The organism is Microbacterium pollutisoli (assembly GCF_053586795.1).
Genome location: NZ_JBNYWT010000002.1, coordinates 57,672 through 282,343 on the forward strand (window position 1 = coordinate 57,672; position 224,672 = coordinate 282,343).

Consider the following 224,672-nt stretch of genomic DNA (forward strand, 5'->3'; position numbering starts at 1 on the left):
ATGGCGTAGCGCAGAGTCGTGCGCGGCATCGAGGCAGCGTGCCGGTCGAGGAATGCCACCAGGACTGGCGGGTCTACCTCGCCGATCGAGCGCAGCATCCAGCCCGTCGCTTTGCGTATGAGGTCGTGCGGATCGTCGACCAGGATCTCGGCGATCGCCACGGCGTCGTGGGCCTGGCCGGCCCGGATGAAGGTCCAGCAGCTCACCATGGCTGTTCGGCGTTCCCAGACATTCGCCGAGCGCGCCAGCCGGTACAGGATGTCTCGTGGCTTGTCCATCAGGTACCCTCCGACCACCCATCGGCAGGCGAGATCGACCAGGTCCCAGTTGTTGATCCGGTCATGGCGTCGGAGATACAGCTCGAAGAGCTCGGCGCGCCGGGCCTCGACGGTCCGCGCCCGGGAGGCCTCCTGATGCATGATGCTCAGAGCCGTGGTCCTCACCTCGTGATAGGGACTCTCGAGCAGGCGCTCGAGCTCGGCCACCGGCAGCCCGAGGTTCTCCTTCGCGATCGCAGACACGGTGCTCAGATGCAGGCCGAGGAATCGATCGCCCTCGCCGTACTCACCCGGACCTGTCTTAAAGTACCTGGCCAGGCCCGCCGCTTCGACCGGCGACGCGTGCGCCCGTAGCGCCGCGACGATCTCATCTGCCGTGGCCTCGTCGCGCCTGGGTGAAGCGGCCCCGACCGCCCGCGGCCGACCCCACCGCCTACCAGACCAAGGCCGGAACCTGCATCAGTGTTCCACTTCACGGGACGGAGTGCGGCGACCGGTCTTGAGCCCAGCTTCCATCCCGCCGCATCGTAGCCAGATCGTCGGCAGGGTCAGCGGCTCGTCGCCGCAGATCGTCAGCGAGCGATCGGCGCCGTGTAGCTACTGGTCACCACGCCGGTGGCGTAGCCCTTCTTCCGCACCGTGACGATCACGCGGATGCGGCGGCCCTCCCGTCCTTCCCTAACCCGCCTGTTATCCGGCGGTTCCACGGCCTCAGCAGCGGGGAGACCACAACACCAGAGACACCGAAATCCCCGGCGAGCCGGGGCTTTTCTGGCGGAGACGGAGGGATTTGAACCCTCGGTCCCCTTACGGGGACTCCACCTTAGCAGGGTGGAGCGCTAGGCCTGACTATGCGACGACTCCTTGTGCCCGACCAGCTTAGCGGACGCCGCGATCCCTTGCAGTTGCTGGGAAGTCGGGGCGTCTTGCGGTTCGCACGCCTCGCACTCATCACACGCCAGAATCGGCCTGAAACAGCATCCTCGGGAGGCTCGGGGTCACTTGGGGGTCACCTGGCTAACGTTCCTGAGAATGGACGATCACTCGTTTAGGCGGTGCATCCAGTAGCCGGGGCGACGCGCCTCGGGAGCGTAGGCAAGCACGAACACCTCGCCGTCGCGGACGGTGTAGATGAGGTTGTACGGGAACTTGCCGAGGTGCCAGGTGCGGATCATCGGGTCACGTCGTCGGCCGCGGTACGGCGGCGGCGCGTCCGGCCATTGGAGGATCATTTCGGCTGCGGCCTCGGCCACGTCCGCGAACTCGTCGCCGAGCCTGCCGTCCTCGATCCCCAGGTAGCGATCGTGGGCGTCGAGGAACTCGTCACGAGCCTCGGGGTGCTCGTTCCAGTCCAGCGTCACTCGCGCCGCGCGGCCGAACGTGCCCGCGCGATAGCGATCGTCTCCCGGCCGCTGACGGGCTTGACCTTGCCGCTCGTCAGCTCGTCCAGCCGCCGATCAATGGCCTCGTCCCAGGCGGCGTCGATCTCGGCCTGCTCCGCCTCATCGACGTGCTGGAGGGCGAGCGCGGCGATCTCGCGCTCGTCGGCATCGAGGGTCTTGCCAGCCTCGATGTAGTCCGCCAGCTTCGGAGTCATGCATCAAGTGTACGTCTGCGCGCTGACATGGGCCAGGGATCGGAGCACGCGTCACCGGCCGAGGCCGGGGGCGTCGCGTTCTGGCCCGGTCCGGCCGTGGTCGCTCGATGGCCGGTAGCGGCCGAGCTGGGCGGCGCGCTTCTCGCGTGCGGCCTGAGCGCGCTCGGCCACTCGCCGCTCGACCTCGGCTCGAGCGGCGAGTTCGCGGACATACTGCGCGGCCTCGGTGACGGGCAGCGCCTCGATCTGCGCAAGGTCGTGCCTGGCTTGCTCCGCCCGAGCGCGCCACCCGGCAGCGTGGGTGCTGGCGGTGCTCGGGCTCTCGGAGCCGAGCACCCGCTGGCGCAGGCCGGTGGACTCGCGCAGGTGCCGCTCGGCAAGGCGGCCCTGCTCGCGGCGGGTCTGCTCCGCCTCCTGCCGAGTCTCGGTCACGCGCGGGTCGGCGTCGGCCTGCTTCCCGGCGACCGTCTTGGCCCACGGCTCCACACCCGCAGTTCCGGTAGGCAGACCGCCCCAGCGTCGCCGCACCGCGTCCTCCGTCGCGCGGTGCGCGTCTGCGGCCTCGGTCGCCGCTCGGTCGGCTGCACGCCTCCTGAACCGCCCGGCCTGGCCGCGCGCAGTCTGCGCCTCCCACATCCGCTCCCGGCCGGTGAGGTAGGCGGTGCCGTCGGCGGTGGCCTGTTCGATCAGCGGGGCTGCGACCTCGGCACGGACCTCGGCGGCGCGGGCGTCCGCGGCGGCGACGGCCTCCCGCTGCTCGTCGGCCTCGGCGCGCTGCGTCTCGCGCTGGCGGTCGAGCACGGCGACGGCCTGCTCCCACTTGGCCGCCTCGCGGACGGCGTGCTCGATCCGCTCAGTCAGGCGGGTGCGCTCGGCGTTCACCAAGCGCACCGGCCCATCGGCGGCGAGCCCGGCCACGGCTTCGCGCGCTGCGCGGGTCGCGGCAACCGGGCCCCGGTCGGCACGGTCCCGCTCGAGCGCAGCCGTGAACTGCTCCCGCGCGTCGTCCAGATCGGCGGCGACGACGTGCAGGCGGTTCGTCTCCTGTCCTCGGGTCATGCCCACGTAGACGCCGGAGGCGTCCAGCGCGTCGGAGAGGACAGTGTGCGAGCCGGGCACGGTCGCGCCCTGGACGCCGTAGGCGGTGGAGGCGTAGGCGAGGTGGGTGTGCTCGGCGACGTACTCGGCCGGCAGCCGGACAGTGCGCTGCCGCTTGCGGCCGTTCCCGTTCTCTGTCGCCCACACTGTCCCGTTCTGCCCGACGGCCTGCACGGTCCAGGTCTGACGGTTCGCCACCTGCACGTCGGAGTCGTTCTGCCGGGTCTGGATCACGTCGCCCCGCCCGATGGGGAGCCCGTCGCTGCCGGTGGTCGTGCGGGCGTCGTCGACCACGCCGGTGCGCACCCGCTCGACACGGATGCGCTCGTTCAGCCCTTGCGCCTCGTCGTTGGTCGCCGCGGTGATCGCGTCGCCGTTGCGCGCGTCGCGGGCGATCTCCTCCTGCACCGCCTCCGAGTCCTCGTGCAGCACCACGAGTCCGAGGGCGTGCAGCCGGTCGAACAGCAGGCCCGGATGCTCCCCGCGTCGCATCTGCACGGTCAGGGCTGCGTACTCGGGGTCGGCGAAGCGATGCACGGTGGTCATGTCGTAGGTCCGCGGTGCGAGCTGCGCGGCCATGTCGAGCAGCCCGCCGCGCCCGACGGCGGGGAGCTGCGCTCGGTCGCCGACGAGGGCAAGGGTCGCGCCGTGCTCGTCCGCGACGGTCAGCAGTGCGAGGGCGGTGTCCTGGTCGAGCATCCCGGCCTCATCGACCACGATCCGCTCGCCTCGGACAAGTTGCGCGGCCTTCGAGGGGCCGGTGTAGGTGCTGCCGCTCTCGGGATCGGTGTCGCCCACGGCCAGGCGGGTCCATACCCCGTCCTGGTTCCAACGCCAGCCGTGCTCGTGGACAAGCTTCGCCGCGCTGTCGGTGCTCACGCCGAGTTCCTGGGCGGCCACGTCCGCGGCTTTCTTCGTCGGCGTCACGACCCGCGTGCGTCGGCCCTGGCCGGCGGCGGCTTCGATCGCCACGCCGAGCATGGTGGTCTTGCCCGCGCCGGCCGCGCCCTCGACCACCAGGAGCGGGTCGGTCCCGGCGACTGCGGCGGCGGCCTGTGCCTGCTCCGCGTCCAGCCCGCGCCCCCGCGCCAAGCGCGTCACGTCGAGCGCCCGGCTCGCGCCGGCCGTTGCGCGTGCCTGGAGCTGGTCGCGCAGTTGCGTCTCGACCGCGACGACGTGCAGCGAGGTCAGGTGCGCCACATGGTCGGGCTGCACCATATCCGGCGGCAGCACCGACAGGCAATCCCGCACCGCCAGCGCCGTCGTGATCGCCACCATCTCGCGCAACGCCTCCGGGGTGGCGCGCACGCCAGCCTCGGTGATGATGTGGGTGACGTGCTCCTGGATCGTGTGGCGCGTCCAGGTGGATGCGCCGGCGGCGCAACGGTCGAGTGCGCGCGATGCGACCTGTTGCGCGCTGAGGTCGTCCAGCGCCATCGGCGCGCGCCGGTGCACGCGCGGCGGGTCCGGCGTGTATCCGGCCTGCTCCAGCTCGATACGCCACGCGGCCTCGTCCTTGAGGGTGGCCGGCTTCTTGGCCGGGCGCTGGTGATCCCAGGCCATCGCCTCCAGCCGGCCGCGCACGACCGGGCCGGGCTCCTCGCCCGGATGCGCCGCCCGCCAGTCCTTCTCGAAGCGGGCGAGGTTGCGCTGCACCTGCGCCGACCGCTTCGACATGAGCGCGTTGCAGGGCTCCAGCTCCGCGACTTCCCCGGTCACCGGATCGAGCGTCAGACCGTGCTTGTCGAGCACGGCCGTGAGCTGCGGGTGCGCGGCGATGACGGCCGTGCCGAGTGCGCGGATCGCGCCCTGCTGCCGGAACAGGGCGGCGGTGTCCAGGCCGCGCCAGGCGCCCGCGGCCCACACGCGGGCGCCGATCTGGAAGTGGATGTGCCGGTGCGGGTCGCCCGCGCGGGAGGTGTGATGCACGACGGAGACGGTTTCGAGCTGTTCGACCGGCACGACCTCCTGCTTCCCACGCGGGCCGATCCGGGTGACGCTGTGCTCCCCGAGCCAGCGCCGGATCTCGGCCATCGCGTCCTTCTGCGCCGCGTCCAGGGCCTCGGAGACCTCCGGGTGAAGCGCGGCCGCGACCGACAGGGACTTCGGGGCGTTCACGACCATCTCCGCGAACCGCGGACTGCCCTGCTTCCCCTCCCCTGCCTTGCGTGGCGTTCCCATCGACTCCCCGGTGAGCGGGTTGATCCAGTTCACCCAGGCCGCGTACTCGTCCGGGGTTAGCGCGCCCGCTCCGATCACGGTCCCCCGGCCGTCGACCACTGCGAACTCCGCGATCGCCGTGCCGGCCTCCAGGTAGTAGTCGTCGGCGCGGGAGCGGTCGGACTCCAGGTAGCGCAGCGCATCAGCGCCGGTGCCCCGGAACAGGATCACGCCGCCCTTCATGGCCACCTCGCTCTCGTCTAAGATTCTTGCAACTACCTACGGTAGCATTCGTGCATTCCTGTTGGACTGGAGAACAACGAGAGTTGGCAAGCGATCTTGCGACTGGCGAAGTGAGGTGCGGCGCAGTCACAGTCGTGGCAGCACTTGTGCAGGGATATGGCCAGTAAGGCTGCGCGAATAGAGAACAAGTGTCGAACTGAAGCGGTCTCGAGTCGGGCCGATCTTGGTCCCTCGCTAGACTGGCGACGGATCGATTGAAGGGCGGTGAGGCTTTCGATGCTCCCCGCGAGTATTCCGAGCCCGGATCCGTCGTGGGCGAGCTTCTCGGTCGGCCCGTTGACGATTCACACCTATGCGCTGTGCATCATCGCGGGGATCCTCGCGGCGGTGGCGATCACGGAGAGGCGGCTGCGGCGGCGCGGGGTGGCGCGGTGGGCGGTGGTGGACATCGCGATTTGGGTGGTCCCACTGGGAATCGTGGCGGCGCGGTTTTATCACGTCTTCACCCATGTCGGGGACTACTTCTATCCAGGCGCGAACCTGTGGAGTGTGTTCGCGATCTGGGATGGCGGGAACGCGATCTATGGCGCTCTGATCGGCGGCGCGATCGGGGCCGTCATCGCCTGCCGGCGGATGGGCTTGCGGTTCTGGGCGTTCGCGGACGCACTGGCGCCGGGGTTGCTGGTCGCCCAGGCGATCGGGCGGCTGGGAAACTGGTTCAATCAGGAGCTGTTCGGGCTGCCGACGACGTTGCCGTGGGGCTTGGAGATTTCGCCGTCGGCGGCGATGTTCCCGGACGGGCTGCCTGCGGGGACGCTGTTCCATCCGCTGTTCCTGTACGAGATGATCTGGAACCTGTGCGGGGCCGGAGTGATCCTGCTGCTGGAGCGGCGCTTCGCGCTCGGGTGGGGGCGCAGTCTCGCGGTCTACTTGATCTGGTACGGGCTGGGGCGGAGCGGCCTGGAGGCGATCCGGATCGATCCGACCAGCGACGCGCCGTTAGGCATCCCGGCGAACATCTGGGCATCGTTCGCGGTCGTCGCCCTCGGCATCGCCATCATGGTTGTTCAGACGGTTCGGCACCACGAGCCGGAGCCGTCTCCGTACCTCCCGGGGCGTGAGCCGTCAGTTGCCGCTGAAGCGAGCCCGACCGGATCGGCGCCCGAGGCGGTCGGCGGATCAGAGGGTGGCGCGGTGTCGTCTGGCACACCGTCTCGCGACTGAACTCGAAGCGGCTGGGGTCAGCGGCCGAAGAGCCGGGTGAAGATGTTTCCGCGCTGCGCTTTCGCGGCGGCGATCTCCTCGGGGGTATGCCGTCCGTTGCACCACTGGTGCGCAGGGACGCCTCGTCGGACCTGGTTGATGTGCTGGCCGCATCCGGTCCAGGTGGTCTTTCCGCAGGTCTTGCAGGTCGTCGCTGAGCACATGGTCACGCCTCCTGGCAGTGGCAGCGGTCGGCTTCGGGCACTCCGGCGAGTGCGGTCTCGATGTGCTGACCGCAGCCGGTCCAGGTCGGTCGACAGCAGCGTGAGCAGGTGACTTGCTGGCACATGGGCGTTCTCCTCCGTTGTCTTGTCTGTGGGGTCCGTGGTCAGGCGAGCATCATGAAGAGCTTCTCGAGCTCTTCGGTGGTGATGCCGTCTTCGGCGAGGGCGGTGTCGGGGTCGGTGAGGCAGTCCTTCATGGCGGTGGACACGATCGCGAAGCCGGCCCGGTCGAGGGCGCTGGAGACGGCGGCGAGCTGGGTGACGATATCGCGGCAGGGCTTCTCCTGCTCGACGGCGTTGATGACGGCGTCGAGCTGGCCGCGGGCGCGGCGCAGGCGGTGCAGGATGCGGCGCTGGACGTCGGGGTCGGTGGTGCGCATGGGGTTCCTCTCGGTCGGAGACGGTCAGGTGATGTCGATGTGCTGGCGGGCGTCGGTGTAGCCGAGGGTGTTCTGTTCGACTGTCTCAGCCTGACGGGTGCGGAGCAGGTCGGTGGGGCACCAGCCGGTGATCGCGCCGACCGCGAGCAGGATCGAGCAGACCCCGGCCGGGATCGCACACCAGGGCTGGCCGGTCATGCTCAGCGCGAACGCCCCGACGAACAGCGCGGCGATGCCCCGGACGATCCGATCGGCGGGCGACGTCGCGCAGGCCCGGACAGTGCGACGCTCAGGCATCCTGCATCGCCCCTTCGAAGCGCAGCAGTTCGCCGGCGCGGTCGCCGAGCACCGCCCGGAGCGTCAGGATGCCGCCCGACAGGGAGGCGGAATCGAACCCGGCCTGCGCGAGGACGCGGTGCGCGATCGCGGAGCGGACTCCGGAGGCGCACATCACCCGGACGGGACGCCCCGCGGACGCGGTGCGGACCTCGTCGAGCCGTTCGCGCAGCTCGGTGTGAGGGATGTTCAGCGCGCCGGGCAGATGCCCGGTGGCGAACTCCGCCCTGCTGCGCGTGTCGAGGACCAGCGAGTGCGCGAGCACCTGGTCCACGTCCTGCGCGTACCAGAGTGCCAGAGTGCCAGTGCGGAGGTTCTCTCCGACCATGCCGGCGAGGTTCACCGGGTCTTTGGCCTGGCCGTAGGGCGGCGAGTAGGCCAGGTCGAGGTCGATCAGGTCGTCCACGCTCATGCCGGCGCGGATCGCGGAGGCGAGCACGTCGATGCGCTTGTCGACCCCCTCTGCGCCGACCGCCTGCGCGCCGAGCAGCAGCCCGTCGGCCTCGCGGAAGTGGAGGATCAGGTGGAGCTGGGCCGCGCCGGGGAAGTAGCCGGCGTGCTGGTTCGGATGCAGGTGGATCGTCCGGTAACCGACCCCGGCCGCGTCCAGCGCGGCACGGTTCGCGCCGGTCAGCGCGGCGGTGACGGACCCGATTCGGACGATCGCGGTGCCGACCGGGTGCGGGATCGGCCTGGCGGTGCCGGGTCGGAGGATGTCGTCGGCCACGAGTCGTCCGGCGCGGTTGGCCGGTCCCGCCAGTGCAACCGGGCGGCGGATGCCGGTGACGGCGTCGGCGCTGACCGTTGCATCGCCGACAGCCCAGACGCCGGGGATCGAGGTGCGGCCGTGCTCGTCGACGACGATCGCGCCTCGTTCGCACTTCACTCCCGCGGCCTCGAACACGGCGGTGTCGGGTCGGACCCCGACGGACAGGACGATCAGGTCCGCGGGCAGCAGCGTGCCGTCGCCGAGGGCGACCAGGTCGTGCTCGGCGCCCTGCTGGATGCCGGTCGCAGCGATCCCGGTGCGGGTGCCGATGCCGAGTTCGTGCAGCTCGCCCGTCACGAGCGCGGCGAGCTCGGCCTCCAGCGGGGGCAGGACGTGCTCGGCGAGCTCGACCACGGTCACGTCCAGCCCCTGGCGGGCGAGGGCTTCGGCCGCCTCGATGCCGATGAACCCGGCGCCGAGCACGACCGCGCGCCGCGCTCCGGCCTCGACCTGCTCGCGCAGAGCAAGGGCGTCATCGACGGTGCGCAGGGTGCGCACTCGCGGAGAGTCCAGACCCGGGATCGGGGGTCGTGCGGCCTGCGCACCCGGCGAGAGCACGAGCGCGTCATACCCGATCCGCGTCCTCCCGTCCGGGGTGTCCACGGTCACGACCCGCTGCTCGGGGTCAAGTCCGGTGACGTCGTGGCCTGTGCGCACGTCCAGGTTCAGCGCGGCGTGAAGCGACTGCGGGGTCTGCACGAGCAGCTTCGCGGGGTCGGCGATCTCCCCGCCGACGAAGTAGGGCAGTCCGCAGTTCGCGTAGGAGACGTGCTCGCCGCGTTCGAGCACGATGATCTCCGCCGACTCATCCAACCGCCGTGCGCGGGCGGCGCAACTCATGCCGCCGGCGACGCCTCCGACGATGACGATCCTCATCGCGCCGTCTCCTGCTGGCTCTGCTGAGCCTGTGCGGCGACCTGGGCGCGGACCTCGTCCATGTCCAGGTCGCGCACGGCGGCGATCACCTGTTCCAGTTGCGGGGCCGCGAGGGCGCCGGGCTGGGCGAACACCAGGATGTTCTCGCGGAACGCCATCAGGGTCGGGATCGAGGTGATCCGGAACCCCGCGGCGAGTTGCTGCTGCGCCTCGGTGTCGACCTTCCCGAACACCACGTCCGGGTGGGTAGTCGAGGCGGTCTCGAATACGGGCGCGAACGCGCGGCACGGGCCGCACCACGCAGCCCAGAAGTCCAGGAGCACGATGTCGTTCCCGGCGATGGTGGGTTCGAGGTTGTCGAGGGTGATCTCTCGGGTAGCCATAGCTCGAGTATACCCCCAGGGGTATTGGGATGCGAACATGCGTGGTCGCGCGGGCTGACGCTCACTCGGTGACGATGTCGATCCCGGTGGCCGTTGATGCATCGCTGAGGGCGCCAGCGTCGATGACATGCTCGAATCCGTGGTCGCGCATGATCGAGGCGGCCTGCGCGGAGCGGTTGCCCGACCGGCAGTAGACGACATACTCGTCGTCTGCGGGGAGCTCGGCGATGGTGTCGGCGAATGCCGGGGAGGAGACGTCGATGTTCACCGCGCCGTCAAGGTGCCCTTCGGCGTACTCAGCCGGAGTTCGGACGTCGATGATGACGGCATCCTCACCCACGGTCACGGGGGCAGGGCTGGAGCAGCCGGCCAGGGTGAGGGTTGCGGCGAAGGCGAGCGAGAGCAGGGTGAGGAGCGTGCGCATGATGCGTGTCCGTTCGTTCGGGCCGGTCAGCGGCCAAGGGCGGCGCGGAAGTCCTTGCCGCGCAGGGGCTTTCCCGCGAGCGGCGCGATCAGGCACACGTCGAGTGCGCCGACGAGGACGAACAAGAGCCCGGGCGCGGCGAGCAGCCACCACCAGCCGCCGAGGATCGCGCCCAGCGCGATCAGGACGGCACCGACGATGGCGCGGGTCCACCGTCCGGGAGTGGAGCTGAGGAAGGCGAGGATGGTCATGGGGTTCTCCGATTCGTTCGTGCGGTCCAGGCCAGGACCGCGAGGGTGATGAGAATGACCACGGCGCTGGCAGCGCCGAGGCCGAGATAGCCGATCGCGGCGAGCGCGACCCCGGCGAGCAACCCGCCCGCAGCACCGGCGAGGCTCATCAGCGTGTCCGAGGCGCCCTGGGCGGCAACCCGCTCGGCGACGGGGGTGGCGGCGACGATCATCGCCGACCCAGCCACGGTCGCGGCCGACCAGCCCAGGCCGAGCAGGATCAGCCCGATCACGGTCACCACGTGGGCGTCGCCGCTGAACCCGGCCAGCAGCGCCGAGACCAGCAGCGTCACCATCCCGCCCGCGGCGACGATGCGCCCGCCGAGCCGGTCGGTGAGCACGCCCATCACCGGGGCGAGCGCATACATGCCCGCGATGTGCAGGCTCACGGTGAGCCCGACGATGGTGATCGAGGCGCCGTGCCCGGTCAGGTGCACCGGCGTCATCGACATCACCGCGACCATCACGGCATGCGCGGCGACGATGCCGATCAGCCCGGCTCGCGATCCGGGGTGGGACCACAACGCCCGGATGCCCTGCCGCAACCCCGGCCGCGGACCTCCCGGCACAGGCGCAGCCGTGACCGCTCCGTCGGCTCCGGCCAGCGGTTGCCGACCGATGAGGACGAGGTAGGGGTCGGGTCGGAGGCCGATCCAGATGACGGCCATGCCCACCAGCATTCCGGCCGTGGAGATCACGAACAGCCCGGACAACGCAGGAATGCCGAGTCCGGCTGCGAGTGTCCCGCCGGCGCCGATGAGGTTCGGGCCGGCGACCGCGCCGATCGTGCTCATCCAGACCACGAGCGACAGGTCGCGCCCTCGGTGCTCGGTCGCGCTCAGATCGGTCGCGGCGAATCGTGCCTGCAGGTTCACCGCGTTCCCGAATCCGATCAGCACCCCCGAGGCGACCAGCAGCCAGAAGGCCCCGCTGACGGCGGCGAGCACGACGCCGACAGCTCCCGCAGCGCCGATCAGCAGTCCGGTCGACAGGGCGATCCGACGACCCCGGGCCAGGGCCAGGCGCATCAGCAGCGCCGAGGCGACTGCCGCGCCGAGCGTCATCGTCGTGGTCACCGAACCAGCCCACGCCTCCGACCCCGACAGCTCGACGGCAAGCAAGGAGCCGGTCGACACCACCGCGCCGGTGCCGACACCGCTGAACACCTGGGCGAGGGAGAGCAACAGCAGCGTGCGCCGCTGCACCCGGCGACGCGCGGGCGTGATCGTGGGGGTCGACATGCTCCGAATATACCCCCCACCGTATAATGGGGCATAGTCGGAGGTGCTCCATGCGCCCGCCGCGGGCTCCTCGGAGGGGCTCGGCCGATCCTTAGGATGAGATTGATGAGACCTCGCACTGCAGAAGCAGCCCGAGACGGCGAGCCCGTCCCGGCGCGGCTGCGCGGGGCGCGTCTGTCTCGGCAGGCGCGCGCCGGGAAGGCGCTGCTCGTCGCGGTGTTCTCCACCTTGATCGCGCTGATATCGCATGTGCTCGCCGGAGGGTCCGTGCCGGAGATGCCGGGCATCCTGGTGCCGTTGGCGCTCTCGGTGTTCGTATGCCTCCCGCTGTCCGGGCGCGTCCTGTCTCTGCCGGGGCTGGTGCTCTCGGTACTGTCCAGCCAACTCCTGTTCCACTGGCTGTTCGGGCTCGGCACTACCGGCCCCGGAGCGTTCCTGATCGAAGACGCCCCCGCCGGCCACGCCGGGCATCATGCGCAGACGATCACACTGCTGCACACCGGGACCGAGATGGCTCCCCACATGGATCACCCCGACGGCGGGATGTGGGTCGGGCACGGTATCGCAGCGGTGGTCACCATCCTGCTGATCCGACGCGGCGAAGCCGCCCTCGTCGGCCTGTGGCAGCTCACGGCAATGCTTGTGCGCACGCTGTTCCCGCGACTGCCTCGTCCGGCTGCCATCCGGGTCGCCCTGCCGCGGCTGGTGGGCGACTTCCTGAACCAGCGCCCCTTCGCGCATCTGCTGCTCGGGGCGTCGATCTCCCGCAGAGGGCCACCGCGCTCCACTCTGCTCGCGCTCTCCTGACGCACCGGGTCGCACGCGCCCCGGGAGCGTGCGGCTGGCGTCCGTTCCGACCCTTCGGGGCGTGAACCTCAACCAGCCGGCTCTTTCGCGGTCGACCGTCGCCGACGGTAACGATCTGGCTCTCACCCTGGTGCGGCGCTGCCGTGCCGATCAGCATTGGACGCACCATGTCACGACCCGTTTCCGGGTGGATACGCATCGTCGCGGCCGCGCTCGCGGTCGCCACAATGACCAGTGGCCTGCTCTGGATCGCGGAGCCTGCCCAGGCTCATGACCAGCTCGTCGCATCGACCCCGGCCGACGGCGAAGTGCTTCAGGCTCCACCGGAGGAGGTCGTGCTGCAGTTCTCCGGAGAACTCATGGAGCTCGGCGGCATCATCATCGTGACCGACGCCGCCGAGCAGTCGTGGACCGAGGGCGACCTCGCCTACGACGACACCAGGGCGCGGATCGCACTGCAGGGCGGCATGCCCGACGGCTGGTATGAGATCCGATGGCAGGTCGTCTCTCGCGACGGGCATCCCATCAGCGGGATCATCCCGTTCGCCGTCGGAGATGCCGGCGAACGGCCGTCACCGGCCGCCACGGCGCCAGGAGCAGCGAACGGGCAGGACAGCGCAGACACCCGAGAGCCGGGAGTGCCGGGGGCGATACGGATCGTTCTCATCGGTCTTGCCGGCGCCGTCATCGCAGGCGGTGGCTACTGGATCGCCAGTCGCTTCCTCCGCCGACGCGTCACCCAACACGGCACGGACGAGCCCGGCTCTCCGTGAACACACCCAACCCTTTCTGAACGACATAAGGAACCATTCTGATGAACACACTCACCGTCCGCCGTCCGGCGGTCGTCTTCGCGCTGGCCGCCGCCGCTGCGCTCGCTCTCGCTGGATGCGCGACAACGACGCCCGACCAGGCCGCTGGCCCGACAACCGCCGGGCAGAGCGTCACGATCACCGACGCCTGGGTCAAGGCCACCGACGAGGGCATGTCCGCCGCCTTCGGCGAGCTCGCCAACAACGGCGACGCCGACGTGACCCTGGTCTCGGCCACCAGCACCGCCTCGACCTCGATGCAGTTGCACGAGACCGTAGACAACGGCAGCGGCTCGATGGTCATGCAGGAGAAAGACGGCGGCTTCACCATCCCGGCCGGCGGCGCGCTCACGCTCGAGCCGGGCGGCAACCACCTCATGCTCATGGGCCTGACCGCCCCAATCGTCGCAGGCGACGAGATCGAGTTCACCCTGACGTTCTCGGACGGCTCCGACTACACCTTCACCGCCCCGGCGAAGGACTACTCCGGCGCCAACGAGACCTACACAGGTGACGACATGAACATGGGCGGGGACGACTGATGCCCCAAGCCCAGGACGCCGGTTCCGGGCGCGGCGTGAACCGGCGACAGCTCCTCCTCGGAGGGGCTGCCGCCGGCCTCGGCGCCGCCGCCGCGATCGGCGCAGACTTCGCCCTCGCCTCCCGCGATCGCGCCTCTTCGACATCGGCAGTCGACGCCGACGCGATCACCAGGAGCGACGCTGTCCCATTCCACGGACCCCATCAGGCCGGCGTCGCGACCGTTCCGCAGGCCCACACCGCGTTCATCGGGCTCGACCTCGCACCGAGCACGAGCCGAGACGGGCTGCGCCGGATGATGCGCATCCTCACCGACGACGCCGCGCGCCTCACCCAGGGGGTCGCCGCTCTCGCCGACTCCGAACCGGAGCTCGCGATCGCGCCCGCACGCCTGACCGTCACCTTCGGCTTCGGCCCCGGTCTCGTCGCCCGCGCGGGAGGAACCGCCCCAGGCTGGCTCGCCCCGCTGCCCGTGTTCTCGATCGACCAGCTCGAGGACGCCTGGAGCGGCGGGGATCTGCTCATCGAGATCGCCTCCGACGACCCGGTCACCGTCGCACACACCGCCCGGATGCTGCTCAAGGATGCTCGCCGCTTCGCGACCGTGCGCTGGCGGCAGGACGGCTTCCGCCGCGCCCGCGGTACCGAACGATCCGGCACGACCATGCGGAACCTGTTCGGACAGGTCGACGGCACCGTCAATCCCGTCCCCGGAACCGAGGACTTCGACTCCGTCGTCTGGGCCACCGACGGCTGGCTAGCCGGCGGCACCGGCCTCGTCATCCGTCGCATCCGGATGACCCTCGACACCTGGGACGAGCTCGACCGCGTGGGGCGCGAGGCATCGATCGGCCGAACCCTGTCGAACGGAGCACCGCTCACAGGGGCGAACGAGACTGATGAACCCGACTTCGCCGCCACCGGCACCGCAGGGTTTCCCGTCATCCCCGACTTCGCCCACATGCGGCGCGCCCGTGGCGACGGCACCGAGCGCATCTACCGACGCAGCTACAACTACGATCTCCCACCCAGCGGCGACGGCATCTCTGAGTCAGGGTTGATCTTCGCGTCCTACCAAGCCGATGTGACCGCTCAGTTCGTTCCCATCCAGCGCCGCCTGGACGAACTCGACCTCCTCAACCAATGGACCATCCCCATCGGCTCCGCCGCCTTCGCCATCCCACCTGGCTGCGAGAGCGGCGGATACATTGGCGAAGGACTCTTGAGATGATTGCTCCGCTGAAAACTGCCGCTCGGACGCTACTTCCTCGCTAGGGATTTCGCTGGCTCAGTCGTCCCTCGCACCTGGCTCCTGGCCCGAGCTGGTCCATGCTCTGCGCGGGGCCGAGTCGGAGACCGCAACGCCCGAGCACAGCGAGCGGATTGCAGCCTCCGACTCTTTCCGCGCTCTGGGAGAGCGGACGAGTCCGGCTATCCGGCGCGGCCCTGGCGTCCCGGTGGGAGCAGCCCGCGGGCGCGGGCGCGGGTGACCCAGCCCTGCGCGGTGGAGAGCGCGACACCGCTGATGTCGGCCATCGTCGCTGACGGGTTCGGGTCGCCCTTGGCGGCGAGCCTGCCGTGCTGGAGGGCGACTAGCTCGTAGAAGTCGGGCGTCTTCTTCGGGTCACCAAGGGGCTTGAGCAAGTCGCGCTCGGACACCTTGCGGCCGGAGGGCAGGACGATCCTGCCGCCGGTGATCGTCTCGGTGCGTGTCATGGCGAACAGGCGCTTGTTGATCGCCGCCTCGATCCGGGCGGTCGGCAGCTCGCGGAGCAGTTGACTGGTGATCGGGTCGCCTGGTCGCCAGGGCAGGTAGACGACGCCGGTGATCCGCACCTCCTCGGGCACGGCGAACATCTGCCGCTGGAGGCGGATCAGCACGCGGGTCGCCGTGGCGGTGTGCTCGATGTAGCGCCAGCGCCCGTCGATCGTCTCGTTCGCCTCGGAGTCGAGCTGCGCCTGCCGCTGTCCCTCGGTGACCACATGGTCGTTGTAGCCCAGGATCGCGTCGATCTGCGCGCTCGCGTCGTCGTCCCGCTCGCCGGGGAACCTGGACGCGAGATGCCACCCGTCGGGCAAATCAGCGCGGACGATCAGGCCGTCGTAGGACTGATCGCCGGGGCGACGCAGGGATGCGGGCATGGCACGAGTCTAGCGAACCTGGGAGTTATCTCATGTAGTTGCGGTTATCTGCGTGGCGGTATAATCTCAAATATCCGCAACTATCTGATACGCGGAGGGGGCCAGGATGGGTGAGAGCGCGGAGGGCGTCGCGCAGACCGGGCCGGCGCCGCTGTTCTACTCCGAGGAGGAGACCGCCGCGCTGCTCGGCATCCACCGCACGACCCTGCGCGCCCTCGCCGTGTCCGGCCAGGCTCCGGTGGAGCCGATTCGGCTCACCCAGCACAAGCGCGTCTACCGACGCATCGACGTGGAGCGCCTGGCGGGGGTGGTCGAGTGATCGAGCCGCGCACCACCAAGGCAGGCAAGACCTACTACCTCGTCCGGGTGAAGTCCGGCCGCACGCTCGTGGCGTCCAAGTCGTTCGACACCAAGCGCGCGGCCGAAGTCTGGGAGCGCAAGCAGAAACACCTCATCGAAACGGGCCGACCCCTCGCGCCCAAGCGATCGTTCACGCTGCAAGAGCTGGTGACGATGTTCCTCGCCGCACGACAGGGCGGCAACCCGCACACCGTGGACACCGACCGCAACAACCTCGACGCGCTTCCCGCGAAGATGCTCACCCGGCCGCTCGCGTCCATCCAGGCCGACGACATCCGCTCCCACCTGCTCGGGGAGCTGCGCGGAGGCAAGGCCGCCTCGACCGTCGCCCGCGCCAAGACGACGCTGAGCGCGCTGTTCACCTACGCCGACGAACAGGGGCTCCTGCACCAGCCGCACCCGGTGCGGACCATGAAGAAGATTCCCGAGCTGGGCACCGTCGCCCTGCGCGCGGTGAACCCGAACGAGATTCCCTCCCCGCGCCGGGTCGCCGCGGTGCTCGCCGCCCTGCGTCAGCGCCGCTCGGATATCGCGGACGTGTTCGAGTTCATGTCTCTGACCGGCGTGCGTTGGGGCGAACTGCGCGCGATCCGCGTCCACTGGCTCTCCGAGGTGCCAATCCCTCAGCTCAACGTCGAGCGATCCCACTCCGACCGCTACGAGGAGAAGGCACCGAAGTCCTGGCGCGGCACGCGCCCCGTCCCGCTCTCGCCGCGCGCTCTGGCGATCTTCCGGCACTACGCGACGGGCAAGGCCGCCGACGACTACCTGTTCACCAACCAGCAAGGCGGTCAGCTCTCGGTGGGCGTCGCCCGCAAGTTCCCGCTCGGCTTCCGCCGCCACGCGCTCCGGCACTTCGCCGCATCGACCTGGCTGCGTCTCGGCACCCCGGTCCACGAGGTCGCGGAGTACCTGGGCGACGATGCGCGCACCGTGCTCGCGGTCTACGCGCACGTCCTCGGCGAAGGCCAGCGCCGCGACCACGTGCGCCGCCTCGCCGCCGCCGAGGACTTCGGCCGCAGCGGGGGTCACCTGGGGGTCACCTCGAAGGGTCCGAGCCTCGGACTCTGACCGCCAGCACCCAACAGTCGAGCCGCGAAAACGGCTCCTGACCTGGGAAAAATGGCGGAGACGGAGGGATTTGAACCCTCGGTCCCCTTACGGGGACTCCACCTTAGCAGGGTGGTGCACTAGGCCTGACTATGCGACGTCTCCAGGTGTCCGGGCGCGCAAGCGCACGGACACGCTCAGCAATCATAACCGAAGTGGACGGCGCGCCCGTCCCGGTCAGGCCGCGGCCGGCTCGTCGGACGGGATCCCGTAGATCAGGCGCCACTCACGTTCCAGCGCGTCTTCGAACTCGTCCACCTGGTCGTCCAGCTCGTCCATCAGTGCACCACCTCCCCTCCGCGCAGCATCTCCTCCGCGCGGCGGAAGAGCACATCCGGGTTCGGCACGATTTCGGTGGTGGGTCCATCCGACAGCCACGTGACTTCGTAGCGCCCCTTGCGGGGTCGTTCGACATAGGCGACGACGCTCGCGGCGTCCGCGGGATCGACGGCGAGGTCCCGCAGCCGCCACGCATCCTTGTCCAGCGGGTCGAGGATGAGGCGGGACGTGGCCGACATCGCTGTCAGCCCGGCGGTGTTCACGCCGCCACCGCCTTCCGTGTCTTCATCTCGATCGGTGCCTCGATGCGACCGTCGATCACGATGCCGTTCGCCGAGTTCGCCTCCTCGCCCAGCTGCTGCAGGAAGTCCCGCTCGATGACCGCCGGTTCCGCGCATTCGAACTCGAATCGCAGCGGAATCGCCGCGTGCATCCAGAGGGTGGTCCGGCCCGAGCCGGCCTGCTCTTCCGGCGAGATGAACGTCAGCGGAAAACTCTCTTGGCGGCGCAACTTCGTCGTCGCCACGACCCGCAGGTGGGCGAGCACGCGATCCGGAATCTCCAGCGGATCGCAACCGTATCCGTAATGCAACTGTCCCATGTCAGCGCTCCTATCGCTTGGGTGGTGGATGCCGGGATTCGGCGTATCAGGCCGCGCGCTGGCGGCGGTCACGGCGACGAAGGGCGAGCAGATCGGCGAGACCGCCCTGTCGCAACGGACGCACCTGGGGCACAAGGTCAACCCCGAGCGCCACGAACGGGGCGGCCACAGGGGCTTCGTGCGTCTCGGTCGATCGAACGTTCTGAGCCATTCTCTTCTCCCACTTTTCGCACCAACTAGGCAACTAAGTAAATGTGTATCACGGTTGGTGTACTACTTTCTACTTTTCTTAGATCCTGTGCTGTACGCTGTACTACTAAAGTTGGGAAACATCGGCGAGGAACTGGGACAACCGAGGGGGTCGCATGCCGAAGACAGTCGTACTTCACGAGGGTGAGCATCTGTACGCAGAAGAGCCGAGCACGGAGGCCGGCCGCCTGCTCAGCACCGCGATCCTGCATTTCCGCAACTCAGAGCGTGTGCAGACTGACCGATCGCTCGCCGCATCGGGAATGGCGTCCCTGGATCTCACCGCGCTGCGGTACCTGGTTCAGGGACATCGTGAGCAGCGCAACATCAGCCCCAAAGACCTCATGATCATGCTGGACACCTCCAGCGCCACCGTGACCAACGTGGTCGATCGCCTCGTGCGCCGCGGCTATGTCACACGACAGCAGCACCCCCACGACCGCCGCGCACACTTCCTCTTCCCCAGCCAGGAGGCGATCGACCACGTCGACCGGGTCTTCGGCGCACACCACTCCGCCATCGTCGAGGTCATCGAGACTCTGCCCCCGCACGAGGCGGAGATCGCCGCCGGGGTGATCGATCAGCTCACCGCCGCACTCGATCGCCTCGCGGCGCGCACCACCACCGCCTGACCTGCACGCGGCAGACCGAGTTCGCACCGCGTTGCGCGGAGCACGCCGCCGGGGTGCTTCCCCGGCATCCTTTCGCCGAGGTCAGCGCTCGGCGCGCGTGCAGGTGACCTGAGCCGCGGTCTGCCCCGGGATCACATCCGGCAGATCGACCGACTCATCGGGCGCCGGCGTCTGCGCGCCGTCGGGTGTCGTCGCGGGATCGGGGGTGACGTCGGGATCCGGGGTGGCCGTCGTGCCACCGCCGGGCGCCTCGGCCTCGCCGACCACCTCGACGCCGTTCCCGCCACTGGCCTCCCCCGTGAGCGTGAGGGCCTTGTTCTCGGCGAGGGCGGTGAACAGCACCTCGGCGGCGTCGTACACCGGCACGACGCGCGCCCCGCCGGTCGCATAGGCGGTCGGATACTGCACGAACACGATGTCCTCGTACTTGACGTTGCGCACAGCCATGGCGATCTGCACCATGCGCTGCGGGTTGGTCAGAGTGCTGCTGAGCACGAGCTGCCCCTGATTGACCTGCCGGACGGCGGTCGTGGCGAGGTTGAGCAGGGTGCCGGGGTTGCCCAGCACGCCGCCGGACTGCAGCTTGCGCACCATCGAGCTCATGAACTGCTGCTGGTTCGAGATGCGGCCGAGGTCGGAGCCGTCGCCGATGCCGTGGCGGATGCGGAGGAACTGCAGGGCCTCGTTGCCGACGAGCGTGTGGTTGCCGGCGGTCAGGTTGAGACCCGTGTGCTTGTCGCTGATGTCGTCTTCGACACACACGTCCACGCCGCCGATGGCGTCGGACATGTTGATCACGCCGGTCCAGCGGATCGCTGCGGCGTACTGGATGTCGACGCCGGTGAGCTCTTCGACCGTGAGCACAGTGCACGGCAGCCCGCCGTACATGTACGACGAGTTGATCATCTGCGCGCTCATGGCCGAATAGTTGCCGCCCTCACCGTCGGGGCAGGACGGGATCGGCACGACCATGTCGCGCGGGAAGGAGACGACCGTCACCCGGCGCGGGTCATCGCTGATGTGCACGAGCATGGTGACGTCGTTGCGCTCACCGCCGTCGTCGTGCTTGCACCGCGGGAAGAGCTCGAGATCCTGCCCCTCGCACGAGTCGGTGCCCACGACCAGCACGTTCACGCCGCCCTCGATCTCACCGAGCGTGGGCGGCAGCGTCGACTCGTCGTCGCCGATCGACACGCCGCTCTCATCGAGCGCACGCGCCGAATCCCAGACCGCGAACCCGCCGACCACCAGCGCGCTGACGATCACGACCGCGACCACCGCCGTCAGCACCTGCAGCAGCTGCACGAGCGGGTGCGGGGAGGTCAGGATGCCGTGGCGGGCGACGGGCTGTCGGCGCCGCGACGCCTTCTGCTCGGGGCTCTCGCTCACGGGCGTCCTTTCAGGGTGCGGAGGGTGTGGGATTCGAACCCACGGGACATTGCTGCCCACCGGTTTTCAAGACCGGATCCTTCGGCCGCTCGGACAACCCTCCCGATGATGCACGCGGCATCCATCGAACAGGGGTCGAGTCTAGTCGAGGACCGGCGACCAATTCTCGCGCAACCGGCTGTGGAGGCGCTGAATGACGCCGATCCCGGCGTGTGAGGCGGAACTCACATGCGCCGAGCAGAAACCTGCCGGGCTCGACCGGGCCGCGGCTACAGCCGACGCAGGACGTCGGCGACCCCGCCGGCCTGGACCGAGGCGGTGGTCTCACCGGCCTCGGCACGCACCTCTTCGGGGCCCTGCGCCATGGCGATCGCTCGGCCGCCGTGATCGCGCGCCCACCGCAGCATGCCGACGTCGTTGCGGCCGTCGCCCATGACCAGCACGTCCTCCGGACCGATGCCCAGCCACACCCGCACCCGTTCGAGAGCCGTCGACTTGTCGACGCCCTGCGGGGCGATGTCCAGCCATGCCGACCAGCCCACCGCGTAGGAGACCTCGTTCAGGCCGATGCGCGAGACCAGTTCGACGAAATCCTGGTCGGTGTCTTCGGGCGAGACGACGACCACGCGGCACACCGGCTGCGCGGCGAGTTCCTCGAACGGGACGCGTCGCGCGTTCTGCAGGTTCCAGTCGTCCATGAACTCCGTGTAGCGCCGCCTGCCGTCGGGCAGTTCCACGAGGTACCGCGCATCCGGCAGGTGCTCGCGCAGCAGGTGCAGCACCTCGGCAGGATCGAACGTCTCCACGTGTACGCGCTCGTAGTGCAGTTCCTCGCCGAAGTCGCCGTCCACGCGCTTGAGGGTCACCGCGCCGTTCGAGCACACCACATACTCCGGTGTGATCCCGAGCACCCGCAGGATGCCGCGCGTGCCCTCCCACGACCTGCCCGTCGCGAGCATGACCTCGTGCCCCGCCCGCTGCGCGTGGGCGATGGCATCCACCACCCCCGGGCTCAGCGACTCGTCCTCCAGCACCACCGTGCCGTCGACGTCGAGTGCGATGAGCAGGCGGGTCGAGACGACCGCGGGGTTCTCGGCGTCTTCGGCGATCTCCTCGACGATCTCGGCCGCGGTCTCGGGCCGGACGACCTCCACGGCCCCGGTCGGGGGCAGATGCGCGTCGTTCACGCGATCGACTCCGCGACCTCGAGCCCTCCCAGGTAGGGCCGCAGCACCTCGGGGATCACGACCGACCCGTCCGCCTGCTGGTGGGTCTCCAACAGCGCGACGATCCAGCGTGTGGTGGCCAGCGTGCCGTTGAGGGTCGCGACGAACTCGGTCTTGCCCGGCTGTCCGTCCACGAGCGGCCGGTGACGCACATCGAGACGCCGCGCCTGGTACGTGGTGCAGTTCGAGGTCGAGGTCAGCTCCCGGTACGCGCCTTGCGTGGGCACCCACGCCTCGACGTCGTACTTGCGGGCGGCCGACGAACCGAGGTCGCCTGCGGCGACGTCGATGACGCGGTATGCCAGCCCGAGGTCCTGCAGCATGGCCTCCTGCATCTCCACCAGCCGCAAGTGCTCGGCCTCGGCCTCGTCCTGCGTCGTGTAGACGAACATCTCCAGCTTGTTGAACTGGTGCATGCGGATGATGCCGCGGGTGTCCTTGCCGGCGGCGCCTGCTTCGCGCCGGTAGCAGGTCGACCAGCCGGCGTACCGCTTCGGGCCCGCCGACAGGTCGATGATCTCGTCCATGTGGTAGCCCGCCAGCGGCACCTCGCTGGTGCCGACCAGGTACAGGTCCTCACCGTCGAGGTGATAGACCTCGTCGGCGTGCTGCCCCAGGAACCCGGTGCCGCGCATGACCTCGGGACGCACGAGCGTCGGCGGGATCATGGGGATGAAGCCGGCCGCGACCGCCCGCTCGAGGCCCAGGTTCATGAGCGCGAGTTCGAGCCGCGCGCCGATGCCGGTGAGGAAGGTGAACCGGGCGCCCGAGACCTTCGCGCCGCGCTCCATGTCGATGGCGCCGAGCTTTTCGCCGAGTGCGAGGTGATCGCGCGGGTCGAAGTCGAACACGGCCGGCTCGCCGTGGGTGCGCAGAGTGACGAAGTCGTCCTCTCCCCCGGCCGGCACCCCTTCGATGATGATGTTCTCGATCCGCGCCATGGCTGCGGTGGCGGCCTCTTCGGCGGCGGTGACCGCGCGCTGGGCGTCCTTGACGTCGTCGCTGAGCTGCTTGGCTTGCGCCACCAGCGCTGCCTTCTGCTCCTTCGGCGCCTGTGCGACCTTCTTGCCGTGCGCGTTCTGCGTCGCCCGGAGTTCTTCGAACAGCGCCAGGGCGGCCCGGCGATCGCGGTCGGCGGCGATAGCGGCATCCACCGTGTCGGGCGACTCGCCCCGCGCCACCTGCGAGCGCTTGACCAGCTCGGGATTGTCTCGGAGGAGGGCGAGATCGATCATCCGGCAAGTCTACCGACGAGCCGCAAGGCTCCCCCGCGCGGCCGGGCGCTATCGTGACCATCATGACGGACGCTCCGAGCTCCCCCCGCCGCGCGGCACTGATCTGCAACCCGATCAAGGCGGACGCCGACGAGTTGCGCGCGACCGTCGTACGGTGCTCCGCCGAGGCGGGGTGGGCGGAGCCGCTGGATTTCGAGACCACCATCGACGACCTCGGTGACGACATCACGCGCGTGGCCCTGAAGGAGGGGGTCGATGCGGTGCTGGTGGCCGGCGGCGACGGCACCGTCCGCGCGGTGTCGGAGGCGATGAGCGGGTCTGGCGTGCCGCTGACGATCGTGCCCAGCGGCACCGGCAACCTGCTCGCCCGCAACCTGCGCCTGCCGCTGGACGATCCCGAGGCCATGGTGCGCGCGACCTTCGACGGTGAGACGCGTGCGATCGACGTCGGTTTCGCGGCGCTGCGCCGTCCGGACGGCGAGACGGTCGAGCACGCCTTCGTCGTCATGGGCGGGATGGGGCTGGATGCCGCGATGATCGCGAACACCAGTGGGGACCTCAAGAAGAAGGTCGGCTGGGTCGCGTACGTCGACGGCGCCGCACGGTCACTGGTCAACGCCAAGCCGTTCCCCGTCATGTACCAGGTGACCGGCCACCGGATGCACCGCGCCCAGGTGCAGAGCGTGCTCATCGCCAACTGCGGGTCGCTGCCGGCCGGTCTCGAGCTGATCCCTGAGGCCTCGGTCGCGGACGGACAGCTCGACTTCGCGATCTTCCAGCCCAAGAACCCGCTCGGCTGGCTGTTGGTGTGGCGGCGGGTGGCGTGGGACAACAGCGTGCTGCGCCGGTTCCGGGCCGGCCGCAAGATCCTGGCTCTGAGCACCCGGGACAACTCGATCCGCTACACGAAGGGCACCGGCATCGACGTGGCCGCCCAGGCCGCGCAGCCCGTGCAGCTCGACGGCGACGAGTTCGGCGAGGCCGTGCACCTGGCGGTGCGCGTCGCCGCCGGGTCGCTCATCGTCGCTGTTCCGCACGGGCACCGCGCGCTGGAGCCTGCGGCCGCGCCGGAGGCCGTGCCGGTCTGAGGCGCCGAGGCACCGGTCTGAGGCGCCCAGGCACCGGCATCCACTCACTGGCCGGAATGCCGGATGCCGGACCCGGGTTGTCCCTGGGGATGAGTACTCCCGACCGCCCCGCCCTGTCCGTCCTCGACCTTGTGCCCGTGCGTACCGGGCAGACCAGCGCGCAAGCGGTCGCGGCTTCACTCGCCCTCGCGCAGCGCGCCGACGAGCTGGGCTACCGGCGGTACTGGTTCGCCGAGCACCACAACATGCCGGCGGTCGCCTCGACCACCCCGCCGGTGCTCGCGGCCGCGGCCGCCGTGCGCACCACCCGGGTGCGAGTCGGGTCGGGCGGCGTGATGCTGCCCAACCACTCCCCGCTCGTGGTCGCCGAGCAGTTCGCGGCGCTCGAGGCGCTGGCGCCGGGACGGGTCGACCTCGGCATCGGGCGGGCGCCCGGCAGCGACCCGGTCATCACCCAACTGCTGCGCATGTCGGGCACCACGAGCGACGTCGAGCGCTTCCCCGAGCACATCCGCGACATCATCTCGCTGCTGTCGGCCGACGGCGCCACCGTGCGATTCACATCGGGCGGTACGTACGACGTGCACGCGACGCCGACGGCCACGAGCGCGCCGGAAGTGTGGCTGCTCGGGTCGAGCGACTACTCCGCGCAGTTGGCCGCAGCCCTCGGGCTGCCCTACGTGTTCGCGAACCACTTCTCCGGCGAGGGGCTCGAGCGGGCCCTGGACCTGTACCGCTCGCAGTTCCAGCCCTCGGCGACGCTCGCCGCGCCCCGCACGTTCCTCACCGCGAACGTCGTGGCCGCCGCGACGATCGAAGAGGCCGAGGCACGGGCGCTCCCCCAGATCCGGATGATGGCGCGCTTGCGTGGCAACCGGCCGCTCGTGGCGCTGGAGACCGTCGAGCAGGCGGCTGCCGCCGAGGCGGCCGACGGGCTGGGCGCACCGATCATCGACGCGATCCGTCGGCGCTGGTTCATGGGCACCGGGGCCGACGTCCCCAGCCGCATCGCGGCGTTCGCCGCGCAGTACGACGTCGACGAGGTGATGATCTCGCCGGTCGCCGGCGCCTACCACGACGAGCCGATGGACGCCCCGGGCGGCCGCGCCGCCACCCTCGAACTCGCCGCCGGCTGAGCCGGCCGACGCGGTTGCGGCCACGAAGCACCCGGCTGCAGTGATCCGGCTGCTCGCCTGTCACAAACGGCGGGTGCGATGCGCACTTTGTGACAGGCGAAGCACTAGGCGAGTGATCCGGGCGCGGCTGCGGCCGCGAAGCGCCCGGCGAATGATCCGGCGGTCCGGCTGTCACAAATGGCGGGTGCGATGCGCAATCTGTGACAGGGGAAGTGCTCGGCGAGCGATCCGACTGCGGCTGCAAAGCACCCGGCGACTGGCCCGGCTGCTCGGCTGTCACAAAGGGCGGGTGCGGGGCGCACTTTGTGACAGGCGAAGCACTCGAAGTCGCGACAGGGGAAGCGCCCGAAGTCGCGAGAGGGGAAGCGCCCGAAGTCGCGACAGGGGAAGTGCCCGAAGCGCCAGGTCAGGCGTCGGGCTCGCCGGAGATGAGGCCGCGGAGCCAGTCGCGGGCTTCGACGAACACGTCGTCGGAGTAGCGCTCCGGGTACCGCACGATCGCGCGGTCGGCGCGCGGGTACGACCCGAGGAAGATCACCTTCGGGGAGAACCGCCGCAGGCCCAGCAACGCGTCGGCCATGCGCTCGTCGTGAATGTGTCCGTCGGCGTCGATGACGAACCGGTAGCGGCCCAGCGCGTCGCCGATGGGGCGCGAGGCCAGCAACGACAGGTTGATGCCGCGGGTCGCGAACTGCTCGAGCAGCTCGAGCAGGGCGCCCGGGTGGTCCTCGGGCAGCTCGACGATGAGCGACGTCTTGTCGGCCCCGGTGGGTTCCGCCGGCGCGACGGTGCGGCTCACGAGCACGAACCGCGTCACGGCGCTCTCGTTGTCGCCGATGTGCTCGGCCAGCAGTTCGAGATCGTAGTGCTCGAGGATGCCGGGCGGCGCGATCGCGGCATCCGCATCGCTGATGCCGTCGACGATGCCGACGGCCGAGGCCACGTTGCTGGCCGCCGGGATGTGCGCGTGCTCGGGCAGATGAGTGCTCAGCCAGCGCAGGCACTGCGCGTATGCGACCGGGTGGGCGGCCACGAGCGACACGTCTTCGAGTCGCTGACCGGGCCGGCTGACCAGCACGAAGTCGACGGGGACGAGGTACTCCCCCACGATGCGCAGCCCGGGCGTGGTGGCCAGCGCGTCCTGCGCGGTGGAGACCCCGCCGTCGACGGAGTTCTCGATGGCGATCATCGCGGCATCCGATCGCCCTTCGACGACGTCGGCGAGCGCTTCGCCGACGTTGCGCACCGGCTTCCAGACCTGGTCGCGGGCTTCGGGCACCTGCGCGAGCGCGGCCTCGGTGAAGGTCCCGGCCGGTCCGAGGTAGCTGTAGGTGCGACGGACGGGCGCGGCGGGATCGGTACTCACGGGGGTCAAGCCTAGCCGTCGGGGTTCGTACCCGGCCATGACATCACGGCCCTGAAAGAGGCAGACTGAGTCCATGAGCCGCGCAGGACAGCCCGCTGAAGCATCCGATCTGATCGACGTCGATGAACTTATCAACGCGTACTACGACCGCAAACCGGATGCTGCGGTGCCGGCCCAGCGGGTCGCGTTCGGCACGAGCGGGCACCGCGGATCGTCGCTGACGGCGAGCTTCAACGAGGACCACATCCTGGCCACGACCCAGGCGATCGTCGACTACCGACGTGAGCAGGGCATCACCGGCCCCCTGTTCCTCGGCCGCGACACCCACGGCCTGTCCCGCCCGGCCGAGCGTTCGGCCATCGAAGTGCTCGTCGGCAACGGCATCGATGTGCGCGTGGACGCCCGCGACTCGTGGGTGCCCACTCCGGCGCTGTCGCACGCGATCCTCACCCACAACCGCGGCCGCACCGCCGACGACCCCGGCCGCGCCGACGGGATCGTCGTCACTCCCTCGCACAACCCGCCGCGCGACGGCGGCTTCAAGTACAACCCGCCGCACGGCGGCCCGGCCGACACCGATGCGACCGGCTGGATCGCCGACCGGGCCAACGCGTTGATCGAGGCCGGCCTGGAGGGCGTTGTCCGCACGCGGTTCGCCGACATCGACACCGCGACGCTGGGCAGCCATGACTTCCGCGAGGCCTACGTCGCGGACCTGAAGGACATCATCGACGTCGAGGCGATCCGGCGTGCAGGCGTGCGCATCGGCGCCGACCCGCTCGGTGGCGCCTCGGTCGAGTACTGGGCGCTGATCGGCGAGCGCTACGGCCTCGACCTGACGGTCGTGAACCCCGACGTCGACCCGACGTGGCGGTTCATGACCCTGGACTGGGACGAGAAGATTCGGATGGATCCCTCGTCGCCGTCGGCGATGGCGGCGCTGGTGGCACGCCGCGACGAGTACGACATCCTCACCGGCAACGACGCCGACGCCGATCGGCACGGCATCGTCACTCCGGATGCCGGGCTCATGAACCCGAACCACTACCTCGCCGTCGCGATCGACTACCTCTTCCGCCACCGCCCGGGCTGGCCCGCGGACGCCGCCGTCGGCAAGACCCTCGTGTCGTCGATGATCATCGACCGCGTGGCCGCCTCGCTCGGACGCCGCCTGCTCGAAGTGCCCGTCGGCTTCAAGTGGTTCGTCCCCGGTCTGCTCGACGGCTCGGTCGCGTTCGGCGGCGAGGAGTCGGCGGGCGCGTCGTTCCTCCGTTCGGACGGCACCGTGTGGACCACCGACAAGGACGGCATCCTGCTGTGCCTGCTGGCGGCCGAGATCCTCGCGGTCACCGGGAAGACGCCCTCCCAGCGCTACGCCGAACTGGAGGCAGAGTTCGGCGCCTCGGCGTACCAGCGCGTGGACGCCCCGGCATCCCCCGCGCAGAAGGCGGCATTGGCGAAGCTGTCGCCCGATGCCGTCACCGCCGACACGTTGGCCGGCGAGCCGATCACCGCGAAGCTGTCCCACGCGCCCGGCAACGGCGCCGCGATCGGCGGGGTGAAGGTGCAGACCGAGCACGCGTGGTTCGCCGCCCGGCCGTCGGGCACCGAGGACGTGTACAAGCTCTACGCCGAATCCCTGCGCGGGCCCGAGCACCTCGCCGAGGTGCAGGAGGAGGCGCGGGCAGTCGTGGCGGCCGCGCTCGACGCGGGCTGACCCGGGCCGGCCGGCGTGGTAGGCCCAGCGTCACGTGAAACTTGGCGCGAACATGGGGTATTTCGCCCAGGAATGCCATACACGCGCCAAGTTGCGCAGCGGGGCCAAGGTCTGGGATGCGTCAACTTGACGCAAACATGGGGTATTGCGCCCGGGTAACCCCCACACGCGTCAAATTGCGCAGCGGGGCCAGGTCTGGGCGCGGGAAGTTGGCGCAAACACGGGGTATTGCGCAGGAGTAACCCCCATGCGCGCCAACTTACGCAGCGGGGGTCAGCGCTCGGCGGCGAAGGCCTCGGCCAGCGCGACGCCGGCGGCGTGCAGCCAGCGAGCGGGCTCTGCTTGCGAGGCCGCGGGGCCACCGGCCAACACGCTGAGTGAGAAGGATGCCGTGAACGCCGACAGGTCGGCATCCTCGGCGATGCGGCCCGCGACCAGGGCGACGGGCACGCCGGCGGCGGCAGCCAGATCGGCCACGAAAGCCGGCACCTTGCCGGCCGCGGACTGGCCGTCGAATGATCCCTCGCCGGTGACCACGAGGTCGGCGCCCGCGAGGGCCTCGCGCAGCCTGATGAGCTCGGCGACCTGCGCGGCGCCGGGCACAAGCTGGGCGCCCCAGGCGTGGAGGGCGAACCCGGTACCTCCGGCGGCGCCCGTCCCCGGTGCGGTCGGATCGATCCGCGCCCCCGCACCGGACGCGCCCGCCACCGCACCCGCCGCGCCGGTCGCTTCAGCTGTATCCGCCGCGCGAGTCACCTCCCCCGCATCGGCACCACCAGGCACGGTCCCCACGTCGCCCGCACCGGCGCCACCGGCCACCGCCGGGCCCGCAGCCACGCCACCCGCCACGTCCGCCGCGGCCGACACCAGCGCGGCGAACCGCGCCAGCGCCGCGTCGGCGCGCGCCACGCCATCGGCGTCGAGCCCCTTCTGCGGGCCGAACACGGCGGCGGCCCCCGAGGGACCGAGCAGCGGGTTGGTGACATCCGTGAGCACCAGCGCGCTGGCGGCCGGGAGCGGCCGGCATCCACTCATGTCGACCCGGTCCGCGTCCTCGAGCCCGCGGGCGCCCGCCGCCACGGGCCGGTCGTCGGCGTCGAGCACCCGGGCGCCCAACGCCATCAGCATGCCGGCTCCGCCGTCGGTCGACGCGCTCGATCCGATGCCGAGCACGAGCCGCGTCACGCCGTGGTCGAGGGCGGCGGCGATGGCCTGACCGAAGCCGTAGGTGTCCGTGTCCCAGGGCAGCCGCTGCTCCCCGAGCAGTTCGATGCCGCTGGTCGAGGCCAGTTCGACCACCCCGGTGCCGTCCGGCAGCAGCAGCCAGTGCGCATCGACGTCGCCGCCCTGCGGCCCCCGCACCACCACGGGCATTCGTCGCGCGCCCGGGACGGCGGCCGCGAACGCCGCCACCGTGCCCTCGCCACCATCGGCCATGGGTCGGGCGACGACGTCGACCGACTCCTCGACCGAGCGCCACCCGTCGGCCACCGCGGCCACGGCATCGGCGGCGGTGATCGAGCCCTTGAAGCTGTCGAGGGCGAAGACGACGCGGGTCACGCGGGCACCGCGATCAGCGGGCGGGCGTGCTGTCGCGCAGCAGCACGTCGAGCCGCAGCGGCGCCTCGCCGTCGTGCCAGTCGGCGTCGACGGCGGCGCGCAGCGCCCGGTAGCCGAGCTCTTCGAGCGGCACCCGCACGGTCGTCAGCGCGGGTGACACGTCGCGGCCGGTCGGGATGTCGTCGAAGCCGCACAGGGCGATGTCGGGTCCGGGCTCCCGCCCCGCGGCGCGCACGGCCGTCAGGGCTCCGATGGCGACGACGTCGCTGATGCCGAACACCACCGTGCCCGACTCGACCCCGTCGGCCAGCGCCTGCGCCATGAGCTCGGCCCCGGCCTCGCGGGTGAAGCCGCCGCGGTAAACGCGGGGTTCGCGGCCGCCGCCGGCGGTGAACCCGGCGGTGAACCCGGCCAGACGCGCGTCGCTGGTCACGACGCCGTCGGCGGCGGCCAGCACGATCGCGTCGCGGTACCCCCGGTCGGCCAGCGCGGCGCCCAACGCCTGCGCACCCCCATGATTGTCGATCGTGATCGCCCGGACGGTGTCGGATCCGGTGCCCAGCGCCACGACGCGGCCGCCGGCGGCGGCGACGAGGTCGAGCTCACGGGCCAGGTCCGGCGCGATCTCGTGCGAGGCGCGGGAGGCCGCGAGGATCACCCCGCGGGGACGCTGACCGCGCAACGCCCGCACGACCTGCACTTCGCGCTCGGGGTCGCGCTCGGTGATCGCGATGGTCATCACCAGTCCGGCCTCGTCGGCGCCGCGGGCCACGCCCGAGGCGATGATGCCGAAGTAGGGGTCGGCGATGTCGGCCACCAGCAGCGCGATGACGGCACTTGTGCCGCGCGCGGTGGCCTGGGCCGACAGGTTGGCCGTGTAGCCGAGCTTGGCGGCGGCCGCTTCGACCCGGTCGCGGTAGGACTGCGCGACCTGCCGCGTCGAGCCGTTGAGCACGCGTGAGGCGGTCGCCAGGGACACACCGGCCTCGCGCGCCACATCGTGGAGCGTCGCGGAACGGCTGCGGGCGGAGACGTCGGTCACGATCGTGAGTCTAGGCCGTGAGGTGGGGGGACACCGCGGAGGCGAAGCCCACGGCGGTGCGCTTCACGGCCTCGAGCGGGTCGGTGGCCCAGATGTCCTCGTTGAACAGTTCGACCTCGATGTCGCGGTCATAACCGGTGGCCAGGACGGCGCGGGTCATCGGCCCGAAGTCGATGACCCCGTCGCCCGGGTAGTGTCGACCCAGCAGCACGTCGGCCGGCAGCGGCGTCTTCCAGTCGCACACCTGGTAGGTCGCGATGCGGCCCTCCGCGCCGGCGCGGGCGATGGATGCCAGCACCTCGGGGTCCCACCAGATGTGGAACGTGTCGACGGTCACACCGACGACGGCGGGGTCGAAGTCGGCGGCGATGTCGAGCGCCTGGTTCAGCGTGGACACGACGCAGCGGTCGGACGCGTACATAGGGTGCAGCGGCTCGATGGCGAGGGTCACCCCGGCGGCGGACGCGTCGCCGGCGAGCTCGCCGATCGCGTCGCGCACCCGCTCACGCGCGCCGACCAGGTCACGCGATCCGTCGGGCAGGCCCCCCGCGACCAGCACGAGCACGGCCGTGGACCCCTCCGCGCCGGCGGCGGCCAGCGCCGCGGTCTCCTCGATCGCGACCCGGTTGTCATCGAGCGCGGCCCGACGCGCCGACCCCTCCGGCAGGGTGAAGAACCCGCCGCGGCAGTGCGTGGTCAGCCGCAGCCCGGAGTCGGTGAGCATCTGGGCGGCGGTGGCCAGCCCGACCTCCTGCACCGGCTCGCGCCAGGTGCCGGTGGCCTGCACGCCGGCCTCGGCGGTCACGCGCAGCGCGGTGGCCAGATCGGCGTGCTTGACGGTGGCCTGGTTGATCGACAGGCGCGGGTCGGGGGTGGTCATCGGTGACTCCGTTCGGGGTGGGAAGAGGGCAGACGGCTCAGGCATCCAGGCCGTTGAGACGCAGCAGACCGTGCCAGCGCTCAGCCGCCAGGGCCGGCCGCTCGAAGGCCTTCGCGGCGTTGGCCAGCTCGACGATGCGCGACAGGTGGGGCAGGCTCCGTGCCGAGTGCAGTCCGCCGACCATCTGGAAGGCGGGCTGGTGGCCGTTGAGCCACGAAAGGAACGCGACACCCGTCTTGTAGTAGAACGTCGGCGCGGCGAACACCTGGCGGCTCAGCTCCTCGGTCGGCCCGAGGACCTGAAGGTAGCGGGCCGGGTCCCCGGCATCCAGCGCCTGGATGGCCGCCGAGGCGACCGGGGCCAGCGCCGCGAACGCGCCCAGCAGCGCGTCGGAGTGTTGACGGGGCGACGCGGGGTCGCGCTCGGGCTGTGTGGCCTCGGGCACGTCGGCGCCGCCGATGAGTCCGACGTAGTTGAAGTCGTCACCGGTGAACATGCGCACCGTTTCGGGCAGCCGCTGGCGCACCGACACCTCGGACTCGGCGTTGAGCAGGCTCATCTTCACGCCCGCGACCTTGTCGACGCTCTCTCCGATGATCTCCAGCAGCACGTCGGACGCCGCGCCCCACTCGGTGCTGCCGAAGTAGCCCTCCAGCTGCGGGTCGAACGCGGTGCCCAGCCAGTGCAGCACGACGGGGGTGGATGCCGCGGCGAGCACCTCGCGGTACACGTGACGGTAGTCGTCGGCCGACGTCGCGACCCGGGCGAGGTGGCGGGACGCCATGAGGACCGGCCCGGCCCCCTGCTCCTCGGCGAAGTGCAGTTGCTGCGTGTAGGCATCGATGATCTGCGCCAGCGAGATGCGGTCGTCGTCGACGTGGTCCGTGTTCACGCCGACGACGACCGAGCCCGACTCCTCGCGGGCGACCTCGGCCGAGCGGGCGATCAGCTCGCGGGTGGCCGCGGCATCCAGGCCCATGTTGCGCTGCGCGGTGTCCATGGCGTCGGCGACGCCGAGTCCCCAGGAGTACACGTTGCGCCGGAAGGCGAGGGTGGCGTCCCAGTCGATCTGGGCCGGGCGGCCCGGGGTGTTGTCGCCGTGCACGACCGGCACCACGTGCGCGGCGGCGTAGGCCACGCGGCTGCGCAGCGGCCCGGACGGCCGGGAGTAGCCGGACGTGTCGACCAATGCCGTGCGGGTCAGTCCGCCGTCGGCGGCGAGGAGGGTCAGATCGGTCATGGTCAGTCCAGGGTCAGCGCCGGCAGCTCGACTTTGCGGCCCTCACGGCTCGACTGCAGGCCGGCCTCGGCCAGCAGCACACCGCGCGCGCCGGCGAGCAGGTCGTACTCGTACTCGGTGCCCAGCACGCACGAGGCGAGGAACTCCTCCCACTGCTGGCGGAAGCCGTTCTGGAACACATCGTTGGTCGGCACGGCGGCCCAGTCGGCGTCGTAGTCGTGGTCGTCGGCCAGGTCGGGGTTCCACACCGGCTTGGGGGTCGCGTTGCGGTGCTGGATCTTCGCACCGAACAGGCCCACCACCGCCGACCCGTGCGTGCCGTCGACGTGGAACTCGACGAGCTCGTCGCGGTTGACGCGCGTGGTCCAGCTCGAGTTGATCTGCGCGATGACGCCGCCGTCGAGCTCGAACACGCCGTAGGCGGCGTCTTCCGCGGTGGCGTTGTAGTGCTCACCCCGCTCGTCCCAGCGGTCGGCGATGTGCACGGCGGCCTGTGCGTAGACCGACTTCACGCCGCCGAACAGGTTCTCGAGGATGTAGTTCCAGTGCGGGAACATGTCGACGATGATGCCGCCGCCGTCTTCGGTGCGGTAGTTCCAGCTGGGGCGCTGGGCGGGCTGCCAGTCGCCCTCGAAGACCCAGTAGCCGAACTCGCCGCGCACCGAGAGGATGCGGCCGAAGAAGCCCGAGTCGATCAGGCGGCGCAGCTTCAGCAGACCGGGCAGGTACAGCTTGTCGTGCACGACGCCGGTCTTCACGCCCGCCGCGGCGGCGAGTTTGGCGAGCTCGAGCGCCTCGTCGACCGACTCGGCGGTGGGCTTCTCGGTGTAGATGGTCTTGCCGGCGGCGATCGCCTTGCGCAGCGCCGCGGCGCGCGCCTTGGTCACGAGGAAGTCGGCGTAGATCTCCCACCGCGGGTCGGCGAGGGCGGCGTCGAGGTCGGTCGTGTAGTCCTCGATGCCGTGCTGGGCAGCGATCTCGGCGAGCTTGCCCTCACTGCGGCCGACCAGCAGCGGCTTGACGGTGATCTTCGTGCCGTCGGGCAGCTCGATGCCACCCTGGTCGCGGATCGCGAGAATCGAGCGCACCAGGTGCTGGCGGTAGCCCATGCGGCCCGAGACGCCGTTCATGATGATGCCGATCTCGCGCACGTCGGGGCGAGTGGATGCCGCGGGGGCGGCCAAGGTGGTCGTCTCTGACACTGTGCTTCCTTCGTTCATTGCCACCACTAGCGGTAAGCGCTTTCCAGTTTCTCCATCATGACATCGGAAGACGCTTTCCGCAAGCGCTTCCCGAGCCGGGTCATGCGAGGCGGACGGCAGCCCAGGACACGGCCGGCAGGGCGAGGTGGAGCCGGCCGTCGGTCACCTCGGCGCCGGCATCGCGCACGCCGACGCGGGTGGGCTCGTCCAGGGAGTTGGCCGCGTACACGTCGTCTTCGTGCATCAGATGCGACTCGACGACAGCCAGGTCACGGCCGAACACCCGCGTGACGTCGGAGAGATCCAGGCGCACCTGTTCGGCATCCACCGTCGAGCGGTTGACGATGAACAGTGAGACGCCGTCGTCGTCGACCGTGGCGACCGCGTTGAGGTTGGCGACCTGCCCGAACCGGCTGCTGGCGAACGTGCCGCCGCCGGCCTCCACGCGCACGGCGCGCTGTCCGGCCAGGCGCGAGGTGAGTGAGAACGGGAAGAACGTCGTCTGCTTCCACGCCGGACCGCCCGGTTCGGTCATGATCGGCGCGATGACGTTGACCAGCTGGGCGAGCGAGGCCGAGCGCACCCGGTCCGCGTGCTGCAGCAGCGTGATGAGCAGATCGCCGAACACGACGGCGTCCAGCGCGTGGTACCGGTCTTCGAGCAGGCGCGGGGCGACCGGCCAGCCCGGCTCACGGGGCTTGTCGTCCTGGCCGCCGTCCTCGTTGTGCAGGTACCAGACGTTCCACTCGTCGAACGAGATCATGATGCGCTTGTCGCTCTTCTTCGCGGCCGCCACCGCGTCGGCGATCGCGGCGACCGACTCGATGAACCGCGCCATGTCGACGCCGGAGGCGAGGAACTCCTGGGCGTCGCCGCCGTGCTCTTGGTAGTAGGAGTGGCAGGAGATGAAGTCGACGTCGTCGAAGGTGTGCTCGAGCACCGTGCGCTCCCACGACCCGAACGTGGGCATCCCGCGGCTCGACGAGCCGCACACGACCAGCTGGAGGTCCGGGTCGAGCATGCGCATGGCCTTGGCGGTGCGCGAGGCGAGCTTGCCGTAGTCGTCCGCGTTGCGGTGGCCGAGCTGCCAGGGGCCGTCCATCTCGTTGCCCAGGCACCACATCTTCACGCCGAACGGTTCGGCGCGGCCGTTCTGCGCGCGCTGCCGCGTCCAGTCGGTATCGGCGTCCGCATTGGCGTATTCGAGCAGGTCGAGGGCCTCGGGGGTGCCGCGCGTGCCGAGGTTGACGGCGAGCATGAGGTCGCTGCCGACCTTGTCGAGCCACGTCTGGAACTCGTGGAGCCCCACCTCGTTGGTCTCGGTCGAGTGCCAGGCCAGGTCGAGCCGGCGCGGGCGCTGCGCGACCGGGCCGATGCCGTCCTCCCACTTGTACCCGGACACGAAGTTGCCCCCGGGGTAGCGGATGGTTGAGACGCCGAGCTCCTTCACGAGCTCGATCACGTCGGTGCGGAATCCGTCGGCGTCGGCGGCGGGATGACCCGGCTCGTGGATGCCGTCGTAGATGTGGCGCCCGAGGTGCTCGACGAAGCCGCCGAACAGGCGCCGATCGATGTCGGCGATCTCGGCGCGGGGGTCGAGCCGCCCGGTGGCGTCGGTCATGTGCGGTCCCTTTCTGCGGTGGATGCCGGGTGGGGTCGGATGCCGGTGGCGTCAGCCGAGGATCGCGTCGGCTTCCGTGAAGAAGCCGTCCACGGCCTCGTCGACGGTCTTGGTGCCCAGGCCCAGTTCCTTGCCGAGATCCCAGAAGGTCTGCTCGAGCGAGCCGTAGCCCACGACGGGTACCGGGGGCGCGTCGCCGACGCGGTCGGCGACCGAAGCGATGTAGTCGGCGACCTGCTTGTCGACACCCTCAAGGGTGGTGCCGGCCAGCTTGCTCGACGACGCGGGGAACCCGAGCGTCGTGCCGAAGATCTCGCCGGCTTCAGCACTGTTGACGACGAAGTCAAGGAAGATCGCCGCCGCCTCGGGATGGTCGGTGTTCTCGGCGATCGCCATCTGCAGCCCGCCCTGCTGGTAGAGGTCCTTGGCGCCGGGCTTCGCGCTGGGCGGTGCGACGATCGAGATCGACGATGCCCCCGAGTCGGCGAGGTAGCCGCCCAGGAAGTTGCTCCAGCTCATCTCGCTCGCCGTGAGCTGGGCACCGAAGCCCGACATGGGGTTGAGCTCCTCGAGCCGCTGCTGCGGCACGGCGACGTCGTCGCGCAGGTCGGCGCCCGACTCCCAGTAGGCGCGCAGCTCATCCTTGGTGAAGCCGAGTTCGCCGTCTTCGGTGTAAAGGTTCTTGCCGTCGGCGCGCAGCGACAGTTCGAACGTCTGAATCCGCTGCGTGTAGTCGGTGCCACCATAGACCTCGTCGGCACCGGCCTCGGTGACCTCCGTCATCCACTCGTCGAACTCGTCGAACGTGGTGCCGCCGGCCGGGGTCGTGATTCCGTGCGCGGCCAGCAGGTCGTCGTTGACGAAGTTGGCCCACATGCTGTAGCCGGTGGGCAATGAGTACTGCACGTCGCCCAGCCGCCCCGTGCCCAGCAGCGAGTCCTCGAACGTGGCGAAGTCGATGTAGTCGGCGACTTCGGCCAGGTCGAGGATGTGCCCGGGCTCGGCATACTGGCGCAGGTAGCTGTCGGAGAACTGGAAGACATCGGGCAGCCCGCCGCCGGCGACCTCGGTGGCGCGCTTTTCCCAGTAGCTGGGGAAGTCGGTGAAGGTGGTGTTGATGGTGATGTTGGGGTGCTCTTCGTTGAACGCCGCGATGAGCTGGTTGTAGCGATCGGCACGGTCGTCGTTGCCCCAGAAGGCGAAGGTGAGCGAAACTTCCTCGTCGGGATCGAACGCGGCGCGTGGCTCGTCCGAACTGCATCCGGCGAGAACGATAGCACCCGCAGCGACGAGGGTGACCAGAGGCAGTGCGCGTCGACGGTGTGTCATGGTGTTGCCTTTCGATATCGGGGTGGGATGTGCCGCGCCCGGGACGGACGGGGTCGGAAGGAGGAGTATCGCGGGCCGGTGGGCCGCGCCGATCAGCGGCCGCGGCGCCGCTCGGGGATGGCGACGACCGCCAGGGCGGCGCAGCCGATGGCCGGGATGAACAGCGGCGCCAGCGCCCAGGTCACGACGCCGACGAACACGGCCGTCGCCGCGAGGTACAGCCCCCCGGCCAGATCGCCGCGGACGATGCCCGGCACCGCGCGCAGCGCGCCGCGCCATCCCGTCTCCAGCGTCCATGCGCCGGCCGCGGCCAGCAGCACGAGGGCCAGCACCGCCAGTCCCACCCAGCCGACGACTTCGATCACGGCGCCGCCGGGCAGGAACCCGGACCGGGCCACATCGATGTCGAGCAGGAGGATGACCGTGAGCACGACGGCGCCCACCCCGACGGCCGCGCCCGGTAGCACCGCGCGCCGGAAGTCGGCCCAGAACAGGCTGACGCGCGAATCCTCCGCGGCCACGAACCGGCGCAGATGGCGGATGCCGGCGGCCAGCGCTGCGGGCAGGGTCACCACGAGGATGCCGGCCAATGTGATGAGCAGTCCGATCAGCAGCACCTCGCCGAACAGGGCGAACTTCGCCCGGGCTCCCGGGTTCGGCGCCGGCGACGCGTCGTCACGGGTGGGTCCGCTGCCCGAAAGGGCCGCGCGGCGGGCGGCGCGTTCGGCGCTGCGGCTTCGCGCCTTCCCGCCGGTGCCGGCACCGGCATCCATCATCGTGACGGCCATGATCAGCCCTTGAGTCCTTGCGTGGCGACGCCGTCGACGAGGAAGCGCTGGAAGACCAGGAAGAACAGCAGCACCGGCAGCAGCGCGATGAAGCTCGCGGTGACGGTGGCGCCGTAGTCACTCGTCGACGTCTGGTCGTTGTACAGGCGCAGCGCGACCGGCAGCGGGTAGTTCTCGGGGCTGGTGAGGTACAGCAGCGGGCCGAGGAAGTCGTTCCAGCTCCAGATGAAGCTGAAGATCGCGCAGGTGATCAGGGCGGGCTTGATCAGCGGAAGGATGATCGCCCAGAAGATCCGGATGTGCCCGGCGCCGTCGATGCGTGCCGCCTCGTCCATGTCGCGCGGCATCTGGCGCATGAACTGGACGAGCAGGAACACGAAGAACGCTTCGGTGGCGAGGAACTTCGGCAGCACGAGCGGCCAGAACGTGTCGACCAGCCCGAAGTTGTTGAAGATGATGTACTGCGGGATGATCACGACGTGGAACGGCAGCAGCAGCGTGCCGATCATCGCGGCGAACAGGATGCCGAGGCCCTTGAACTGCACGCGCGCGAACGCGTAGGCGGCCAGCGCGCTGGAGATGACGGTGCCGACCACGGCGAGCACCGCCAGCACCAGGGAGTTCCAGAAGAACTTCCACATCGGCACCCCGGCGATGCCCTCCATCACCTTGACGTAGTTGTCGAAGGTGGGGCTGTTCGGCAGCAGCGCGGAGTTCTGACCGAACTCGCTGTTGGGCTTGAACGTGGAGAAGAACAGCCACACCAGCGGGTACAGCACGATCGCGGTGAGGGCCAGCAGCACGACGAACCAGACGACGGTCTGCCAGGTCTTGCGCTTGACCTTCCGGCGACGGGGCGGCGGGCCGGCCGGGACGGTCTGCTGGGCGGCGAACACCGGGGTGGACGCGGCGCCGGAGGTCGTGGCGGCGTGGGAAGTGCTCATCGGTTGTCTCCCGCGTAGTGCACCCAGTTGCGCTGGGTGCGGAAGAGGATGAAGGCGATGATGGCGACGACGACCAGCAGCACCCAGGCGATCGCGGCCGCGTAACCCATCTGGCCGTCGGCGAATCCTCGCTTGTACAGATACAGGGTGATGAAGTTGGTCATGCCCGCCGGCCCACCCGAGCCGTTCGAGATGATGTACGCCGACGCGAACACCTGGAAGGCGCCGATCAGGCCCAGCAGCAGGTTGAAGAAGATCACCGGCGACAGCATGGGGATGGTCACGGCACGGAACCGGTGCCAGGCGTTCGCGCCGTCCATTTCGGCGGCCTCGTAGAGCTCCTTGGGGATCTGCTTGAGCCCGGCCAGGAAGATGACCATCGTGGCACCGAACTGCCAGATCGACAGGACGATCATGGCCGGCAGCACCAGCGTCGGGTTGCCGATCCATCCGCCCAGGTCGAGGCCGAAGAAGTTCAGCGAGTTGTCGACGGGGCCGTCGGTGGCGAACATCGCGCGCCACACGATGGCGACGCTGACCGACCCGCCGATCAGGCTCGGCGCGTAGAAGGCCGAGCGGAAGAAGCCCGCGCCCTTGTCGCGGTAGTTCAGCAGCATGGCGACCACGAGCGCCGCGGCCAGGGTGATCGGGGTGCCCACGAGCACGTAGATGAGGGTGATCTGCGCCGACTGGATGAACTGCGGGTCGTTCGTGAACAGTCGGATGTAGTTGTCGAAGCCGATCCACTTGGGCGGCTGGAAGATGTTGTACCGCGTGAACGACAGGTACAGCGAGTAGACCATCGGGATGATGGTCAGGCCGAAGAACCCGATGAGCCACGGCACCAGGAAGCCGTAGCCGGCGAAGGTCTCCTTGCGCTGACGGGCGCGCTGGCCGGGCCGGTCGAGGTCCTCGGGCCGTCGGCGCGGCACGAGCGAGCGGCGGCGCTTGTCTCCGGTGACGAGGACTCTCGTCGCAGTGGTGCTCACGGGGGTACTCCAGATGTGATGAGGGGAGCGCGGGGATGCCGGGGGCCCGGGCGGGAGATTGCCCGAGCCCCCGGAGTCTGTCATCCGTTGAGGACGACGTCCATCTCCGTGAAGAACTGCGAGACGGCGTCCTCGACGGTGATCGTGCCGAAGTTGAGCTCGACGCCCAGCTGACGGAACTTCTCCTCGAGCGTGCCGTAGCCGACGATCGGCACCGGCGGCGCGTCGCCCAGGCGGTCGGCGATGGCGGCCTCGTGGTCGCGGATCTGCTCGCTGAGCGGGTCGAGGTCGGCGGCCTCGAGCGCGGTCGCCGACGCGGGCAGGCCACGGTTCGTGCCGAAGATCTCACCCGACTGCGGCGAGTTGATGAGGAAGTTCACCAGCGTCGCTGCGGCCTCGGGGTGCTCGGTGTTGGCGGCGATCGCGTGCAGCATCGAGGGCTTGAGGTACAGGTCCTTCGAGCCTTCGACGGTGACCGGCGGTGCCAGCAGGCTCAGCTCGGGGTACTCCTCGCCGAGGTTGCCGAGGTAGCCGGCGCCGAAGTTGTCCCACGTGAGCTCGCTCGCGGTGAGGGCCGAGTCGAAGCCGCCCAGGGGCAGGAGCTCCTCGACGGTCTGCTGCGGGATGCCGATGCCGTCGCGGATGCGCTGGCCCTCTTCCCAGAACTCGGTCAGACGCGCCTCGTCGAAGCCGGGCTCACCGTCTTCGCTGAACAGGTCGGCGCCCTCGGAGCGCAGCTGCAGCTCGAAGTTCTGGATGCGGCCGGTGTAGTCGCCGCCGCCCCAGATCTCGCCGCCGCCGGCCTCGGTGACCTCGGCCATCCAGTCGGTGTAGTCGTCCCACGATCCGCCCGGGAAGTCCTCGACGCCGACACGCTCGAGCAGGGTCGGGTTGGTGAACAGGCCCCAGGCGTTGGTGGAGGTCGGGATGGCGTAGGTGGTGTCGGCGACGACGCCGATCGAGAGGATCTGGTCCGACAGCGGCTCCGTCTCGATGAGGCCGCCCAGGAACGGGTCGAGGTCGAGCAGCAGGCCGTTCTCGGCGTACTGACGCAGGTACGAGTAGTCGAACTGCATCACGTCGGGGAGGTTCTTGCCGGCCGCCTCGGTCTGACGCTTCTCCCAGAAGGCGGGGAAGTCGAGGAACGACGAGTTCACCGTGATGTTCGGGTACTTCTCATTGAAGGCCTCGAGGACCTTGTTGTACAGGTCGGCACGCACGTCGTTGCCCCAGAACGCGAGGTCGATCGTGACCTTCTCGTCGGGATCGAGCGTGCCGTCGCTTTCGGACCCGCCGGCGCAGCCGGCCAGGGCGAGCGCGGCGCCGGTCGCCATGGCGACGACGGCGAGTGACCGCTTCTTGCTGAACATCCTTGTCCTCTCTGTGAACGTCCGCGTCCGCGTGCAGGGCGAACGTTCGTTGTCCGTGTGGTGCGTGTGTGGGCGCTTCTCGGGAATGCTGCGGGAAAGCGCTTGCCGGTCACGGTACTACGCATTGAAACGTTATGCAAGCGAATCAGGCAAACGCTTTCCGTCTTTTCCGAATCGTGACCTGTTACCGGTATCAGTCTGCCTCACGTCGGAGCAGGCTCCGACGTCCGCCGCGTTGTCGTCGGCGCCGCGGCGGTAGGGTCCGCGCACCTCGCCGGCGGCGCGCCGGCGAGTACGGGATTCAGCCGCTGAGACACCACGGGTGCGCGGGCGTCTCAGCGCCGAATCGCGGACTCAGTGCCCAAGAGCGGGCGCGACGCGCAGGGTTCCGCCGTCGACCACGAGTTCGACGCGGTAGACGGCGCAGCGGCGGTCGTCGATCGCCTCGCCCTCATCCGCGGCGTCGGCCGCCTCGCCCTCGCCGGCGTCGGCGGCCTCGCGCCCGTCCGCCGGCTCGACGGATGCCACGGGTCCGGATGCCGTGTCCGGCACGCCCGCGCGCGCGGGGTGCCCGAAGAAGTAGAACCACACCCGGCCTTCATGAAGAACCGGCGCCCCGTGATGCCCGAATCCCGGACCGGGAACCTGTCCGGCGCCGAGGATCACGGCATCCGGCCCGCCCTGCCGCTGCCACGCCACAGCGTCGGCCGACCGGTAGACACCCATCCCCCGCCACTCGTCGACGATCATCCACCACCAGCCGCCGAGGCGGAACACCGACGGCCCCTCGTGCGGCCGATCGCCCACGACGATCCCCTCGTCGGCCCACTCATCCAGATCGGCCGACACCGCCGCCTTGGTCACGCTGTCGGCCGCCTCGTCCTTGTACCAGAGGCGCCACCGGCCGTCGGGCGTGCGGGCGACGGCGGCGTCGATCACCCGGTCGCTCGCCAGCGCGAGCGGGCCGCGGCGCGTCCAGGTCGCAAGGTCGTCGGAGACGTACTCGACGATGTGGCGGGCGTGGCCGGGCCACCGGTCGGGCACGCCGTCGATCTCGGTCAGGTACATGCGCCAGCGCGTCCCGTCGTGGATCACCTCGGGCGCCCAGTGCGTGCGATCGGTCGGGTCCGGCGGCGCTCCCGGGGTGAGCACGAGACGCGTGGATGCCGCGGGTTCGAGCGTGCCGGCATACTGCCACGTGACGCCGTCGGGCGAGTGCGCGACGCCGATCCGGCTGCCGTGCACCCAGGCGACGCCGGGACCCGGGTCGGGGTGGGTGGCGCGGCGCTGCGTGTAGAACATCCACCACCGGCCTGCGTCGATCACCACGACCGGGTCGGTGGCGCCGTCGTAGACCGGGTCGCGGTACAGCTCGGCCGGCATCATCCCTCCACCCCCCGAAGGTCCGTGACGGGGCTCGCGAATCCGGCACGATGGGTGGGGTGCGCGGCGAGATCGGCCGGCGTGATCACGGCGCCGTCGGCCGCGGCCGAGGCGTAGATCGCGGCGACGAGCTCGAACGACCGCGCCGGTTCGCCGGCGGTCTCAGGCAGCGGCCGCCCGGCCAGCAGCGCGTCGAACACGTCGCGCAGCAGCACCGCGTGGTCGCTGCGCTCTTCGACGGCCGGGAGGTCCCAGGCGTCGGCCTCGTCGGCGAAGCCGGGCGCGGGCGTGATCGCCCAGTTCTCATGGCCGTGGCCGTAGAGGTGGTCGACGGTCACGGTCGCTTTCTGCGTGTCGATCCGGATCGAACTGGTCTCCCGCGGCGAGACCGCGCTCGTGACGACCTGCGCGACGGCGCCGCCGGCGAAGGTGATCGTCGCCGTCGAGGCGTCTTCGGTCTCAGTCTCGCGATCGAGGCGCCACAGCCGCCCCTGCACGCTGGTCCACTCGCCGAGCAGGAACGCGAGAAGGTCGAGTTGATGGATGCCGTGACCCAGCGTCGTGCCACCCCCTTCAGTGGCCCATTTCCCTCGCCAGGGCACGGCGAAGTAGTCCTCGTCGCGGTACCAGAGCGTCTGGCACACGGCGATCAGCGGGCGCCCGAGTGCCCCGGACTGCAGCAGCCGGCGCACGTGTGCGGCGGCCGTGCCGGTGCGCTGCTGGAACACCACCGCCAGTTCGCGCCCGGCGGCGGCTGCGGCGGCGCGCATCTCGTCGAGTTCGTCCAACGAGGGCGCCGGAGGCTTCTCCACCACGACGTGCGCTCCGGCGGCGAAGGCGGCGAGCGCCTGCTCACGGTGGGCGACCGGGGGTGTGCAGATGAGCACGACGTCGGGCTGCTCGGCGGCGAGCAGCCCGGCGAGGTCGTCGTAGACGGTCGGGGCGCCGTGCCGCTGCGCGAACGCGTCGGCCGCCGCACGCGACAGATCGGTGACGGCGACGAGCTCGGCGCGCGGGTGGGCGGCCACGGCCCGGGCGTGCAGATTCGCGACCGAGCCGGTGCCGACGATCGCGGTGCGCAGGGTGGGGGTCATTCGGTTCCGTTTCTCCGATCGACCGGGGCGGCCGGCCAAAGCCAGGTCTGCAGACGGCCGCACATGCCGAAGGTGCGCTCGCCCGGGGCCCGTTCGGCGCGGGTGACGGATGCCGCGGCCATGAGCCCCGGCATCCCGTCGGACAGTGCGCTCAGCTGCGCCGCGACGCGGGTGCTCTCGGCCTGGACGGTGGCCTCCCATTGCGTGCGCCAGCCGGCGACCCGCGGCCGCACCAGCCGGACGGCCCGCTCGTGGAAGGCGGCCAGCGCGTCCGGTCCCCCGGCCCGCAGTTCGGCGAAGCCCTGCAGCGCCAGGTCACGGCGAGCGCGGGCGGCCTCGGCACGGTCCACGCCGTCGGGCAGCGTCACGGCGGCCGCGTACGCGGCGGGGTCGTCGAGCACCGGCGCGGGGAAGGTCAGCACGGCGTCACCGGCCTCGGGCAGCCCCGCGTTGGCCATGACCACCAGCAGCCGCAGGTCCCCGCCGTTGATCAGCCGGTGCACGGTGCCGGGCGTGAACCACAGCACGTCGCCGACGGCGAGCGGGTGCTCGTCGAACCCGGCCGCGGACAGGGTCTGCACGGCGCCGGTGCCGGCGGTGACGATGTAGCCCTCCGTCGAGGCCGTGTGCACATGCGGCGTGCCGCCCCGGCATCCATCACCGGCTTCCCAGTCGTAGACCTGCAGGTCGGAGACGGCCACCCCGCCCGGGAACAGGCCGCTCACAGCAGGTCCCGCAGGCGGGCGGCGAGGGGTTCGGCGTCGTTCTCGTCGCCGTCGGCGATGCCCACCGCGTACCGGAACGTCGCGGCCGCGCCGGGGTCGATCGTGTACTCGTCGCTGAAGAAGGGCGCCGGGTTGAGGGCGGCGAACTCCTCGGACCGGGCGAACCACTGGGGCGGGTGGTGCGGGTTGGATGCCGCGTCGACCATGACCAGCAGCGACGTGGCGTCGATCTCGTCGTGGCGTCCGGCGAAGCCCATCCATTCGTGGCGCTGGCCGCGCACGTCCGACCCGCTGCCGGTCCCGTGCACCGTGACCAGCGTGCCGTCGGTGAACGAGCGCGGGCCGCGCCAGAACAGGCCGCCGTACCCGGCGTTGTCCCGCCCCTTGGTCGTGGGCGACCCGATGACGATCGGCGCGCCGGTGACGTTGGTCATGGTGGTCTCGAACGTGAGCGCCCACGCCACGGCGTCGAGGACCCGGGCGGTGAGGGTACGCCGCTCGGTGAACAGGCGCCTCCCGTCCTCGGTGATCCACTCGAGGTCGTGGGTGAACCGGACGACGTCCCCGTCCTCGACCGCCACGACCTCGCGATGGGCCTGGGTGCCGTCATTGGGCAGCTGCACGTAGCCGCGGCCGGCCACGAACGTGGGCCCGCCCCAGAAGTTCTCGTCGTCGACGACCGGCAGCGACCAGGCCAGGCCCTTGTGCCACACGTGATCCCACGGACGGAACAGGCTCACGACGCGGCCGGCCCGCGTGCGCAGCGGGTCGAGATACGGCTTGGGCGACTCGAGCTGCGGCGAGTCGGGCACGAACACGTAGCGCAGCAGTTCGGTCTCGCCGTCGCGGACGGTGAGGTCGGTGTCGGTGCGGACGGTGGCGAGCGTCATGCGCGGATCTCCTCGGGCTCGGAGGGCTCGGTCTGGGCTGCGGCTGATGCGAGCGGTGCCTTGTGAGGATGCCACGGAACGGCGCCGCCATCCATGGAGCGGACGAACGGGTCGTCGCCGGCCAGCTCGCCCGCGCGCACCGGGCGGCCGCGGAAGGCGGAGGCGTAGGTCGCGGCGGCGAGCTCCAGCGTGCGGCGTGCCTCTGCGGCATCCACCCCTGCCGAGCGGCCGGCGGCGAACGCGTCGACGATGGCGGCGATCTGGTCGCGATGGCCGCTGCGCGCGTCGGAGGCGGGTGCGGGCCAGAGCTCGGCGAGGTGCTCGTGGCCGGGGGCCGGGGTGAAGGTCCAGTCGGCGTCGGCGTAGCCGTACAGGTGCTCGACCTCGACGGTCGCGTGCGCGAAGTCGAACCGCAGGCGCGAGGTCTCGCGCGGCGACACGATCGAGTTGACCACGGTGGCCAGGGCCCCGTTGTCGAACTCGACCAGGGCCATCGAGACGTCTTCGGTGTCGGTGGGCAGCTGCTGACGCGCGGCGAACGCGGTCAGCCGCGCCCAGGGGCCGAGAACGGCCAGCAGCAGGTCGAACTGGTGGATGCCGTGGCCCATCGTGGGACCGCCGCCCTCGATGTGCCAGCGTCCGCGCCAGGGCAGGTCGAAGTAGTCGGGGCCGCGGTGCCAGAGCGTCTCGCAGGTGGCGACGAGCGGCCGGCCCAGCACGCCGTCCCGCACGAGTCGGATCAGCCGCTGCGCGGCCCCGCCGTAGCGGTGCTGGAAGACGGTGAGCGCCGGGATGCCGGTGTCGCGCGACACAGCGATGAGCTCGTCCATCTCGGCCAGGCTCAGCGCCGTCGGCTTCTCGATGAGGGCGGGGATGCCGGCGCGCAGCGCCTCGATCGCGAGGGGCACGTGGCTCTGCGGGGGCGTGCAGATGTGGACGAGGTCGAGCTGCTCGGCGACGAACAGGTCGGCTGGGGTCGGGTAGACGGCGGCGTCCGGGGCGAACTGCGCGGCCAGGACCCGGGCACGGTCGGCGTCGAGGTCGACGACGGCGGTCAGCACGGCCCGCGGGGCCAAGGCCCGCAGCGCATCGGCATGGGCGTGCGCGATGGCCCCCGCGCCGATGATCGCCGACCGCAGCGGTGGGGTCGTGGCGTCGGTCATGATGCTCCTCGAATCGTGGGGGCGGTTTTGCAGGGTCGGGCGGTCAGGCCAGGCCGGCTTGGGTCAAGTGCAGCTTCGCGTACCGCCCGCCGGCGGCGAGCAGGTCGTCGTGCCGGCCCTGTTCAACGATGCGGCCGTGCTCGAGCACCACGATGCGGTCGGCCTGCCGCACGGTCGACAGGCGGTGGGCGACCACCAGGGTGGTGCGCCCGCGCATGAGCCGGCCGAGGGCGTCTTTCACGAGCTCCTCCGACTCGGGGTCGAGGGCGCTGGTGGCCTCGTCCAGCAGCAGGATGCGGGGGTCACGCACGAGCGCGCGGGCGATCGCCAGACGCTGGCGCTGCCCGCCGGACAGGCGGGCGCCCCGCTCCCCCACGACCGTGTCCCACCCGTGCGGCTGCTCGGCGACGAACTCCCACGCGTTTGCATCCCGGAGTGCCTGCATGATCCGCTCGTCCGTGGCATCCGGCATCCCGTAGGCGACGTTGTCGCGGATCGATCCCTCGAACAGCACCGATTCCTGCGGCACGACCGACACGCGGCGGCGGACCGTGCGCAGGTCGAGGGTCTGCATGTCGGCGCCGTCGAGCAGGATGCGGCCCCCGGTGGGACGGACGAACCCGAGCACGAGGTTCAGCAGCGTGGACTTGCCCGAGCCGGACGAGCCCACGAACGCCACGGTGGTGCCCGCGTCGATCGTGAGGTCGATCCCGTGCAGCGCGTCGGTGTCGGCGCCGTCGTAGCGGTGGGTGGCGTGGTCGATGCGGATCGTGCCGGCGACGCTCGACACGGCGGGCTTGCCCTCGTTGTGCTCGAGGTCGGGCTCTTCGAGCACTTCGGCGATCGAGCGCACCGATTCCAGGCCCCGCGCGCCGACCGGGATCAGCATGAGCAGCTGCGTCAGCCCCTGGGTCAGCAGGGTGAAGTACGTCGACAGCAGCACGACCTCGCCGGGGCTGATGGGCAGGATGCCGGTGAGCGCGAACACCGCCGCCAGCACGAGGCAGCTGACGCCGAGCAGCTGCATGGCCACCCACGAGATCGAGGCGACGTGGCCGTTGAGCATGTCGAGGTGCAGGCCGGCGCGGCGGACGCCCTCGGCGCCGGTGCTGACACGGGTGACGGCGGTCTGCTCCAAGCCGTGCGCGCGGGTGACCGGGATGAGCGACGCCATCTCGCCCACCCGCGCCGAGAAGGTCTCGACCTCGCGGCGGAACACCTCGTTGCGCTGCTGCGAGCGGTTGCGCATGCCGTAGCGGATGCCGATCGCGATGGGCACCGCGAGCGCGTACACGGGGAGGAACTGCGGCACCGCGATCGCCGTCATGGTGAGCGCCCCGCCCATGACCATCGTGGCCGACAGCAGCGGGTGGGTGAACTGCTGGAGCATGAGCTCGACGTTCTCCACGTCGCGCACGACCTTGGTCTGCACGATGGATGAGCTCATCCGCGTGTGGTAGCCGATCGACAGGCTCTGCAGCCGGGCGGCCAGGGCGTTGCGCAGGTCGGCGCCGGTGTCGCGGACGACGGTCATGAAGCTGCGCGTGTAGAGGATGTGGTTCGGGTAGTTCTGCAGCAGCAGCACGGCCGCCAGCGCGAACCACCACAGCACCGCGCTGACCTCGCCGCCGGTCGCGACGATGTCGATGACGGCCGCGGTGACCACCGGCAGGAACCACATCGGGATCTCTTTCATCGCGAACGCGAGGATCGCGATGGCCATGCGCCCTGGCCGGCGCGCGAGCAGCCGCAGCACCGACCGCGCGGGGTGATCACCGTCGATGAGGTCGGGAAGGCGGGAAAGCGCTATCCGAGGCACGGTGCCATGCTACCCCGCGCGGGCTGGGTGTGACGAGGTCGGTGTGCAGGGGCGACGGCGTCCCGCCTGGCGTACTGCGGCGACGCGCCCCCACATAGTTCACAGAATGGCACGAACTTCGCAGCCGAGCCCCGGTTTCCATGTGAACTTCGTGCGATTCTGTGAACGTGGGGATGCCGGGGGCCGCCGCGTCAGCCGAAGGCGCGGGCGGTGGGGCGCAGCAGCCCGGCGTGGGGGACGGCGGGCCAGCGCGGGTCGTGCGTGAGCACCTCGACGCCGTCGTCGGTGACGAGCACCGTGTCCTCGACCTTGGCGCCGGGGGCGCTCGGGTTCCACGCGAACGCATGGTGCGAGACCACCCCATCCGTCGTCTCGGCCGTCGCCCGCGGGTCGCGGCCGGCATACCCGGTCGGCCCGCCCTGGTGGTGGTTCTGCCACTCCGCGGCGTCGAAGCCGGCGGCCGCGTAGGCGGCGCACCCGGCCGCGAAGGCCTCGTCCAGCCGGGCACCGGGGCGTGTGGCGGCGAAGTAGGCCGCCTCCACCTCGAGGATCCGCGTGTCGTCGGCACCGGCATCCCCCACCCATCGCGTCGCGTTCGCGATGAGGCCGTGGCGCCGGCCGCAGACGACGAGCATGGCGCGCTCGCCGAGGGGTGCGGTCGTGGACAGGGGATGCCGGTGACCCAGCCGGCCGGCCCCGGCGACGAGCACGACGAGCGGATCGATGCCCCGCGCGACGAGGGCGCCGGCCAGCGCGGCGGCGGTGTCGCGCTCGGTGGATGCCGGGGTGAGGAGTCCTGCGACGTCGGTCAGCGCTTCGGCGGTCTCTCGGCCCAGGGCACGGTAGCGGTCGGCCTCGGCCGGGAGCAGTCTCGCGCGGGCGGCGCGCAGCGCGGCGGCGACATCGGACTCGACGACGTGCGGCCCGGCTGCCGCGGCGGCCACCGCCGGCGGTGTCTGCCAGGGCACCGGCACGATGCGGGCGGCGTCATCGGGCAGCAGTTCCTCGGCGATCAGCCGGTCGGCCTCGTTCGCGGCGACGTAGAGCGCGTCCCCGTCCGCGGCGGACCGCACGGCGAGCACCGGCGGGCCGGCGAGCGACACGTGGGTGCGGACACCGTCGAGATACCAGGCGGTCGCCTCGTGCGAGGTGAGCAGCAGCGGGGGACCGTCCCCGCGGACGGCGGCGAGCCGCTGCTGCTTGAGCCGTCGATCGGCGGCGGAAGGCGGCATCCGGGTCTCCTGTCGTAAAACGCTTTCTCGATAGTATGGCGGTACGGCGCGGGGACGAGAGCGGGTACCGATGGCGAAGAACACCTCGCGGGTGACGATCACCGACGTCGCGCGCACAGCCGGGGTCTCCCTGTCGACGGTGTCGCGCGTCATGAACGGGAACCCGACCGTGGATGCGGCCCTGGCCGAACGGGTGCGGGGTGTCGCGGCCGAACTCGGATACACCGCCAATCCGCTCGCGCGCAGCCTCGTGCTGGGGCGGACGCAGACGGTCGCCGTGGTGATCCCCGACCTGGCGAACCCGACGTTCCAGTCGATCCTGCGCGGGCTCAGCCGCGCGGCCGACGAGGACGGCTACCACGTGCTGATCGCCGACACCGCCGAGCAGGTCGGCAAGGAGCCGGACCTGGCCACCGCCACCCGGCGCCGCACCGACGGCGTGATCCTGTGCGCCCCGCGCATGAGTCAGGAGGAGCTCACCGCGCTGCTGCCGGGGCTCGCCCCGGCCGTCGTGGTGAACCGGCCGCCGCAGCCGGGAACCCCGACCGTCGCCGCAGACTACCGCTGGGCGATGGCCGAGCTCATCGCGCACCTGTACGGGCTCGGGCACCGGCGCGTGGCGTTCCTCTCGGGCGCACCCGGCAGCGCGTCGGGCGCCGCCCGGCAGGCCGCGCAGGCCGAGGCGCGGAGCGCGCATCCCGACCTCGAGATCATCGAGATCCCGACCGGCGTCGACTTCGACAGCGGCGCCGATGCCGCCGATGCCGTGCTGGCCGCATCCGTCACCGCCGTGCTCGCCTTCAACGATCTCGTCGCGATGGGCCTGTTGTCGGCGGTCACCGCGCGCGGGGTGCGCGTGCCCGAGGACCTCTCGATCGCCGGGTTCGACGACATCCCGTTCGCGCGCTATACCTCACCGCCGCTGACGACCGCGGCCGTGCCGGCCATGGAACTCGGCCGCCGCGCCTGGGCCGCGATGGGTGCGCTGCTGGCCGGCGACACCGCGGCACCGTCCCTCGTGCTCACCCCCGACGTCGTCGTGCGCGGCAGCACCGCCGCGGCGCCCTGACCCCAGCCGGCACCGCGGAGCCGAGCCACCCCACGGCTTCCGTGCTACGCTGAGAAAACGTTTCCTGAGCCAGCGGGGAGAATCATGGCATCCACTCGGTACGCGCTCGTCGGCGCCGGCCACCGCGCGCAGATGTACGTCGACGCGATCACCGACACCTACGCCGACCGCGCCGACCTCGTCGCGATCTGCGAGCCGAACCCCGTGCGCGCCGCGCACTATGTCGAGCGGGTCACCGCCGCCGGACACCCCGCCCCCAGCACGTGGCACCCGGACCGGCTCGAAGAGCTCATCACGACGGAGCGCATCGACCGGGTCATCGTGTGCGCCCGCGACGACCTGCACGCCGAGCTGATCGTCCGATCCCTGGATGCCGGGGCCGACGTCGTGGCGGAAAAGCCCCTCACGATCGACGCCGCCGGCGCCGCCGCGATCGAAGACGCCGTCGCCCGCACCGGCCGGCAGGTCGTGCTGACCTTCAATTACCGCTACTCGCCCCGCAACAGCGCGCTGCGCCAGGTGATCCAGGACGGCCGGATCGGCCAGGTCACCTCGATCGATTTCTCCTGGATGCTCGACACCAAGCACGGCGCCGACTATTTCCGCCGCTGGCACCGCGAGAAGGCGCACTCCGGCGGACTGCTCGTCCACAAGGCCAGCCACCACTTCGACCTCGTGAACTGGTGGCTGCGTTCGACCCCGACGCGCGTGTACGCCAGCGGAGGGTTGCGGTTCTACGGCGCCGAGAACGCCGCCGCCCGGGGCCTGGCCGACCGTCCGCAGCGCGGCACCCACGAGGGCGTGCACGACCCGTTCGAACTCGACCTGCGTGACGACCCGCGCCTGAAGGCGCTCTACCTCGACGCCGAAGGGCACGACGGGTATCTGCGCGACCGCGATGTGTTCGGCCCGGGGATCACGATCGAGGACAACCTCGCCCTCGTCGTCGACTACGCCTCGGGCGCCACCCTGTCGTATTCGCTGAACGCCCACGCGCCCTGGGAGGGCTACCGCGTCGCCGTCAACGGCACCGCCGGCCGGGCCGAGCTCGAGGTCGTCGAACGCGGCGCGGTGCTCGTCGACGAGGGCCTGCACCCGGTGCTCGATCCCAGCGCGATCGCCGAGCGAGACGCCGGAGCGCTGCGCCCCCACGGCGAACGCCTCCTCGTGCAGCGGCACTGGGAACAGCCGGTAGAGGTGCCCATCCATCACGGCGCCGGCGGCCACGGCGGCGGCGACGCCCTGCTGCTGAAGGACGTCTTCGTCGGGCCGGGCGACGACCCGCTGGGCCGGCCCGCGGACTGGACCGACGGCGTGCAGTCGATCGCCGTCGGCATCGCCGGCAACCGGTCGCTCGCGACGGGCCTCCCGGTACAGGTGGCCGATCTCGGCATCGGCCTGCTGGCCTACCCGGTCGGAGCACGCGCATGAGCCGCATCGTCGTCACCGGGGGTGCCGGGCGGCTCGGCCGCAGCCTCGTCGCGGGGCTCGCCGCCGCCGGGCACGAGATCGTGTCGCTCGACCGTTCCGTCTCGGATGCCGCCGAGCTCGAGGGCGTCACGCAGGTCGCGCTCGACCTGCTCGATGCGGATGCCACGGCCCGCACTCTCGCGGACGCCCAGGCCGACGCGCTCATCCACCTCGCCGCGATCGCGGTGCCGTTCAGCGCCCCCGAGGACGTCATCATGCGCACCAACGCCGCACTGGCGATCTCGGTGCTCGGCGGGGGCGTGACGGCGGGAATCCCCCGGATCGTCGCCGCGTCCAGTCCCACGGTGCTCGGGTATGGCGCCCCGACCGGGTGGGTGCCCGAGCGGTTCCCGCTCGACGAGGACACTCCCCCTATGCCGTGGAACGCATATGCCCTGTCAAAGCACCTGATCGAGCAGTCGCTGCAGATGTACGCGCGGCAGACCGGCGACGCCGTGCGCTTCGCCGCGTTCCGCCCGTGCTATGTCCTCGCCCCCGAGGAGTGGGCGGGCGCCCCCACCCAGCAGGGCCACACCGTGCGGGAGCGCCTCGACGACCCGGCCCTGTCGGCGCCGGCGGTCTTCAACTACGTCGATGCGCGGGACGTCGCCGGGTTCTGCGACCGGCTGCTCGAGGCGCTGCCCGAGATACCCAACGCCGAGACCTTCTTCGTCGCCGCCGACGACGCCCTGGCCACGGCGCCCCTCGCCGAGCTGATCCCGCGGTTCTTCCCGGGCACCGAGGAGGTGGCGAGCGTGCTCACCGGCACCGCGTCGGCGTTCTCGAACGCCAAGGCCCGTCGACTGCTGGGCTGGGCGCCCGCGCATGACTGGCGCACCGAGCTCGCCGCCGCCGAGGGCCTCGGCGCGCCCCCGGCATCCACCCCCGAGAGAAAGCACGCCACCGCATGAACTTCACCGGCATCCTGTTCTTCCCGGTCACGCCGTTCGACGCCGCCGACCGCGTCGACACCGACCTGCTCGCCACCCACATCTCGACCCGGCTGGAACATTCCCCCGGCGGCATCTTCCCCGCCTGCGGCACCGGCGAGTTCCATGCGCTGAGCGCCGACGAGGTCGGCACGGTCGTGCGCACCGCCGTCGCGACGGTCGACGGGGCCGTACCGGTCGTCGCCGGCGCGGGCGGTCCGCTCGGGCATGCCCGCCAGGTGGCGCGGGCGGCGGCGGATGCCGGAGCCGACGCCCTGCTGGTGCTGCCGCCCTACCTGGTCGGTGGAACGCAGGAAGGCCTGGTCGCCTACATCGAGGCCGTGGCCGCGGCATCCGATCTGCCGGTCATCGTGTACCACCGCGCGAACGCGCAGTTCACCGCGGCGTCGATGCGGCGCCTGGCCGGGAACCCGAAGGTCGTCGGCTTCAAGGACGGCGCCGGCGACATCGGTGCGGCGCAGCTGATCGTGCGCGCGATCGGGGAGGCGGGCCGCGACGACTTCTCGCTGTTCAACGGCCTGCTCACCGCCGAGCTGACGCAGGCGGCGTACCGGGGCATCGGGATGCCGCTGTACTCGTCGGCCGCGTTCGCGATGATCCCCGAGGTCGCCAATGCGTATTACCGCGCGTACATCGACGGCTACGAATCCCGGCGCCTCCAGCTGCTCGACGCGTTCTACACGCCGCTGGTGGCCCTGCGCGACGAGACGCCCGGGTTCGGGGTGTCGCTCATCAAGGCCGGGCTGCGCCTGGGCGGGCTGCCGGTCGGCAGTGTGCGCGCGCCGCTGGTCGACCCGACGCCGGACCAGGAGCGCCGACTGGCCGAGATCCTCGAGGCGGGACGCGCGCTGCTGTGAGCACGATCGCCGCCTTCGACTCCCGCCTGATCCGCGTGCCGCTCACGCGTCCCTGGGGCGCCGACGTGACCAGCGTCGGCGTCATCGCGACGCACGTCGTGCGCACCGACGGGGTCGAGGGCTGGGGCTTCGCGTGGACGCCGCAGATCGGCGCCGAAGCCGTGCACGCGCTGCTGCAGCACGACATCCCGGCGTTCGCGATCGGGCGGTCCTCCGACCCGGGCTCGGAGTGGCTCCCGCTGTGGCAGCACCTCCACGAGGCGGGAGGCGGCGGGATCACCACCATCGCGATGGCCGGTCTGAACCTCGCCCTGTGGGATGCCGAGATCCGCGCGGCCGGCACCTCCCTCAGCGGCTTCCTCGGTCGGCAGCGCGAGAGCGTGCGCGTCTACGGCAGCGGCGTCAATCTGCATTACACGATCGACGAGCTCGTCGCGCAGGCCGAGCGCTGGGTGGCGGCCGGTTTCGACGCCGTGAAGGTGAAGGTCGGCAAGCCCGACGTCGCCGAGGACCTCGACCGCATGCGCGCCGTGCGCGAGGTGATCGGCCCCGCCCGCGCCCTCATGATCGATGCGAACCAGCGATGGGACCTGGACCGGGCGACCGCCTGCCTCGAGGTGCTCGCCGAGGTCGCCCCGGCATGGATCGAGGAGCCGCTGCGGGCCGACGACCTGTATGGCCACACCGAGCTGGCCCGTCGGCTCCGCAGCTCGAGCGGCATCCCCATCGCCGTGGGCGAGAACCTGCACAACACCTACCGCTTCGACGACTTCCTGCGCGCCGGCGCCGCCCAGATCGTGCAGCCGAACATCGTGCGCGTCGGTGGCCTCACCCCGTTTCTCGGCATCGCGGCCATCGCCGCCGAGTACGGCGCCGCGGTGCACCCGCACCTGCTGCCGGAGCTGTCCGGCCAGATCGCCCTGACGCTGCGGGCGGTGCCGGGCGTGCCCGCACCGATGGTCGAGGACGTCGAGGATGCCGGATTCGGCAGCCTGGGTGCGCTCGACGGCCCGTCGCCGGTGCGTATCGCCGACGGCCGCCTGACCGAGCTGCCACACGAGGGACTCGGAATGCCGTTCGCCTGAGGGCCCCGCCCCACCCTGCTCACCCGACGAAAGGACCCCCGATGACGACGAGCACCGCCGAACTGGACCGCCTGACCACCGCGGCCGTCGCCGCCGCGCCGATCTGGCGCACCTCCGATGCCGCGACGCGGGCGGGTTGGCTGCGGGCCCTGGCCGATTCACTCGACGCGCACGCGCCCGAGCTCGTGGAGATCGCCGACCGGGAGACACGGCTGGGCACCGGTCGGCTGACCGGCGAGGTCGGCCGCACGACCGGACAGCTGCGCCTGTTCGCCACGGTCGTCGAGGAGGGCTCCTACCTCGAGCTGACCGTCGACGACGCCGACCCTTCGGCGACCCCGCCCCGCCCCGAACTGCGGCGACTGCTCGTGGGTGTGGGGCCGGTCGCGGTGTTCTCGGCATCGAACTTCCCCTTCGCGTTCTCGGTGTGCGGCGGCGACACGGCGTCGGCTCTCGCGGCCGGCAACCCCGTCATCGTGAAGGCCCACTCCGGGCACCCCGACCTGTCGCGCCGCACTGCCGAGGTCGCGATCGCGGCGCTGACCGCCGCCGGCGCCCCGGCCGGTTCGCTCGCCCTCGTCGAGGGTCGCGAGGCCGGCAACGCACTGGTGCAGCACCCCGCGATCCAGGCGGCCGGATTCACCGGATCGCTCTCCGGCGGGCGCGCACTGTTCGACCTGGCCAGCGGTCGCCCCGACCCGATTCCGTTCTACGGCGAGCTGGGCAGCGTGAACCCCGTCGTGATCACCCCGGCCGCCGTGGCCGCCCGCGGGGCCGAGCTGGCGGCCGGTCTCGTCGGCTCGTTCACCCTCGGCGTGGGCCAGTTCTGCACCAAGCCCGGCGTCGTGTTCGTGCCGCGCGACGGCGGCTTCGCGCAGGCGGTCGCTGCTGCGGTGGTGGATGCCGCGGGTGGGCCGCTGCTGACCGACCGCATCACGGCATCCTTCCCCGCCGGGATCGACGCCCTCGTCGCCGACCCTTCGGTCGAGATCATCGCCCACGGCGCCGAGACCGCTGACGGCGCCCAGCCGATCGTGCTGACCACGGATGCCGGTGCGGTGGCCGACCGCGCCGACGCGCTGCTGGAGGAGGTGTTCGGACCGGTCACGCTGCTGGTGCACTACGACTCCGCCGACGACCTGCACCGCGCGCTGCGCGCCGTGCCGGGGTCGCTGACCGCGACGCTGCACTCCGAGCCGGGCGACGACGTCGCCGAGGCGCTCGAGCTGCTGCAGGGCCGCACCGGCCGGGTGCTGTTCGCCGGTTGGCCGACCGGCGTCGCGGTGACGTGGTCGCAGCAGCACGGCGGACCGTGGCCGGCGACGACGTCGCTGCACACCTCGGTGGGCGCGACCGCGATCCGTCGGTTCCTGCGTCCGGTGGTGTACCAGGACGCCCCCGCGGCGCTTCTGCCCGCACCGCTGCGCGACGAGGCACTGGCCGTACTGCCGCACCGCCGCAACGGCCGCCTCACCGCGCCGTGACACCGCGGCACCGTGGCCCCGGGGGCCGGTAGGAAAGCGTTTCCCGATCACCGGGTAGGGTGAAGCCGTGACATCCCGCTTCCTCGTCGGTGAGACCGACTTCCTGCTCGACGGCCAGCCCCATCAGATCATCTCCGGTGCCATGCACTACCCGCGCGTGCACCCGGACCTGTGGCGCGATCGTATCCGCAAGGCCCGGCTCATGGGCCTGAACGCCATCGAGACCTATGTGCCGTGGAACTCACATCAGCCTGTGCGAGGACAATGGCGGCAGGACGGCGACGTCGACCTCGGCCGTTTCCTCGACATCATCGCCGAGGAGGGCCTGCACGCCATCGTCCGCCCCGGCCCGTACATCTGCGCCGAGTGGCACAACGGGGGCCTGCCCACCTGGCTCACCGCCGACAAGACGATGAAGCTGCGCAGCGCCGACCCGCGCTACCTCGCCGACGTCACCGCCTACCTCGAGAAGGTCAACGCCATCATCGCCCCGCGGCAGATCGACCGCGGCGGCAGCGTCATCCTCGTGCAGATCGAGAACGAGTACGGCGCGTACGGCGCCGACAAGGACTACCTCGACCACCTCGTCACCGTGACCCGCGAGGCCGGCATCACCGTGCCGCTCACCCAGGTCGACCAGCCGATCCCCCACATGCTCGAGGGCGGCGCCCACCCCGCGCTGCACAAGACCGGCTCGTTCGGCGGCCGGATCGCCGAACGCCTCGCCGTCCTGCGCGAGCACCAGCCCACCGGCCCGCTCATGTGCATGGAGTTCTGGTGCGGCTGGTTCGACCACTGGGGCGAGAAGCACCACACCACCACGTTCGCCGACAGTGCCGCCGACCTCGACCGGCTGCTGGCCGCCGGCGCCTCCGTCAACATCTACATGGTCCACGGCGGCACCAACTTCGGCCTCACCGCAGGCGCCAACGACTCGGGCCGCTACCTGCCCCTGGTCACCAGCTACGACTACGACTCCCCCATCAGCGAATCCGGCGACCTGACCGACAAGTTCCACGCGTTCCGCACGGTCATCGCCCAGCACGCACCGGTGCCCGACGAGCCGCTGCCCACCCCGGTCGACGCGCCCACCCTCACGGCGACCTTCGAGGCCGTCGCCGACCCGCTCGAGCTCGTCGCCACCGATCGGGGCGCCTTCGACACGCCGCCCACGATGGACGACCTGGGCTCCGACATCGTGCTCGTGGAGTACACGGCATCCGCCCCGAGCGACATCCCGACCGTGCTCGACGCCGAGATCCGCGACTACGCCTGGATCGCGCGCGACGGACAGCCGGTGGGCATCGTGCAGCGCACGATCGGCGACGACAGTCTCGTGCTGCCGGCCGGCACCGACGTGCGCCTGCGTGTCGAAGAGACCGGCCGCGTCAACTACGACACCAAGATCGGCGAGGCCAAGGGCATCATCGGCCCACCGCGCATCGACGGCGAGCCGGTCGCCGGCCCCTGGCACGTGCGGACGATCGACGTGCCCGCGCTCGGGCAGGCGGTGACCGACGCCCCGGCAGCCACCGACGTCATCGCGAACGGCCGGGCGGCCGGCCCCGTCGGTCTGCGGGCGAGCTTCACGCTCGACGAGCCGGCCGACCTCTTCCTCGACACCCGGGGCTGGGGCAAGGGGTACGCCTGGGTCAACGGGTTCTTCCTCGGCCGGTACTGGCGCCGCGGGCCGCAGCGCACCCTCTACGTGCCCGGCCCGGTGACCCGCGCCGGCGAGAACCACGTCGTCATCGTCGAGCTCGAGGCCGTGACCGACGCCACCGCCCGGTTCGTCGCCCGGCCCGACCTCGGCCACGAGGTGGAGTGATGGCCTACGCCGCCGCGTTCGACTGGGTGCGCCGGCACGTCGCCGCACAGCGGCTGCCCACCGCCGTGCTCGGCATCGCGACCGCCGACGGCACCGTCGCCCTCGACGCGTTCGGCGGCGCGCACACCGACGACCGGTACGCGCTGTTCTCGATCACCAAGCCCCTCGTGGGCATCGCCGCCGCCCGGGCGGTCGAGCGCGGGCTGCTCACCCTCGAGACGCCGCTGTCGGCCGCGGTGCCCGGCTTCGGCGCCGGCCGCGACGACACCGTGCGTCTGCGCCACCTCGTCAGTCACACCTCCGGCATCCCGGAGCCCGCCCTGGACACGGCGACCCCGCTGACCGACGCCCTGGTCACCACCGGCCGGGACTTCGCCGCCGGGACGGCGTCGCGGTACTCGACGATCGCGTTCACGGGCATCGCCGCGCTCATCGAGCACACCACCGGCAGAGGCTGGGACACCGAGGTCGCCACGTGGGCGGAGGAGATCGGCGCCACCGGTTTCGGCCTCGACCTCAACGGCGCCCAGCCGGTCGTCGACGCGACCGCCGCGGGCGTGGACATGGACCGCTTCGCCGCGCTGCGCAATCCCGGCGCCGGTCTGGCCGGGCGCGCCGACGACCTGCTGCGGCTGGGCACCGCGCTGCTGCGCATCGGTGCCGGCGACACCACCGGCATCCTGCACCCGGCGACCCTTGCCATGATGCGCAGGCCACTCACCGGCGACATCCCGCGACTCGAACCGTACCCGGCCGAGCGCGGGCAGGACTGGGGCTTCACATGGAACCTGCGCACCCGCGCCCCCGGCCTGCTCGACCGGGATGTGTACGGGCACGCCGGCTGGTCGGGCACCGAGTTCTGGGTGCATCCGACCGTCGGCGTAGCCTGGGTGCTGCTGACCAACCGGGCACTGCGCGACGGGGTCGACATCGACCAACTCGACAACGCGATTGTGAGCGGCCGCTGATGCTGACCGTACGACACCGCGGCTGGACCCAGCCCGCCGCACCCGCCCCCATGCCGACCTCCGAGGAGACCGCGCGCGGCCTCGCCGTCACCGACCGCGCCGTGCTACGCGACGGCGTGCCGTGGGTGCCCGCTTCGGGCGAGCTGCACTACAGCCGGCTGCCCCGCGAACGGTGGAGTGAGCGGCTGCAGCAGCTGAAGGCCGGTGGCATCACCGTCGCCTCGACCTATGTGTTCTGGCTGCACCACAGTCCCGCCCGCGGCGTCGCGCATTTCGACGGCAATCTCGACGTCGGCGCGTTCCTCGACGAGTGCGCGGCGACGGGGCTCGACGTGGCGCTGCGCATCGGCCCGTGGGTGCACGGCGAGGCGCGCAACGGCGGGTTCCCCGACTGGGTGCAGCAGGCCGACGTCGAGCATCGCAGCGACGATCCGCGCTACCTCGCCCTCGTGCGCGAATGGTTCGGCCAGCTCGCCGAAGCCGTCGACGGCCGCGCGCAGCCGGGCGGGCCGGTCATCGCCGTGCAGCTCGAGAACGAGCTGTACGACCGTCCGGAGCACCTGGTCACGCTCAAGCGCCTGGCCCGCGAGGCCGGCATCGCCGCGCCCCTGTGGACCGCGACCGGGTGGGGCGGCGCCGAACTGCCCGACGGCGAGGTCTTCCCGCTGTTCGGCGGCTACGCCGACGGCTTCTGGGTCGACCCGGGCGAGAGCTGGCATCCCACCTTCCGCGCGCACTTCTTCCCCTCGCACGACTGGGACGACCCGGGCGTCGGCGCCGACGTGCGCGCCACCCAGGGGTTCGCCGATGCCGGCATCGTGGCCAGCGCCGCCGCCGACCTGCACGGGTTCCCGCCGGCGACCTGTGAACTGGGCAGCGGCATGGCGACCGCCTACCACCGGCGCCCCGTGCTGACCGGACGCGACGTCGCCGCGCTCGCGCACGTGAAGATCGGCAACGGGTCGGCGTGGCAGGGCTACTTCATGTACGTGGGCGGCACCAACCCCGGCCCCGCGCTGCAGGAGTCGCAGGCGACCGGGTACCCCAATGACATGCCCGAGCTGGGCTACGACTTCCACGCACCCATCGGGCAGTCCGGCGATCTCGCCGACTCGTACGCGCTCATGCGCGAGCAGCACGCGTTCCTGTCGGCCTTCGGCGACCTGCTGGGCGGCATGACCTCGTCGCTGCCCGACGAGCGTCCGGCGGGGCTCGACGACCGCGAGACCCTGCGCTGGGCCCTGCGCGCGGACGGCTCCACGGGCTTCGTGATCATCTCGCACCACCAGCCGCACGAGCCGGTGGCCGACGTTCCGGACGTGCAGCTGCGCGTCGAGCTGGATGCCGGGGCCGTGACCTTCCCGCCCTGGCCGGTCACCGTGCCGGCCGGCACCCTCGCCCGCTGGCCGGTCGGACTGGAGCTCGGCGGGTCGCGTGTGGACTGGGCGACCGCGTCGGCGCTCACCGTGCTGCCGGCGACCGGCCGTGCCGCATCGGCCACCGATCCGGTGCCCACGCTCGTGCTCATCGCCACGGCCGGCATCGCCCCCGAGATCTCGGTCGACGGCGCCGTGCACACCCTCACACCCGGGCTCGCACCCGTGCGCATCGGCGGGATCGACGTGCTCGTGCTGCCCACCGATGCCCCGGTGTGGGTGCAGGACGGGGAGGCCGGTGCCCGGCGTCTGCTGCTGAGTGCGGGCGCGCTGATCTGGGGTGGCGACGGAATTGTGCGTGCGCGGCCGGCCGGCGAGCCGGTGTCGGCCTACGACCCGGTGACCCGCGCGTGGACCGGGGTCGTCCCCGGCGGGGCGACGCCTCCGCGCGAGGACATCGCACCGGTCGCGGAGCGCCCTGCGGCGCCGGCGGCGGCCGACTACGGGTTCGCGGGGGCGCGGCACAGCGCGCCCGGCGGCGACATCGTCGAGCGGGCCGCGGCCGTGTACTCCGTACCGTTGCCGGAGTGGGCGGCCGACCCCGCGCAGGACGCGGTGCTCGAGATCGACTGGGCCGGCGACGTCGCACAGCTGCGGGTGGACGACCGCCCCGTGGACGACCGGTTCTGGGACGGCACCCGCTGGTCGGTCTCGCTCGTCGACGCGGGCGTCACCGCAGGCTCGAAGGTGACGCTGCACGTGCTGCCCCTGGCATCCACCTCGACCATCGCGCTGCCGGCCCCGGCGGCGGAGCGCCTCGCGCGCGCCGACACCGAGCTGCTCGCGCTCGACGCCGTCCGCGTGCGCGCCCGCGGACCGTGGCAGGCCGTCGCACACCGACCGGGTGCGATAGCATGTTGACGTCAACACGCGACAGAGGAGAGGCATGAGCTGGTTGGTCACCGGAGGCGCCGGATACATCGGCGCGCACATCGTCCGCGCCCTCGCGAGCGCGGGCATCGATCCGGTGGTGATCGACGACCTGTCGAGCGGTCACGCCGCGTTCGTGCCCGCCGGCATCCCGTTCGTGCAGGGCACCATCCTCGATCGCGACCTCGTCACGCGCACGCTGCGGGACCACCAGGTCACCGGCGTCATCCACGTCGCCGGCTTCAAGTACGCCGGCGTCTCGGTGCAGCGCCCGCTGCACACCTATGCGCAGAACGTCGAGGGCACCCGGGTCGTGCTCGAGGCGATGGCGGATGCCGGGGTCACGAACATCGTGTTCTCGTCGTCGGCCGCCGTCTACGGCACCCCAGACGTTCCGCTGGTGACCGAGGACCTGCCGAAGCGTCCCGCCTCGCCCTACGGCGAATCGAAGCTCATCGGGGAGTGGCTGATCCGCGACCAGGCCGTGGCCACCGCCGACACCGAGTCCCCGCTGCGGCACACCTCGCTGCGCTACTTCAACGTCGTCGGGTCCTCGGACCCGGCCGTGTACGACACAAGCCCGCACAACCTGTTCCCACTCGTGTTCGAGGCGCTCATCGACGGGCGCACGCCGAAGATCTTCGGCGACGACTACGACACCGAAGACGGCACGAACGTGCGCGACTATGTGCACGTGGGCGACATCGCCGCCGCACACGTCGTGGCCGCGCAGCGCCTTGCCTCCGGCGCGCCCATCGAGCCGGCCTACAACCTCGGCTCGCAGAACGGGCTGAGCGTGAAGCAGATCATGGATGCCATGGCGCGCGTCACCGGCATCGACTTCACCCCCGAGATCGCGCCGCGTCGCCCCGGCGACCCCGACCGCATCGTCGCCACCGGCGAACTGGCCGCCCGCGACCTCGACTGGCGCAACCGGCACTCCGTCGACGAGATGGTGCGCTCGGGGTGGGAAGCGCGCCGCGCCGCGGGCTGACATGCGCGCGCTCATCGCCGTCGGAACGGGCCGGTACGCCGATCCGTGGCATCCCTTCGCCGAAATCGGTGCCCGCGTGGGCGAGATCCTCACCGACGACGGGTGGACGGTCGAGGTCGACCCCGACGTCGACCACGCGATGACCGCACTGGACGGCGTCGACCTGCTCGTCGTCGCCGCCGGCGACCCCTGGGCGGACACGGTCACCCCGGCTCCCGCCGCGTCGCAGCAGGGGCTGGCGGTGGCCACGGCACAGGGCCTCGGGATCCTCGCGCTGCATTCGGCGGCGGCGAGCCTGCGCGGCTACCCGGAGTGGGCGGCCCTGCTCGGCGCCGTGTGGCTGCCGCAGGTGTCGATGCACCCGCCGTATGAGGATGCCGCGGCCGTGCGGGTGCTGCCCGGGCACCCACTGTCCGACCGGCTCGGCGACTTCACCGTGTCGGACGAGCGGTACGCACGGCTGCAGCAGGTCGGACGGTCCGCCGTGCTGGCCGATCACGCCCACGAGGGAGAGCGGTATCCGCTGATCTGGACGCGCGAGGTCGGCGCCGCCCGGGTCGCGTACGACGCGCTCGGCCACGACACGCGGTCGTACGACTCCGAGCCGCACCGCGAGATCGTCCGGCGTCTGGCGCGCTGGGCCCGGCGCCGGTAGACCGTCAGCGCGCCGAGCGGGGCTGTGCCGTGCTGGCCCGCACCACCAGGGCGGGGGTGAGCGCGGTGCCGGCCGGCACGGTGCCGTCGATCGCGGCGACGAGTGAGGCCACCGCCGCTGCGCCGAGGGCGTCGAAGTCCTGGCGGACCGTCGTCAGCGGCGGGCGGTAGTCGGCGGCGTCGGCGACATCGTCGAAGCCCACGACGCTGACGTCGCCGGGGACGTCCCGGCCGGTCTCGGCCAGTGCGCGCAGGGCGCCGAGCGCCATCTGGTCGTTCGCGGCGAAGACCGCGGTGACCTCGGGGGCGAGATTCGCGGCAGCCGCGTACCCGGATGCCGCGGTCCAGTCGCCGCGCGCCGGGTCGCCGGCGTCGATGCCGGCATCGGCGAGCGCCTGCCGCCAGCTGCGCTCGCGCTCGGCCGCGGCGAAAGAGTCGGCAGGGCCCGCGATGTGCGCCACCGACCGGTGACCGAGCGCCCGAAGATGCTCCACCGCGAGGCGCGCCCCCGCGGCATGGTCGGTCTGCACGACCACGAACCGGTCGTCGGCCGGCGAGTCGACCACGACGACGGCGAGACCCGCGGGCACGTCGGCGGCGCGCGCGGCCGCGGTCGCCTCGTTCAGGACGATGGCGCCGTCGACCCCCTGGTCGCGCAGGGTCGCGAAGCCCGAGGCCACGGCGTCCACCCCGGTGGCCGTCACCACGGTGAGCGCGTAGCCGCGCGCGGCGGCGGCATCGGCGATGGCCTGCAGCATGCGCGAGTTGCCCACCGTCGCCAGCGTCGAGACGACCAGGCCGATCGTGTCGGTGCGGCCGGTGCGCAGCGCGCGCGCCGCGCGGTGGGGCCGGTAGCCCAGCTGCGCCATCGCCGCTTCCACCCGCCGACGCGTGGCCGGATCGACGCGCGGGCTGCCGTTGACCACGCGCGACACGGTCTGGCCCGAGACCCCGGCCACCGCGGCCACGTCCGCCATCGACACGCGCTGCTGCATACGTTTCTCCCGTCGGCCGGACTCCGTCGACCCCGGCCATGTTGACGATAACACAGCAGTGGCGTAGCGTGTTGACGTGAACATTGCCGAGAATGAGCCTCAGACCCTGGGCGCCGGCGTCGTCAAGCGCACCGCACGGTTGGCGGACGGCCGCGAACTGCTCTACTTCGACGACCCCGACACGACGCTCGGCGCCGAACGCGCGGTCGACGCCCGAGAGCTCGACCCGCGCCCCGCCACGGCGACGATGCGGCAGGACATCCTGACCGGCGACTGGATCTCGGTCGCCGCCGCCCGCCAGAACCGGGCCTTCCTGCCGCCGGCCGAACTCGACCCGCTGGCCCCGCAGACCGCCACGAACCCGTCCGAGATCCCGTCGCAGTACGACGTCGCCGTGTTCGAGAACCGGTCGCCCTCGTTCGGCCCCGCCCTCGCCGCCGCGACCGATGACGCCCCCGAGGCCGCCGACCCGCCCCGCGGCATCGAGGACCTCGAGCACCTGGGCCTCGGCCGCACCCGCACGAGCGTCGGCCGGTGCGAGGTCGTCTGCTTCTCGCCCGACCGCACCGGGTCGTTCGGCACGCAGACGGTGACCCGCGCCCGCACCGTCATCGAGGCGTGGGCCGATCGCACCGCGGCGCTGTCGGCGCTGCCGGGCGTGCAGCAGGTGTTCCCGTTCGAGAACCGTGGCGAGGCCATCGGCGTCACTCTGCAGCATCCGCACGGGCAGATCTACTCGTACCCGTACATCACCCCGCGCACCACCCGGCTGCTCGATTCCATCGACCGCACCGCACCCGACCTGTTCGCTCGCATCCTCGAGTTCGAGCAGAACGGGCCGCGGGTGCTGCTGCGCGGCGAGCATTGGACGGCGTTCGTGCCGTTCGCCGCCCGCTGGCCGATCGAGGTGCACGCGCTCCCCCACCGCCAGGTCGCGGACTTCGCGGAACTGTCGACCGAAGAACGGGACGAACTGGCGCCGTTCTACCTGCGGCTGCTGCGCGGCATCGACGCGCTGTACGACACCCCCACGCCCTACATCGCCGCCTGGCACCAGGCGCCGGTGCACGTGGGCCGGGACACGGTGCGGCTGAACCTGCAGATCACGAGCCCCCGCCGTGCCGCGGACAAACTCAAGTACCTGGCCGGATCCGAGGCCGCGATGGGCGCCTGGATCGGTGACATCCGGCCCGAGGACGCCGCCGACAGGCTCCGCGCCGCGATCGAAGGGATCGAGCTGTGAGCGACGCCGCCGCACAGGCCACCGACCTGTTCCGCGCACTGACCGGCGCCGCCCCCGAGGGCACCTGGTCGGCTCCGGGCCGGGTGAACCTCATCGGCGAGCACACCGACTACAACGACGGCTTCGTCTTCCCCTTCGCGATCGGGCAGCGCACCCACGTCGCGCTCGGCCGCCGTGACGACGGCCGTATCCGCGTCGTCTCCACCTTCGATCCGGTGCCGGTGGAGGTGGCCCTCGTCGACCTGGATGCCGTGTTCCCGGACCGCCGCGACGAGATCGTCGAGTGGGCCCGCTACCCGCTCGGCGTCGCGTGGGCGCTGCGCCAGGCCGGGGCACCGGCTGCGGCCACCGGCCTGGACCTCGCCTTCGCCTCGGATGTCCCCGTCGGCGCCGGACTGTCGTCCTCGGCGGCGATCGAGGGCGCGACCGCCGCAGCGCTGAACGAGGTCTGGGGCCTGGGACTGGACCGCGTCGCGCTCGCCCGCGCCGGGCGCCGGGCCGAGAACGAGGCCGTCGGCGCACCCACCGGGATCATGGACCAGATGGCGTCCATGCTCGGCGAGGCCGACGCCGGCATCTTCCTCGACTGCCGTTCGCTGGACGCGCAGGTGATCGAACTCGGCTTCGCCGCCGCGGGTCTCGACCTGCTCGTGATGGACACCGGCGTGAAGCACGCCCATTCGACCGGCGGGTACGGCGAGCGCCGCACGGCCTGCGAGCGGGGTGCCGAGATCATGGGCGTGCCCGCGCTGCGCGACGTCTCGGTGGCCGACCTCGCCCGCGCCGAGCAGCTCATGGACGAGGTCACCTTCCGGCGCGTGCGGCACGTGGTGACCGAGGACCAGCGCGTGCTCGACACCGTCCGCACGCTCCGCGAACAGGGGCCCACCGCGATCGGCGACCTGCTCGTCGCCTCGCACGTCTCGATGCGCGACGACTTCGAGATCTCGGTGCCCGAGTTGGACACCGCCGTCGACGCGGCGCTGGCCGCCGGCGCCGTGGGCGCCCGGATGACCGGCGGCGGGTTCGGCGGGGCGGCGATCGCCCTGGTCGCCCACGAGAAGGTCGCCACGGTGACCGACGCCGTCACCGCCGCGTTCGCGGCCGCCGGTTTCGCGGCGCCGACGATCTTCACCGTGCACCCCTCCGCCGGCGCCGGGCGCGACGCCTGACCCCCGGCATCCCCCGCACGCCCCTTCCCGCGACCGGCCCGGGCGGCATACGGTCGGAGTGAGCCACGGCGCCGGACCGTGGCCGGAAGGAGTGGACGTGGCGCACATCACCGTGGCGACCGAGAACTCGGCCGACATCGACATCTTCTACACCGATCAGGGACCGGTGGGCGGCCAGCCGGTCGTGCTGATCCACGGCTTCCCCCTCAACGGCGAGTCGTGGGGCAAGCAACAGGCGGCGCTGGTGGATGCCGGATATCGCGTCATCGCCTACGACCGGCGCGGGTTCGGCGCCTCGACCAAGGCCGGGTCGGGTTACGACTACGACACCTTCGCGGCCGACCTGCACGCGCTGATGGAAGACCTCGACCTCCATGACGCGGTGCTCGTGGGGTTCTCGATGGGCACGGGAGAGATCGCGCGCTACCTGTCCCGCTACGGCAGCGCCCGCGTCGCCAAGGCCGCGTTCCTCGGGTCGCTCGAACCGTTCCTGCTCATCACCGACGACAACCCCGACGGCGCCGGACCGCAGGACTTCTTCGACGGCATCGCCCAGTCGGTGCGCGCAGACCGCTACGCGTTCATCACCGGATTCTTCCGCGACTTCTACAACCTCGACGAGAACCTCGGCTCGCGCATCTCGCAGGAGGCGCTGGATGCCAGCGTCGCCGTCGCGGCGCAGGCCGGCAACCTCGCCATCGCCGCCGCACCGCTGACGTGGCCGACCGACTTCCGCGCCGACATCCCGGCGATCGACGTGCCGACGCTGATCCTCCACGGCACGGCCGACAACATCCTGCCGATCGACAAGACCGCGCGGAAGTTCAAGGACCTCGTGCCCGGCGACGTCACCTACGTCGAGATCGACGGAGCCCCGCACGGCCTGCTCTGGACGCACGGCGCCGAGGTGAACGACGCGCTCCTGAGCTTCCTCGGGAGCTGACCCGGCGCGGGTCAGCTCAGCGCGGGGATGACCTCGCGCTCGAACAGGTCGATGCCCGAGGTGTCGTACGCGGCTTCCGGGAAGTAGTGGATGGCGTAGCCGAGCCCGTGCTCCTGCTTGCGCGTCAGCTTCTCGGTCACCTGCTCAGCCGAACCGAACCCGTCGGAGCGGCGGATGCCGCGCTCGATGCGGTCGGCGTGCTCGTCGCCCACGTGCGGGCGCAGCCGCGCGATGACGGCGGCGAGCCGCTCCTCGGCCTCGGCCTCGGTCGCGCCCACGATCGTGTCGAAGTTCGACGAGCGCGTGATCTCGGCGAAGTCGCGTCCGAGCGCGTCGCAGTGCCCGCGCAGCACCTCGCTCTTGTGGTCGAACTCCTCCAGCGTGCCGGTGAAGTTCGTGTACGTCGCGTATTTCGCCGCGATCTTGAGAGTGACCTTCTCGCCGCCGCCGGCGACCCACATCGGGATGCCGCCGTCCTGCAGCGGCTGCGGCTGCACGATCGCGCCGTCGACCCGGTAGTACTTCCCGTCGAGGGTGGCCTGCCCGCTGGTCCACGCCTGGCGCATGATCTCGACGCCCTCGCGGAGCATCTTCAGCCGCTCCGGCGCCTCGGGGAAGCCGTAGCCGTACGCCTCCCACTCGTGCTCGTACCAGCCGGCGCCGATGCCCATCTCGGCGCGGCCGCCCGAGATGACATCCACGGTCGCGGCGACTTTCGCGAGATAGGCGGGGTTGCGGTACCCCATGCACGTGCACATCTGCCCGAGGCGGATCCGGCTGGTCGAGGCGGCGAACGCGGCCATCAGCGTCCAGGCCTCGTGCGTGGCCTCCTGCGAGGGAACCGGCGTCGTGTGGAAGTGGTCGTACACCCACAGCGATTCCCACGGTCCGGCGTCGGCGCGCTGCGCCAGCGACGACATCGCCTGCCACTGCCGGGCGGGGTCGATGCCGACCAGGTCGAAACGCCAGCCTTGGGGAATGAAGGTTCCGAATCGCATGCCGCCAGCCTAGAGTCCGGCCGACGCACCGTGCACGTCGACCGGACCCGAGCGGCCGTCACTGCTGCGGGCTGACCCCCGCGTTCGCCATGGCGATCAGACCGTCGATCATCTCGGCATCCACCCCGCCGTCACCGCCGCCGAGACCGGCCATGATGCCGATACGGCCGATCGGGAACGACTCCAGCATCTTCGTGAAGTCCACGCCCTCCGGCATGATCGATGCCGCCCCGTCCATGCCCGCCATCATCTGCGCGATCTGCGCCTGGACGACGGGCCCGGCGACCGGATGCCGCATGACTTCACCGAGGGACGATTCCCGCGACAGCGGCAGCACGACGTCGTCACCGGTGACGGCCACCGTCACGCTGGCGCGGATGTCCCGGCTCGACGCCGCGACGTCGACCACGTAGTCGCCGCCCTCGACGACCCAGCCGTCGATGCGGATGTCCCAGTAGGCGAGGTCGGCACGCCGCACCGGCACCACGACCTCGCGGCTCTCCCCCGCCTCGAGGGCGACCGATGCGAACGCCTTCAGCTCCCGGACGGGGCGCTGCACCGCGCCGGCGGGCAGGGAGGTGTACACCTGCACGACCTCGCGGCCGGCCCGGTCACCGGTGTTGGTGACGCTGACGCGCACCTCGAGGTCACCGGATGCGGTGACGGTCGCCGCCGCATCCCGGTAGGCGAAGGTGGTGTACGAGAGGCCGTGGCCGAAGGGGTAGGCGACCTCGAGGCGCCGGGCGTCGTACCAGCGGTAGCCCACGAACAGGCCCTCGCTGTAACGGACGTGCGAGAACTCGCCCGGGAAGTCGAGGTAGGCGGGGGTGTCCTCCAGGCGCATCGGGATCGTCTCGGTGAGCTTGCCCGACGGGTTGACGTCGCCGAACAGCACGTCGGCGGTCGCGGTGCCGCCGGCCTGCCCCAGCAGCCACCCCTCGACGATCGCGGGCACCCGGTCGGCGAACGGGATCGCCACGACGCCGCCGTTGGAGAGCACCACGACGGTGCGGGGATTGACTTCCAGCACGGCGTCGACGAGAGCCAGCTGCGTGGCCGGCAGGTCGATGTCGGTGCGGTCGTAGCCCTCCGACTCGAGACGGGCGGGCAGCCCCAGGAACAGCACGGCGACGTCGGCGGTGGATGCCGCGGCGACGGCCTCCCCGCGCAGCGCCGACGCCTCGGCATCCGTCGCCTCGGGCGCCACGCTGAAGCCCGGCGCATAGCGGACCTCGCCGGCGGCGCGCGCACGGATGGCGTCGAGGGCGGTGTCCACCCGCGTGGGGTTGATCATGGACGAACCGGCGCCCTGGTAGCGTGGCGCGGCGGCGAACTCGCCGATGACCGCGATGGTCTCCGGCTCCGCCAGCGGCAGCACCGGAGCGCCGTCCACCTCGTCGTTCTGCAGCAGCACGATCGATCGGCCCGCGGCCTCCCGGGCCAGGGCATGGTGCGCGTCGACGTCGAGCGGCCCGGCGACAGCGCCGGCACCGGCGGTCGCCTTGCGGACAAGGTCGAGCACGCGGCCGGCGGCGATGTCGACGACGGCCTCGTCCAGCGAGCCGTCCCGCACGGCGGCGACGAGCTGCGCGTCGGTGACGCCGCCCGACGACGGCATCTCCAGGTCCATGCCGGCCGCGAGCCCCGCGACCCGGTCGTTGACGGCGCCCCAGTCCGACACCACGAGACCTTCGAAGCCCCACTCGTCGCGCAGCACTCGGGTGAGCAGCCAGGGGTCCTCCGACGCGTAGACGCCGTTGATGCGGTTGTAGGAGCACATGACCGTCCACGGCTGCGCCTCCTCGACGACACGCTGGAAGCCGCGGAGGTAGATCTCCCGCAGCGGGCGCGGATCGATGTCGGAGCTGGACCGCATCCGGTCGTCCTCCTGGTTGTTGGCCGCGAAGTGCTTCAGCGACGTGCCCACGCCCTGCGACTGGATGCCCTGCACGATCGCGGCGCCCAGCACGCCGGAGACCACGGGATCCTCCGAGAGGTACTCGAAATTGCGGCCGCACAGCGGCGAGCGCTTGATGTTGATGCCGGGTCCCAGGAGCACCCCGACGCGTTCGATCGACGTCTCGGCCCCGAGCGCCTGCCCGACGCGGTGGATCAGGTCGACGTCCCACGTGGAGCCCAGGCCCACCGCGGGCGGGAAGCAGGTGGCCGGCACGCTGTCGCCGATGCCCAGGTGGTCGCCGCCCTCCCGCTGCTTGCGCAGGCCGTGCGGACCGTCGGTCATCATGATCGAGGGCACGCCGGCGCGCTCGATCGGCTGGGTGTACCAGAAGCTCGCGCCGCTGGTCAGCGACGCCCTCTCTTCGAGGCTGAGCTCCGAGATGTCGGGGATCGTCATGGGGTGTCCTTTCGGCAGGTGGCAAAGACTCTACGAGGCGGTGATGGGTGCTGCCGGCTCGGACGACGGTGTCATGGAGTGTCCTCGGGATCGAAGTGGTCGGCGCTCCTCGATGAGCGCATCTGCGGAAACCTTATGTCACTCGGTTTTGAGAAATCAAGTGCTGTTCGGGTTTACTGGTTCCATGACGGACGGTCGGGGGGAGCGTCGTGGCTCCTATGCGAAGGGCGTGGCCAAGCGCGAGGAGATCCTGACCCGCGCGCTCGATGTCATCGCCCGGGAAGGCATCCGGGGCGCGTCGGTGAAGGAACTGGCCGACGCCGTGGGCCTGAGCCAGGCGGGCCTGCTCCACTACTTCGACAGCAAGGAGCACCTGTTCACCGAGATCCTCCGCAAGCGTGACGAAGTCGACTACGCGGACGCCGGCCTGGGCAGCGACATCGAGCATCTCCGCAACTTTCCGGACGACGTCACGCTCGACCGCCTGCGCCGCGCCTTCGTGGGGGTCGTCCGCCACAACGCCGAGGTGCCGGGACTGGTGCAGCTGTTCGCGCGCCTGTCCGTCGACGCCGCCGATGCGGCGCACCCCGCCCATGAGTTCTTCGTCCAGCGCGGCGCGGCGCTGCGCGCGGTGTTCGCACAGGCTCTCGCCGGCCACCAGGCCGACGGCGATGTCACCGCCCGCATCGATCCCGAGATCCTCGCCCGCCTCTTCCAGGCGGTGGCCGATGGTCTGCAGCTGCAATGGATGCTGGAACCCGACGTCGACATGGCCGCGATCCTCGACGCCCTGTTCGACGTGGTCCGTCCCCAGCCGCGCGAAGGGGGCACCGACGCATGACCGCCGCCGACCGCCCGGACCCCATCGTGCGCATCACGGCCGGGCAGGTGCGCGGCCGGTGGCGCGACGACGTCGACGCGCACGGCCGGGCTGTGACCTCGGCAGCGTTCCTCGGCATCCCCTACGCCCAACCCCCGGTCGGCGACCTGCGGTTCGCGGCCCCTGTTCCGGTCGCCCCCTGGCCGGGCATCCGCGACGCTCTGACGCACGGCCCCACGCCTTGCCGCGTCGACCCCGGCGACACCCTCATCCCCGAGCCGGTCGTGCCGGGCGACGCGACCCTCAACGTCGACGTGTTCACCCCCGCCCCCGGGGATGCCGGGGCCGCACTGCCCGTGTTGGTGTACATCCACGGCGGCGGATACGTGTCGGGCTCGCCGGCCAGCCCCTGGTACGACGGGCGGGCGTTCGCGCGTGACGGCGTCGTGACCGTCACGGTGTCGTACCGGCTCGGCTTCGACGGGTTCGGGCACATCGAGGGAGCCGTATCGAACCGCGGCGTGCGGGACTGGCTCGCGGCCCTCGAATGGGTGCAGGAGAACATCGCCGCGTTCGGCGGCGACCCGTCGCGGGTGACCCTCGCCGGGCAGTCCGCCGGCGGCGGCGGTGTGCTGACGCTGCTGGGGATGCCCGCGGCGCAGCACCTGTTCCACGCGGCGTGGGCGATGTCGGCGGCGATCGCCGATGTCCCCCTCGAGCGGGCACGCAACTATTCGAACCGGATGGCAGAGCTGGTCGGCGTGCCGGCCACCCGCGCCGGGTTCGCGTCCGTGCCGGAGGCGGATCTCGTGGCACAGCAGACCGCCGCGGGCACGCCCCAGTCCCGCGATCGCCTCGCCCCGTTCCGGGCCATCCTGTCGGACGGGCTGACGTGGGGCCCCATGATCGACGGCGACCTGCTGACCCGACCCACGCTGGACTCCCTCGCGGCGGGCGTCGGCGCCGACAAGCCGCTCGTGCTGGGCACGACCGACGACGAGTTCACGATGGTCACCGACAGCATGCGGAGCAAGTTGCGGCTGATCCCGCCCGGCATCGCCCTGGCCGTCCTCGGTGTGGCCCGGCGCACCCGGCGGCGGTATCTCGCCGACAACCGTGCGCAGCGCCGGCTCGGCACGGCCGCGTTCCTCGGCCGGTACGTGACCGACACCGTGTTCCGTCGCCGCGTGGTGCAGGCCGCCCACGCGCGCGCCACATGGGCCGCCGGCTCGGGCAGCGCCGCGTCGACCTGGGTGTATCGGTTCACCTGGCCGTCACCGACCCGCCGCTGGGCACTGCACTGCCTCGACGTGCCGTTCTGGTTCGACTGCCTCGACGCCGAGCGGGTCGCCGCCCTGGCCGGCGAGGCGCCGCCGCAGGGCTTGGCCGATGTCGTGCACGGCGCCGCGGTCGCGCTGGTGCGCGGCGACGATCCGGGGTGGCGGGCCTGGTCGCCCGAGACCGGGACGACCCGGATGTTCGGGGCACCGGCATCCACCCCCGATGTCATCGCCGACGGTTACGCGAGCGTGCGCGCGCTGGTGTGACTCACCCGACGACGCACGCGTGCGGCATCCGCCGGCGCATGACCGCGATCGCCTCGGGATTGTCGTCGACGAGCACCGCGTCACGACCCAGTGCGGAGGCGACCGCACCGGTCGTGCCGCTGCCGGCGAACAGATCGAGCACGCGGTCGCCGGGGCGGGTGGAGGCTTGCACGATGCGCCGCAGCACGCCCTCGGGCTTCTGGGTCGGGTAGCCGGTCTTCTCACGTCCGCCGGTGGGCACGATCGTGTGCCACCACACGTCGGTGGGCAGCTTGCCGCGCGCGGCCTTCTCGGGGGTGACCAGGCCCGGCGCCATGTACGGCTCACGGTCGACGGCGGCGGAGTCGAACCAGTACTCCTTCGGATCCTTCACGTAGACCAGGATCGTGTCGTGTTTGGTGGGCCACCGCCGGCGCGACTTGGCGCCGTAGTCGTACGCCCAGATGAGCTCGTTGAGGAAGCACTCCCGGCCGAAGAGGGCGTCGAGCAGCACCTTGGCGTAGTGCGCCTCGCGGTAGTCGAGGTGGAGGTACAGCGTGCCGTCGGGCGCCAGCAGCCGCCACGCCTCGGCGAGCCGCGGCTCGAGGAAGTCCCAGTAGTCGTCGAACCGGTCGTCGTAGATGCGCAGATCGCCGCGCAGCCGGGCGTAGTCCGTGCCCCGGAAGCCGCGCTTGACGGGGGATGCGGGCGGGGCGGCGGGTCCGGTGATGGCGCGTTCCACCGACCGGGTCTGGGTGCGTCCGGTGTTGAACGGCGGGTCCAGATAGATCAGCGTGAAGGCGCCGTCCGGCAGCGTCGCGGCCACCGCGAGGTTGTCGCCGTGGTGGATGTCGACGCGCCCGGGCGCCGTGGGGGCGGGTGCGGGGGTCGGGGGCTGCGCGGCGGGGGCCGGCGGGTGCGTGGCGGCCGGGGCCGGGGGGTGTGCGGCGGGGCCCGGCGCCGGGGCGGCGGCCACAGGGCGTGCGTCGGGCCGCGCGCGGGTCGCCCGTGCGGTGTCGGTCACGGCACCCGGTGCAGCCACGCGTCGGTCGCGAACTTCGATTCCACCAGGGCTGCAGCCTCGGCGTACTCGTCGTCGGAGATCGCGCCGGGCACGGCCCCGTAGAGCGTCGTGAACGTCTCGATGAACCGCTCGATCACGGCTTCTCGCGGCAGCCCGGTCTGACTGCGCAGCGGGTCGACGCGTTTCGCCGCCGAGGTGGTGCCCTTGTCGCTGAGCTTCTCGCGGCCGATGCGCAGCACCTCGGTCATCACCTCGCCGTCCATGTCGTAGGCGAGGGTCGCGTGGTGCAGCACGCCGCCGTTGGCGAGCCGCTTCTGCGCGGCGCCGCCGATCTTGCCCTGCGGCGAGGCGATGTCGTTGAGCGGCTGATAGGTCGCTTCGATCCCCAGCGACCGCAGCGCCTGCAGCACCCAGTCGTCGAGGAAGGCGTACGAGTCGGCGAAGGTCAGGCCGGCGACGAGGGAGGCCGGGACATACAGCGAGTAGGTGACGATGGCATCCGCGGCCATCAGCATGGCGCCGCCGCCCGAGATGCGGCGGACCACGTCGAACCCGTGCCGGGCGGCGCCCTCCGGGTCGACCTCGTTGCGGTACGACTGGAACGACCCGATCACGACCGCCGACTCGTTCCACTCCCAGATCCGCAGGGTGGGGCGGCGCCGGCCGTCGCCCACACGGGTGGTGAGCACTTCGTCCAGGGCCAGGTTCATGCGCGGCGAGACCGCCTTCTCGTGGACGATCTCCCACTCGAAGTCGCCCCAGCCGGGGGCGGTGACCAGCGCCCGGCGCACCGCCGTGCCGACGGCCTCGGGGGTGAAGCCGAGCATCTGCGCACCGGGCGGGAGCGCGGCCCGCACCGCGGCGGCGATCGTGGCGACGTCGGCTTCGGCCGGCAGCCCGTTCACCGCATGGTCGATGTCGGCGAGCGCGTCGTCCGGCTCGAGGAAGAAGTCGCCCGCGAGCCGGAAGTCGGCGATGCGCCCGCCCTGCACCTCGAGATCGACGACGACCAGCTTGCCGCCCGGAACCTTGTACTCGCCGTGCATGGCTCCAGCCTACGGCGCGGATGCCGGTTCACCGCCGAGCCGGGGCCGGCCCGGGGCGCGCGGACGGATCGTCGAGGTCGTGCGGGCCGGATCGCGGTCGTGCGGGCGGATCACCATCGTTGAGCTGTCACAAAACGCACCCCGGACCGACCGTCTGTGACAGCTGAGCCGCTGGGCGTGGCAGCCGACCCGGACGCCGCACCGCGGCATCCACCCGCTGAGCTGTCACAAAACGCACCCCGGACCGACCGTCTGTGACAGGTGAACCGCTGGGCGTGGGAACCGACCCCGGACGCCGCACCGCGGCATCCACCCGCTGAACTGTCAGAAAACGCGCCCCCAGACCAACCGTTTGTGACAGGCGAACCGCCCGCGCGCGGCAGCCGGCGCCGCTCCGCCGAGTTCAGTCGCGGTTCCGCTGTCACAAACTGCGGCCCGGTTCGACCGTTTGTGACAGGGGAACCGGCCCCGCGCCGACCACGGAGGTCAGTCGCGGTGGGCGAAGCGCGCGTCGAGCCAGGCGAGAAGATCGGCGCGGACCTCGGCCTGCTGCACCTCGTTGAAGATCTCGTGTCGCGCATCCGGGTAGACGAGCGTGGTCACATCGGTCAGGCCCGAGCGACGGCGGTAGGCGTCGGCGAGCCGGTGCACGCTGCGCGGCCCGCCCACGGTGTCGTCACGGCCGACCATGAGCAGCACGGGCAGATCACGCCCCAGGTCGCGGCGTGGCAATCCGTACAAGCGGGCGGCGTCGGCCAGGCCGAACAGCTTCAGCAACGGGGTGGTGGTGGTCAGCGGGTCGGCCAGGAACGCCTGCCCCACCGCGGGGTCGCTCGACAGCCACGCCGTGCCGGTCGGGTCGGTGGCCTTCCACGGCGCGTTCAGGTCGCCGGCATTGAGGGACCCCGGCCACCGCAGCGCCGAGCCGCTCAGCACGAGCGCGTCGTAGGCGTCGGGATGCTTGTTGACGAGCATCTGCGCGAGGAACGACCCCCACGAGTGTCCCAGCAGCACGAGCGGCAGGTCGGGGTTCTCCTCACGGATCCGCTCGGTGAGCTGCCACACCGCGTCGCGCGCGGCGCGCAGCCCGCCGGGACCGAGGCGCCCGAGGCGCGTGGCGTCGCCGCCGTGCTGGGCCATGCCGGTGCGACCGTGGCCGCGGTGATCATCGGCGTACACGGTGAATCCGGCCGCGGTCAGCGACGCGATGAGCGCTCCGTAGCGACCGGCGTGTTCGCCGACCCCGTGCAGCAGCTGCACGACGCCGCGCGGGGTGGTCTGTGCCGGATGGACGTCGTAGACGATCGCGATGCCGTGCGCATCGGTGAACTCGGGCATGCGCCTGAGTCTAGGACGCCGCCCGGGCGCCGGCCCACCGGCATCCACCCGGCGCGCGAGACGGGCCGGGACCCCGAGGATCCCGGCCCGCTCGCATGCACTCAGCTCAGCGCTTGCCCTTCTTGCCCTTCTTGCCTTTCTTCCCCGGCTCGGCCAGCGGGACCTCGGAGAAGTCCATGTCCGATCCGAAGTAGAACGACGGGTAGGCGGGCTGGTTGTACGTCGTCTGCTGCCGCGCGGTCTCGGCGCGGTACTGGACGTCGTGCATCAGCGTGTACAGCTTGTGCTCGGTCACCTCGGTGGCCAGGTACAGGCGCAGCGCGCTCGAGTCGGCCGTGCGCACCAGCAGCTCCTCGCGCCAGTCGCCCAGCACATCGGCCACGAGCGACGGGTTGCCCTTCGTGCCGTTGTTCGTGAGGGTGCCGGATGCCGTGAGCACGGTGCCCTCGGTCCAGTCGTCGATCGTGGGGGTGACCGTGCCCGAACCGTTGACGATCTGGGTGGTGAGGTCTGCTGCCCACCGGATCGACATGTTCGTGCCGGGGTTGGTGGGCGAGAGCACCTCACCGGTGGCCGACAGCAGCCCCGACGCGTCGGTGCCGGCGGGCATCGACGACCAGACTTCGACACCGGCCACGTCGTCGCGGACGTCGCCGATCATGCCGCGGCCGGTGTCGCGCCCCGAGTAGGCGCCGAAGAGGACCTCTCCGGTGGCGCCGTCACGCAGCGCCGTGCCGTGCGGCGCCCAGGCACCGCCCTCGTGCACCGTGAAGATCTCGAGCCCTTCACGGTCGGGATCGATGTCGGCCACGTGCATGGCGTCACCGTGTCCGAGCCGCGCCACCGCGCCCGGGTCACCGCTGCCTTCGGGCATGACGTCGAACGACGAGTAGAGCAGGCTGCCGTCGTCGTCGATGGTCGCCGAGCCGTAGACGATCTCGTGTTTTCCGTCGCCGTCGACGTCTGCCGCACTCAGGCTGTGGAAGCCCTGCGTGGTGATGGTGCCGAACTCGGGGTCGGTGCCGTCGCGGCCGTGCGGGCCGTCGTTGAACGGGTTGGTCAGCGGCACGTGCCCGCTGTCGACGAACCAGTTCTGGGTGAGGCGCTTGCCGTTCCAGTCGTAGGTCGCGATTGTGGAGCGGGTGTAGTAGCCGCGGGCGAACACGGCCGACGGGTGCTCGCCGTCGAGGTAGGCCACCCCGGACAGGAAGCGGTCGACCCGGTTGCCCGGCTCGATGCGCGACATCGCGTAGTCGCCCCACAGCAGGCCGTCGTCGTCGCGCCCGGGCTCGTAGCGCACGGTCTGGAGTTCGCGGCCCGTGGCACTGTCGAAGACCGTGAGGTATTCCGGGCCGTCGACGATGAAGCCTTCGAAGTTGCGCAGCGCGTTGCGGCCCGACCGCGACGGCGCATACACGTCGATGAAGTAGTCGGCGAGCTGTTCGGCGCTGTCCCGTGACAACGGGTGCTCGTGCGCCACCTCGGTGCCCCACGCCTCCTCCAGCGTCGCCGGCCACTGCCCGGAGACGACCTCCTCACGCTCTGACCAGCCCAGGAACATCTCGACGAGGTGCTCGTAGTAGTCCTCGGCGCTCATGCGGTAGTCGTCGTCGTGCGAGTACCCGGCGCGGCGGTCCTCGCGCGGCATCGTGACGAACGACTCCTTGGTCGGGGTGCCGTTCTTGTCGTAGCGGATGGACTTGGTGCCCGGCGCGGTCTTGAGCATCGTCTCACTGCGGCCGTCGCCGTCGAAGTCGTAGACGAGGAACTGCGTGTAGTGCGCACCGGCGCGGATGTTCACGCCCAGGTCGATGCGGTTGAGCAGTGTGCCGTCGAGCTCGTACGTGTCGAGGTACACCGGACCGGTGTAACCGACCTGGGACACGTCCTTCGAGTTGGACGGGTCCCACTTCACGACGTACTCGTAGGCGCCGTCGCCGTCCACGTCACCGACCGACACGTCGTTGGCCGAGTAGGTGTAGGCCTCGCCCGCGGGGGTGACGCCGTCGGCGGGCTTGGTGAGCGGGATGTCGATGTGCGCCTGGCCCAGCGGCGTGACCCGCTCGCTCTTCTTGCCGACGCGCTCGCCCTTCTTGCCGTGCCGGTCGCCCTTCTTCCCGGGATGCTTCGTGCCGGGGTGCGTGTCGTGCAGCGGCGCGACCCGGTACGTGGATGCGGCGGTGCCCTCCTCATCGAGGAAGTTGGTGCTGTCGGTGACCGTCGCGATGCGGCGGTTGTCGCGGTAGACCACGAAGTCGGTGCCGGTCAGGCCGGTCTCGTCGGCGCCGGTGGCCTCGGCCTTCAGCAGGCGCCAGCTGAGGAAGACACCGGATGCCGTGTCGACGGCGACCAGGCCCCGGTCGAGGTCTTCGAGCTGGGCGCCGGAGGAGCGGTCGCCCGGCCCGTGGCCATGCCCGGGTCGGTGGTCACTGCCTGCCTGCGCGGCCTGGGCCGGCAGGACGAGGACGGCCGCGAGGGCAGCCGCGAGGACGGTCGTGCGGACAGGGGATCTCATACGTTCACCTTTGATCGTCGGATTCGGAATGCGCTTTCCCCAGTCGCCGTATCCGAGCCTACGAGCACGCGACGAACTCTGTCAACGAATTTCGTGAATCGTGTCAATCCCGACATCCCCGACCCCGCGTGGATGCCGGGAGGTGGGCGGTCTGCGTACTTGATTAGTCTCGCTAATGAGCTAGGCTAAGGATCGCCATGACCGCCTCCGACACCACCCCCGATCTCTCGCGCGAAGCCGCGGACTTCCGCATGGCCACGTTCCGGCTCGCGCGGCGCCTGCGCTCCGAGCGCGCCGTCGACCGCATGAGCGACGGCCAGTTCGCCGTGCTGGCGGCCCTCACTGTGCACGGCACGCATGCGCTGGGGGAACTGGCCGAGCGCGAGCGGGTGTCGGCGCCGTCGATGAACCGCACGGTCAACTGCCTCGAAGAATCGGGGTACGTCACCCGTACCCCCGACCCCGACGACCGCCGCAAGGTCAACATCGACATCACCGAGGCCGGCCGTGCCGTGGTCGAAGAGACGGTGCGCCGCCGCGACTCGTGGCTGGAGGCCGTGCTGGTGTCGCTGGACCCCGAGCAGCGCGACGTGCTCGCGCGGGCGGCGACGCTCATGCAGGAGGTGGCCGCTCGGTGAGCGCGATGTTCCGCTCCCTGGCGATCACCAACTACCGCACCTGGTTCATCGGCGCCCTCATCTCGAACACCGGGATGTGGATGCAGAACACGGCGCTGAGCTGGGTCGTGCTGACCGAGCTGACCGACAACGACGCGTCGGCCATGGGCATCACGATGGCGCTGCAGTTCGCTCCCCCGCTGCTGCTGGTGAGCGTCACCGGGTGGGTGGCCGACCGGTTCGACCGGCGCCGGCTGCTCATGGTCACCCAGACCACGGCCTTGCTGCTGGGCTTGGCGATCGGCGTGCTGCTGCTGACCGGGGTCATGACCCTGCCGATCATGTACGCGTTCGCACTGGGCCTGGGCTTCGTGCTGGCGTTCGACAACCCCGCACGCCAGGCGTTCGTGTCCGACCTCGTCTCGCGCGAGAACGCGTCGAACGCCGTCGCGCTCAATGCCGCGTCTTTCAACGGCGCCCGGATGATCGGCCCCGCCGTCGCGGGTGTGGTCATCGTCGCGGTGGGCACCAGCTGGGTCTTCTTCATCAACGGCTTCGCGTTCATCGCGATGCTCGTCACCCTCCGGCTCATCCGCACCGATCAGCTCATCCCGCGGGTGCGGTCCACCGGCGCCGCCCGGCTGGCCGACGGCTTCCGGTACGTCGCCGGCCGCGCCGACCTGCTCGTGGCGTTCATCATGGTGTTCCTGCTGGGAACCTTCGGTATGAACTTCCCGATCTTCGCGTCGACGATGGCGCTGGAGTTCGGGCAGGAGGCCGACGGGTACGGCCTGCTCAGCTCGATCCTCGCGGTCGGGTCGCTGGCCGGGGCGCTCATGGCCGCGCGGCGCGATCGCGCCCGCATCCGGATGGTGATCGCCGGCACGGGTCTGTTCGCCGTGGCGGGGACGGTCTCGGCGTTCATGCCGTCGTACTGGCTGTACGCGGCCACCCTCATGATCACCGGCTTCGCGGTCGTGACGACGCTGACCACCGCCAACGGCTACGTGCAGACCACGACGGACCCCGCCGTGCGCGGACGGGTGCTGGCCCTCTACGTCGCGATCCTGCTCGGCGGCACCCCGCTGGGCGCGCCGATCGTCGGATGGGTCGCCGCCGAGTTCGGGCCGCGCGCGGCGATCCTGCTCGGGGCCTTCTCGGCTCTGGCCGCCTTCGCCGTCGGCTTCGGCTGGCTCATCGTGTCGGGTCGGCTGCGGCGGCACGAGCAGCGCCGCTTCGCCCTGGTCATCGACGAGACCCAGCCCCTGCCGGTCGTCTCACCCGCGCAGTTCAGCGACGAGGTCGCCCAGACCACGCCGATCTCGCTGCCGGGTCCGCCGGCGTCCCGCCCCGCGGGCTGACCCGCCGGGCCCGTCGCACCCCGCGGGCTCGTGGGCGGTCGGCACCTGAACGCCGCACCGCCGCCGGCACCCGGGCGGTCGGCACCTGCGCCCGCGGCTCCCGTGCGCCGTGCATCGCACGCACGGTTGTCTTCGCGCCGCGCCACGCATCGTGCCCATCGGCACCTGCCGGGCGCGCCGCGCCGCAACAGCGCGCCCACCGGCTCGGCGATCGGCCCTATGGTGGGCGGATGGCAGACCTCGACGCCCAGCGTGCCCAGCTCGACGAGCTGCGGGAGGCCGCGCTCGATCGCGCCGAGTCGGCCATCGCCGCCCTGGCCGAGCTCACGCGCGACCGTGACGAGCCGGCCGACGACGAACACGACCCCGAAGGCGTCACCCTCTCGGCCGAGTGGTCGCGCCTGAGCGCCCTCGTCGACGCCGCCCAGAGCGAACTGCGCCAGGTCGACAACGCCCTCGCGCGATTGGATGCCGGCACCTACGGCGTCTGCGCGAACTGCGGCCGCCGCATCCCAGCCGCGCGGTTGAAGGTGCGCCCCTTCGCCGAGCTCTGCGTGCCCTGCGCCGAGCAGGCCGGGCAGTAGCGCGGCCGCCGCTGCGGCATGAAACCCCTGGCCGTCAGCGGTCGGTGGCGGCGCGGGGCTCAGGCGTCCCCGGCTGTCGCACGGGCTCCAGCATCCACGGCATCCCCGGTCTCAATGCGGGTCCCGGCATCCCCGGCTGTCGCGCGAGCCCCGGCATCCCCAGCGCCAGTGCGTGCCCCAGCATCCCCGGCCCCCACTGTCGATTCGCGCACGACCAGCTCGGGCTGGAAACGCACCGCGCGCGCCTCACGGGGCGTCTCGACCTCTTCCAGCAGCAGGTCGACCGCCGTCGCCCCGATCAGGCGCGCCGGCTGACGGATCGAGCTGAGCGGCACGACCGTCGCCGCGGCGAAGTCGATGTCGTCATAGCCGATGAGGGCGATGTCGTCGGGCACGCGGGCACCGCCCATGATCGCGAACGCCTGTAGCAGCCCGACCGCGAGCAGATCGTTGGCGGCGAAGACGGCGTCCGGACGCTCTGCGGCCGGCCGCGCGAGAATGGCCTCCCCGGCGGCGCGCCCGTCGAGCACGGTGAGCGTGGGCCGCTCGATGACCTCGAGGCTCGCTCCCGGCACGGCGGCGACGGCGGCCCGGGCCCCGGCGAGCCGGTCGGCGACCTGCGGGATCGTGTGCGGGCCGGCCACGAAGGCGAGTCGGCGACGACCGATCTCGAGCAGGTGCGCGGCGGCCAGGCGTCCGCCTTCGACGTCGTCCACGGCGACCGAGGCGATGGCGCCGTCGGGCGACTCCCGGTCGACGAGCACGCTCTGGATGCCACGGTCGCGCAGGCGCCCGAGCCGCTGCAGGTCCTCGCCGACGGGGGTGATCAGCACGCCGAAGGCACGCTGCTGCTCGAACAGATCGAGGTGCGTGCTCTCGCGCGCGGCGTCGTCGTCACTGTTGGCCACGAGCACCGACAGCCCGCGTTCGGCCGCACGCTGCTCGGCCCCCCGCGCCACCTCGGTGAAGAACGGGTTGCGCAGGTCGAGCACGACCAGGCCGATCGTGCGACTCCGGCCGGCACGCAGCTGCCGCGCCGCGTCGTTGCGCACGAACCCGAGCCGGGCGATCGCGGCCTGGACCCGGGCGACGGTCTCCGGCGCCACCTTCTCGGGATGGTTGAGCACGTTCGAGACCGTGCCCACCGAGACACCCGCCGCCTCCGCGACGTCCCGCACGCTCACCGCCATCGTCTTCCCTCCCGTGAACCGGTCGCTCTCAGCGCCCGAGCAGCGCAGGCACCGCGATCGGGATCCCGGCGGCGAAAAATCGTTTCACCCGGTTCACGATAGCGACTCGGCGCACCCGACCCCTGCCGGGCAGCGCGACCGGGGCAACGCTTCCCGATCGGCTTGACAGGCCCACGGCCACGATCTACGCTCGGATCCAGAGTTCATGAAACGATTCAACCGTCGCTCAAAGGAGCCGTGCCCATGACCCGCGTGGCTTTCCAACTCCAGGTACGCCCCGAGCTGCTCGACGAGTACATCGCCCGGCACACGCCGGTGTGGCCCGAGATGCTCGCCGAGATCGCCGCCGCCGGCCGCCGCAACTACTCCTTGTTCCTCGGTGAGGGCGGGCGTCTGTTCGGCTACTACGAGACCGACGACGACGCGGCCGCCCAGGCCTACCTGGCGGCATCCCCCGTCGCGGCGAAGTGGGAAGCCGAGATGGGGCGCTTCTTCGTCGGCCTCGACGGCCGCCCCGACCAGGCCGCGACGCCGCTGACCGAGATCTTCAACCTGCACGACCAGCTCACCGCCACGAACGAAGGCACAACATCATGACCACGCTGTCCCCCGACCACCTCGCCGCCCTCGAGAAGCAGAGCATCGAACTGCCCAGCTGGGCGTTCGGCAACTCGGGCACCCGGTTCCGCGTGTTCGCGACCCCCGGCACGCCGCGCGACCCGTTCGAGAAGATCGCCGACGCCGCCCAGGTTCACAAGCACACCGCCCTCGCCCCCAGCGTCGCGCTGCACATCCCGTGGGACAAGGTCGACTCCTACGACGACCTCCGCAAGCACGCCGAAGACCACGGCGTGGCGCTCGGCACCGTCAACTCGAACACCTTCCAGGACGAGGACTACAAGTTCGGCGCCCTCACCCACCACGATGACCGCATCCGCCAGAAGGCCATCGACCACCACTTCGAGTGCATCGAGATCATGGATGCCACCGGCTCGCGCGACCTGAAGATCTGGCTCGCCGAGGGGTCGAACTACCCCGGGCAGAACGACATGCGCGGCCGGCAGGACCGCCTGCAGGACTCACTGCAGCAGATCTATGCGCGCCTGACCGGTGACCAGCGCCTCGTGCTCGAGTACAAGTTCTTCGAGCCGTCGTTCTACCACACCGACGTCCCCGACTGGGGGACCTCCTACGCGCAGGTGGCCGCGCTCGGCGACCGCGCCATGGTCTGCCTCGACACCGGCCACCACGCCCCGGGCACCAACATCGAGTTCATCGTCATGCAGCTGCTGCGCCTGGGCAAGCTCGGCTCGTTCGACTTCAACAGCCGCTTCTACGCCGACGACGACCTGATCGTCGGCGCCGCCGACCCGTTCCAGCTGTTCCGCATCATCGCCGAGGTGATCCGCGGCGGCGGCCTGAACAACCCCGATGTGGCGTTCATGCTCGACCAGTGCCACAACATCGAGGACAAGATCCCCGGCCAGATCCGCTCCGTGCTCAACGTCCAGGAGATGACCGCCCGCGCCCTGCTCATCGACCGCGAGGCGCTCGAGGCGGCGCAGCAGGCCAACGACGTGCTGACCGCCAACGCCGTGCTCATGGACGCGTTCTACACCGACGTGCGTCCGCAGCTGGCGACCTGGCGCGAATCGCGGGGCCTGCCCGCCGACCCGATGGCCGCGTACGCGGCATCCGGCTACCAGCAGAAGATCGCCGACGACCGCGTCGGCGGCACCCAGGCCGGCTGGGGCGCGTAAGCCTCACTCGCCTGTCACAGACGGCGGCCCGACTCCGCATTCTGTGACAGGCGAACCCCACGCTTCCGCTCACCCCCAGCTTCCGCCCCCCACACTTCCGCTCCCCTGTCACAAACGGCGGCCCGAACCCGCACTCTGTGACAGGCGAACCCGACGCTTCCGCTCGCCTGTCACAAACGGCGAACCGAACCCGCACTCTGTGACAGGCGAGGCCTCAGGGCGAAGGAACCACCGGCAGGCGGCGCGCGAATTCCCGGGCGAGCCGCACGGGGGCAACAGTGGCTATTCTTGTTCAATGAACCAATGGCGAGCGGTCCGATAACCCGTGGCGACGATCCGGGATGTGGCCGAGCGCGCCGGGGTGTCGGCGGGCACCGTCAGCAACGTGCTGAACCGGCCGTCGTACGTTCGCGCCGAGACTCGCGAACGCGTGTTCGCCGCCATCCGCGAACTCGACTTCGTGCCGGACAAGAGTGCGCGGCAGTTCCGCCCCGGACGCACCCGCACGGTCGGGGTGCTGGTGGCGAACCTGGACAATCCGTTCTTCGTCGACGTCGCGCTCGGCGCCGAGCAGCGCAGCCGCGAGCTCGAACTCGGCGTCGTCGTCTGCAACAGTACCTACGACCCCGTGCGTGAATCCCAGAATCTCGACCTCCTGGTGCAACAGCGGGTACAGGGCATCATCATCTCGCCGGTGGACGAGAACAGCTCACGATTGGAGATGCTCAAAGATCGCGGCATCCCGATGGTGTTCGTGGACCGCGTCGGCGATGACCGGGACTGCTGGTCCGTGATGGTCGACGATCGACGCGGCGGGAGGCTCGGAGCGAAGCACCTGATCGACCGCGGGCATCGCCGGATCGCCTACTTGGGCCACCCCGACCGTTCACCGAAGGTGCGAGAGCGCTATCAGGGGGCCCGCGAGGTCATCAACCGGGCGCCCGGGGACATCACCCTCGAGCTGCTCTCGGCGGAGTCGTGGACGGTGGAGTCTGGTCGCGCAGCGGGGAACGCGCTCATCCGGCGCCCGGCCGACAAGCGACCGTCCGCCGTGCTGTGCGCCAACGACATGCTCGCGCTCGGCCTGCTGCAGACGGTGACACAGAACGGCATCCGCGTGCCCGAAGACCTGGCCATCGTGGGCTATGACAACATCCAATGGTCGGAGATCGGGGCGGTGCCGCTGACCACCGTCGCCCAGCCGCGTGAACTGCTCGGACGCACCGCCGTCGACATGATCATGCAGCTCATCGACGACCCGCGCCGTGCTCCCGTCGCCAATCACGTCATCCTGCAGCCCGAACTGGTCGTTCGCGAGTCCGCCTGAACGAATGACGATGGGGCGGCCGGTATGACCGACCGCCCCACCCGATCCGGCCCTTCGGCCGGATCGTCGTCATCAGAGCGCGGGCTCGATGTCGTCCACGTTGTCGATGGTGACCACAGTCAGCGGGATCGGCAGTCGGGCATCGACCGTCTCCCCACCGGCGACCTTGACGATCGTCTCGAGGGCCAGCTTGCCGTCCTCGATCGGCGACTGCAGGATCGTGGCGTAGAAGTGCCCCGCCTTGATCGACTCGAAGGCGTCACGCTGCCCGTTGATGCCGACGATCGGCGGGATCTCGTCCAGCGAACGACCGGCCTCCGACCACGCGTCGATGAAGCCGCGGGCCATGGTGTCGTCGTTCGCGTAGACGCCGTCGATCTCGTCGCCGAAGCGGGTGATCAGGTCACGGCTGGCCACGAGCGCCTTCTGCTGGTCGAAGTCGGCGTTCACGACCTGCAGCACCTCGATGTTGCTGCCGATCTCTTCCAGCCGGTCGGTGAAGCCGTCGGTGCGGCCGATGCTGGTGCCGTTGCCCGCCTGGCCGGCGATGATGACCACGCCACCCTCGCCCCCGAGCGCCTCGTTCATCGCATCGGCGGAGAGCACGCCCTCTTCGTAGACGTCGGGACCGGTGAAGCTGGCCACCAGCTCGAGTGCCTCGTCATCCATCGGAGAGTTGACGAGCACGACCGGGATCCCGGCCGTCTGCGCCTGGATGAGCCCCGGGATGTATGCCTGCGGGTCCAGCGGCCACAGCACGATGCCGTCGGGCGCGCGCCCGACACACGTGGTGAGCTGTTCGGTGCCCGTCTGCACGTCGAAGTCCTGGCTGAGCATCGTGACCTCGGCACCGGCCTCCTCGGCCGCCGCGAGGAACGCCTCATTGGCCGGGGTGACGTACGCGTGCGATTCCGCCGCGGTGACGTAGCAGATGGACGGGCCTTCTGCGGTCGCCTCACCGCCGTCGGCGTTGCCGCTGCCACCGGACCCGCCGGATGAACAGCCGGTCAGGAGCAGCGCTGCTGCGACGGCCACGCCTCCGATCAACTTCGTACGCTTCATGCGATCGCCTCTTTCTTCTCTTCTCGGTTGCTGTCTCCGCGCCTGTCGCGAAGACGTCGTAAAAGTGCGTGAGCGGACAGGTCGACACGTTGGCCGTCCGCAGTGAATCGATCCAGCAGGATCAGGAGGATGAGGATGGTGCCGGTGACGATGTCCTGGACATAACTGGGCACGCTCTGGTATTCCATCGCCGTCGTCAGCGCGGCGAGAGTCAGCAGTCCGCCCAGGGTGCCCAGTGCCGACCCGACACCGCCCTCGAGCCGGGTCCCGCCGATCACGACGGCCGCGATCGCGGTCAAGGTGATCGTGTCGCCGAACACGGGCGAACCGGTGTTGGAGGCCACGCTGAACGTGACACCGGCGACACCGGCCATGAGGCCCGCGAAGACGAAGGCGCCGAACAGATGCACATCGGCACGGATGCCACTCGCAGCCGCCCCGGCCGCATTGCTGCCGACGGCGAGCAGGTTGCGCCCGCCCACCGTCCGGGTCAACCACACGTGCAGGGCGACGATCAGCAGCAGGAACAGCAGCACCCGCGGCGAAACGGTGCCGCCCACCGGCTGGGTCAGCGGGATGCCGAAGAACGGGTCGATGCCGCTGAGCGGCCGGGACTCGGTGATGAGGTGGCACACGGCCCGGAAGAACAGCATCGATGCGAGCGTGGCCACGAGCGAGTTGATCCGCATCACGACGACCAGAACACCGTTGATCGCCCCGGCGGCGACACCGACGAGGACCCCGACGACGGCGGCCGGGATCTGGCCGAGGGTGGGTTGAAGCCCGATCGCAGCGATGCCCGAGAGCGCGAGGATCGCACCGCCGGACAGATCGAGCTGACCCGCCATGAGGACGACGGTCAGTCCGATCGCGAGGAATCCCATGGTCGCCACACGATCGATGCCCAGGCTCAACGTGCGCGCTTCGAAGAAGCCGGGCACGAAGGATGCCGCGAGCACGAGCGTGGCGATGAGGATGACGATCACCCGGTAGCGTGCGATTCCGAGGAAGAACACGTTGTCACTCAGACGCAGTTTCATGAGCGTCCTCCCTTCCTGCGCAGGTACACGTCCAGCGAGACGGCACCCACGATCAGCGCGCCCTTGGCGATGCCCTGCACGGGCGTCGGCACCCCCTGCAGGACGAGGATGTTGTTCAGCAGGCCGACGAACACCAGGCCGCCGATGGCCCTGGGCACGCTTCCCATACCGCCGAGCAGGCTGACTCCACCCACCACGACGGCGGTGATCGCGTCGAACTCGTAGCCGATACCGATCCCGGGCCGGGCCGTCTGCAACGTGACGCCCAGCAGAACGCCGGCCAGGCCCGACAGCCCCGCGGTGAGCACGAACGAGCAGGCCCGCGTGAGCGACAGCGGCGCAGCACTCGCCCGCATCGCGTCGGGGTTTCCCCCTGCCGCGTAGGACCACCGCCCGAGCGTGGTGCGCGAGAGCACGAGGTGCCCCGCGATGGCGACCGCGATGAAGATGAGCGCGATGACCGGGATGCCGAAGATGCGGCTGTTCAGGAACGCCTGCGCCGCCGTGTCCGAGCCGTAGACGATCACGCCACCGACGCTCCACTGCGCGCCGCCGAGAACGATCGTGCTGACGGCGAGCGTGGTGATCACCGGGTTGATGCCCGCATATCCGATGAGCACGCCGTTGATGACGCCGGCGAGCAGCGCCGCCAGCACCCCGACCAGCGCGGCGGGAACCGTGCCGATCGTGGGCTGGAGGCCCAGCGTCAGGATCGCGCCGAGGGCGACCGTGGCCGGCACGGAGAGATCTGCGAGGCCGCGCGTGATGAACACGAACGTCATCCCGACGACGATGACGCCGAGGATCGAGATGTTGATCAGGACGTTGGTGAGGTTGCCGAGCGTGAGGAACTTGTTCGACAGCAACGAGCCGATCACGAGAAGGATGACGATGCCGGCAGGCATGCCGATCCAGCTGCCCAGGCGCGCACCCCATCCGTCGCGCACGATTCGCGAGCCGGTGTCGGCTCGCCGCACAGTCTGCGTCGTCATGCCATCACCTCCCCCGTCGCCGCGTGCATCACGGTCTTCTCATCGGCTTCCGCGTGCGTGAGCTCCGCGGACACCCGCCCCTCGTGGAGCACATAGATCCGGTCGCTCACCGCGAGCACCTCCGGCAGTTCTGACGAGATCAGCAGGATTGCGACGCCGGACGCCGCGAGCTGACCGATGATCGTGTGGATGTCGGCCTTGGCGCCGACATCGACACCACGAGTCGGCTCATCGAGGATGAGCACATCCGGACGTGCAGCGAGCCACTTGGCGATGACGACCTTCTGCTGGTTGCCGCCGCTGAGCGTCTCGACCGCGCGGTCGATGACCGGCGGCGAGACCCCGAGCTCATCGACTTTCTGGGTGGCGAGCTCCCGCTCCTTGGCGCGCGAGATCCATCCGCCGCGCCCGACGGTGTGGAGCACCGGCAGCGCCACATTGTCCTTGATGGATGCGCTGGGAATGATGCCGTCGCGCTTGCGGTCTTCCGGCACATACGCGATCCCGGCGCGGACTGCGTGCCGTGGGGACCGGTGCGAGACCTCTTCGCCGTTGATGAGGATGGTCCCGGCGTCCGGCTTGTCAAGGCCGAAGATCGCGCGGGCGACCTCTGTGCGTCCGGCGCCCACCAATCCTGCCAGCCCGACGATCTCGCCGGCGCGGACGTTCAGCGAGACATCCTCGAACACATCCGTCCGGCTCAGTTCCCGCACGTCGAGGACGACATCCCCGATCGGGACCGTGGTCTTGGGGAAGACATCGGTGAGCTCACGACCGACCATCAGCGAGATCATCTCCGCGGAGGTCAATCCCGCCGCCGACCGGGTATCGATCTGCCGACCGTCTCTGAGCACCGTGACGGTGTCGGCGAGGTCGAGGACCTCGCGGAGCCGGTGGCTGATGTACACCACGGCGATACCGTCGTCGCGCATGGCGCGCACCACGCGGAACAGTGCCTGCGCCTCGTGCTCGCTGAGCGATGACGTCGGCTCATCGAGGACGATGATGCGCGGCTGCGCCGCGTACGCCTTCGCGATCTCGACGATCTGCTGCTGGCTCACGGTGAGCGTGCCCAGCATCACGCGGGGGTCGATGTTCGCGTCCAACGCCGCGAGCACTCGGTCGGCCCGCTCGAGCAGCGTCCGCTTCCGCACGAATCCGAAGCGCGACGGTATGGCCCCCAGGGCGATGTTCTCGGCGACCGACAGGTCGGGAACCAGGTTGAGTTCCTGATAGACCATGCCGACGCCACGGCGGCGTGCGTCGAGCTGCCCGCCGATGCGCGCCACCTGTCCGCCGAGGGCGATGGTGCCGGCATCCGGCTGGTAAAGACCGGCGAGGATTTTCATCAATGTCGATTTGCCGGCGCCGTTCTCACCGACGATCGCATGCACCTCACCCGAACGGACGACGAGGTCGACGTCGCTGAGTGCTTTGATGCCGGGGAACGACTTGGTGATCCCCCGCATCTCGAGGGCGACTGCATCATGCATCGATGGCGCTCCGATCCTGTTGTTCGTCGCGGCTGGGAGAGAATGCCAGCTCGACGGCGTATTCGACCGACTCGCCCGGCTCGAGGAACGGCAGTATGCCTTCGTCCTCGGCGGCGGCGCGGCCCCGGCTCCAGTCCACGTTGGTCGGCTCGAGCCCGAGCACGTAGTGGCCTTCGCCGAGCATCTTCCACTGATGTAACCCGGGCAGCGTCGCGGTGTCGAATCGGAGCTCGAGGCGCGCATCGGCATCGGGATTGTCCACCACGACGCACGCGGTCCCCAGGTCGCCGAAGTCGTGGCGGAACACCTGCTCGGCGTACCCGGGCTCCGGCGCATGGAGCACATGCCAGCTCGCCACTCCGCGCTCGGCGGCAGGGTCGCGCGGCACCAGTCCGTGTGAGGGGATCTGCAGCACGGCGGACTCCGAGATCAACGGCCAGCCGAGATTGCAGTGGTACAGCACCATGTGTCCGCTGCGCTCGTGCGCCTCGTTCGTGACGGTGTCCTCGATCCGGATCGTAGTGCCCCCGATATCCGCGACGATGCGTCGGCGCAGGACGAGGTTCTCCGCGAAGACCCGCGCCTGCCGCACCTCGCCCTCGATGACGATCCGTTCGGCGCCGACGTCGACACGACTGATCGTGCCGGGAGTGGAGCTGATGCGTCCGTGCATCGGGTAGTCGACACCGTGGGCGGAGCTGGGCGGCCCGAACGCGTCCAGTCCGCACGTGGTGAGCATGCCGCCCCCGAACACCCGCAGCCAGTCCGTGCCCAGCTGGTTCGTGAGCGCCGGCGCAGCGAAGCCGGTCGGCGAGATCCAGCTCATCGGCATGCCGCGGTAGGTCACCACGCCCAGATCGATGCAGCGGTCCGGAAGCACGTCGAAAGACAGTCCCCCGCCGGTGTCCACGCGGATCACGCGAGTGCCGCGGGCGCTCCCCTCCGTGCGCATGAGCCGCTCGGCGCGCGCAACCTGGTCGATCGAGCCGACCCGGCGCCGCACCTCTCGGTGCTCGAGCCCCCAGATAGCAGTGCTCATTCAGATCCCCAGTCCGCTGCGCTCCGCTGACAACTGCGCGTTGCCGGGACCGAAGTGCTTGAGGATGACGAGGTCATCGGTCTCCGAGTCGTTGACGACCCGGACGCCGCCCTTCGCAGCGGTCGCGGTCACGAAGAATTCGTCGCTCGAGAACTGGCCGTATCGGATCGACGAGATCGCTGCGAGCGGAAGCCCGTTGATCGTCCCGCGTCCGCCGACGACGATCAACCCGTACGCATCCGCCTCGGAGACCGTGACGGCTCCACCGGGGGCGACGGTCAGCTCCTTGGCGCTGAAGGCGTCGGAACGGTATGTGATCCACCGCTCAATGTACTCGGGAGAGCCCGACTGGCGACTCTGCAGCGTCTGCACCGGGGCGGTGAAGCGATTGCTCCAGAAGTGGGGGTCGACGTTGCGGTCCCAGTCCACCAGCTCGACGATGAAGTCGAGGTCGCCCACGCGGTCCTCGGGGACGTCCTTCCACAGCAGTTCGTCGCCCACCTCGCGGTTGTTCGACCACGACTCGGTCATCGCGAAGACATCGCACGCGGCTTGCGGTTCGTAGGTGCACATGCTCGCCGGTGCGTGCAGGATGCCGGCCGGGACGTCCCACCCGGTGCCGGGCGTGATCCGATACGCCTTGGACAGGTCGGTGATGCGGTTGTCCCCGCCGCGCAGGAACGCAGCGAGCTTGTCGCGGAGCTGTTCCTTGGTCACCTCGGGGTGCAACCCGAAGAAGGTGTAGGGGAACTGTCCGCCGTGGTTGTTCATCTGCGGAGGGAAGTAATACGCCTCGGGCTTGCCGGGCTTGCCGACCAGCGCAGCGTGCTCGTCGCGGTGGTGGATGTGGAACGGCAGCGGGTACTCGTTGTCGAAGAACTTCGAGTACATCGGCCACAGGCCATGCGAATCCCAGAGCTTCCCGATCGCATCATTCTTGACGTAGGCGATCAGCTCATCGAACGGGATCACGCCGCCGTCGGGATCGCGGACCAGGCTGAGTCCCTCGAACTCATCGGTGAGAGGTCCGTTCTCGGCGCGGACAGCACTGGCCAGCCAGCGCTCGTCGATGCCACCCCGGGTCTTCCCCAGCGGGAAGTAGTCGTCCGGGTGGAGGCGGATGCGACGGCCGGGAGTGCAGAAGGCCCGAGGAACCCATGCGGGGGCGAGACGGAGGATGCCGCCGGTCGCGTCCATCGCCCGCTCGATAGCGGCGTGCGCACCGGTGACGTTCTCGTAGGGGCCGGCCTTCGCCATCTTGTTCACTCCTTCGTGGACGTCGGACTCGCGACGTCGCGATCGTGCCTGGTTCATTGAACCATTTGTGTTTCAGTGAATGTAGCAAACCCCGCGGAAAGACACAAGAGCTATTCTGTGCAACATCACACGTTCGATCATGATCCACAGGGAGGCACCATGGCCACGAGCGGCACGGTGCGTGGCGAGGAGCGCAAAGCGGCGATCCTCACCGCTGTGAACGCGGAGGGCAGCGTCCAGCTGGACGAGCTCGCAACCCGGCTCGAGGTCTCCCCGATGACCGTGCGGCGGGACCTCGATGAGTTGGAATCGGAGGGACTGCTGCGGCGGGTCCGCGGCGGCGCCATCGCCATCACCGGACCGCGCCTGTTCGGTGAGCGGCGCGCAGTGCGCACCCGCGCGAAGCAGACCATTGCCGCCAAGGCCGCCACCCTGCTGCCCGCCTCCGGCGCCATCGCCTTGGACGCCTCCAGCACCGTCGGCACCCTCGCGGGCGCACTGAACGCGCACGGCGACCTGGTGGTCGTCACAAACTCGTACGAGAACTTCAGCGCACTCGGCGCCTCGGGCGGCATCACGCCGGTGCTCATCGGCGGCGAGCAGGATCCCACCACCGGCAGCTTCATCGGCCGGATCGCCTGCGACGGCGCGGACTCCATGCTGTATCAGACCTTCTTCACCTCCGCCGCTGCCGTCCACCCGGTGCACGGCAGCTCGGAGGTGTCACTGCCGGAGAGTCAGGTCAAACGTGCCTTCGCCGCACGGAGCACCCGCACCGTGCTGTGTGCGGATTCGTCCAAGCTCGGCGCGGTGGCGGTCGCCTCCGCGTTCTCGTTCGACGAGGTCGACGTACTCATCACCGAGCTCGACCCCGCCGACACCGCGTTGGACGCGTACCGAGGAGCGGTTGATCTCCTGTGACATCTTGTGCGAAACGTTCTTTCTTGTCATCATGATCACTAAGTAACAAATTGGAGAGGTCATGACCAACCCCACCGCCGCCGAGCTGATCGCGCGCAGCAACCGTCTGGGCGCCGACCCGAAGAACACGAACTACGCCGGCGGCAACACGTCGGCCAAGGGCACCGACACCGATCCGGTCACCGGCGAGCCCGTCGAGCTGCTGTGGGTCAAGGGCTCGGGCGGCGACCTGGGCACGCTGAAGCCCGAGGGGCTGGCCGTACTGCGCCTGGACCGCATGCGCGCGCTCGTGGACGTCTACCCCGGCATCGACCGCGAGGACGAGATGGTCGCCGCCTTCGACTACTGCCTGCACGGCAAGGGCGGGGCCGCGCCGTCGATCGACACCGCGATGCACGGGCTCGTCGACGCGGCACACGTCGACCACCTGCACCCCGACAGCGGCATCGCCATCGCCACCGCGGCGGACGGCGAAGAGCTGACCGCCACCATCTTCGGCGACAAGGTCGTCTGGGTGCCGTGGCGCCGTCCCGGCTTCCAGCTGGGTCTGGACATCGCCGAGATCAAGGCGAAGAACCCGCAGGCGATCGGCTGCATCCTGGGCGGCCACGGCATCACGGCCTGGGGCGACACGAGCGAGGATGCCGAGGCCCACAGCCTCTGGATCATCGACACGGCGGCGCGCTACATCGCCGAGCACGGCGCGGCCGAGCCGTTCGGCGGCGTGCGTGCCGGCTTCGAGGCCCTCCCCGAGGCCGAGCGTCGCGCCCGCGCCGCGGCACTGGCGCCCACGATCCGCGGCCTCGCCTCGACGGACAAGCCCATGGTCGGCCACTACACCGACTCCGACGTCGTGCTCGACTTCCTGGCATCCGAGAAGGCCCCGGCCCTCGCCGCCCTGGGCACCAGCTGCCCCGACCACTTCCTGCGCACCAAGGTGAAGCCGCTGATCCTCGACGTGCCGGCCACCGCCTCCGTCGAGGAGCAGATCGCGCGCCTGCAGGAGCTGCACGTCGAGTACCGCGCCGACTACCAGGCCTACTACGACGCGCACGCCACCGCGGACTCCCCTGCCATCCGGGGCGCCGACCCGCTCATCGTGCTCGTGCCGGGCGTCGGCATGTTCAGCTACGGCGCCAACAAGCAGACGGCGCGGGTGGCGGGCGAGTTCTACGTCAACGCGATCAACGTCATGCGCGGCGCCGAAGCGCTGTCGACGTACACGCCGATCTCGGACGCCGAGAAGTTCCGCATCGAATACTGGGCGCTCGAAGAGGCCAAGCTCCAGCGGATGCCCAAGCCCAAGAGCCACCAGGGCCGCATCGCCCTGGTCACCGGCGCCGCCAGCGGCATCGGCAAGGCCATCGCCACCCGGCTCGCGGCCGAGGGCGCGTGCGTCGTGGTCGCCGACCTCGACCTCGCCAAGGCGCAGGAGGCCGCCGCCGAACTCGGCGGCACCGACGTCGCCATCGGCGTCGCCGCCAACGTGGCCGACGCCGACGCCGTGCAGGCCGCGATCGACGCGGCGGTGCTGGCCTTCGGCGGCCTCGACCTCGTCGTCAACAATGCGGGCCTGTCGCTGTCCAAGCCTCTGCTGGAGACCACCGAGAAGGACTGGGATCTGCAGCACGACGTCATGGCCAAGGGCTCGTTCCTGGTGTCGAAGTCCGCGGCGAAGGTGCTCATCGACCAGAAGATGGGCGGCGACGTGATCTACATCTCGTCGAAGAACAGCGTGTTCGCCGGCCCGAACAACATCGCGTACTCGGCGACGAAGGCGGACCAGGCCCACCAGGTGCGTCTCCTGGCCGTCGAGCTCGGCGAGCACGGCGTCCGCGTCAACGGCATCAACCCCGACGGCGTCGTCCGCGGCTCGGGCATCTTCGCCAGCGGCTGGGGCGCCAACCGCGCCGCGACCTACGGTGTCGCCGAAGAGGACCTCGGCCAGTTCTATGCGAACCGCACGATCCTCAAGCGCGAGGTCGTGCCCGAGAACGTGGCCGACGCCGTGTACGTGCTGACCGGCCCCGAGCTGAGCCGCACCACGGGCCTGCACATCCCGGTCGACTCGGGCGTGGCTGCGGCCTTCCTGCGATGAGCGCGACTTCGCCGGCCGTGCGTGCCGTGGCTGCCGTCGACCTGGGCGCGACCAGCGGCCGGGTGATGATCGGCTACGTCGGCGACGGCGAACTGCGTCTCGAGCCGGTCGCCCGGTTCCCGAACGGTCCCGTTGAGGGCCCGGACGGCCTCCACTGGGACTTCACGGCGCTGTACCGCCATATCGGCGACGGCCTGCGCGAAGCGATCACGCGCGAGCCCGGGATCGCCAGCGTCGGCATCGACTCGTGGGCGGTGGACTATGGCCTGATCCGCGACGGGCTTCTGCGCGGCGAGCCGTTCCACTACCGCGACGACCGCTGCGCGACCGGCGTGGAGAAGGTCCACGCCGAGGTGCCGTTCGCCGAGCTGTATCGCCGCAACGGACTGCAGTTCCTGCCGTTCAACACGCTGTACCAGTACGCGGTCGAAGCCGGGCTCGACCAGGCCGACGCCGCGCTGCTGATCCCCGACCTCGTCGCGTTCCTGCTCACCGGCGTCCAGATCGCCGAGCGCACGAACGCCTCCACGACGGGCCTGGTCGACGTGCACACCGGCCAGTGGGACACCGACCTGATCTCGCGCCTCGGCATCCCCGCGCACCTGCTGCCCACGCTTGTGGACCCCGGCACGACGATCGGGACGATCCACGGGACCGCAGCCGAGCACATCGGCGCCGAACTGCCGGTCGTCGCGGTCGGCTCGCACGACACCGCCTCGGCCGTCGTCGCCGCTCCCCTGACCACCCCGGATGCCGCGTACATCTCGTGCGGCACCTGGGGCCTGGTCGGTCTCGAACTCGACGCACCGCTGGTGACCGACGCGGCCCGCGAGGCGAACTTCACCAACGAGGGCGGAGTCGACGGCCGCGTCCGCTTCCTGCACAACGTCACCGGCCTCTGGCTGCTGAGCGAGACGGTGCGGGCCTGGGAGAGCGAGGACGGCGCACCCATCGACCTGCCGGGACTGCTGGATGCCGCGGCCGCGACCGCCGGCGAGGTCCCACTGTTCGACGCGAATGATCCGAGCCTGTCCGCGCCGGGTGACATGCCCGCGCGCATCGCGGCCGTGCTGCGCGCGACGGGGTCGGCCGTGCCGGATTCCCGGCCCGCGTTCACGCGGACGATCGTGGAGAGCATCGCCCAGGCGTTCGCCGACGCCGTCGCCACCGCCGCGCGGCTCACCGGCCGCGATGTCGACGTCATCCACATCGTCGGCGGCGGATCGCTCAACCGCCTGCTGTGCCAGGCGACCGCCGACCGGTCGGGACTGCCGGTGCTGGCCGGCCCGGTCGAGGCGACCGCGCTGGGCAACGTCCTGGTGCAGGCGCGGGCGCACGGCTGGTTCGGCCCGGATGCGACGCTCGAGACGCTCCGCGCCGCCGTGGCCGCCGCCTTCTCACCCGCACGGTACGAGCCGCGCGGCTGAGCGGCCGCGCCGCCCTCAGACCCGCGCCGCGGCGCCGACGACCGTGGCCGGGTCTGCGGCGCACTCCGCGTCAGCGGCCGGGTCTGCGGCGCACTCCGCGTCAGCGGCCGGGTCGGCGGCGCACTCCGCGTCACCGACCGGGTCCGCGGCACACTCCGCGTCACCGGCCGCATCGCCGGCGGCCGGATCGGCGGCGCACTCCGCGCCACCGGCCGCATCAGCAGCAGCGGGGTCGGCAGCGCACTCCGGCCCGCCCGCGGTGACCGCCAGCCGGCGATCCGGATCGAGTTTCGAGAGGATGCCGAAGCTCAGGCGTGCCAGGTCGTCGACACCGTCGGCATCCAACCCGTCGAGCAGCATCGTGCGCACCGCCGCGGCGTAGAGGGGACGACCGGCGGTGACGGCGGCCGCCCCGTCGTCGGTGAGCACGGCGTTGGTGGCCCGGCCGTCGTCTTCACACGCGGCGCGCACGACCAGGCCCTTGCGCTCGAGCCCGGTGACCACCCGCGACAGGCGCGGCAGCGTGGCGTTGGTGCGGGAGGCCAGGGCCGACAGGCGCAGCCGGTGCTGATCGGCCTCGGCGAGCGCTTCGAGCAGCTGGTACTCGAACGAGGTGAGTCCCACCGGCGCCATCTGCTTGTCCAGCGCCGTGGGCAGCAGTTCGAGCAGCGCATGCAGCCGCGCCACAGCGACGCGTTCGGGGTGGGTGAGCTCGTCCATGGACTCCATTCTAGCCGATAGTTGCATCTACAACCAATCTGCGTTATCGTGTTCGTTGTACCTACAACCAAAGGCTCCACGAGGGCCGGAGAAGGAGTGACGCGCATGGCTCATATCACGATCATCGGCACCGGCACCATGGCCAACGCGATCGGCGGTGTCCTCGCCGGCGGCGGCAGCACCGTCGAGTACATCGCCCACGACCAGGTCGGCACCGCGCCGGTCGCCGGCGACATCGTCGTGCTCGCCGTGCCCTACCCCGCCGTCTCCGGCATCCTCGACGCCTACCGCGACCAGCTCGACGGCAAGACGATCGTCGACATCACCAACCCGCTGGACTTCGAGACCTTCGATTCCCTCGTCGTCCCCGCCGACAGCTCGGCCGCCGCGCAGATCCAGGCCAGGGTGCCGGGCGCCCGGGTGCTGAAGGCGTTCAACACGACCTTCGCCGCCACCCTGGTGAACAAGACCGTCGGCGGCCTGCCGACGACCGTTCTGATCGCCGGCGACGACTCCGCCGCCAAGGAGCAGCTCGCCGCGGCCATCACCGCCGGCGGCGTGACCGCCCTCGACGCCGGTGCCCTCAGCCGCGCCCGCGAGCTCGAGGCGCTCGGGTTCCTGCAGCTCACCCTGGCGGTGGGCGAGAAGGTGTCCTGGACCGCCGGCTTCGCTGTCGCCCGCTGACCTGGCCGCGGGTGGGGTCGACCCGACGCCCCGCCCCGGCATCCACACCCTGAGGAGAACACCATGAACGCCCCCACCCCCGCTCTCGACGAACGTGTCATCGATCCCGGCACGACGATGGATGCCGTCACCCTGCGTGTCGGCGACCTCGAGCTGATGTCGGATTACTACGCCACCGCTCTCGGGCTGAACGCGATCGAGGAGCGCGCCCGCGGCCGCGAGGTGCGCCGGGTCCTGGGCCGCGGCGCGACGCCGATGATGCGTCTGATCCACACGCCCGACCTGCCCGGGGTGGACCACCGTGAGGCGGGGCTGTTCCACACGGCGTTCCTGTTCGACTCCCCCACGTCGCTCGCGGCCACCGTCTACCGCGCGGCGCAGGACCCGCGCAGCCGGTTCACCGGGTCGAGCGACCACCTGGTCAGCGAGGCGTTCTACTTCACCGACCCCGAGGGCAACGGCATCGAGCTGTACGTCGACCGGCCGCGCACGCAGTGGCGCTGGGCCGGCGACGAGGTCGAGATGTCGACGCTGTACCTCGACCCCAACGAGTACCTGCGTACCCACCTGACCCCGGAGGCGTTCGAGGCCGGTCCGACCCAGTCCGGTCGCGTGGGCCACGTGCACCTGCAGGTCGGCGACATCGCCACGGCCCGCGCGTTCTACGTCGACGGCCTCGGCTTCGAGACCACCGTGTCGAACTACCCGGGCGCCCTGTTCACGTCGGCCGGCGGCTATCACCACCACATCGGCATGAACACCTGGAACAGCAGCGGCGCCGGTCCGCGCGCGGCCCGGCTGGGCCTGGGCGAACTGGCCATCACGGTGCCCACGGCCGACGCGCTGGATGCCACGCGCGCGCGCCTGCGCAGCCGCGGACTCACCTTCTCGGACAACGGCACGTCGCTGCTGCTGCCCGACCCGTGGGGCACCCAGGTCACCCTGTCGCTGCCGGGCACCACGACCGAGGAGCTGCTCTCCCGCTGAGCCCTGCGGGGAGCGGCCGGCGCGCGCCACCCGACGTGTCCGGCGCACGCCACCCGACGCGCCACCGGACCCCGCACTGCCGGGTCAGCGCACGAGCGCGCGCACGGCCGTGCCGAGCTCGAGGTCGGCGACCGTCACGGCCTGTCCGGTCTGCAGCGACCGGTTGCCGGCGATGCCGACGGCGACCGAGCGCACACCGTCGCGCCACGAGGCGGCCCGGCCCAGCGGGTCGTCACCGACGCCCTCGAAGACCTCGCGCAGCAGCTGCGCGTCGCCCCCGCCGTGCCCGCCTTCCCCCTCGGGGATCGGCACCTCCACCGCGGGGGCGAAGTGCTCCTGCACCACGAGGCGTTCACCCACGGGGCGCACGCGGTCGCCCTGGCCGGAGCCCGACGCGCTCGGATCGACGATCGCCTCGACACGGCCGGACGGGCCGACCGGCACCGACCCGCGCTCGACGACCGTCAGCTCGGCCCGGCCGCGGGTGCCGTTGACAGCGACGGTGTAGCCCTCCCACGGCGAGTGGGCGTTCAGGGCGTACGACATCGTCGCCCCGCGGGAGTAGTCGACCACCAGCGCGAGGTTGTCCTCGATCGTGATGCCCGCGTCGAACACGTCGCGGTCGCGCAGATACCCGTCGAACCGTTCCTGGTCGAAGTACAGACCGCGCAGGGCGGCGTCCTCGCGCAGGTCGAGGCTGAACGCGTCACGCAGCGGCGAGTCCACCGACCCCCGCGGCGGCCGGGAGGCCAGCCCCCGCCGCGCCGCGGCCTCGGCGCCGTAGAACCGCAGGCCGCCGCTCGCGTACACGCGGGTGGGTGCGTCGTCCAGCCACCAGTTCACCAGATCAAAGTGGTGGCTGGACTTGTGCACCAGCAGCCCGCCGGACGTCTCCTTGTCGCGATGCCAGCGCCGGAAGTAGTCCGCGCCGTGCGCGGTGTCGAGCACCCACTCGAAGTGCACCGACGTGACCTCGCCGATGCGCCCGCCGGCGATGATCTCCTTCAGCGCGCTGTTGCGCGGCGAGTAGCGGTAGTTGAAGGTCACGGTCACGGCACGCCCCGTGGCATCCACGGCCTCGGCGATCGTGCGCACCCCGGCCTCGCTCGTGGTCAGCGGCTTCTCGACGACGGCGTCCGCACCGGCGTGCAGAGCGGCTGCCACGATGTCGGCGTGGGTGGCGTCGGGTGAGGTCACGATCACGCGATCGATGCCGTGGTCGCGCACGACGCCCGGCAGGTCGGCGGGCGCGAAGCGCAGCGGGTCGATGCCCAGGCGGGTGGCGTGCCAGTCCATGCGCCCGGGGTTGACGTCGCCGAGGGCGACCAGTTCGGCCGCGTCCGAGTGGATGCCGGTGATGGCGTCGAGGTACATCTGGGCGCGCGAACCGGCGCCGACGAGCGCGTAACGCTGGCGAGGTGGCATGGGGGACCTTCTACTTGATGCCGGTCGTCGCGATGCCCTTGACGAGGTATCGCTGGCCGAGGAGGAATGCGAGGAACAGCGGGATGAGCGAGACGACCGACATCGCGAACATCGCACCGTAGTTGGACGAGGACTGCGCGTCGATGAATCCCTTCAGGGCGACCGAGACGGGGAAGTTGTCGCGGGTGCGCAGATAGATCAGAGGACCGAAGAAGTCGCCCCACGTCCAGATGAACGTGAAGATCGTGGTGGTCGCCAGCGCCGGCACCATGAGCGGCAGGGTGATCTGGCCGAAGATGCGCGCATGCCCGGCGCCGTCGATGCGCGCGGCCTCGAAGATCTCCTTGGGCAGCCCGCGGATGAACTGCACCATCAGGAAGATGAAGAACGCGTCCATCGCGAGGAACTTCGGCACGATCAGCGGCAGGAACGTCTCCAGCCACCCCAATTCGCGGAAGATCACGAACTGCGGCACCAGCACCACGTGGAACGGGAGCATGATCGTGCCGAGCATGATCGCGAAGTACACGTTGCGCCCGAAGAACCGCAGCCGCGCGAACGCATAGGCGGCCATCGAGCACGAGATGAGGTTTCCGATGATCGCGCCGATGACCAGGATCGTCGAGTTCCCCAGGAAGACGCTGAAGGGCAGCTGCTGACTCGTCCACCCGTGGATGTAGTTGTCCAGCGTCAGGTTGGTGGTGAAGATGCCCAGGTCGGTGAAGATCTCGTTGTTCGGCTTCAGCGACGACACGACGAGCCAGATGAGCGGGTAGATCATCACGATCGACAGGATGATCAGCCCGAGGTGTTTGAGGATCGAGCGCGTCGTGCGGCGGCGGCGCAGCCGACGCAGCGTGTCGTCGTCCTTGCCGGGCAGCACGACGGCGATCGTCTCGTCTGCGGATACGGTCACGGTGTTCTCTTCCGGTGAGGCGGAGTGACGGATGGTGCGGGGCAGGTCAGTCGTCATAGAAGACCCAGAACTTCGAGAGCCAGAAGTTGAAAGCGGTGAAGGCGCCGATGATCAGCAGCAGCAGCCAGGCCATGGCCGAGGCGTAGCCCATGTTCAGCTCGGTGAATGCCTCCTTGTAGAGGTAGAGCGTGAAGAACATCGTCGAGTCGCTGGGTCCACCGGTGCCGCCGGAGACGATGTAGGCCTGCGTGAACGACTGGAACGCGAAGATGATCTGCAGCACGAGATTGAAGAAGATGATCGGCGTCAGCAGCGGGAAGGTGATGGAGAAGAACTGCCGCACCTTGCCGGCGCCGTCCACCTGCGCGGCCTCGTAGTACATGTCGGGGATCTGCCGGAGCCCGGCCAGGAAGATCACCATCGGGGACCCGAACGTCCACACGTGCAGGATGATGAGGGTCGCCAGGGCATAGTCGGGGTGCGAGATCCAGCCCGGTCCCTCGATGCCGAAGATCGACAGGAAGGCGTTGACGATGCCCTCCTTGCCGAACACCTGACGCCACAGGATCGCGATGGCCACCGATCCGCCCAGCAGGCTCGGCAGATAGAACACCGAGCGATAGAACGCCAGGCCCCGCATGCCGCGGTCGAGCAGCATCGCGACGGCCAGCGCGAGCGCCAGCTGCAGCGGCACCGACACGAACACGTACACGAGGGTGACGCGCAGCGAGTTCCACAGCCGGGCGTCGCCGGCCATCTCGACGATGTTGTCGAAGCCCGACCACTGCGGCGGCTGCAGCAGGTTGTAGTCGGTGAACGACAAGAACAGGGATGCCAGCATGGGGCCGATCGTGAAGACGATCAGACCCACGAGCCACGGCGCCAGGAACACGTACCCGGCCTTGTTGTCCGCGTAGCGGCCGCGCTCGCGCACTTTCGCCCCGCCGTGCGACCGGCGCGCGATCTGGCGCAGTTCACCGATGCTGCTCACGGAGACCTCCTCGTCTGTGGGATTTGCGCGGCGGCTGAGAGAAACCGCTTTCACGTCTGCCGTGTCAGTATGACCGAGCATGCCCCGCACGTCAAACATCGATCTGCCGCATTCTTCCGCGGCGTGACAGCGACCCGTCGTTCCACCGCGTGATATCGCGGGAAAAACAACAATTGACACGCCCGGCACTCACTGCTACTTTTCGTGAAAGCGGTTTCTCCTTCCGAGCGGCCGCGCACCAGGCCGGCACGTTGCCGGGAACCCGATGAAAAGAGGCGCAATGACGCGTTCAACACGCTCACGCATGGCACGGGCAGGTGTCGGCACGACCCTCGTCGCCGCCTTGGCCCTCACCGGCTGCAGCAGTGACCCGTCCGATTCGACCGACGACCCGAACGCCGCCGAGGAGGTCGAGCTCCAGATCAGCTGGTGGGGCAACGACGAGCGGTCGGCCATCATGGCCGAGGCGATCGACCTGTTCGAAGCGGAGTACGAGAACATCACGGTGATCGAGCAGCCCGTCGGCGCCCCCGACGACCTGTTCAACCGGCTCGCGACCGACTTCGCGTCGGGGACGGCGCCGGACGTGTTCGCGCTGGGCGGGGCCAAGCCGCAGGAGTACGGCGCCGCCGGCGCCCTGCTCGACCTGTCGACGGTCAGCGAGCAGCTGCCCACCGACAAGTACCCGGACTTCACCCTCACGAACGCGATCGTCGACGACACGCTGTACGGTCTGCCCACCGGCGGCAACGCCATCGGCGTGCTCATCAACCCCGCCATCTTCGAGAAGGCCGGGGTGCCCCTGCCCGACGACTCGTGGACGTGGGAGGAGTTCGCCGACATCGCCAACGAGATCTCGGCCAAGGCGGGCGACGGCATCGTCGGCCTCGACCTGCGCATCCAGGACATCCTGGGCACCTACGTCGCCCAGTACACCGACACCGGCATCTACGACTGGGACGGCGGCCTCGCCGTCGACGCCGACGTCATCCAGGACTGGTACGAGTACGAGCAGGCGCTCGTGGCCGACGGCGGTCTGCCCGACCCGTCGGTCATCGTCGAGCACTGGAACGTCACGCCCGACCTGACACTGTTCGGCACGGGCAAGGCGGCCATCACCTTCTCGTACTCGAACCAGATCGCGTCCTACCAGGCCGGGTCCGGCTCGGAGGAGGTGCAGATCCTCACCCCGCCGACCTCGACCGGTGTGTCGGGCGTCTCGGTGCTGCCCTCGCAGTTCTGGGCGATCGCGGCCGAGTCGGAGCACCCGAAGGAGGCGGCACTGCTGGTCGACTGGCTGCTGAACCAGCCGGAGCCGGCGAAGATCATCCTCGCCAACCGCGGTCTGCCGTTCAACCCCGACACCCTCGCGGTCGTCGAGCCGCTGCTGGCACCGGCCGACGCGCAGTCGGCCGAGTACCTGGGCAAGGTGCTCGAGGTCGGTGTCGTCGGCCCGCCGCAGCCGGCGGGTGGCTCGATCCTCAACGAGCTGTCGCAGCGCATCGAGTCGGACGTGCTGTTCGGCAACACGTCCGCCGCCGACGGCGCGCAGCAGTGGATCGACGAGCTCGGGGCCGCCCTCGAGAACGACTGATCCGCACACCGCGTGCGGGCGGTCCCGGCAGGGATCGCCCGCACGTCGCATGTGGGCGGCGTGCGGGCGGTCCCGGCAGGGATCGCCCGCACGTCGCATGTGGGCACGGGCTTCGATGGGCAGACTGGAGGCGAGATGACAGCGATCGATGATGTGCTCGCACGGCTGCGCGGCGCCGCGCCCGCAGCCGGCGCCCTCGCCGCGCGCGAGATGGATGCCGGGGCCCGCGCGCTCGCGGACGGACTGGACGCCGCCGGGGTCGGCTTCGCCGCGCTCGGCGGCGGACTCGAGGACCGCTGGCACGCCGCGATCGCCGAACTGGCCGACAGTATCGCCGTCACCGGCGGTGCCGACCCGATCCTCTGGGAAGGCGGGCCGTACCGGGGCTGCTGGCTCGAGAGCACGGCGACCATCGGCGCCGAAGTGCTCGGCCGGTTCGCCCCCGCCGTCACCCGGGCCACGCACCTGGCGCTGGCGGCCGCGCAGCGCGACGACGGGCTGCTGCCGTACAAGGTGACGCCCGACGGGCCGGCGTTCACCCAGATCCAGACCGTGACGCCGCTGGCGCGCAGCGTGTGGCACCACTACCTGCAGTCCGGGCGCGACCGGGACTACCTCGCCCGCATGTACACCGCGATGGCGCGCAACGACGCGTGGCTCGCGACGCACCGCGACACCCGTGGCACCGGCGGCGTCGAAGCGTTCTGCACATTCGACACCGGCCACGACCTCTCCCCCCGGTTCTGGCACCTACCCGATCGCTGTCATCGGGGCGACGCCGCCCGGTACGACCCCGACGGGCCCGGCCTGCCGTTCGTGGCCCCCGACCTCACCGCCAACGTCGCCTGCCAGCGCCGCCACCTCGCCCTCATCGCCGCCGAACTGGGCGAGGACCCGGCACCGTGGCAGGCCAAGGCGGCCGCATCGCGGGCGGCGCTGTACACGCAGTGCTGGGACGCCGCGACGGGCATGTACTACGACCGCGCCGCCGACGGGTCCTTCGTCGAGGTCGACTCCGACGTGCTGCTGCGGGTGCTGGCCTGCGAGGTCGCCGACGACATCGTCTTCGCGGCATCCCTCGACCGCCATCTCATGAACACGACGCGGTTCCTCTCCGCGGCCGGCTTCACCTCGATCGCGATGGACGACCCGCGGTTCAACGGCGACCACACCCGCAACTCGTGGGCAGGGCCCGTCAACGCCCTGACCATGCTGCGGGCGCCGCACGCGTTCGAGCACCACGGGCGGGTGGCCGAGCTCGCCCTGGCCCACCGCACGCTCCTGGGTGCGATGGCCGGGCACGACCGGTTCGCGCAGTGCTTCGACCCGTGGTCGGGTGATGCCGGCTACGCGAGCGGGTACTCGCCCGCCATGCTGTGGCTGCTCGACACCCTCGAGCGCGACGCCGGCATCCTGCCGCGCCCCGACGGCGAGGTGTGGCTCAGCGGCCTGATCCCCACCCGCGTCGGCGCGCAGGCGCCCACGGCCACCGCCGCGAGACGCACCGTCGCCGGCATCCGCTACGAACTGGCCGGCGACGACGAGTGGGTCGAGGTGCATCGCGACGGCGCGCGGTGGCTGCGGTTCCCGCGCGGCTGGCGCGTCGTGCTGCGCGACGGCGAGCCTGCCGTCGTGGTCGGATTGGCGCCTGCGCCCGTCACCGGCACACTGCACGCCGGCGACGAGTCGTGTGCGCTGACGGTGGCCCCCAACGAGCGGGTCGAGGTCACCGGCATCCACCCGGGCGAGCGCCGTTCGCCCGGTTTCACCCCACCGCGACGGTGACCCGCCCCGCCTTAGGATGATCCTCACTCCGGCGGGAGCGACGGGTCGGAAGGAGCTTCCGTGACACGACGCACACGAGCGACGACGATCGCCGAGGTCGCGCGCCACGCGGGCGTGTCCCCGGCCACGGTCTCGCGTGTCATGAACGGACGGTTCCTCGGCGAGCCCGCCGTCGCCGAGCGGGTGCACGCGTCGGCGGCGGAGCTGGAGTACTCGCCCAACCACCTGGCCCGCAGCTTCGCCCTCGGTCAGACCAACGCCATCGGCTTCCTCGTGCCCGACCTCGCCAACCCCGCCTTCCAAGCCGTGCTCGCCGGGCTGAGCAAGGCCGCCGGCACGGCCGGGTACCGGGTGCTGGTGGCCGACTCGGCCGAGTCGGCCGAGGACGAGCCCTTGCTGGCCGCCGAGATCCGCCGTCGCTGCGACGCCCTGGTGCTGTGCGCGCCCCGCATGGACGAGGACGAGCTGGTGCGGGCGACCTCCACCCTCGGTCCTGTCGTCCTCATGAACCGGCGCAGCTCGCGGGTGACCGCGCCCTCGCTGTCGGTCGACTCACGGGCCGGCATCCAGACGCTCGCCCACCACCTGGCCGGGCTCGGGCACCGTCGCATCGCCTACGTCGAGGGGCCCGACGGCGTCGCGAACGAGAATCGGCGGTCGGGCCTGGCCGAGTTCCTGCGCGAGGTCCCCGACGTCACGCTCACCTCGATCGCCGGCGGCGCCGGCAGCGAGGACGGTTTGGCCGCCGTGCCCGCGGTGATGGATGCCGGGGTGACCGCCGTGCTCGCCTTCAACGACCTCGTGGCCATCGGCCTGGTGCACGGCCTCGTGGAGCGCGGCGTGCGCGTGCCCGACGACATCTCGGTCACCGGGTTCGACGACATCCCGTTCGCGCGGTACATGTCGCCGTCGCTGACGACCGCGTCGGTGCCGCACGAAGTGCTCGGCACGCTCGCGTGGAGCCGCATGCAGGCGCTCATCGACCAGTCCACCCCCGAACACGACGTCGTCTTCCAGCCGCGCCTGGAGGTGCGGCGCTCCACCGCGGAGCCCGGCGGCGCCCCCGCCGACGGCTGAGCGCTCGCCCCGAGGACGCAGGCAGGAGGATGCTGGAGGCATGAGTCTGCTCGATCTCGACGTTCCCATCGTGCTCGGCCCCTTCGGCGGCATGTCCTCGGTCGCGCTGACGGCCGCGGTGAGCGAAGCGGGCGGGCTCGGCTCGTACGGGCTCTACGGCTATGACCGGGCGCGCATCGCCGACACCGTCGCGCAGCTGCGTGCGGCCACCACCCGGCCGTTCGCGCTCAACGTGTGGCTGCCGGTCGGCGACGAGGTCACCCCCGGCACGGTGGACACCTCTGCGGCGGCGGCTGCCGTCGCACCGCTGTACCGCGAGCTGGGCCTCGCACCGCCGTCGGGCGAGCCCGAACGGTACCTCGTCGACGTCGACGAGCAACTCGAGGCGATCCTGGATGCGCGCCCGGCGGTGCTCAGCTGCGTCTACGGGATGCCGGGGCGCGACGTCGTCGACGAGGCCCACGCCCGCGGCATCCGCATCATCGGCGGCGCGACGACCGTGCCCGAGGCCCGGGCGGTGGCCGCGGCGGGGGCCGACGCCGTCGTCGCGAGCGGCTTCGAGGCGGCGGGGCACCGCATCAGCTTCCTCGGCGACGCGCAACGGTCGCTGGTGGGCACGTTCGCGCTCGTACCGCAGGTGGTCGACGCCGTCGACATCCCGGTGATCGCCGCCGGCGGCGTCGCCGACCGGCGCGGGGTCGGGGCCGCGTTCGCACTGGGCGCGGCGGGCGTGCAGGTGGGCACGGCGTTCCTGCGCACCCTTCAGTCCGCGGCCGGCGCCGCGCACCGCGAGGCGCTCGGCCGGGTCGCCGCGCACGAGACGGTGCTGACCCGCGCCGTGACCGGCCGCTGGGCGCGGGGCGTGCGCAACCGGCTGGTCGACACGGTCGAAGCCGGCGGCGCGATCGCCCCCTTCCCCGCGCAGAGCTGGGTGGTCGGGGCGCTGCGCGCCGAGGCGAACCGGCGCGACCGCGGCGACCTGCAGTCGCTGTGGGCCGGGCAGGGGGCGCCGCTGGCCGCCCACGACGACGCGGCGGCCGTGTTCGCCGAGCTGGCCGCGGGGGTGCCGGACGGGTCGTGAACCCGGCATCCTCACAGTTGTTTAGCACAACTAACGAGGTAGACTGGGTTCTTTGTATGGAGGCTGATGCATGAAGGCGATGTTCCGCTCGCTCGGCCTGTTCAACTACCGCGTCTGGTTCATCGGGGCGCTGATCTCCAACGTCGGCGGGTGGATGCAGTCCACCGCGCAGGACTGGGTCGTGCTCACGGAGCTGACCGACAACAACGCCACGGCGATGGGTGTGACCATGGCGCTGCAGTTCGGTCCGCCCCTGGTGCTGGTGGCGGCGACAGGCTGGGTGGCCGACCGGTTCGACCGGCGCAGGATCCTGTTCGTGACGCAGAGTGTGCTCATGCTGCTCGCCGTCGCGGTCGGCGTGCTGCTGCTGATGGACGTCATGACGCTGCCGCTCATGTTCGGCTTCGCCCTCATGTTCGGCATCACGAACGCCTTCGACTCGCCGGCGCGCCAGGCGTTCGTGACCGATGTGGTCTCGCGGGAGAACGCGTCCAACGCCGTGGCGCTGAACTCCGCGTCGTTCAATATGGCGCGCCTGATCGGCCCGGCCGTGGGCGGCCTGCTGATCGTCGTCGTCGGCACGGGGTGGGTGTTCATCATCAACGCCGCGACGTTCCTGGCCATGCTCGTGGCGCTGTTCATGATGCGCCCCGAAGAGTTGATGCCGCGGGCGCGGGCCACCGGCGCCCAGCGCATCGCCGACGGCTTCCGCTACGTGTGGGGCCGCCCCGATCTGCGCGTGACGTTCCTCATCGTGTTCCTCGTCGGCGCGTTCGGCATGAACTTCCCGATCTTCGCCTCGACGATGGCGCTCGAGTTCGGCCGCGACGCCGACGGATACGGCCTGCTCAGTTCGGTGCTCGCGATCGGGTCGCTGATCGGGGCGCTCACCGTCGCCCGGCGCGACCGGGCGCGCATGCGCGTGATCATGTTCGCCGCGGGCGGCTTCGGGGTGGCTTCCCTCGTCTCGTCGGCCATGCCCGCGTATTGGATGTACGCCGTGGTCCTGACCACGGTCGGCTTCTTCACCGTGACGATGATGACCACGGCCAACGGCTACGTGCAGACCACCACCGACGTGCACCTGCGCGGACGCGTCATGGCCCTCTACATGGCGGTGATCATGGGGTCGACGCCGATCGGGGCGCCGATCGCCGGCTGGGTGGCTGAGGAGCTCGGACCGCGCGCGGCGATCCAGGTGGGCGGCATCGCCGGTGTCGTCGCGTGCGTCGTCGGCATCGTCTGGCTGCTGGGCTCCGGGCGGGTGCACCGCCACCCACAGCGGCGGTTCCGCCTCACCGTCGACGAGACGCAGCCGATCTGGGTGGTGCGCACGCCGCCGGAGGAGTTCAGCGACGAGATCGCGTCGACCACACCCATCCGGCTGCAGGACAAGCCGTAGGCGTTCCGGGCGGGATCGCCCGGCGCGGTCACCCCGCCCCGGCGTAGCCGCCTCGGCGCGCCGTCCGGCGCCGTCAGCCGGCCAGGACGAGACGCAGCTGCTCGACGGCCCAGTCGAGTTCGGTGGCGCGCACGACCAGGGGCGGCGCGATGCGCACGGTCTGGCCGTGGGTGTCCTTGACGAGCACGCCGCGGCCGAGGAGCTTTTCGGCCACCTCACGCCCGGTCCCCACAGCCGGGTCGATGTCGATGCCGGCCCACAGACCCGCGATGCGCACGGCCGTCACGCCCTGGCCGACCAGCTCGCCCAGCTTGGCGCCGAGGTGCTCGCCGAGCGCCTGCGCGCGGGTCTGGAACTCGCCCGAGGCGAGCATGTCGACGACCTGCCGGCCGACGGCGGCTGCCAGCGGGTTGCCGCCGAACGTCGACCCGTGCTCGCCGGGGCGCAGCACACCGAGCACGTCGGCGTCGGCGACCACGGCCGACAGCGGCACGATGCCGCCGCCGAGCGCCTTGCCGAGCAGGTACATGTCGGGCACGACGCCTTCGCGATCGCACGCGAAGGTCGTTCCGGCGCGGCCGAGGCCCGATTGGATCTCGTCGGCGATGAACAGCACCCGGTGGCGGTCGCAGATCTCGCGCACCGTCCGCAGGTATCCCTCGGGCGGGATGATCACGCCCGCCTCGCCCTGGATCGGCTCGAGGAGCACCGCGGCGGTGTTCTCATCGATCGCGGCTTCGATGGCGGCGGCATCCCCGTAGGCGACGGAGGTGAACCCGGGGGTGTAGGGCCCGAAGTCGGCGCGCGCCTGCGGATCATCGCTGAAGCTGACGATGGTGGTGGTGCGGCCGTGGAAGTTGCCGTCGGCGACGATGACGTTCGCCTGTCCCTCGGCGACTCCCTTGACCCGGTACGCCCACGCGCGGGCCACCTTGATCCCGGACTCGACCGCTTCGGCCCCGGTGTTCATCGGCAGCACGAGATCCTTGCCGCACAGTTCGGCCAGCGCGGCGGCGAAGTCCCCCAGCCGGTCGTTGTGGAACGCGCGGCTGGTGAGGGTGAGCCGGCCCAGCTGCTCGGTCGCCGCCGCGACGAGGGCGGGATGCCGGTGCCCGAAGTTGAGTGCGGAGTAGGCCGACAGCAGGTCGAGGTAGCGCTTGCCCTCCACATCGGTGACCCACGACCCCTCACCGCGCGCGATGACGACCGGCAGCGGCGCGTAGTTGCGCGCGACGTGCGCGTCCTCCGAGTCGATGATGCGGATGGTCGTGGTGTCCAGCGCCGGGGTGGTCATCGTGTCCCTCTCAGTTCGAGTGTGCAGCATTTGATCCCGCCCCCACCGAGCAGCAGCTCGGACAGGTCGACGGGCACCGGGATGTACCCGCGTTCGCGCAACTGGGCGTCGAAGCCGGTCGCGCGCGGCGAGAGGAAGACGTGCCGGCCGTCGCTGGCCGCGTTGAGCCCGAACACCGCGCCGTCGGCGTCGGCCACCCGGATGGCATCGGGGAAGCGGTCGGCGAGGATCTGCTGTGAGGCCTCGTCGAACGCCGACGGCAGGTACGCGATGTTGGCCTTGTCGACGCCGCCGGGTCCCTCGACGGGGTCGAGCACGGCGATCGCCGTGTCGAGATGGTAGAACCGCGGGTCGATCAGTCGCAGCGTGATCACCTCACACCCGAACACGTCGGCGACCTCACGGTGGCTGTCGCCGGCGGAACGGAATCCGGTTCCGGCGAGGATGACGTCACCGACCAGCAGGAAGTCGCCTTCGCCTTCCTGCACCTCGCGCGGCTCGATGACCTCGAAGCCGTGTGCGGCGAACCAGTCCATGAACGGTCGCTCCTCCCCCCGGCGCTCGGGCACGCGGAACTTCACGCCCAGTGCCCGTCCGTCGATGATGAACCCGCCGTTGGCGGTGTACACCATGTCCGGGAGACCCGGCACCGGGTCGATGAGCTCGACCTCGTGGCCGAGCGACACGTACGTGTCGTACAGCGTCTGCCACTGCGCGACGGCCTTGGCCGTGTCGGTGGGCCGGGTCGGTTCCATCCAGGGGTTGATGCGGTAGCTCACCGTGAAGTACTCGGGCCGGCACATCAGGTAGCGGCGGTGCTGCTGGATGCGTGGGGTCTGTGCCTGGGGCAGGGTCTGCGTCGACATGTCGCTCCTCATGAGGGATGGCGGACGCTGTCCTCAGGCCCGGCGGGGCTGTGGAAGCCATCGACTCGGGCACGCCGGCATCCATTCTGCCAGACGCGCCCGGGTCGGTTCCGGGCGCACGCGCCGCAGGAAAGTGAGAAGATTTATTCTCTGGGGAGAGAAACGGGTCATCGTGAGGCGACGAACGGGAGAAGAGACCCGCGCACTGCTGCTGCGCGTCGGGGTGCAGATGCTGCTCGAGCGCGGCGTGAGCGCGGGGGTGCAGCACATCCGCTTGCAGGACGTGCTGCGCCGGGCAGGACTCACCACGGGCGCGGCGTATCGGCTGTGGGCCGATCAGACCGACTACCAGCGCGACCTGGCGGTGACGATGGTGCGGCTGCGGCTGAGCGGCCCGGCGGACTACGCGCGCGATGCGGTGCGCGAGCTGATCGAATCGGGTGCGCCGGGCGACGACGTCATCCGTGCCGCGGCGCTGGCGCACGTGCGCACCGCCGCACTCGACCAAGAGGACCCGGACGACGCACGCGACGCGCAGCAGTTCCTCGTGTCGCTGGCGCTGCGCACCACCGCCGACACGTGGCCCGAACTGCGGGAGGCCAGCCGCGAACGGCACCGCGAGTCGATCGACGCGTTCGCGGAGTTCTACGGCTCACTCATGGAGGCGTACGGCATGCGCATGAAGTCGGGGCTCACGATCCTGGATTTCACCGAGGCCATGGCGGCGATGGGCGAGGGCTTCGCGGTGCGCGCGGTCGAAGGCATCGATCACCCGACGTACACGTTCAGCGCCGAGGACGAGGCGCCGACCGGCGAGTGGACGCTCTTCGCGCTCGGGGTGCGGGCGCTCGTCAACGAGTTCATGACGTCCGACGAGCCCGCCGCCGAGCGACAGGGCCCCGGGGCTGAGGGGTGATTCTCCCTCAACCCCGAGCGACACTCCCCCCGGTGTGTCGTGAGCGGCCGCCGGCTGGAACGGGCTCTTCGGACGCTCCCCAGTTGCGCCCCCCAGACATATAGTGGCCTGCCCGATGGGGGTCCGCCAGAAAGATAAGTTGTTTCTCTTTGCGGCAGGAATTCCTGATCTGAGTCCAGAAACCTGGGGACTTCAGGCCCCCAGCCGGGTGAGAAACGCATTGCCGAAACGCCCCTCGGGATCGAGCCGACGCCGCAGCCGGACGAAGTCCGGCCATCGGTCGTAGCGGGCGGTCACGGCCGCGCCGTCGAGGGCGAACAGCTTGCCCCAGTGCGGGCGGGCCGACGCCGGCAGCGCCCGTTCGATCTCGGGCAGCAGGGCCGCGACCGCGGGAGGATCGGGGCGCCACGTGAAGTGCAGGCCCACGGCGTCCGTGCCACCGGCGCCGCTCAACCAGAGCCGGTCGGCCGCGATCGTACGCACCTCGCACACCAGCAGGGCCGGCGCGATGCGCGTCGCCATCGTCCGCAGTGTCTCGAGGGCGTCGATCGCGTCGCGGCGGGGCACCAGGTACTCGCTCTGCAGCTCGTCACCGGCCGACGGCGTGAACGCGAGACGGAAGTGGGGCAGCCGGTCGAACCACGGCCCGGCCTGCCCCTGCTGTGCGGTGCACGGCTCCGGCGAGATGCCGGGCAGCGGATGCCGGGGACCGTCGGCCGGCGTCGCCCCGAACGCGCGCAGATCCGGCGGCGCGCCCCGGGTCTTCACCCAGACCTGGTCGATGCGGTCCGCGTCCGACCAGGTGGTGAACAGGCTCACGCTGTCGCCGGTGGCCTGGATCGTGTCGAAGCCGGCGAGCACGGCGTCCCACCGTGCGTGCTCGAACACGGTCTGGGCGATGTCGTACGTCGGCTGGATGTCGAGCTCGAGGGCGGTGACGACCCCCAGGGCGCCGAGCCCGACGACCGCACCGTCGAAGTCGGTGTCGCCGCGGGCGAGGCGGCGGACGGCGCCGTCGGCGGTGAGCAGTTCGAGGGCGGCGACCTGGGTGGCCAGCGACCCGATGCGCGCGCCTGACCCGTGGGTGCCGGTGGCGACCGCGCCGGCGACCGAGATGTGCGGCAGCGAGGCGAGGTTCGCCAGGGCCCAGCCGCGCGCGTGCAACCAGGGCGCGAGCTCGCCGTACCGCATGCCGCCCGGCACGCGCACCGTCGCCCGGGCCGTGTCGAGCTCGGGGTCGCCCGGCATCCGGGTGAGGCTGACGTGCACGCCGTCGGTGTCGGCGATGTCGTTGAACGAGTGCCGGCTGCCGAGCACCCGCACGCGGGGCGAGGCCACCACGATCTCGGCGAGCTCGTCGATGGATGCCGGGGCGACGAGCCGGGTCGCGCGGTACGCGATGTTGCCCGCCCAGTTGCGTGTGGTCTCGGGCATGCGTGCTCGCTCTCTGCGTCGTCGCGTGCAGTCTATTCCGGCCGCAGCCTGTCGTCGGCGGCTAGGACCAGACGCTCGGGGCGGGAGCCTTCGTCGAGGGCAGCGCCGAGCCTTCGACCCAGGTGGCGATCCAGTCCGGCAGCGGCGGGAGGTCGTCGGGGCGGTGCAGCGCCTCGAACAGCTCGGACATGGGCACCACTCCCCCGCCGCGGCGCAGGAACCGGGCGCGCACGATCATCTCGGCGTAGATCTCGCCGTCGACCACGGCGCGGTGGATCTGGTACACCGCCTTGTCGTCGTGGCCGTACAGCCGCGTCTCCACGGTGAAGCGCTGCCACAGCTGCAGCGACTTGCGGAAGGTGACCGTCTCGGTGGCGACCACCGCGTACCAGCCGCGTGCGTTCATGGCGTCCCAGATGCCGGTGCGGATCAGCAGGTCGAAGCGGCCGAGGTCGAACAGCGACGCGTACCGGCCGTTGTTCATGTGCAGCAGCAGGTCGATGTCGGTGGGCAGGGTGCGCAGCCGGATGCGCCCCACCGAGCCCGGGGGGATCGGACCGCGGCGGCGCAGCTGCACCTTCGCGCGCAGGATCGTCAGCAGGGTCCGCCACCACACATTCACGAGCCGTGATGTTACTCAGTCCACATCGATGCGCCCAATCGTCTGTCGCCCCGCCACAGCCCGATCCCCGGTGCGCGGAGCCCCCCGTCGGGCCGCGCCCACCGGCATCCGTGCGCGGATTTCGCATTCGGAACACCCCGACGTAGAGTCAGCCCATGGAAGCCGAACTGCAGACCGACATCGTCGTCCGTCCCGTTCGAGACGTGGATGCCGAGGCCCTCGGCCGGGTGCACGCCACGTGCTGGCACGAGACCTATGACCACCTGGTGAGCAAGGCGGCGCTCGAGCGCGTGTCGCCCAAGCGCCTGGCCGAGCTGTGGACCCACTGGGCCGTGCAGGGCCCCGAATTCCGCATGTCCGCCGCCCTGGTCGACGGCGAGATCGTCGGCTTCGTCGGCTCGGGCCCCGCCCGCGATCGCGACGCCCCGCGCGACCGGGAGCTGTACTTCATCTACCTGCTCGGCAAGTACCACGGCACCGGCCTGGGCAAGCGGCTGTTCGACGCGGCGGTCGACGAGGGCGAGCCCCTCTACCTGTGGGTCGCCGAGGACAACCCGCGCGCCCACCGGTTCTACGAGCGCAACGGCTTCACACTCGACGGGGCGACGCACACCGAGCCGTTCCTCGGCGAGACGCTCACCGAGGTCCGCTTCGTCCGCTGACCCTCGGGTGCCCGGTCACACCTGAGCCGGCTGCAGCTTCGCCAGCCGCAGCCAGGTCTCGACCACCGTGTCCGGATTCAGCGACATCGACTCGATCCCCTGCTCGACGAGCCATTCGGCCAGGTCGGGGTGGTCGCTGGGCCCCTGCCCGCAGATGCCGACGTACTTGCCCTGCCGTCGGCACGCCTCGATCGCCAGCGACAGCATGCGGCGCACGGCCGGGTCGCGCTCGTCGAACGTGTCGGCGACGAGGGACGAATCCCGGTCCAACCCGAGCGTGAGCTGGGTCATGTCGTTCGAGCCGATCGAGAACCCGTCGAAGTGCGCGAGGAACTCGTCGGCGAGCACGGCGTTGGCGGGCAGTTCGCACATCATGATGACCTTCAGGTCGTTCTCGCCGCGCCGCAGCCCGTTCTGGGCGAGCAGGTCGACGACGGCGCCCGCCTCACCGAGGGTGCGGACGAACGGCACCATGATCTGCACGTTGCTCAGCCCCATCTCGTCGCGCACGAACCGCAGCGCCTCGCACTCCATGTCGAAGCAGGCGCGGAAGTCGTCGGACACGTAGCGGCTGGCGCCCCGGTAGCCGAGCATCGGGTTCTCTTCGCGCGGCTCGTACCGCTCGCCGCCGATGAGGCCGGCGTACTCGTTCGACTTGAAGTCGCTCAGCCGGACGATGACCGGCTCGGGGGCGAACGCGGCGGCGATCATCGAGACGCCCTCGGCGACCCGCTGGATGAAGTAGTCCCGCGGCGACGGGTACGCGGCGATGCGCTCGGCCACCTCGGTCTTCAGCGGCTCGGGCAGCGTGTCGTACTCGAGCAGCGCACGCGGGTGGATGCCGATCTGACGGTTGATGATGAACTCGAGCCGCGCCAGCCCCACGCCGCGATGCGGCAGCTTCGCGAACGCGAACGCCTGGTCGGGGGTGCCGACGTTCATCATGATCTTCACCGGGGAGGCCGGCATCTGATCCAGGTGCGTCTCCTGCTGCTCGAAGGCGAGCCGGCCCGCATAGACGAAGCCCTCGTCGCCCTCCGCGCACGAGACGGTGGCCTCCCGGCCGTCGGTGAGGGTGCGGGTGGCATCGCCGGTGCCGACCACCGCGGGGATGCCCAGCTCGCGTGCGATGATCGCTGCGTGACAGGTGCGGCCGCCGCGGTCGGTGACGATGGCCGAGGCGCGCTTCATGATCGGCTCCCAGTCGGGGTCGGTCATGTCGGCCACGAGCACGTCGCCGGGCTGGAACTGGTGCATCTGGTCGATCGAGGTCAGCACCCGCACCGGTCCAGCGCCGATCTTCTGTCCGATGGCCCGTCCGGTCGCGATCACCTCACTGTGCTCGTCGAGCACGAAGCGGCGCATGACGTTGCCGTCGTCGCGTGAGACGACGGTCTCCGGCCGCGCCTGCAGGATGTAGAGCCGGCCGTCGACGCCGTCCTTGCCCCACTCGATGTCCATCGGCCGGCCGTAGTGCTCCTCGATGACCAGGGCGTGCCGGCCGAGCTCTTCGACGTCGGCGTCGGTGATGCTCAGGCGCGCGCGGTCATCGGCCGGCACGTCCCGGAACACCGTGCTCGCACCCACGTCGGTGCTGTCGGCGTAGCGCATGGCGACGGCCTTCTCGCCGACCGAGCGCTTCAGGATGGCGGGGCGTCCGGCGCGCAGCGCCGGCTTGTACACGTAGAACTCGTCGGGGTTCACCGCGCCCTGGACGACCGCCTCGCCCAGCCCGTAGGAGCTGGTGATGAACACCGCGTCGCCGAACCCGGACTCGGTGTCGACGGTGAACATGACGCCCGACGCACCGATGTCCGACCGCACCATGCGCTGCACGCCCGCCGAGAGCGCGACGTCGTGGTGGTCGAACCCGTGGTGCACCCGGTAGGCGATGGCCCGGTCGTTGTACAGCGAGGCGTAGACGCTGCGGATCGCGCCGAGGATGCTGTCGATGCCCCCGATGTTGAGGAACGTCTCCTGCTGGCCGGCGAAGCTCGCGTCCGGCAGGTCTTCGGCGGTGGCGCTGGAGCGCACCGCCCAGGTGACCGCGTCGGGGTCGGGGTCGCCCTCGAGCAGCTTCGCGTAGGCCGCGCGGATGTCCGCGTCGAGGCCGGCGGGGATGGGCTGCTCCTCGATCCAGGAGCGGATGAGCGAGCCGACGCGGGCCAGCTCGGTGACGTCCTCGACGTCGATGGCCTCGACCGCGTCCTTGATGCGCTCATAGAGGCCGTCGGCGGCCAGGAACGACCGGTACGCGTCGGCGGTGGTGGCAAACCCGCCGGGCACGCGCACGCCGAGGTCGGACAGATGCGAGACCATCTCTCCCAGCGAGGCGTTCTTGCCCCCGACCTGGGCCAGGTCGCCCATGCCGATCTCGTCGAACCAGAGAATGCTGCTCATCATGTGACCCCTTGGTGGTGGTGTGCGGTGGTGCGCCGGCGCATGGCCTGCAGGATGACCGCGGACATCTCCTCGACGCTTTTCGTGGAGGAGTTGAGGAACGGCACGCGATTGCGCCGGTAGAGGTCTTCGGCGCGACGCAGCTCCAGGGCACACTGCTCGAGGCTGGAGTACGTCGAGTTCGGGCGGCGCTCGTGGCGCACCTGGCTCAGCCGCAGCGGTGTGGTGGTCAGGCCGAAGCAGCGGTCGGCGTAGGGGGCCACCCACTTCGGCAGCCCGTCGGTGGGGAAGTCGTCGTCGGTGAGCGGATAGTTGGCCACGAGCAGGCCGTACTGCAGCGCCAGGTACATCGTGGTGGGCGTCTTGCCGCAGCGGCTGGGCGCGATGATGATGACGTCGGCGATGTCGAGGGCGCGGCGGCTCTGCCCGTCGTCGTGCTCGATGGCGTACTCCACCGCGCGCATGCGGGCGAAGTACCGGTCGACGTCGCCGACGCTGTGGTACTGGCCGAGCTGCTCGGACGCGGTCACGCCCAGCGCCCGTTCGAGCTCGACCAGGTGTCCGGCGAGCAGGTCGATGATGATGGCACGCGCGGTGGCGATCTCCACCCGCAGCGAGGCGGTCTTCACGGTGGTGAACACGATCGGCAGGCCCTGCCCGGCATCCGCGCCGTTGATCTCGCGCACGACGCTGCGGGCGCCTTCGACGGTGTCGATGAACGGGATCGTGCGCCGCTCGAACCCGATGCCCGGGAAGTTCGCCAGCAGCGCGCTGCCGACCGTCTCGGCGGTGATGCCCGTGGAGTCGGACACGAAGTACACGGCGCGCGTGCCCGTGCGCACCGGCGTGGCCCCGGTCGCGATCGGCACGTTCCGATCGATCACCGCAGGGCACCGCCGCGCATGCGCGCCCGGGTCGAAGATCGCCTCATGGGGCAAATCTAAAGACCGCGCAGGCGCACTTTCGATGGGAGCGAGCGCAAAGAAACCCGATTCTTGTCCTGTCGGCAGGATCCTGTCGCGGCGGCAGGCTCAGTGGCCGGAGGCGGGCAGCTCGACGCGCTCGAGCGTGTAGGCGGTGGGCTCGAGGGCCTTCGACATGATGCTGGTCATCACCGGCAGCGGCACCTGCCGCGATCGATTGCCCTGGAAGGTGCCGAGGATCGACATCGCCCGGTTCACGACCGAGCGGGACCCGTCGTTGTCGATGGCTTCCATTGACGTCAGTGTCACGCCGGTCACGCTACCCGGGGTTGTACGCTCTGTCATCCACTTGTACGCATAGCGTCCACGCGGGTTTCCGCTGCCGCCGCGAAGTTCCGCTGGCGCCGCGAGCCGCCCATCTGTGTACGACCCGCCCAGATACGTACCGTCCGCACCTGGGCGTCTCGCACGCAGGTAGGCGGCTCGTGGGAAGAGCGGCTCGCGGGAGGGCCGGTCCTCGAGGAGTGCGGAGGAAGGGTGAGCAGGGGCGGGGTCAGACCAGGGGGCCGGCGGCCAGGTATTCGAGCTGCGCGCGCACGGAGGCCTCGGCGGCGAACCGGATGGCGGGGTCGACGTTCCCGTAGACGTCGTCGACGACGGCGGCGACCACGGCCGCGTCGCCCGAGGGCTCGAGCCCGCGCGCGGCGAGCAGCTCCCGCACCTGGTCGAGCCGCATGCGCCGATGCCCGGCGTAGGTGCGACACACTTCGGCGAGGCTCGGCAGCTTGTCTCCGTGCGCCGGCAGGACCGTGACGTCGCCGTAGCCGGCCAGTCGGTCGAGCGACGCGAGGTACCGGCCGAGCGATCCGTCGGGGTGCGCGATGATCGTCGTGCCCCGGCCCAGGATCGTGTCACCGGTGATCATCGATCCGCGAGGGGTGGATGCCGGTGCGGCCTCACTGCCGGGCACCCCGGCATCCTCGGGCAGGAACAGCGACACCGAGTCGGCGGTGTGCCCGGGCGTGGTCAGCACCTCGACGCGGGTGCCGCCGGCGTCGATCACCTCGCCGTCGTCCAGCGGCGGGGCGTCGATGCACAGGTGCGGGTCGAAGGCGCGCACGGGGGCACCGGTCATCTCGGCGAAGCGCGCGGCGGCCTCGGTGTGGTCGCGGTGGTGGTGCGTGAGGACGATGAGCTCCACCGGGCCCTGAGCCTGCAGCGCCGCCAGGTGCGCCTCCTCCTCCGGCCCCGGGTCGACCACGAGCGCGGCGGCGCCCGGGGCCCGCACGACGAGCGAGTTGGTGCCGTCGAGGGTCATCGGCCCGGCGTTGGGCGCGAGGATCCGCGTGACCAGCTGCGTCCAGCGTTCGGCGTGGGTCATGGCGGCTCCTCGAGAAGGCGTCAGGTGGCGGTCACCGGCATCCGCTCACCGTCCGCTGACGGTGCCGAACAGGCGGGCGATGGGCGCGATGGTCAGGGGGCGCGCCGCCACCCACGCGGCCGCGATGACCACGAGCGAGGCGACGAACATCCAGAATCCGGTCCAGTTGTCGGCGTAGGCTGCGGGGTCGACCGACCCCTGCGCCGCGTACATGTGGTTGAGGTTGCGCAGCGCACCGGTCGCGAAGACGAGGAACACGTGGATCGCGATGAACACCACGAAGTACAGCATCACCGGGAAGTGCAGCGTGCGCGCCCACTCGACGGGGTAGAGCTCGTTGAGCTTCTTGGCGTTCTTCGGCCACAGGCCGCTCATGCGGTAGCCGGTGATGGCGGCCAGCGGCGCGGCGATGAAGATCGTCGTGAAGTAGGCGATCTGCTGCAGCGAGTTGTAGTTGACCCAGCCGTTCTCGGTCGGCCAGTCCAGCGAGACGTACTGCAGCGCGGCCGACAGCGCGTTCGGGAAGACCTCCCAGCTGGTGGGGATCACCCGCATCCACTGCCCGGTCACGAACAGCAGCACGACGAACACGACACCGTTGACCAGCCACAGCACGTCGAGCGCCTGGTGGAACCAGATCGTGAGACTGGTCTTGCCCTTCGGGTCGTTGCGGGGCGTCCAGAACGCGGTCGGACGCTTCTCGGTGCGCACGCGCAGGCCCGACCGGATGATCAACACCATCAGGAACACGTTGAGGAAGTGCTGCCACCCCAGCCATCCGGGGAAGCCGACCGGTGCCCCCTCGGGCAGGTGGTACTCGCCCGGGTACGCGGCCAGGAAGTCCTGGCCCCACGGCGTGGACAGGAAGAAGCGCACGAGCGCCACGGCCATGCCGGCCAAGATCAGCAGCGCGGCGCCGCCGACGACGACGGCTCCGGCCCACTGCCCCTTGGTGAACGGGCCGATCCGGGCGGGCTCGGGTCGCGGTGCCGGACGGTGGGTAGCCGAGCGTCCCGGCCATACCGAGCGGGTGAACGGCAGCGGCGCCTGCGGGCCCTCGGGGGTGGTCGCGACGGCGGTGGATGCCGGTTCCGCGGCGGGCGCGGCGGCAGCAGCCGGGGCGGTGGCCGTCGCGGGTGCGGGAGATGCGGCGGGCGCGGCTGCGGTCTCGGGGGCATCGGCTGTGGTCTCGGCGGGCGCAGCCGTTGCCGGCGCACCGACGGTCGCGATGCGTGCGACGGTGCCGGCCGGCGGCCAGGACTCCCCCCCGGCGACGCGCGGCAGTCCACGGCGTGCGGTCGTGCCGTCGGCCGGGTGCGGCGCCCCGGCGGTCGCACCGGTCCCGACCTGCGCCGGTGCGGGGTGCGCGGCGGGTGCGTCCGCCCCCGCCGGCGGCAGCGGTGCGGGAGCGGCGGTGGGCGCCGGCTCCGCCGCCGCGGGCTGGGGGGCGGAAGCGGGCGCGCTGGACGCCGGAGTGACGGATGCCGGAGGCCACGGCTCGCCGCCGGTGACGCGCGGCAGCCCGCGGCGCAGGGCGACGGGTGCGGCGGGTGCGGCGGCCTGCGGGGCTGCGGCGACGGGTGCGGCGGCGGCAGCCTGCGGGGCTGCGGCCACGGACGGTGCAGTCTCGGCGGCCGGCGCCGCGGCCTCAGCGGCCGGCACAGCCTCAGCGGCCGGCGCGGCGACGTCACTCACTGGCGCGACGGACTCCGCCACCGGCGCGGCCGAGGCAGCGGTCTCCGCGGCCGCTCCCACGCCCTCGGGCGCGTCAGCGGCGGCCGGCCAGGGCTCGCCACCGGGCACGCGCGGCAGCCCGCGGCGCAGCGTCCGACCGTACGTCGCCATTACTTGGCCTTGTTCGCCTCGAGGGCCGCGATCAGCTGCGGCACCACCGTGAACAGGTCACCCACGACGCCGAAGTCGGCGACCTCGAAGATCGGGGCGTCGCCGTCCTTGTTGATCGCGACGATGGTCTTCGCCGTCTGCATGCCGGCCTTGTGCTGGATCGCGCCCGAGATGCCCAGGGCGACGTACAGCTGCGGCGAGACCGAGACACCGGTCTGGCCGACCTGGTGCGAGTAGGGCACGTATCCGGCATCCACCGCGGCGCGGGAGGCGCCCACGGCGGCACCCAGCACGTCGGCGAGCTGCTCCACGAGCGCGAACTTCTCCTGCGAGCCGAGGCCGCGGCCGCCCGAGACGACCTTCGCGGCACCGCGCAGTTCGGGGCGCGACGAGGTCGACACTTCGGCTTCGAACGACTCGACGGTGGCTGCCGCGGCACCGGAGGCGGTGACTTCCAGCGGCACGACCTCGGGGGCGGCGACCGCCTCGGCGCGGGCGTCGACGGCACCCTGGCGCACGGTGATCACCGGCGCACCGAAGGTGGCGGCGCTGGTGACGGTGAACGCGCCGCCGTAGACCGAGTGGTGGGCGACGATGCCTTCGTCGTCGCGGGCCACGCCCACGGCGTCGACCGAGAGGGCCGACTGCGAGCGCACCGCGAAGCGGCCGGCGACATCGCGGCCTTCGATCGAGTTGGAGATGAGCACGGCGTCGGGCTGCACGAGTGCGGCAGCCGCCTGCAGCGCGTCGACGACCGGCACCGTCAGCGTCGTGTCGGCACCGCCGAGTCCGGCGGTGAGCACCGTGCCGGCGCCGAGCTGACCGGCAGCGGCGGCGAGCGCGGCGTGGGTGTCGTCGCCGGAGACGACCAGCGCGACGGGCGTGCCGACCTGCGCGGCGGCGCCGATCAGGCCCGCCGACGACTTGGCCAGCTCACCGTCGGGGGTCACATCGAGCAGGACGAGGATCGAGTCCGCAGCGAATTGAGTCATCACAGTCCCCTCAGGCCAGTCGGTTCTCGATCAGGTACGCGGCGAGCTTCTCGCCGGCGTCGCCCTCGTCGACGATCTTCACACCCGCGCCCCGCGGCGGCTTCTCGCCGACGGTGACCAGGATCGACTGCGGTGCGACAGCCGGGTCCACCTCGACGCCGAGGTCGGCCAGCGAGATCGTCTCGAACGGCTTCTTCTTGGCGGCCATGATCCCCTTGAAGTTGGGGAACCGCGCGTCGGGAAGTGCTTCGGTGATGGAGATGACGGCGGGAAGGCCCGTCGAGACCTTCGCCTTGCCGGCATCCGTCGCCCGCGTGCCGGTGACAGCGGACTCGGAGATCTCGACCTCGGCCAGCGCGGTGGCGTGCGGCACCCCGAGGTGCTCGGCGAGCATCGCCGGGATCACGCCGCCGGAGCCGTCGGTCGACAGGTTGCCGGTGATGACCAGGTCGAATCCGGTGCGCTGCACGGCGGCGGCCAGCACCTTCGCGGTGACGCCGAGGTCGGCGCCGACCAGCGCCTCGTCGACGATCTGCACCGCCGAGCCCGCGCCCATCGCCAGGCCCTTGCGGATCGTCGCGGCCGAGGCCTCGGGGGCCATCGAGAGGACGACGACTTCGGTGCCGGCGTTCGCGTCCGCGTACTTCAGCGCGACTTCGAGGGCGCGCTCGCCGATCTCGTCGAGCACGCGTTCGGACGCCTCACGGTCGGCCAACCCGGTTTCGAGATCGAGCTTTCGATCCCCGTAAGTGTCGGGGACTTCTTTGACCAGAACGACGATCTTCATCGACATCTCCTCACGCCTGCGGCGAGTCTAATAGTCGTGGGCGTTATGTACCCAATCGGGCCTCATCGAGTGGAATATCCGGGTGCTGACGGCGTCTGTGTATACACAGTCCGTTGCATGCGATGTTTCCCGAGGCCGGCGCCGCGCGGGTGGATGCCGCGACGACGACCGGCGGGGACCTTCTCCAGCCTCCCGCACGGCGGCCCGGATCCCAAGTCGGGCTGAGGAAACCGACTACCGTGATCACCGACGACGGGAGGCGATTGTGGTTGATCGCGAACGCCGCGCGCTCGACCCCATCGCCGAGGCGCAGCGGCAGTGGCGGGCGCACGGCTGGGCCGATGCGGCGACCGGCATGACGGTGGTCACCTCGATCATGCGCGCGCAGCAGCTGCTGCTGGCCCGTGTGGACGACGCGCTGCGGCCGTTCGGTCTCACCTTCGCCCGGTACGAGCTGCTGACGCTGCTGAGTTTCACGCGCGACGGGCGGATGCCGATGTCCTCGGCCTCCGCGCGGCTGCAGGTGCATCCGACGAGCGTGACCAACACCGTCGACCGGCTCGAGGCCGCGGGTCTCGTGCGGCGGGAGGCACACCCGTCCGACGGCCGCGGGCGCCTGGTGGTGCTCACCGCCGCGGGGCGCGAGCTGGCCGGACGGGCCACCGCCGCGCTCAACAGCGAGGTGTTCCGCACGCCGGGGCTGGATGCCGCGGATGCGGAGGGGCTCATCGAGATCGTCGCGCGCCTGCGCGAGAACGCCGGCGATCCGGTCGACCCGGCCTGACCGGCGCGCGACACAGCTACGGGGGAGACTTCCGCCTCCGCGCGGTCGGTCAGGCCGTCCGCATCGTGGCGGCACGTTCCCGGCCGCCTCGATCAGCCGCGGCACCCCGGCCGCGACGGGCGCGGGATGCTCGCCCCGCTGGTGGATCGGATTCCGGGCCGGCGCTGACCCGGCATCCGATCGTCAGCGTCCGGTGAAGTCCGGCGTGCGCTTCTCGACGAACGCGGCCATGCCCTCTTTCTGGTCGGCGGTGTCGAACAGCGCCGCGAAGGCGTGCCGCTCGAACCGCAGACCCTCGGCGAGCGAGGTCTCCATCGCCGCGTCGAGGGCGGCCTTGGCCGCGTACACCGACGGGAGCGACTTGGCGGCGATGGTCTCGGCCGTGTCCGCCGCCTCGTCGAGCAGATCGGATGCCGGGACGACCCGGGAGACCAGTCCGGCACGTTCGGCTTCTGCGGCATCCATCATGCGACCGGTGAGCACGAGTTCGGCGGCCTTGTAGTAGCCGACGGCGCGGATGAGGCGCTGGGTGCCGCCCATGCCGGGGATGACGGCGAGGTTGATCTCGGGCTGACCGAACTTCGCGGTGTCGGCGGCCAGGATGATGTCGCACATCATCGCCAGTTCGCACCCGCCGCCCAGCGCGAAGCCGGAGACGGCGGCGATCACCGGCGTGCGCACGGCGGCGAACCGGCCCCAGGCGCCGAAGTGGTCGCCCATGAGCATGTCGAGGCCGGTCTTGCTGCTCATCTCCTTGATGTCGGCCCCGGCGGCGAACGCGCGCTCGCTGCCGGTGACGACGATGGCCCCGATGCCCTCATCGGCGTCGAACGCCTCGGCGGCGGTCACCACCTCGTGCATCACCTGCGAGTTCAGGGCGTTCAGGGCTTCGGGACGGTTCAGGGTGATCCAGCCCACGCGTCCGCGCGTGTCGACGAGGATCGTCTCATAGGAAGTCATACCCTCATGCTCCCAGAACGGCGCGGCCGATGATCACCCGCATGATCTCGTTCGTGCCCTCGAGGATCTGGTGCACCCGCAGGTCGCGCACGATCTTCTCGATGCCGTACTCCTGCAGGTATCCGTACCCGCCGTGCAGCTGCAGCGCCTGGTTGGCGACCTCGAACCCGGCGTCGGTGGCGAAGCGCTTGGCCATCGCGCACTGCATGACGGCGTCGGGCGCGTCGTCGTCGATCGCGCGGGCGGCGTCCCGGACGAGGGCCCGCGCCGCCTTCAGCTGCGTGGCCATGTCGGCCAGCGCGAACACGACCGCCTGCTTCTCGGCGAGCGGCTCGCCGAACGTGAACCGCTCCTGCACGTACCGGGTCGCGCGGTCGAGCGCCCACTGCGCACCGCCGAGCGAGCAGGCGGCGATGTTGATGCGTCCGCCGTTGAGCCCGCTCATGGCGATCTTGAACCCGCCGCCGAGCTCGCCGAGAACAGCGGATGCCGGAACCCGCACCTCGTCGAGGATCACCTGACGGGTCGGCTGCGCCTTCCACCCCATCTTCTTCTCGTTCGCACCGAAGCTCAGCCCCGTGGCGTCCGCCGGCACGAGGAACGCCGTGATGCCGCGCGAGCCGGGCTCGCCGGTGCGCGCCATCACGACATAGACGTCGGCCTCGCCCGCCCCGGAGATGAACTGCTTGACCCCGGTGAGCACGTACTCGTCACCGTCGGCGATGGCGGTCGTGGTGATGGCGGCGGCGTCCGATCCGGCACCGGGCTCGGTCAGGCAGTAGGCGCCCAGGCGCCGCATGCCGGTGAGGTCGGGCAGCCACTGCCGGCGCTGTGCGTCGGCGCCGTACGAGTCGATCATCCAGGCGACCATGTTGTGGATCGAGATGTACGCGGCGATGGTGGGGTCGCCCATCGCCAGCGCCTCGAAGATGGCCACGGCGTCCTCGCGGTGCAGCCCCGAGCCGCCCACGTCCTCGCGCACGTAGATGCCGCCCACGCCCAGCTCACCCGCCGCGCGCAGGACGTCACGCGGGAAGTGTCGTCGCTCGTCCCAGTCGAGCGCGTGCGGCTCGAGCTCGTGCGCCGCGAAGCTCCGCACGGCATCGAGGATGGCGGCCCGCTCTTCGCCGGAGAGGGCGGGGGTGAGAGTCATGCTCATGTGATCACGTCCTCGTGAAACAGGGTGACAGCGTTGTGGTGGCCCACGTGGGGCACTGTGCTCAGTTTACATGGACGTCCTAGTATTCAGAAGCGGACGGATGCACGCATCATTCGCCCACCGTTCACGGGGACGTCACCGGGCCTGGTTAGGACTTGAGGAGCGCGGATCCGCGCACTCCCGAATCCCGAATCGACGAGGATACCCATGCCCCTGCAGTCCTTCCGCCGTCCGGTCGCGCTCGGTGCGGCTGCCGCGGTCCTGTGCACTCTCGCACTGGCCCCGACAGCCGCGTCCGCGCAGATCGTGCCGACACCGGTCACCGTCTCCGCCCCGGATGCCGCACTCACCCTGACACCCCTCGGCTCGTACGAGACCGGCGTCTTCGACGCGTCCGCCGCTGAGATCGTGCAGGCCTTCGGCGACCGCCTGTTCGTCGTGAACGCCCAGGCCGGAGCGGTCGACGTGCTCGACTACGCGGACCCCACCGCGATCACGAAGCTGTTCTCGATCGCCTCGACGGGGACGGCGAACTCGGTCGCGATCCGCGACGACGGCCTGGGCGTCATCGCGGTGGAGGCGCCGGTGAAGACCGACCCCGGCCACCTCGTCTTCTTCGACGCGAACGCGGGAGATGCCGGGGCGGCACTCCTCGGCACGGTCGAGGTGGGCGCCCTCCCCGACATGGTGACGATCTCACCCGACGGTTCGTATGCGGTCGTGGCGAACGAGGGCGAACCGGCCGACGACTTCTCGGTCGACCCCGAAGGGTCGATCGCCGTCGTCGCGCTGCCCGCCGGTCTGACCGCGCCCGCCCAGAGCGACGTGCGCATCGCCGACTTCCACGCCTACGAGACCGCCGTGCCCGATGGGGTGCGCGTGTTCGGCCCGACCGTCGGCGTCGACTTCCCGGTCAGCCGCAACCTCGAGCCCGAGTACATCACCGTCGACGGCGGCACCGCCTACGCGACGCTGCAAGAGGCCAACGCGCTCGCCGTCGTCGATCTCGATTCGGCCACGGTCACCGGCATCCATCCGCTCGGAGTCAAGGACCACGGCCTCGAGCAGAACGCACTCGACCCGAGCGACCGCGACGCGGGCTTCGACCTGCGCGCCTACGAGGGCCTGTACAGCGTCTACATGCCCGACGCGATCGACTCGTACACCGCCGGCGGCCAGACCTACCTCGTCACCGCCAACGAGGGCGACGCCCGCGAATGGGGCGACTACGTCGAGGCTGCCCGGGTCAAGGACCTCGCAGACGACGGCTACGGCCCGGTCTGCACCGACAGCCCGCTGGCCGGCGCGCTCGCGGACGCCGACCTCGGACGGCTGAACGTCACGATCGAGGGCGGATTCGATGGGGATGCCGGGTGCTACCGGGAGCTGTACGCGTTCGGCTCCCGGTCGTTCTCGATCTGGACGACCGACGGTGAGCAGGTCTGGGACTCGGGCTCGTCGTTCGAGGAGATCACCGCCGCCGCGGCGCCGGAGTTCTTCAACTCGAACCACTCCGAGTCGAACTTCGAGGGGCGCAGCGACGACAAGGGCCCCGAGCCGGAGGCGATCGTGATCGGCGAGGTGGGCGGCCGCACCTACGCGTTCGTGGGCTTCGAGCGCGTGGGCGGCGTCGCCGTCTACGACGTGACCGACCCGGCGGCATCCGCGTTCGTCACCTACGTGAACAACCGCGACTTCTCCCAGTCGGTGGAGGACGGGGGCGACCTGGCGACGGCCGGAGACCTCGGGCCCGAGTCGATCGCCTTCATCGCCGCGGCCGATTCCCCCACCGGCGCGCCGCTGATCGCGGTCGGCAACGAAGTGTCCGGCACCACGACGGTCTTCGCGATCGACGACGCCCTCGCTCCCGAGACTACCGACATCCAGGTCCTCACGATCAACGACTTCCACGGCCGGATCGAGCAGAACCTCGGCAACGGCGAGGCCGGCGCGGCGAGCATCGCCGGCGCGGTCGATGCGTTCGAGGCCGCCAACCCGAACACCCTGTTCGTGTCGGCCGGTGACAACATCGGCGCATCGACGTTCACCTCCTTCATCCAGCAGGACGCCCCGACCATCGACGCGCTGGTCGCGGCGGGTCTCGACCTGGGCGCCGTGGGCAACCACGAGTTCGATGCCGGCTTCGCCGACCTGACCGACCGGGTGCTGCCTCGCTACGGCGACCTCGCGTACGGACTGGGCGCGAACGTGTACCGGGCCGGCACCGACACCCCGGCGCTGCCGGAGTACACCGTCGAGACCGTGGACGGTGTGCGGATCGCGTTCATCGGCACGGTGACCGAGGCCACCGCGTCGATGGTCAGCCCCGACGGCATTGCCGACATCGAGTTCGGCGACCAGCTGGAGGCGGCGAACCGTGTCGCGGCGCAGATCGCCGACGACGACCTGGCGGACGTCACGATCCTGCTCACCCACGAGGGGTCCGCCGGCGACAGCTGCACCGACATCGCGGCTGACCCGACCACATACGGCGAGCTCATCCGCGGCGCCTCCGCCGAGATCGACGCGATCGTGTCGGGTCACACGCATCAGAACTACGCGTGCGAGGTCGACGGACGTCCCGTGATCCAGGCGCTGGAGTACGGCAAGGCGCTGGGCACCCTCGACATCTCGGTGGATGCCACCACGAACGAGCTGGTGTCGATCACCGGCGGTGTGGTGCCGCTGGTCGTCGACGGCGCCGCCGTGTACGCCGACGCCCCGGAGGTGGCCGAGATCGTCGCCGATGCCGTCGCCGTGGCCGAGGTCGAGGGCGCTGTCGAGGTCGGCGCGATCAGCGGTGACATCCTGCGCGGCGGCACCCCGGCGGGCAGTGACCGCGGCGTCGAGTCGGCATTGGGCAACCTGGTCGCCGACGTGTACCTGTGGGCGACGTCGAACGATGCGTATGCGGGCACGCCGGCCGAGATCGGCATCATGAACCCCGGCGGTCTGCGGGCCGACCTGGTGTACGGCACGGACGGCACGGTGACCTACCGTGACGTCGCGAACGTACAGCCGTTCGCGAACTCGCTGGTCACCGTCACGCTCACCGGCGCACAGCTCAAGGCGGTGCTCGAAGAGCAGTGGCAGCCCGACGGCGCCTCGCGGCCGAAGCTGCACCTGGGCGTCTCGGACGGGTTCGGCTATGTGTACGACACCGACGCCGCCCGCGGCCAGCGCATCGTCTCGATGACACTCCACGGCGCGTCGATCGCCGCGGACGACCGGTTCACGGTCGTGACGAACTCGTTCCTCGCCGCCGGAGGCGACAACTTCACCACCTTCGCCGCCGGCACCGACCGTTCCGACACCGGGCAGGCCGACCTCGCAGCGACCGTGGCGTACTTCGCCGCGCACGATGTCGTCGACCCCGCGCCGCTGGGCCGAGCGGTCGCCGCCGAAGCCCCGACGCCGACCCCGGAGCCGGAGCCGCGGACCGATTGGGCCGAGGTGAACATCGGCACGGGCCGGGTCGAGCAGGGTGGCACGCTGCGCGTGGCGGTGTCGGCCCTGACGCCGGGTCAGCAGATCGCGGCGACGCTGTTCAGCGACCCGATCGTGGTCGAGGGCATCCCGGCCGCGGACGCCGCCGGCATGGTCAGCTTCACCGTCGCGATCCCGGCCGACCTCGCGGTGGGCGCGCACACGCTCGTGCTCGAGTCGGCCGGCCTGGACCCGATCGAGATCCCCGTGCAGGTGGTCCCCGCCGGTGCGCTCGCCGCCACCGGCGGCACCTTCCCCATCGGGTTCGTGACCGTGCTGGCCGTGATGACGGTGCTCGGCGGCGCGGTCCTGGTCACCCGCCGGCGCCGGCCCACTTTGCGGTAACCTCGGCATTCATCGGCGGCCCGGAAGCTCCGGCTTCCGGGCCGCCGTAGGACTCGATCAGGACAGACGACGAGCTCTCCGCTCACAGCATCTGCGGGTGTCACGGCACCGGGTCAGTACTCCCTGAGTACGGCCGTCGCTTCCCGCTCATCGAAGTCATCGGGAGGCTCGACGCGCCACCCGCGCTCTTTGAGAACCTCCGCGACCTCAGCCGGGCAGTCGCGTGCGATCGTGCGCACCTGGAACCGTCGCGCGAGTTCGCGATTGTCCTCAAGGGATGCCTTCCAGGGCGCATGCGCGTCGAATCGACACTCTTGGATCAAGAACTGCAGGAAATCCTCGACACCTGGACGGAACCTGCGGCCTCCCGTGGCGAAGTGGAGTGCGGACAGCGACATCGGAATGTCCCTGCGTCTCCCCTCGCGGTGAGTGCGAGCGAGGATGAATGAGAGGGAACCGCGCTCAGCATGGAACTGCCAGTGTGAAACAGGACGCGAGGTGCTCCGCGCTTCATACTCCAGCCGGACGAGAGGAGCATCTTCGAATGCCGGCGTGAGCGCCATACGGAGCTGATCTATCTTGAGAAACCCGTCTGCCGAACCCTCGGCAAACATGACGAACGACCATGTGGCCAGCTCGACACCATCTGCGTAGAGCGGCAGCCGAACCTGTGCCAGTGGGTCAGCGACGTCGACCGGTGAGATCCGAATGCGACCGGTGCGCGCGTTCTCCTGCGCGCGGATCGAGGGCGTGCCCGGCACCGTTGCGCGGATCATCTCTTCCAGACGTGCGGCAAACCCCTGCGCCTGGCCCAGCACCGGAGCTCAGTCTGTCAGCTCGTCTTCGCCGAGCAGGTAAGCGACGGAGTCGAGCTCGTTCCGCAGCGCCCACTCACGATCGCTGAGTATGCCGCGCGCGGCTCGATCGCGGAACTGCTCGTAAGAGTCGAGGTGAAGCTCGGCGAGCAACTCGGCGCGACGCGTGAGCAGTTGCTCGTTGCTCACCTGGATCACGGGTGCCATGTGAATCCTCCTGCCCTATGGCCACAGTAGAACATCGACCTCTGACATTGCATGACACGCCGAAGCTGTGGGGACCGTGGGCCGCCGCGATCCAGCATCGACCGCCCACGGCGCCCCATCAGTAACCTACGGCGGCCAGTCCATGCTCGATCTGCTCGGGAGTGAACTCCTCGTAGGCGAGCTGGTCGTACAGTCCCTGCCGGGAGAACGATGAATAGTCGAGGTAGCTGGCGGCCTTCTCTGCGGCTTCTGCCATCCAGTCCGCACCGGCGTTGTCGGCACCGAACGTGGCATCCTCAGTGGAGAAGCCTTCGTATTCCAGCTGCCCGATCAGACCCGCCCGCGAGAACCCGGAGTAGTCGAGGTACGACTGAGCCTTCCGGATCGCATTCTGCTGCGCGAGCGTGTAGACAGGCTTCGGCGCTTCGCTGGTGACGCTGAGTTCGAGCCCCTCCAGCGGATATGAACCCCTCACCGGCTGCTGAGCCGTGATGACCCAGTCATCCTCGACGCCATCGGCATCGAGCGTGAGGCCGAGCTTGTCGAGCTTGGCCCGTGCTTCGCCGATGGTGTCGCCCACCAACTCGGGCACCGCGACCATCTCGATTGCCTCTTCGGCAGGCCGCTTGGACTCCTGCGTGAATCCACCGCCCGTGGTGGCCTGCTCAGAACCATTCGTCGAGGCGGTCTCGGCGTCGGACGATGTCGTTCGGCCGTTGAGCCCGTTGACGATGATGCTCACAAGTACGAGCACCCCGATGCCGACGAGGAGCCACTGCCACCACTTCAGCTTCGTCAGACCACGCTTACCCGTAGCCGAACTCGCCCCAGAATTGTTCGTCTTGATGTCAGACATAACAGATCCTTCTGATCATTCAAGGCACAGACCCCAGGTGTGTGCCACCGGCCGACGGCCAGTAGACCAGGACACACCAGACCTCCGACATCGCGATTCGATGCAGGCACGAGCCGGCACCGTTCGCCCGCATATCCCCAAAGCACAGGCCGAACCCAGAGGGCCTCGGGAGCTCACGCTCCGGGGGCCCTCGTGCGTTCACACCGCGCGGTCAGAGCCGTTCGATGATGGTGGCGTTGGCCATGCCGCCGCCCTCACACATCGTCTGCAGGCCGTAACGGCCGCCGGTCGCCTCCAGGTACGACAGCAGCGTGCCCAGCAGCCGGGTGCCCGACGCCCCGACGGCGTGCCCGAGGGCGATCGCGCCACCCCACGGGTTGAGCTTGTCGGGGTCGGCGTCGAGCTCCTGCATCCACGCCAGCGGCACGGACGCGAAGGCCTCGTTGACCTCGTAGGCGTCGAGGTCACCGATCGACAGGCCGCTGCGCTCGAGGATGCGACGCGTGGCGGGAATCGGCCCGGTGAGCATGAACACCGGGTCGTCGCCGACGACCGAGAACGCATGGAAGCGGGCGCGGGGCGTCAGTCCGAGCTCGACCGCCTTCTCCTCGCTCATGATGAGGGCCGCCGAGGCCGCGTCGGTCAGCGGGGACGAGCTGCCGGGCGTGATCTTCCACTCGATGTCCGGGAACCGGGCGGCCATCTCCTCGGTGCGGAACGGCGTCGGAAGTGAAGCCAGGCCCTCCGCCGTGGTCCCGGCGCGAACGGTCTCGTCGAACGCGACGGCGTCGGTGGCGTCCGGCGGCAGCACGGGGATCACCTGTGAGTCGAAGCGGCCCGTCGACCACGCCTGGGCGGCGCGCTGGTGCGACTGCGCCGAGAACTCGTCGAGCGCGGTACGCGTGAACCCCCACTTGTGGGCGATGAGTTCGGCCGACACCCCCTGGTTCACGAGGCCGTCCGGGTAGCGGGCGGCGATGCCGGCGGCCGTCGTTCCGCCCTGCCGCGACGAGCCGAGCGGCACCCGGCTCATCGACTCGACCCCTGCGGCGATGACGATGTCGTAGGCGCCGGCGATCACACCCTGCGCGGCGAAGTGCGCGGCCTGCTGACTCGACCCGCATTGGCGATCGACGGTGACGGCGGGCACCGACTCGTCGAAGCCGGCGGCCAGCGTCGCCAACCGGCCGATGTTCATGGCCTGGTCGCCGATCTGGCTCACGCAGCCCATCAGCACGTCGTCGATCTGCGTGGACTCGAGGCCGTTGCGTTCCAGCAGCGCCGTCAGGGTCGCGGCCGCCAGGTCGACGGGGTGGATGCCGCTGAGCGCCCCGCCGGGCTTGCCTCGACCCGACGGGGTACGCACGACATCGACGATCACGGCGGTGGGCACGGCAGCCTCCTTGCTTCGGCGGTCCTTCCGCCCAGCGTAGCCGGAGGCCGCCGGCCCGACCGCTCAGAAGCCGGGTCCGTTGCCCTCCGGCGCGGCGTACAGCGGCCCGACGCTGCTGAGCCCGAACGACTTGGCGCGGTCGTAGCGGAAGATCGCCGACGTGTTCGGAATCTGACGCTCGCCCACCGGCTGCCGACGGTGAGGGGTCTCGCACCCTCACTTCTTCGGCGTAGCGCGGATCGAGCACACTCACGGTCAACGCGGTGATCCCCACGGCGCTGTCGCCGATGACGGCCACCATCCCCGCCTACACGCAGGTCTACGAGGACTATGTGGCCGGGAAGGGCATCCCCACCGAGTACCGCCGCGACCACGCCCTCGGCACGCCCGAAGACGTCGCTGCCCTGATCGTGTGGCTGAGCTCCGCCGAGTCGGCGGGGGTCACCGGCCAGGCGATCGGGATCGGCGGGGACCGACTCACCCTCTATGCCCACCCGGCCGTGCTGCGCACGCTCGATCACGACGGAGGTTGGACCGCGGACGCGATCGACGCGGCATGGGCCGCGGAGCTGGCACCGCTGGCGCAGACGTCGGGGCCGCGCGAGAAGGGGTGAGCTGCGCTGTGACTAGGGTCGTGGCATGATCACCTCGCTCCTGGTGGGCCTCACCGGCGGGATCGGCGCCGGAAAGAGCACCGTCGCCCGTGCGCTCGCCGGTTTCGGAGCCCGCGTCATCGACGGGGACGACGCGGCCCGCGCAGTGGTTGACCCGCACTCAAAGCCGGGCGCCGTACTGCTCGGAAGCATCGCTGAACTGCTCGGCAATCGAGCCCTGCGACCCGACGGCAGCCTGGACCGGGCATTCGTCGCCACCCGGATCTTCAGCGATTCGGGCGTGCGACACGAGTACAACGCGCTGTTGCGTCCAGCGATCATCGACGAAGTCGGCCGACGTATCGCCGCAGCGCGCAGCACGCCCGGCATCATCGTGCACGAGAACCCGTTGCTGAGTCGCCGATCGGCTGCACTGCCATGGACATATGACGTGATCGTGACGGTGGAAGCCGACGAGAAGACTCGCGTGGGGCGACTGCGTCACGGGCGCGGATACAGTGCCGACGAAGCCGCTGCTCGGGCACGTGCCCAGGGAGCGGAAGGCGACCGCATCGCCGTCGCCGACATCGTTCTTCGCACCGACGGCACCCTGGCACAGACGCAGGCTGCTGTCGCCGATCTCTGGCTTCGGCTCAGCGGAATGCGTCCGCAGCGGTGACGATCTCCGCGAGCGCGCGATCCACGTCGTCACGGTCATAGCCCAGCAACGCGGTCTCGGCCTCATCGGGCTCATAGGAGATCACAGCACCCCGACCCTGCACGATGAAGCGGTCCGGCTGATACGGATGCTCCTGATCGATCTCGACAACCGTCCGGTCGCTTCCGGCCGCATCGGCCAGTGCCTGGAAGTACTCGCGATACGTGAAGTTGCGGTCACCGACCAGATACGCGCGCCCTGCCTCGCCGGCGTCGAGCGCACCCTGTACGGCCTGCGAAAGCGAGCGCACCGACATGTAGTTCGTGCCGCCGGGCGGCGCGAACAGCGCGGGCTCCTCCAGCTCGCCGCGCACCCACGAGATCATGCGGGCGAACCTGCGCAGGTTCTTCTCATCGGCACCCACAATCGATGGAGGGTTGAGGGTGATCGCAGCGAAGCCCTCATCGCTGAGGGCACGAGCACGAACATCAGCATCCCGGCGCGCGGCGACGTAGGGGACGCGCTCGGCCCATTCGGGGTGCAGCTGGTGATAGTAACTGCCGATCTGAACGAACGTCCCCACACCGGCCTGCTTCGCACGCGCGGCGAACCGTGGCACACCGCCGGACTGCGTGCGCTCCCAGAACGCCGCGTCCTCCTGGTTGGCGGGGACGTGCCGGATGTCGTTGCCGGCGGCGAACACGATGGCGTCGAACGCCTCGAGCTCGGCTGGGGCCGCGTCCTCGGTGTAATCGCCGACGATGCGGGGCAATCCGGCGATCGCGCTCGGATCGCGATCTGACGGCTCACGGCGCGACATCGCGGTGACGACGTCGCCCCGGGCTGCGAGGTCGGCGGCGATGTGACTTCCGATCATCCCCGTAGCTCCGACGACGAGAATTCTGCTCATGCGAATGCCGCCTGTCCTTCCGAGATGACCGGTGCACCATCGCGACGCACCTCGAAACCGCCGTCGGCCCACGACTCCACCTCGAGTGCGTCACCGGGTACGACGGGGCCGCTGAACCGCCCTCTGAGGGAGGCGAGATCGGCCGGGTGCGCATTCTGCGCCGCAGCGAGCACAAGGGTCGTCGCAGCAAGGGTGCACAGTCCCTGGAGGATCGGCACGGGCTGCCCGATGCGCGCCGACGCCGTGGGGTCGATGTGGATGTGGTGGCGGTCACCGGTGAGCCGGTACAGCGCCGCCTGGGTGGGAAAGGTCGACAGCATCGACCGGGTGCCGTCGCCGCGATCGGGGGCCGCGGGACGCGAGGGGCCCCGCTCACCGCCAAACCCACCGACTCCGGGCGCGAACAGCGACCACGCCGCGGTGAACTCATCGCACTCGACGATCACCTCGAACACCGCCGCAGACCCTTTGTCCCAGACATCGCCGACACGCGCACTCAATCGCAGCTCGCCGGATCGCGGAAGCGGTCGGTGCACCTCAAGGGTCTGCGCACCGTGCACGGCCCGATTGTCGAACGCGCCCGCCTCAGCGAGCACGTCCGGTGCCCACTGAGCCAGGGTGAGTCCGAAAGTGGGAAGCACGCGAAGCCTGTCTTCGAACACAAGGTCCAGATCATCGGCCTGCGCCCCGACGGCGAGTGCGTAGAGGATGGCATCGCTCTCGGCGTATGCGACGGTACGCTCGCCCAGCGGGCGGCCGGCCCAGTCCCCCGCGATCATGCGCCGTACACCGGCTCGGGCGCACGCCCTTCGGTGACCATCGCACGCACGGCTTCGCCGACCTCGGCGGCGGACCAGCGTCGGTCGAGTTCACGTACGGGTCCGTGCCGCCAGCCCTCTTCAAGACAGATCCGACCTCCTTCGACCTCGAGGACTCGGCCGGTGATCGTGCAGTCGGCACTGCCGAGCCAGGCCACGACGGGCGAGACGTTGGCGGGGTGCATCCGGTCGAAACCTGCATCCGGCGCTGCCATCGCAGCGGCGAACGGCCCCTCTGTCATGCGCGTCCGCGCCGAGGGCGCGATGGCGTTCACGTGCACTCCATAGCGCGCGAGCTCTTGCGCAGCCACCAGAGTCAGCGAGGCGATGCCGCCCTTGGCCGCAGAGTACGCTGCTTGGCCGACACTGCCCTGCAGTCCAGCCCCCGATGAGGTGTTGATGACCCGTGCGATCGGCTGCCGACCCTCCTTCGCCTCAGCACGCCAATATGCTGCAGCGTGGCGCAACGGCGCGAAATGGCCCTTGAGATGCACGCGGAGGACGGCGTCCCACTCGTCCTCCTCGGCGTTCACCAGCATCCGATCCCGCACGAATCCGGCATTGTTCACCAGGATGTCGAGGCGACCGAATGCGTCGATCGCCTGTGCCACCATGTCGCCGGCCTGCGCGAAATCCGCGACGTCTGCACCGTTGGCGACTGCCTCGCCACCGGCGGCGCGAATCGTGTCGACGACCTCCTGCGCCGGCCCGACCGACACCCCGGCACCATCGAGCGTCGTGCCGAGATCGTTCACGACCACCTTCGCGCCCTGTCGCGCGATTTCCAGCGCGTGCTCGCGGCCGAGGCCGCGGCCGGCCCCGGTGACGATGGCGACGCGGCCCTCGAGGATTCCTGCCATGTTCGACTCTCCTTTGAGACAGCGCGCTGAACCGCGCGGTGACGAGATGTGCGTTACCCTACCAACCAAGCAAACGCTAGGGCAAATATCCTCCGTCGCTTCCGCTGCAACCAAGCAAGTGCTAGGGTCACTTGAGCAAACGTTAGGTTAGGTGTCTCGATGACGATCACTTCCACTCTTCACGCCCGCGGCGTGCGCACCGTCACCATGGACTATCCGCCGGTCAACGCGCTGCCCGTTGCCGGTTGGTTCGCCATCGCAGAAGCCATGCGTGAAGCGTCCGCCGACCCCGACACGCGCGTTGTCATCCTGCGCGCCGAGGGGCGCGGCTTCAACGCCGGGGTCGACATCAAAGAGATGCAGCGGATCGAGGGATTTTCCGGCATCCTCGGCGCCAACCGCGGTTGCTATGAGTCGTTCAAAGCGATCTACGAATGCGCGGTACCCGTGATCGCCGCCGTCAATGGCTTCTGCCTCGGTGGCGGTGTGGGTCTGGTCGGCAACAGCGACGTGATCGTCGCATCCGACGACGCGACCTTCGGTGTTCCAGAGGTCGATCGGGGCGCCCTCGGCGCTGCCACCCACCTGTCACGACTCGTGCCGCAGCACATGCTGCGCTCCATGTATTACACCAGCCGCACAGTGACGGCTCAGCGGCTCGAAGAGTTCGGGTCGGTCAGCGCCGTCGTGCCGCGCGCCGCGCTCGACGACACGGCGCGGGCGCTCGCCGAAGAGATCGCCGCAAAGGACACGCGCGTCATCCGCGCAGCCAAGGAAGCGCTGAACGGCATCGATCCGATCGATGTCAACCGCAGCTACCGTTTTGAGCAGGGGTTCACCTTCGAACTCAACCTCGCGGGTGTCGCCGACGAGCACCGCGACCACTTCGTGGCCACCGGAGGGAATCTCGAGACATGACCGTCGCGGCCCTGGAGGATATCGGGGCGCTGATTGAGGACGGCATGACAATCGGGATCGGTGGCTGGGGTTCACGGCGCAAGCCGATGTCACTGGTACGACAGATTGTCCGCTCCGGCGCGCAGGACCTGCGCATCGTCAGCTTCGGCGGACCAGACATCGGGACGCTGTGCGCGACCGGACAGGCACGTGAGATCGTGCATGCATTCGTCTCACTCGACAGCATCGCGATCGATCCGCACTTCGCCGCCGCACGTCAGAGCGGCACCGTACGCAGCGTCGAGTATGACGAGGCGATGATGATCGCAGGCCTGCGCGCGGCCGCGCGCCGGCTGCCCTTCGAGGTCACTCGCGCAGGGGCAGGCTCCGACGCGGTGACACGCAACCCGGAGATCCGCACCATCGCCTCGCCGTACGCGGGCCCGGAAGACGACGAACGACTCGTCGCCATGCCCGCGATCCCCCTCGACCTCGCCCTGCTTCACCTGGACCGTGCAGACATCGCCGGCACAGCGGTGTGCGTGGGGCCCGATCTCTTCTTCGACGATCTGTTCGCCGGCGCCGCGCGCTACACGGTCGCCAGCGTTGAAGAGATCCTCGACACGCGCGATCTGCTGGTCGATGCCACGCCGACGACATCGGTACTCAACCGCACACTCGTCGATATGTGCGTCGAGGTTCCCGGCGGCGCCGGCTTCACGGCACATCCTCCCTACGCGCCACGCGACGAGCGTCTTCAGCGGGCGTACGTCCAAGCGGCAGCCGATGCAGAACTGTGGGCGCGGTTCCGCGCGCGCTTCATCGACGTCGATGAGCACGCCTACCGCAACGAGGTCGCCGCGTTCCACATGGAGACCGAGCGATGAGCATCTCCCGAGCCGAGGTCGCCGTGACCGCATGCAGCGATCTGTTCATCGGTGCCGGCGCGATCCTCGCCAGCACCGTCGGCATCGTGCCGACCATCGGTGCCCGATTGGCGCGGCTCACGCACGCGTCGAAGCTGCTGTTCAGCGACGGCGAGGCGACGCTGTACGCCGACGTCCCAGCCGTCGACGAACCCTTCCGAGAGCCTGAGGCACCTTTCCCCTACCGCGATCTGTTCGAGCTGATGGCCCGAGGCCGCCGGCACGTCGTGATGGGAGCGGCCCAGATCGACCGTCACGGCAATCAGAACCTGTCCGCCATCGGCGATCGCGATCGACCGGCCCGGCAACTGCTCGGTGCGCGCGCAGCCGCGACGAACTCCGTGAACCACGCGACAAGCTACTGGATCGCGAAGCATTCGCCTCGAGTGTTCGTCGAAGACGTCGACGTCGTCACCGGAGTAGGTCCCGCCCGCGCGCGGCGAACGGGCGCTTCGCGGTTCCAAGATCTGCGTCGCGTCGTCACCGATCTCGCCGTGCTCGATTTCTCCGGTCCGGCCGGGACCCTCGCGCTGGTCAGCATCCACCCGGGCGTTTCGACCGATGAAGTAGCCGCCGCCACAGGGTTCGCGCTGCATATCCCGGGCGAGGTAGCGGTCACGCGAGAACCGAGTGGACGCGAATTGCAGCTCATCCGCCAGCGCCTGGATCCGCGCGGGCTCCGCGACCGAGAGGTGAATCGATGACCGTTCCCCCCCTGCTGTCGACCCGACTGACGCAGCTCACCGGTGTCGATCACCCGATCGTCCAGACCGGTATGGGCTGGGTCGCCGGCGCGCGATTGGTGTCGGCGACGGCACGGGCCGGCGCACTGGGCATCCTCGCCTCGGCGACGATGAGCTACGACGAGCTCGAGAAGCAGATCATCGAGGTGACTGAACGCACCGACCGTCCGTTCGGTGTGAACCTGCGGGCCGATGCCGGTGATGCCGCCGAGCGCGTCGAATTGCTCATTCGCCATGGCGTGAAGGTGGCCAGTTTTGCGCTCGCCCCCCGGCGCGAGCTGATCGATCGCCTCAAGGAGCACGGTATCGTCGTCATCCCTTCGGTCGGCGCTGTCCGCCATGCCGAGAAGGTCGCGGCATGGGGTGCCGACGCCGTGATGGTGCAGGGTGGTGAAGGCGGCGGTCACACGGGTGCCGTGCCGACATCCATCCTGTTGCCCTCGGTCGTGTCGGCAGTCGACATCCCGGTCGTGGCTGCCGGCGGCTTCCATGACGGGCGGGGACTCGCGGCAGCCCTCGCCTACGGGGCCGCGGGTGTCGGCATGGGTACGCGCTTCCTGCTCACCAGTGACAGCGCGGTACCGGAGGCCATCAAGGAGCGATACCTCGGATTCGGGCTTGACGGCACGGTGGTGACGACGAAAGCCGATGGTATGCCCCATCGCCTGCTCCGCACCGAGTTCGTCGAGGGCCTCGAGGGACGCTCCGGGATTTCGCGACTGATCCCGACCGTGCGACGGTCACTGGAGTTCAAGAAGCTCTCGGGCCTGAGCTGGCCCGGCTTTCTCAAAGAAGGGCTGTCGATGAAGAGAGCGACGGGACGATCCTGGTCGCAGATGGCCCTTGCCGCCAACACGCCGATGCTTCTGAAAGCCGGCCTGGTCGATGGCGACACACATGCCGGCATGCTGGCCGCCGGCCAGGTGGTCGGGATGATCGATGATCTCCCCAGCTGCGAGGAACTCGTCGATCGTGTCGTGCGTGATGCTGCCGCGCATCTGCGTGCTGCTGCGGCGCAGTTGGTGGCGTGACCGGGATCTGCTCCCACACCGTGGTCGGCCTGTCGGGATTGCGTCCACCGGGAGAAAGACGCTCGGCGCGGGTCACGTGAGGACCCGCGCCGAGCGTCTTCGCAGCGGTGTCAGAGTCGCTCGATGATCGTGACGTTCGCGAGTCCGCCCCCCTCGCACATCGTCTGCAGCCCGTAGCGACCGCCGGTGCGCTCGAGCTCGTTGAGAAGGGTTGCCATGAGTCGGGTCCCGGTGGCCCCGATCGGATGACCGAGCGCGATGCCGCCGCCGTTGACGTTCACCTTCTCATACGGGGCGCCGGTCTCCTTCATCCATGCCAGCACGACGGGCGCGAACGCCTCGTTCACCTCGAACAGGTCGATATCGTCGATGCGCATGCCCGTCCGCTCGAGCGCGTGCTTCGTCGCCGGGATCGGTGCAGTGAGCATATAGACGGGGCTGTCACCGCGCACGGAGATGTGATGGATGCGAGCGCGAGGGGTGAGCCCATGCTGTTTGACCGCTCGCTCGCTCGCAACGAGCACTGCACTGGACGCATCACTGATCTGCGAAGCGACGGCCGCGGTGAGCCGCCCACCCGGGGCGAGCGGGTCGAGCGAGGCCATCCTCTCCAGCGATGTGTCGCGCCGCACCCCTTCGTCCTGCGTAAGGCCGTTGAGCGGCACGATCTCGTTCACGAACCGGCCCTCATCCTGAGCGGCGGCTGCCCGCTGATGGCTGTGCAGTGCGAACTGCTCCATCTGGTCACGGGTGAGGTCCCACTTGTCGGCGATCATCTCGGCGCCGACGAACTGCGAGATCTCCTGTTCCGGGTAGCGCTGCTGCCACCCCGGAGACTCGGCGAACGGCGTCGTGAATCCGTACGCCTCACCCGCGGTCATGGCAGATGAGATCGGCAGTTGAGACATGTTCTGCAGGCCGCCCGCGATCACGAGATCGTTCGTGCCGCTCATCACTGCCTGCGCAGCGAAGTGGACCGCCTGCTGACTCGATCCGCACTGACGGTCGATAGTGACGCCCGGCACGTGTTCCGGGAATCCGGCGACCAGCAGCGCAGTGCGCGCGACGTTACCGGCCTGGCCGCCGAGCGTATCGGTGGCACCGATGATGACGTCGTCGATCGCACCGGGATCAATGCCGACACGGTCTACCAGGGCGCGCAGACTGTGCGCACCGAGGTCTGCCGGGTGGATGCCCGCGAGCGAGCCGTGCCGCTTTCCCACCGGTGAGCGCACTGCGTCCACGATGTATGCCTCTGCCATGTTCTACCCTCTCTCTGCGCCGCCTGTCGCGGTGCTCACGCGTGCTGACTGCTGACCGACACGACCTCGCCGGTCATGTAGGACGAATACCCGCTGGCAAGGAAGACCATCACGTTGGCGACCTCCCACGGCTCCGCGGCCCGGCCGAACGCCTCCCGCGCCTTCAATTGCTCGAGCAGCTCGGGCGAGGTGACCTTCTCGAGGAAGGGGTGCATCGCCAGGCTCGGCGACACGGCATTGACCCGGATCCCGTGCGCGGCCAGGTCCATCGCCGCGCTGCGGGTGAGTGCCATCACCCCTGCCTTGGCCGCGGCATAATGCGCCTGCTCGGCTTGTGCCCGCCACCCGATCACCGAGGCGTTGTTGACGATCACCCCGGCCGTACCCGACGCGACCATCCGGCGGCCGACAGCACGGACGCAGCGGAAGGTGCCCGTGAGTGTGACATCGAGCACCTTGTCCCACTGCTCGTCAGTCATGTCGAGGATCGACACCGAACCACCGAGTCCGGCGTTGTTGATCATCACGTCGACGGGCCCGCCCTGCTCCGCGATATCGAGCAGCGCCTGCACCTGTGCTTCGTCGGTGACGTCGCACGTCACGCTCCGCACGCGGTGTTGTCCGAAGCGTTCCCCCAGCTGCTGCTGCGCTTCTGCAAGCCGGCCCTCATGTGTATCACTGATGACCACGAGCACCGCGCCCTCCTCCAGGCAGCGCACGGCGACAGCCTGCCCGATCCCGGCGCCGGCAGCGGCGGTGACGATGACGCGCTTACCGTCGAGCAGACCGTGACCCGCGACGTATTCGGGTGCGATGATGTTCATGGGCGGGCCTCCCTGGGCAGGCCGAGCACACGCTCGGCGATGACGTTGCGTTGAATCTCGTTCGAGCCGCCGTAGATCGTGTCCGCTCTACTGAAGAGGAAGAGCGACTGCAAGGGGTCGAGCGCGTACTCTTGACCGACCTCGAGGGCGCCAGGCCCGGCGACATCCATCGCGAGCTCGCCGAGCGCCCGGTGCCAATCGGCCCAGAGCAGCTTTGCAACCGACGCCGAGTCACCCTGTTCTCCCCCGAGGGTGCGCAGCGCATGCTGGCGGATCACTTCGAGATCCATCCGGGCGCCCACGAGGCGTTCGCGGATGACGGCGTCGTCGATCGCGCCGGTGCGCTCGGCCGAGTCGATGACGGCATCCAGCTCGCGGCGGAAGGCGATCTGCTGCGCGAGCGTGGAGACCCCGCGTTCGAACCCGAGCGTAGCCATTGCGACCTTGAAGCCATTGCCTTCGCCGCCGACGACAAGCGATGCCTCGGTGCGGGCGTCGTCGAAGAAGACCTCGTTGAACTCACTCGTGGCGGTGAGCTGGGTGATGGGACGCACCTCGACCCCGGGCTGGTCCATCGGCACAAGCAGGTACGAGAGGCCACGGTGCCGCACCGAGCCGACCTCTGTACGCGCAATCACAAAACACCACTGCGCCTCCTGGGCGAGCGAGGTCCACACTTTCTGGCCGTTGATGACCCAGGAGTCCCCTTCGCGCACCGCGCGCGTCGATACCGCGGCGAGGTCAGACCCGGCACCAGGCTCCGAATACCCCTGGCACCACAGCTCTTCGACGGCGACGATCCTCGGCAGGAACCGGGCTTTCTGCTCGGCCGTGCCATGGGCGATCAGCGTCGGGCCGAGCAACTCCTCACCCAAGTGGTTGACCCGCGCGGGGGCACCAGACCGGGCGTACTCCTCGTGGAAGATCACCTGCTGTTGGATGCTGAGACCACGACCACCGTACTCCTGCGGCCAGGCGACGCAGGTCCAGCCTGCGGAGGCCATGTGACGGTTCCATTCCAGGCGGGCCTCGAAGTCCTCATGCTCACGTCCGGATCCCCCGCGGCCCCGCAATGACGCGAAGCGGCCGCTGAGGTTCTCCTCGAGCCAGCTGCGGATCTCCGCTCGGAAGCGTTCGTCCGCTTCGTGCTGCATCGGGTCCATCTCTGCTCCTCGTCGAGTCGTGGTCTCCGGCTTCCTGTTCACGTATAGTATCAACTAAACCAAGCGATTGTTTGGTTGGTTGAGTTCAGGGAGGAACCCGTCATGTCCGACGACACCGCCGGCGACGTCGTCACCTACGAGGTGCGCGGCACGACCGCGATCATCCGATTGAACCGCCCGCAATACCGCAACGCACAGAACTCGAAGGTCACCTACGCGCTCGACGCGGCTTTCATTCGCGCCGTCGACGATGACGCCGTGAAGGTCATCGTGCTCGGCGGCAACGGCAAGCACTTCTGCGCCGGCCACGACATCGGCACCCCCGAGCGTGATATCGACGAGACATTCGAGCGCAAAGCGGTCATCTGGTGGGACCATGTCGGCGCCGCAGGTGTCGACTCACGCTTCGCCCGCGAGTCCGAAGTGTACCTCGGCATGTGTCGCCGCTGGCGCGAGGTCCCGAAGCCGGTCATCGCAATGGTGCAAGGCGCCTGTATCGCGGGGGGACTCATGCTCGCCTGGTCCTGCGACTTCATCGTCGCCTCCGACGACGCTTTCTTCCAGGATCCGGTGGTGGCGATGGGCATCCCGGGCGTGGAGTACTTCGCCCACCCGTGGGTGACCAACCCTCGCGCCGCCAAAGAGCTGCTCTACACCGGTGATCGGATGCCGGCGACCAGGGCTTATGAGCTGGGCATGGTCAACCATGTCGTGCCGCGCGACGAGCTGGAAGCACACACCCTCGAACTTGCCGAGCGTATCGGCCGGATGCCGCGGCTGGGCCTGGCCTTGACCAAGAAGGCCGTCAATCAGGCAGAAGACCTCCAAGGCATGCGGGCCGGCATGGATTCGGTGTTCGGCCTGCACCACGCCGCCCACGCCCACAACGCCGAGGTCGGCGGAGACTCGCTCGGCGGCGTCGATGTGAAGTCGATCAAAGCCGACGCCCGGAGCGAGGCGACACGATGAACCTCGATCTGACGCCCGAGCAGCAGGCATTCGTCGCCGAAGCACGCGCGTGGCTTGCCGAGAACGTCCCGACGGCGCCGCTGCCGTCGATGGATACGGAAGAGGGATTCGCCGCACATCGCGAATGGGAGGCGAAGCTCGCCGAGGGGCGCTGGTCGGTCGTGTCCTGGCCCGAAGAGTACGGTGGCCGGGATGTCGGCATCACCGAGTGGGTGCTTTTCGAGGAGGAGTACTACCGCGCAGGAGCGCCCACCCGCGTGGCACAGAACGGCATCTCGCTGCTTGCCCCCATCCTGTTCGAGCACGGCACGCCGCAGCAGCACGAGCGTTATCTGCGCGCCATGACCGACGGGTCGCTGATCTGGGCGCAAGCTTGGTCGGAGCCGGGCGCCGGGAGCGATCTTGCCGCCATCCGCAGCACAGCTCGACGTGATGACGCGCGCGGCGGGTGGGTGCTCAACGGGCAGAAGATCTGGAGCTCGCGTGCGGTCTGGGCTGACCGGGGGTTCGGCTTGTTTCGATCCGACCCCGATGCCCAGCGCCATCGCGGCCTGACGTACTTCCTGTTCCCCATGGACGCCGAGGGAATCACCGTCCGTGCCATTGCGCAACTGGACGGCACCACCGGATTCGCCGAGATCTTCTTCGATGATGTCTTCGTCCCCGACGACGACGTGCTCGGCGCGCCGGGCGACGGGTGGCGGGTCGCGATGAGTACAGCGGGCAACGAACGCGGCCTGTCGCTTCGCGCGCCCGGCCGCTTCATGGCCGCGGCCGAGCGGCTGATCGCATTGCAAGACGATCGCGTTGTGCCACACGAGAATGATGCGGTGGTCGACGCCTGGATCGGTGCCGAGGCATACCGCTTGTTCACCTGGCGAACGGTGAGTGCTCTACTCGAAGGTGGCACCGTCGGCGCCGAGGGAAGCATCAACAAGGTGTTCTGGTCTGAGTTGGATGTGCACATCCATGAGACGGCGCTGCGAATCCTCGGCCCGGACGCCGAGCTGCGCGGAGAAACTGCTGTCGATGCCGGCCGTTGGGTCGACGATTACCAGTTCGCGCTGGCCGGCCCGATATACGCAGGCACGAACGAGGTGCAGCGCAACATCATCGCGGAGCGGATCCTCGGTCTTCCCCGCGGCGGAGACGGAAGGCGTTCCTGATGCGGTTTCTGATCACTGAAGAGCAGTCCGCGTTCGCGGAGGCGATCGATGAGGTCGTCGAGGGCGCAGGGGGCAGCGATATCGCCCGCGCCTGGGCGGACGGCGACACCACCGCCGGCCTGGCTCTCTGGGAGCAGTTCGGGGAGCTCGGTCTACTCGGCCTGCGTGTCGATGAGAGGGAGGGAGGGTTCGGGGGCTCGGCCGGCGACCTCGCCGTCGTCTTCGAGCGGCTCGGATACCACGGTGCGCCCGGCCCCTACCTGGAGACCGTCGCTCTTCTGCCCGCCCTGGTTCCTGGTGACGTGCGCCGTGAGCTTGCCACCGGCACGATCGCGACGGCTGCTGTCGACGGCATCGCCCCTGCGGCGTTGGATGCTGCGATCGCCGATCGTCGGTACCTTGTACGCGACGGCGCGCTGCATCAGGCGGAGATCTCTGTGGAATTGGAGTCCGTCGCTCCCACCCGTCATCTGGCACGTCTCAACAGCTCGGGCGGAGGGACGCCACTGGAGCCGGCGGGCCTGCAGCGGGCCTTGAACGAGGCGGCACTGGCTGCAGCGGCGATGCTCGTCGGCGCCGGCGAGCGGATGCTGGACGAAGCCGTCTCATACGCGCAGGTGCGCGAGCAGTTCGGTCGGCCCATCGGCGAGTTCCAGGCCCTGAAGCACCAGCTTGCGAACGTGCGCGTCGCCCTGAGTTTCGCGCAGCCACTGGTGTGGAATGCTGCGCTGCGCCTGCGCGAGTCCGACGCGGATCGCGCCGTGTCGGCGGCGAAGGTGGCTGCTTCGGATGCCGCCTTGCTGGCCGCCCGCGTGTCGCTGCAGGTGCATGGCGCCATCGGCTACACCGCGGAGCACACCCTGCGGATCTGGCTCGGGCTGGCTCCTGCCCTCTCCGGCGCATGGGGCACACCCGCCGCGCATCGCGCGCGGATCGCGCGTGATCTCCTGGCGAAGGGACTGTGATGTCGTTCGAACCAGATGAGGACCAGCTCGAGCTCGTCGCCCTGGTTCGCGATGTGCTTGAGCAACACGCCGACAGCGCGGCGACCCGTCGCGCTATCGAAAGCGCACCCGGATTCGACGTGGAGCTGTGGCGGCTGATGCGTGAAGAGATCGGCGTCGCAGGCCTCGCCATCCCCGAGCAGTACGGCGGTGCCGGCTACACGTTGCGCGAGCAGCAGCTTGTGTTGGAAGAGATCGGCCGTTCGCTGGCGCCCTCGCCATACCTCGGGTCGGTGGCCATCGCCGCACAGGCGATCCTCGCAACCGAGGATGTGGCGGCGGCGGAGCGCCTGCTCCCGAGCATCGCGGATGGCACCCTCTCGGCCGCTCTGGCCTGGGCTGACCCATCCGGTCGGTTCACCCCTGACCGTATCGGTGTGCGGGCGCGCCCGAAGGGCAGCGCCTGGACCTTGGACGGATCGGTCGGGTTTGTGTTGGACGGCGATATCGCCGATGTGCTGCTGGTGATCGCGATGACCGAAGCCGGACCCCGCCTGTTCGAGGTCGCTCCCACCGATGGGGTCACCCGCGAGCGGGTATCTACGATGGACCAGACTCTACGTCTGACGGCTCTGCATTTCGCTGACGTCGACGCCCATCCTGTCGGTGAAGCCGATGCCCGAACGTGGGAGCGAATTCAGGCCGTCGCACTGGCATCCATCAGCGCCGTCCAGGCCGGAACGTCGGCGAGCGCACTGGAGATGACCGTCGCGTATGCGAAGCAGCGAGTGCAGTTCGGGCGCCAGATCGGCTCATTCCAGGCGATCAAACATCGCCTTGCCGACATGCATGTGCGGGTCGAGGTCGCGGTGACGGCATCGCGCGGGGCAGCAGCCGCCTTGGCGGACGGCACCACCGACCGACTTGCGCTCGCGAAGGTCGCCAAGGCGGTCTGTTCGGACTCACTCTCGCACGTCGCCTCGGAGACGATCCAGCTGCACGGTGGGATCGCCATCACGTGGGAGCACGACGCCCATCTGGTTTTCAAGCGGGCACATGCGCTCGGCCAGCTGTTCGGAACGGCTCACGAACAGCGGGCAGCCGCAGCGGACTGGGCGCTCCAGCGGCTCTGACGGCAAGAATCGCCGCCTCCGCCGTCCACTCACCGCAGCAGGACGCGCTCCGTCCAGTCAGTGTGCTTGCGCCGTTCGCGGAAGAGCCAGCACTCTCCTTCCCGCACCAGGGTGTCGTCGTACCGGTCACAGAGGGTGAACCGGACGCGGCCGCCCTCTCCCTCGGTGATGTGATGCGACACGCAGGTCGTCCGGGCCTTCGCGGTGCCCCCGTCGATCTCGACGCTGCTGGGCGCCAGCACATGGCTCGTGACGGCGAAGTCCGTAAGGACACCGAATGCGGCGGTCAGTTCGGGGCGTCCCTGCGCCGTCTGAGAAGGGACGTCCCGACCGGGCCGGAACATCAGCATCCGCCCGTCGGCGGTGAACAGCCTCGCCATGTCGGCGAAGCGGCGCTCGTCCGCATACCGCGCGTAGCGGGCGATCACGTCGGTGATCGCCCGCCAGTCATCGAATCCGAGGGTGGTGCTCACGCCACCTGTCCGCCGTCGACGATGAAGTCCTGACCGGTGCAGTAGCTGCTCGCATCACTGGCCAGGAAGGCCACCATATTGGTGATCTCCTCGGGGCGTCCGGCGCGCGGAATCGGAATGCGTGTGATGAAGCCGACACCGGCACGAGTGTCCTCCGAGATCATCGGGGTGTCCACCGCGCCCGGGCACACGCTGTTCACGCGGATGCCCAGATCCGCCAATTCTCGGGCGAGCGCCTTCGACACCCCGCGCAGGCCCCACTTCGATGCCGAGTAAGGCACGCGGTTCGCGTAGCCCGCAACACCGGCGGTAGAGGCGATGTTGATGATCGACGCCCCCTCGGACATGAGTGGCACGATCGCCTGGACGCCGAGCATGGGTCCGATGAGGTTCACGTCGAGCGTGAGTCGGATCACCTGCTCGGGGGTCTCGGCGAGCGGTCCCTCAGGACAGAACCCAGCGTTGTTGACCAGCACGTCGACGCGGTCGAATTTCGCAGCGGCGGCCTCTGCGACCTCGTGCCACGCGTCCGCCGAAGATACATCGTGCGCGAGTCCGACCGCATCGTCGCCGAACTCGGTTGCGAATTCCCGCACCGCGTCGCCGTCCAGATCGGTCAGCACCAGACGCGCACCGAGCGCGCGGAACGTGCGCGCGTGCGATCGTCCTTGCCCTCCCGCGGCACCGGTGATGAGAGCGACCTTGCCGACGAGATCGATGATGGGCATTGCGTCCATGGGTTTCCTCCGAGATAGTTATCTAACAAGCGTTTGTTTGGAGACCGGATGACCAGAATCCACCACATCGGCCTCACTGTCAGCGACACTGCAGCCGCCACGGCTTTCTACGCTGCCGTCACCGGGGGCACGGTGACCGGGCCGCTGGTGAAGCATGGCGCTGCAGTCGAAGCGGTCACGGGCTACCCGGGAGCCGAGATCCATCTCACGTTCATCCGCACGGGCGACGGAGTCTACATCGAGCTGGCCGAGTACCGCGGCGTGCCGCAGCGTCCGACCGATCCGGACAACGGACGCGCGGGCGCAGCGCATCCCGCGATTGTCGTCGATGACATGGACGCGGCGCTCGAGCGCGTCACCAGCCTCGGCTACCGCCCCCTGTCGGACGCCGCGACGGCCACGGCCGGCCCGCTCGAAGGCTACCGTTACGTATACGTGCTCGGGCCCGACGATGTCCGCGTAGAACTCCTGGAAGAGCCTCACTGAGCATGCTCCGCAGCGCCTTCGCGGGGTGAGCGCAGGGACGCCCCCACGCCATCCGCTCCCGGGATGTCAGCGGCCAGCAGCCCGTGGTCTTCCTCATCGAGTTGCAACCGGCTCGCCCGCACGGAATCGCGAATGCTCTCAGGGCGGCTGGCGCCCGGCAACGGGATCATGCGCGGCGACAACGACAGCAGCCAGGCTAGCGCGACGCGCTGCACACTGACGCCGTGTCTGTCCGCCACGCGCTGGAATGCCGGTGCGGATTCGCCGAGTCCCTTGGCCGCACGCATACCACCGAACGGACCCCACGCGAGGAAGGCGAGGTCATGGCGCTCACACATCCGCAGGACAGGCGCGTGGGACCGCTCAAGCGGCGAGTACTCGTTCTGGACACTGACCAGGGCTGTCCCGAGGATGTCCACGGCGGACTGCAGTTGGGCCTCGTCGACATTCGAGACACCGATCCGGAGGGCGATGCCTTCATCGACCAGCGCACGGAGTGCGCCCAGCGAATCTTCGTAGGGCACCTTCGGATCCGGCCGGTGCAACTGGTACAGCGGCAACGCCTCGAACCCGAGTCGGCGCAGCGATGCGCGCGCGGCTCTCCCGAGATGGGCAGGACTGCCATCGATCCACCACGTCGCGTTCGGGCCGCGGGTATGACCGCCCTTCGTTGCGAGGATGACACGGGAGAGGGAGTCGGGACGCGCCCGCAGCGCGGCGATGATCGCCCGTTCGTTGATCCCCATCGCACCGATGGGCCCATAACTGTCGGCAGTGTCGAACAGGGTCACACCCGCATCGAGAGCCGCGTGCACGGTGGCAACCGCGCGCTCCTGGTCGACCTCCAGGGTCTGGGTGAGCGTCATCGCCCCCATGCCCACGGACGAGACTCGCAGGTCCGCGATCGATCGGACTCCGGCCATCCTCATCGCCCCACCACCGTCCACCCGCCGTCGACCGGCAGAGACTGACCGAGCACGTGCGAGGCATCGCACAGCATCCACACGATGGCCGCGGCGATCTCCTCGGGCGACGCCAGCGCACCCCGAGGGGTGCGCTGTTCCACACGAGTCAGGTCATAGCCCCGCGAAACCATGTCCTCGACCATGGGCGTGCGGGTGTGCCCCGGCGCCACCGCATTGACGCGTACCCCCAGGGGCGCCCATTCGACGGCGAGGTTTTCCATGAGCTGGCGTACGGCCGCCTTGGCAGTGCCGTAGTCGGTCTGGTTCGCCCAGCCCCGGTATGCCGTCGTCGACGACACCAGCACGATCGCCCCCTCTCGGCCCTCGAGTCGCCGGACCATCGCCCGCGCGACCGCCAATGTCCCCACGACGTGGATGTCGTACAGCTGTCGAAGGTTGTCGAGTTCGATGTCGAGCGCGGGCACGAACGCGCCACGGATGCCATGACAGGCGACCAGCCCTCGCACACGTGCACAGTCGGACGCCACCGTCAGCGCCTCCTCGACCGCCGCTTCGTCCCGCACATCGACGAGCATGGTGCGCACATTCGGCCGGGGATTTTCGACGAGATCGAATACGGTGACCTCGATCCCTCGGGCCAGGAGCAGCGCGACCACGGCGTCACCGATACCGCTCGCCCCTCCGGTGACGACCACATGCTCGATCGCGGGTTCCTGGGTCACACCAGCTCCTTCGCTGCTCATCCTCCGCCCATGCTAGTGTGTTTCCCAAACAAGCGCTAGGTTTGCAGATGCGAAGGAGCAGCGATGTCCGGCAAGCGGTTGAGCATCGAGGAGGCCGTGGCCACCTTGGAGAGCGGAATGACCATCGGCATCGGAGGCTGGGGGTCCCGGCGTAAACCCATGGCGCTCGTGCGCGAGATACTGCGCCGCGACGACCTGACGGATCTGACCGTCGTCGCGTTCGGCGGGCCGGACGTCGGACTGCTTTCCGCCGCCGGGCGCATCCGGCGATTGATCTGCGGTTTCGTCTCGCTCGACAGCATCCCGCTCGACCCGCTCTTCACACAGGCACGCGAACGCGGCGAACTCGAGCTCGAGGAGTACGACGAGGGGATGTTCGTCGCCGGCCTGCGCGCCGCGGGTGCACGACTCGACTTCCTGCCGATCCTCGCGGGAATCGGGTCCGACGTCCTTCCCGCCAACCCGCGCCTACGCACAGTGCGGTCTCCTTACTCGGATGCCGAGTACGTGGCCGTCCCCGCACTGAATCTCGATGTCGCGCTCGTGCACGTGAACCGGGCAGACCAGAAGGGCAATGCGCAGTATCTGGGACCGGATCCGTACTTCGATGACCTGCTCGCAATGGCCGCGAAGCGCACCATCGTCTCGGCCGAGAAGGTTGTGCCCACGTCGGCGCTGCTCGACGAAGGCTCGTTCCACACGCTGCTGTTCAGCCGCATCTACACGTCCGCCGTCGTAGAGGCGCCGCGCGGCGCCCACTTCACCACGTGCGCACCCGACTACGGCCGGGACGAAGCGTTCCAGAAGCACTACGCATCCGCCGCGAAGGACCCGCAGTCCTGGGCCGACTTCGAACAGACCTTCCTGCAGACCGATGAGGCCGGTTACCACGCGGCCGTCGCCCAGTTCCACGCTGACCGAGGAGAGTCATGACCACCGATGCCACCATCGCCGAGATCTGCGTCGCCGCCTGCGCCGACACGTACCGAGAGTCCGGCGAGGTGCTCGCTCACGCCGTGGGTATCGTCCCCTCGCTCGGCGCTCGCCTCGCACGCCTGACCACCGCGCCGGAGATCGTGCTCAGCGACGGCGAAGCCTTCTTTCTGAGCAACCCGCCGCAACCCGGCGATCCGGCGGCCCCCGAGCCGACCATCGAAGGTTGGGCGCCGTTCCGCCGAATTTTCGAGATCCTCGCCACCGGTCGTCGGCAAAGCATGATGGGCGCGAGCCAGATCGATCGCTTCGGCAACCAGAACATCTCATTGATCGGCGACTGGAAGCACCCCAAGCGGCAACTGATCGGTGTGCGCGGCGCCCCCGGAAACACCGCGAATCACCGCGTCGACTACTGGGTCGCTCGCCACAGTGCCCGGGTGTTCGTCGACACGGTCGACATGGTTTCGGGTGTCGGCAACGACCGTGCACGCCAGGCGGGTCTTCAGCACCACCACCTGGGCGTGATCGTCACCAACCTCGCCGTATTCGGGTTCGCCGAAGACGGCCACGTCGAAGTGCGCTCCATCCACCCCGGCGTGGATCCTCAGACGGTCGTCGACAACACCGGCTTCCCGATCGACGTGGTCGACGCCCCTCTGACGCGCGTGCCCAGTACGGAAGAACTCCGTCTGATCCGCGAGGTGCTCGACCCGCGCGGCAGCCGCACGCGCGAGGTCACGAACTGACGCGTCGCGCGCTCAATCCGTGAGGAGACCGCCGTGCAGCAGGTCGAGGAAGTTGTCCGTGAGGCTGGACGCCGTGTGCCCACGCCCGGGGCGGTACCACGCCACGGTCGACCACACAGCGTCACGAATGAATCGGTAGGCGATCGCCGCATCGATCGAATCACGGAAGGCTCCACTGGCCTGGCCGTCCACGATCTGCGTCAGCCAGATAGCTTCGATCTTCTCGCTGTGCTCCCCCAGGAACTCGAATCCGGGCTGACGGCCCAGGAACGACAACTCGTTCTGGTAGAGGCCGACGGCATCTGGCTGACTCTCGATGGTGGCGAAGGCGTGCGCGATCAGCTTGTCGAGCGTTTCTCGCGGACCTTCACTTGCGGCGACGATCTCCTCGAAGCGGCCGAGCAGGCCCGACATGAAACTGCGCAGGATCTCCTGCAGGATCGCCTCTTTGGACGAGAAGTGGTGGTACAGGCTGCCGGAGAGGATCCCCGCTTCATCAGCGATGTCACGCACCGTCGTGGCAGAGTACCCACGACGGGCGATCAGTCGGGCCGCGATCGAGAGGATCTGTTCGCGGCGCTCAGAGCTGTGCTCCTGGCGTCCCCCACGTGCAGTCGTTGCCATGTCTGCTCCTTCGGCGAATCTCTTACTGACACAAGCGCTTGTTCAAGTCTGCCGTACCGGAGCAAGTTCCCGAAACGCACGGCCGGAGTGTACGCATGTTACTGGAAAGGAAAACCATGACCGTCTCGGAAGCCACGACCGTCCCCGCCCTCCTCGCGGAGATGGCGACGCTCGGCGACCACCCGGCGATCGTCGAGGGCGACGTGGTGATCAGCTACGCCGACCTGCACCAGCGTGTGCGCGACGTCGCCGGCGCCTACCTGGCTCACGGCATCGCACCGGGAGACCGCATCGGCGTGTGGGCCCCGAACCGACACGAGTTCATCCTGGCCATGCTCGGCGCACAGTATGCCGGGATCGCTGTCGTTCCCCTGAACACGCGGTACACCGGGCAGGAGGCGGCCGAGATCCTGGCCCGTTCCCGCGCGACCGCTCTGGTGCTCGCAGACGGGTTCCTCGGCAAGTCGTACAGCGGCCAACTGCGCTCAGCTGCCGCCGAGCGAAGCACTGAGGGTGCGCCGATCACCGGCCTGCCGCACCTTCGCACCGTCGTCTCACTGGATGGCGAGAGCACAGAAGGCGTGTTGTCGTGGACGGACTTCCTCGCGCGGTCCTCCGCCGTCACGGGCGCCCAGATCGACGAGGTCGCAGCCGCGGTCACCATGGACGACATCATGGACGTGCTCTTCACCTCGGGCACGACCGGCGTACCGAAGGGTGTGCTCAGCGCACACCGGCAGACGCTCTCGGTCGCACGCGCATGGGCGCTGGGCGCGCGGTTGACCCGGGAGGATCGCTACGCCGTCGTCAACCCCTTCTTCCATGGCTTCGGCTACAAGGCCGGCATGATCACCTCGCTCATGGCGGGCACGACGATCTATCCGGTGGCGGTGTTCGACTCCGACTCGTTGCTCGAACTGGTGCAGTCTGCGCGCATCAGCGTGCTACCCGGCGTGCCGACGATCTTCACCTCTCTGATCGACCACCCGCGCCTCCGGGAATACGACCTGTCCTCGCTGCGGTTCGCGATCGCCGGAGCCACGGCCGCTCCCGCGACTCTGTTCCACGACATGGTGAACGTGCTCGGATTCGAGAGCGTCGCCCAAGCGTACGGGCTCACCGAGTGCGTGGTCGCCACAATGTCGCGTCCCGGGGAGTCCCTCGCACACACCGCGGAGACCACCGGTCCGGCGGTCGAGGGCGTCGAGATCCGCGTCGTGGACGAGAACGGTGCGGACGCCGGTGTCGATACCGACGGTGAGGTCCTCCTTCGTGGACCCAGCGTCATGCTGGGCTATTTCGAAGACAAGGCGGCCACTGACGCAGTGATCGACGCCGAGGGCTGGTTCCACACCGGCGATGTCGGCCGACTTGACGAACACGGCTGCCTCAAGATCACCGACCGACTCAAGGACATGTTCATCGTCGGCGGATTCAACGTCTACCCGGCGGAGGTCGAGAACGCTTTGCGCAGGCATCCCGCCGTCAACGAGTCCGCCGTCATCGGTGTCGATGATGATCGTCTCGGCACGGTCGGACGCGCCTATGTGCTGTTGCTGCACAACGCGGACCCCCGCCCGCACGCGGCCGACCTCGAAGCCTTCTGCCGCACACAGCTCGCGAATTTCAAAGTGCCTCGCGAGTTCGTCTTCGTGGAAGACTTCCCCCGCAATGCCACCGGGAAGATCCTGAAGGCCGAACTGCGCGGCATGGCCTGAGACGACGCAGGGCCCCGTCACTCCGACGGGGCCCTGCGCGTGCGCTCTGGGCTCAGCTGAGCCGCTCGAGCACCATAGCCATGCCTTGACCACCGGCGGTGCACATGGTCTCGACCGCAAACTGCTCGTCACGTTCACGCAAGGCGTTCAACAAGGTCGTCGTGATGCGCGCACCCGTCATGCCGTAGGGGTGACCCAGGGCGATCGCACCGCCGTTCACGTTCACCTTCTCGGGATCGATGCCGATGTCCTCGATCGACGGCACGACCTGCGCCGCGAACGCCTCGTTGATCTCGAGGATGTCGATGTCTCCGATCCCCATCCCCGCGTTGGCGAGTGCGCGTTGCACGGCCTGCACGGGCCCGAGCCCCATGATCTCCGGGGAGAGCGCCGAGACGCCGGTGGACACGATGCGGGCGAGGGGCGTGAGGCCGAGCTCGGCGGCGCGGGTGTCGCTCATGATGACCAGAGCTGCCGCACCGTCGTTGAGCGGGCAGCAGTTCGCCGCCGTGACCGTGCCGTGCGGCCGGAACACCGGCTGCATGCCGCTGATGCCCTCCAGGGTGACGCCCGCGCGCGGGCCGTCGTCCCCGTCCACCACCGTACCGTCGGGAAGCGTGACCGGTGTGATGTCCTTCGCGAAGAAGCCGCGGGTGATTGCCGCCTCAGCGCGGTTCTGGCTGAGGACGGCCCATTCGTCTTGTGTGCGACGAGACACCCCTCGGAAGGACGCCACGTTCTCCGCCGTGTCACCCATTGAGATGTATATGTCGGCGAGTTCGCCGCTCTCGCGCGGGTCAGACCATACGAACGACGCGTCCTGGGCCTGCCGCTCCGTGCGTTCGGCAGCGGCCGCCCAGCGGGGGTTCTTCGTGTCCGGCATCCCGTCGGCTTTGCCCAAGCCGAACTGCGAGACAGCTTCGACGCCGGCGGAGATGAACACGTCGCCTTCCCCGGCTTTGATCGCGTGGAACGCCATCCGGGTGGTCTGCAACGATGAGGCGCAGTAGCGGTTGACGGTGGTGCCGGGCACGGAGTCCCAGCCGAGCTGCAGCGCGAGCATGCGCCCGATGTTGTACCCCTGGGGACCCGCAGGCTGGGCGCACCCGACCATGAGGTCGACGACCTCGCGCGGGTCGAAGCCTGGCACCGCGTTGACCGCCGCGGCGATCATCTGGACGGCGAGGTCGTCGGCGCGCATGTCTTTGAGGCTGCCCTTGAAGGCGCGGCCGATGGGCGATCGGGCCGCTGAGACGATGACTGCTTCGGTCATGATGAGTGTCCTCCGATGGTGACGACGCGGTCCGCTTGCTGCACGATGTCCGCGTTGGGTGTGTGGCTGAGGAATGCGGGCCATTCGCCGCCGCCGTCGACGGGCACAACGGCTCCCGTGACATGCGCGGCGAGGGGTGAGGCGAGCATGACGCAGACCTCGCCGAGCTCGCGCGGCGAGGCCAGACGTCCCCGGGGTATCGTGCGGGCGACCGCCGCATACTGCTCTGGGGTGCCGTAGTGATCGACCGCGCTCTCGGTGGCGACCAGCCCGCTGCTGACGGCGTTCACGCGGATCTCGGGAGCCCATTCGACCGCCAGACTTCGGGTCAGGCTCTCGAGCGCGGCCTTCGCCGCCCCGTACATCGCTGTGCCGGGGCTCGGTCGGCGCGCGCTGATGGAGGTGATGTTGATCACGTTCCCCGATGAGGCGCGCAGGGCCTCGTAGGAAGCCCTCGTCGCGACCGCGGCGGAGAGGAAATTGATCTCGGTGATCGCCTGGTAGTAGCGGGGCGACCCAGCCTCGAACCGGCCGAAGGGAGATCCCCCGACATTGTTCACGAGCACATCGAGCCTGGCGTGCCGATCGACGATGTCGGCGATCCATGCCTGGTTCCGATCCGCGTCGCGTACGTCCACAGCCGAAAATCGTGCCGCACGCCCCTCCCGCTCCGGGAGCGAGTCGGGTTCACTCCGCCCACAGAACTCCACGTCGGCACCCGCGTCGAGAAATGCCTCGATCACTCCACGGCCCACGCCACGACCGCCTCCGGTCACCGCGACCACTTGGCCCGTGAGATCCAAGACCAGACTCATGTCGCCTCCTCTGCGTCTCGACGCTTCTCTGCGTCAGCCTGTTCATGCTACCAACCAAATGCTAGGTTTGTTCCATGGGTGTTGCAGAGAACGCTCCCGCGCGGACGCGCACAGTGGTTGTGACCGGCGGCGCACAGGGCATCGGCGGCGGGATCAGCCGCCGGCTCGCTGCGGATGGCGACCACGTCGTGGTCGTCGACGTCGATGCAGCTGCCACCGAACGCGCCCTCACCGAGATCACCGCTGCCGGAGGGCGGGGCACAGCGCTGATCGGCGACATCACCGACGAGGGCACGGTCGCGCGACTGCGCGAGCTCGTAGAACGCGACTTCGGCCACGCCGATGTGCTCGTCAACAACGTAGGCGACTTCCGCCCGGCGAAATCGTTCTTCGCGAAGAGCCCACCGGAGCAGTGGCGCCGACTGCACGAGCTCAATCTCTGGCATGTGTTCACCGTCACGCACGCGCTTCTGCCCGGCATGATCGCCGCCGGGGGCGGCGTGATCGTCAACGTGTCCACCGTGGAGGCGTTCCGCGGCATCCCCGGTCACGCGGTGTACTCCGCGTACAACGCAGGCGTATCGGCGTTCACGAAGAGTCTGGCTGTCGAGCTGGGCCCATCGGGCATCCGGGTCAACGCGATCGCGCCCGATCTGGCAGACACCCCCCAGACCAGCGCAGAACTCATGCTCGCAGGGCGGGACCCCGCGTTGCTGCGGTCGTGGCTTCCGCTCGGTCGCTTCGGTCGCCCGGAAGACTTCGGTGGGGTCGTCGCGTTCCTGGCGTCCGACGACGCCGCATTCGTCACCGGCCACACGATTCCCGTCGACGGTGGAACGCTCGCGGCGTCCGGCTGGTATGGAAAGGCCGCCGGGCGAGGGTGGACGAACATGCCCGATCACGCGTGAAGACTGTGCCCGCCCTCCAGGACCGTCAGCGGATCCACGATCTTGTACTGCGCTACTGCTCCGCCGTGGACCGCGCTGACTACACCGCTGTTCGGGCCGTCTACGCTCACGACGGCGTCGACCACCACACAGGCTTCTCCGGTCCGGCGGATGAGTTCGTGGCGTGGCTGCGCATGCGCACCGCCCGGTTCGAGGGCACGATGCACCTGGTGGGCAATCACCTCGTCGAACTCTACGGAGACCACGCGTTCGCCGAGACGTACGGCACCGCCGTGCACTGGGGCATTCCGCGCGACGACCCGGCCGTGAACTTCACCAGCGGCTTCCGGTATCTCGACCATCTGCGACGGGAACCCGAAGGTTGGCGCATCGTCGAGCGTACTGCCGTGCGCGAGTGGACACGCTCGGATGCCGGCCGGATCCGCGATCCCGAAGGCGAGGGTCCGCGCGGCTACCGCGGACCCGAAGACCCGCTCGTCCACTGTCGTGAGCGCGTCCGTCGCGCGAGCGGCCTCATGAAAGAGGAGTACTCATGAATCAGCGCATCGAAGAGCGCCTGCGGGCGGTGGAGGACAGGCTGGAGATCATCGAGCTGGAGGCGACCTATGCCCGCTCATTCGACGAGCACGACGGAGCCACCTGGAGTTCGCTGTTCACTGTGGATGGCATCTACCAGTCGCGCCCAGTGGGCGACGCGCCTCCGCTGACCTTCGTGCAGGGCACACGCGCCCTCGACGAGTACTGCCGTGATGCGCCGTTCGACGGCATCCACTTCCTGCACCTGCCACAACTGACCGTCGAGGGAGACTCGGCCGCGGCGCGCATCCACCTCGAATTCCACGGCTCATGGAGCGGGGATGACGGCGCTCCACGATTGGCCATGCATGGGCTGTATGACGTCACGTACCTTCGAGTCGACGGACGCTGGCGCATCGCGCACCGCGTGACGACCGCCTTCAGCCGCGAGCAGCACACGGTCATCGGCTACCCGAGGATCCCCGGCATCTGAAAACGCCGGCGCCCCGAGAACGCAGAAGAGGGGCGAGTCGCAACTCACCCCTCTTCTGGCTTCTCGTCAGGCGACGGCGCCGAAGTACGCCTTCTGCAGGTCGTCGATCGTGATGTCGGCCGCCGCACCATGCAGGGTGGTCCTACCCATCTCGATGACCGAAACCTGATCGGCGATCGCCACGGATTCCTGCACAGCCTGCTCGACGAGCAGAATACCGATGCCCGTGGCTTTCAACTCGTGCACGCGCTCCATCACCTCTTTGACGATCACCGGGGCCAGCCCCTGACTCGGTTCGTCCAGGATGAGCAAGCGGGGCTTGGCCATCAGGGCTTGGCCGATAGCCAGCATCTGCTGTTGACCGCCTGACATACTCGCTGCCGGGAGCAAGCGCTTGCTGCCGAGAACCGGGAACAACTGGTAGATCTCGTGCACCGAATCAACCAACGCACGCTTGCTCAATCCGCGCGAGAATCCGCCCAGCAACAGGTTCTGCTCGATCGTCAGCTCACGGAATACCTTCTTGCCCTCTTGCACGTATGAGATGCCACGGGCGACGCGCTTGTGCGGGGCATCGGTCAAGGGCTGTCCCAAGTACGACAAGGTGCCACCGGAAACCTTGTTCAGCCCGGTGATGGCTCGCAAGGTCGTGGTCTTGCCGGCACCGTTGCGGCCGAGTAGCACCGTGATTTCACCGGATCGCACCGAAATCGACACGTCACGCACCACGGTCAGGTCACCATAGCCGGTCTTCAGCCCCGACACGTCAAGAAGTAGTTCACTCATCGTCACCCGCTCCTGCCACACTCGCCTCCGGGCTGACCCCGAGGTACTCTTCCATGACTCGCGGATTGCTCTCGATCTCGTCGGAATTCCCGTGCGCCATCACCGTGCCCTGCGCGAGTACATAGATGTCGTCGGCGATGCGGAGCACGAGCTGGAAGTTGTGCTCCACGAGGATGACGGTCATCCCCGCGTCACGCAACCGCACGACCAGTTGCTCCAGTATCTCGAGTTCGTCCTCGTCCAGGCCGGAAGCGACCTCGTCCAGCAAGACGACCTTGGGCGAGCTGACGAGGCTGCGGGCGACTTCGAGGAGTCGCCTGTTGCCCAGCGGCAGCGAGTCGGCCATTTCGTCGCGCTGCGCGCTGAGTCCGACGAGCGCCAGGGCCCGCTCTGCCTGCTCTCGGTCTTCCCGCAACCCCTTCCAATACGACGGCAGGCGCAGCACCGACGCGAACACACTGGCGCGGTCGGCCGCGTAGCGACCCGCCTGCACGGCTTCGAGCACCGTGAGCTTCTCAGGGATATTCGGGGTCTGGAAGGTGCGCGAGACACCCTGACGCGCGACCTCATATGAAGGAAGCCCCTGGATGGCCCGACCATCAAGCGTTATCGACCCGGCGTCTGCGCGGTAGAAGCCCGAGATCATGTTGAGCAGGGTCGTTTTCCCCGACCCATTCGGGCCGATGATCGCGGTAACCGCTCCCGGCTTCGCCTCGATCGACACCTTGGACAGCGCCTGGTTGCCGCCGAAGGCCTTCGACACGCCTTCAGTCCGCAGCAGTGCGCCCTCGAGCTTGTCGATCTCAGCGGGGGCCGTGGCCACCGCCACCGGGCCCGCCTTCGCCTTGGCCGCATGATCAGCCTTACGGACCAGGTTACGCAGCAACCCGGACAGACCACCGGTGAATGCGACACCTCCGATGAGCAGGAAGGCGCCCGAGATGATCAAACCGAACTGGCTGAAGTTCGTCGACTGGTTCATGCCGAACTGCAGGACCGTCGCACCGATCAGGGCGCCGTAGATGCTGGCGGAGCCCCCGAAGATCGAAGCAGCCAAGACCGTCATCGCAAAGGAGAACGCGAATGCCTCGGGCGAGATGAACAGATCGAGGTTCGCGAACAGCGCCCCGGCGATGCCCGCCGGCACGGCTCCCATCGCGTAGGCGGTGAGCTTGGCCCGGAAGACTGAGATCCCCATCGACGAAGCCAGCACCGGGCTCTGTTTCAGGACCCGCAGTGCAGTGCCGTGGCCTGAGACGACCATGTTGCGCATCAACGCGAAGACCACGATCGTGACACCGACGATGATCAGGTAGTACGTGCGGCCGTCGATGAGCTGCCCGAACGATGTCGGGGGCATGATGCCGGCGAGCCCGTTGCGGCCTCCGGTCTCGGCCTTGAAGATCGAAAGCACGTCCGGCACCAGCAGGATGAGGAAGAACGACGTCATCGCCAGCGACCAGCTGCCTAGACGCAGTCCGGGAATCCCTGAGATGAGACCGACCACCAGAGCGACTCCGGCGCCGACGAGGATCTGCAGCCAGATGTCAGTGAGACCAGCCTTGTTGGCCAAGCCTGCGGCATAGGCACCTGCGGCGTACATGGCCACCTGGCCCATCGCCAGCTCCCCGGCGAATCCGAGCGACAGGTTGAGCCCCACCACGATGAGGGCGAGCAGCAGAGTCAGCTCGATCTGTCGAGTCACGCTATAGCTGAGCCCGAGGAACGGGAGCGCCAGCAGCACGGCCCCCACGATGGCGGGCCAGATCCACCCGGGAACGGCGCGCAGCCGCAGCCAGAGATTCGCCATGTTGTTCACACCGCCCGTTCCATACGACGGGTGAAAAGTCCCGTCGGCTTGACCATCAGGATCACGATGAGGATGAGGAAGACCGTCAGACCAGCGAAGTCCGCACCGATATAGCGGGTCGCGAGGGCCTCGGCGAGGCCGACGATCAGGCCCCCCACCAGCACGCCCCACAGCGAACCGAAACCGCCGATCGCGAGCACGACGAAGCCCTTGAGAGCAAGCGATGCACCGAGGGTGGCCACCGCGTACGTCTTGGGCCCCACGAAGATGCCGAGGAATCCGGCGAGCACGCCGGTGAAGACGAACGCGATCAGCGCGAACCGACGAACGTTCACGCCGCGCAGCTGTGCAGCTTCGGCGTTCTCGCTCATCCCCAGCAGCGCGATGCCCGTCATACTGCGCTTCGCGTACTGCGTGAGCATCACGACGATGACGATCACCAGCACGACCAGCGCCAGCTCGACGGGGTACACACGGCCGCCGAGGAACTCGAGGACCTGGTCGCCCATGAAGAACGGCACACGCTTCGGCTCGCCACCCCAAATGACCTGGGCGACACCCTCCATGATGATGGAAGCGCCGAGCGTGGTCACCAGCAGATTGTGCGGGTCCTTGACGGGGCGGATCGCGATGCGCTCCTCGAGCGCAGCGATCGCGCCGACGATGATGGCGGCGGCGATGCCGACAAGCCACCACGGCAGGCCCCAAACGACGATGCCGACGTATGCCACGAATGAGCCGAGCATCATGAGCGCGGCCTGCGCGAAGTTGAACGTCTTCTGCGACAGGAAGACGATGTTGTACCCGATCGCCACAAGCGCGTAGATCGCGCCGAGGGCGAGACCGGACCAGATGATCGTCATTGAGGTCGGGTTCCTTCCATCACATCTTTGTATCGGTGCACCGGCGGCTCGGATCTGACTGATCCGAGCCGCCGGTCACAGTCGAGGCATCCGCCTCGGTCAGGGCTGGAACTGCCCGTTGACGAGCTCGCCCGGAGGAATGAACGCGAACTGGTCGGGGGTCACGTGCGGGCTGTGCTCCTCGGCGGTGAACGCGTAGTTGCTGAGGATCGCCGTCTCGGCGGCCTTCTGCACCGCGGGGTCGGTCAACGCGGCGACAAGCGCGTCAGCGTCGTCGATTCCGCCGGCCTTTTCGGCAGCGGCCTTGAACAGCAGGGCGGCGTCGTAGTTGTACGCCAGGATCAGCGACGACTTGATGTCACCGGCGGCGATCATGCGCTCGACAGCCTCATTGACTTTCGTGTCGTCGGGGTTGTACTGCGTGCTCGTGTAGACCTGCATCGTCAGGTTCTTCACCTGGTCCGTGCCGAGCACACCCTCCGGCGCCGGAGTCGCGATGAGCCCAGTTGCCGACACCGACGTGTTACCCATGACGGGAACGTCCCACCCGAGCTTCTCGAGGCTCTGCAGCACGTATCCGAGGGGCGCACCGTACGCGTCGAGGACCAGAACCTCCGGATCGCCCGCCTTGAGCGCCGAGAGCTGCGCGGTCATGTCGAGCGCCGCGTTGTCGAAGCCCTCATTGCCGGTGACGGTGAAACCGGCCTCGGTGAACGCCTTCTCGCCGTCGGCGCCGAACAACTCACCGTAGGCGCTGGAGCCGTGCAGGATCGCCACATCCTGGTAGCCGCGGTCCTTCATCTCTGCCACGAATGAGGCGAGGTAGTCCGGCACAGACGCGCTCAGGTCGAAGCTGTACGGGTTGACGGACGGGTCGCCGGAACCGGCGGTCGGACCGATGTTGAACGAGACGATCTCGTTCTGCGTCATGATCGGCAGCATAGCCTCGGTGATGGTCGAGGGGCCCGAGTTCATGACCAGCGCGGGCTTGCCTTCGGTGGCGATGAACTCACGCAGCTTGGTGACGGCAACCGTCGGGTCGGCGTTGTCCTCGAGGTGCGTGATCTCGACCTCGCGGCCGAGAATTCCTCCCTTGTCGTTCACTGCGTCGACAGACGCCAGGGCCGCCGTGACGGCAGTCGTGGCATTGTCGGCGAGAATGCCTTCAGCACCCAACCCGCCCAGGACGACGATCTGGATCGGCTCATCGGCCGATCCTTCTTCGCCGTTCGACGCGGGAGTGCTGTCTCCTGCGCAACCGGCGAGCACCATCGTCGATACGACGATCCCGGCGGCAGTTGCCGCGAGCCTCTTGAATCGCATATCCGAACCTCTCTTCATTGAGTGAGCGACCAAACGCTTGCTTAGTTAATCACACTCTCCCGTGTTGAGCAACGACCAACCGGTCAATTGCTTGGTATGCCTTACGGATGCCTGTTATGTTCCGGGACATGGACATCTCGCACACCGCTCCGATCGACTCGTTCCGCGGCCTTCCGGGTATCGCCGTCGTGACGGGAGGCAGCGGCGGCATCGGATCCGCGGTAGCTCGTCGACTGGCCTCCGAGGGAGTCCGTGTGGCGCTCACGTACCGCTCGACACCGCCGGACGAGGTGCTGAACGAACTCGGGGCCGGCGCGGAGGCACATCAGCTGGACGTTCGCACCGACGACGTCGCGGCGCTCGCCCGTGATCTCCTCGCCCGCCACGGCGCCGTGCACACCGTGGTGCACGCCGCCGGCCCACACGTACCGATGGTGCATCTGTCAAAGGTCGGCGTCGACCAGTTCGCCCGCCAGATCGACGACGACCTGGTCGGATTCTTCTCGGTCGCCTCGGCGTTCCTGCCTGCCCTGCGCGCAAGTTCAGGCTCGCTCACCGTCGTGACGAGCGCGGCGACGCGGCGATACCCGGTCCGCGATGGGCTCTCGGCCGCACCCAAGGGCGGCATCGAAGCACTCGCACGCGGCCTTGCGGCAGAGGAAGGACGTTTCGGGGTACGCGTGAACTGCGTCGGCCCTGGGATGCTGTGGGACGGGATGTCCGCGCGCCTGATGGCATCCGGCGATCTCGACGAGCGGGCGCTCGATGCCGCCATGGCGAATATCCCCTTGCGTCGCTTCGGCATCGCCGACGACATCGCCGAGGCAGTGGTGTTCCTCGCGTCTCCGCGGGCAGGATTCATCACCGGACAGAAACTCGATGTCGACGGCGGTTTCGGAATCTAGAAATGCATGATCACATGTCGGCAAGGCGTGCGATCAGCCAGTCGATGCGCGCTGCCTCATCACGGTAGAAGCGCTCCGACCACTCCAGCGCCACACTCGAGAACCGCCAGGAATCCTCCCGCCTCGCTCCGACGGCATGCGCGACCGCCGCGTCCGCCTTCCGTAACGCGTGCTCGCGATAGTCGGCGAGCGCGAGCCGCAGTCGATCGAGGTCACCATTGTGGGCCGCCCACAGCCGAAGGATGTGAGAGTGCTTGAGCACGACGGGTTCAGCGGGAAGCTCGTCGAACCAGCCGCGAATGCTGTGGACCCCATGCTCCGTGATCTCGTACAGTCGACGACTGCGCGCCTCGTGGGTCTGCTCGACGCGCGACTGGGCGAGTCCGAGACGCTCTAGCCGCCGCAGTTCGGCGTAGATCTGACTCTGCGACGGGGCCCAGTAGAAGAACGCCAGACTCTGATCTGCCCAGCGCTTGACGTCGTACCCGGACAGTTCCGTACCGAACGACAGGATTCCCAGGACCGCCCAACTGGTCGAGGGAAGGTCATGGATGCCGGATGGGACCGACTCGTCGATGCTCACTTGACCTCCTCCACAAATCGTGACATATTCCACACCGTAATATGACTATTAGTCATATCGTAGTGCCGCGAAAGATCGAAGGAGATCCCATGACCGAGACCGCGCGCATGCTTGAACTGCTGAACCGGACCTTCCCCGATCTCGCGGCGATGGCACCGGCCGAGGCGCGCGCCGCCGCGGATTCACGCATTCGGCCCGCGATGAATCTCGACGACGTCGCGCGCGTGGACGACGCACGTGCGGCCGTCGGTTCCACTGCCGTTCCGGTGCGCGTCTACCACCCTCACACACGTCGCGAGGACGCTCCGGTGACCGTGTACGCACACGGTGGGGGATTCCTGCACGGCTCTGTCGCGGGCCATGACGGGTTCTGTCGCCGCTGGTCGCGGCACACGCAATCGGTGGTCATCTCAGTGGAGTACCGAGTCGCGACCGAGGCCGAACCGCCGGCAGCGCGTGAGGACATGGTCACCGCCATCACTTGGGCCCGGGCAGAGGGCTTCGCCGGGAACGGGGTGCTCGTCGCCGGGGACAGCGCAGGCGCGAATCTTGCCGCAGGGGCCGCAATCGCGCTCCACGATCGAGGGCGCAGCCCGGTCGTCGGCCAGGTACTGCTGTACCCGTTCCTCGATCCGCGAATGTCGAGCGCCAGTCACCGCACGCGCGGCAGCGGATACTTCGTCACTTCGCGCCTGCTCGACTACTACTGGCGAACGTACCTGCGTGATCGCACAGATCCTTTCACCCCCGAGGTCACCCCGCTGGCGGTCACCGACCTGCAGGGCCTGCCACCCGCCGTCATCGTCACCGCCGGGCTGGATCCGCTGTGCGATGAGGGCAGGACTTTTGCTGAGCGCCTGCGCACCGACGGCGTACCCGTTCTCCAACGCCACTATCCGGATCAGTTCCACGGCTTCGTCACCATCCCCGGATACGGCCCCGCGGAAGCCGCCTGCGACGTGCTCTGGGCGGACGTCCAACACCTGACCACCTCCCCGAAGAAGGAGCACCGATGACCACCCCAGAGCATGACCTCATCATTGTCGGCGCCGGCTTTGCCGGCATGTACACCGCCATCCACGCGGAGCACGCCGGCCTCGATATCTTGGGGCTGGAAGCCGGGGATGACGTCGGCGGGACCTGGTACTGGAACCGGTACCCTGGCGCGCGTTGCGATGTGGAGAGCATCGACTACTCCTACTCGTTCGACGATGACCTGCAGCGCGAGTGGCGCTGGACGGAGCGTTACGCGACACAGCCCGAAATCCTCCGGTACCTCAACCATGTCGCCGACCGCTTCGACGTGCGTCGACACTTCCGGTTCGGCGAGCGCGTCGCATCCGCTGTCTGGGATGAAGTCGCGCAACTCTGGCAAGTGGTCACCGAATCGGGGATGATGGTATCCGCACGCTGGCTGGTGATGGCGACAGGCGGACTGTCGAAGCCTCAACTCCCCGACATCACGGGCCGCGACCTGTTCGCAGGCCAGGTCCTGCAAACTTCGGCATGGCCGAAGGACCCGGTCGATCTGAGCGGCAAGCGGGTCGCGGTGATCGGCACCGGTTCGTCCGGGGTGCAGGCCATTCCATTGATTGCCGACGCGGCCGCCGAGTTGGTCGTCTACCAGCGCAGCGCCAACTACAGCGTGCCGGCCTTCAACCGTCCCATTACGGACGATGAGTGGGCCTGCCAGCAGGCAGACCTCGCGGTACGACGGTCACTGTCATGGAACAGCACCGCCGGGTCTCCCTGGACCAGCCACCCGACCCCGTTCGCCGAAGCCGATGAAGCGCTGCGCGAGGCGGTGTTCGAGGAGAGCTGGACCCGCGGCGGCGTGCTGTTCGCGAAGGCCTTCCAAGGCCTCACCGTGGACCCCGAGATCAACGACGCGGCACGTGTGTTCTTCGAGCGCAAGCTCGCCGAGAAGGTCGTCGATCCCGCGGTGCGCGCGGTACTCACGCCACGGGACCACCCCATCGGAACGAAGCGCATCTGCACGGACAGCGGCTACTACGAGGTATACAACCGCCCGCAGGTCGAACTCGTCGATCTGCGGGCCGAGCCGATCGAAGAAGTGACCGCGTCCGGCATCCGCACCTCCGCGCGCATGCGCGAGCACGATGTGATCGTCTACGCCACCGGCTTCGACGCCATGACCGGTGCCCTCACTGCCATCGACATCCGGGGTCGAGACGGGAGATCCCTGCGCGAGGACTGGCGGGACCTGCCGTGCACATACCTCGGTGTCGCTCTGCCCGGCTACCCCAACCTGCTCGTGCTGAACGGCCCCGGCAGCCCCAGCGTGCTCTCGAACATGGCGCTCACGTCGGAACAACAGGGCGATTATGCGCTGCGACTCATCCACCACTGCCGACAGCACGGGTACACATCCGTCGAGGCGCGACGGGACGCTGCCGATGATTGGACCGCCCACGGGCTGGAACTGGCGGGAAACACCCTGTTCGGCGATGCTCCGTCGTGGTACACCGGCGCCAACATCGTCGGGAAGGCGCGGGGATTCCTTCCCTACATCGGCGGCTTCAAGACGTACATCGATCACTGCGAGAACGTCGCCGCCGACGACTATCGCGGGTTCATCCTGAGCCGTCGTTGAAGGTCCGACCCGCGCCCCATCTCCCCCCGCGCACTGAACAAGGAACCGATGCATCATGCCCGCTGCGATGACCAGACGGCGCCTCGCCCTCAATCTCATGTCGTCCGAGCGACTGGGCGACGGCTCGTTCTCCGCGATTCTCGACAACGCACGTCTTGCCGATGAAATGGGCGTCGACGTCCTGGTGCTGCCGGATCACCTCGCCATCCACGAAACGGCGCACGCGGAGCGGGAGGGCTTCCCACACGCGTTGCACGCACAGTGGTTCGAGCCGCTCACGGCTTTGGCCGCCATCGCAGCCGCGACGAAGCGGTCGCGGCTGGGCACCAACGTCCTGGTCGCGCCCCTCCGCCCGGCGGTGCTGCTTGCGAAGCAGATCGCCACCGTGGATGCGATCTCGGGCGGCCGCCTGGAGTTGGCCCTCGGCGTCGGCTGGCAACGGCAAGAGTACGACGCCGCTGAACGCGACTTCGACAGACGATTCGGGATGCTCGAGGAGCAGATCGAAGCGTGCAGAGCACTGTGGCGCGGTGGGCCTGCGGAGCACCACGGCCCTCGACTCGACTTCGACGGGATCCACAGCTACCCGCTACCACCCCACGGCCCTGATCTGCCCATCTCGCTCGGCATCAAGCTGACTCCGGTAGGCATCGAGAGAGTCACCCGCCTCGCGCAAGGCTGGAGTCCGCCCCCGATGCCGACGGACGAGTTCGCCGAATCCGTCGCTCGCCTGCATGCGGCAAGCCCGATGGGGAAGCGCCTCCGCGTCACCGCGGCGGTGACTCTGCACCCGGAGAGTGCCCGTCACGGCGATGACGGGGTCGTTCACCCGCTGGCAGAGGCCGTCAGTCTTTGGGAAGCGGGAGCGGACACCGTCATCGTCCACCCACTCGCGTTCTGCGACTCGACGGAGGAACTCGGCACCTTCCTGCACCCGCTGCTGGAGGCGCGGGCAGGATGAGCACGCCAGGGCCTACTATGCTTCAAACAAGCAAACGCTTGGGCAAAGGAGCATCATGGGCACGACGGATCTCGGATTCAACCATGGCGATGTGGTGCTGGTCACCGGCGCCGGCAGCGGAATCGGGAGGGCGACGGCCCTTCGCGCAGGGCAATTGGGTCTTGCGGTGAGCCTCTGGGATCTCAATCCGAACGGCCTACAGGAGACCGCTGCAATGGCCCGCGACGTCGCACCGGCTGTGCACACCTGGGTCGCCGACGTATCGGACGACGACGCCGTGACCGCTGGGTTCGTCGACGCAGGGAAGACGCTCGGCAGGATCCGCTACCTGCACAACAACGCCGGCCCTGCCTCCAGCGCGGACATCCCGTTCGATCGGGCAGTCCAGATCTGCGTTGGCAGCGTCCGCCGCATGACCGACGCCTGGGCGGCCGCTGGCCCCGGCGAGGGAGCCGCGATGGTCGCGACGACGTCTGTTGCCGGCAATCTCGTCGGCACCGACAACGCGTGGTACTCGGCCTCGAAGGCGGCGATCATGGGCTATGTGCGCCACCTCGCCGCACATCGGGCATCCGAATTCCGCTCCAACGGCGTGGCGCCGGGCATGACCGACACACCGCGCCTCACCGGCTTCGCGGGGAGCAGCACGGGCCAGCGGGTGCTGCAGCGCATCCCGCTGAAGCGCATGGCGACACCCGATGACATCGCCTGGGCCACGCTTTTCCTCCTCTCCCCCCTCGCCGGTTACATCAACGGAGTGTTCCTGCCCGTGGACGGCGGTTGGACAGTGACGCAATGACCACCCCTCCTATCGCGTCCGTCGACGGCGCGGCCCGCGGAGTGATCCACTCCCACACGGTGCGCCTCAGTTACGGCGACACCGACCCCGCCGGCATCCTGTACTACGCCGCGTGGTTCCCGAAGATGGAGGCGCTCCAGTCGGAGTTCCTGTTTCTGCAGGGCATGCGTCAGGACACCCTTGTCGAGCAATTCGGCTGGTGGACCGTGTCACGCGCGACCGAGTGTGAGTACCTGGCCGCCGCGCGGCTGTTCGACCAGATCCGAATCGACCTGCGTGTGGGCCGAATCGGCGCCAGTTCGTTCCGCTTCGAGTTCGCGATGACGCGTGTTGACGACAACGTGCTCGTCGCACGCGCCGCGAACACCGTCGTCACCGTCTCCCCGGACCAGCGCCCCATCCGCATCCCGGACGGACTACGGGCACGCCTGGAGCAGTGGGCGGAGGGGGCAGAGTGACGACCGCCACACTGCGCGCGCTCGCCGACCACCAGGCGATCGCGACCCTGCTGGCTCGGATCGCCCACTTGGCCGACGAGGGCTCGCCCGCCGAATATGTCGGCTGTTTCACGCCGGAGGCGATATGGCATCTGACGGATGCCACGGGTCTCCCGCTCGACGTGCAACGGGTCGAGGGCCGCGCCGCACTGCTGGCCGGTGTGCATGTTCGCCGTGCTGCGGGCATCCAAGGGCCGGGGTCGAACACCCGTCACGACGTGTCGAGCATCGCCATTGAAGTCGACGGCGACACCGCGGTGTCCCGCGCCTACTTCCGCTACTACCGTGACACGCACGACATCCCCACTCTGGCGGCGATGGGTGTCTACGACGACACGTTCGTGCGCACGCCCGAGGGCTGGCGCCTGCAACGCCGTGTCATAACTCGCGGCGGTTCGCTCGAGACGCGATAGCAGTGGCGTCGGAACAGGAGAAACTCGAGCGCGTGATCGTCGGCACCCTCGCCGGATGCGGGGTCTTGACGTCGCTGCAATTCACGTTCATCGTCCCCGTACTCCCGCTGATCCCCGAGCTGCTCTCCACTCGTGCGGCCGACGCCTCCTGGCTGGTCACCATCACACTTCTCGTTGGAGTGGTGGGCACCCCCGTGATGACCCGACTCGCCGATACGCACGGCCGCCGCCGCATGCTTCTGGCATCCATGGCCCTCCTCGTCATCGGATCCCTCATCGCCATCGTGCCCGTCTTTCCCGCAGTCCTCGTCGGGCGCGCACTTCAGGGTTTCGGCACGGCGGTCGTCCCCATCGGCATCGCACTTCTGAGCTCACTGGTCTCTCGCCGTCGCGCCACCATCGGCATCGCCCTGATGAGCGGGACGCTCGGAATCGGTTCGACCCTCGGCCTCACCCTCGCCGGCCCTCTCGTCGAATGGGGCGGACTCGCCGCGATATTCGTGTGCACCGCTCTCATCGGCGCATTCTTCTGCGCCCTCGTTCGCATGCGCATCCCTGAGCCGCCTGTGCGCAGGGGTGCAACGCTCGACGCGCTGGGCGCCCTCCTGCTCGCAATCGGCCTCACTCCCCTGCTGTTGGTCATCTCGCGGGGACACGAATGGGGTTGGACCAGTGTCCACACGCTCGTGCTGCTCGCCGTCGCCGCGCTGGCGCTTCCGGTGTGGTTGCGCTGGGAGCGACGGCACCCACGTCCCTTGATAGACGTGCGCACGGCCATGCGCTCGCCGATCGCCCCCATCAATGTCGCGTCCTTCTTCGCGACGTTCGGCATGTACGCCAACCACCTGTTGACCTCGCAAGAGGCGCTCGCTCCGGCCGCCACCGGATACGGCCTGACGATGCCACCGGCCGCCGCCGGCCTCTTCCTGGCGCCCTCGGCGCTCGCGATGATTGCGCTGGCGCCCGTCGCGGCGCGCGTCATCAATCGATTCGGTGGACGAATCGCACTCATGGCCGGTGCCGGCATCATGACCGCGGCCTTCGCCCTCCGCATCGTCCTGCACGACGACCCGACCTCGGTCGCGATCGGCTCCGCGCTCGTCGGCGTCGGCGTCGCGTTCGCGTTCGCCGCCATGCCCTCACTTATCACCGCGGCTACCCCACGGGAGGACGTCGCAGCGGCCAACGGCATCAACTCGGTGGTGCGCACCTTCTCAGGCGGGGTCGCCGCCGCAATGTTCGCATTCGCGATCTCGGTCGCCCCGGCCGAGGCGGACGCCGCCTTCCTGTCCCACCTCGCATTGCGCGTGTCGTTCGCCTTCACAGCCCTGTGCGGCCTGACGACGGTGATCATCGCCGCATTGATCCGCCTCCCCCGCCATAAGGAGCTCGCATGACGCTGTTTTCCCCCCTCACCGTGCGCGATGTCACGCTGCCCAACCGCATCGGCGTCTCGCCGATGTGTATGTATTCATCCGTCGAGGGCGAGGTCACCGACTTCCACGTCGCGCATCTCGGCCGGTTCGCTCTCGGTGGCGCGGGGCTGGTGATCGCCGAGGCGACGGCCATCGACCCCGTCGGACGGATCTCACCGTTCGATGCCGGCATCTGGGACGATGCGCACATCCCCGGTTGGCGCCGGGTCGCCGCTCTCGTGCACGCCGCAGGCGCCGTGCCCGGCATCCAGCTCGGGCATGCCGGACGGCGTGCCGCCGTCCGTGAACCATGGCGTGCCGGTGCACCGCTCGACGAGGCCGACGCGGCTGCAGGAGCAGGGCCGTGGCCGCTCGTGGCACCATCGGCGATCGCTGCCGGTCCGGGCCATCAGCTGCCGGCCGAGATGTCCGTCTCCGACATCGCACGGTCAGTGCAGCAATGGCACGACGCCGCCGTGCGCGCCGTGCGCGCCGGGTTCCGATTCATCGAGCTTCACGGCGCGCACGGATACCTGCTGCATTCATTCCTCTCCCCCGTATCGAACCGGCGCACCGACGCATACGGCGGGAACTCGGAGAACCGGATGCGCTATCCGCTCGAGGTCGTCGCCGCGGTCCGGGATGCGGTGGGTTCGGCCATCCCGTTGTCCTACCGGATCTCGTCGGTGGACGGTGCCGCAAGAGGCTTGGGCATCGATGACACGGTCCAGGTTTCCCGCGGTCTGGCGGCTGCCGGTGTGGACATCATCGACACATCGTCGGGCGGCATCACCACCGATCGATCGTCGGACACCCGGGTGCGCCGGGGCTTCGCGTTCCACGCTGACTTCTCCCGCCGCATCCGTTCCGAGGCCGACGTGCTGGCAGCGACGGTCGGCTTTGTCGTCGATCCGCAGCAGGCTCAGCTCCTCGTCGAGCGCCACGACGCGGATCTCGTGCTTCTCGGACGTGAGATGCTCGACAACCCGAATTGGGCGCACCACGCCCGGATCGCTCTCGGCGATGACAGCTACAACACGTGGGACGTGCGGTTCGGCAGTGCGGTCGGACCCCGCGCCCGCACACTCGCTCGCCTGGCGGAGGCCGGGGAAACCCCGCTCAGCCGTTTCGGCGCCTGAGCAGTTCCCGCGCGGCCTCCGCACCGTCGAGCAGGCGGTTCACCCGGCGACGGACACGCCACCCGTCGACCGTGCGCACAAGCTCCCACCGATTGGCGCTGACGCGTTCCCCGATCCATCGTTCGCCGTCGTGCAGCAGGACCACCGAGTGCGTGACGGCCGTGGCGGTGTTGTCGTCGATCTCGATCCGTGGAGCGGAGAGCACGTGCGCACACCCCTGTCGCATGTACCCGACGTGGCTCGGGTAGTCGACGATGCTGCGGATGCCGTCGGCATCGAGCACAGTCTCGTCGAACTGGTAAGTACCGTCCGATGTCCACATCTCGCCCACCGCGCCACCGTCGCCGGAGTCGACTGCCGGGCCGTAACGCGCGATCAGGTCGGCGATCTCCGCCCGGTCCTCGAGGGCGCGCAGCCGGCGTTCCAGCTCAGCGCTCACCAGTCCTGCCATGGGATGATCGTCGACACCGGCGCCGAGAGCACGATCTCTCCGGGGCCCAGCGGGAATCGTGATTCCACCGCACGCAGGTGCGGGGTGACGACCGCCGGGTCGTCCTCGAGATAGACCAGCCGAATGCGCTGGCTGCCGGGGGCCTCGGCTGGCGTAGGGTCGAACGGCAGGGAGGAGTGGCGTTGCGGGTGACTGAACGAGAAGGTCCACACGCCGGCGACGCCGGGGACCTCGAGCAGCGCGGGAATGATCTCCTGGTCTTCCCGTCGGTGCGCCTCATGCACGTCACCGCTGTGCGGATCATCGAAGCGGCTCACAGTGACATGCACACCCTGGTTCGGACGGTACGGGAGCACCTCGGGTGACACGAGCGCACCTGGCGTCACATAGCCCTTGACCGGTTTGAAGAAAGCGAGCATCGGCCGGCGGATGCCCGGGATGAGCGGCCCGCGGCCCCATTGAAACGATGCTTCCCCGAGTGCGTCCCATGCCGCCACGGACTGCTCGACGGGGTCACGGAACCAATACATCGCCACGAAGTCGACCTCGCCCGCCAGGGTGCCTTCACGCATGGCTACCGTCTCAGGCCGCATCTCCCACCGGTCACCCCACGCGACACCCGGCAGGGCCAGGTTCTCGGGCCGATGGTCGAGTTGGTGCCAACGGTTGTATTGCCCGTGCTGAGAAGGGTCATCGAGCCGAACGAACGAGAAGAAGGCAAGAGGCGCGAACACTAGTTTAGTCAAGCGCTTGCTTGGTAGGTTGTCAAGCGAGTCGCCCCGGCCTCGGGCTGGTCACCCCCGCTTCAGCAACGCCGCGAGGGCCTGCCCACCACCGATGCACATCGTGACGACTGCGTACTCTCCGCCGGTGCGCTGCAACGTGAGCGCAGCGCGCACGGTGAGGATCGCACCGGTCGCGCCGACCGGGTGTCCCAGGGCGATGGCGCCGCCGTAGGGGTTGGTCCGCGACGGATCGAGTTCCACGTCGCGGATCACCGCGAGGGCCTGAGACGCGAATGCCTCGTTCAACTCGACAGTCGACACATCCGCGGGGGTGAGCCCCGTCCGGGCGAACAGCTTCTTCAGCGCCAGGGAGGGTGCATACCCCATGATCTCGGGCTCGAGCGCAGCGGTCGTGACCGCCTCGATCGTCGCGAGAACCGGTGCGCCCTCGGCCCGTGCGTCGGCCTCGCGCATGAGCACGGTGGCGGCACCGCCGTCGTTGATGCCTGAGGCATTGCCGGCCGTGACCGTCCCGTCCTTCGCGAACGCCGCCGGAAGAGCCGCGAGGGACTCCAGCGTCGTGTCGGGGCGCGGGTGCTCGTCCTTCGAGACCTGCACCGGGCGGCGCCCGGAGGTGGTCACCTCGACGATCTCCTCCGCGAACGCCTGCTGCGCGTCATCGGTGGCCGCTCGCCGCTGCGACTCCAGCGCGAACGCATCCTGGTCCTCACGCGTCACACCGAACCGCTCGGCCACGTTCTCGGCCGTGACACCCATGTGGGCGTTCGAGAAGGGATCGGTCAGCATCGCGACGGTCCCGTCGACGAGCTTCCGGTCGCCCAGCCGATCGTTGAACCGCGCGTTGAAGTCGTAGAACGGCATGCGCGACATGTTCTCGGCGCCCCCGGCGACCACGACGTCGACCCCGCCCCACAGCAGCTCCTGCGCGCCCGACCAGATCGCCTGCAGCCCGGAGCCGCACAGGCGGTTCACGGTGAAGGCGGGGGTGTTGACATCCAGGCCCGCAGCCAGCGCGACCCGCCGCGCGATGTAGGCGTCACCGGCGACCTGGCCGATCGTGCCGATCACGACCTCGCCGACGCGCGACGCCTCGACACCCGAACGTCGCAGCGCCTCGGTCACCGCCTGTGCGCCCAGCTCGTGCGCCGGCGTGTCCTTGAACACACCCCCGAATCGTCCCACCGGAGTCCGTGCTCCGGCGACGATCGCGACCTTCTCCCGCATGCTCATCAGCCCGCGGCTTCTTCAGCCCGATCGGCGAGCGCGAGCGCGGCCTCGTCGGGCACGTACCCGTCGATGTGCCGTTCGTCCGGGCCGTTGTAGGCCGACAGCGGCCGGATGAGAGCGTTGGATGCCTGCTGCTCGAGAACGTGCGCGGTCCACCCGGTGATGCGCGAGGCGATGAACAGCGGCGTGAAGGTGAGCGTGTCGAAGCCGATCAGGTTGTACGCCGGGCCCGACGGGTAGTCGAGGTTCGGGTAGATCCCCTTGCGGGAGACGAACTCGTTCTCGAGCGTGGTGTACAGCTCGGCTACATCGGGACGGTCGTAGTGCGCGACCAGCGTGTCGAGCGCGGCCTTCATGGTCGGCACGCGCGAGTCGCCGCGCTTGTAGACCCGGTGACCGAAGCCCATGATCTTCCGCTTCTCGGCGAGCGCTGCATCCAGCCAGCCGACGACCCGGTCAGCGGACCCGATCTCGTCGAAGATGTGCATGACCGCCTCGTTCGCGCCGCCGTGCAGCGGGCCCTTCAGCGCACCGATCGCGCCGACGACGGCCGAGTAGAGGTCGCTGAGAGTCGAGGTGATCACCCGCGCCGTGAACGTCGAGGCGTTGAACGAGTGCTCGGCGTACAGGATCATCGACCGGTTGAAGGCGTCGACCACGACCTCATCGGGCTCTTCACCGAAAGTCATCCAGAGGAAGTTCGCGGCGTAATCGAGGTCGTCGCGCGCCTCGACCGCATCCAGCCCCCGGCGCCGGCGCTGACCGTACGAGACGATCGCCGGCAGCGCCGCGAACAGCCTCAGGCTGCGCGCGAGGTTCTCCTCCGGCGTTCCGACGGCGTCGAGCACGTTCCCCGTGCCGGCCGTCTCGACCGCGCCGATGACGCTGACCGCCGTGCGCACTTCGTCCATCGGGTGCGAGTCCAGCGGCAGCCGGTCGATGGCGTCCTTCACGATCGGATCCAGCGCACGGTGTGCGCGCTCCGTGGCGCGGAACTGCGCGAGCTGCGCGTCGGTCGGCAGCTCGCCATGCCACAGCAGGTAGGCGACCGCTTCGAACGACTGGGTCGCCGCGAGCTCCTGCACCGGGTAGCCGCGGTACAGCAGCGAGTTCGTCTCGGGGTTGACCTTCGACACCGCCGTGTAGTCGACGACGACTCCGGCAAGGCCCTTCTTGATCTCGTTGTCGGTCATGGTCACTCCTTCGTGATGGTGAAGTTGAAGATGCTGGTGTCGAAGCTGTTGTACGCCTCGTAGTCGATCAGGTCATACAGGTCGGCGCGGTGCTGCATCTCGCCGAGTCTGCCGGTCAGATGCCCCTCGTCGATCAGGGTATCCAGCGCCCGGCCGGCCGCTCCCATGGCGATACGCAGCAGGGACACCGGCCAGATCACGATGTTCACACCGACGTCCCGCAGCTGGTCCACCGAGAAGAGGTCCGACTTCCCGAACTCGGTCATGTTGGCCAGGATCGGCACGTCGACGGCGGCCCGCACGGCGGCGAACTCCTCCAGCGTGCGCATCGCCTCGGGGAAGATGGCGTCCGCTCCGGCGTCGACGAGGGCCTTCGCCCGGTCGACCGCGGCCTCCAGACCCTCGACCGCGCGGATGTCGGTGCGCGCCATGATCAGGAAGTTCTCGTCGCGGCGGGCGTCGGCGGCGGCCCGGATGCGCTGCACGGCCGAGCCCTCGTCGACGACCTGCTTGCCGTCGAGGTGACCGCAGCGCTTCGGGTTGACCTGGTCTTCGATGTGGGCGCCGGCGACACCGGCGTCCTCGAGGGTCTGGATGGTGCGGGCGACGTTCATCGGCTCACCGAACCCGGTGTCCGCGTCGATGATCGCCGGCAGCTCGGTCGTGCGGGCGATCTGCTGGCCGCGGCCGGCGACCTCCGTCAGCGTCGTCAGGCCGATGTCAGGCAGCCCCAGGTCTGCCGAGAGCACGGCGCCCGAGATGTAGACGCCCTCGAACCCCTTCTGCTCGATGAGCCGAGCCGACAGCGGGTTGAACGCACCGGGGAAGCGCAGCAGCTCCCCCGAGGCGAGTCGCTCGCGCAGCAGGCGCCGCTTCTCGGATGCCGGAGTGGTGGCGTACAGCATCAGAACAGCCCCTTCGGCGCCGGGGCGTTCTCGATGACGCCCGGGAGCGCGACGATGTTGAGCTCACGCACCTCGGCGGCGGTCAGGTCGGGCAGGCGCTGCGCGAGGTCGAGGAACCGCTCGATCTCCTCGGGGGCGAGCACGGGCTCGGCCAGCAGGCGGAACTTGGCGATGTAGTTCTCGCGCGCGAACGGACGGGCCCCGAGCGGGTGGGCGTCGGCCACCGCGATCTCGTCGACGACGGTCGAACCATCGGTCAGGGTGATCTCGACGCGACCGCCGAAGGCCTTCTCGTCGGGGTCCTCGGAGTGGTACCGGCGGGTCCACTCGGCGTCCTCGGCCGTCGTGATCTTGTTCCACAGCTCGACGGTGTCGGGGCGACCGGCCCGCTCGGGCGTGTACGAGTGCACGTGGTGCCAGCCGCCGTCCTGCAGCGCGACGGCGAAGATGTACGGGATCGAGTGGTCGAGCGTCTCACGCGAGGCCGTGGGGTCGTACTTCTGCGGGTCGTTCGCCCCGGAGCCGATCACGTAGTGGGTGTGGTGGCTGGTGTGCAGGACGATGCCGGCGATGTTCGCCGGGTCGGCGAGCTCGGGCCGGGTGTTGTGGAGCTTGCGGGCCAGGTCGATCCACGCCTGCGCCTGGTACTCGGCCGAGTGCTCCTTCGTGTACGAGTCGAGGATCGCGCGCTTGGGCTCGCCGGGCGCCGGCAGCGGCACCTCGTACGAGGCGTCCTTGCCGTCCAGCATCCAGGCGATGACGCCGTCTTCGCCTTCGTAGATGGGGCTCGGCGAGGTCTGGCCGCGCATCGCCCGGTCGACGGCCTCGACCGCCATCTTGCCGGCGAAGGCGGGCGCGTGCGCCTTCCAGGTGGAGATCTCGCCCTTGCGCGACTGCCGCGTGGCGGTCGTGGTATGCAGCCCCTGGCCGACGGCCTGGTAGATGGTGTCGACGTCGAGTCCCAGCAGCGTGCCGATGCCGGCGGCGGCCGACGGCCCGATGTGGGCGACGTGGTCGATCTTGTGCTTGTGCAGGCAGATGGCCCGGACCAGGTCCATCTGGATCTCGTACCCGGTCGCGATGCCGCGCACCAGGGCCGCGCCGTCGGCGCCGACGTGCTGGGCGACCGCCACGATCGGCGGGATGTTGTCACCGGGGTGCGAGTACTCGGCGGCGAGGAACGTGTCGTGGTAGTCGAGCTCACGCACGGCGACGCCGTTGGCCCACGCGGCCCACTCCGGGCTGGAGTGCGTGTCGTTGGCGACGCCGAAGATCGTCGCGCCCTGGCCGCCGGTGGACACCGGGTGCGACAGGGCCTGCGCGCGGGCCGAGTTGATCGGGCCGCGGGTGAGGGAGGCGGCGGCGACGGCGGCGTTGTCGATGACGCGGTTGATGATCATGTCGACGACGTCGGGCTCGACCGCCACGGGGTCGGCGGCGACCTGCGCGATCTTGTACGCCAGCTGCTCCTCGCGGGGCAGTTCTTCTTCGCTGCGGTAGACGCGGACGTGGTGGGTGACGGTCATGGCTGGGCCTCCAGAGAGTCGAGGATCGCGGTCAGGGCGTGGGACAGGTGGACGTGGGTGGCGTGCGCGGCCAGCTCGCCGTCGCCGGCGGCGATGGCCGAGGCGATGAGGCGGTGCTCTCCGGCGGACGCGGTCAGCCGCTGCGGGTTGTCGCGGGCCAGCCGGCGCACGCGCACGAGATGGGTGCGCACGGTGCGCAGCGCGCTGGTGAGGTAGTCGTTGGCCACCGCGGCGTCGAGGGCCCGGTCGAACCGGGCGATCAGGCCGTAGTAGGCGTCGGCGGAGCCGGCGGCGTCGATGCCGCCGAACTCGGTGGCCAGAGCGGAGAAGACGGCGGCGTCGCCGCGGGCGGCGGCGTGGCGTGCGGCGCTCTCCTCGAGAGCCCGCCGCACCTCGAACAGGGCGCGGATGTCGTCGGCGTCGATGTCGGTGACCACCGTCACGCGCGGAGAGGCCTGGGTCACCAGGCCGTCGGCGGCGAGGCGCCCCATCGCCTCCCGCAGCGGGGTGCGGCTGACTCCGAGCCGGGTGGACTGCTCGACCTCGCCGAGCACGGTGCCGGGCTTCAGCGCGCCGGACTGGATCTCCTCGAGCAGGGCAGCGTAGGCGCGGTCGCTGGCGCGCATGGCAACACCTCTTCTCTACGAGTGGATGCCGCCAGCGTATACACAAGGGCCACTCAAGGCCAAGAACTGCCCACCTCAGGGCTTCTGCGGTATACAGAACCTGCGTCAGCGTCCTTCGCGCCGCCGCCGCAACTCTGCCCGGGTGGCCGGCGGCGTCTCGGCCGGCGGCGCGGCGGCCGGACCGGTCGCACCCCCGGCATCCACGATCCGGCCGTCGTGCAGCTCATGCACGCGGTCCGCACGCGCGACCAGCAGCGGGTCGTGGGTCGTCACGATCGTGGCGAGCCCGCGGTCATGGGCGAGCTCGGCGAGGAGGTCCATGATGGTGGCAGCGGTGCGTGAATCGAGCTGGCCGGTGGGCTCGTCCGCGATGAGGATGCCGGCATCCGACACGATCGCCCGGGCGATGCCCACGCGCTGCTGCTGACCGCCCGACAGCTCACCGGGACGCTGCTCCCCGTGCCCGCCGAGCCCGACGCGATCGAGAGCCTCCGCCACCCGGCGGTCGCGCTCGTCGGGGTCGACCCCCGCGATCCGCAGCGGCAGCTCGACATTCTCCCGGGCCGACAGCACCGGGACGAGGCCGAACGACTGGAAGATGAAGCCGAGCCGGTCGCGGCGGAGGTCCGCCAGGCGCGCTTCGGGCAGCCCCGTGGTGTCGGTGTCGCCGATCACGACCCGGCCGGAGGTGGGGCGATCGAGCAGACCGAGAAGGTTCAGCAGGGTGGTCTTACCCGCCCCCGATCGGCCGCGTACGACGAGAAGCTCGCTGGGGTGCAGCGTCAGGTCGATGCCGTCGCACGCATGCACGTCGCCACCGGGCGAGGGGAAGATCCGCACGAGCTGTTCCGCGCGCAGGGCGACGGTCATGATGCCTCCTCCGGGTGGGGCGCCGGATCGGGCTCTGGGCCCGGCTCGGTCACCGGCGACTCGGCCCGCGGTCGCACACCCGGCCACACGCCCACGTGATCGGGCTCGAGTGCCAGGCGCACGCGGTCACGCAGATCGAGCGACGACACGAACTCGTCCGGCAGCTGCAGCCGGCCCACCTTGTCGAGCACGGCGTACTCCTCGGCGATGTGCTCTTCGGCGCCGTGCTCGTCGGTGCGGGTCGAGCGCAGCACCTCGGTGGCCGTACGCCCGTCGCGGATCTGCACCGTGCGCGCCACGTGCTCCGACACCGACGGGTCGTGCGTCACGATCAGGGTGGTGACGCCGAGCTCACGGTTCACCGCGCGCATCGCCTCGAGCACCTCGGCGCTGGTGTCGTCGTCGAGCTCGCCGGTCGGCTCATCGGCCAGCAGCACGCGCGGCTCGTTCGCGATGCCCACGGCGATCGCGACCCGCTGCTGCTCGCCGCCGGAGAGCTGATCGGGCCGCCGGTCGGCGCCGTGGCCGACACCCAGCAGATCGAGCAGAGCGCGCGCCCGGTCGCCCCGTTCGGCGGCCTTCGCCTTCCCGGTGATCGCGAGCACGGCTGCGACGTTCTCGGCGGCGGTCAGGTACGGCAGCAGGTTGCGCGAGGTCTGCTGCCACACGAAGCCCACGCACTCCCGCCGGAATGCGACCCGTTCGCGACCCGACATGGTCAGCAGGTCGCGGCCGGCGACGCGGGCGACGCCGGCGGTGGGGGTGTCCATCCCCGACAGGATCGCCAGCAGGGTCGACTTTCCCGACCCGGACGCGCCGACGACGGCGACCAGCTCGCCGCGCTCGACGACGAGGCTCAGGCCCTGCAGCGCCTGCACCTCGACGCCCTCGGTCGCGAAGATGCGGACGAGGTCGGCGCAGACGATGTCCGCCGGTTCGGGGATGCCAGGGTTCTCGGTCACGTGTCCTCCACGGTACGCAGGATCGCGGCCGCACGGGCACGGCGCGCGATCCCCAGGGCGGCCAGGGTCGCGCCGGCGGTGACGACGACGAAGCCGCCGACGGTCAGCAGCAGGATGAGTGGGTCGGCGCGGTAACCCGGCGCCACGTCGCCGGTCGTGAACGCGCGCAGGTCGATCACGGCGTTCAGCAGGACGGGCAGCAGCGCGCCGAAGACGCCGCCGACCACCAGAGCCGCGATGCCGGCCGGCACCAGCTCCCACGCGAGCAGTCGCGTCGCCGCGCGCGGCGGCGCGCCCAGCGTCTGCAGCAGCGCCAGGATTCGCTGCCGCGACCGGGCACCGAGCACGAGGGTGATGACCACGGCGACGGCGCTCAGCAGCGCGGAGGCGATGATGCCGGCAAGCAGCACGACGCGCAGCCCCGTCACGGCCGGGTCGGAGTCGATCCGCGCGAGGGCATCGGCTGCGGTGGTCACGCGCGCGGCGTCGCCGACGATATCGCGGATGCCGGCGGTGACCGCGGCTGCCGACGAACCGTCACCCAGTCGCACGAACAGGTGCGTCGTGATGGGTGCCCGGTCGGTGAGCTCCTCGACGGTCGCGGCGTCGGCGAGGATCCAGTTGCGCGTGGGAGCGAACGGCGCCCGGCCCTGCGCCGTGCCCGCAACGGACGCGGGCACGCCGATGATCTCGATCTCCGCGTCGGGGCCGACCCGCTGCCGGTCGGCGGTGTCCTGCGCGAACAGCAGCCGCGGCACCGCACCGCCGGGGGTCAGGTCCACCCCGGCCGGGACGACTCGGGGGTAGCCGGTCTGCGCGTCGGCGAGCAGCCGTGGATCGGCCAGATACAGGCTGACGCGGGTACGCCGCTGATCGACGACGAGTTCCGATGCCGGCAGCACCGACACCGGCGCGACCACGGCGACACCGTCGATCTCGGCGATCGCCGCGACGGCCTCGTCGGGGATGCGTGCCGCCTCGACCTGCAGGTCGGCGCCGACGCTCACGCGGGCAGCCTGCACGGCCCCGCCGTGGACGGTCGAGAGCAGGATGCCCCCGGCGACCGCGAACGACACGCCGACGATGAGCGCGAGCACCGGCGCGGGACCGGTGGCCGGGTCGCGCAGCGCGCGGGCGGCCCCGAGCAGTCCGGTGAACCCGCGTCGTCGCTGCTGCCGGGCGAGCACGACCCGCAGCACCGCCGGGTACAGCCGCAGCGTCAGCACGCACGCGGCCAGGGCGAGCAGGAACGGGGCGGCCACGGCGAGCAGGTCGACCCGGTCGAACGTCACCGCCGGACCGCGCACCAGCAGCAGCGTGGTGGCCAGCACACTCAGGAGCAGTACCGCGATCTCCGCGATCATGCGCCACACCGAGGTGCGCCGCACGTCGATGCGCTCGCGTCCCCGCGCCTGCGTCGCGACGACCGCCCCCGCGATCGCCGGCAGCAGCGCCGGAACTGCAGGAGCGACCAGCGTGGCCGGCCCGACCGGCTGACCGGGTGCGACGATGCCGGCAAGAGCGAGACCCGCCGCCGCGCCGACCGCCCCCGGCACGACCCCGGCGACGAGGCCGTCGAGCGCGAGCAGTCCCCGCAGCTGCCGGGGCGATGCACCGCGGGCCGCCAGCAGCGCCGACCCTGCGCGGCGCCGCTCCCACAGCAGCCGGCAGCCGAGCAGCAGCACCGCCACGGCGACGCCGATGGGACCGGAGATCAGCATGCCCGTGACCGCGACCAGCGACGCGTTGCCGGCCACGGCATCGTCGAGCGCGTCGACGGTGCCCGACTGGAACGAGAGCGACCCGAAGCTCAGCCCCTGCTCACCCTCGACGGAGTGGCTGCGCGAGGTGAACCCGCGAAGGTCGGCGAGCAGCGCCGGCGCCTCCTCCGCGGTGACGGGGGCGGCGTCGGCGGGGTACCAGACATCGGTCAGTGTCCTCGGGTGGAGCCAGACCAGGAATGAGAGCATGTCGGGGGCGGCGAAGCCGGTCGTGCGGATGAACGGTACGCCGTCGGGATCGGCGCCCCGCGAGGGCATCAGTATGCCGGTCGCGCGGGACCAGTAGGGGTCGGCCGGGTCAGCGGCTTCGAATGTGCCGACCAGCGTCAACGGCGTCTCGTACATCCAGGTCGATTCCCGGCCCACCGACCGGGTCTCACCGATCGGCCAGTCGACCTCTTCGGCGGACGCGACCGACAGCACGATCTCGGTGCCGGGGAGGTCCGGCGTGAACCCGTCGACGGGCTCGCCGAACTCGTCGTAGGCGCCCTCGAAGACACGATCCCAGTCCTGTCGCGTGATCGAGACCTGCGGAAGGCGCCCCTCGACGATGCGGATGCGCTGGGCGTAGCGCGGATCCAGGCTCACATACGTGATCGGAGCGAACTCGGCGGGCTCCCCCAATCGCGCGTAGTACTCCGCCTCGCCGAAGACGACGCGTGCCGTCGCGGTCAGCTCGCCGCGGATCGCGCGGACCGCACTGTCGAACCCGCCCCACGTGTCGAGGAGTTCATCGGGAAGCGAGGCGGTCGGCTCGGGCCCCGCCCCGGCCCGGGGCATCGTCGCCATCGATGCTCCCAGATCGCGGACGGCGGGGCTCAGCACCTCGACGCGGTGGCGAGTGGAGGCGTCGAGCATCCCGGTCACCGCGATCGGAGCGAAGACGGCACCGGCCGCGAGGGTGAGGACGATGGCGGCGACCGTCAGGATCGAGCCGAGGCCGGCGCGCAGGTGCGGCAGCAGCAGACGGGCGGTGCTCACGATGCCGTCCCCTCGACGCGGGTCGACGCCCCTTGGGCGCGTACGATCGCACTCACCCCGACCGCCGCGATCGCGCACGCGACCACGAGCACGGCCACGGTGAGCGCGATCGGACCGACGTCCACAGCCAGGGCCGGCGCGACCTGCCGGTCAATCATCGTCCGCGCCGCCAGCGGCGGAATCAGCACCGCGGCCAGACCCATCCCGCCGACGGCACCCAGCACGATCGACAGCAGCACCACGATGCCCGACTCGACCGCGCGCAACCGCGTCTGTGTCTGCGGTGCGACGCCGAGGGCCCGCAACGCCAGCACCTCTCCCCCTCGACGGTGCGTGAGCGACCAGAGAAGCGCCACGAGGGCGACACCGGTCAGAGCGGCCCCGCCGAGCGCAGCAGCGCGCCACAGTTGCGCCAGCTCACGGGCGACAGCCTGCGCCGGACTCCCCGGCACCGCGACCGGCACATCCAGCGCCGCGGCCAGGGCCACCCGGTCGCCAGCGGCCCACACCTCACCCGCGAGCGGCGGCGACGGCGCGGTGTCGGCCTGCCCGAGCGGGGTGCTCGCCTCGACGAGACCCGGCAGTGACACGAACACCCCGGGGCCGGAGCCGATACCGGGCAGGGCGGGCAGGACATCGACCACCGTCGCGGCGACGGTGCGGCCGCTGCCGTCGACCCGCAGATCGAGCTCATCGCCGTCCGCCACGCCGAGCCGGTTCGCGAAGGCGCTGGTGACCACCGCCGGCACCCGCGACGGCTGCACGCCGGCCGCGCTCCAGACCAGTGCCGACCGCACCCCACCGGCTCCCGCCGCGGGCGGGTGCACGGATGCGGTGGGCACCGCGTTCAGCCCCAGCTCGGTCTCCGCCTCGCCCTCGACGGCGACCAGGCGCAGGTCGGTGAAGATGAGGCGGTCCCACGGGTAGGCGTTGCCGCGCGCGACTTCCGTGGCCGTGAGCGTCCACGGACCCTCACCTTCCGGCAGGTCGCCGGTGGCGGTGAAGGCACGGTCGTCGACGGTGAGGGCGAGAAGAATGGATGCCGGTGTCCCCGCGGCATCCATCACCCACGCCCGCGCAGTGGCGGCCGCTGCCGCCTCCGCAGGCCCGGTGACGGTGCCGGTGAGCCGCACACCCGTCGCCTCGTCGGGGAGCACGGCCCAGAGCGGGTCGTGGGCCAGATCCGCGGTGAGCGTGGCGGCGAGTTCGGGCAGCTCGACCAGCACCTGCGGCAACCGGTCGGCGGGCACCGCGACCAGTGCGGCGCCGACGTCGCCGGCGACCACGGCCGTCGTGTAGGCGGGTATGGCCGAACCGACCGTCGACGCCTGCTGCAGCGCCGCCGGCGTGACCGGATCGAGCTCGGCGCGCAAAGGCGCCCCGGCGGTCAGCCGCTGCGACTGCTCGGTGGCGGCCGTCCACGTCGCCCCGTAGGCGCCGGCAAGCACGGCGCCGGCCATCGTGATGACGACCAGGACGACGCCGACCGCGTACGCGGGCACGCGTCGGGCGACCTGACGTGCCGGATACACGGCGGCCAACCCCCGCGCCCCGGCGGCGCCGCGGGCGGCGAGCGCGGCGACCGGGCCGAACACGACGAGGGCGGCGACCGCCAGCGCGCCGACCGCGACCGGCGGCGCGAGCATGGTCACCGTGACCGCCCAGGTGTCCCACGCGGTGCCGGGAGTGGTGGCCGCCTGCCAGACGAGCACGACGGCGACCGCGAGCAGCAGCACCGCGAGAGCGGGGGATGCGGCCCGCGCCAGCCGGCCGGTGGCCGCAGAGCGCCGCTGTCCGGCGGCGCTGAGCTGGCCGGCGGTGATGGTGGCGACCAGCGCCACGCCGGTGATGAGAACGACCGGCCACGTGCCCACGAGTGCGGCGATGCCCGCACGGCCCCAGATGGCGCCGAGAACGACGGCGGCCCCGACCGTGCCGACCGCCACGCCGCCGACGGTGGCCGAGACCGCGTCGAGCCCGGCCAGCACGGCACTGCGCCGGGGCGAGAGTCCGCGCGCCTGCAACAGGCGGGTCTCGGCGGACCGTGACATACCCAGCAGGCGTGCCAGCTGAAGTGCGGCGAACCATCCGAGGGCAGCCAGCAGGGCGACCGGCACGGGCAGGATCGCGGCGGTCGCGCGGGCGGCATCGGCGATGTTCTCGGCCGACGTGGCCAGCGAGCCGGTGGCGATGCTCCCGCCCTGCGCCGCCGGCGAAGACCGGAACCTGTCGGGCAGCCGATGCAGCCCGTCGGCCAGCTGCTGCACCGACTGGGTCGTCAGGCCGGCCGCGGGGGTGAGGCGCCATGCGACCCGCTCGAGATCGGAGCCCGGCTCGCCCAGCGTGAGTGGCGTCACCGTCACGGTGTCGCCGACCGCGGCGGCGATGACCGCCTCGGCCGCTTCGCTCTGCGCCCGCCGGTCGTCGGCGGGCCGCGTCTGGATCTGCAGCCATCCCGCCGGCGTCTGCTCGTCGGGCAACGCCGCGCGGATGGAGTCCTGCCCGGCCAGCACCGACCCCGCGAGCAGACCGCACACCAGGCCGACGAGGGCGGCGACGGCCAGCGTGAGCGCCGCGAGCGACCCGGCGCGCGAGCGCAGGCGCCGTCCCCATAGCCGCACAACCGGGACCGAGCCCCGGGCAGCGGTCATCGCGGTCACCCGTCCACCCTACGTACGCCCTCGGCGCGATCCGGGGACCGACGCGTCCGCGGTGTCACGCACCGGCGCGGGTCAGGTCGAGGGCGGCCCGACGTCGTCGTGCCCGCCCGGGCCCGCACCGCCAGGGGAACCCCCACCGCCCGAGGTGCCGCGCCGCCGCCGATCGGCTACCGTAACCGGGTGACCGATCCCCGCGACACCTACACCGTGGCCACCGACGGCGCCTGCAAGGGCAATCCCGGCCCGACCGGGTGGGCCTGGGTCGGTGAGGACGGTCACTGGGCTGCCGGTGCGCTGCCGGTGGGCACCAACAACATCGGTGAGCTGCTGGGCCTGCTCAAGGCCATCGAGGACCACGCCGACGTGCGCCACCTGGTCGTCCAAGCCGATTCGAAGTACGCGATCGACACCTACGAGAAGTGGATGGACGGGCATCGTCGCCGCGGGTGGAAGACCTCGACGGGCGCACCGACGAAGAACGTCGACCTGCTCGAGCAGCTGATCGCCGCGCGCGATGCGCGACGGGCGGCCGGGCTGCCCGATGTCATCCTCGAGCACGTCCGCGGCCACCGCGGCCACGTGCTCAATGAGTGGGCCGATGAGCGCGCGGTGCGCGGCGCCGAGCACGCGGCGAAGGGGACGTCCAGCGCGTGGTCGTCGCTGGGCGGCCTGCACGACAAGCTCGACGTGTCGGCGGCACCCACCAAGAAGCGCTGACCCGCCGGCCCGCCCGCCTGCGGGTCACCCGCCGGTCGTGCCCTCGTACAGGCCGATGTGGTTCCCGTCGGGATCGACGATGACCGCCCACCAACTGGTGTCGGTGATGTTCTCCTTGGCCATCGCCACCGAGCCGCCCGCGGCGAGCGCCTGCGCGACGGTCTCGTCGATCGAGTCCACCTCCACGTACGAACGTGGCTGCGTGAAGTCGGCCGACCGCGGAGCGAGGCCGCCGCCGCTGATCTTGTTCGGCGCCTGCCACATCGGATAGCCCTCGAACCCCTCCATCTCGGCGATCTGCCAGCCGAAGAGGCGTCCGTAGAACTCACTGGCAGCGGCCAGGTCGTTCACCGGGATGTCGATGTGGGTGATGTCTCCGTGTGCCATGTCGTTCCCCCTTCCCGCGACAGTCTCGCGCCACCCTCCGACACGGACAAGGGAGGTCAGCGCACGCTCGCGAGCAGCTCCTCGAGCTTGTCGAGTGCGGCCCGCTGCCCCTTGACCAGTCGCGGCCGCGCGTCGGCCACCGGCATCCATTCGACCCGGTCGACCTCGGGGAACGACTGCGTGCGTCCGGAGCGCGGCGGCCACTCCATCTCGAACACCCCGAAGTCGAAATCGGATGCCGGGAACGCCGCGCCGTCGGCGACGAAGACGGTCACCCGTTTGCCGGACGAGTACGGGAAGGTGCCCAGCTCCGCATAGTCCACGTCGGGCGGGTCCACGCCGAGCTCTTCGCGGAACTCGCGTCGGGCGGCATCCAGCGCGGGCTCGTCGGGGTCGTACTCCCCCTTCGGGATCGACCAGGCACCCTCGTCCTTCGACGACCAGTAGGGCCCACCCATATGCGCGACGAGCACCGACACCGCTCCACCGTCGTCGAGACGGTACAGCAGGATGCCGGCGCTCGTCGTCGCCATGTCAGATCACGCGGGCCGGGTCTTCGGCGAGACCGTGTAGGTCTCTTCGACGTCGGTCACCGCGACCGGGGCGAGCGCCTCGTCGATCGCCTGCAGGGTGTCCGCGTCGAGGGTGACACCGGAGGCCTTGACATTGTCCTCGAGCTGCTCGGGGCGCGACGCGCCCACCAGGGCGGCGGCGACGTTCGGGTTCTGCAGCACCCACGCGATCGCCAGCTGCGGCATGGTGAGGCCGGCCTGCTCGGCGATCGGCTTCAGCTTCTGCACAGCGGTCAGCACCGGGTCGTTCATGAACCGCGAGATGAAGTGCGCGCCGCTCTTCTCGTCGGTGGCCCGTGAGCCGTCGGGCAGCGGCCGGCCGGGCAGGTACTTGCCGCTGAGCACACCCTGCGCCATGGGCGACCAGACGATCTGCGAGATGCCCAGCTCTTCACTGGTCGGCACGACCTTGCCCTCGATGACGCGCCACAGCGCTGAGTACTGGGGCTGGTTCGACACGAGCTGGAACCCGAGCTGGGTGGCCAGGGCGTGCCCGTCACGCAGCTGCTCGGCCGTCCATTCGCTGACGCCGATGTAGAGTGCCTTGCCCTGGCGCACGATGTCGGCGAACGCCTGCATCGTCTCTTCGAGCGGGGTCTCGTAGTCATAGCGGTGCGCCTGGAAGAGGTCGACGTACTCGACGCCGAGGCGCTTCAGCGAGCCGTTGATGCCGTCGAAGATGTGCTTGCGCGACAGGCCCACATCGTTCGGGCCCTTCTTGCCGATCGGCCAGTAGACCTTGGTGAACACTTCGAAGTCGGTGCGGTCCAGTCCCTTCAGCGCCTCACCGAGCACCACCTCCGCGGCGGTGTTGGCATAGGTGTCGGCGGTGTCGAAGCTGGTGATGCCCAGATCCAGTGCCTTGTGCACCGTGGCGATCGCCGCCTCGTTGCCGACCTGGGAGGCGTGCGTCACCCAGTTGCCGTAGGTGATCTCCGAGACCTTGAACCCGCTGTTGCCGAGATAGCGATAGTTGACCATCCCCCACGCTACTGCCGCCCCGCCCCTGCGCGGGGTCAGCCGACGGGGACGTCCTCGGCGGCGTGCTGGTCGTCTTCGGTGGCCACGAGCTGGCCGCAGGCGCCGTCGATCTCCTTGCCGCGGGTGTCGCGCAGGGTGGTGGGGATGCCGGCGGCGTTGAGCCGGCGGACGAACTCGTCCTGCACGAGCACCTCGGACGAGGTCCACACCGAGCCGGGCGTCGGGTTCAGCGGGATCGGGTTCACGTGCACCCACCCGCGGCCGCGGGCGTTGAGCTTCTCGGCCAGCAGGTCGGCGCGCCACGGGTGGTCGTTCATGTCCTTGATGAGCGCGTACTCGATCGAGACGCGGCGCCCGGTCTTCTCGAAGTAGCCGCGGGCGGCATCGAGCGCCTCGTCGACCTTCCACCGCGAGTTCACCGGGATGAGCTCGTCGCGCAGCTCGTCGTCGGGCGCGTGCAGCGACAGCGCGAACGTCACCGGGATGTCTTCGGCGGCCAGCTTGTGGATCGCCGGGACCAGGCCCACCGTCGACACGGTGATCCCGCGGGCGCTCATGCCCATCCCGTGCGCCTTGTCGGTCATCACCCGCACCGCCTGCATGACCCGCGCGTAGTTGGCGAGCGGCTCGCCCATGCCCATGAACACGATGTTGGTGACCCGCTCGCCCTCGTGGCCGACGCGGCGCGGGTCGCCCAGGCCGCCGTCGGCGATGAGCCGGTTGGCACGCACGACCTGCTCGATGATCTCGGCCGCCGACATGTTCCGGGTCAGCCCGGCCTGCCCCGTCGCGCAGAACGGGCAGTTCATCCCGCACCCCGCCTGGCTCGACACGCACAGCGTGATGCGGCCCGGGTAGCGCATGAGCACCGATTCGACCAGGGCGCCGTCGTGCAGCTTCCACAGGAACTTGATCGTGTCGCCGCGGTCGGTCTCCAGGCGCCGCACCTCGGTCAGCAGCGGCGGCAGCATCCCGGCGACGAACTCGTCACGGGTGGATGCGGGCAGGTCGGTCATCTGCGCGGGATCCGACGTGAAGTGGGTGAAGTAGTGCTTCTCGAGCTGCTTGGCGCGGAACGGGGGCATCCCCCGTTCCTTCACCTTCTCCACGCGCTGTTCGGGAGTGAGGTCGGCCAGGTGCACGGGCGGCTTTCCGCGCTTGGGGCTGGCGAACTGCAGCAGCGGGCGGCCGGCGGCATCCTTCTGCTGTTCCCAGCCTTCCGTGCGCGGGCGCACCTGACGCGGCGGTGCGGTGCGCGGCGTGGTCTTGCGCACGGGGGTCGGCTCGGTCATGGGTTCCAGCGTACCGAGCGCACCTGCCAGAACGCCGGGCGCGTCAGCGCCGGGCGCGTCAGCGCTGCGCGTCGCGCCAGGTCAGCCAGCGGCGGACGGGAGCGAGGTCGTAATCGGGTCCCGAGATCGCGAGGGTGAACAGCGTCACGCCGGCCTCGAGCATGCGGTCGGCGGTGGGTTCGTCGACGCCGCGCAGCTCGTTCGAGACCTCGATCTCGGTGACATCGCGACCGACGGCGGCGGCGTGGTCGGCCAGGATGCCGAGCTTGCGCGGCAGATCGTCCACCCGGGTGAAGCTGTGCCAGATGTCGGCGTGCCGGGCCACGACGCGCAGGGTCTTCTTCTCGCCGCCGCCACCGATCAGGACCGGGATCTCGCGGGTCGGCGGCGGGTTGAGCCGAGTCCAGCGCTCCTCGATGCGCGGCATCGCCGCGGCGAGCGCGTCGATCCGCCGCCCGGCCGTGCCGAACTCGTAGCCGTACTCGTCGTAGTCACGTTCGAACCAGCCGGCGCCGGTCCCGAAGATGAACCGCCCGATCCCGGTGTCGCCGGCGCTGATGTGATCGATGGTGCGGGCCATGTCCGCCTGCAGATCGGCGTTGCGGTAGCTGTTGCAGTTGACGAGCGTGCCCAGCTCGACGCGGGAGGTGATCTCCGCCCACGAGGCGAGCTCGGTCCACGCTTCGAAGTGCAGCCCGTCGGGCTCGCCGGTCAGCGGGAAGAAATGGTCCCAGTTGAACAGGATGTCCACGCCGAGCTGCTCGAGCTCCCGGACCGTCTCTCGGATCTTCGGGTAGGGGGCGTGCTGCGGCTGGACCTGGACACCCAGGCGGACAGTGCGTGAAGTCACCCGGCCAGCAGCCTAGGGTCCGATCTGCGAGAGTAGGCGCATGACCGGCATCCAGATCCGCGACATCCACCCCGACGATGCCGGCGAGGTGCTGACGATCCAGCGCGCCGCGTTCGTGCAGGAGGCCCAGATCTACGGCAGCGCCGACATGCCGCCGCTGACCCAGACCCTCGAAGAACTGCGCGCCGAGCTGGAGCAGAACCTGGGGTGCGTCGCCCTGGCCGGCCCACGCATCGTGGGTGCAGTGCGCGCGGTGCGCGACGGCGACCTGCTGCTGATCGGCCGCATCGCCATCGCCCCCGACCAGCAGGGGGAAGGCATCGGGTCGCGACTGCTCGCGGCGGTCGAGCGGCGCGGCGCGGACGCCGGGGCGACCGAGGCCGAACTGTTCACCGGTTCGCACAGCGAGGCGAACCTGCGGCTCTACGAGCGCGAGGGGTACGTGGAAAGCGAGCGGGTGGATGCCGGTGACGGCACCGCCCAGGTGTTCCTGCGCAAGCGGCTGATCTGACACCGGCGCGCAGGCATCGTGCAGGGGGCGTGGATACCGTAGGAGCATGACCGCACAGCGCATCGCCTTCCTCGACGTCGACGGCACGATCCTCGAGCGCGGCCAGGTGATCGCGCCCTCGACCGTGACGGCGGTGCGGACGGCGCGCGCGAACGGGCACCTCGTCTATCTGTGCACGGGGCGCTCGGACGGCGACATCCACCCGAAGGTGCGCGAGATCGGGTTCGACGGCGCCATCACCAACGGCGGCGCGTTCGTGACCCGCGGCGACGACCTGGTCATCGCGCACCCGATGCCGCGTGCCGACACCGAGCGGCTGGTCGCCTACTTCGTCGAGCACGGCATCCACTACTTCCTGCAGACGCACGCGGCGGTGTACGCGAGCGAGGGCATCGGCGAGCTGGCCGGCGAGTTCTTCCGGCAGCTGCGGGCCCGGCACGCGGAGCAGTTGCGGGAGCTCGGGCTCGACGACGGCGAGGAGCCGACGCCGATGATCAGCTACCGGCCGATCACCGAGGTCGACCTCGACGCCGTCGCGAAGTCCACGTTCATCAGCGAGGCCTCGGACAGTCTCGACCGCGCACAGGCCGACCTCGGCGACCGCTTCCACGTGATCCCGGGGTCGATCCCGATGCCCGGCGGGTCCAACGGCGAGATCGCCCTGCTGGGCACGAACAAGGGCGCCGCGATCCTCGAGACGCTCGAGCTGCTCGGGCTCGACGCCGCCGACGCGATCGGCATCGGCGACAGCTGGAACGACGTGGAGATGTTCGACGTCGTCGGCGACGCGGTCGCGATGGGCAACGCCGATCCCGAGCTGCAGGCGCGTGCGGGGCGGGTCACCACCGGCGTGCTCGACGACGGCGTGTGGAACGCGTTCGTCGCCCTCGGCCTGGTGTGACCCCGCCCCTCCCCGCGGTGTGACCCCGCCCCTCCCCGCGCGAGCCGCCTACCTGTGTACGAGCCGCCCAGCTCCGGACGGTACAAAGCTGGGCGGCTCGTACAGAACTGGGCGGTTCGGCGCGGTGTGCGGCACCGGGCGGCTCGGCGCGGTGGCGCGGGTCAGTCGAGGAAGATGTCGGGGTACAGCTCCGAATCGGGGGTGCCGGGCGTGGCCGCATAGGGCGAGAAGTCGGTGATCCCGGCATCGCGCAGCACGTCCTCGACGATGAGCGTCTGGCCGGTGTACTCGCGTGCCGGCTGGCAGAGCACCTCGTAGGCGGCGTCGGCGTAGATCTCGGGCGTGCGACTGACCTTCATCATCCGGTCGCCGCCGAGCGCGAACTGCACCGCCGCGGTGGCGATCGTCGTCGCCGGCCACAGCGTGTTGGCCGCGATCCCCTGGTCGGCGAACTCGGCCGCGATGCCGAGCGTGACCATGGTCATGCCGAACTTGGCGAGCGAGTAGCCGGTGTGCGCACCGAGCCACTTCGGGGTGGTGTTCAGCGGCGGCGACAGCGACAGGATGTGCGGGTTCTCCGCCTCCTTCAGCATCGGCAGCGCCGCGCGCGAGAGCATGAAGGTGCCGCGCACGTTGACGTCCTGCATGAGGTCGTACTTCTTGGCCGACAGGTCGAGCGAGCCGGACAGGTCGATCACCGACGCGTTGTTGACCACGATGTCGATGCCACCGAACTCGCCCTGGGTCTTCAGCACAGCCTCAGTGATGTCGTCGTCGTTGCGCACGTCCCCGACGATCGGCAGCGCCTGCCCGCCGGCAGCGCGGATCTGCTCGGCCGCGGTGTGCACGGTGCCCTCGAGCTTGGGGTGCGGGGTGTCGGTCTTGGCCAGCAGCGCGATGTTGGCGCCGTCCCGGGCGACACGCAGGGCGATCGCCAGGCCGATGCCGCGGCTGCCGCCGGACATCAGGATGGTCTTGCCGGCCAGCGGCGGGGTGTCGGTCATGCTTTCTCCTTGCGGGCGGATGCCGCGGCGAAACCTGCGACGCGGGCTCGGGCTTCGGGGGTGTCGAACGCGGCGCCGATCGAGCGGGCCTCTTCGGCGAGCTGTTCGGCGAAGGTGCGCTGGGGCTGCGAGCGGATGAGGCGCTTGGCCTGCCCGTAGGCGCCGGCGGCGCCGGCCAGCCAGAACCGGGCGACCTCGTCGGCCCGCGGCTGCACCCGGTCGGGGGCGACGACTTCGGCGACCAGGCCCCAGTCCAGAGCCTCCTGCGCCGAGAGCAGACGGTCCTGCAGCACGAGCTGCAGAGCGCGCCGCTCACCGACCGCGCGAGCGAGCTGCGCCGACACCGACAGGTCGGGGGTCAGCCCGATGTTCGCGTACAGGCTGCCGATCTTCGAGTTCTCGCCGACGATCACGTAGTCGGCGCACATGAGGATGCCCAGGCCGCCCCCGGCGGTGGAGCCCTGCGCGGCGGCGACGACGGGGATCGAGGACTCGATGAGCGCGCGGATGCCGACGTTGATGACGTCGGCGAGCGCGTGGATGTCGGCACCCGAACCCATGGTGTGCGCCATGTCGAGCACGTCACCGCCGGCGCAGAATCCACGGCCGGCGGCATCGATCAGGATCGCGCCGACGTCGTCGCGGGTGGTCGCCTCGACGGTCACCCGCTGCCACGCTTCGGCCATGTCGGCATTGAAGGCGTTGAGCCGCTCCGGGCGGTTGAGCGTGATGCGGGCCAGGCCGTCGTCGACGCTGAAGAGGATGGGGTCGCTCACGGGTCTCCTTACTTGGGCGCCATGCGGATGGCGCCGTCCAGGCGGATCGTCTCGCCGTTGAGGTAGCCGTTGTCGATGATCTGCATCGCGAGGTTCGCGTACTCGTCGGGGCGACCGACGCGTGCGGGGTACGGCACCTGCTGTCCGAGGCTGGCCTGCGCCGCTTCGGGGAGGCCGGCGAGCATGGGGGTCTGCATGATGCCGGGGGCAATGGTGCACACGCGGATCGCGTGGCGCGCGAGCTCCCGTGCGATCGGCAGGGTCATGGCGTGGACGCCGCCCTTGCTGCTGGAGTACGCGGCCTGGCCGATCTGACCGTCGAACGCGGCGACCGAGGCCGTGTTGACGATGACGCCGCGATCACCGGATGCCGTGGGCTCGGTCTTCGCGATCGCCGCGGCCGCCTGGCCGATGACGTTGAAGGTGCCCATGAGGTTGACGCGCACGACCTTCTCGAAGTCGGCCAGGCTCGACGGGGTGCCGTCGCGGTCGAGCACCTTGGCCGGCGGGGCGATGCCCGCACAGTTGATGACGACCCGCAGCGGGCCGTGCTCGCCGGCCGCGGCGACGGCCGCCGCGACCTGGTCCGGATCGGTGACGTCGGCGGGGGCGAAGGTGCCGCCCAGCTCGGCCGCGATCTCGGCGCCGGCCGAACTCGGCAGGTCGACGATCGTGACGTGGGCCCCCGCGGCGGCGAGGCGGCGGGCGGTCGCCGCTCCCAGGCCGCTGGCCCCTCCGGTGACGAGCGCAGACGCTCCGGCAATCTCCATGCGTTCTCCTTCGAACTGGTATCGCGTGTCGCTCTTGGCGGCACTGCGTGCCAGGCTGATGATCCCTGCGACCACCCTACCGGTCGCGCGCAGGCGCAGGCAGACTGGGCACGTGGAGATCAGTGTCAAGCGCGTGTACGAGGAGCCGGCATCCACGGACGGGTTCCGCGTGCTGGTCGACCGGCTGTGGCCGCGGGGGCTGACCAAGGATCGGGCGGCCGTGGATCTCTGGGACAAGGACGTCGCGCCGTCGGCCGAGCTGCGGAAGGCCTTCCATCACGAGGGGATGAGCTGGCCCGACTTCGAGAAGGCGTATCGGGCCGAGCTGGCGGACGGTTCAGCGGTCGCGGCGCTCCGCGAGCAGCTGACCGGACACGACACCGTCACGCTGCTCTATGCGACGCACGACGAGACCCACAATCACGCCCGGTTGCTGCGCGAAGCGCTCGGGGGCCAGGTGTGACGACGGGTCACCACCCGCCGCGGGTCGGGGTGTGACCCTCGCGGGCGTGGTCGGGCATCGCCATCTCGGCCCGCACCCCGAGCAGACGCACGGGCCGGTCGGGCTCGATCCGGTCGACGAGCTTCCTCGTCTCGGCGATGACGGTGGCGCGGTCTCTCGTCGCCTCGATCTTGTGGACGAAGGTCTTGGTGATGAACGGTGCGTAGCGCACTTTGATGCCCACGCCCACGACGGGCCGTCCCTCGGCGGCGACGTCGTCGAGGACCTGGGCCAGCAGGGCGTGGGCGGCTTCGTCGATGTCGGCGCGGCTGCTGAGGTCCTGCTGGAACGTGGTCTCCCGCCCGTGGCCGCGCGCCACCCACGGGGTGTCGTCGACGACCGCGGTGCCCTCGCCACGACCGAGGGTCCGGTACCACGGACCCATCTTCGGCCCGAACTCGGGCACCAGGACGGCCTCGTCGGCGACGGCGAGCTCGGCGACGGTGTGGATGCCGTGGGTTGCGAGCCGCTTCGAGATCTTGCCGCCCACGCCCCACAGTTCGATCGTGGGGCGGTGACCCATGACGTCGAGCCAGTTGTCGACGGTGAGCCGGAACGTCCCGCGCGGCTTGCCGAAGTCGGTCGCGTTCTTCGCCCGGATGAGCGTGTCGCCGATGCCGACGCTGCAGTGCAACTGCGTGCGCTCGAGCACCGCCTGCTGAACCCGGCGCGCGTACGCCTCGGGGTCGTCGGTCGTGATGCCGACGAATGCCTCGTCCCAGCCGAGCACCTGGACGACGGCGCCCGGCTGTCCGCGCAGCGTCGCCATGACCTCCTCCGACGCGGCCTCGTAGGCCGGGGCGTCGACGGGCAGGATGATCGCGTCCGGCGCTTTGCGCGCGGCGATGCGCAGCGGCATCCCCGACCGCACCCCGAGGGCGCGGGCCTCGTACGACGCGGTCGACACCACGGCGCGCTCGGTGGGATCGCCGCGGCCGCCGACGATCACCTGCCGGCCGGCGAGCTCAGGTCGGCGCAGCACCTCGACCGCGGCGATGAACTGGTCGAGGTCGACGTGCAGCACCCACGGTCGCGCGGAGCCGGTCATGCGACCAGTGTGCCGCAGTGGGACAATCTGCGACATGGCGCATCCGGTGATGTTCGATGAGCACGATCCGCTGCTGGCGCGCGTGCGGCGCATCGCGCTCGCCTTGCCCGAGGCCGCCGAGAAGGTCAGTCACGGCCGGCCGGCGTTCTTCACCCAGAAGGTGTTCTGCTACTTCGGCGGGTCGCTGCGCGTCGACGGCACGTGGGTCGCGCACGACGCGGCGATCATGGTGCGCCCCGACCCCGCCGACGCGCCCGCGCTGCGGCAGGACCCGCGGTTCTGGGTGCCCGCCTACCTGGGACCGTCCGGCTGGCTCGGTCTCGATGTGGACGAGAGCTCGGATTGGGACGAGATCACCGAGCTCGTCGACGCGTCGTACCGCGTCACGGCGCCGCCGCGTCTCGTGCGTGCACTGGATGCCGGCTGACCGCGCCGCCGGCCCCGGTTCCACGGCACGGAATGCACGTCATCGGGCTACGACGGCCCGAGGATGAAGTTCCAGGTGCCCGTCGCGACGGCGGTGGCCACGGCGATGAGACCGATCGCGGCGCCGAGGGCCACCAGCATCCATTCGTGGCCACCGAAGGTGGATTCCCGCGCCCACGTGCGCCGCACCGGCGCTCCGAAGCCCCGTGCCTCCATGGCGGTGGCCAGCTTCGAACCGCGGCGGATCGACAGCACCAGCAGCGCGAAGGCCATCCCCAGGAACCGCCGGATGCGGCCCCGGTCGGCGACGCCGCGCGCGCGCCGCGCGAGCTCGAGTGCGCGCCAGTCGTCGAGGAACAGTCCGACCATGCGGAGGCCGGCGAGCGCCCCCAGCACGAACCGGGCGGGCAGTCTCACGATCTGGGCGAGGCCGTCGGCCAGGTCGGTCGGGTCGACCGTGAGGAACAGGACCACCGACGGCAGGGCGATGGCGAGCACCCGGAAGAAGGTGGCCGCTGCCAGCAGCAGCGAGCCGTCGCTGATCCGCACGAACAGCCATTCGAAGTACACCTGTCCGGACGCCTCGCCGTAGAGCACGATGGTCACCGCCGTCAGCGGCGCCGCCAGCCACACCGGCCAGGTGCGCACCCAGAACTCCCGCCAACCGATGCCCGCGAACGGGAACAGCAGCAGTTCGAGCGTCAGGGCGACCGCCGCCGAGACCACGTCGAGGGTGAGGATCAGCGGCAGCGCGATCAGACCGCTGGCGGCGAGCTTGGCGACCGGGTTGATGCGCGCGAACGTGCCGGTGCGCGCGTGCGTGTCGAGCAGCGTCATCCGGCCAGCTCCAGCCGGCGGGCGTGCAGCGCGTCGACGACGGCGGCGTCGTGTGTGATCGTGACGATGGCGCTGCCGGCGTCGCGCAGCGCGGCCAGGAGCGCGACCAGCTCCGCCCAGGTCACCGCATCCTGCCCGAACGTCGGTTCGTCGAGCACGAGGATCTGCGGCCGTGTCGCCAGCGCGGCGGCGACCGTGAGGCGCCGCTTCTCGCCGCCCGACAGCGTATAGGGGTTCGCCGCGGCCAGCCGCGTGAGCCGGAGGCGGTCGAGCAGCTCGTCGACCCGCTCGGTCATCGCCCGGTCGTCGAGACCGAGCGCCCGCGGACCGACCTCGAGCTCTTCGCGCACCGTGCGCCCCAGCAGCTGATGCTCGGGGTCCTGGAACACGGTGCCGATGCGGGTGAGCAGCTCCCGCGACTTCCACTCCACGGGTGTCGGGCCCACACCGGCGGCCAGCGCGTCGGACGCGCGCAGGGTGCCGCCCGCGGGTGCGAGGAGCCCCGCCACCGTGAGCCCGAGCGTCGACTTCCCGGCACCGTTGGGCCCGGTGATCGCCACCGCCTCCCCCGCGTGGATGTCGAGGTCGATGCCCGTCGCGATCGGCACGCCCCGCACCCGCTCGACGGCGAGCGCACGGGCCGTCAGCAGGCACGCGCCGGCACCACGGGCGGGGGGCGGCGGCGCGGCCGGGGGGATGCCGGGCACCCAGACCCCGGCCGCGGCCAGCCGCGGCCCGTCCGCCCCCAGTACCCGCGCGGGCGGGCCGTCGGCCACGATCCCGCCGTCGCCGAGCACGATCACCCGGTTGACCAGGGGGAGCCAGACGTCGATACGGTGCTCCACGACCACGAACGTGGTGCCGGTGCGATCGAGCAGGTCGCGGACGGCGTCGCGCACCTCGCCGACGCCCACCGGATCGAGGTTCGCGGTGGGTTCGTCGAGCACGAGCAGCCCCGGACGCATGGCGATCGCCCCGGCGAGGGCGAGGCGCTGCTTCTGCCCCCCGGACAGGTGCTTGGTGGGTCGGTCCTTCGCCACGGTCAGTCCCACCGCGTCGAGGGCCTCGTCGACCCGCGCCCAGGTCTCGTCGCGCGGGATGCCGAGGTTCTCGCACCCGAAGGCGACGTCGTCGCCGACCCGCGCGAGGATCACCTGCGAGTCGGGATCCTGCAGCACGAGGCCGGCCCGCCCGCGCACCTCGGCAGCCGGTCTGCCGTCCAGCCGCAGCTCCCCCTCGGACTCGCCCTCCTCGGCGCCGCCGAGGACGCCCGCCATCCCGTGGAGCAGCGTCGACTTGCCCGACCCCGAGGCGCCGAGCAGCAGGATCCGCTCGCCGGGGGCGATGTCGAAGGTGACGTCGCGCAGCGCCCACGCGTGACGGGAGGCGTGCCGCCATCCCCACCCCCGGGCGAGCACCGCCGCAGGGCGGCCGTGCTCGCCCGGGTGCGCGGCCATCCTTAGACGCGCTCGCGGGCGGCGCGCCCGGAGGCGAACCGGTCGAGCGCGCCGGTGGCCGCCAGGCCGCGGGCGATCAGCCACGCCCCGCCGCCGGCGATCACGGCGCCGGACAGGGTCGACGAGACGAGGTAGACGATCGTGAACGTGGCATCGGACCCGGCGAACCAGAGGATGAGGTTGTTGACGGCCCCGAACAGGCCCGCCCCGGCACCGGCGAGCACCGCGACAGGCAGCGACCACAGCTTGTAGGCGACGACGAGGAACACGATCTCGGCGCCCAGACCCTGGATGAGACCGGCTTCGATCGTGAGGAACCCGCCCCACTGGTTGCCGATGAGGGCGGACACGACCGCGGCGAGCGTCTCGGTGTAGAGGGCGGCACCGGGCTTGCGGATGATGAGCGCGCCGAGGACGCCGGCGAACAGCCACGGGCCGTCGAGCAGTCCCTGCAGGCCGGGCAGCAGCGGCTCCAGAAGCGCCTTGGGACCGAGGTAGCCGATGTTCCACAGCAGGAAGATCAGGCCGGACGCGACGCCGAGGACGCTGGCCACGACGATGTCGACGACCCGCCAGCGGAAACGGCTCGCGGTGGGACGGACGGTGGATGGGGACGCGGATGCGTGCATGTATCTCTCCTCCCTGCGCCGGCATGATCCGGATCAGGTTCGACGGTCGAAGCGTGGGTCGCTTCCTCTCAGCCCGGTTCACCGGACTCCCGTGGTTGTCGCCCCCGAGTATAGCCCTGCGGCGGGGGCGGTAGTTTGTACGGGTGACTCTGGACGACGCGCCCCCGCTGACACGGCGTGCCCGCCGTGCTGCCGCGCCGCCGCCGGACGATCTCGAGGCCTTCGCGGCGCTGACCGGGGCCGCCGAGCCCCCGGCGGATACCCTCGAGACCGAGGGGCCGCCGGCGGTGACCGGGCAGGCGGGCGGCACCGCCCTGGCCTGGGTCGATCCGGCCGCACTCGGCCCGCGGCGCCCGGTCCCCTCCGGCTCCGGCGACCTGCTCGCCGACCGCCCGCGCCGGTCGCTGCTGCGCCCGCCAGTGCTCGTGCCGGCCGGCGGCCTGCTCGCCCTGGGCTGCATCTACACCGCGGCGGCCCTGCTGTGGCCGTTGACTGCCGTCGCCCCCACGGTCACCGCCGCCGAGATCGTGCCGGTCACCGCTCCGGCCTCGGCGCTGACCTGGCCCGACACCGGATCGGCGGCGGCCGGAGTCGCCGGGATCACCGAGACGGCGGCGTCCACCACCGACGCGTCGTCGATCGCGAGCATCACCAAAGTCGTCACCGTCCTGATGGCGCTCGAGCAGCTGCCGCTGGAACCGGGCGAGCCCGGCCGCGAGTTCGCGTTCGACTACGGCGACCGCGTCGATTACTGGAACTTCCGGGCGCGCGGGGAGTCGGCCCTCGACGTGCCGGTCGGCGGGACGCTGACGCAGTATCAGCTGCTGCAGGGCATCCTGCTGGGCTCCGCGGGCAACTACACCGAGCGGCTCGCCGCCGAGCTGTGGCCGAACGAGCAGGTGTTCGCGAACGCGGCGCGCACGTGGCTCGACGCGCACGGCCTCGACGGGATCACCGTGGTCGAGCCCACCGGCATCCTCGAGGCGAACGCGGCCGACCCGGCGACACTGCTGCGCCTGGCCGACCTGGCCCTGGCCCATCCCGTCGTCGCCGAGATCGTCCGCACCCAGACGGTCGAGCTGCCCGGCGCGGGCGAGGTCGAGAACACGAACGATCTGCTCGAAGACCCCTCGATGCTCGGGGTGAAGACCGGCGGGCTGTGGGAGTGGTACAACCTGCTGTCGGCCCAGGAGATCACCGTCGGCGAGACGCCGGTGCGGCTGTACGCCGCGGTGCTGGGCCAGCCCACCGACGAACTGCGCGACAGCGAGAGCGCGCGCCTGCTCGCCCAGCTCGCCGCCGAGGTCTCCGTCCCGGCCGAGCTGCCGGCGGGGACGCTCGCCGGCACCGTGTCGACGGCGTGGGGCGCCACCGCCGACGTGATCACGGATGCCCCCGGCGGGGTCGTGCTGTGGAACGGCGGCACCGCGCAGGTCGAGACGGAGTTCACGCTCGACGAGGCGGACACGGCCGGCCAGACGGTCGGCTCCCTGACCTATCGCGGCCCGTTGGACGCCGACGTCATCGAGCTGACCCTGACCGACGACATCGACCCGCCCAGCGCCTGGTGGCGGCTGACCCACCCTCTGGAGCTGCTCGGCCTGACCGGCTGAGTCCGCCCTGCGGCCATCCCGGTCCGCCCACCGGCATCCGGGTCAGAAGGGCCAGATGAGGGGCACGTAGAGCACGCCCACAGCGAGGTAGACCGCCATGAGGGGCAGCCCGAGTCGCCAGTAATCGCCGAACCGGTAGCCGCCGGGCTGCATCACCATGAGGTTCACGGGGGTGGCGATCGGCGTGAGGAAGGACGCGGCGCCGACCACGGTGAGCGACATCATGAACGGCATGATGCTCACGTCCAGCACGTTCGAGATCGCCACGGCGATGGGCGCGACCACGAGCACGGTCGCGACGTTGGAGATGAACTGCCCGAGGATCATGGTGAGCAGACCCAGCACGAGCAGGGCCAGGTGCGGTGAGGCGGTGCCGATGATCGAGAGCACGCCGTCGGCGACCGTGCGCGCGGCCCCCGTCGAGATGAACGCGCCCGACAGCGGCACCATCCCGGCGATGAGGATGACGGTGGTCCACGAGATCGACCGGTAGGTCTGCGGCAGCGTCAGCACACCGGTGACGATGAGGGAGCCCGCGGCCAGCAGCCCCGCCACCGCCGGCGGGACGAGGCCAGTGGCCAGGAGCACCACCATGAGGGCCAGCACCACGATCGAGCGCTTGGCCCCCGTGCCCAGCGGCACCGCCCGCTGCAGGGACTGCGGTGCGGTGACGGCGATGACATCGGGCGAGGCCGTGTAGCGGTGCAGCGCCGCCCAGGGCCCCTGCACGAGCACCGCGTCGCCCGCCTGCAGGGTCAGCTCGCCCGGCGTCGCGCTGCCGCGCGAGGCGTTGGGGCCGTCCTCCTCGCCGCGCCGGGCCGCCAGGATGACGAGGTTCTCGTCGCGGGTGGTCATGCCGGGGTAGACCGTGCGCCCGATCAGCTGCGAGCGGGGGGCGACCAGCACTTCGGCCACCCCTTCCTGCGCGCTGAAAAGCGCACGGGTGTCGAGGTCGACCGCGTAGCTGTCGCGCAGCGTCTGCGCGTGCTCGTGGGGGTCGGGAGCCACGTCGGCGAACCGGTCGGCCGTGCGGTCCGGCAGCAGACGGTCGCCGCCCAGCGCCAGCACGATCACCGTGAGCGCCACCAACGGGATGCCGACCAGCGCGAACTCGAAGTACCCGAACGCGCGGCCTCCGGCGGCCACGGCCGCGTCGGAGACGACGATGTTGACGGGCGTGCCGATGAGGGTCAGCATCGAGCCGGAGCTGGCGGCGAATGCGAGTGGGATGAGCAGCTTGGCCGGCACGATTCCGGCGCGCACGGCGACGACGACCACGACCGGCAGCAGGGCCGCGACGGCGCCGTTGATGCTGATGAACGCCGACAGCACCGCGACCATGAGGCCCACCACGACGGTGAGCCGGGCGCGGCCGCGACCGGCCCGGGTGACGACCTGCAGGCCGATCCAGGCGGTCACGCCCGTGGCATCCAGTGCCTCGCTCACGACGAACAGGGACGCGATGAACAGGACGGTCGGATCGCCGAACCCGGCGAACGCCTCGCTCAGGGTGAGCACGCCGGTGGCCCACAGCGCCAGCGCGACGCCGACGGCCACGACGGCCAGGGGCACGCGCCCGCTGACGAACGCGATGACCGCCAGCGCGAGGATCACGAACGTCCAGGCTGCGGGATCCATGGCTCGACTCTATGGCCGGGCGCTCGTGCGTGTCACACGCCCCGGGACGACCGGGCGCTCGTGGGTGTCACACGAATCGGACGGTCTGCTGCAGACGGGTGCGCACGTCGAACAGCTCGGTGCCGCCGATGTCGCGCGCGCCGGTCACGCCGCGCCGCAGCACGGTCGCCAGCGCCCCCCGGGCCACGAGGGCGACGGGCAGTCCTCGCACCTTGCCGAGCTCGTCGATCGCGACCGGGACGTCGTCGTCGGGCAGGACCAGCAGCGCGCCGCTGAAGCGCACGCGCGCGGCGCGCGCCACGGCACGGGCGGCCCGCACGAGCTCGGCGACGGGCGCGCCGCTGACGGCCTCGCCGATCAGTTCACCGCGCCGCACCCGGACCGGCCCGCCGAGGTCTTCGGAGCGCACCGCGTACAGTCCGCTCGGGCCGAGCACGATGTGGTCGAGCTTCGCCTCGCTGTCGCGGGGGTCGGCGGCGACGTCGTGCCACACGGTGTAGCCCATGCCGAGGTCGGCGACGATGCGCGCCGTGGCCTCTTCGGCCAGCGCGTCGGCCAGCAGGCGGCGCACCTCGCGCGGCGCGGTGCGCACCAGCGCCGGGTCGTACGGATCGTCGAGGGCGACGCCGCGGCCGGCCCACTCCCGGATGAGCGTGAGGTAGCGTTCCCGGCGCCACCCGCCGGGCTGGCCGAACGAGCGGGCGCGCGGGCGGGTGTCGGCGGCGCGGGCCGGCGGGCGCCACTGCGGCGCGTCGGGCGCGAACGAGGTCGTCGCCTGGCCGAACCCATGGCCGCGGTCGTAGGCGGCGCGGGCCTCGGGGGTGCCGACCAGCTCCCACGCACGCTGCACCTGCACGAACACGGCCGCGTCGCCGCCGGTGTCCGGGTGGGTCTGTCGCAGCCGCAGCCGGTAGGCCTTACGGAGCGTGTCCTCGTCGGCGTCGGGGGCGACGGCGAGCACCTCGTAGGCCGAGGCGGACAGCGGGGAGTCGAACACCCTCAGCTCCAGAGCGGCACGGGCGGCGCGGCGGCGAGAGCCTGCGCGCCGATGTCCCCCGGCACCTCGGCGACCCGGGCCGGCTGCCATCTCGGGCTGCGGTCCTTGTCGACCAGCTGGGCCCGGATGCCCTCGACGAGGTCGGGCTGCGTCGTGGCGAACCAGAGCACCAACCCGTATTCCATGGCCAGCGCGGCCCGCAGGTCGGGCAGCTCGCGCGCCCGCCGGACGGCCGCGAGGGTGACCGCCAGCGCCGTCGGGGACAGCTCTTCGAGCGTGGATGCCGCGGCAGTGGCCTCCGGCTCGGGGCGTGCCCGCAGGCGTGCGATGATCTCGGCGACCGAGTCGGCGGCGAACGCGTCGTCGATCCACGGGCGGGCCGCCGCCAGCGACGGGGTGCCGGGGGGCTGTGCGAACAGCGTCACGACCTCGCTCGGCGCCTGCGACCCGGCGCGGGCGACCAGGGCGTCGTGCAGGTCGGCCAGCCGATCGCTGGGCACCCAGTGGTCGGCGAAGCCGCCGTAGATCGCGTCCGCGGCATCCATCGTCGCGCCGGTCAGCCCGAGGTACTCGCCGATACGGCCCGGCGCACGGCCCAGCAGCCAGGTGCCGCCCACATCCGGGGTGAATCCGATGCGCGTCTCGGGCATCGCGAGCTTGGAGCGTTCGGTCACGACGCGCACGGCGGCGTGCCCGGCCAGCCCGATGCCGCCGCCCATCGTGATGCCGTCGGCGATGACGACGACCGGCTTCGGGTATTCGTGGATGCGGGCGTTGAGCGCGTACTCGGCGCGGAAGAAGACGCCGGTGTCATGCGGGCGCCCGGCGACGATCTGCTCGTACAGGCTTCGCACGTCACCGCCGGCGCACAGTCCCCGGTCCCCGGCGCCGTCGAGCAGCACAAGGTCGATGTCGGCGTCGGATTCCCACGCGTCGAGGGCCGCGCCCAGCTGCTCGATCATGCCGAGGTCGAGCGCGTTGATCGCGCGGGGCCGGTTGAGGGTCAGATGGCCGACAGGGCCGTCGGCGCGGACGGCGACGGGGTCGGCGAGCGGAGCGTCGGTCACCCCGAAAGGCTACCTTCCACGGCGCGACAGGCGGCGATGTCTCGCCTCGGGCGCGGGGTTTCGGCCAGGATGGAGGTGACGGACGTTCCCGATCACGAGAGGCCCGCCATGCCAGAAGGACAAGTCATCGAGTTCACAGGCGTGACCAAACGCTTCGGGCCGGTGACCGCGGTCGATGGGCTGACCGCCCGCGTCGAACCGGGGAGGGTCACAGGGTTCCTCGGCCCGAACGGCGCCGGCAAGACGACGTCGCTGCGCATCCTGCTCGGACTGGTCGGTGCCACCAGCGGCACCGCGACGATCGGCGGCAAGCCCTATCGCGACCTGGCCCGACCGCTGCAGACGGTCGGAGCGGCACTGGAGGCCTCGAGCTTCCACCCGGGGCGTACCGCGGCCAACCACCTGAAGGTGTACGCGCAGGCGGCGGGCATCGGCTCGACGCGCGTCGACGAGGCCCTCGGCATGGTGGGGCTCGCCGACGTCGGCGGCCGCAAGGTCGGCGGGTTCTCGCTGGGCATGCGGCAGCGGCTGGGGCTCGCCGTCACGCTGCTGGGCGACCCGGGCGTGCTCGTGCTCGATGAGCCCGCCAACGGCCTCGACCCCGAAGGCATCAAGTGGATGCGCGGGTTCCTGCGTGACCTGGCGGCGCAGGGCCGCACGGTCCTCGTGTCCTCGCACCTGCTGGCCGAGATCCAGCAGCAGGTCGACGCGCTGCTGATCATCAGCCGCGGGCGGCTGGTCTACCAGGGCCCGCTGTACGCGCTGACCGAGCCTGACGAGTACACGACGGTCGTCGACGCCCCCGATCGGGACGCCCTCATGGCCGCCCTCACCGCGCGGGGAATGACCTTCGAGATCGTGCGCTCGGGGTTGTCGGTGGTCGGTGCCGACCCCGCCGACGTGGGCGCTGCGGCCGCTGCCGCCGGCGTCTCCCTGTCTGCGCTGCAGCGCCGCGGACCAGCGCTCGAAGAGGTGTTCCTCGATCTGGTCAACGGCATCCGCGTGCACGAATCGGCGGGGACGATGGATGCCGGTGTCCCCGCCGCGACGGCCCCGCCGGCCGTCGATGACGATACCGCGCACGCCGCCGCGGCGGTGCCCGCCGGCGAAGCATCCGACTCCGACGAAAGGGGGCCGCAGCGATGAGCCTCGCGAACGCCACCCGCTCCGAGCTGACCAAGCAGTTCACCACCGCGATGTGGTGGATCCTGCTGATCGTGCTCGTCGTGTACATCGGCAGCACCGCCGGCGGCCTCGGCGCCGCGCTGGGCAGCGTGGCCGGTGGAACCGTCGGGGCCGACAGTGTCGGGGTGCCGGCGCTCGATCCGGCGGCCGTCCCGGCCCTCATCTACAGTCTGGCCACCGCGGTCGGCTACGTGTTCCCGCTGCTGATCGGCACGCTGCTGGTGACCGGAGAGTTCCGCCATCAGACCCTCACGCCGACCTTCCTCGCCACGCCGCGGCGCGGTATCGCCCTGTCGGGCAAGGTGCTCGCAGGTGCCGTCATGGGGGTGCTGTACGGCGTGATCGCCCTCGTGGCCACCGTGGGCCCGGGAGCCGGAATGCTCGCCGCGTTCGGGGTCGACACGGCACTGGGTTCCTCCGACACGTGGGCGATGCTCGGGCGGATCGTGATCGCGTTCGTGTTGTGGGTGCTCGTCGGCATCGGCGTGGGTGCGCTCGTGCGCAATCAGGTCGCGGCCGTCGTCGGCGTCATCGCCTTCACCCAGTTCGTCGAGCCGATCATCCGCACCGTCGCCACCGTCGTGGACGGCCTGTCGAGCGTGCTGCAGTTCCTTCCCGGCGCCGCGTCGGACGCGCTCGTCGGCGCGAGCATCTACTCGTCGCTCATCCCCACCGGCGATGACGGCCTGCCGTGGTGGGGCGGCGGCCTCGTGCTGCTGGGCTACGCACTGGTGCTGCTGGTGCTGGGCCACCTGTTCAGCTGGCGCCGCGATGTGAGCTGACGGCGGCGGCCCCGGCATCCTCCCCGCGTCAGGCCGTCGCCGGGCGCGGGGCGCGGGTGCGGGCCGGAATGGTGGGAATGGCCCCGGTGACGATGTCGACCACGTCGGTCAGCGCCGCGTCGGTCTGAAGCCGCAGCGCCTGCACCAGGGCCAGGCCGTGCCGGGTCGTCAGCACGAGCCGCTGGAACTCGGCGTCCCCGTCGAGGTCGATCACGGCGGCGGGCTTGCGGCGGCGGACGATGACGAAGTCGTCGCCGGCGGCGGACTTCCAGGTGCCCATGGCCACGACCATCGGCACATGCGTTCCGGGACTGGGCACGCCGCGCAGCCAGGTCCAGGCGTCGTCGGTCAGCTGCACCTTCTGGATGTGGCTGCGCTCGATGCGCACGGATGAGGAGCGGAACGCCAGCAGGCGCTCGGCGGGTGAGAGCACGACTTCGAGCTGCGTCGAGTCGAGCAGCAGAGTCACCATGCTCTCAGTCTGCCAGCGTCCGGGTCATCGGAAGCTCACAGACCCGCAACAATCGGCGACCGATCGGTGATTCAGCGCGCGCCGCCCAGCGGCAGCTGCCCGGTGCGCGGGGCGAACTCGTCGATCGCGTGCGGCAGCGGGAACTTCGACACCGCGGCGATCAGACTCTCGACCGTCTGCTCGGGGGCGACGACGTTGACCCGCAGCTGCGCCTTGCGCGCGTCCTTGGCCGTGCGTGGGCCGATGGCGGCGATGAGGGTCTCGTCGGGGATCTCGGGGAACTGCTCGCGCACCTGCTCGGCGACCGAGCCGCTGGTGACGAGGATGGCGTTGATCCGGCCCGACGCGACGTCGTGGGCGATGCGCTCGGTGACCGGCACGCCGACGGTGCGGTAGGCGACCACGCTGCGGACGTCGTGTCCGGCCTCGGTGAGCCGACGGGTCAGCACCGGTTTAGCCGTCTCGCTGCGCAGAGTCAGGATGCGTCGCGGGCTCGTCTCGAGCGCCAGCAACTGAGCGGCCATGCCGGCGGCCGAGTTGTCCTCATCGGGGACGAGATCGACCCGGTACCCGACGGCGGTGAGGGCGGTGGCGGTGGTCTCGCCCACCGCGGCGACCCGTGTGGATGCCGGGATCTTCGCCCGGTACGCATAGAGCACGTCGACGGTCGTGGCGCTGGTCAGGGTGATCCAGTCGAACGCCCCGTCGGCCAGATCTGCGAGCGCCTGCTCGAGCGTGGCCTGGTCGGTGGAGGGCGCGAAGTTGATGAGCGGTGCGATGACCGGGACGGCGCCCTGCGACCGGAGACCGGCGGCGACGGTGTCGCCCCAGGGGCCCCCGCGCGGCACAAGGACGCGCCAGCCCTTGAGGGGCTTGACGGCCGTGGCGGCCAGCGGCTGTGTGTTCATCTCGCTCTCGTGGTGCCACACCGGACGCCCGTGTCGAGCGACCGACGAGGCGGGTTCCCGCGTGATCGAAAGCACGCGGGCTCGGGTTTCGCTTCGTCGGCAGCATCCGCATCATCGCCACTGCCTTCAGACGAGCATACCCCGATAGCACACCTACCCTGCCATCGGGTGTGAAGAGCCCAGAGCGGAGCAGTGCGTGCAGAGGGACGAGATCAGCGCGTGTAGAGGCGGACCAGCCCCCACACGGCGGCGCCGACGAGGGCGGCCGCACCGGCGGCGGCCATGGCTGCACCGGCGGGGTTCCGGCGCGCGAACCGACGGGCTGCGGCGCTGCCGCGCTCACTGGCCCGGGCGACCCGCTTGGGCACGTTCGACTTCTCCTCGATGGCGGCCAGGGCGGCTTTCAGCTCGGCACGCGCCTTCTCGACCGGGTCGGTGATACCCAGCGGGACGGCGGTGCGCGGCAGCGGTGTCTCAATACTCATCGACAGCGTCCTTCACGATGCGGGCGTCGGTGGCCAGGGCCTGCGCCGGGTTCTCGGTGCGGGTCAGCCGGCGGAAGCGGAGCACGCCCAGCAGGGCGAACACGATCGCGATCAGCAGCGCGGCGACGAAGACGATCAGCGCCGACAGCCATGCCGGCATCCACGAGGCGAGGCCGATGATGGTGAACGCCCCCAACGCCGGGATCGCCCAGAACAGGAAGAACAGGGCGACCAGGAACCAGGCGCCGCCCATTCCCGCGTCCTTGCCGGTGCGTTTGAGCCACTTCTTGGCCGAGTCGACCTCGGCGACCACGAGGTTGCGCACGAGCTCCGGGACCTCGCCCAGAAGGGTGAGCAGCCCGTCGTCCGATCGATCGCGGAACCCGCGGGGCGTGCTCATCTCAGTCGTCCGTCGCTTTCTTGAGGTCTTCGGCCACCTTGCCGGCGGCCTTCTTCACCTCTTCCGCCGTCGATTCGGCACCGCGCGCGACGTCTTCGGCCGAGTCCTTGCCCGCGCGCAGCGCCGCGTCGAGCTTCTGACCCGGGGTGCCGGACTTGGTCGCGGCCTTGCTGATCTTGACGGCACCGTCCCACAGGGCGCTGGGCAACGACATCGCCGCCGAGGCGCCGAAGTCCTTGACCTTGTCGACCTGCTTCTGCACCTGGTCGGTCTCCCACACCTTCAGGAAGCCGGTCTTGATCTGCTCATAGCGTTCACGGCCGGCCCGCGCTCCGAGCACATAGCCCGCAGCGAGTCCGACGACGATTCCGATCTTGCCCCTCATGGGGTCTCCTCACGGTCGTTGGGTGGGCTGATCTGTCCAGGGTAACGCCGTATGCCGATTCCGGCATCCTGACGCGTACCCCGCTGACACAGAGCCCGACGTGTGCTATGGGCGGGCCCACAGCAGGGTGTGGCGCAGCCGCTCGGACTCGGCGCGGGCGTCGGCGACGACCTGCTCGAGTCCGCGTCCGGAGACCCACTCCCCCACGACGGCGAGGTCGCCGGCGGCGGTCGCCGCCCGGCGCACGGCGTCGCGGCGCTGCGCGTGCCCCACGGCGACGGCCGCTTCGGCGCGCTCGGCGCGAAGCCGCCGGACACCGCGCACGCGCTCGGGTCCGAGGGTCACGCCGAGCAATCCGGCGGCGGCGTCGCGCGCGCGGGCGATGACGGCGGAGTCGGCCACGGCGATGGCGTGGGTGTCTGTGTCTGTGTCCGCGCGTGCCTCAGCATCCGCGCCCGCCTCAGCGACGGCATCAGTGCTGGCGGGCAGGATCACCTGCAACCCGTGACGGCCCGCCTCGAGGTCCTCGGCCAGGTGCGGCCAGGCGGCCGTGAGGTGGGTCACCTCGAGCGCAGGCGACGTGCCCGGCGCCGGGTAGACGCCGATGCCGCGCGGGTGCGCGTCGAGCTCGGGCGCGGCCACGACAAGGGTCACCACGTCGACCGGCACCGTGGGGTCCTCGGGATCCACGAGGTCCGGGAGCAGGCGGCGAGCGGCCGACCGGCCGGCGGCGAAGACGACGGCGTCCGCGGCGACCGGCTCGTCGAAGCCGTCGACGGTGAGGGTCCAGCCGCGGGCGCCACGCGTCAGGCCGGTCACCGGGGCCGCGGTGTGCACCTCGCCGCCCAGCTCGACGATCCGGACGGCGAGCGCGTCGATCACCGCGGTCATGCCGTCGCCCAGGGTCGCCCGGTCCACAGATTCGGACGCGTGCTGCAGCACGGCACCGCCGAGTGACCCGACGCGGGTGAGCGCCGTGTTCAGGCCCGGCAGCGCCGCATCGACATCGACCCGATCGGGGTGGAGGCCGAAGGCGCCTTCAGTCACGGGCGCGACCAGGCGATCGACGACGCGGGCGCCCATGCGGCGCCGCACCAGGGGGCCGAGTCGCTGCTCATGGCCGATCGTCAACGGGGGCCGCAGTCGGTCGAGATACGCGCGCCACGCGCCGCCCCAGCCGATGAAGCGACGCACGTCGTCGGCCCACGTGTTCGCCGGCACGCCCAGTGCACTGTCGGCGGGCACGGGCGCCGCGCCGGCCGCATCGCTGATCCACCGGGTGCCGGCCGGCACGGTGATGAGGTCCTCGGCCAGGCCCAGTTCGTCCAGCAGCGCGGTCAGCGCGGTGTCGTCGGCGGAGAATCCGGTCGCGGCCAGGTCGAGGACCACCCCGTCGACCTCGGCGGACTGCACCTGTCCGCCCAGGCGCGCGCCGGACTCCCGCAGGGTCACGGTCATACCGACCTTGGCGCACTCGAGCGCGGCCACCAGGCCCGCGATGCCGCCGCCCACGACGGCCACCCGGGTCGCGTGGGCATGGGTGATGAGGTCAGCGGCGGGGCTATCGGCCATGGCATCCATCCTCGCACTGCGCACCTGTGCCGCCGCTGCGCTGCGCCGGGCGGCGACCGGGTGAGACGATGGAGCCATGAGCCTTCACATCACGGGCGACACCGCCGCCGACCAGTTGCTGACCGAGGACCCCCTGGCTCTGCTGATCGGGATGCTGCTCGACCAGCAGATCGCGATGGAGACGGCCTTCTCGGGTCCGCTCAAGATCCGGGAGCGCATCGGCGGGCTGGACGCCGAGGCTCTCGCCGCGCACGACGCCGACGAGCTCGTCGAGGTGTTCCGCCAGACACCGGCCGTGCACCGTTACCCCGGTTCGATGGCGGCACGGGTGCAGGCGCTGTGCCAGGCCCTCGTCGACGACTGGGGCGGCGACGCCGCAGCCCTGTGGACCGACGGCGACCCGGACGGGCCGACCGTGCTGAAGCGGTTGAAGGCCCTGCCCGGGTTCGGCGAGCAGAAGGCGAAGATCTTCCTGGCACTGCTGGGCAAGCAGTACGGGTTCACCGGCGACGGCTGGCGCGCGGCATCCGCCCCCTACGGCGAGGAGGGGTCGTTCCGCTCGGTGGCCGACATCGTCTCGCCGGAGTCGCTGGCCCAGGTGCGCGAGCACAAGCGCGCGATGAAGGCCGCCGCCAAGGCGAGGAGCTGACGTGCAGCCCACGGGCGGCAGCGTCGCCGCGTTCCTCGCCGACATCACGCCCGCCGTGCGGCGCCGCGACGCCGAGACGCTCACCGCGCTGCTGAGTGAGATCTCCGGCCGTGAGCCGGTGCTGTGGGGGACGATCGTCGGCTTCGGCAGCTGCCACTACCGCTATCCGACCGGCACCGAGGGCGACATGCCGGTGCTGGCGTTCGCACCGCGCAAGTCCGCTTCGACGGTCTACCTCGACCGTGCGGAACGGCACCGGGAGGCGCTCGAGCGGCTGGGGCCGCACACCACGGGTGCCGCGTGCCTCTACATCAAGGACCTGGAGAAGGTCGACCAGGCCGTGCTGCGCGGCGTCCTCGAGCGCACCATGGCGTATGTGGATGCCGGCGGCGACGAGTACGCCGAGATCACGGTCACCGGCTGACCCGGGCACCCGGCATCCGCCACGGTCTTCCGCGCCTCACCACGTTCACAGAGTGGGACGAAGTTCACATCGATCCGCGCGGTTGAGTGTGAAGTTCGTGCCATTCTGCGAACTTCGGCACGCGGCGGCGCCCAGCGCGGCGGGTCAGGCGCCGCGCAGCCGCTCGGCGAGGTAGGCCCGCACGCCCTCGAGGGGCACGCGCTCCTGCGCCATGGTGTCGCGGTCGCGGACGGTGACGGCCTGGTCGTCGAGGGAGTCGAAGTCGACCGTGACGCACAGCGGCGTGCCGATCTCGTCCTGACGGCGGTAGCGGCGGCCGATGGCGCCGGCGTCGTCGAAGTCGACGTTCCAGCCCTGCCCGCGCAGCTCGTCGGCCACCTGGCGGGCCAGCGGCGAGAGGCGCTCGTTGCGCGACAGCGGCAGCACCGCGACCTTGACCGGCGCCAGGCGCGGGTCAAGCTTGAGTACCGTGCGGGTGTCGGTGCCGCCCTTCGCGTTGGGCACCTCTTCTTCGACGTACGCGTCCACGAGGAACGCCATCATCGAACGGGTCAGGCCGAACGAGGGCTCGATGACGTACGGGACGTACTTCTCGCCCGACGCCTGATCGAAGTAAGTGAGCGATTGCCCGGACGCCTCGATGTGGCTCGACAGGTCGAAGTCGGTGCGGTTGGCGACACCCATCAGTTCGCCCCACTCCTTGCCCGGGAACCCGAAGCGGTACTCGAAGTCGATCGTGCCGGCGGAGTAGTGGGCGCGCTCGTGGTCGGGCACGTCGAACTGGCGCATGTTCTCGGGGTCGATGCCGAGGTCCACGAACCAGTCCCAGCACGCCTGCACCCAGTGCTCGAACCAGTGCTGGGCCTCGGCGGGCGGCGTGAAGAACTCGATCTCCATCTGCTCGAACTCGCGCGTGCGGAAGATGAAGTTGCCGGGCGTGATCTCGTTGCGGAACGCCTTGCCGACCTGACCGATGCCGAACGGCGGCTTCTTGCGGCTGGCGGTGAGCACGTTCGAGAAGTTCACGAAGATGCCCTGCGCCGTCTCGGGCCGCAGGAAGTGCAGGCCCGACTCGTCGTCGACGACGCCCAGGTAGGTCTTGACCAGACCCGAGAACGCCTTCGGCTCGGTGTAGCGGCCCTTCGTGCCGCAGTTGGGGCACGGCACGTCGGCCAGGCCGTTCTCGGCCGGGCGGCCCTTGCGCTCCTCGAAGTCCTCGACGAGGTTGTCGGCGCGGAACCGCTTGTGGCACTGCAGGCACTCGACCAGCGGGTCGGTGAAGGTGGCGACGTGGCCGGACGCCTCCCAGACCCGCTTGGGCAGGATGATCGACGAGTCCAGACCCACCATGTCGCCGCGGCCGCGTACGAACGTCTGCCACCACTGCCGGCGGATGTTCTCCTTCAGCTCGGTGCCCAGCGGCCCGTAGTCCCACGCCGACCGGGACCCGCCGTAGATCTCGCCGGCCTGGAACACGAACCCGCGGTGACGGGCGAGGGCGATGACTTTGTCGAGGCGAGACTGCTCGGCCACAGGTGGCTCCAAATGGTCGTGTGCGGGGCGCGTGAAAAACGCGGATGCCGGAGATCACGGCATCCACAAGTCTATCCGCGCCCGCGCGCGGGCCCGTCCGTACAGGCGGGCCCGACCCGACCGGACTAGCTGAGGAACTTGATGCTGAGCGGGTACGTGTAGAACTCGCCCTGGTTCGCCTTGACGGCCGCGATGATCGAGAAGACCAGCCGCACGATGTACACGGCGGCGACGATGAAGAAGCCGATGAGGATGATTGCGGTTACCCACCCGACGATCTCGGCGATGACCATCGTGATCTGGAAGTTGAGCGCCGCCGAGGTGTGCGACCGCACGAACGGTCCCCGGTCCTTGAGCAGAAGGTACCCGATCAGCGCCGGGATGAAGTTGAAGAAGATACCGCCGATGTGGACGAGCGTCGCCCACATCTTCTCGTCGGAGGGACTCATCGGCTGAGCGGCGGCGGCCCCGGCACCATAGGGCGGCTGCGGCGGGTTTCCAGGCGGAGGAGGCGTCGTCATACGCACAGGATACGCACAGCCGGCGGCGGGCGCTACGCTCCACGCCGCGACGTCATCCGCGCGACGTCACCCGCACGACGGCGGGTGCGTCAGGCCTGCTCGTCCTCTTCGGGCTCGAACGTCGACTTCTCGCCGGTGTACCCGGCCGCGACGCCGTCAGGGTTGTCGGGAATGGTGCCGTCCTCGCCGAGGCCGCCGGGCTTGGTCTGTCCCTCGGGCTCGTACTCGCGAGCCGCGTCGTCGTGGGTGCCGCCGTGATGCTCTTCGTGTTCCATGGTCGGCACGGTAGACGGGTGGATGCCGGAGTGCCGACCCCCTTGACAGCAGACGCGAGGGCGCTCCCGATACGAGCGGCGGCGCCGGGCATCACGATACGGTCGACAGACACGTGTCTCTCACCGGAAGGAATGCCGTGGAACTGATCGCAGCCGGCGGCCTGTTCGTCTTGATCGGGGTCATCGCCATCGCGGTGATCATCGTCCTGATCATCGTGCTCATCTTCGTGCGCGCCTGGTACAAGGTCGCCAAGGCCGACCAGGCGCTGGTCGTGGTCGGAAAGAGCCAGAAGAGCGCGAGCGGCGAGTCGTCCCGCATATCGGTGATCACCGGCGGGGGCGCTCTGGTCAATCCACTGACCCAGCGCGCCGAGATGATCTCGCTGCGTGCCCGCCAGATCAAGATGGAGCCGACGGCGCAGGCCTCCAACGGCGTGACGGTCAACGTGAGCGGCGTGGCCCTGGTGAAGATCGGCTCCGACCCGGAGTTCGTCCGCCGCGCGGCCGAACGCTTCCTCTCGCAGGACGGCGCGATCGAGCAGTTCACGACCGAGCAGCTCGAAGGTGCGCTGCGTGGCGTCGTGGCGACGCTGACGGTCGAGCAGCTCATGAAGGACCGCCAGAAGCTGTCGGACCAGATCGCCGAGGGCATCAAGAGCGACCTGCTGTCGCAGGGCCTCATCCTCGACTCGTTCCAGATCCAGGGCATCACCGACCAGAACGGCTACATCGATGCGCTCGGCGCGACCGAGGTCGAGCGGGTGCGCCGTGAGGCGGAGGTCGCCCGCATCAACGCCGCCCGCGAGGTGCGGGCCCGGCAGATCGCCACCGACGAGGCGAACCTCATCGAGCAGACCGCGTACGACAAGAACTCCGCCGCCGCGTCGGCAGAGGTGGGCCGCGCCCGCGCCGAGGCCGAGCAGGCCGAAGCCCTCGCCCGCGCCGAGCGCGAGCAGGCGGTGCTGCTGCAGCAGGCCGAGAACAAGCAGGCCCAGCTCGACGCCGACATCAAGAAGGTCGCCGACGCCGACCTCTACCAGCGGCAGCGCGAAGCGGACGCCGCCGCGTATGCGGAGATCAAGGCCGCCGAGGCCCGTGCCGAGATCGCGGCGCAGGAGGCGGAGGCCACGCGCCTGCGCGCCCAGGCCGAGGCCGACGCTGTCCGGCTGGCCGGTGAGGCCCGCGCCATGGCGATCGAGGCGGAGGCCGAAGCGCTGTCCCGCAACCAGCAGGCGCTGCTGGCCCAGCGCGCCCTGGAGTCGCTTGTGCCGATGATGACCGAGTTCGCCCGCGGCTTCGACAAGGTCGGGTCCATCACGGTCCTCGGCGGCGAGGGCGCCTCACAGCACATCGCCGCCGAATCCGCGGCCGGCATGCGCGCGACCTTCGACACGGTCGAGGCGGTCACCGGCATCGACCTGCGTCAGATCATCCAGGGCCAGGCCGTCGGCCGCGGCATGGCGCAGGGCATGGAGAGCGGCGATGTCTCGGCGCCGTCGACCCGCCGTGCGGCGGCGCGGGCCAACGCTGCCTCCGCGCCCTCGCGGGAGGCCGCCGTCGCGGACGCTGCCGCCGCCGGGACCGGGGCCGCGGGCGCCGATCTCACCGGCGGCGCGCACGCCGCGGCGCCCCGCCTGAGCGACCCCACCGACCGAGCGGATGGCCTCAACGAGGACTGATGCCCCGCGGCGCCGGGCCGGCCGCCGGATCTCGACCCGACCGGGCACCGGGGCCGGCCCTCGGCCATGGGTATCCGCGCCGGGCTCGACCGGCAGGCGTCAGCGCCGGCTCGACCCGCAGGCGTCAGCGCCGGATCTCGACCCGGTCGACGGTGAACGCCTCGAGGGCGTCGGTGTCGATCTCGACGCCGATGCCCGGGCCGGTCGGCACCCGCACGTGGCCCTCGTCGAGCACGATCGGCTCGGTCACGATGTCGCGGGTGTAGAACCGGTCCGACGCCGACACGTCACCGGGCAGCGTGAACCCGGGCAGGGCGGCCAGCGCCGCGTTGGCGGCACGGCCGATGCCGGTCTCGAGCATCCCCCCGCACCACACCGGGATACCGGCATCCCGGCACAGATCGTGGATGCGCACCGCCTCGAGGTAGCCGCCCACGCGCCCGGCCTTGATGTTGATGACGGCCGCCGCCGACAGCGCCAGCGCGTCCGCGGCCGCCTTGGCCGAGACGATGGATTCGTCCAGGCACACCGGCGTGCGCAGCCGCCGCGCCAGGGTGGCATGGTCGACGATGTCGTCTTCCTGCAGGGGCTGCTCGATGAGCAGCAGCTCGAACGGGTCGAGCCGGGCCAGCGTGTCGGCGTCGGCGAGCGTGTACGCCGAGTTCGCATCGACCTGCAGCGGGATCGCGCCGAACGCCTCACGGACCGCCTCGGTGTCGGCGATGTCCCGACCGGGCTTGATCTTGATCTTGATGCGCACGTAGCCCTCGTCGAGGTAACCGGCGACGGCGTCCACCAGGGCGGCAGGGTCACGCTGGATGCCGACCGAGACACCGCTGGGGATCCGGTCGGTCGTCGCGCCGAGGCACGTGCCCAGCGAGCGGCCTTCGGCGCGCAGCGCGGCGTCGAGCACGGCCAGTTCGAGACCCGCCTTGACCATGCGGTGCCCCACGACCGGATCGAGCACGCCGGCGACGTCGTGGGGCGCGAGATCACGGCGCTGCAGCAGCGCGGGGATGAGGAAGCGCTGGGCGACATCCCACGCACCCTGGGTGTACTCGCTGGAGTAGGTCGGCTCCTGCTGGGTGACGATCTCGCCCCAGCCGTCACCGTCGGCGGTGCGTGCCCGCACGACGATGACCTCGCGCACGGTCTGCGTGCCGAACGACGTCGTGAACGGGGCGACGAGCGGGAGGTGGAGCACGCGCAGCTCGACGGCCTCGAGTCTCACGGGCGCGGCAGGGCGGTCGATGGACATGGGGCCAGGCTACGCGGCCTGCGTATCGGCGCGCCGAGTTCGCGCAGGCGGCGGCCGGTTCGGGCCACCGGGTTCTGACATCCGCTCAGCCGGTGAGCGTGAACCCGTCGGGGTCGCCGTCGCGCGGCGGGCGCAGCCCGTCCGGTATCGGCCAGGTCAGCTCGAACCGGGCGGTCGCATGCCCCACGGCACCGAAGTCGTCGACCTTCACCATGATGTGTTCCGGCGTCACCTCGACCATCCGTACGCGCAGCGGTGCGGGGCCTTCGCCCTCCAGCATCCACACGTCGGCGAGGTAACCGATGCCGCGCGCTTCCAGCGCCGCTTCGGCATCGAGCCACTGCACCTGCTCGGCCGCGACACGACCGAGCAGGTCCACCGCGGTCCAGTCGTCGCCGACGGGACGGATCCATCCGAGCAGTTCGCCGTCGTCCCGGCGATGCGGGGTCCAGTCGGTGCCGATCATCCCGCCACGTTACCGGGGCGCGCGGCTCGCGGGACGCACGCGAGGCAGGAGGGCCGGTGCGCGGCATCCGACCCTCCTGCACGCGCCTCCGTGCGCGTCGCGTTCAGTGCCGGAACGACCACTTGTGCTGCCACGTGCCGTTCACGATCTCCACGATGGTCCCCGGCACCTGCGGGGCACTGGGGTCCAGCGAGATCGTCGTGCCGGCCCACAGCGAGCCCCTGCCGTCCGACTCGATGGCGACGACGTTCATCAGGTCGAGATAGTGCGACTTCTTCCCGTTCGTGACGTCCGAGACCGTTCCGGCGAAGTACTCGGTGACGTAGATCTCGCCGCGCAGGCCGACCGCGAGGTTCGTCGCCCCGAGGAAGCCGCCCGCGATCCGCTTGGCCTTGCCCGTCCAGGGGCTGACCTTCCACAACGCACCGCGCGCACCCGCCGCCGGCGTCTCCGGCCCGCCCGGCAGAGTCGTCACGTACAACCAGCCGTCCCGGCCGACCTCCACGTCGGTGGGCACCGCTTCGAACCGGTACGTCGTACCGACGACGCAATCGTCCAGGCCGAGGGCCGCCGCCATCTCCGCCGTGATCGTCGCCGGCTGCGCCGGAAACACCGTGAGGGTTCGGATCTTGCCGCGGCGGTCGACGACGAACAGCGCGTTGGCCCCCGCGTCGGCGACCACCCACTTGCTGCCGAACTCGGCGACCGAGTACGCATGCGAGTCGAGGATGCCGGTGTAGCTGACCGGAAGGCCGGCCGCCGTCAGCGTGTCGGTGACGCATTGGCTCGGGTTCTCGACGCCGTAGGCGACGTGCCCGTCCGGATTGTGCGCGTGCTCGTAGGCGAACGTGTCGGCGTAGACCTTCGCGCCGCGCGGGCCCCACAGGTTCAGCCCGCTCGCCGTGATCCCCCCGGGGCCGGCGCCCTCGGTCGTAGTGAACGCGGTCGTGCGGCCGTTGCGCGACACCGCGATGCCGGCTGCGCCGGGAGCAGGGGTGATCTTCGGCGTGATCGAGCCGTCCGCGTCGAGCGTGCCCACCATGTTCGTGAACCCGTCGGCGACCAGGACCCCGGTGCGGGTCAGGTCGAGGTTGAAGGGGGCGACGACCTGGTCGGACTTCACGACCGGGTCCGGCGCGGGCACGGACAATGGCCCGGCTGACGCCATCGCCGGCGTGGCGAGAACGAGCCCCAGTGCGGTGAGACCGACCAGGAACGCGCGGGAATTCTTCATGACATCTCCGAATCCGGTTCGGCGACGCTGCCGTCGAACGCCTGAATCCGGGCGGAGCCGGTGATCCGCGCCACCGTCCGGTGATGAGCGACGCGCCGAGCGGCGGTCCGGCGCCCATCATCGTCCTGCCGCACCGCCGCCGTCAATGGGGGTTTTTCTGCTCCGAGTAGGGGTTTTCCCGGCGGTTCCCGCACCGACCGATTAGGTAGTGCGCCGCACCGCTGCGTTCACGGCCAGACGAACAGGTATCCCGCCTGGTCGCGGTAACCGCCGACGGTGAGGCCACGCCCGAACAGTTCGGTGAACTGGTCCCGCACCCGGTTGCGCCACCGATCGGCTTCGGCGGGGTCGTCGTACCGCAGCCGCTCGATGTCACGCGGGAGCGGGACGGATGCCACGACGTCGACGTCGGGCGGATTGCCGGTGCGCGGGGCGGCGAGCGCCCACGACACGAGCAGCCGGTCGCTGCGATCGCCGCGGTTGACGCCGTCGGTCATCGGCCCGTAGTGGTCGACGAGATAGTCGGTGACGCGGGCGCCGAGCACGAGCAGGTTGAAATGCGCATTGCGGGCCACGAGCGGGTCGAAGGTCCAGGTGATGTGGCCGACGTCGCGGGCGAAGGCCCACTCCCGCTGGTGCTGCTTGAGCAGGCGCCCGAGCCCGCGGGCCTGGTACTCGGGCAGGATGCCGGTGATGTGCGAGTGCATCGACCGCTCGGCGGGCGGGGCGAAGAACGCGGCCGACGCGCCGATCATGCGGTCGCCGTCGTAGAGGCCGACCACGTAGTTACCCGAACAGGCCAGCGCCCGCAGCAGGTTCGGTGGCATGCCCGAATCGTCGCCGCCCCACACCTCGGCGAGCACCCGGCTGCCCTCGAAGATCTCCTCGACCGTGTTCAGAGGACGGATCTCGATGCCGTCCGGCGTCACCAGTGCATCGGTCATGGATCTCACGGTACTCCGGCGCCGATAGCCTGGGGCGATGGGTCGAGGAACGGATGATGCGCGCCGCTCCCTGACCCGCATGCCGAACCAGGGCGCCATCGTGGCCGTCCTGGCCCTGGCCGGCCTCTGCTCGTCGTTCATGTTCACCCTGGTCGTGCCGATCCAGGCGACCCTGCCCGAGCTGCTGGATGCCAGTCGTGAGGACACGGCGTGGGTGGTCACGGCGACGCTGCTGGCGGCCGCCGTGATGACGCCGATCGCCGGCCGGCTGGGCGACATGTACGGCAAGCGTCGCATCGTGCTGGTGCTGCTGGCGGCGCTCGTGGTCGGATCGCTGATCGCCGCGCTGTCCCCGGGCATCGTCGGCGTCGTGCTCGGCCGGACACTGCAGGGGGCGGTGACCGGGGTGGTCCCGCTGGGCATCTCGATCCTGCGTGACGTGCTGCACCAGGACCGCGTCGGCTCGGCCATCGCGCTGATCAGCGCGACGATGGGCGTCGGCGGCGCGCTCGGCATGCCGCTGGCGGCGCTGATCACCGAGCACAGCGACTGGCACGCGCTGTTCTGGGTGTCGGCGGGCCTGGGCACGCTCGTGTTCGGGCTGGTGCTGTGGATCGTGCCGGTCAGTGTGCTGCGCACCGCCGGCCGCTTCGACTACCTGGGGGCCGCGGGACTCGCGGTGGGGTTGACCGGCATCCTGCTCGCCGTGTCACGCGGGAACGAGTGGGGGTGGACGTCGCCGGCGGTGCTGGGGTGCGGCCTGGGCGGCCTGGCCGTGCTGCTGTGGTGGGGCTGGTTCGAGCTGCGCAGCGCGGAGCCGCTGCTCGACCTGCGGGTCGCGGCGCGGCGCCCGGTGCTGTTGACCAACCTCGCGTCGGTGGCCATGGGCTTCGCCCTGTTCACCTCGAATGTGGCGTACCCGCAGATCCTCGAGCTGCCGCCGCCGACGGGCTTCGGCCTGTCCCTGCTGGCTGCGAGCCTGATCATCGCGCCGTCGGGGCTGGTCATGATGCTGCTGTCGCCGGTGTCGGGGCGCCTGTCCCGCACCATCGGGCCGAAGGCGCTGTTCCTGCTGGGCGCGTCGGCGCTGATCGTCGCCTACGGGTTCACGCTCGTGTTCTCGAGCGAGGTGTGGCACCTGCTGATCGCGAACCTGCTGATCGGCGTGGGCATCGGATTCGGGTTCGCGTCGATGCCGATGCTCATCATGCGCTCGGTGCCGCAGAGCGAGACCGGGGCGTCGAACGGGCTCAACGCACTGTTCCGGTCACTCGGCACGAGCACGGCCGCCGCCGTCGTCGGAGCCGTGCTGGCGACGATGTCGGTGCCGCAGGGCGAGCTGCAGGTGCCGACGGCGGAGGCGTTCCAGTGGGCGTACGTGCTCGGCGGCGGCGGCGCGGTCGCCGCATTCCTGATCGCCCTGTTCATCCCGCGCCACCGCGCCCCCGAAGAGCGGCATCCGTCGCTGCCCGAGCCGCCGAGCTGACCTCCCGACCCGCGGAAACCTCGCGGGGGGTCAGGCCGCGTAGCGGGCGACGATCTCGTCGGTCAGCGCCGGCCAGATCCGCTTGTGGTCCGGACCGAACGTCTCACCGGAGAGGAAGGCCGCGGCCAGGTCGCGCGACCGGTCGATGAACAGGAAGCTGCCCATCGCACCGAAGTGACCGGCGGTCTCGGGCGGCAGCGCCTCCCCCATCCAGTGCGGACTCTTGTGGTCGTGCAGTTCGAAACCCAGCCCCCACTGGTTGTCGGGGAACGAGCCGTACCCCGGGACGATGCCGGCCAAGCCCGGGCTCGAGACGGTGAGGGCCAGATCGCGCAGTTCGGGGGAGATCAGCGTCGGCCGCAGCACTTCACGGCCGAACACGAGCAGGTCGTCGATGGATGCCAGCGCACCCGCCGACGGGCGCCCGCTGACATCGGTGAACGCCATGCCCAGGGGCCGCACCACCTCCCACTCGAGCCAGTGCGCGAAGTCCTGCCCGACAGCCTCGGCGACGTGTGCGGCCAGCAGGTCGAAGCCCGCGTTGGAGTAGATGCGCCGCTGCCCGGGCTGCCGCTGCGGCTCGGCGCCTTCG

The 224,672-nt window shown here is 70.3% G+C and carries 215 protein-coding genes, 3 tRNA genes and 1 riboswitch (2 of these 219 cut by a window edge); of the genes, 85 read left to right on the plus strand and 133 right to left on the minus strand.

Going from position 1 to position 224,672, the window contains the following annotated elements; genetic code table 11:
- From ACQ143_RS05070 to mobF, 5 genes are all read right to left on the minus strand, one after another.
- Positions 1-644, minus strand: the 5' portion of a protein-coding gene (locus ACQ143_RS05070; protein ID WP_449570127.1) for a DNA alkylation repair protein. The gene continues 118 nt to the left of window position 1, outside the view; 644 of the gene's 762 nt are visible here — the first part of the coding sequence; its start codon is at positions 642-644; its stop codon lies beyond the left edge, outside the window.
- A 406-nt stretch (positions 645-1,050) separates the two neighbouring features.
- Positions 1,051-1,142, minus strand: a tRNA-Ser gene (locus ACQ143_RS05075).
- 176 nt (positions 1,143-1,318) lie between these two features.
- A complete protein-coding gene (locus ACQ143_RS05080) occupies positions 1,319-1,639 on the minus strand; it encodes a hypothetical protein (RefSeq protein WP_247961547.1) in 321 nt (106 codons plus the stop codon).
- The gene (locus ACQ143_RS05085; protein ID WP_247961548.1) at positions 1,636-1,875 is read right to left on the minus strand and encodes an addiction module protein; all 240 of its coding nucleotides are present in this window, start codon (positions 1,873-1,875) and stop codon (positions 1,636-1,638) included. Before ACQ143_RS05085 ends, ACQ143_RS05080 begins: the two co-directional genes overlap by 4 nt.
- 51 nt (positions 1,876-1,926) lie before the next feature.
- Entirely contained in the window at positions 1,927-5,376 is a 3,450-nt protein-coding gene (gene mobF, locus ACQ143_RS05090; RefSeq protein WP_449570128.1) for a MobF family relaxase, read from the minus strand.
- Between the two features lie 276 nt (positions 5,377-5,652).
- On the opposite strand from mobF, the gene lgt reads away from it, so the two are divergent.
- Complete coding sequence (gene lgt / locus ACQ143_RS05095) at positions 5,653-6,600, plus strand: prolipoprotein diacylglyceryl transferase (protein ID WP_247961549.1); 948 nt, start codon at positions 5,653-5,655, stop codon at positions 6,598-6,600.
- 367 nt (positions 6,601-6,967) lie between these two features.
- Here lgt and ACQ143_RS05100 read toward each other — a convergent pair whose 3' ends face one another.
- From ACQ143_RS05100 to ACQ143_RS05130, 7 genes are all read right to left on the minus strand, one after another.
- A complete protein-coding gene (locus tag ACQ143_RS05100) occupies positions 6,968-7,243 on the minus strand; it encodes a metal-sensitive transcriptional regulator (protein WP_247961551.1) in 276 nt (91 codons plus the stop codon).
- A gap of 24 nt (positions 7,244-7,267) precedes the next feature.
- Entirely contained in the window at positions 7,268-7,540 is a 273-nt protein-coding gene (locus ACQ143_RS05105; protein ID WP_247961552.1) for a YgaP family membrane protein, read from the minus strand.
- Positions 7,533-9,224, minus strand: coding sequence for an FAD-dependent oxidoreductase (locus tag ACQ143_RS05110; protein WP_247961553.1), 1,692 nt, complete (start codon positions 9,222-9,224; stop codon positions 7,533-7,535). The genes ACQ143_RS05105 and ACQ143_RS05110 overlap by 8 nt, the downstream gene beginning before the upstream one ends.
- Complete coding sequence (locus ACQ143_RS05115) at positions 9,221-9,607, minus strand: thioredoxin family protein (protein ID WP_247961554.1); 387 nt, start codon at positions 9,605-9,607, stop codon at positions 9,221-9,223. The genes ACQ143_RS05110 and ACQ143_RS05115 overlap by 4 nt, the downstream gene beginning before the upstream one ends.
- A 61-nt stretch (positions 9,608-9,668) precedes the next feature.
- On the minus strand, positions 9,669-10,031 hold the full coding sequence (locus ACQ143_RS05120; RefSeq protein WP_247961555.1) for a rhodanese-like domain-containing protein: 363 nt from the start codon (positions 10,029-10,031) through the stop codon (positions 9,669-9,671).
- 26 nt (positions 10,032-10,057) lie between these two features.
- A complete protein-coding gene (locus ACQ143_RS05125; protein ID WP_247961556.1) occupies positions 10,058-10,282 on the minus strand; it encodes a YgaP-like transmembrane domain in 225 nt (74 codons plus the stop codon).
- Positions 10,279-11,562 carry an MFS transporter gene (locus tag ACQ143_RS05130; protein WP_449569640.1) on the minus strand — a complete coding sequence of 428 codons (1,284 nt, stop codon included), beginning with the start codon at positions 11,560-11,562 and terminating at the stop codon, positions 10,279-10,281. The genes ACQ143_RS05125 and ACQ143_RS05130 overlap by 4 nt, the downstream gene beginning before the upstream one ends.
- A 105-nt stretch (positions 11,563-11,667) precedes the next feature.
- On the opposite strand from ACQ143_RS05130, the gene ACQ143_RS05135 reads away from it, so the two are divergent.
- The 4 genes from ACQ143_RS05135 to ACQ143_RS05150 all read left to right on the plus strand — a co-directional run bounded on the left by ACQ143_RS05135 (position 11,668) and on the right by ACQ143_RS05150 (position 14,952).
- Positions 11,668-12,369, plus strand: coding sequence for a hypothetical protein (locus ACQ143_RS05135; protein WP_247961558.1), 702 nt, complete (start codon positions 11,668-11,670; stop codon positions 12,367-12,369).
- 167 nt (positions 12,370-12,536) lie between these two features.
- Positions 12,537-13,142 carry a copper resistance CopC family protein gene (locus ACQ143_RS05140; RefSeq protein ID WP_247961559.1) on the plus strand — a complete coding sequence of 202 codons (606 nt, stop codon included), beginning with the start codon at positions 12,537-12,539 and terminating at the stop codon, positions 13,140-13,142.
- 41 nt (positions 13,143-13,183) lie between these two features.
- Complete coding sequence (locus tag ACQ143_RS05145) at positions 13,184-13,723, plus strand: copper chaperone PCu(A)C (RefSeq protein ID WP_247961560.1); 540 nt, start codon at positions 13,184-13,186, stop codon at positions 13,721-13,723.
- Entirely contained in the window at positions 13,723-14,952 is a 1,230-nt protein-coding gene (locus tag ACQ143_RS05150; protein ID WP_449569641.1) for a Dyp-type peroxidase, read from the plus strand. Before ACQ143_RS05145 ends, ACQ143_RS05150 begins: the two co-directional genes overlap by 1 nt.
- 200 nt (positions 14,953-15,152) lie before the next feature.
- On the opposite strand, the gene ACQ143_RS05155 is transcribed toward ACQ143_RS05150, so the two are convergent.
- Positions 15,153-15,863, minus strand: coding sequence for a hypothetical protein (locus tag ACQ143_RS05155; protein ID WP_247961562.1), 711 nt, complete (start codon positions 15,861-15,863; stop codon positions 15,153-15,155).
- A gap of 106 nt (positions 15,864-15,969) precedes the next feature.
- Between ACQ143_RS05155 and ACQ143_RS05160 the strand changes: the two genes are divergently transcribed.
- Together ACQ143_RS05160 and ACQ143_RS05165 are read left to right on the plus strand one after the other, a co-directional pair.
- The gene (locus tag ACQ143_RS05160; protein ID WP_247961563.1) at positions 15,970-16,182 is read left to right on the plus strand and encodes a helix-turn-helix transcriptional regulator; all 213 of its coding nucleotides are present in this window, start codon (positions 15,970-15,972) and stop codon (positions 16,180-16,182) included.
- Positions 16,179-17,294, plus strand: a complete 1,116-nt coding sequence (locus tag ACQ143_RS05165; RefSeq protein WP_449569642.1) for a tyrosine-type recombinase/integrase — start codon at positions 16,179-16,181, stop codon at positions 17,292-17,294. Before ACQ143_RS05160 ends, ACQ143_RS05165 begins: the two co-directional genes overlap by 4 nt.
- A 52-nt stretch (positions 17,295-17,346) precedes the next feature.
- Here ACQ143_RS05165 and ACQ143_RS05170 read toward each other — a convergent pair.
- The 3 genes from ACQ143_RS05170 to ACQ143_RS05180 all read right to left on the minus strand — a co-directional run bounded on the left by ACQ143_RS05170 (position 17,347) and on the right by ACQ143_RS05180 (position 18,285).
- A tRNA-Ser gene (locus ACQ143_RS05170) sits at positions 17,347-17,438 on the minus strand.
- A 173-nt stretch (positions 17,439-17,611) separates the two neighbouring features.
- Positions 17,612-17,875, minus strand: coding sequence for a hypothetical protein (locus ACQ143_RS05175; RefSeq protein WP_449569643.1), 264 nt, complete (start codon positions 17,873-17,875; stop codon positions 17,612-17,614).
- Positions 17,872-18,285, minus strand: a complete 414-nt coding sequence (locus ACQ143_RS05180) for a DUF7882 family protein (RefSeq protein ID WP_449569644.1) — start codon at positions 18,283-18,285, stop codon at positions 17,872-17,874. The genes ACQ143_RS05175 and ACQ143_RS05180 overlap by 4 nt, the downstream gene beginning before the upstream one ends.
- Before the next feature lie 293 nt (positions 18,286-18,578).
- Between ACQ143_RS05180 and ACQ143_RS05185 the strand changes: the two genes are divergently transcribed.
- Positions 18,579-19,094, plus strand: a complete 516-nt coding sequence (locus ACQ143_RS05185) for a MarR family winged helix-turn-helix transcriptional regulator (protein WP_449569645.1) — start codon at positions 18,579-18,581, stop codon at positions 19,092-19,094.
- 81 nt (positions 19,095-19,175) lie between these two features.
- On the opposite strand, the gene ACQ143_RS05190 is transcribed toward ACQ143_RS05185, so the two are convergent.
- The 4 genes from ACQ143_RS05190 to serS all read right to left on the minus strand — a co-directional run bounded on the left by ACQ143_RS05190 (position 19,176) and on the right by serS (position 22,944).
- The gene (locus ACQ143_RS05190; RefSeq protein ID WP_449569646.1) at positions 19,176-20,483 is read right to left on the minus strand and encodes an LCP family glycopolymer transferase; all 1,308 of its coding nucleotides are present in this window, start codon (positions 20,481-20,483) and stop codon (positions 19,176-19,178) included.
- Between the two features lie 18 nt (positions 20,484-20,501).
- Positions 20,502-20,586 (minus strand) — tRNA-Ser (locus ACQ143_RS05195).
- A gap of 166 nt (positions 20,587-20,752) precedes the next feature.
- A complete protein-coding gene (locus tag ACQ143_RS05200) occupies positions 20,753-21,670 on the minus strand; it encodes an HAD family hydrolase (RefSeq protein ID WP_449569647.1) in 918 nt (305 codons plus the stop codon).
- Complete coding sequence (gene serS, locus ACQ143_RS05205; RefSeq protein ID WP_449569648.1) at positions 21,667-22,944, minus strand: serine--tRNA ligase; 1,278 nt, start codon at positions 22,942-22,944, stop codon at positions 21,667-21,669. The genes ACQ143_RS05200 and serS overlap by 4 nt, the downstream gene beginning before the upstream one ends.
- 62 nt (positions 22,945-23,006) lie before the next feature.
- Here serS and ACQ143_RS05210 point away from each other — a divergent pair, with 62 nt between their 5' ends.
- Positions 23,007-24,032, plus strand: coding sequence for a diacylglycerol/lipid kinase family protein (locus ACQ143_RS05210; protein WP_449569649.1), 1,026 nt, complete (start codon positions 23,007-23,009; stop codon positions 24,030-24,032).
- An 89-nt stretch (positions 24,033-24,121) separates the two neighbouring features.
- Entirely contained in the window at positions 24,122-25,168 is a 1,047-nt protein-coding gene (locus ACQ143_RS05215) for an MsnO8 family LLM class oxidoreductase (RefSeq protein ID WP_449569650.1), read from the plus strand.
- 406 nt (positions 25,169-25,574) lie between these two features.
- Here the strand turns inward: ACQ143_RS05215 and pheA are convergent, their stop codons facing one another.
- Positions 25,575-26,573 (minus strand): prephenate dehydratase, encoded by a 999-nt coding sequence (pheA, locus tag ACQ143_RS05220; RefSeq protein ID WP_449569651.1) that lies wholly within the window; start codon positions 26,571-26,573, stop codon positions 25,575-25,577.
- A gap of 34 nt (positions 26,574-26,607) precedes the next feature.
- Between pheA and pgm the strand changes: the two genes are divergently transcribed.
- Positions 26,608-28,251: a phosphoglucomutase (alpha-D-glucose-1,6-bisphosphate-dependent) gene (gene pgm, locus ACQ143_RS05225; RefSeq protein ID WP_449569652.1), complete on the plus strand. Its 1,644-nt coding sequence runs from the start codon at positions 26,608-26,610 to the stop codon at positions 28,249-28,251.
- Positions 28,252-28,524: 273 nt separating this feature from the next.
- Here pgm and ACQ143_RS05230 read toward each other — a convergent pair whose 3' ends face one another.
- From ACQ143_RS05230 to ACQ143_RS05315, 18 genes are all read right to left on the minus strand, one after another.
- Positions 28,525-29,811: a glycerate kinase gene (locus ACQ143_RS05230; protein ID WP_449569653.1), complete on the minus strand. Its 1,287-nt coding sequence runs from the start codon at positions 29,809-29,811 to the stop codon at positions 28,525-28,527.
- A gap of 13 nt (positions 29,812-29,824) precedes the next feature.
- Positions 29,825-30,853, minus strand: coding sequence for a LacI family DNA-binding transcriptional regulator (locus ACQ143_RS05235; protein ID WP_449569654.1), 1,029 nt, complete (start codon positions 30,851-30,853; stop codon positions 29,825-29,827).
- Between the two features lie 10 nt (positions 30,854-30,863).
- Positions 30,864-31,733: a sugar phosphate isomerase/epimerase family protein gene (locus ACQ143_RS05240; protein ID WP_449569655.1), complete on the minus strand. Its 870-nt coding sequence runs from the start codon at positions 31,731-31,733 to the stop codon at positions 30,864-30,866.
- Positions 31,734-31,770: 37 nt separating this feature from the next.
- Positions 31,771-32,973 (minus strand): DUF993 family protein, encoded by a 1,203-nt coding sequence (locus ACQ143_RS05245; RefSeq protein ID WP_449569656.1) that lies wholly within the window; start codon positions 32,971-32,973, stop codon positions 31,771-31,773.
- Positions 32,974-32,975: 2 nt separating this feature from the next.
- On the minus strand, positions 32,976-34,103 hold the full coding sequence (locus tag ACQ143_RS05250; protein WP_449570129.1) for a Gfo/Idh/MocA family protein: 1,128 nt from the start codon (positions 34,101-34,103) through the stop codon (positions 32,976-32,978).
- Between the two features lie 172 nt (positions 34,104-34,275).
- A complete protein-coding gene (gene arfA / locus ACQ143_RS05255) occupies positions 34,276-35,796 on the minus strand; it encodes an arabinosylfuranosidase ArfA (protein ID WP_449569657.1) in 1,521 nt (506 codons plus the stop codon).
- Positions 35,797-35,847: 51 nt separating this feature from the next.
- Positions 35,848-37,125 (minus strand): ABC transporter substrate-binding protein, encoded by a 1,278-nt coding sequence (locus tag ACQ143_RS05260; RefSeq protein ID WP_449569658.1) that lies wholly within the window; start codon positions 37,123-37,125, stop codon positions 35,848-35,850.
- Positions 37,126-37,217: 92 nt separating this feature from the next.
- Positions 37,218-37,913: a hypothetical protein gene (locus ACQ143_RS05265; protein WP_449569659.1), complete on the minus strand. Its 696-nt coding sequence runs from the start codon at positions 37,911-37,913 to the stop codon at positions 37,218-37,220.
- 2 nt (positions 37,914-37,915) lie between these two features.
- Complete coding sequence (locus ACQ143_RS05270) at positions 37,916-38,857, minus strand: carbohydrate ABC transporter permease (protein WP_449569660.1); 942 nt, start codon at positions 38,855-38,857, stop codon at positions 37,916-37,918.
- Positions 38,854-39,846, minus strand: coding sequence for a carbohydrate ABC transporter permease (locus ACQ143_RS05275; protein WP_449569661.1), 993 nt, complete (start codon positions 39,844-39,846; stop codon positions 38,854-38,856). The genes ACQ143_RS05270 and ACQ143_RS05275 overlap by 4 nt, the downstream gene beginning before the upstream one ends.
- Positions 39,847-39,926: 80 nt before the next feature.
- Complete coding sequence (locus tag ACQ143_RS05280) at positions 39,927-41,216, minus strand: ABC transporter substrate-binding protein (RefSeq protein WP_449569662.1); 1,290 nt, start codon at positions 41,214-41,216, stop codon at positions 39,927-39,929.
- A 354-nt stretch (positions 41,217-41,570) separates the two neighbouring features.
- Complete coding sequence (locus ACQ143_RS05285; protein ID WP_449569663.1) at positions 41,571-42,602, minus strand: family 43 glycosylhydrolase; 1,032 nt, start codon at positions 42,600-42,602, stop codon at positions 41,571-41,573.
- Complete coding sequence (locus tag ACQ143_RS05290) at positions 42,599-43,693, minus strand: Gfo/Idh/MocA family protein (protein WP_449569664.1); 1,095 nt, start codon at positions 43,691-43,693, stop codon at positions 42,599-42,601. The genes ACQ143_RS05285 and ACQ143_RS05290 overlap by 4 nt, the downstream gene beginning before the upstream one ends.
- Positions 43,690-44,418, minus strand: a complete 729-nt coding sequence (locus tag ACQ143_RS05295; RefSeq protein WP_449569665.1) for a cupin domain-containing protein — start codon at positions 44,416-44,418, stop codon at positions 43,690-43,692. Before ACQ143_RS05295 ends, ACQ143_RS05290 begins: the two co-directional genes overlap by 4 nt.
- Entirely contained in the window at positions 44,415-45,308 is an 894-nt protein-coding gene (locus tag ACQ143_RS05300; protein ID WP_449569666.1) for a DUF6807 domain-containing protein, read from the minus strand. Before ACQ143_RS05300 ends, ACQ143_RS05295 begins: the two co-directional genes overlap by 4 nt.
- Complete coding sequence (locus tag ACQ143_RS05305) at positions 45,305-46,471, minus strand: Gfo/Idh/MocA family protein (RefSeq protein ID WP_449569667.1); 1,167 nt, start codon at positions 46,469-46,471, stop codon at positions 45,305-45,307. The genes ACQ143_RS05300 and ACQ143_RS05305 overlap by 4 nt, the downstream gene beginning before the upstream one ends.
- A gap of 43 nt (positions 46,472-46,514) precedes the next feature.
- Positions 46,515-48,290, minus strand: a complete 1,776-nt coding sequence (locus ACQ143_RS05310) for an ABC transporter ATP-binding protein (RefSeq protein ID WP_449569668.1) — start codon at positions 48,288-48,290, stop codon at positions 46,515-46,517.
- Between the two features lie 191 nt (positions 48,291-48,481).
- The gene (locus ACQ143_RS05315; protein ID WP_449570130.1) at positions 48,482-49,447 is read right to left on the minus strand and encodes a M24 family metallopeptidase; all 966 of its coding nucleotides are present in this window, start codon (positions 49,445-49,447) and stop codon (positions 48,482-48,484) included.
- 145 nt (positions 49,448-49,592) lie between these two features.
- On the opposite strand from ACQ143_RS05315, the gene ACQ143_RS05320 reads away from it, so the two are divergent.
- The 11 genes from ACQ143_RS05320 (at position 49,593) to ACQ143_RS05370 (ending at position 63,188) form a co-directional block, all read left to right on the plus strand.
- The gene (locus ACQ143_RS05320) at positions 49,593-50,591 is read left to right on the plus strand and encodes a LacI family DNA-binding transcriptional regulator (protein ID WP_449569669.1); all 999 of its coding nucleotides are present in this window, start codon (positions 49,593-49,595) and stop codon (positions 50,589-50,591) included.
- Positions 50,592-50,675: 84 nt separating this feature from the next.
- Positions 50,676-52,022, plus strand: coding sequence for a Gfo/Idh/MocA family protein (locus tag ACQ143_RS05325; RefSeq protein ID WP_449569670.1), 1,347 nt, complete (start codon positions 50,676-50,678; stop codon positions 52,020-52,022).
- Entirely contained in the window at positions 52,019-52,972 is a 954-nt protein-coding gene (locus tag ACQ143_RS05330; RefSeq protein ID WP_449569671.1) for an NAD-dependent epimerase/dehydratase family protein, read from the plus strand. The genes ACQ143_RS05325 and ACQ143_RS05330 overlap by 4 nt, the downstream gene beginning before the upstream one ends.
- Complete coding sequence (locus ACQ143_RS05335) at positions 52,969-53,868, plus strand: 5-dehydro-4-deoxyglucarate dehydratase (protein ID WP_449569672.1); 900 nt, start codon at positions 52,969-52,971, stop codon at positions 53,866-53,868. Before ACQ143_RS05330 ends, ACQ143_RS05335 begins: the two co-directional genes overlap by 4 nt.
- Positions 53,865-54,953, plus strand: coding sequence for a mandelate racemase/muconate lactonizing enzyme family protein (locus ACQ143_RS05340; RefSeq protein WP_449569673.1), 1,089 nt, complete (start codon positions 53,865-53,867; stop codon positions 54,951-54,953). The genes ACQ143_RS05335 and ACQ143_RS05340 overlap by 4 nt, the downstream gene beginning before the upstream one ends.
- Positions 54,954-54,994: 41 nt before the next feature.
- Positions 54,995-56,437: an aldehyde dehydrogenase (NADP(+)) gene (locus ACQ143_RS05345; protein ID WP_449569674.1), complete on the plus strand. Its 1,443-nt coding sequence runs from the start codon at positions 54,995-54,997 to the stop codon at positions 56,435-56,437.
- Positions 56,438-56,504: 67 nt separating this feature from the next.
- Positions 56,505-58,265: a beta-galactosidase gene (locus ACQ143_RS05350; protein ID WP_449569675.1), complete on the plus strand. Its 1,761-nt coding sequence runs from the start codon at positions 56,505-56,507 to the stop codon at positions 58,263-58,265.
- Positions 58,265-59,233, plus strand: coding sequence for a serine hydrolase domain-containing protein (locus ACQ143_RS05355; protein ID WP_449569676.1), 969 nt, complete (start codon positions 58,265-58,267; stop codon positions 59,231-59,233). The genes ACQ143_RS05350 and ACQ143_RS05355 overlap by 1 nt, the downstream gene beginning before the upstream one ends.
- On the plus strand, positions 59,233-61,530 hold the full coding sequence (locus ACQ143_RS05360; protein WP_449569677.1) for a beta-galactosidase: 2,298 nt from the start codon (positions 59,233-59,235) through the stop codon (positions 61,528-61,530). Before ACQ143_RS05355 ends, ACQ143_RS05360 begins: the two co-directional genes overlap by 1 nt.
- A gap of 25 nt (positions 61,531-61,555) precedes the next feature.
- Positions 61,556-62,533, plus strand: coding sequence for a UDP-glucose 4-epimerase GalE (gene galE, locus ACQ143_RS05365; RefSeq protein WP_449569678.1), 978 nt, complete (start codon positions 61,556-61,558; stop codon positions 62,531-62,533).
- 1 nt (position 62,534) lies between these two features.
- Positions 62,535-63,188, plus strand: coding sequence for a ThuA domain-containing protein (locus tag ACQ143_RS05370; RefSeq protein WP_449569679.1), 654 nt, complete (start codon positions 62,535-62,537; stop codon positions 63,186-63,188).
- A 4-nt stretch (positions 63,189-63,192) separates the two neighbouring features.
- On the opposite strand, the gene ACQ143_RS05375 is transcribed toward ACQ143_RS05370, so the two are convergent.
- The gene (locus ACQ143_RS05375; protein ID WP_449570131.1) at positions 63,193-64,164 is read right to left on the minus strand and encodes a LacI family DNA-binding transcriptional regulator; all 972 of its coding nucleotides are present in this window, start codon (positions 64,162-64,164) and stop codon (positions 63,193-63,195) included.
- A gap of 94 nt (positions 64,165-64,258) precedes the next feature.
- Between ACQ143_RS05375 and galT the strand changes: the two genes are divergently transcribed.
- From galT to ACQ143_RS05390, 3 genes are all read left to right on the plus strand, one after another.
- Positions 64,259-65,425, plus strand: coding sequence for a galactose-1-phosphate uridylyltransferase (gene galT, locus ACQ143_RS05380; RefSeq protein WP_449569680.1), 1,167 nt, complete (start codon positions 64,259-64,261; stop codon positions 65,423-65,425).
- Positions 65,422-66,597 (plus strand): galactokinase, encoded by a 1,176-nt coding sequence (gene galK / locus ACQ143_RS05385; RefSeq protein ID WP_449569681.1) that lies wholly within the window; start codon positions 65,422-65,424, stop codon positions 66,595-66,597. Before galT ends, galK begins: the two co-directional genes overlap by 4 nt.
- Positions 66,598-66,694: 97 nt before the next feature.
- Positions 66,695-67,540, plus strand: a complete 846-nt coding sequence (locus tag ACQ143_RS05390; RefSeq protein ID WP_449569682.1) for an alpha/beta fold hydrolase — start codon at positions 66,695-66,697, stop codon at positions 67,538-67,540.
- An 11-nt stretch (positions 67,541-67,551) separates the two neighbouring features.
- On the opposite strand, the gene ACQ143_RS05395 is transcribed toward ACQ143_RS05390, so the two are convergent.
- Complete coding sequence (locus tag ACQ143_RS05395; protein WP_449569683.1) at positions 67,552-68,538, minus strand: LLM class F420-dependent oxidoreductase; 987 nt, start codon at positions 68,536-68,538, stop codon at positions 67,552-67,554.
- Positions 68,539-68,596: 58 nt separating this feature from the next.
- Entirely contained in the window at positions 68,597-70,894 is a 2,298-nt protein-coding gene (locus tag ACQ143_RS05400) for a glycoside hydrolase family 3 C-terminal domain-containing protein (protein WP_449569684.1), read from the minus strand.
- A 184-nt stretch (positions 70,895-71,078) separates the two neighbouring features.
- On the opposite strand from ACQ143_RS05400, the gene ACQ143_RS05405 reads away from it, so the two are divergent.
- Both ACQ143_RS05405 and ACQ143_RS05410 read left to right on the plus strand, forming a co-directional pair.
- Positions 71,079-71,735: a TetR/AcrR family transcriptional regulator gene (locus ACQ143_RS05405; RefSeq protein WP_449569685.1), complete on the plus strand. Its 657-nt coding sequence runs from the start codon at positions 71,079-71,081 to the stop codon at positions 71,733-71,735.
- Positions 71,732-73,261 (plus strand): carboxylesterase/lipase family protein, encoded by a 1,530-nt coding sequence (locus tag ACQ143_RS05410; RefSeq protein ID WP_449569686.1) that lies wholly within the window; start codon positions 71,732-71,734, stop codon positions 73,259-73,261. The genes ACQ143_RS05405 and ACQ143_RS05410 overlap by 4 nt, the downstream gene beginning before the upstream one ends.
- A gap of 1 nt (position 73,262) precedes the next feature.
- Here the strand turns inward: ACQ143_RS05410 and ACQ143_RS05415 are convergent, their stop codons facing one another.
- The 4 genes from ACQ143_RS05415 to ACQ143_RS05430 all read right to left on the minus strand — a co-directional run bounded on the left by ACQ143_RS05415 (position 73,263) and on the right by ACQ143_RS05430 (position 79,163).
- Positions 73,263-74,090, minus strand: coding sequence for a DNA-methyltransferase (locus ACQ143_RS05415; protein ID WP_449570132.1), 828 nt, complete (start codon positions 74,088-74,090; stop codon positions 73,263-73,265).
- A gap of 170 nt (positions 74,091-74,260) precedes the next feature.
- The gene (locus ACQ143_RS05420) at positions 74,261-75,310 is read right to left on the minus strand and encodes a lipoate--protein ligase family protein (protein ID WP_449569687.1); all 1,050 of its coding nucleotides are present in this window, start codon (positions 75,308-75,310) and stop codon (positions 74,261-74,263) included.
- A gap of 486 nt (positions 75,311-75,796) precedes the next feature.
- Positions 75,797-76,648, minus strand: coding sequence for an alpha/beta hydrolase (locus ACQ143_RS05425; protein WP_449569688.1), 852 nt, complete (start codon positions 76,646-76,648; stop codon positions 75,797-75,799).
- A gap of 106 nt (positions 76,649-76,754) precedes the next feature.
- Entirely contained in the window at positions 76,755-79,163 is a 2,409-nt protein-coding gene (locus ACQ143_RS05430) for a rhamnogalacturonan lyase (RefSeq protein ID WP_449569689.1), read from the minus strand.
- A gap of 197 nt (positions 79,164-79,360) precedes the next feature.
- Here ACQ143_RS05430 and ACQ143_RS05435 point away from each other — a divergent pair, with 197 nt between their 5' ends.
- The 3 genes from ACQ143_RS05435 to ACQ143_RS05445 all read left to right on the plus strand — a co-directional run bounded on the left by ACQ143_RS05435 (position 79,361) and on the right by ACQ143_RS05445 (position 81,725).
- Entirely contained in the window at positions 79,361-79,801 is a 441-nt protein-coding gene (locus tag ACQ143_RS05435) for a MarR family winged helix-turn-helix transcriptional regulator (protein WP_449569690.1), read from the plus strand.
- Between the two features lie 5 nt (positions 79,802-79,806).
- The gene (locus tag ACQ143_RS05440; protein WP_449570133.1) at positions 79,807-81,141 is read left to right on the plus strand and encodes an MFS transporter; all 1,335 of its coding nucleotides are present in this window, start codon (positions 79,807-79,809) and stop codon (positions 81,139-81,141) included.
- Positions 81,142-81,371: 230 nt separating this feature from the next.
- Positions 81,372-81,725: a TraR/DksA family transcriptional regulator gene (locus tag ACQ143_RS05445; protein WP_449569691.1), complete on the plus strand. Its 354-nt coding sequence runs from the start codon at positions 81,372-81,374 to the stop codon at positions 81,723-81,725.
- A 59-nt stretch (positions 81,726-81,784) separates the two neighbouring features.
- Here the strand turns inward: ACQ143_RS05445 and ACQ143_RS05450 are convergent, their stop codons facing one another.
- Positions 81,785-82,915 (minus strand): LacI family DNA-binding transcriptional regulator, encoded by a 1,131-nt coding sequence (locus tag ACQ143_RS05450; RefSeq protein ID WP_449569692.1) that lies wholly within the window; start codon positions 82,913-82,915, stop codon positions 81,785-81,787.
- Between the two features lie 243 nt (positions 82,916-83,158).
- On the opposite strand from ACQ143_RS05450, the gene ACQ143_RS05455 reads away from it, so the two are divergent.
- The 3 genes from ACQ143_RS05455 to ACQ143_RS05465 all read left to right on the plus strand — a co-directional run bounded on the left by ACQ143_RS05455 (position 83,159) and on the right by ACQ143_RS05465 (position 86,002).
- Positions 83,159-83,512, plus strand: a complete 354-nt coding sequence (locus ACQ143_RS05455) for an L-rhamnose mutarotase (RefSeq protein ID WP_449569693.1) — start codon at positions 83,159-83,161, stop codon at positions 83,510-83,512.
- Positions 83,509-84,675: an L-rhamnose isomerase gene (gene rhaI / locus ACQ143_RS05460; RefSeq protein ID WP_449569694.1), complete on the plus strand. Its 1,167-nt coding sequence runs from the start codon at positions 83,509-83,511 to the stop codon at positions 84,673-84,675. The genes ACQ143_RS05455 and rhaI overlap by 4 nt, the downstream gene beginning before the upstream one ends.
- 325 nt (positions 84,676-85,000) lie before the next feature.
- Positions 85,001-86,002 carry a LacI family DNA-binding transcriptional regulator gene (locus ACQ143_RS05465; RefSeq protein ID WP_449569695.1) on the plus strand — a complete coding sequence of 334 codons (1,002 nt, stop codon included), beginning with the start codon at positions 85,001-85,003 and terminating at the stop codon, positions 86,000-86,002.
- 72 nt (positions 86,003-86,074) lie between these two features.
- Here ACQ143_RS05465 and ACQ143_RS05470 read toward each other — a convergent pair whose 3' ends face one another.
- From ACQ143_RS05470 to ACQ143_RS05495, 6 genes are read right to left on the minus strand one after another with little or no spacing between them, the layout of a single operon-like run.
- Positions 86,075-87,064: a sugar ABC transporter substrate-binding protein gene (locus ACQ143_RS05470; protein ID WP_449569696.1), complete on the minus strand. Its 990-nt coding sequence runs from the start codon at positions 87,062-87,064 to the stop codon at positions 86,075-86,077.
- Positions 87,061-88,104 carry an ABC transporter permease gene (locus ACQ143_RS05475; RefSeq protein ID WP_449569697.1) on the minus strand — a complete coding sequence of 348 codons (1,044 nt, stop codon included), beginning with the start codon at positions 88,102-88,104 and terminating at the stop codon, positions 87,061-87,063. Before ACQ143_RS05475 ends, ACQ143_RS05470 begins: the two co-directional genes overlap by 4 nt.
- Positions 88,101-89,096 carry an ABC transporter permease gene (locus tag ACQ143_RS05480; protein ID WP_449569698.1) on the minus strand — a complete coding sequence of 332 codons (996 nt, stop codon included), beginning with the start codon at positions 89,094-89,096 and terminating at the stop codon, positions 88,101-88,103. Before ACQ143_RS05480 ends, ACQ143_RS05475 begins: the two co-directional genes overlap by 4 nt.
- Positions 89,093-90,589 carry a sugar ABC transporter ATP-binding protein gene (locus ACQ143_RS05485; RefSeq protein WP_449569699.1) on the minus strand — a complete coding sequence of 499 codons (1,497 nt, stop codon included), beginning with the start codon at positions 90,587-90,589 and terminating at the stop codon, positions 89,093-89,095. Before ACQ143_RS05485 ends, ACQ143_RS05480 begins: the two co-directional genes overlap by 4 nt.
- A complete protein-coding gene (locus tag ACQ143_RS05490) occupies positions 90,582-91,628 on the minus strand; it encodes an aldose 1-epimerase family protein (protein WP_449569700.1) in 1,047 nt (348 codons plus the stop codon). Before ACQ143_RS05490 ends, ACQ143_RS05485 begins: the two co-directional genes overlap by 8 nt.
- Positions 91,629-92,942 (minus strand): hypothetical protein, encoded by a 1,314-nt coding sequence (locus ACQ143_RS05495; RefSeq protein ID WP_449569701.1) that lies wholly within the window; start codon positions 92,940-92,942, stop codon positions 91,629-91,631.
- A 102-nt stretch (positions 92,943-93,044) separates the two neighbouring features.
- Between ACQ143_RS05495 and ACQ143_RS05500 the strand changes: the two genes are divergently transcribed.
- From ACQ143_RS05500 to ACQ143_RS05510, 3 genes are all read left to right on the plus strand, one after another.
- Positions 93,045-93,806, plus strand: coding sequence for a DeoR/GlpR family DNA-binding transcription regulator (locus ACQ143_RS05500; RefSeq protein ID WP_449569702.1), 762 nt, complete (start codon positions 93,045-93,047; stop codon positions 93,804-93,806).
- Positions 93,807-93,867: 61 nt separating this feature from the next.
- Positions 93,868-95,904, plus strand: a complete 2,037-nt coding sequence (locus ACQ143_RS05505; protein WP_449569703.1) for a bifunctional aldolase/short-chain dehydrogenase — start codon at positions 93,868-93,870, stop codon at positions 95,902-95,904.
- Complete coding sequence (locus tag ACQ143_RS05510) at positions 95,901-97,331, plus strand: rhamnulokinase (protein ID WP_449569704.1); 1,431 nt, start codon at positions 95,901-95,903, stop codon at positions 97,329-97,331. Before ACQ143_RS05505 ends, ACQ143_RS05510 begins: the two co-directional genes overlap by 4 nt.
- A 15-nt stretch (positions 97,332-97,346) precedes the next feature.
- Here the strand turns inward: ACQ143_RS05510 and ACQ143_RS05515 are convergent, their stop codons facing one another.
- Entirely contained in the window at positions 97,347-98,051 is a 705-nt protein-coding gene (locus tag ACQ143_RS05515) for a MarR family winged helix-turn-helix transcriptional regulator (protein WP_449569705.1), read from the minus strand.
- A gap of 105 nt (positions 98,052-98,156) precedes the next feature.
- On the opposite strand from ACQ143_RS05515, the gene ACQ143_RS05520 reads away from it, so the two are divergent.
- Positions 98,157-98,735: an NADPH-dependent F420 reductase gene (locus ACQ143_RS05520; RefSeq protein ID WP_449569706.1), complete on the plus strand. Its 579-nt coding sequence runs from the start codon at positions 98,157-98,159 to the stop codon at positions 98,733-98,735.
- A 63-nt stretch (positions 98,736-98,798) separates the two neighbouring features.
- Positions 98,799-99,722 carry a VOC family protein gene (locus tag ACQ143_RS05525; RefSeq protein WP_449569707.1) on the plus strand — a complete coding sequence of 308 codons (924 nt, stop codon included), beginning with the start codon at positions 98,799-98,801 and terminating at the stop codon, positions 99,720-99,722.
- 84 nt (positions 99,723-99,806) lie between these two features.
- Here the strand turns inward: ACQ143_RS05525 and ACQ143_RS05530 are convergent, their stop codons facing one another.
- From ACQ143_RS05530 to ACQ143_RS05540, 3 genes are read right to left on the minus strand one after another with little or no spacing between them, the layout of a single operon-like run.
- Positions 99,807-101,147: a Gfo/Idh/MocA family protein gene (locus ACQ143_RS05530; RefSeq protein WP_449569708.1), complete on the minus strand. Its 1,341-nt coding sequence runs from the start codon at positions 101,145-101,147 to the stop codon at positions 99,807-99,809.
- Positions 101,148-101,157: 10 nt separating this feature from the next.
- The gene (locus ACQ143_RS05535; RefSeq protein ID WP_449569709.1) at positions 101,158-102,063 is read right to left on the minus strand and encodes a carbohydrate ABC transporter permease; all 906 of its coding nucleotides are present in this window, start codon (positions 102,061-102,063) and stop codon (positions 101,158-101,160) included.
- A gap of 46 nt (positions 102,064-102,109) precedes the next feature.
- Positions 102,110-103,054 (minus strand): carbohydrate ABC transporter permease, encoded by a 945-nt coding sequence (locus ACQ143_RS05540; protein WP_449569710.1) that lies wholly within the window; start codon positions 103,052-103,054, stop codon positions 102,110-102,112.
- A gap of 304 nt (positions 103,055-103,358) precedes the next feature.
- On the opposite strand from ACQ143_RS05540, the gene ACQ143_RS05545 reads away from it, so the two are divergent.
- From ACQ143_RS05545 to ACQ143_RS05565, 5 genes are all read left to right on the plus strand, one after another.
- Positions 103,359-104,648 carry an ABC transporter substrate-binding protein gene (locus ACQ143_RS05545; protein WP_449569711.1) on the plus strand — a complete coding sequence of 430 codons (1,290 nt, stop codon included), beginning with the start codon at positions 103,359-103,361 and terminating at the stop codon, positions 104,646-104,648.
- A gap of 135 nt (positions 104,649-104,783) precedes the next feature.
- Positions 104,784-106,433 (plus strand): MGH1-like glycoside hydrolase domain-containing protein, encoded by a 1,650-nt coding sequence (locus ACQ143_RS05550; RefSeq protein ID WP_449569712.1) that lies wholly within the window; start codon positions 104,784-104,786, stop codon positions 106,431-106,433.
- A gap of 60 nt (positions 106,434-106,493) precedes the next feature.
- Positions 106,494-107,510 (plus strand): LacI family DNA-binding transcriptional regulator, encoded by a 1,017-nt coding sequence (locus ACQ143_RS05555; RefSeq protein WP_449569713.1) that lies wholly within the window; start codon positions 106,494-106,496, stop codon positions 107,508-107,510.
- 40 nt (positions 107,511-107,550) lie between these two features.
- A complete protein-coding gene (locus ACQ143_RS05560) occupies positions 107,551-108,591 on the plus strand; it encodes an NAD(P)H-dependent flavin oxidoreductase (protein ID WP_449569714.1) in 1,041 nt (346 codons plus the stop codon).
- A gap of 79 nt (positions 108,592-108,670) precedes the next feature.
- Positions 108,671-109,993, plus strand: coding sequence for an MFS transporter (locus ACQ143_RS05565; protein WP_449570134.1), 1,323 nt, complete (start codon positions 108,671-108,673; stop codon positions 109,991-109,993).
- A gap of 73 nt (positions 109,994-110,066) precedes the next feature.
- Here ACQ143_RS05565 and rocD read toward each other — a convergent pair whose 3' ends face one another.
- Both rocD and ddaH read right to left on the minus strand, forming a co-directional pair.
- On the minus strand, positions 110,067-111,287 hold the full coding sequence (gene rocD, locus ACQ143_RS05570; RefSeq protein ID WP_449569715.1) for an ornithine--oxo-acid transaminase: 1,221 nt from the start codon (positions 111,285-111,287) through the stop codon (positions 110,067-110,069).
- The gene (ddaH, locus tag ACQ143_RS05575) at positions 111,284-112,153 is read right to left on the minus strand and encodes a dimethylargininase (protein WP_449569716.1); all 870 of its coding nucleotides are present in this window, start codon (positions 112,151-112,153) and stop codon (positions 111,284-111,286) included. The genes rocD and ddaH overlap by 4 nt, the downstream gene beginning before the upstream one ends.
- 172 nt (positions 112,154-112,325) lie before the next feature.
- Between ddaH and ACQ143_RS05580 the strand changes: the two genes are divergently transcribed.
- Positions 112,326-113,069: a hypothetical protein gene (locus ACQ143_RS05580; protein WP_449569717.1), complete on the plus strand. Its 744-nt coding sequence runs from the start codon at positions 112,326-112,328 to the stop codon at positions 113,067-113,069.
- Positions 113,070-113,261: 192 nt separating this feature from the next.
- On the opposite strand, the gene ACQ143_RS05585 is transcribed toward ACQ143_RS05580, so the two are convergent.
- On the minus strand, positions 113,262-114,503 hold the full coding sequence (locus tag ACQ143_RS05585) for an FAD-binding protein (RefSeq protein WP_449569718.1): 1,242 nt from the start codon (positions 114,501-114,503) through the stop codon (positions 113,262-113,264).
- Positions 114,504-114,564: 61 nt separating this feature from the next.
- Positions 114,565-115,125 (minus strand): thioesterase family protein, encoded by a 561-nt coding sequence (locus ACQ143_RS05590; RefSeq protein ID WP_449569719.1) that lies wholly within the window; start codon positions 115,123-115,125, stop codon positions 114,565-114,567.
- 155 nt (positions 115,126-115,280) lie between these two features.
- Here ACQ143_RS05590 and ACQ143_RS05595 point away from each other — a divergent pair, with 155 nt between their 5' ends.
- On the plus strand, positions 115,281-115,787 hold the full coding sequence (locus ACQ143_RS05595) for an N-acetyltransferase family protein (protein ID WP_449569720.1): 507 nt from the start codon (positions 115,281-115,283) through the stop codon (positions 115,785-115,787).
- A gap of 15 nt (positions 115,788-115,802) precedes the next feature.
- On the opposite strand, the gene ppsA is transcribed toward ACQ143_RS05595, so the two are convergent.
- From ppsA to ACQ143_RS05630, 7 genes are all read right to left on the minus strand, one after another.
- Positions 115,803-118,187, minus strand: a complete 2,385-nt coding sequence (ppsA, locus tag ACQ143_RS05600; protein WP_449569721.1) for a phosphoenolpyruvate synthase — start codon at positions 118,185-118,187, stop codon at positions 115,803-115,805.
- On the minus strand, positions 118,187-119,050 hold the full coding sequence (locus tag ACQ143_RS05605; RefSeq protein WP_449570135.1) for a pyruvate, water dikinase regulatory protein: 864 nt from the start codon (positions 119,048-119,050) through the stop codon (positions 118,187-118,189). Before ACQ143_RS05605 ends, ppsA begins: the two co-directional genes overlap by 1 nt.
- 168 nt (positions 119,051-119,218) lie before the next feature.
- The gene (locus ACQ143_RS05610) at positions 119,219-119,419 is read right to left on the minus strand and encodes a hypothetical protein (RefSeq protein ID WP_449569722.1); all 201 of its coding nucleotides are present in this window, start codon (positions 119,417-119,419) and stop codon (positions 119,219-119,221) included.
- Between the two features lie 244 nt (positions 119,420-119,663).
- Complete coding sequence (locus ACQ143_RS05615; RefSeq protein ID WP_449569723.1) at positions 119,664-120,491, minus strand: MBL fold metallo-hydrolase; 828 nt, start codon at positions 120,489-120,491, stop codon at positions 119,664-119,666.
- A 45-nt stretch (positions 120,492-120,536) separates the two neighbouring features.
- The gene (locus tag ACQ143_RS05620; RefSeq protein ID WP_449569724.1) at positions 120,537-122,336 is read right to left on the minus strand and encodes a cytochrome b/b6 domain-containing protein; all 1,800 of its coding nucleotides are present in this window, start codon (positions 122,334-122,336) and stop codon (positions 120,537-120,539) included.
- On the minus strand, positions 122,336-123,328 hold the full coding sequence (locus ACQ143_RS05625) for an electron transfer flavoprotein subunit alpha/FixB family protein (RefSeq protein WP_449569725.1): 993 nt from the start codon (positions 123,326-123,328) through the stop codon (positions 122,336-122,338). The genes ACQ143_RS05620 and ACQ143_RS05625 overlap by 1 nt, the downstream gene beginning before the upstream one ends.
- Positions 123,329-123,338: 10 nt before the next feature.
- Positions 123,339-124,115 (minus strand): electron transfer flavoprotein subunit beta/FixA family protein, encoded by a 777-nt coding sequence (locus ACQ143_RS05630; protein ID WP_449569726.1) that lies wholly within the window; start codon positions 124,113-124,115, stop codon positions 123,339-123,341.
- Between the two features lie 265 nt (positions 124,116-124,380).
- On the opposite strand from ACQ143_RS05630, the gene ACQ143_RS05635 reads away from it, so the two are divergent.
- The gene (locus ACQ143_RS05635) at positions 124,381-124,899 is read left to right on the plus strand and encodes a MarR family winged helix-turn-helix transcriptional regulator (RefSeq protein ID WP_449569727.1); all 519 of its coding nucleotides are present in this window, start codon (positions 124,381-124,383) and stop codon (positions 124,897-124,899) included.
- A gap of 183 nt (positions 124,900-125,082) precedes the next feature.
- Here ACQ143_RS05635 and ACQ143_RS05640 read toward each other — a convergent pair whose 3' ends face one another.
- Entirely contained in the window at positions 125,083-125,859 is a 777-nt protein-coding gene (locus ACQ143_RS05640; protein WP_449569728.1) for an enoyl-CoA hydratase, read from the minus strand.
- A 4-nt stretch (positions 125,860-125,863) separates the two neighbouring features.
- Positions 125,864-127,018: an acyl-CoA dehydrogenase family protein gene (locus ACQ143_RS05645; protein WP_449569729.1), complete on the minus strand. Its 1,155-nt coding sequence runs from the start codon at positions 127,016-127,018 to the stop codon at positions 125,864-125,866.
- A gap of 207 nt (positions 127,019-127,225) precedes the next feature.
- Between ACQ143_RS05645 and ACQ143_RS05650 the strand changes: the two genes are divergently transcribed.
- A complete protein-coding gene (locus ACQ143_RS05650) occupies positions 127,226-130,849 on the plus strand; it encodes a choice-of-anchor I family protein (RefSeq protein WP_449569730.1) in 3,624 nt (1,207 codons plus the stop codon).
- 113 nt (positions 130,850-130,962) lie between these two features.
- Here ACQ143_RS05650 and ACQ143_RS05655 read toward each other — a convergent pair whose 3' ends face one another.
- From ACQ143_RS05655 to ACQ143_RS05675, 5 genes are all read right to left on the minus strand, one after another.
- Complete coding sequence (locus ACQ143_RS05655; protein WP_449569731.1) at positions 130,963-131,667, minus strand: hypothetical protein; 705 nt, start codon at positions 131,665-131,667, stop codon at positions 130,963-130,965.
- Positions 131,668-131,673: 6 nt separating this feature from the next.
- Positions 131,674-131,871, minus strand: a complete 198-nt coding sequence (locus ACQ143_RS05660) for a hypothetical protein (RefSeq protein ID WP_449569732.1) — start codon at positions 131,869-131,871, stop codon at positions 131,674-131,676.
- Between the two features lie 118 nt (positions 131,872-131,989).
- Positions 131,990-132,727, minus strand: coding sequence for an Ltp family lipoprotein (locus tag ACQ143_RS05665; RefSeq protein WP_449569733.1), 738 nt, complete (start codon positions 132,725-132,727; stop codon positions 131,990-131,992).
- Positions 132,728-132,938: 211 nt separating this feature from the next.
- Entirely contained in the window at positions 132,939-134,120 is a 1,182-nt protein-coding gene (locus ACQ143_RS05670; RefSeq protein ID WP_449569734.1) for a thiolase family protein, read from the minus strand.
- A gap of 63 nt (positions 134,121-134,183) precedes the next feature.
- Entirely contained in the window at positions 134,184-134,306 is a 123-nt protein-coding gene (locus ACQ143_RS05675) for a hypothetical protein (RefSeq protein WP_449569735.1), read from the minus strand.
- A gap of 77 nt (positions 134,307-134,383) precedes the next feature.
- On the opposite strand from ACQ143_RS05675, the gene ACQ143_RS05680 reads away from it, so the two are divergent.
- The gene (locus ACQ143_RS05680) at positions 134,384-134,734 is read left to right on the plus strand and encodes a hypothetical protein (RefSeq protein ID WP_449569736.1); all 351 of its coding nucleotides are present in this window, start codon (positions 134,384-134,386) and stop codon (positions 134,732-134,734) included.
- A gap of 43 nt (positions 134,735-134,777) precedes the next feature.
- Complete coding sequence (gene coaE, locus ACQ143_RS05685) at positions 134,778-135,392, plus strand: dephospho-CoA kinase (RefSeq protein ID WP_449569737.1); 615 nt, start codon at positions 134,778-134,780, stop codon at positions 135,390-135,392.
- Here coaE and ACQ143_RS05690 read toward each other — a convergent pair.
- From ACQ143_RS05690 to ACQ143_RS05700, 3 genes are read right to left on the minus strand one after another with little or no spacing between them, the layout of a single operon-like run.
- Entirely contained in the window at positions 135,367-136,281 is a 915-nt protein-coding gene (locus ACQ143_RS05690; protein WP_449569738.1) for an NAD-dependent epimerase/dehydratase family protein, read from the minus strand. The genes coaE and ACQ143_RS05690 overlap by 26 nt on opposite strands.
- On the minus strand, positions 136,278-137,060 hold the full coding sequence (locus tag ACQ143_RS05695) for a MaoC/PaaZ C-terminal domain-containing protein (protein WP_449569739.1): 783 nt from the start codon (positions 137,058-137,060) through the stop codon (positions 136,278-136,280). The genes ACQ143_RS05690 and ACQ143_RS05695 overlap by 4 nt, the downstream gene beginning before the upstream one ends.
- Complete coding sequence (locus tag ACQ143_RS05700) at positions 137,057-137,959, minus strand: SDR family oxidoreductase (protein ID WP_449569740.1); 903 nt, start codon at positions 137,957-137,959, stop codon at positions 137,057-137,059. Before ACQ143_RS05700 ends, ACQ143_RS05695 begins: the two co-directional genes overlap by 4 nt.
- Positions 137,960-138,118: 159 nt before the next feature.
- Between ACQ143_RS05700 and ACQ143_RS05705 the strand changes: the two genes are divergently transcribed.
- The 4 genes from ACQ143_RS05705 (at position 138,119) to ACQ143_RS05720 (ending at position 141,556) form a co-directional block, all read left to right on the plus strand.
- Positions 138,119-138,877 carry an enoyl-CoA hydratase family protein gene (locus ACQ143_RS05705; protein ID WP_449569741.1) on the plus strand — a complete coding sequence of 253 codons (759 nt, stop codon included), beginning with the start codon at positions 138,119-138,121 and terminating at the stop codon, positions 138,875-138,877.
- Positions 138,874-139,743: a CoA transferase subunit A gene (locus tag ACQ143_RS05710; RefSeq protein ID WP_449569742.1), complete on the plus strand. Its 870-nt coding sequence runs from the start codon at positions 138,874-138,876 to the stop codon at positions 139,741-139,743. Before ACQ143_RS05705 ends, ACQ143_RS05710 begins: the two co-directional genes overlap by 4 nt.
- Before the next feature lie 86 nt (positions 139,744-139,829).
- A complete protein-coding gene (locus ACQ143_RS05715) occupies positions 139,830-140,486 on the plus strand; it encodes a CoA-transferase subunit beta (protein ID WP_449569743.1) in 657 nt (218 codons plus the stop codon).
- Complete coding sequence (locus ACQ143_RS05720) at positions 140,483-141,556, plus strand: NAD(P)H-dependent flavin oxidoreductase (protein ID WP_449569744.1); 1,074 nt, start codon at positions 140,483-140,485, stop codon at positions 141,554-141,556. The genes ACQ143_RS05715 and ACQ143_RS05720 overlap by 4 nt, the downstream gene beginning before the upstream one ends.
- 110 nt (positions 141,557-141,666) lie before the next feature.
- Here ACQ143_RS05720 and ACQ143_RS05725 read toward each other — a convergent pair whose 3' ends face one another.
- Genes ACQ143_RS05725 through ACQ143_RS05735 form a run of 3 tightly spaced genes read right to left on the minus strand, consistent with a single transcriptional unit; the run spans position 141,667 to position 144,805 of the window.
- Positions 141,667-142,818, minus strand: a complete 1,152-nt coding sequence (locus ACQ143_RS05725; RefSeq protein ID WP_449569745.1) for an acetyl-CoA C-acetyltransferase — start codon at positions 142,816-142,818, stop codon at positions 141,667-141,669.
- A 35-nt stretch (positions 142,819-142,853) separates the two neighbouring features.
- Positions 142,854-143,642, minus strand: a complete 789-nt coding sequence (locus tag ACQ143_RS05730) for an SDR family oxidoreductase (protein ID WP_449569746.1) — start codon at positions 143,640-143,642, stop codon at positions 142,854-142,856.
- The gene (locus ACQ143_RS05735) at positions 143,639-144,805 is read right to left on the minus strand and encodes an acyl-CoA dehydrogenase family protein (RefSeq protein WP_449569747.1); all 1,167 of its coding nucleotides are present in this window, start codon (positions 144,803-144,805) and stop codon (positions 143,639-143,641) included. Before ACQ143_RS05735 ends, ACQ143_RS05730 begins: the two co-directional genes overlap by 4 nt.
- Positions 144,806-144,907: 102 nt before the next feature.
- Here ACQ143_RS05735 and ACQ143_RS05740 point away from each other — a divergent pair, with 102 nt between their 5' ends.
- From ACQ143_RS05740 to ACQ143_RS05755, 4 genes are read left to right on the plus strand one after another with little or no spacing between them, the layout of a single operon-like run.
- Positions 144,908-145,774: an enoyl-CoA hydratase gene (locus tag ACQ143_RS05740; RefSeq protein WP_449569748.1), complete on the plus strand. Its 867-nt coding sequence runs from the start codon at positions 144,908-144,910 to the stop codon at positions 145,772-145,774.
- Entirely contained in the window at positions 145,771-146,940 is a 1,170-nt protein-coding gene (locus tag ACQ143_RS05745) for an acyl-CoA dehydrogenase family protein (RefSeq protein ID WP_449569749.1), read from the plus strand. The genes ACQ143_RS05740 and ACQ143_RS05745 overlap by 4 nt, the downstream gene beginning before the upstream one ends.
- On the plus strand, positions 146,940-147,905 hold the full coding sequence (locus ACQ143_RS05750; RefSeq protein WP_449569750.1) for an acyl-CoA dehydrogenase family protein: 966 nt from the start codon (positions 146,940-146,942) through the stop codon (positions 147,903-147,905). Before ACQ143_RS05745 ends, ACQ143_RS05750 begins: the two co-directional genes overlap by 1 nt.
- Positions 147,905-149,017: an acyl-CoA dehydrogenase family protein gene (locus tag ACQ143_RS05755; RefSeq protein ID WP_449569751.1), complete on the plus strand. Its 1,113-nt coding sequence runs from the start codon at positions 147,905-147,907 to the stop codon at positions 149,015-149,017. Before ACQ143_RS05750 ends, ACQ143_RS05755 begins: the two co-directional genes overlap by 1 nt.
- Positions 149,018-149,046: 29 nt before the next feature.
- On the opposite strand, the gene ACQ143_RS05760 is transcribed toward ACQ143_RS05755, so the two are convergent.
- Together ACQ143_RS05760 and ACQ143_RS05765 are read right to left on the minus strand one after the other, a co-directional pair.
- The gene (locus ACQ143_RS05760; protein WP_449569752.1) at positions 149,047-149,490 is read right to left on the minus strand and encodes a nuclear transport factor 2 family protein; all 444 of its coding nucleotides are present in this window, start codon (positions 149,488-149,490) and stop codon (positions 149,047-149,049) included.
- The gene (locus ACQ143_RS05765; RefSeq protein WP_449569753.1) at positions 149,487-150,227 is read right to left on the minus strand and encodes an SDR family NAD(P)-dependent oxidoreductase; all 741 of its coding nucleotides are present in this window, start codon (positions 150,225-150,227) and stop codon (positions 149,487-149,489) included. The genes ACQ143_RS05760 and ACQ143_RS05765 overlap by 4 nt, the downstream gene beginning before the upstream one ends.
- Positions 150,228-150,275: 48 nt before the next feature.
- Here ACQ143_RS05765 and ACQ143_RS05770 point away from each other — a divergent pair, with 48 nt between their 5' ends.
- The gene (locus ACQ143_RS05770; RefSeq protein ID WP_449569754.1) at positions 150,276-150,713 is read left to right on the plus strand and encodes a VOC family protein; all 438 of its coding nucleotides are present in this window, start codon (positions 150,276-150,278) and stop codon (positions 150,711-150,713) included.
- Here ACQ143_RS05770 and ACQ143_RS05775 read toward each other — a convergent pair.
- Both ACQ143_RS05775 and ACQ143_RS05780 read right to left on the minus strand, forming a co-directional pair.
- The gene (locus ACQ143_RS05775) at positions 150,707-151,642 is read right to left on the minus strand and encodes an aldo/keto reductase (RefSeq protein WP_449569755.1); all 936 of its coding nucleotides are present in this window, start codon (positions 151,640-151,642) and stop codon (positions 150,707-150,709) included. The two genes, ACQ143_RS05770 and ACQ143_RS05775, sit on opposite strands and share 7 nt — an antisense overlap.
- Positions 151,639-152,361, minus strand: coding sequence for an SDR family NAD(P)-dependent oxidoreductase (locus ACQ143_RS05780; protein ID WP_449569756.1), 723 nt, complete (start codon positions 152,359-152,361; stop codon positions 151,639-151,641). The genes ACQ143_RS05775 and ACQ143_RS05780 overlap by 4 nt, the downstream gene beginning before the upstream one ends.
- Positions 152,362-152,445: 84 nt before the next feature.
- On the opposite strand from ACQ143_RS05780, the gene ACQ143_RS05785 reads away from it, so the two are divergent.
- Positions 152,446-153,315 carry a CoA transferase subunit A gene (locus tag ACQ143_RS05785; RefSeq protein WP_449569757.1) on the plus strand — a complete coding sequence of 290 codons (870 nt, stop codon included), beginning with the start codon at positions 152,446-152,448 and terminating at the stop codon, positions 153,313-153,315.
- Positions 153,312-154,064, plus strand: a complete 753-nt coding sequence (locus ACQ143_RS05790; RefSeq protein ID WP_449569758.1) for a CoA-transferase subunit beta — start codon at positions 153,312-153,314, stop codon at positions 154,062-154,064. The genes ACQ143_RS05785 and ACQ143_RS05790 overlap by 4 nt, the downstream gene beginning before the upstream one ends.
- A 12-nt stretch (positions 154,065-154,076) precedes the next feature.
- Here ACQ143_RS05790 and ACQ143_RS05795 read toward each other — a convergent pair whose 3' ends face one another.
- On the minus strand, positions 154,077-154,688 hold the full coding sequence (locus ACQ143_RS05795) for a TetR/AcrR family transcriptional regulator (protein ID WP_449569759.1): 612 nt from the start codon (positions 154,686-154,688) through the stop codon (positions 154,077-154,079).
- 116 nt (positions 154,689-154,804) lie between these two features.
- Here ACQ143_RS05795 and ACQ143_RS05800 point away from each other — a divergent pair, with 116 nt between their 5' ends.
- Positions 154,805-156,406 (plus strand): AMP-binding protein, encoded by a 1,602-nt coding sequence (locus ACQ143_RS05800; protein ID WP_449569760.1) that lies wholly within the window; start codon positions 154,805-154,807, stop codon positions 156,404-156,406.
- A gap of 52 nt (positions 156,407-156,458) precedes the next feature.
- On the opposite strand, the gene ACQ143_RS05805 is transcribed toward ACQ143_RS05800, so the two are convergent.
- Both ACQ143_RS05805 and ACQ143_RS05810 read right to left on the minus strand, forming a co-directional pair.
- Positions 156,459-157,679 carry an acetyl-CoA C-acetyltransferase gene (locus ACQ143_RS05805; protein WP_449569761.1) on the minus strand — a complete coding sequence of 407 codons (1,221 nt, stop codon included), beginning with the start codon at positions 157,677-157,679 and terminating at the stop codon, positions 156,459-156,461.
- A complete protein-coding gene (locus ACQ143_RS05810; RefSeq protein WP_449569762.1) occupies positions 157,676-158,494 on the minus strand; it encodes an SDR family oxidoreductase in 819 nt (272 codons plus the stop codon). The genes ACQ143_RS05805 and ACQ143_RS05810 overlap by 4 nt, the downstream gene beginning before the upstream one ends.
- 74 nt (positions 158,495-158,568) lie before the next feature.
- Here ACQ143_RS05810 and ACQ143_RS05815 point away from each other — a divergent pair, with 74 nt between their 5' ends.
- Genes ACQ143_RS05815 through ACQ143_RS05825 form a run of 3 tightly spaced genes read left to right on the plus strand, consistent with a single transcriptional unit; the run spans position 158,569 to position 160,411 of the window.
- Complete coding sequence (locus ACQ143_RS05815; RefSeq protein WP_449569763.1) at positions 158,569-159,402, plus strand: SDR family NAD(P)-dependent oxidoreductase; 834 nt, start codon at positions 158,569-158,571, stop codon at positions 159,400-159,402.
- A gap of 5 nt (positions 159,403-159,407) precedes the next feature.
- On the plus strand, positions 159,408-159,938 hold the full coding sequence (locus tag ACQ143_RS05820) for a nuclear transport factor 2 family protein (protein WP_449570136.1): 531 nt from the start codon (positions 159,408-159,410) through the stop codon (positions 159,936-159,938).
- Entirely contained in the window at positions 159,935-160,411 is a 477-nt protein-coding gene (locus tag ACQ143_RS05825; RefSeq protein WP_449569764.1) for a nuclear transport factor 2 family protein, read from the plus strand. Before ACQ143_RS05820 ends, ACQ143_RS05825 begins: the two co-directional genes overlap by 4 nt.
- Positions 160,412-160,477: 66 nt before the next feature.
- Here ACQ143_RS05825 and ACQ143_RS05830 read toward each other — a convergent pair whose 3' ends face one another.
- The 4 genes from ACQ143_RS05830 to ACQ143_RS05845 form a co-directional block, all read right to left on the minus strand.
- Positions 160,478-161,197, minus strand: coding sequence for an ABC transporter ATP-binding protein (locus ACQ143_RS05830; protein WP_449569765.1), 720 nt, complete (start codon positions 161,195-161,197; stop codon positions 160,478-160,480).
- Positions 161,190-163,007, minus strand: coding sequence for a branched-chain amino acid ABC transporter ATP-binding protein/permease (locus ACQ143_RS05835; protein WP_449570137.1), 1,818 nt, complete (start codon positions 163,005-163,007; stop codon positions 161,190-161,192). The genes ACQ143_RS05830 and ACQ143_RS05835 overlap by 8 nt, the downstream gene beginning before the upstream one ends.
- A gap of 5 nt (positions 163,008-163,012) precedes the next feature.
- On the minus strand, positions 163,013-163,870 hold the full coding sequence (locus tag ACQ143_RS05840; protein WP_449569766.1) for a branched-chain amino acid ABC transporter permease: 858 nt from the start codon (positions 163,868-163,870) through the stop codon (positions 163,013-163,015).
- 99 nt (positions 163,871-163,969) lie between these two features.
- Positions 163,970-165,193, minus strand: coding sequence for an ABC transporter substrate-binding protein (locus ACQ143_RS05845; RefSeq protein ID WP_449569767.1), 1,224 nt, complete (start codon positions 165,191-165,193; stop codon positions 163,970-163,972).
- Positions 165,194-165,321: 128 nt separating this feature from the next.
- Between ACQ143_RS05845 and ACQ143_RS05850 the strand changes: the two genes are divergently transcribed.
- Entirely contained in the window at positions 165,322-166,098 is a 777-nt protein-coding gene (locus tag ACQ143_RS05850) for an SDR family NAD(P)-dependent oxidoreductase (protein WP_449569768.1), read from the plus strand.
- 10 nt (positions 166,099-166,108) lie between these two features.
- Here ACQ143_RS05850 and ACQ143_RS05855 read toward each other — a convergent pair whose 3' ends face one another.
- The gene (locus tag ACQ143_RS05855) at positions 166,109-166,681 is read right to left on the minus strand and encodes a PadR family transcriptional regulator (protein ID WP_449569769.1); all 573 of its coding nucleotides are present in this window, start codon (positions 166,679-166,681) and stop codon (positions 166,109-166,111) included.
- An 89-nt stretch (positions 166,682-166,770) separates the two neighbouring features.
- On the opposite strand from ACQ143_RS05855, the gene ACQ143_RS05860 reads away from it, so the two are divergent.
- From ACQ143_RS05860 to ACQ143_RS05895, 8 genes are read left to right on the plus strand one after another with little or no spacing between them, the layout of a single operon-like run.
- Positions 166,771-167,697 (plus strand): alpha/beta hydrolase, encoded by a 927-nt coding sequence (locus tag ACQ143_RS05860; RefSeq protein ID WP_449569770.1) that lies wholly within the window; start codon positions 166,771-166,773, stop codon positions 167,695-167,697.
- The gene (locus ACQ143_RS05865; RefSeq protein WP_449569771.1) at positions 167,694-169,295 is read left to right on the plus strand and encodes a flavin-containing monooxygenase; all 1,602 of its coding nucleotides are present in this window, start codon (positions 167,694-167,696) and stop codon (positions 169,293-169,295) included. The genes ACQ143_RS05860 and ACQ143_RS05865 overlap by 4 nt, the downstream gene beginning before the upstream one ends.
- 55 nt (positions 169,296-169,350) lie before the next feature.
- The gene (locus ACQ143_RS05870; protein WP_449569772.1) at positions 169,351-170,256 is read left to right on the plus strand and encodes a TIGR03619 family F420-dependent LLM class oxidoreductase; all 906 of its coding nucleotides are present in this window, start codon (positions 169,351-169,353) and stop codon (positions 170,254-170,256) included.
- Between the two features lie 55 nt (positions 170,257-170,311).
- Entirely contained in the window at positions 170,312-171,055 is a 744-nt protein-coding gene (locus ACQ143_RS05875) for an SDR family NAD(P)-dependent oxidoreductase (RefSeq protein WP_449569773.1), read from the plus strand.
- A complete protein-coding gene (locus ACQ143_RS05880) occupies positions 171,052-171,513 on the plus strand; it encodes an acyl-CoA thioesterase (RefSeq protein ID WP_449569774.1) in 462 nt (153 codons plus the stop codon). Before ACQ143_RS05875 ends, ACQ143_RS05880 begins: the two co-directional genes overlap by 4 nt.
- A complete protein-coding gene (locus ACQ143_RS05885; RefSeq protein ID WP_449569775.1) occupies positions 171,510-171,965 on the plus strand; it encodes a nuclear transport factor 2 family protein in 456 nt (151 codons plus the stop codon). The genes ACQ143_RS05880 and ACQ143_RS05885 overlap by 4 nt, the downstream gene beginning before the upstream one ends.
- 32 nt (positions 171,966-171,997) lie before the next feature.
- Positions 171,998-173,362 carry an MFS transporter gene (locus ACQ143_RS05890; protein ID WP_449569776.1) on the plus strand — a complete coding sequence of 455 codons (1,365 nt, stop codon included), beginning with the start codon at positions 171,998-172,000 and terminating at the stop codon, positions 173,360-173,362.
- Positions 173,359-174,519, plus strand: a complete 1,161-nt coding sequence (locus ACQ143_RS05895; protein WP_449569777.1) for an NADH:flavin oxidoreductase/NADH oxidase — start codon at positions 173,359-173,361, stop codon at positions 174,517-174,519. Before ACQ143_RS05890 ends, ACQ143_RS05895 begins: the two co-directional genes overlap by 4 nt.
- On the opposite strand, the gene ACQ143_RS05900 is transcribed toward ACQ143_RS05895, so the two are convergent.
- The 11 genes from ACQ143_RS05900 to ACQ143_RS05950 form a co-directional block, all read right to left on the minus strand.
- Positions 174,500-174,970, minus strand: coding sequence for a nuclear transport factor 2 family protein (locus ACQ143_RS05900; protein ID WP_449569778.1), 471 nt, complete (start codon positions 174,968-174,970; stop codon positions 174,500-174,502). The two genes, ACQ143_RS05895 and ACQ143_RS05900, sit on opposite strands and share 20 nt — an antisense overlap.
- Complete coding sequence (locus ACQ143_RS05905) at positions 174,955-175,542, minus strand: hypothetical protein (RefSeq protein ID WP_449569779.1); 588 nt, start codon at positions 175,540-175,542, stop codon at positions 174,955-174,957. Before ACQ143_RS05905 ends, ACQ143_RS05900 begins: the two co-directional genes overlap by 16 nt.
- 222 nt (positions 175,543-175,764) lie before the next feature.
- Entirely contained in the window at positions 175,765-176,946 is a 1,182-nt protein-coding gene (locus ACQ143_RS05910) for a thiolase family protein (protein WP_449569780.1), read from the minus strand.
- Complete coding sequence (locus ACQ143_RS05915) at positions 176,946-178,136, minus strand: bifunctional 2-methylcitrate synthase/citrate synthase (RefSeq protein ID WP_449569781.1); 1,191 nt, start codon at positions 178,134-178,136, stop codon at positions 176,946-176,948. Before ACQ143_RS05915 ends, ACQ143_RS05910 begins: the two co-directional genes overlap by 1 nt.
- 2 nt (positions 178,137-178,138) lie before the next feature.
- The gene (gene prpB, locus ACQ143_RS05920; protein ID WP_449569782.1) at positions 178,139-179,041 is read right to left on the minus strand and encodes a methylisocitrate lyase; all 903 of its coding nucleotides are present in this window, start codon (positions 179,039-179,041) and stop codon (positions 178,139-178,141) included.
- Positions 179,041-180,567 (minus strand): MmgE/PrpD family protein, encoded by a 1,527-nt coding sequence (locus ACQ143_RS05925; RefSeq protein WP_449569783.1) that lies wholly within the window; start codon positions 180,565-180,567, stop codon positions 179,041-179,043. Before ACQ143_RS05925 ends, prpB begins: the two co-directional genes overlap by 1 nt.
- The gene (locus ACQ143_RS05930; protein ID WP_449569784.1) at positions 180,564-181,193 is read right to left on the minus strand and encodes a GntR family transcriptional regulator; all 630 of its coding nucleotides are present in this window, start codon (positions 181,191-181,193) and stop codon (positions 180,564-180,566) included. The genes ACQ143_RS05925 and ACQ143_RS05930 overlap by 4 nt, the downstream gene beginning before the upstream one ends.
- Positions 181,194-181,298: 105 nt before the next feature.
- Positions 181,299-182,063, minus strand: a complete 765-nt coding sequence (locus ACQ143_RS05935) for an ABC transporter ATP-binding protein (protein ID WP_449569785.1) — start codon at positions 182,061-182,063, stop codon at positions 181,299-181,301.
- Positions 182,060-183,025 carry an ABC transporter ATP-binding protein gene (locus ACQ143_RS05940; protein WP_449569786.1) on the minus strand — a complete coding sequence of 322 codons (966 nt, stop codon included), beginning with the start codon at positions 183,023-183,025 and terminating at the stop codon, positions 182,060-182,062. Before ACQ143_RS05940 ends, ACQ143_RS05935 begins: the two co-directional genes overlap by 4 nt.
- Complete coding sequence (locus ACQ143_RS05945; protein ID WP_449569787.1) at positions 183,022-185,787, minus strand: FtsX-like permease family protein; 2,766 nt, start codon at positions 185,785-185,787, stop codon at positions 183,022-183,024. Before ACQ143_RS05945 ends, ACQ143_RS05940 begins: the two co-directional genes overlap by 4 nt.
- Complete coding sequence (locus tag ACQ143_RS05950; protein ID WP_449570138.1) at positions 185,784-188,438, minus strand: FtsX-like permease family protein; 2,655 nt, start codon at positions 188,436-188,438, stop codon at positions 185,784-185,786. Before ACQ143_RS05950 ends, ACQ143_RS05945 begins: the two co-directional genes overlap by 4 nt.
- Before the next feature lie 189 nt (positions 188,439-188,627).
- On the opposite strand from ACQ143_RS05950, the gene ACQ143_RS05955 reads away from it, so the two are divergent.
- Positions 188,628-189,164: a ribonuclease H family protein gene (locus ACQ143_RS05955; protein ID WP_449569788.1), complete on the plus strand. Its 537-nt coding sequence runs from the start codon at positions 188,628-188,630 to the stop codon at positions 189,162-189,164.
- 24 nt (positions 189,165-189,188) lie between these two features.
- Here the strand turns inward: ACQ143_RS05955 and ACQ143_RS05960 are convergent, their stop codons facing one another.
- Genes ACQ143_RS05960 through ACQ143_RS05980 form a run of 5 tightly spaced genes read right to left on the minus strand, consistent with a single transcriptional unit; the run spans position 189,189 to position 193,246 of the window.
- Entirely contained in the window at positions 189,189-189,551 is a 363-nt protein-coding gene (locus tag ACQ143_RS05960; protein WP_449569789.1) for a VOC family protein, read from the minus strand.
- A 56-nt stretch (positions 189,552-189,607) separates the two neighbouring features.
- Positions 189,608-190,084 carry an NUDIX domain-containing protein gene (locus ACQ143_RS05965; RefSeq protein WP_449569790.1) on the minus strand — a complete coding sequence of 159 codons (477 nt, stop codon included), beginning with the start codon at positions 190,082-190,084 and terminating at the stop codon, positions 189,608-189,610.
- A 6-nt stretch (positions 190,085-190,090) separates the two neighbouring features.
- Positions 190,091-191,104, minus strand: a complete 1,014-nt coding sequence (locus ACQ143_RS05970) for an aldo/keto reductase family protein (RefSeq protein ID WP_449569791.1) — start codon at positions 191,102-191,104, stop codon at positions 190,091-190,093.
- A gap of 35 nt (positions 191,105-191,139) precedes the next feature.
- The gene (rlmN, locus tag ACQ143_RS05975; RefSeq protein WP_449569792.1) at positions 191,140-192,396 is read right to left on the minus strand and encodes a 23S rRNA (adenine(2503)-C(2))-methyltransferase RlmN; all 1,257 of its coding nucleotides are present in this window, start codon (positions 192,394-192,396) and stop codon (positions 191,140-191,142) included.
- 58 nt (positions 192,397-192,454) lie between these two features.
- Entirely contained in the window at positions 192,455-193,246 is a 792-nt protein-coding gene (locus ACQ143_RS05980) for an LLM class F420-dependent oxidoreductase (RefSeq protein WP_449569793.1), read from the minus strand.
- A 40-nt stretch (positions 193,247-193,286) separates the two neighbouring features.
- Between ACQ143_RS05980 and ACQ143_RS05985 the strand changes: the two genes are divergently transcribed.
- A complete protein-coding gene (locus ACQ143_RS05985) occupies positions 193,287-193,757 on the plus strand; it encodes a GNAT family N-acetyltransferase (RefSeq protein WP_449569794.1) in 471 nt (156 codons plus the stop codon).
- 46 nt (positions 193,758-193,803) lie between these two features.
- Positions 193,804-194,658, plus strand: a complete 855-nt coding sequence (locus ACQ143_RS05990; RefSeq protein ID WP_449569795.1) for a Cof-type HAD-IIB family hydrolase — start codon at positions 193,804-193,806, stop codon at positions 194,656-194,658.
- Positions 194,659-194,819: 161 nt separating this feature from the next.
- Here ACQ143_RS05990 and ACQ143_RS05995 read toward each other — a convergent pair whose 3' ends face one another.
- The 3 genes from ACQ143_RS05995 to ACQ143_RS06005 are packed head-to-tail and all read right to left on the minus strand — an operon-like array spanning position 194,820 to position 197,208.
- Complete coding sequence (locus ACQ143_RS05995) at positions 194,820-195,662, minus strand: SDR family oxidoreductase (protein ID WP_449569796.1); 843 nt, start codon at positions 195,660-195,662, stop codon at positions 194,820-194,822.
- Positions 195,659-196,438: an enoyl-CoA hydratase/isomerase family protein gene (locus ACQ143_RS06000; RefSeq protein ID WP_449569797.1), complete on the minus strand. Its 780-nt coding sequence runs from the start codon at positions 196,436-196,438 to the stop codon at positions 195,659-195,661. The genes ACQ143_RS05995 and ACQ143_RS06000 overlap by 4 nt, the downstream gene beginning before the upstream one ends.
- A gap of 8 nt (positions 196,439-196,446) precedes the next feature.
- Entirely contained in the window at positions 196,447-197,208 is a 762-nt protein-coding gene (locus ACQ143_RS06005) for an SDR family NAD(P)-dependent oxidoreductase (protein ID WP_449569798.1), read from the minus strand.
- 112 nt (positions 197,209-197,320) lie between these two features.
- On the opposite strand from ACQ143_RS06005, the gene ACQ143_RS06010 reads away from it, so the two are divergent.
- The gene (locus tag ACQ143_RS06010) at positions 197,321-197,671 is read left to right on the plus strand and encodes a DUF488 domain-containing protein (RefSeq protein WP_449569799.1); all 351 of its coding nucleotides are present in this window, start codon (positions 197,321-197,323) and stop codon (positions 197,669-197,671) included.
- Positions 197,672-197,678: 7 nt separating this feature from the next.
- On the opposite strand, the gene ACQ143_RS06015 is transcribed toward ACQ143_RS06010, so the two are convergent.
- Positions 197,679-198,758 (minus strand): DNA polymerase IV, encoded by a 1,080-nt coding sequence (locus ACQ143_RS06015; RefSeq protein WP_449569800.1) that lies wholly within the window; start codon positions 198,756-198,758, stop codon positions 197,679-197,681.
- Positions 198,759-198,792: 34 nt separating this feature from the next.
- Between ACQ143_RS06015 and ACQ143_RS06020 the strand changes: the two genes are divergently transcribed.
- The gene (locus ACQ143_RS06020) at positions 198,793-199,185 is read left to right on the plus strand and encodes an MmcQ/YjbR family DNA-binding protein (RefSeq protein WP_449569801.1); all 393 of its coding nucleotides are present in this window, start codon (positions 198,793-198,795) and stop codon (positions 199,183-199,185) included.
- A 47-nt stretch (positions 199,186-199,232) separates the two neighbouring features.
- Here the strand turns inward: ACQ143_RS06020 and ACQ143_RS06025 are convergent, their stop codons facing one another.
- The 3 genes from ACQ143_RS06025 to ACQ143_RS06035 all read right to left on the minus strand — a co-directional run bounded on the left by ACQ143_RS06025 (position 199,233) and on the right by ACQ143_RS06035 (position 202,107).
- Entirely contained in the window at positions 199,233-200,021 is a 789-nt protein-coding gene (locus ACQ143_RS06025; protein ID WP_449569802.1) for an energy-coupling factor transporter transmembrane component T family protein, read from the minus strand.
- Positions 200,018-201,478: an ABC transporter ATP-binding protein gene (locus tag ACQ143_RS06030; protein ID WP_449569803.1), complete on the minus strand. Its 1,461-nt coding sequence runs from the start codon at positions 201,476-201,478 to the stop codon at positions 200,018-200,020. The genes ACQ143_RS06025 and ACQ143_RS06030 overlap by 4 nt, the downstream gene beginning before the upstream one ends.
- A 2-nt stretch (positions 201,479-201,480) precedes the next feature.
- Positions 201,481-202,107 carry an ECF transporter S component gene (locus tag ACQ143_RS06035; protein ID WP_449569804.1) on the minus strand — a complete coding sequence of 209 codons (627 nt, stop codon included), beginning with the start codon at positions 202,105-202,107 and terminating at the stop codon, positions 201,481-201,483.
- Positions 202,101-202,210: riboswitch (TPP riboswitch) on the minus strand. It overlaps the preceding gene by 7 nt.
- Positions 202,211-202,250: 40 nt before the next feature.
- Between ACQ143_RS06035 and ACQ143_RS06040 the strand changes: the two genes are divergently transcribed.
- Complete coding sequence (locus ACQ143_RS06040) at positions 202,251-203,720, plus strand: D-alanyl-D-alanine carboxypeptidase (RefSeq protein WP_449569805.1); 1,470 nt, start codon at positions 202,251-202,253, stop codon at positions 203,718-203,720.
- A gap of 42 nt (positions 203,721-203,762) precedes the next feature.
- Here the strand turns inward: ACQ143_RS06040 and ACQ143_RS06045 are convergent, their stop codons facing one another.
- From ACQ143_RS06045 to ACQ143_RS06055, 3 genes are all read right to left on the minus strand, one after another.
- On the minus strand, positions 203,763-205,358 hold the full coding sequence (locus tag ACQ143_RS06045) for an SLC13 family permease (RefSeq protein WP_449569806.1): 1,596 nt from the start codon (positions 205,356-205,358) through the stop codon (positions 203,763-203,765).
- Between the two features lie 67 nt (positions 205,359-205,425).
- On the minus strand, positions 205,426-206,355 hold the full coding sequence (locus ACQ143_RS06050; protein ID WP_449569807.1) for a DnaJ domain-containing protein: 930 nt from the start codon (positions 206,353-206,355) through the stop codon (positions 205,426-205,428).
- 2 nt (positions 206,356-206,357) lie between these two features.
- Entirely contained in the window at positions 206,358-207,422 is a 1,065-nt protein-coding gene (locus tag ACQ143_RS06055) for an enoyl-CoA hydratase/isomerase family protein (RefSeq protein WP_449569808.1), read from the minus strand.
- 108 nt (positions 207,423-207,530) lie between these two features.
- Between ACQ143_RS06055 and ACQ143_RS06060 the strand changes: the two genes are divergently transcribed.
- Both ACQ143_RS06060 and ACQ143_RS06065 read left to right on the plus strand, forming a co-directional pair.
- A complete protein-coding gene (locus ACQ143_RS06060) occupies positions 207,531-208,568 on the plus strand; it encodes an ATP-binding cassette domain-containing protein (RefSeq protein ID WP_449569809.1) in 1,038 nt (345 codons plus the stop codon).
- Positions 208,565-209,389 carry an ABC transporter permease subunit gene (locus ACQ143_RS06065; RefSeq protein ID WP_449569810.1) on the plus strand — a complete coding sequence of 275 codons (825 nt, stop codon included), beginning with the start codon at positions 208,565-208,567 and terminating at the stop codon, positions 209,387-209,389. The genes ACQ143_RS06060 and ACQ143_RS06065 overlap by 4 nt, the downstream gene beginning before the upstream one ends.
- Before the next feature lie 28 nt (positions 209,390-209,417).
- Here ACQ143_RS06065 and ACQ143_RS06070 read toward each other — a convergent pair whose 3' ends face one another.
- The 6 genes from ACQ143_RS06070 to ACQ143_RS06095 all read right to left on the minus strand — a co-directional run bounded on the left by ACQ143_RS06070 (position 209,418) and on the right by ACQ143_RS06095 (position 213,611).
- Positions 209,418-209,861 carry a hypothetical protein gene (locus ACQ143_RS06070; RefSeq protein ID WP_449569811.1) on the minus strand — a complete coding sequence of 148 codons (444 nt, stop codon included), beginning with the start codon at positions 209,859-209,861 and terminating at the stop codon, positions 209,418-209,420.
- Between the two features lie 71 nt (positions 209,862-209,932).
- Complete coding sequence (locus tag ACQ143_RS06075; RefSeq protein WP_449569812.1) at positions 209,933-210,769, minus strand: uroporphyrinogen-III synthase; 837 nt, start codon at positions 210,767-210,769, stop codon at positions 209,933-209,935.
- A 212-nt stretch (positions 210,770-210,981) separates the two neighbouring features.
- Complete coding sequence (locus ACQ143_RS06080; RefSeq protein ID WP_449569813.1) at positions 210,982-211,254, minus strand: hypothetical protein; 273 nt, start codon at positions 211,252-211,254, stop codon at positions 210,982-210,984.
- Positions 211,244-211,654, minus strand: a complete 411-nt coding sequence (locus ACQ143_RS06085) for a phage holin family protein (protein WP_449569814.1) — start codon at positions 211,652-211,654, stop codon at positions 211,244-211,246. The genes ACQ143_RS06080 and ACQ143_RS06085 overlap by 11 nt, the downstream gene beginning before the upstream one ends.
- 1 nt (position 211,655) lies before the next feature.
- Positions 211,656-212,039: a hypothetical protein gene (locus ACQ143_RS06090; protein WP_449569815.1), complete on the minus strand. Its 384-nt coding sequence runs from the start codon at positions 212,037-212,039 to the stop codon at positions 211,656-211,658.
- 105 nt (positions 212,040-212,144) lie between these two features.
- The gene (locus tag ACQ143_RS06095; RefSeq protein ID WP_449569816.1) at positions 212,145-213,611 is read right to left on the minus strand and encodes a protoporphyrinogen/coproporphyrinogen oxidase; all 1,467 of its coding nucleotides are present in this window, start codon (positions 213,609-213,611) and stop codon (positions 212,145-212,147) included.
- Between the two features lie 76 nt (positions 213,612-213,687).
- On the opposite strand from ACQ143_RS06095, the gene ACQ143_RS06100 reads away from it, so the two are divergent.
- Complete coding sequence (locus ACQ143_RS06100; RefSeq protein WP_449569817.1) at positions 213,688-214,260, plus strand: HhH-GPD-type base excision DNA repair protein; 573 nt, start codon at positions 213,688-213,690, stop codon at positions 214,258-214,260.
- 1 nt (position 214,261) lies between these two features.
- Positions 214,262-214,684, plus strand: a complete 423-nt coding sequence (locus ACQ143_RS06105) for a DUF1801 domain-containing protein (protein ID WP_449569818.1) — start codon at positions 214,262-214,264, stop codon at positions 214,682-214,684.
- A 144-nt stretch (positions 214,685-214,828) separates the two neighbouring features.
- Here the strand turns inward: ACQ143_RS06105 and ACQ143_RS06110 are convergent, their stop codons facing one another.
- The 3 genes from ACQ143_RS06110 to ACQ143_RS06120 all read right to left on the minus strand — a co-directional run bounded on the left by ACQ143_RS06110 (position 214,829) and on the right by ACQ143_RS06120 (position 217,013).
- The gene (locus tag ACQ143_RS06110) at positions 214,829-216,217 is read right to left on the minus strand and encodes a glycine--tRNA ligase (protein WP_449569819.1); all 1,389 of its coding nucleotides are present in this window, start codon (positions 216,215-216,217) and stop codon (positions 214,829-214,831) included.
- A gap of 125 nt (positions 216,218-216,342) precedes the next feature.
- Positions 216,343-216,738: a DUF4870 domain-containing protein gene (locus ACQ143_RS06115; RefSeq protein ID WP_449569820.1), complete on the minus strand. Its 396-nt coding sequence runs from the start codon at positions 216,736-216,738 to the stop codon at positions 216,343-216,345.
- Positions 216,739-216,827: 89 nt separating this feature from the next.
- Positions 216,828-217,013: a hypothetical protein gene (locus ACQ143_RS06120; RefSeq protein ID WP_449569821.1), complete on the minus strand. Its 186-nt coding sequence runs from the start codon at positions 217,011-217,013 to the stop codon at positions 216,828-216,830.
- Positions 217,014-217,150: 137 nt separating this feature from the next.
- Here ACQ143_RS06120 and ACQ143_RS06125 point away from each other — a divergent pair, with 137 nt between their 5' ends.
- On the plus strand, positions 217,151-218,692 hold the full coding sequence (locus ACQ143_RS06125; protein WP_449569822.1) for an SPFH domain-containing protein: 1,542 nt from the start codon (positions 217,151-217,153) through the stop codon (positions 218,690-218,692).
- Between the two features lie 124 nt (positions 218,693-218,816).
- Here the strand turns inward: ACQ143_RS06125 and menC are convergent, their stop codons facing one another.
- The 4 genes from menC to ACQ143_RS06145 form a co-directional block, all read right to left on the minus strand.
- A complete protein-coding gene (gene menC, locus ACQ143_RS06130) occupies positions 218,817-219,950 on the minus strand; it encodes an o-succinylbenzoate synthase (protein ID WP_449569823.1) in 1,134 nt (377 codons plus the stop codon).
- A gap of 85 nt (positions 219,951-220,035) precedes the next feature.
- A complete protein-coding gene (locus tag ACQ143_RS06135) occupies positions 220,036-220,416 on the minus strand; it encodes a hypothetical protein (RefSeq protein WP_449569824.1) in 381 nt (126 codons plus the stop codon).
- 103 nt (positions 220,417-220,519) lie between these two features.
- Positions 220,520-221,650: a ScyD/ScyE family protein gene (locus tag ACQ143_RS06140; protein ID WP_449569825.1), complete on the minus strand. Its 1,131-nt coding sequence runs from the start codon at positions 221,648-221,650 to the stop codon at positions 220,520-220,522.
- A gap of 227 nt (positions 221,651-221,877) precedes the next feature.
- Complete coding sequence (locus ACQ143_RS06145) at positions 221,878-222,594, minus strand: GNAT family N-acetyltransferase (protein WP_449569826.1); 717 nt, start codon at positions 222,592-222,594, stop codon at positions 221,878-221,880.
- Positions 222,595-222,673: 79 nt separating this feature from the next.
- On the opposite strand from ACQ143_RS06145, the gene ACQ143_RS06150 reads away from it, so the two are divergent.
- Positions 222,674-224,080 (plus strand): MFS transporter, encoded by a 1,407-nt coding sequence (locus ACQ143_RS06150; RefSeq protein ID WP_449570139.1) that lies wholly within the window; start codon positions 222,674-222,676, stop codon positions 224,078-224,080.
- 30 nt (positions 224,081-224,110) lie between these two features.
- Here the strand turns inward: ACQ143_RS06150 and ACQ143_RS06155 are convergent, their stop codons facing one another.
- A protein-coding gene (locus ACQ143_RS06155) for a serine hydrolase domain-containing protein (RefSeq protein WP_449569827.1) crosses the window boundary here: on the minus strand, positions 224,111-224,672 show its 3' portion. The gene runs 254 nt beyond the window's last position; only the last 562 of its 816 coding nucleotides appear in the window; the start codon falls outside the window, past its right edge; the stop codon is at positions 224,111-224,113.

Excerpts from the sequence above, each read along its gene's own strand:
- ACQ143_RS05085 (WP_247961548.1), bottom strand. The coding sequence starts at position 1,875 with ATGACTCCGAAGCTGGCGGACTACATCGAGGCTGGCAAGACCCTCGAT.
- mobF (WP_449570128.1), bottom strand. The coding sequence starts at position 5,376 with ATGAAGGGCGGCGTGATCCTGTTCCGGGGCACCGGCGCTGATGCGCTG.
- lgt (WP_247961549.1), top strand. The coding sequence starts at position 5,653 with ATGCTCCCCGCGAGTATTCCGAGCCCGGATCCGTCGTGGGCGAGCTTC.
- ACQ143_RS05100 (WP_247961551.1), bottom strand. The coding sequence starts at position 7,243 with ATGCGCACCACCGACCCCGACGTCCAGCGCCGCATCCTGCACCGCCTG.
- ACQ143_RS05105 (WP_247961552.1), bottom strand. The coding sequence starts at position 7,540 with ATGCCTGAGCGTCGCACTGTCCGGGCCTGCGCGACGTCGCCCGCCGAT.
- ACQ143_RS05110 (WP_247961553.1), bottom strand. The coding sequence starts at position 9,224 with ATGAGGATCGTCATCGTCGGAGGCGTCGCCGGCGGCATGAGTTGCGCC.
- ACQ143_RS05115 (WP_247961554.1), bottom strand. The coding sequence starts at position 9,607 with ATGGCTACCCGAGAGATCACCCTCGACAACCTCGAACCCACCATCGCC.
- ACQ143_RS05120 (WP_247961555.1), bottom strand. The coding sequence starts at position 10,031 with ATGCGCACGCTCCTCACCCTGCTCTCGCTCGCCTTCGCCGCAACCCTC.
- ACQ143_RS05125 (WP_247961556.1), bottom strand. The coding sequence starts at position 10,282 with ATGACCATCCTCGCCTTCCTCAGCTCCACTCCCGGACGGTGGACCCGC.
- ACQ143_RS05130 (WP_449569640.1), bottom strand. The coding sequence starts at position 11,562 with ATGTCGACCCCCACGATCACGCCCGCGCGTCGCCGGGTGCAGCGGCGC.
- ACQ143_RS05135 (WP_247961558.1), top strand. The coding sequence starts at position 11,668 with ATGAGACCTCGCACTGCAGAAGCAGCCCGAGACGGCGAGCCCGTCCCG.
- ACQ143_RS05140 (WP_247961559.1), top strand. The coding sequence starts at position 12,537 with ATGTCACGACCCGTTTCCGGGTGGATACGCATCGTCGCGGCCGCGCTC.
- ACQ143_RS05145 (WP_247961560.1), top strand. The coding sequence starts at position 13,184 with ATGAACACACTCACCGTCCGCCGTCCGGCGGTCGTCTTCGCGCTGGCC.
- ACQ143_RS05150 (WP_449569641.1), top strand. The coding sequence starts at position 13,723 with ATGCCCCAAGCCCAGGACGCCGGTTCCGGGCGCGGCGTGAACCGGCGA.
- ACQ143_RS05155 (WP_247961562.1), bottom strand. The coding sequence starts at position 15,863 with ATGCCCGCATCCCTGCGTCGCCCCGGCGATCAGTCCTACGACGGCCTG.
- ACQ143_RS05160 (WP_247961563.1), top strand. The coding sequence starts at position 15,970 with ATGGGTGAGAGCGCGGAGGGCGTCGCGCAGACCGGGCCGGCGCCGCTG.
- ACQ143_RS05185 (WP_449569645.1), top strand. The coding sequence starts at position 18,579 with ATGCCGAAGACAGTCGTACTTCACGAGGGTGAGCATCTGTACGCAGAA.
- serS (WP_449569648.1), bottom strand. The coding sequence starts at position 22,944 with ATGATCGATCTCGCCCTCCTCCGAGACAATCCCGAGCTGGTCAAGCGC.
- ACQ143_RS05210 (WP_449569649.1), top strand. The coding sequence starts at position 23,007 with ATGACGGACGCTCCGAGCTCCCCCCGCCGCGCGGCACTGATCTGCAAC.
- ACQ143_RS05215 (WP_449569650.1), top strand. The coding sequence starts at position 24,122 with ATGAGTACTCCCGACCGCCCCGCCCTGTCCGTCCTCGACCTTGTGCCC.
- pheA (WP_449569651.1), bottom strand. The coding sequence starts at position 26,573 with ATGGCCGGGTACGAACCCCGACGGCTAGGCTTGACCCCCGTGAGTACC.
- pgm (WP_449569652.1), top strand. The coding sequence starts at position 26,608 with ATGAGCCGCGCAGGACAGCCCGCTGAAGCATCCGATCTGATCGACGTC.
- ACQ143_RS05240 (WP_449569655.1), bottom strand. The coding sequence starts at position 31,733 with ATGACCACCCCCGACCCGCGCCTGTCGATCAACCAGGCCACCGTCAAG.
- ACQ143_RS05245 (WP_449569656.1), bottom strand. The coding sequence starts at position 32,973 with ATGACCGATCTGACCCTCCTCGCCGCCGACGGCGGACTGACCCGCACG.
- ACQ143_RS05250 (WP_449570129.1), bottom strand. The coding sequence starts at position 34,103 with ATGAACGGCGTCTCGGGCCGCATGGGCTACCGCCAGCACCTGGTGCGC.
- arfA (WP_449569657.1), bottom strand. The coding sequence starts at position 35,796 with ATGACCGACGCCACCGGGCGGCTCGACCCCCGCGCCGAGATCGCCGAC.
- ACQ143_RS05260 (WP_449569658.1), bottom strand. The coding sequence starts at position 37,125 with ATGACACACCGTCGACGCGCACTGCCTCTGGTCACCCTCGTCGCTGCG.
- ACQ143_RS05265 (WP_449569659.1), bottom strand. The coding sequence starts at position 37,913 with ATGGCCGTCACGATGATGGATGCCGGTGCCGGCACCGGCGGGAAGGCG.
- ACQ143_RS05270 (WP_449569660.1), bottom strand. The coding sequence starts at position 38,857 with ATGAGCACTTCCCACGCCGCCACGACCTCCGGCGCCGCGTCCACCCCG.
- ACQ143_RS05280 (WP_449569662.1), bottom strand. The coding sequence starts at position 41,216 with ATGTTCAGCAAGAAGCGGTCACTCGCCGTCGTCGCCATGGCGACCGGC.
- ACQ143_RS05285 (WP_449569663.1), bottom strand. The coding sequence starts at position 42,602 with ATGATGCCGGCCGAGCTGTACCGCGACCCGGTCTACGACGGCGCCACC.
- ACQ143_RS05290 (WP_449569664.1), bottom strand. The coding sequence starts at position 43,693 with ATGACCCCCACCCTGCGCACCGCGATCGTCGGCACCGGCTCGGTCGCG.
- ACQ143_RS05300 (WP_449569666.1), bottom strand. The coding sequence starts at position 45,308 with ATGACGCTCGCCACCGTCCGCACCGACACCGACCTCACCGTCCGCGAC.
- ACQ143_RS05305 (WP_449569667.1), bottom strand. The coding sequence starts at position 46,471 with ATGACCGACGCCACGACCCCACCGCTGCGGTCGGCGATCATCGGCGCG.
- ACQ143_RS05320 (WP_449569669.1), top strand. The coding sequence starts at position 49,593 with ATGGCGAAGAACACCTCGCGGGTGACGATCACCGACGTCGCGCGCACA.
- ACQ143_RS05325 (WP_449569670.1), top strand. The coding sequence starts at position 50,676 with ATGGCATCCACTCGGTACGCGCTCGTCGGCGCCGGCCACCGCGCGCAG.
- ACQ143_RS05330 (WP_449569671.1), top strand. The coding sequence starts at position 52,019 with ATGAGCCGCATCGTCGTCACCGGGGGTGCCGGGCGGCTCGGCCGCAGC.
- ACQ143_RS05335 (WP_449569672.1), top strand. The coding sequence starts at position 52,969 with ATGAACTTCACCGGCATCCTGTTCTTCCCGGTCACGCCGTTCGACGCC.
- ACQ143_RS05345 (WP_449569674.1), top strand. The coding sequence starts at position 54,995 with ATGACGACGAGCACCGCCGAACTGGACCGCCTGACCACCGCGGCCGTC.
- ACQ143_RS05355 (WP_449569676.1), top strand. The coding sequence starts at position 58,265 with ATGGCCTACGCCGCCGCGTTCGACTGGGTGCGCCGGCACGTCGCCGCA.
- ACQ143_RS05360 (WP_449569677.1), top strand. The coding sequence starts at position 59,233 with ATGCTGACCGTACGACACCGCGGCTGGACCCAGCCCGCCGCACCCGCC.
- galE (WP_449569678.1), top strand. The coding sequence starts at position 61,556 with ATGAGCTGGTTGGTCACCGGAGGCGCCGGATACATCGGCGCGCACATC.
- ACQ143_RS05370 (WP_449569679.1), top strand. The coding sequence starts at position 62,535 with ATGCGCGCGCTCATCGCCGTCGGAACGGGCCGGTACGCCGATCCGTGG.
- ACQ143_RS05375 (WP_449570131.1), bottom strand. The coding sequence starts at position 64,164 with ATGGCGGACGTGGCCGCGGTGGCCGGGGTCTCGGGCCAGACCGTGTCG.
- ACQ143_RS05395 (WP_449569683.1), bottom strand. The coding sequence starts at position 68,538 with ATGCGATTCGGAACCTTCATTCCCCAAGGCTGGCGTTTCGACCTGGTC.
- ACQ143_RS05400 (WP_449569684.1), bottom strand. The coding sequence starts at position 70,894 with ATGACGATCCCCGACATCTCGGAGCTCAGCCTCGAAGAGAGGGCGTCG.
- ACQ143_RS05405 (WP_449569685.1), top strand. The coding sequence starts at position 71,079 with ATGACGGACGGTCGGGGGGAGCGTCGTGGCTCCTATGCGAAGGGCGTG.
- ACQ143_RS05410 (WP_449569686.1), top strand. The coding sequence starts at position 71,732 with ATGACCGCCGCCGACCGCCCGGACCCCATCGTGCGCATCACGGCCGGG.
- ACQ143_RS05420 (WP_449569687.1), bottom strand. The coding sequence starts at position 75,310 with ATGCACGGCGAGTACAAGGTTCCGGGCGGCAAGCTGGTCGTCGTCGAT.
- ACQ143_RS05425 (WP_449569688.1), bottom strand. The coding sequence starts at position 76,648 with ATGCCCGAGTTCACCGATGCGCACGGCATCGCGATCGTCTACGACGTC.
- ACQ143_RS05430 (WP_449569689.1), bottom strand. The coding sequence starts at position 79,163 with ATGAGATCCCCTGTCCGCACGACCGTCCTCGCGGCTGCCCTCGCGGCC.
- ACQ143_RS05435 (WP_449569690.1), top strand. The coding sequence starts at position 79,361 with ATGACCGCCTCCGACACCACCCCCGATCTCTCGCGCGAAGCCGCGGAC.
- ACQ143_RS05440 (WP_449570133.1), top strand. The coding sequence starts at position 79,807 with ATGTTCCGCTCCCTGGCGATCACCAACTACCGCACCTGGTTCATCGGC.
- ACQ143_RS05445 (WP_449569691.1), top strand. The coding sequence starts at position 81,372 with ATGGCAGACCTCGACGCCCAGCGTGCCCAGCTCGACGAGCTGCGGGAG.
- ACQ143_RS05450 (WP_449569692.1), bottom strand. The coding sequence starts at position 82,915 with ATGGCGGTGAGCGTGCGGGACGTCGCGGAGGCGGCGGGTGTCTCGGTG.
- ACQ143_RS05455 (WP_449569693.1), top strand. The coding sequence starts at position 83,159 with ATGACCCGCGTGGCTTTCCAACTCCAGGTACGCCCCGAGCTGCTCGAC.
- rhaI (WP_449569694.1), top strand. The coding sequence starts at position 83,509 with ATGACCACGCTGTCCCCCGACCACCTCGCCGCCCTCGAGAAGCAGAGC.
- ACQ143_RS05470 (WP_449569696.1), bottom strand. The coding sequence starts at position 87,064 with ATGAAGCGTACGAAGTTGATCGGAGGCGTGGCCGTCGCAGCAGCGCTG.
- ACQ143_RS05475 (WP_449569697.1), bottom strand. The coding sequence starts at position 88,104 with ATGAAACTGCGTCTGAGTGACAACGTGTTCTTCCTCGGAATCGCACGC.
- ACQ143_RS05480 (WP_449569698.1), bottom strand. The coding sequence starts at position 89,096 with ATGACGACGCAGACTGTGCGGCGAGCCGACACCGGCTCGCGAATCGTG.
- ACQ143_RS05485 (WP_449569699.1), bottom strand. The coding sequence starts at position 90,589 with ATGCATGATGCAGTCGCCCTCGAGATGCGGGGGATCACCAAGTCGTTC.
- ACQ143_RS05490 (WP_449569700.1), bottom strand. The coding sequence starts at position 91,628 with ATGAGCACTGCTATCTGGGGGCTCGAGCACCGAGAGGTGCGGCGCCGG.
- ACQ143_RS05495 (WP_449569701.1), bottom strand. The coding sequence starts at position 92,942 with ATGAACCAGGCACGATCGCGACGTCGCGAGTCCGACGTCCACGAAGGA.
- ACQ143_RS05500 (WP_449569702.1), top strand. The coding sequence starts at position 93,045 with ATGGCCACGAGCGGCACGGTGCGTGGCGAGGAGCGCAAAGCGGCGATC.
- ACQ143_RS05505 (WP_449569703.1), top strand. The coding sequence starts at position 93,868 with ATGACCAACCCCACCGCCGCCGAGCTGATCGCGCGCAGCAACCGTCTG.
- ACQ143_RS05510 (WP_449569704.1), top strand. The coding sequence starts at position 95,901 with ATGAGCGCGACTTCGCCGGCCGTGCGTGCCGTGGCTGCCGTCGACCTG.
- ACQ143_RS05515 (WP_449569705.1), bottom strand. The coding sequence starts at position 98,051 with ATGGACGAGCTCACCCACCCCGAACGCGTCGCTGTGGCGCGGCTGCAT.
- ACQ143_RS05520 (WP_449569706.1), top strand. The coding sequence starts at position 98,157 with ATGGCTCATATCACGATCATCGGCACCGGCACCATGGCCAACGCGATC.
- ACQ143_RS05525 (WP_449569707.1), top strand. The coding sequence starts at position 98,799 with ATGAACGCCCCCACCCCCGCTCTCGACGAACGTGTCATCGATCCCGGC.
- ACQ143_RS05530 (WP_449569708.1), bottom strand. The coding sequence starts at position 101,147 with ATGCCACCTCGCCAGCGTTACGCGCTCGTCGGCGCCGGTTCGCGCGCC.
- ACQ143_RS05545 (WP_449569711.1), top strand. The coding sequence starts at position 103,359 with ATGGCACGGGCAGGTGTCGGCACGACCCTCGTCGCCGCCTTGGCCCTC.
- ACQ143_RS05550 (WP_449569712.1), top strand. The coding sequence starts at position 104,784 with ATGACAGCGATCGATGATGTGCTCGCACGGCTGCGCGGCGCCGCGCCC.
- ACQ143_RS05560 (WP_449569714.1), top strand. The coding sequence starts at position 107,551 with ATGAGTCTGCTCGATCTCGACGTTCCCATCGTGCTCGGCCCCTTCGGC.
- ACQ143_RS05565 (WP_449570134.1), top strand. The coding sequence starts at position 108,671 with ATGTTCCGCTCGCTCGGCCTGTTCAACTACCGCGTCTGGTTCATCGGG.
- rocD (WP_449569715.1), bottom strand. The coding sequence starts at position 111,287 with ATGACCACCCCGGCGCTGGACACCACGACCATCCGCATCATCGACTCG.
- ddaH (WP_449569716.1), bottom strand. The coding sequence starts at position 112,153 with ATGTCGACGCAGACCCTGCCCCAGGCACAGACCCCACGCATCCAGCAG.
- ACQ143_RS05585 (WP_449569718.1), bottom strand. The coding sequence starts at position 114,503 with ATGCCCGAGACCACACGCAACTGGGCGGGCAACATCGCGTACCGCGCG.
- ACQ143_RS05595 (WP_449569720.1), top strand. The coding sequence starts at position 115,281 with ATGGAAGCCGAACTGCAGACCGACATCGTCGTCCGTCCCGTTCGAGAC.
- ppsA (WP_449569721.1), bottom strand. The coding sequence starts at position 118,187 with ATGAGCAGCATTCTCTGGTTCGACGAGATCGGCATGGGCGACCTGGCC.
- ACQ143_RS05615 (WP_449569723.1), bottom strand. The coding sequence starts at position 120,491 with ATGACCCACGCCGAACGCTGGACGCAGCTGGTCACGCGGATCCTCGCG.
- ACQ143_RS05620 (WP_449569724.1), bottom strand. The coding sequence starts at position 122,336 with ATGGCGACGTACGGTCGGACGCTGCGCCGCGGGCTGCCGCGCGTGCCC.
- ACQ143_RS05625 (WP_449569725.1), bottom strand. The coding sequence starts at position 123,328 with ATGACTCAATTCGCTGCGGACTCGATCCTCGTCCTGCTCGATGTGACC.
- ACQ143_RS05630 (WP_449569726.1), bottom strand. The coding sequence starts at position 124,115 with ATGAAGATCGTCGTTCTGGTCAAAGAAGTCCCCGACACTTACGGGGAT.
- ACQ143_RS05640 (WP_449569728.1), bottom strand. The coding sequence starts at position 125,859 with ATGACTTCCTATGAGACGATCCTCGTCGACACGCGCGGACGCGTGGGC.
- ACQ143_RS05645 (WP_449569729.1), bottom strand. The coding sequence starts at position 127,018 with ATGAGCATGACTCTCACCCCCGCCCTCTCCGGCGAAGAGCGGGCCGCC.
- ACQ143_RS05650 (WP_449569730.1), top strand. The coding sequence starts at position 127,226 with ATGCCCCTGCAGTCCTTCCGCCGTCCGGTCGCGCTCGGTGCGGCTGCC.
- ACQ143_RS05660 (WP_449569732.1), bottom strand. The coding sequence starts at position 131,871 with ATGGCACCCGTGATCCAGGTGAGCAACGAGCAACTGCTCACGCGTCGC.
- ACQ143_RS05665 (WP_449569733.1), bottom strand. The coding sequence starts at position 132,727 with ATGTCTGACATCAAGACGAACAATTCTGGGGCGAGTTCGGCTACGGGT.
- ACQ143_RS05690 (WP_449569738.1), bottom strand. The coding sequence starts at position 136,281 with ATGAGCAGAATTCTCGTCGTCGGAGCTACGGGGATGATCGGAAGTCAC.
- ACQ143_RS05695 (WP_449569739.1), bottom strand. The coding sequence starts at position 137,060 with ATGATCGCGGGGGACTGGGCCGGCCGCCCGCTGGGCGAGCGTACCGTC.
- ACQ143_RS05700 (WP_449569740.1), bottom strand. The coding sequence starts at position 137,959 with ATGGCAGGAATCCTCGAGGGCCGCGTCGCCATCGTCACCGGGGCCGGC.
- ACQ143_RS05705 (WP_449569741.1), top strand. The coding sequence starts at position 138,119 with ATGACGATCACTTCCACTCTTCACGCCCGCGGCGTGCGCACCGTCACC.
- ACQ143_RS05710 (WP_449569742.1), top strand. The coding sequence starts at position 138,874 with ATGACCGTCGCGGCCCTGGAGGATATCGGGGCGCTGATTGAGGACGGC.
- ACQ143_RS05720 (WP_449569744.1), top strand. The coding sequence starts at position 140,483 with ATGACCGTTCCCCCCCTGCTGTCGACCCGACTGACGCAGCTCACCGGT.
- ACQ143_RS05725 (WP_449569745.1), bottom strand. The coding sequence starts at position 142,818 with ATGGCAGAGGCATACATCGTGGACGCAGTGCGCTCACCGGTGGGAAAG.
- ACQ143_RS05730 (WP_449569746.1), bottom strand. The coding sequence starts at position 143,642 with ATGAACATCATCGCACCCGAATACGTCGCGGGTCACGGTCTGCTCGAC.
- ACQ143_RS05735 (WP_449569747.1), bottom strand. The coding sequence starts at position 144,805 with ATGGACCCGATGCAGCACGAAGCGGACGAACGCTTCCGAGCGGAGATC.
- ACQ143_RS05740 (WP_449569748.1), top strand. The coding sequence starts at position 144,908 with ATGTCCGACGACACCGCCGGCGACGTCGTCACCTACGAGGTGCGCGGC.
- ACQ143_RS05745 (WP_449569749.1), top strand. The coding sequence starts at position 145,771 with ATGAACCTCGATCTGACGCCCGAGCAGCAGGCATTCGTCGCCGAAGCA.
- ACQ143_RS05750 (WP_449569750.1), top strand. The coding sequence starts at position 146,940 with ATGCGGTTTCTGATCACTGAAGAGCAGTCCGCGTTCGCGGAGGCGATC.
- ACQ143_RS05755 (WP_449569751.1), top strand. The coding sequence starts at position 147,905 with ATGTCGTTCGAACCAGATGAGGACCAGCTCGAGCTCGTCGCCCTGGTT.
- ACQ143_RS05765 (WP_449569753.1), bottom strand. The coding sequence starts at position 150,227 with ATGGACGCAATGCCCATCATCGATCTCGTCGGCAAGGTCGCTCTCATC.
- ACQ143_RS05770 (WP_449569754.1), top strand. The coding sequence starts at position 150,276 with ATGACCAGAATCCACCACATCGGCCTCACTGTCAGCGACACTGCAGCC.
- ACQ143_RS05775 (WP_449569755.1), bottom strand. The coding sequence starts at position 151,642 with ATGAGGATGGCCGGAGTCCGATCGATCGCGGACCTGCGAGTCTCGTCC.
- ACQ143_RS05785 (WP_449569757.1), top strand. The coding sequence starts at position 152,446 with ATGTCCGGCAAGCGGTTGAGCATCGAGGAGGCCGTGGCCACCTTGGAG.
- ACQ143_RS05790 (WP_449569758.1), top strand. The coding sequence starts at position 153,312 with ATGACCACCGATGCCACCATCGCCGAGATCTGCGTCGCCGCCTGCGCC.
- ACQ143_RS05795 (WP_449569759.1), bottom strand. The coding sequence starts at position 154,688 with ATGGCAACGACTGCACGTGGGGGACGCCAGGAGCACAGCTCTGAGCGC.
- ACQ143_RS05800 (WP_449569760.1), top strand. The coding sequence starts at position 154,805 with ATGACCGTCTCGGAAGCCACGACCGTCCCCGCCCTCCTCGCGGAGATG.
- ACQ143_RS05805 (WP_449569761.1), bottom strand. The coding sequence starts at position 157,679 with ATGACCGAAGCAGTCATCGTCTCAGCGGCCCGATCGCCCATCGGCCGC.
- ACQ143_RS05810 (WP_449569762.1), bottom strand. The coding sequence starts at position 158,494 with ATGAGTCTGGTCTTGGATCTCACGGGCCAAGTGGTCGCGGTGACCGGA.
- ACQ143_RS05815 (WP_449569763.1), top strand. The coding sequence starts at position 158,569 with ATGGGTGTTGCAGAGAACGCTCCCGCGCGGACGCGCACAGTGGTTGTG.
- ACQ143_RS05825 (WP_449569764.1), top strand. The coding sequence starts at position 159,935 with ATGAATCAGCGCATCGAAGAGCGCCTGCGGGCGGTGGAGGACAGGCTG.
- ACQ143_RS05830 (WP_449569765.1), bottom strand. The coding sequence starts at position 161,197 with ATGAGTGAACTACTTCTTGACGTGTCGGGGCTGAAGACCGGCTATGGT.
- ACQ143_RS05835 (WP_449570137.1), bottom strand. The coding sequence starts at position 163,007 with ATGGCGAATCTCTGGCTGCGGCTGCGCGCCGTTCCCGGGTGGATCTGG.
- ACQ143_RS05840 (WP_449569766.1), bottom strand. The coding sequence starts at position 163,870 with ATGACGATCATCTGGTCCGGTCTCGCCCTCGGCGCGATCTACGCGCTT.
- ACQ143_RS05845 (WP_449569767.1), bottom strand. The coding sequence starts at position 165,193 with ATGCGATTCAAGAGGCTCGCGGCAACTGCCGCCGGGATCGTCGTATCG.
- ACQ143_RS05850 (WP_449569768.1), top strand. The coding sequence starts at position 165,322 with ATGGACATCTCGCACACCGCTCCGATCGACTCGTTCCGCGGCCTTCCG.
- ACQ143_RS05860 (WP_449569770.1), top strand. The coding sequence starts at position 166,771 with ATGACCGAGACCGCGCGCATGCTTGAACTGCTGAACCGGACCTTCCCC.
- ACQ143_RS05865 (WP_449569771.1), top strand. The coding sequence starts at position 167,694 with ATGACCACCCCAGAGCATGACCTCATCATTGTCGGCGCCGGCTTTGCC.
- ACQ143_RS05870 (WP_449569772.1), top strand. The coding sequence starts at position 169,351 with ATGCCCGCTGCGATGACCAGACGGCGCCTCGCCCTCAATCTCATGTCG.
- ACQ143_RS05875 (WP_449569773.1), top strand. The coding sequence starts at position 170,312 with ATGGGCACGACGGATCTCGGATTCAACCATGGCGATGTGGTGCTGGTC.
- ACQ143_RS05880 (WP_449569774.1), top strand. The coding sequence starts at position 171,052 with ATGACCACCCCTCCTATCGCGTCCGTCGACGGCGCGGCCCGCGGAGTG.
- ACQ143_RS05895 (WP_449569777.1), top strand. The coding sequence starts at position 173,359 with ATGACGCTGTTTTCCCCCCTCACCGTGCGCGATGTCACGCTGCCCAAC.
- ACQ143_RS05900 (WP_449569778.1), bottom strand. The coding sequence starts at position 174,970 with ATGGCAGGACTGGTGAGCGCTGAGCTGGAACGCCGGCTGCGCGCCCTC.
- ACQ143_RS05905 (WP_449569779.1), bottom strand. The coding sequence starts at position 175,542 with ATGCGTGAAGGCACCCTGGCGGGCGAGGTCGACTTCGTGGCGATGTAT.
- ACQ143_RS05910 (WP_449569780.1), bottom strand. The coding sequence starts at position 176,946 with ATGAGCATGCGGGAGAAGGTCGCGATCGTCGCCGGAGCACGGACTCCG.
- ACQ143_RS05915 (WP_449569781.1), bottom strand. The coding sequence starts at position 178,136 with ATGACCGACAACGAGATCAAGAAGGGCCTTGCCGGAGTCGTCGTCGAC.
- prpB (WP_449569782.1), bottom strand. The coding sequence starts at position 179,041 with ATGCTGTACGCCACCACTCCGGCATCCGAGAAGCGGCGCCTGCTGCGC.
- ACQ143_RS05925 (WP_449569783.1), bottom strand. The coding sequence starts at position 180,567 with ATGACCGTCACCCACCACGTCCGCGTCTACCGCAGCGAAGAAGAACTG.
- ACQ143_RS05930 (WP_449569784.1), bottom strand. The coding sequence starts at position 181,193 with ATGCGCGCCAGCGACCGCGCCTACGCTGCCCTGCTCGAGGAGATCCAG.
- ACQ143_RS05935 (WP_449569785.1), bottom strand. The coding sequence starts at position 182,063 with ATGACCGTCGCCCTGCGCGCGGAACAGCTCGTGCGGATCTTCCCCTCG.
- ACQ143_RS05950 (WP_449570138.1), bottom strand. The coding sequence starts at position 188,438 with ATGACCGCTGCCCGGGGCTCGGTCCCGGTTGTGCGGCTATGGGGACGG.
- ACQ143_RS05960 (WP_449569789.1), bottom strand. The coding sequence starts at position 189,551 with ATGGCACACGGAGACATCACCCACATCGACATCCCGGTGAACGACCTG.
- ACQ143_RS05965 (WP_449569790.1), bottom strand. The coding sequence starts at position 190,084 with ATGGCGACGACGAGCGCCGGCATCCTGCTGTACCGTCTCGACGACGGT.
- ACQ143_RS05970 (WP_449569791.1), bottom strand. The coding sequence starts at position 191,104 with ATGGTCAACTATCGCTATCTCGGCAACAGCGGGTTCAAGGTCTCGGAG.
- rlmN (WP_449569792.1), bottom strand. The coding sequence starts at position 192,396 with ATGACCGAGCCGACCCCCGTGCGCAAGACCACGCCGCGCACCGCACCG.
- ACQ143_RS05985 (WP_449569794.1), top strand. The coding sequence starts at position 193,287 with ATGACCGGCATCCAGATCCGCGACATCCACCCCGACGATGCCGGCGAG.
- ACQ143_RS05990 (WP_449569795.1), top strand. The coding sequence starts at position 193,804 with ATGACCGCACAGCGCATCGCCTTCCTCGACGTCGACGGCACGATCCTC.
- ACQ143_RS05995 (WP_449569796.1), bottom strand. The coding sequence starts at position 195,662 with ATGACCGACACCCCGCCGCTGGCCGGCAAGACCATCCTGATGTCCGGC.
- ACQ143_RS06005 (WP_449569798.1), bottom strand. The coding sequence starts at position 197,208 with ATGGAGATTGCCGGAGCGTCTGCGCTCGTCACCGGAGGGGCCAGCGGC.
- ACQ143_RS06015 (WP_449569800.1), bottom strand. The coding sequence starts at position 198,758 with ATGACCGGCTCCGCGCGACCGTGGGTGCTGCACGTCGACCTCGACCAG.
- ACQ143_RS06020 (WP_449569801.1), top strand. The coding sequence starts at position 198,793 with ATGGCGCATCCGGTGATGTTCGATGAGCACGATCCGCTGCTGGCGCGC.
- ACQ143_RS06025 (WP_449569802.1), bottom strand. The coding sequence starts at position 200,021 with ATGACGCTGCTCGACACGCACGCGCGCACCGGCACGTTCGCGCGCATC.
- ACQ143_RS06030 (WP_449569803.1), bottom strand. The coding sequence starts at position 201,478 with ATGGCCGCGCACCCGGGCGAGCACGGCCGCCCTGCGGCGGTGCTCGCC.
- ACQ143_RS06035 (WP_449569804.1), bottom strand. The coding sequence starts at position 202,107 with ATGCACGCATCCGCGTCCCCATCCACCGTCCGTCCCACCGCGAGCCGT.
- ACQ143_RS06045 (WP_449569806.1), bottom strand. The coding sequence starts at position 205,358 with ATGGATCCCGCAGCCTGGACGTTCGTGATCCTCGCGCTGGCGGTCATC.
- ACQ143_RS06060 (WP_449569809.1), top strand. The coding sequence starts at position 207,531 with ATGCCAGAAGGACAAGTCATCGAGTTCACAGGCGTGACCAAACGCTTC.
- ACQ143_RS06065 (WP_449569810.1), top strand. The coding sequence starts at position 208,565 with ATGAGCCTCGCGAACGCCACCCGCTCCGAGCTGACCAAGCAGTTCACC.
- ACQ143_RS06070 (WP_449569811.1), bottom strand. The coding sequence starts at position 209,861 with ATGGTGACTCTGCTGCTCGACTCGACGCAGCTCGAAGTCGTGCTCTCA.
- ACQ143_RS06075 (WP_449569812.1), bottom strand. The coding sequence starts at position 210,769 with ATGAACACACAGCCGCTGGCCGCCACGGCCGTCAAGCCCCTCAAGGGC.
- ACQ143_RS06080 (WP_449569813.1), bottom strand. The coding sequence starts at position 211,254 with ATGAGTATTGAGACACCGCTGCCGCGCACCGCCGTCCCGCTGGGTATC.
- ACQ143_RS06085 (WP_449569814.1), bottom strand. The coding sequence starts at position 211,654 with ATGAGCACGCCCCGCGGGTTCCGCGATCGATCGGACGACGGGCTGCTC.
- ACQ143_RS06090 (WP_449569815.1), bottom strand. The coding sequence starts at position 212,039 with ATGAGGGGCAAGATCGGAATCGTCGTCGGACTCGCTGCGGGCTATGTG.
- ACQ143_RS06095 (WP_449569816.1), bottom strand. The coding sequence starts at position 213,611 with ATGGCCGATAGCCCCGCCGCTGACCTCATCACCCATGCCCACGCGACC.
- ACQ143_RS06100 (WP_449569817.1), top strand. The coding sequence starts at position 213,688 with ATGAGCCTTCACATCACGGGCGACACCGCCGCCGACCAGTTGCTGACC.
- ACQ143_RS06115 (WP_449569820.1), bottom strand. The coding sequence starts at position 216,738 with ATGACGACGCCTCCTCCGCCTGGAAACCCGCCGCAGCCGCCCTATGGT.
- ACQ143_RS06120 (WP_449569821.1), bottom strand. The coding sequence starts at position 217,013 with ATGGAACACGAAGAGCATCACGGCGGCACCCACGACGACGCGGCTCGC.
- menC (WP_449569823.1), bottom strand. The coding sequence starts at position 219,950 with ATGTCCATCGACCGCCCTGCCGCGCCCGTGAGACTCGAGGCCGTCGAG.
- ACQ143_RS06135 (WP_449569824.1), bottom strand. The coding sequence starts at position 220,416 with ATGATCGGCACCGACTGGACCCCGCATCGCCGGGACGACGGCGAACTG.
- ACQ143_RS06140 (WP_449569825.1), bottom strand. The coding sequence starts at position 221,650 with ATGAAGAATTCCCGCGCGTTCCTGGTCGGTCTCACCGCACTGGGGCTC.
- ACQ143_RS06145 (WP_449569826.1), bottom strand. The coding sequence starts at position 222,594 with ATGACCGATGCACTGGTGACGCCGGACGGCATCGAGATCCGTCCTCTG.
- ACQ143_RS06150 (WP_449570139.1), top strand. The coding sequence starts at position 222,674 with ATGCCGAACCAGGGCGCCATCGTGGCCGTCCTGGCCCTGGCCGGCCTC.